At 71.7% G+C, this 225,122-nt stretch carries 212 protein-coding genes, 1 tRNA gene, 2 pseudogenes and 2 riboswitches (1 of these 217 only partly in view); of the genes and pseudogenes, 95 read left to right on the top strand and 120 right to left on the bottom strand.

Annotated elements, in window-relative coordinates; all coding sequences use genetic code 11:
* Positions 1–417 precede the first annotated feature (417 nt).
* Both K7B10_RS13770 and K7B10_RS13775 read right to left on the bottom strand, forming a co-directional pair.
* Entirely contained in the window at positions 418–762 is a 345-nt protein-coding gene (locus K7B10_RS13770) for a DUF1330 domain-containing protein (protein ID WP_229336355.1), read from the bottom strand.
* A gap of 93 nt (positions 763–855) precedes the next feature.
* Complete coding sequence (locus K7B10_RS13775) at positions 856–1,845, bottom strand: GlxA family transcriptional regulator (protein ID WP_229336356.1); 990 nt, start codon at positions 1,843–1,845, stop codon at positions 856–858.
* 122 nt (positions 1,846–1,967) lie between these two features.
* On the opposite strand from K7B10_RS13775, the gene K7B10_RS13780 reads away from it, so the two are divergent.
* The gene (locus K7B10_RS13780; protein WP_229336357.1) at positions 1,968–2,891 is read left to right on the top strand and encodes an NADP-dependent oxidoreductase; all 924 of its coding nucleotides are present in this window, start codon (positions 1,968–1,970) and stop codon (positions 2,889–2,891) included.
* Between the two features lie 61 nt (positions 2,892–2,952).
* Here the strand turns inward: K7B10_RS13780 and K7B10_RS13785 are convergent, their stop codons facing one another.
* Positions 2,953–3,441 (bottom strand): CAP domain-containing protein, encoded by a 489-nt coding sequence (locus K7B10_RS13785; protein WP_229336358.1) that lies wholly within the window; start codon positions 3,439–3,441, stop codon positions 2,953–2,955.
* Positions 3,442–3,551: 110 nt separating this feature from the next.
* Positions 3,552–4,688: a tRNA 2-thiouridine(34) synthase MnmA gene (mnmA, locus tag K7B10_RS13790; RefSeq protein ID WP_229336359.1), complete on the bottom strand. Its 1,137-nt coding sequence runs from the start codon at positions 4,686–4,688 to the stop codon at positions 3,552–3,554.
* A 69-nt stretch (positions 4,689–4,757) separates the two neighbouring features.
* Here mnmA and K7B10_RS13795 point away from each other — a divergent pair, with 69 nt between their 5' ends.
* Complete coding sequence (locus tag K7B10_RS13795; RefSeq protein WP_229336360.1) at positions 4,758–5,441, top strand: N-acetylmuramoyl-L-alanine amidase; 684 nt, start codon at positions 4,758–4,760, stop codon at positions 5,439–5,441.
* On the opposite strand, the gene K7B10_RS13800 is transcribed toward K7B10_RS13795, so the two are convergent.
* The 11 genes from K7B10_RS13800 to K7B10_RS13850 all read right to left on the bottom strand — a co-directional run bounded on the left by K7B10_RS13800 (position 5,438) and on the right by K7B10_RS13850 (position 17,444).
* Positions 5,438–6,601, bottom strand: coding sequence for a cysteine desulfurase family protein (locus K7B10_RS13800; protein WP_229336361.1), 1,164 nt, complete (start codon positions 6,599–6,601; stop codon positions 5,438–5,440). The two genes, K7B10_RS13795 and K7B10_RS13800, sit on opposite strands and share 4 nt — an antisense overlap.
* Positions 6,602–6,705: 104 nt before the next feature.
* On the bottom strand, positions 6,706–7,557 hold the full coding sequence (locus K7B10_RS13805) for a thioesterase family protein (RefSeq protein WP_229336362.1): 852 nt from the start codon (positions 7,555–7,557) through the stop codon (positions 6,706–6,708).
* A 58-nt stretch (positions 7,558–7,615) separates the two neighbouring features.
* Positions 7,616–8,272 (bottom strand): trimeric intracellular cation channel family protein, encoded by a 657-nt coding sequence (locus K7B10_RS13810; protein WP_229336363.1) that lies wholly within the window; start codon positions 8,270–8,272, stop codon positions 7,616–7,618.
* Between the two features lie 203 nt (positions 8,273–8,475).
* Entirely contained in the window at positions 8,476–9,555 is a 1,080-nt protein-coding gene (locus tag K7B10_RS13815; RefSeq protein ID WP_229336364.1) for an ABC transporter ATP-binding protein, read from the bottom strand.
* Between the two features lie 5 nt (positions 9,556–9,560).
* Complete coding sequence (locus K7B10_RS13820; protein WP_229345002.1) at positions 9,561–10,625, bottom strand: ABC transporter ATP-binding protein; 1,065 nt, start codon at positions 10,623–10,625, stop codon at positions 9,561–9,563.
* A gap of 35 nt (positions 10,626–10,660) precedes the next feature.
* Complete coding sequence (locus K7B10_RS13825; protein ID WP_030857349.1) at positions 10,661–11,662, bottom strand: ABC transporter permease; 1,002 nt, start codon at positions 11,660–11,662, stop codon at positions 10,661–10,663.
* 141 nt (positions 11,663–11,803) lie between these two features.
* Positions 11,804–13,570, bottom strand: a complete 1,767-nt coding sequence (locus K7B10_RS13830; protein ID WP_030857347.1) for an ABC transporter substrate-binding protein — start codon at positions 13,568–13,570, stop codon at positions 11,804–11,806.
* A gap of 41 nt (positions 13,571–13,611) precedes the next feature.
* Complete coding sequence (locus tag K7B10_RS13835) at positions 13,612–14,604, bottom strand: ABC transporter permease (protein WP_030857345.1); 993 nt, start codon at positions 14,602–14,604, stop codon at positions 13,612–13,614.
* A gap of 512 nt (positions 14,605–15,116) precedes the next feature.
* Positions 15,117–15,857, bottom strand: coding sequence for an enhanced serine sensitivity protein SseB C-terminal domain-containing protein (locus tag K7B10_RS13840; protein WP_229336365.1), 741 nt, complete (start codon positions 15,855–15,857; stop codon positions 15,117–15,119).
* Between the two features lie 56 nt (positions 15,858–15,913).
* Entirely contained in the window at positions 15,914–16,651 is a 738-nt protein-coding gene (locus K7B10_RS13845; protein ID WP_229345006.1) for an enhanced serine sensitivity protein SseB, read from the bottom strand.
* A gap of 127 nt (positions 16,652–16,778) precedes the next feature.
* Positions 16,779–17,444: an AAA family ATPase gene (locus K7B10_RS13850; protein WP_372481549.1), complete on the bottom strand. Its 666-nt coding sequence runs from the start codon at positions 17,442–17,444 to the stop codon at positions 16,779–16,781.
* A 208-nt stretch (positions 17,445–17,652) separates the two neighbouring features.
* Positions 17,653–17,756: riboswitch (glycine riboswitch) on the top strand.
* A 184-nt stretch (positions 17,757–17,940) separates the two neighbouring features.
* Here K7B10_RS13850 and gcvT point away from each other — a divergent pair.
* From gcvT to K7B10_RS13885, 7 genes are all read left to right on the top strand, one after another.
* Complete coding sequence (gcvT, locus tag K7B10_RS13855) at positions 17,941–19,056, top strand: glycine cleavage system aminomethyltransferase GcvT (protein ID WP_229336366.1); 1,116 nt, start codon at positions 17,941–17,943, stop codon at positions 19,054–19,056.
* 68 nt (positions 19,057–19,124) lie between these two features.
* Positions 19,125–19,505: a glycine cleavage system protein GcvH gene (gene gcvH / locus K7B10_RS13860; protein WP_229336367.1), complete on the top strand. Its 381-nt coding sequence runs from the start codon at positions 19,125–19,127 to the stop codon at positions 19,503–19,505.
* Between the two features lie 18 nt (positions 19,506–19,523).
* Positions 19,524–20,780 carry a serine hydroxymethyltransferase gene (gene glyA, locus K7B10_RS13865; RefSeq protein WP_030857337.1) on the top strand — a complete coding sequence of 419 codons (1,257 nt, stop codon included), beginning with the start codon at positions 19,524–19,526 and terminating at the stop codon, positions 20,778–20,780.
* A gap of 606 nt (positions 20,781–21,386) precedes the next feature.
* Positions 21,387–22,769 carry an L-serine ammonia-lyase gene (locus K7B10_RS13870; protein ID WP_229336368.1) on the top strand — a complete coding sequence of 461 codons (1,383 nt, stop codon included), beginning with the start codon at positions 21,387–21,389 and terminating at the stop codon, positions 22,767–22,769.
* Between the two features lie 251 nt (positions 22,770–23,020).
* Complete coding sequence (locus K7B10_RS13875; RefSeq protein ID WP_229336369.1) at positions 23,021–23,326, top strand: hypothetical protein; 306 nt, start codon at positions 23,021–23,023, stop codon at positions 23,324–23,326.
* A 197-nt stretch (positions 23,327–23,523) separates the two neighbouring features.
* Positions 23,524–23,931 (top strand): SsgA family sporulation/cell division regulator, encoded by a 408-nt coding sequence (locus K7B10_RS13880; RefSeq protein WP_229336370.1) that lies wholly within the window; start codon positions 23,524–23,526, stop codon positions 23,929–23,931.
* Between the two features lie 118 nt (positions 23,932–24,049).
* Positions 24,050–24,550, top strand: a complete 501-nt coding sequence (locus tag K7B10_RS13885; protein WP_229336371.1) for an AMIN-like domain-containing (lipo)protein — start codon at positions 24,050–24,052, stop codon at positions 24,548–24,550.
* Between the two features lie 51 nt (positions 24,551–24,601).
* Here K7B10_RS13885 and K7B10_RS13890 read toward each other — a convergent pair whose 3' ends face one another.
* Positions 24,602–25,315 carry a flavodoxin family protein gene (locus K7B10_RS13890; RefSeq protein ID WP_229336372.1) on the bottom strand — a complete coding sequence of 238 codons (714 nt, stop codon included), beginning with the start codon at positions 25,313–25,315 and terminating at the stop codon, positions 24,602–24,604.
* 131 nt (positions 25,316–25,446) lie between these two features.
* Positions 25,447–25,641, top strand: a riboswitch (cobalamin riboswitch).
* Between the two features lie 29 nt (positions 25,642–25,670).
* Between K7B10_RS13890 and K7B10_RS13895 the strand changes: the two genes are divergently transcribed.
* From K7B10_RS13895 to K7B10_RS13915, 5 genes are read left to right on the top strand one after another with little or no spacing between them, the layout of a single operon-like run.
* Complete coding sequence (locus K7B10_RS13895) at positions 25,671–26,372, top strand: energy-coupling factor ABC transporter permease (protein ID WP_229336373.1); 702 nt, start codon at positions 25,671–25,673, stop codon at positions 26,370–26,372.
* 5 nt (positions 26,373–26,377) lie between these two features.
* Positions 26,378–26,740, top strand: coding sequence for an energy-coupling factor ABC transporter substrate-binding protein (locus tag K7B10_RS13900; protein ID WP_229336374.1), 363 nt, complete (start codon positions 26,378–26,380; stop codon positions 26,738–26,740).
* 3 nt (positions 26,741–26,743) lie between these two features.
* On the top strand, positions 26,744–27,493 hold the full coding sequence (gene cbiQ, locus K7B10_RS13905) for a cobalt ECF transporter T component CbiQ (protein WP_229336375.1): 750 nt from the start codon (positions 26,744–26,746) through the stop codon (positions 27,491–27,493).
* On the top strand, positions 27,490–28,311 hold the full coding sequence (locus K7B10_RS13910) for an ATP-binding cassette domain-containing protein (RefSeq protein WP_229336376.1): 822 nt from the start codon (positions 27,490–27,492) through the stop codon (positions 28,309–28,311). The genes cbiQ and K7B10_RS13910 overlap by 4 nt, the downstream gene beginning before the upstream one ends.
* A gap of 47 nt (positions 28,312–28,358) precedes the next feature.
* On the top strand, positions 28,359–28,895 hold the full coding sequence (locus tag K7B10_RS13915; protein ID WP_229336377.1) for a PadR family transcriptional regulator: 537 nt from the start codon (positions 28,359–28,361) through the stop codon (positions 28,893–28,895).
* A gap of 79 nt (positions 28,896–28,974) precedes the next feature.
* Here K7B10_RS13915 and K7B10_RS13920 read toward each other — a convergent pair whose 3' ends face one another.
* The 9 genes and pseudogenes from K7B10_RS13920 to K7B10_RS13960 all read right to left on the bottom strand — a co-directional run bounded on the left by K7B10_RS13920 (position 28,975) and on the right by K7B10_RS13960 (position 39,070).
* A complete protein-coding gene (locus K7B10_RS13920) occupies positions 28,975–29,187 on the bottom strand; it encodes an EF-hand domain-containing protein (RefSeq protein ID WP_030857319.1) in 213 nt (70 codons plus the stop codon).
* Between the two features lie 79 nt (positions 29,188–29,266).
* Entirely contained in the window at positions 29,267–30,463 is a 1,197-nt protein-coding gene (locus tag K7B10_RS13925; protein ID WP_229336378.1) for a YncE family protein, read from the bottom strand.
* A complete protein-coding gene (locus K7B10_RS13930) occupies positions 30,460–31,239 on the bottom strand; it encodes a polysaccharide deacetylase family protein (RefSeq protein ID WP_229336379.1) in 780 nt (259 codons plus the stop codon). Before K7B10_RS13930 ends, K7B10_RS13925 begins: the two co-directional genes overlap by 4 nt.
* A gap of 434 nt (positions 31,240–31,673) precedes the next feature.
* Complete coding sequence (locus tag K7B10_RS13935) at positions 31,674–32,177, bottom strand: ATP-binding protein (RefSeq protein ID WP_229336380.1); 504 nt, start codon at positions 32,175–32,177, stop codon at positions 31,674–31,676.
* 243 nt (positions 32,178–32,420) lie between these two features.
* Positions 32,421–33,188, bottom strand: coding sequence for an enoyl-CoA hydratase/isomerase family protein (locus K7B10_RS13940; RefSeq protein ID WP_030857311.1), 768 nt, complete (start codon positions 33,186–33,188; stop codon positions 32,421–32,423).
* Between the two features lie 86 nt (positions 33,189–33,274).
* Entirely contained in the window at positions 33,275–34,498 is a 1,224-nt protein-coding gene (locus K7B10_RS13945) for a L,D-transpeptidase (RefSeq protein ID WP_229345013.1), read from the bottom strand.
* Positions 34,499–34,630: 132 nt separating this feature from the next.
* Positions 34,631–35,260 (bottom strand): annotated as a pseudogene (locus K7B10_RS13950) (L,D-transpeptidase family protein); the annotation flags it as partial.
* A gap of 208 nt (positions 35,261–35,468) precedes the next feature.
* A complete protein-coding gene (locus K7B10_RS13955; protein ID WP_229336381.1) occupies positions 35,469–37,694 on the bottom strand; it encodes a choice-of-anchor A family protein in 2,226 nt (741 codons plus the stop codon).
* 188 nt (positions 37,695–37,882) lie between these two features.
* Positions 37,883–39,070, bottom strand: coding sequence for a L,D-transpeptidase (locus K7B10_RS13960; RefSeq protein ID WP_308284578.1), 1,188 nt, complete (start codon positions 39,068–39,070; stop codon positions 37,883–37,885).
* A 214-nt stretch (positions 39,071–39,284) separates the two neighbouring features.
* Here K7B10_RS13960 and glgX point away from each other — a divergent pair, with 214 nt between their 5' ends.
* Complete coding sequence (gene glgX / locus K7B10_RS13965) at positions 39,285–41,591, top strand: glycogen debranching protein GlgX (protein WP_372481408.1); 2,307 nt, start codon at positions 39,285–39,287, stop codon at positions 41,589–41,591.
* Between the two features lie 172 nt (positions 41,592–41,763).
* Positions 41,764–42,486 (top strand): CDP-alcohol phosphatidyltransferase family protein, encoded by a 723-nt coding sequence (locus K7B10_RS13970; RefSeq protein WP_229336383.1) that lies wholly within the window; start codon positions 41,764–41,766, stop codon positions 42,484–42,486.
* Here the strand turns inward: K7B10_RS13970 and K7B10_RS13975 are convergent.
* On the bottom strand, positions 42,467–42,937 hold the full coding sequence (locus tag K7B10_RS13975) for an FAD synthase family protein (RefSeq protein ID WP_030857296.1): 471 nt from the start codon (positions 42,935–42,937) through the stop codon (positions 42,467–42,469). The genes K7B10_RS13970 and K7B10_RS13975 overlap by 20 nt on opposite strands.
* A 172-nt stretch (positions 42,938–43,109) precedes the next feature.
* Between K7B10_RS13975 and K7B10_RS13980 the strand changes: the two genes are divergently transcribed.
* Genes K7B10_RS13980 through K7B10_RS13990 form a run of 3 tightly spaced genes read left to right on the top strand, consistent with a single transcriptional unit; the run spans position 43,110 to position 47,310 of the window.
* Positions 43,110–44,315 (top strand): glycosyltransferase family 4 protein, encoded by a 1,206-nt coding sequence (locus K7B10_RS13980; protein ID WP_229345019.1) that lies wholly within the window; start codon positions 43,110–43,112, stop codon positions 44,313–44,315.
* A complete protein-coding gene (locus K7B10_RS13985; protein ID WP_229336384.1) occupies positions 44,312–46,090 on the top strand; it encodes a tyrosine-protein kinase domain-containing protein in 1,779 nt (592 codons plus the stop codon). Before K7B10_RS13980 ends, K7B10_RS13985 begins: the two co-directional genes overlap by 4 nt.
* On the top strand, positions 46,087–47,310 hold the full coding sequence (locus tag K7B10_RS13990) for an MATE family efflux transporter (protein WP_229336385.1): 1,224 nt from the start codon (positions 46,087–46,089) through the stop codon (positions 47,308–47,310). Before K7B10_RS13985 ends, K7B10_RS13990 begins: the two co-directional genes overlap by 4 nt.
* A gap of 37 nt (positions 47,311–47,347) precedes the next feature.
* Here the strand turns inward: K7B10_RS13990 and K7B10_RS13995 are convergent, their stop codons facing one another.
* Positions 47,348–48,865, bottom strand: coding sequence for an O-antigen polysaccharide polymerase Wzy family protein (locus K7B10_RS13995; protein WP_229336386.1), 1,518 nt, complete (start codon positions 48,863–48,865; stop codon positions 47,348–47,350).
* Between the two features lie 115 nt (positions 48,866–48,980).
* Between K7B10_RS13995 and K7B10_RS14000 the strand changes: the two genes are divergently transcribed.
* The gene (locus tag K7B10_RS14000; RefSeq protein ID WP_229336387.1) at positions 48,981–49,520 is read left to right on the top strand and encodes a WcaF family extracellular polysaccharide biosynthesis acetyltransferase; all 540 of its coding nucleotides are present in this window, start codon (positions 48,981–48,983) and stop codon (positions 49,518–49,520) included.
* Complete coding sequence (locus K7B10_RS14005) at positions 49,517–50,632, top strand: glycosyltransferase (RefSeq protein ID WP_229336388.1); 1,116 nt, start codon at positions 49,517–49,519, stop codon at positions 50,630–50,632. Before K7B10_RS14000 ends, K7B10_RS14005 begins: the two co-directional genes overlap by 4 nt.
* Before the next feature lie 4 nt (positions 50,633–50,636).
* Here the strand turns inward: K7B10_RS14005 and K7B10_RS14010 are convergent, their stop codons facing one another.
* The 4 genes from K7B10_RS14010 to gmd all read right to left on the bottom strand — a co-directional run bounded on the left by K7B10_RS14010 (position 50,637) and on the right by gmd (position 55,765).
* Positions 50,637–50,849, bottom strand: coding sequence for a DUF6458 family protein (locus tag K7B10_RS14010; protein WP_030857282.1), 213 nt, complete (start codon positions 50,847–50,849; stop codon positions 50,637–50,639).
* A gap of 119 nt (positions 50,850–50,968) precedes the next feature.
* Positions 50,969–51,646, bottom strand: coding sequence for a hypothetical protein (locus K7B10_RS14015; protein WP_229336389.1), 678 nt, complete (start codon positions 51,644–51,646; stop codon positions 50,969–50,971).
* Positions 51,647–51,728: 82 nt separating this feature from the next.
* A complete protein-coding gene (locus tag K7B10_RS14020; RefSeq protein ID WP_229336390.1) occupies positions 51,729–54,506 on the bottom strand; it encodes a CBM96 family carbohydrate-binding protein in 2,778 nt (925 codons plus the stop codon).
* A 245-nt stretch (positions 54,507–54,751) separates the two neighbouring features.
* Complete coding sequence (gmd, locus tag K7B10_RS14025; protein ID WP_229336391.1) at positions 54,752–55,765, bottom strand: GDP-mannose 4,6-dehydratase; 1,014 nt, start codon at positions 55,763–55,765, stop codon at positions 54,752–54,754.
* Between the two features lie 243 nt (positions 55,766–56,008).
* Here gmd and K7B10_RS14030 point away from each other — a divergent pair, with 243 nt between their 5' ends.
* On the top strand, positions 56,009–56,953 hold the full coding sequence (locus tag K7B10_RS14030) for a GDP-L-fucose synthase family protein (RefSeq protein WP_229336392.1): 945 nt from the start codon (positions 56,009–56,011) through the stop codon (positions 56,951–56,953).
* A gap of 29 nt (positions 56,954–56,982) precedes the next feature.
* Here the strand turns inward: K7B10_RS14030 and K7B10_RS14035 are convergent, their stop codons facing one another.
* The gene (locus K7B10_RS14035; RefSeq protein WP_229336393.1) at positions 56,983–58,470 is read right to left on the bottom strand and encodes a sugar transferase; all 1,488 of its coding nucleotides are present in this window, start codon (positions 58,468–58,470) and stop codon (positions 56,983–56,985) included.
* A 380-nt stretch (positions 58,471–58,850) separates the two neighbouring features.
* On the opposite strand from K7B10_RS14035, the gene K7B10_RS14040 reads away from it, so the two are divergent.
* Entirely contained in the window at positions 58,851–61,121 is a 2,271-nt protein-coding gene (locus tag K7B10_RS14040; RefSeq protein WP_229336394.1) for a M4 family metallopeptidase, read from the top strand.
* 202 nt (positions 61,122–61,323) lie between these two features.
* On the opposite strand, the gene K7B10_RS14045 is transcribed toward K7B10_RS14040, so the two are convergent.
* Both K7B10_RS14045 and K7B10_RS14050 read right to left on the bottom strand, forming a co-directional pair.
* A complete protein-coding gene (locus K7B10_RS14045; RefSeq protein WP_229336395.1) occupies positions 61,324–61,767 on the bottom strand; it encodes a hypothetical protein in 444 nt (147 codons plus the stop codon).
* Positions 61,768–61,933: 166 nt separating this feature from the next.
* On the bottom strand, positions 61,934–63,478 hold the full coding sequence (locus K7B10_RS14050; RefSeq protein ID WP_229336396.1) for an MFS transporter: 1,545 nt from the start codon (positions 63,476–63,478) through the stop codon (positions 61,934–61,936).
* A gap of 148 nt (positions 63,479–63,626) precedes the next feature.
* Here K7B10_RS14050 and K7B10_RS14055 point away from each other — a divergent pair, with 148 nt between their 5' ends.
* Positions 63,627–64,649, top strand: coding sequence for an Lrp/AsnC family transcriptional regulator (locus tag K7B10_RS14055; protein WP_229336397.1), 1,023 nt, complete (start codon positions 63,627–63,629; stop codon positions 64,647–64,649).
* Between the two features lie 27 nt (positions 64,650–64,676).
* Here K7B10_RS14055 and glgP read toward each other — a convergent pair whose 3' ends face one another.
* On the bottom strand, positions 64,677–67,331 hold the full coding sequence (glgP, locus tag K7B10_RS14060) for an alpha-glucan family phosphorylase (RefSeq protein WP_229336398.1): 2,655 nt from the start codon (positions 67,329–67,331) through the stop codon (positions 64,677–64,679).
* A 221-nt stretch (positions 67,332–67,552) separates the two neighbouring features.
* The gene (locus K7B10_RS14065; protein ID WP_229336399.1) at positions 67,553–70,300 is read right to left on the bottom strand and encodes a PKD domain-containing protein; all 2,748 of its coding nucleotides are present in this window, start codon (positions 70,298–70,300) and stop codon (positions 67,553–67,555) included.
* 526 nt (positions 70,301–70,826) lie between these two features.
* On the opposite strand from K7B10_RS14065, the gene K7B10_RS14070 reads away from it, so the two are divergent.
* The 4 genes from K7B10_RS14070 to glgB all read left to right on the top strand — a co-directional run bounded on the left by K7B10_RS14070 (position 70,827) and on the right by glgB (position 78,390).
* Positions 70,827–72,821, top strand: coding sequence for an alpha-1,4-glucan--maltose-1-phosphate maltosyltransferase (locus tag K7B10_RS14070; protein WP_229336400.1), 1,995 nt, complete (start codon positions 70,827–70,829; stop codon positions 72,819–72,821).
* The gene (gene treS, locus K7B10_RS14075) at positions 72,818–74,512 is read left to right on the top strand and encodes a maltose alpha-D-glucosyltransferase (protein ID WP_229336401.1); all 1,695 of its coding nucleotides are present in this window, start codon (positions 72,818–72,820) and stop codon (positions 74,510–74,512) included. Before K7B10_RS14070 ends, treS begins: the two co-directional genes overlap by 4 nt.
* 153 nt (positions 74,513–74,665) lie before the next feature.
* Positions 74,666–76,111, top strand: coding sequence for a maltokinase N-terminal cap-like domain-containing protein (locus K7B10_RS14080; RefSeq protein ID WP_229336402.1), 1,446 nt, complete (start codon positions 74,666–74,668; stop codon positions 76,109–76,111).
* Complete coding sequence (gene glgB / locus K7B10_RS14085) at positions 76,108–78,390, top strand: 1,4-alpha-glucan branching enzyme (RefSeq protein ID WP_229336403.1); 2,283 nt, start codon at positions 76,108–76,110, stop codon at positions 78,388–78,390. The genes K7B10_RS14080 and glgB overlap by 4 nt, the downstream gene beginning before the upstream one ends.
* Here the strand turns inward: glgB and trxA are convergent.
* The gene (gene trxA, locus K7B10_RS14090) at positions 78,380–78,736 is read right to left on the bottom strand and encodes a thioredoxin (RefSeq protein WP_229336404.1); all 357 of its coding nucleotides are present in this window, start codon (positions 78,734–78,736) and stop codon (positions 78,380–78,382) included. The two genes, glgB and trxA, sit on opposite strands and share 11 nt — an antisense overlap.
* 14 nt (positions 78,737–78,750) lie before the next feature.
* On the bottom strand, positions 78,751–79,146 hold the full coding sequence (locus K7B10_RS14095; protein ID WP_030857249.1) for a MerR family transcriptional regulator: 396 nt from the start codon (positions 79,144–79,146) through the stop codon (positions 78,751–78,753).
* Positions 79,147–79,481: 335 nt separating this feature from the next.
* Here K7B10_RS14095 and K7B10_RS14100 point away from each other — a divergent pair, with 335 nt between their 5' ends.
* Positions 79,482–80,174 carry a helix-turn-helix domain-containing protein gene (locus K7B10_RS14100; RefSeq protein ID WP_229336405.1) on the top strand — a complete coding sequence of 231 codons (693 nt, stop codon included), beginning with the start codon at positions 79,482–79,484 and terminating at the stop codon, positions 80,172–80,174.
* Positions 80,175–80,315: 141 nt separating this feature from the next.
* Here the strand turns inward: K7B10_RS14100 and K7B10_RS14105 are convergent, their stop codons facing one another.
* Positions 80,316–81,341: an ATP-dependent 6-phosphofructokinase gene (locus K7B10_RS14105; RefSeq protein ID WP_229336406.1), complete on the bottom strand. Its 1,026-nt coding sequence runs from the start codon at positions 81,339–81,341 to the stop codon at positions 80,316–80,318.
* Between the two features lie 302 nt (positions 81,342–81,643).
* On the opposite strand from K7B10_RS14105, the gene pta reads away from it, so the two are divergent.
* The 3 genes from pta (at position 81,644) to pyk (ending at position 86,515) form a co-directional block, all read left to right on the top strand.
* Positions 81,644–83,737 (top strand): phosphate acetyltransferase, encoded by a 2,094-nt coding sequence (gene pta, locus K7B10_RS14110; protein WP_229336407.1) that lies wholly within the window; start codon positions 81,644–81,646, stop codon positions 83,735–83,737.
* Positions 83,738–83,805: 68 nt separating this feature from the next.
* The gene (locus tag K7B10_RS14115; RefSeq protein WP_229336408.1) at positions 83,806–85,023 is read left to right on the top strand and encodes an acetate kinase; all 1,218 of its coding nucleotides are present in this window, start codon (positions 83,806–83,808) and stop codon (positions 85,021–85,023) included.
* 61 nt (positions 85,024–85,084) lie between these two features.
* Complete coding sequence (gene pyk / locus K7B10_RS14120) at positions 85,085–86,515, top strand: pyruvate kinase (RefSeq protein ID WP_229336409.1); 1,431 nt, start codon at positions 85,085–85,087, stop codon at positions 86,513–86,515.
* 142 nt (positions 86,516–86,657) lie between these two features.
* On the opposite strand, the gene K7B10_RS14125 is transcribed toward pyk, so the two are convergent.
* The 4 genes from K7B10_RS14125 to K7B10_RS14140 form a co-directional block, all read right to left on the bottom strand.
* Positions 86,658–87,950: a hypothetical protein gene (locus tag K7B10_RS14125; RefSeq protein ID WP_229336410.1), complete on the bottom strand. Its 1,293-nt coding sequence runs from the start codon at positions 87,948–87,950 to the stop codon at positions 86,658–86,660.
* A complete protein-coding gene (locus tag K7B10_RS14130; RefSeq protein ID WP_229336411.1) occupies positions 87,940–88,479 on the bottom strand; it encodes a DUF6114 domain-containing protein in 540 nt (179 codons plus the stop codon). Before K7B10_RS14130 ends, K7B10_RS14125 begins: the two co-directional genes overlap by 11 nt.
* Positions 88,480–88,587: 108 nt before the next feature.
* Complete coding sequence (locus K7B10_RS14135; RefSeq protein WP_229336412.1) at positions 88,588–89,238, bottom strand: DUF6230 family protein; 651 nt, start codon at positions 89,236–89,238, stop codon at positions 88,588–88,590.
* 596 nt (positions 89,239–89,834) lie between these two features.
* The gene (locus K7B10_RS14140; protein ID WP_229336413.1) at positions 89,835–90,842 is read right to left on the bottom strand and encodes a tetratricopeptide repeat protein; all 1,008 of its coding nucleotides are present in this window, start codon (positions 90,840–90,842) and stop codon (positions 89,835–89,837) included.
* A 241-nt stretch (positions 90,843–91,083) separates the two neighbouring features.
* On the opposite strand from K7B10_RS14140, the gene K7B10_RS14145 reads away from it, so the two are divergent.
* Positions 91,084–91,710: a TetR/AcrR family transcriptional regulator gene (locus tag K7B10_RS14145; protein WP_229336414.1), complete on the top strand. Its 627-nt coding sequence runs from the start codon at positions 91,084–91,086 to the stop codon at positions 91,708–91,710.
* A gap of 93 nt (positions 91,711–91,803) precedes the next feature.
* On the opposite strand, the gene icmA is transcribed toward K7B10_RS14145, so the two are convergent.
* The 4 genes from icmA to K7B10_RS14165 form a co-directional block, all read right to left on the bottom strand.
* Positions 91,804–93,504 carry a coenzyme B12-dependent isobutyryl-CoA mutase large subunit gene (gene icmA, locus K7B10_RS14150; RefSeq protein WP_229336415.1) on the bottom strand — a complete coding sequence of 567 codons (1,701 nt, stop codon included), beginning with the start codon at positions 93,502–93,504 and terminating at the stop codon, positions 91,804–91,806.
* A gap of 97 nt (positions 93,505–93,601) precedes the next feature.
* Positions 93,602–93,931, bottom strand: a complete 330-nt coding sequence (locus K7B10_RS14155) for a DUF3817 domain-containing protein (RefSeq protein ID WP_229336416.1) — start codon at positions 93,929–93,931, stop codon at positions 93,602–93,604.
* Between the two features lie 59 nt (positions 93,932–93,990).
* Positions 93,991–94,497, bottom strand: a complete 507-nt coding sequence (locus K7B10_RS14160) for a MarR family winged helix-turn-helix transcriptional regulator (protein WP_229336417.1) — start codon at positions 94,495–94,497, stop codon at positions 93,991–93,993.
* Positions 94,498–94,518: 21 nt separating this feature from the next.
* Entirely contained in the window at positions 94,519–95,763 is a 1,245-nt protein-coding gene (locus K7B10_RS14165) for an MFS transporter (RefSeq protein WP_229336418.1), read from the bottom strand.
* Positions 95,764–95,847: 84 nt separating this feature from the next.
* Here K7B10_RS14165 and K7B10_RS14170 point away from each other — a divergent pair, with 84 nt between their 5' ends.
* On the top strand, positions 95,848–96,849 hold the full coding sequence (locus K7B10_RS14170; protein ID WP_229336419.1) for an ArsR/SmtB family transcription factor: 1,002 nt from the start codon (positions 95,848–95,850) through the stop codon (positions 96,847–96,849).
* Positions 96,850–96,971: 122 nt separating this feature from the next.
* Positions 96,972–98,003 (top strand): glycoside hydrolase family 6 protein, encoded by a 1,032-nt coding sequence (locus K7B10_RS14175; RefSeq protein ID WP_229336420.1) that lies wholly within the window; start codon positions 96,972–96,974, stop codon positions 98,001–98,003.
* A gap of 15 nt (positions 98,004–98,018) precedes the next feature.
* Here K7B10_RS14175 and glxA read toward each other — a convergent pair whose 3' ends face one another.
* The 4 genes from glxA to K7B10_RS14195 all read right to left on the bottom strand — a co-directional run bounded on the left by glxA (position 98,019) and on the right by K7B10_RS14195 (position 102,757).
* Positions 98,019–100,010 (bottom strand): radical copper oxidase GlxA, encoded by a 1,992-nt coding sequence (glxA, locus tag K7B10_RS14180; RefSeq protein WP_229336421.1) that lies wholly within the window; start codon positions 100,008–100,010, stop codon positions 98,019–98,021.
* 3 nt (positions 100,011–100,013) lie between these two features.
* Positions 100,014–101,810: a glycosyltransferase family 2 protein gene (locus tag K7B10_RS14185; protein ID WP_229336422.1), complete on the bottom strand. Its 1,797-nt coding sequence runs from the start codon at positions 101,808–101,810 to the stop codon at positions 100,014–100,016.
* Between the two features lie 309 nt (positions 101,811–102,119).
* On the bottom strand, positions 102,120–102,410 hold the full coding sequence (locus K7B10_RS14190; RefSeq protein WP_229336423.1) for an MTH1187 family thiamine-binding protein: 291 nt from the start codon (positions 102,408–102,410) through the stop codon (positions 102,120–102,122).
* Entirely contained in the window at positions 102,407–102,757 is a 351-nt protein-coding gene (locus tag K7B10_RS14195; RefSeq protein ID WP_229336424.1) for a DUF3817 domain-containing protein, read from the bottom strand. The genes K7B10_RS14190 and K7B10_RS14195 overlap by 4 nt, the downstream gene beginning before the upstream one ends.
* A 172-nt stretch (positions 102,758–102,929) precedes the next feature.
* Between K7B10_RS14195 and K7B10_RS14200 the strand changes: the two genes are divergently transcribed.
* From K7B10_RS14200 to K7B10_RS41590, 6 genes are all read left to right on the top strand, one after another.
* On the top strand, positions 102,930–103,568 hold the full coding sequence (locus K7B10_RS14200) for an AIM24 family protein (RefSeq protein ID WP_053689446.1): 639 nt from the start codon (positions 102,930–102,932) through the stop codon (positions 103,566–103,568).
* Positions 103,568–104,218, top strand: coding sequence for an AIM24 family protein (locus K7B10_RS14205; RefSeq protein WP_099889418.1), 651 nt, complete (start codon positions 103,568–103,570; stop codon positions 104,216–104,218). Before K7B10_RS14200 ends, K7B10_RS14205 begins: the two co-directional genes overlap by 1 nt.
* A complete protein-coding gene (locus K7B10_RS14210; protein WP_229336425.1) occupies positions 104,215–105,045 on the top strand; it encodes an AIM24 family protein in 831 nt (276 codons plus the stop codon). Before K7B10_RS14205 ends, K7B10_RS14210 begins: the two co-directional genes overlap by 4 nt.
* A 63-nt stretch (positions 105,046–105,108) precedes the next feature.
* Positions 105,109–105,585 (top strand): MarR family winged helix-turn-helix transcriptional regulator, encoded by a 477-nt coding sequence (locus K7B10_RS14215; RefSeq protein WP_229345023.1) that lies wholly within the window; start codon positions 105,109–105,111, stop codon positions 105,583–105,585.
* Between the two features lie 139 nt (positions 105,586–105,724).
* Positions 105,725–106,288: a PepSY domain-containing protein gene (locus K7B10_RS14220; protein WP_229336426.1), complete on the top strand. Its 564-nt coding sequence runs from the start codon at positions 105,725–105,727 to the stop codon at positions 106,286–106,288.
* Between the two features lie 94 nt (positions 106,289–106,382).
* Positions 106,383–106,457, top strand: a complete 75-nt coding sequence (locus K7B10_RS41590; protein ID WP_099895366.1) for a 50S ribosomal protein bL37 — start codon at positions 106,383–106,385, stop codon at positions 106,455–106,457.
* Between the two features lie 80 nt (positions 106,458–106,537).
* Here the strand turns inward: K7B10_RS41590 and meaB are convergent, their stop codons facing one another.
* The gene (meaB, locus tag K7B10_RS14225; protein ID WP_030857200.1) at positions 106,538–107,497 is read right to left on the bottom strand and encodes a methylmalonyl Co-A mutase-associated GTPase MeaB; all 960 of its coding nucleotides are present in this window, start codon (positions 107,495–107,497) and stop codon (positions 106,538–106,540) included.
* A gap of 58 nt (positions 107,498–107,555) precedes the next feature.
* Positions 107,556–108,752 (bottom strand): acetyl-CoA C-acetyltransferase, encoded by a 1,197-nt coding sequence (locus K7B10_RS14230; RefSeq protein ID WP_229336427.1) that lies wholly within the window; start codon positions 108,750–108,752, stop codon positions 107,556–107,558.
* 136 nt (positions 108,753–108,888) lie between these two features.
* Here K7B10_RS14230 and mce point away from each other — a divergent pair, with 136 nt between their 5' ends.
* The 7 genes from mce (at position 108,889) to K7B10_RS14265 (ending at position 119,283) form a co-directional block, all read left to right on the top strand.
* The gene (mce, locus tag K7B10_RS14235) at positions 108,889–109,317 is read left to right on the top strand and encodes a methylmalonyl-CoA epimerase (RefSeq protein WP_229336428.1); all 429 of its coding nucleotides are present in this window, start codon (positions 108,889–108,891) and stop codon (positions 109,315–109,317) included.
* A 192-nt stretch (positions 109,318–109,509) separates the two neighbouring features.
* A complete protein-coding gene (scy, locus tag K7B10_RS14240) occupies positions 109,510–114,045 on the top strand; it encodes a polarized growth protein Scy (RefSeq protein WP_229336429.1) in 4,536 nt (1,511 codons plus the stop codon).
* A gap of 193 nt (positions 114,046–114,238) precedes the next feature.
* Positions 114,239–115,177 carry a coiled-coil domain-containing protein gene (locus tag K7B10_RS14245; RefSeq protein ID WP_030153801.1) on the top strand — a complete coding sequence of 313 codons (939 nt, stop codon included), beginning with the start codon at positions 114,239–114,241 and terminating at the stop codon, positions 115,175–115,177.
* A 149-nt stretch (positions 115,178–115,326) separates the two neighbouring features.
* Positions 115,327–116,346 carry an ABC transporter ATP-binding protein gene (locus K7B10_RS14250; RefSeq protein WP_229336430.1) on the top strand — a complete coding sequence of 340 codons (1,020 nt, stop codon included), beginning with the start codon at positions 115,327–115,329 and terminating at the stop codon, positions 116,344–116,346.
* A 2-nt stretch (positions 116,347–116,348) separates the two neighbouring features.
* Positions 116,349–117,128, top strand: coding sequence for an ABC transporter permease (locus K7B10_RS14255; protein WP_229336431.1), 780 nt, complete (start codon positions 116,349–116,351; stop codon positions 117,126–117,128).
* Positions 117,129–117,316: 188 nt separating this feature from the next.
* Positions 117,317–118,444: an ABC transporter ATP-binding protein gene (locus K7B10_RS14260; RefSeq protein WP_229336432.1), complete on the top strand. Its 1,128-nt coding sequence runs from the start codon at positions 117,317–117,319 to the stop codon at positions 118,442–118,444.
* Positions 118,441–119,283: an ABC transporter permease gene (locus tag K7B10_RS14265; protein ID WP_229336433.1), complete on the top strand. Its 843-nt coding sequence runs from the start codon at positions 118,441–118,443 to the stop codon at positions 119,281–119,283. Before K7B10_RS14260 ends, K7B10_RS14265 begins: the two co-directional genes overlap by 4 nt.
* Before the next feature lie 13 nt (positions 119,284–119,296).
* Here K7B10_RS14265 and K7B10_RS14270 read toward each other — a convergent pair whose 3' ends face one another.
* A complete protein-coding gene (locus tag K7B10_RS14270; RefSeq protein ID WP_030857183.1) occupies positions 119,297–119,623 on the bottom strand; it encodes an Rv1322 family protein in 327 nt (108 codons plus the stop codon).
* 241 nt (positions 119,624–119,864) lie between these two features.
* On the opposite strand from K7B10_RS14270, the gene K7B10_RS14275 reads away from it, so the two are divergent.
* The gene (locus tag K7B10_RS14275; protein WP_229336434.1) at positions 119,865–120,884 is read left to right on the top strand and encodes an LLM class flavin-dependent oxidoreductase; all 1,020 of its coding nucleotides are present in this window, start codon (positions 119,865–119,867) and stop codon (positions 120,882–120,884) included.
* Positions 120,885–120,946: 62 nt separating this feature from the next.
* On the opposite strand, the gene K7B10_RS14280 is transcribed toward K7B10_RS14275, so the two are convergent.
* Positions 120,947–121,339, bottom strand: coding sequence for an SCO5389 family protein (locus tag K7B10_RS14280; RefSeq protein WP_030153794.1), 393 nt, complete (start codon positions 121,337–121,339; stop codon positions 120,947–120,949).
* 219 nt (positions 121,340–121,558) lie between these two features.
* On the opposite strand from K7B10_RS14280, the gene nucS reads away from it, so the two are divergent.
* Positions 121,559–122,230, top strand: coding sequence for an endonuclease NucS (gene nucS / locus K7B10_RS14285; RefSeq protein ID WP_030857179.1), 672 nt, complete (start codon positions 121,559–121,561; stop codon positions 122,228–122,230).
* Positions 122,231–122,270: 40 nt separating this feature from the next.
* Here the strand turns inward: nucS and K7B10_RS14290 are convergent, their stop codons facing one another.
* The 4 genes from K7B10_RS14290 to K7B10_RS14305 all read right to left on the bottom strand — a co-directional run bounded on the left by K7B10_RS14290 (position 122,271) and on the right by K7B10_RS14305 (position 126,611).
* Positions 122,271–124,703 carry an ATP-binding protein gene (locus K7B10_RS14290; RefSeq protein WP_229336435.1) on the bottom strand — a complete coding sequence of 811 codons (2,433 nt, stop codon included), beginning with the start codon at positions 124,701–124,703 and terminating at the stop codon, positions 122,271–122,273.
* A 191-nt stretch (positions 124,704–124,894) separates the two neighbouring features.
* Positions 124,895–125,218, bottom strand: a complete 324-nt coding sequence (locus K7B10_RS14295; RefSeq protein WP_030857175.1) for an STAS domain-containing protein — start codon at positions 125,216–125,218, stop codon at positions 124,895–124,897.
* A gap of 172 nt (positions 125,219–125,390) precedes the next feature.
* Complete coding sequence (locus tag K7B10_RS14300) at positions 125,391–126,239, bottom strand: 3-hydroxyacyl-CoA dehydrogenase family protein (protein WP_229336436.1); 849 nt, start codon at positions 126,237–126,239, stop codon at positions 125,391–125,393.
* 159 nt (positions 126,240–126,398) lie between these two features.
* Positions 126,399–126,611 carry a hypothetical protein gene (locus tag K7B10_RS14305; protein WP_229336437.1) on the bottom strand — a complete coding sequence of 71 codons (213 nt, stop codon included), beginning with the start codon at positions 126,609–126,611 and terminating at the stop codon, positions 126,399–126,401.
* 58 nt (positions 126,612–126,669) lie between these two features.
* Here K7B10_RS14305 and K7B10_RS14310 point away from each other — a divergent pair, with 58 nt between their 5' ends.
* Entirely contained in the window at positions 126,670–127,242 is a 573-nt protein-coding gene (locus tag K7B10_RS14310; RefSeq protein WP_229336438.1) for a cob(I)yrinic acid a,c-diamide adenosyltransferase, read from the top strand.
* Here the strand turns inward: K7B10_RS14310 and K7B10_RS14315 are convergent.
* Complete coding sequence (locus K7B10_RS14315) at positions 127,239–127,802, bottom strand: hypothetical protein (protein WP_229336439.1); 564 nt, start codon at positions 127,800–127,802, stop codon at positions 127,239–127,241. The two genes, K7B10_RS14310 and K7B10_RS14315, sit on opposite strands and share 4 nt — an antisense overlap.
* 181 nt (positions 127,803–127,983) lie before the next feature.
* Between K7B10_RS14315 and K7B10_RS14320 the strand changes: the two genes are divergently transcribed.
* The 3 genes from K7B10_RS14320 (at position 127,984) to K7B10_RS14330 (ending at position 131,843) form a co-directional block, all read left to right on the top strand.
* On the top strand, positions 127,984–129,168 hold the full coding sequence (locus tag K7B10_RS14320; RefSeq protein ID WP_229345026.1) for a sensor histidine kinase: 1,185 nt from the start codon (positions 127,984–127,986) through the stop codon (positions 129,166–129,168).
* Positions 129,165–129,818, top strand: coding sequence for a response regulator (locus K7B10_RS14325; protein WP_229336440.1), 654 nt, complete (start codon positions 129,165–129,167; stop codon positions 129,816–129,818). The genes K7B10_RS14320 and K7B10_RS14325 overlap by 4 nt, the downstream gene beginning before the upstream one ends.
* Positions 129,819–130,019: 201 nt before the next feature.
* Positions 130,020–131,843, top strand: coding sequence for a glycoside hydrolase family 18 chitinase (locus K7B10_RS14330; RefSeq protein ID WP_229345029.1), 1,824 nt, complete (start codon positions 130,020–130,022; stop codon positions 131,841–131,843).
* A 113-nt stretch (positions 131,844–131,956) separates the two neighbouring features.
* Here K7B10_RS14330 and K7B10_RS14335 read toward each other — a convergent pair whose 3' ends face one another.
* From K7B10_RS14335 to K7B10_RS14455, 25 genes are all read right to left on the bottom strand, one after another.
* The gene (locus tag K7B10_RS14335) at positions 131,957–132,403 is read right to left on the bottom strand and encodes a DUF2550 domain-containing protein (protein ID WP_030153784.1); all 447 of its coding nucleotides are present in this window, start codon (positions 132,401–132,403) and stop codon (positions 131,957–131,959) included.
* A gap of 128 nt (positions 132,404–132,531) precedes the next feature.
* A complete protein-coding gene (locus tag K7B10_RS14340) occupies positions 132,532–132,906 on the bottom strand; it encodes a F0F1 ATP synthase subunit epsilon (protein WP_008738187.1) in 375 nt (124 codons plus the stop codon).
* A gap of 163 nt (positions 132,907–133,069) precedes the next feature.
* A complete protein-coding gene (atpD, locus tag K7B10_RS14345; RefSeq protein WP_229336441.1) occupies positions 133,070–134,512 on the bottom strand; it encodes a F0F1 ATP synthase subunit beta in 1,443 nt (480 codons plus the stop codon).
* Positions 134,512–135,429: a F0F1 ATP synthase subunit gamma gene (locus K7B10_RS14350; RefSeq protein ID WP_229336442.1), complete on the bottom strand. Its 918-nt coding sequence runs from the start codon at positions 135,427–135,429 to the stop codon at positions 134,512–134,514. Before K7B10_RS14350 ends, atpD begins: the two co-directional genes overlap by 1 nt.
* Before the next feature lie 20 nt (positions 135,430–135,449).
* On the bottom strand, positions 135,450–137,045 hold the full coding sequence (gene atpA / locus K7B10_RS14355; RefSeq protein ID WP_030857153.1) for a F0F1 ATP synthase subunit alpha: 1,596 nt from the start codon (positions 137,043–137,045) through the stop codon (positions 135,450–135,452).
* 132 nt (positions 137,046–137,177) lie between these two features.
* The gene (locus tag K7B10_RS14360; RefSeq protein ID WP_229336443.1) at positions 137,178–137,993 is read right to left on the bottom strand and encodes a F0F1 ATP synthase subunit delta; all 816 of its coding nucleotides are present in this window, start codon (positions 137,991–137,993) and stop codon (positions 137,178–137,180) included.
* Positions 137,990–138,529 carry a F0F1 ATP synthase subunit B gene (locus tag K7B10_RS14365; RefSeq protein ID WP_030857149.1) on the bottom strand — a complete coding sequence of 180 codons (540 nt, stop codon included), beginning with the start codon at positions 138,527–138,529 and terminating at the stop codon, positions 137,990–137,992. Before K7B10_RS14365 ends, K7B10_RS14360 begins: the two co-directional genes overlap by 4 nt.
* 43 nt (positions 138,530–138,572) lie before the next feature.
* Entirely contained in the window at positions 138,573–138,806 is a 234-nt protein-coding gene (gene atpE, locus K7B10_RS14370; protein ID WP_030857147.1) for an ATP synthase F0 subunit C, read from the bottom strand.
* Positions 138,807–138,882: 76 nt separating this feature from the next.
* Positions 138,883–139,707, bottom strand: coding sequence for a F0F1 ATP synthase subunit A (gene atpB, locus K7B10_RS14375; RefSeq protein ID WP_229336444.1), 825 nt, complete (start codon positions 139,705–139,707; stop codon positions 138,883–138,885).
* Positions 139,708–139,932: 225 nt separating this feature from the next.
* Positions 139,933–140,370 (bottom strand): Cg1360 family ATP-synthase-associated protein, encoded by a 438-nt coding sequence (locus K7B10_RS14380; protein ID WP_229336445.1) that lies wholly within the window; start codon positions 140,368–140,370, stop codon positions 139,933–139,935.
* A 285-nt stretch (positions 140,371–140,655) separates the two neighbouring features.
* On the bottom strand, positions 140,656–141,990 hold the full coding sequence (locus tag K7B10_RS14385) for an MraY family glycosyltransferase (protein ID WP_229345034.1): 1,335 nt from the start codon (positions 141,988–141,990) through the stop codon (positions 140,656–140,658).
* 101 nt (positions 141,991–142,091) lie between these two features.
* A complete protein-coding gene (gene glyA / locus K7B10_RS14390; protein ID WP_229336446.1) occupies positions 142,092–143,324 on the bottom strand; it encodes a serine hydroxymethyltransferase in 1,233 nt (410 codons plus the stop codon).
* Between the two features lie 105 nt (positions 143,325–143,429).
* The gene (locus K7B10_RS14395; RefSeq protein ID WP_372481409.1) at positions 143,430–144,119 is read right to left on the bottom strand and encodes an arsenate reductase/protein-tyrosine-phosphatase family protein; all 690 of its coding nucleotides are present in this window, start codon (positions 144,117–144,119) and stop codon (positions 143,430–143,432) included.
* Entirely contained in the window at positions 144,116–144,763 is a 648-nt protein-coding gene (locus K7B10_RS14400; protein WP_030153769.1) for an L-threonylcarbamoyladenylate synthase, read from the bottom strand. The genes K7B10_RS14395 and K7B10_RS14400 overlap by 4 nt, the downstream gene beginning before the upstream one ends.
* Positions 144,764–144,812: 49 nt before the next feature.
* A complete protein-coding gene (prmC, locus tag K7B10_RS14405) occupies positions 144,813–145,658 on the bottom strand; it encodes a peptide chain release factor N(5)-glutamine methyltransferase (RefSeq protein WP_030153768.1) in 846 nt (281 codons plus the stop codon).
* Positions 145,659–145,731: 73 nt separating this feature from the next.
* The gene (gene prfA, locus K7B10_RS14410) at positions 145,732–146,811 is read right to left on the bottom strand and encodes a peptide chain release factor 1 (protein ID WP_030857133.1); all 1,080 of its coding nucleotides are present in this window, start codon (positions 146,809–146,811) and stop codon (positions 145,732–145,734) included.
* Positions 146,812–146,922: 111 nt separating this feature from the next.
* Entirely contained in the window at positions 146,923–147,141 is a 219-nt protein-coding gene (rpmE, locus tag K7B10_RS14415) for a 50S ribosomal protein L31 (RefSeq protein ID WP_030153765.1), read from the bottom strand.
* 190 nt (positions 147,142–147,331) lie between these two features.
* Positions 147,332–148,432 (bottom strand): LCP family protein, encoded by a 1,101-nt coding sequence (locus K7B10_RS14420; RefSeq protein WP_229336447.1) that lies wholly within the window; start codon positions 148,430–148,432, stop codon positions 147,332–147,334.
* A 319-nt stretch (positions 148,433–148,751) separates the two neighbouring features.
* Entirely contained in the window at positions 148,752–150,860 is a 2,109-nt protein-coding gene (rho, locus tag K7B10_RS14425; protein WP_229336448.1) for a transcription termination factor Rho, read from the bottom strand.
* Between the two features lie 432 nt (positions 150,861–151,292).
* Positions 151,293–152,219: a homoserine kinase gene (gene thrB / locus K7B10_RS14430; protein WP_030295292.1), complete on the bottom strand. Its 927-nt coding sequence runs from the start codon at positions 152,217–152,219 to the stop codon at positions 151,293–151,295.
* Between the two features lie 344 nt (positions 152,220–152,563).
* On the bottom strand, positions 152,564–153,634 hold the full coding sequence (gene thrC / locus K7B10_RS14435) for a threonine synthase (protein ID WP_229336449.1): 1,071 nt from the start codon (positions 153,632–153,634) through the stop codon (positions 152,564–152,566).
* A gap of 6 nt (positions 153,635–153,640) precedes the next feature.
* Positions 153,641–154,945, bottom strand: a complete 1,305-nt coding sequence (locus tag K7B10_RS14440; RefSeq protein ID WP_229336450.1) for a homoserine dehydrogenase — start codon at positions 154,943–154,945, stop codon at positions 153,641–153,643.
* 167 nt (positions 154,946–155,112) lie between these two features.
* Entirely contained in the window at positions 155,113–156,504 is a 1,392-nt protein-coding gene (gene lysA, locus K7B10_RS14445) for a diaminopimelate decarboxylase (protein ID WP_229336451.1), read from the bottom strand.
* Between the two features lie 19 nt (positions 156,505–156,523).
* Positions 156,524–157,657 (bottom strand): ArgS-related anticodon-binding protein NrtL, encoded by a 1,134-nt coding sequence (gene nrtL / locus K7B10_RS14450; protein WP_229336452.1) that lies wholly within the window; start codon positions 157,655–157,657, stop codon positions 156,524–156,526.
* 68 nt (positions 157,658–157,725) lie between these two features.
* Positions 157,726–158,196, bottom strand: coding sequence for a response regulator (locus K7B10_RS14455; RefSeq protein WP_229336453.1), 471 nt, complete (start codon positions 158,194–158,196; stop codon positions 157,726–157,728).
* 105 nt (positions 158,197–158,301) lie between these two features.
* Between K7B10_RS14455 and K7B10_RS14460 the strand changes: the two genes are divergently transcribed.
* Positions 158,302–158,373 (top strand) — tRNA-Arg (locus tag K7B10_RS14460).
* Positions 158,374–158,585: 212 nt separating this feature from the next.
* On the opposite strand, the gene K7B10_RS14465 is transcribed toward K7B10_RS14460, so the two are convergent.
* The 11 genes from K7B10_RS14465 to K7B10_RS14515 all read right to left on the bottom strand — a co-directional run bounded on the left by K7B10_RS14465 (position 158,586) and on the right by K7B10_RS14515 (position 165,469).
* Positions 158,586–159,959, bottom strand: a complete 1,374-nt coding sequence (locus K7B10_RS14465; protein WP_229336454.1) for a tyrosine-type recombinase/integrase — start codon at positions 159,957–159,959, stop codon at positions 158,586–158,588.
* On the bottom strand, positions 159,956–160,129 hold the full coding sequence (locus K7B10_RS14470) for a helix-turn-helix transcriptional regulator (protein WP_229345042.1): 174 nt from the start codon (positions 160,127–160,129) through the stop codon (positions 159,956–159,958). Before K7B10_RS14470 ends, K7B10_RS14465 begins: the two co-directional genes overlap by 4 nt.
* 11 nt (positions 160,130–160,140) lie before the next feature.
* Positions 160,141–161,535, bottom strand: coding sequence for a replication initiator protein RepSA (repSA, locus tag K7B10_RS14475; RefSeq protein WP_229336455.1), 1,395 nt, complete (start codon positions 161,533–161,535; stop codon positions 160,141–160,143).
* 5 nt (positions 161,536–161,540) lie between these two features.
* On the bottom strand, positions 161,541–161,726 hold the full coding sequence (locus K7B10_RS14480; protein ID WP_372481410.1) for a hypothetical protein: 186 nt from the start codon (positions 161,724–161,726) through the stop codon (positions 161,541–161,543).
* Between the two features lie 90 nt (positions 161,727–161,816).
* On the bottom strand, positions 161,817–162,362 hold the full coding sequence (locus K7B10_RS14485; protein ID WP_229336456.1) for a GGDEF domain-containing protein: 546 nt from the start codon (positions 162,360–162,362) through the stop codon (positions 161,817–161,819).
* Positions 162,363–162,367: 5 nt separating this feature from the next.
* Complete coding sequence (locus tag K7B10_RS14490) at positions 162,368–162,697, bottom strand: SpdD-like protein (RefSeq protein ID WP_229336457.1); 330 nt, start codon at positions 162,695–162,697, stop codon at positions 162,368–162,370.
* An 11-nt stretch (positions 162,698–162,708) separates the two neighbouring features.
* The gene (locus tag K7B10_RS14495) at positions 162,709–162,864 is read right to left on the bottom strand and encodes a hypothetical protein (protein ID WP_229336458.1); all 156 of its coding nucleotides are present in this window, start codon (positions 162,862–162,864) and stop codon (positions 162,709–162,711) included.
* 20 nt (positions 162,865–162,884) lie between these two features.
* Positions 162,885–163,073 carry a mobile element transfer protein gene (locus tag K7B10_RS14500; RefSeq protein WP_229336459.1) on the bottom strand — a complete coding sequence of 63 codons (189 nt, stop codon included), beginning with the start codon at positions 163,071–163,073 and terminating at the stop codon, positions 162,885–162,887.
* A gap of 19 nt (positions 163,074–163,092) precedes the next feature.
* A complete protein-coding gene (locus tag K7B10_RS14505) occupies positions 163,093–163,761 on the bottom strand; it encodes a DUF2637 domain-containing protein (protein ID WP_229336460.1) in 669 nt (222 codons plus the stop codon).
* 26 nt (positions 163,762–163,787) lie between these two features.
* Complete coding sequence (locus K7B10_RS14510) at positions 163,788–165,137, bottom strand: FtsK/SpoIIIE domain-containing protein (protein WP_229336461.1); 1,350 nt, start codon at positions 165,135–165,137, stop codon at positions 163,788–163,790.
* A 2-nt stretch (positions 165,138–165,139) separates the two neighbouring features.
* Positions 165,140–165,469 (bottom strand): SCO3933 family regulatory protein, encoded by a 330-nt coding sequence (locus K7B10_RS14515; RefSeq protein WP_229336462.1) that lies wholly within the window; start codon positions 165,467–165,469, stop codon positions 165,140–165,142.
* Positions 165,470–165,623: 154 nt separating this feature from the next.
* Here K7B10_RS14515 and K7B10_RS14520 point away from each other — a divergent pair, with 154 nt between their 5' ends.
* Positions 165,624–166,418, top strand: coding sequence for a GntR family transcriptional regulator (locus K7B10_RS14520; protein ID WP_229336463.1), 795 nt, complete (start codon positions 165,624–165,626; stop codon positions 166,416–166,418).
* A complete protein-coding gene (locus K7B10_RS14525; RefSeq protein WP_229336464.1) occupies positions 166,415–167,098 on the top strand; it encodes a YdcF family protein in 684 nt (227 codons plus the stop codon). The genes K7B10_RS14520 and K7B10_RS14525 overlap by 4 nt, the downstream gene beginning before the upstream one ends.
* Here K7B10_RS14525 and K7B10_RS14530 read toward each other — a convergent pair.
* Positions 167,071–167,988, bottom strand: coding sequence for a nuclease-related domain-containing protein (locus K7B10_RS14530; protein ID WP_229336465.1), 918 nt, complete (start codon positions 167,986–167,988; stop codon positions 167,071–167,073). The genes K7B10_RS14525 and K7B10_RS14530 overlap by 28 nt on opposite strands.
* Before the next feature lie 733 nt (positions 167,989–168,721).
* On the opposite strand from K7B10_RS14530, the gene K7B10_RS14535 reads away from it, so the two are divergent.
* Entirely contained in the window at positions 168,722–169,741 is a 1,020-nt protein-coding gene (locus K7B10_RS14535) for a hypothetical protein (protein ID WP_229336466.1), read from the top strand.
* A 104-nt stretch (positions 169,742–169,845) separates the two neighbouring features.
* Here K7B10_RS14535 and K7B10_RS14540 read toward each other — a convergent pair whose 3' ends face one another.
* Positions 169,846–170,127, bottom strand: coding sequence for a DNA cytosine methyltransferase (locus tag K7B10_RS14540; RefSeq protein ID WP_229336467.1), 282 nt, complete (start codon positions 170,125–170,127; stop codon positions 169,846–169,848).
* A 420-nt stretch (positions 170,128–170,547) separates the two neighbouring features.
* On the opposite strand from K7B10_RS14540, the gene K7B10_RS14545 reads away from it, so the two are divergent.
* Positions 170,548–171,183, top strand: coding sequence for a hypothetical protein (locus tag K7B10_RS14545; protein ID WP_229336468.1), 636 nt, complete (start codon positions 170,548–170,550; stop codon positions 171,181–171,183).
* A gap of 15 nt (positions 171,184–171,198) precedes the next feature.
* Positions 171,199–171,597 (top strand): hypothetical protein, encoded by a 399-nt coding sequence (locus K7B10_RS14550; RefSeq protein WP_229336469.1) that lies wholly within the window; start codon positions 171,199–171,201, stop codon positions 171,595–171,597.
* On the opposite strand, the gene K7B10_RS41250 is transcribed toward K7B10_RS14550, so the two are convergent.
* The 4 genes from K7B10_RS41250 to K7B10_RS14565 form a co-directional block, all read right to left on the bottom strand.
* Positions 171,564–171,923 (bottom strand): hypothetical protein, encoded by a 360-nt coding sequence (locus tag K7B10_RS41250; protein WP_308284579.1) that lies wholly within the window; start codon positions 171,921–171,923, stop codon positions 171,564–171,566. The genes K7B10_RS14550 and K7B10_RS41250 overlap by 34 nt on opposite strands.
* A 224-nt stretch (positions 171,924–172,147) precedes the next feature.
* On the bottom strand, positions 172,148–174,625 hold the full coding sequence (locus K7B10_RS41255; protein ID WP_229336470.1) for a helicase-associated domain-containing protein: 2,478 nt from the start codon (positions 174,623–174,625) through the stop codon (positions 172,148–172,150).
* 258 nt (positions 174,626–174,883) lie between these two features.
* A complete protein-coding gene (locus tag K7B10_RS40835; RefSeq protein ID WP_267501393.1) occupies positions 174,884–175,012 on the bottom strand; it encodes a hypothetical protein in 129 nt (42 codons plus the stop codon).
* Positions 175,013–175,384, bottom strand: coding sequence for a hypothetical protein (locus K7B10_RS14565; RefSeq protein ID WP_229336471.1), 372 nt, complete (start codon positions 175,382–175,384; stop codon positions 175,013–175,015).
* 104 nt (positions 175,385–175,488) lie between these two features.
* On the opposite strand from K7B10_RS14565, the gene K7B10_RS14570 reads away from it, so the two are divergent.
* From K7B10_RS14570 to K7B10_RS14580, 3 genes are all read left to right on the top strand, one after another.
* Positions 175,489–176,595: an acyl-CoA dehydrogenase family protein gene (locus tag K7B10_RS14570; RefSeq protein WP_229336472.1), complete on the top strand. Its 1,107-nt coding sequence runs from the start codon at positions 175,489–175,491 to the stop codon at positions 176,593–176,595.
* Positions 176,592–177,578 (top strand): aldo/keto reductase, encoded by a 987-nt coding sequence (locus K7B10_RS14575; RefSeq protein ID WP_229336473.1) that lies wholly within the window; start codon positions 176,592–176,594, stop codon positions 177,576–177,578. Before K7B10_RS14570 ends, K7B10_RS14575 begins: the two co-directional genes overlap by 4 nt.
* Before the next feature lie 164 nt (positions 177,579–177,742).
* Positions 177,743–178,552 (top strand): AfsR/SARP family transcriptional regulator, encoded by an 810-nt coding sequence (locus tag K7B10_RS14580; RefSeq protein ID WP_229336474.1) that lies wholly within the window; start codon positions 177,743–177,745, stop codon positions 178,550–178,552.
* Positions 178,553–178,660: 108 nt separating this feature from the next.
* On the opposite strand, the gene K7B10_RS14585 is transcribed toward K7B10_RS14580, so the two are convergent.
* From K7B10_RS14585 to K7B10_RS14595, 3 genes are all read right to left on the bottom strand, one after another.
* Positions 178,661–179,161: a flavin reductase family protein gene (locus K7B10_RS14585; RefSeq protein WP_229336475.1), complete on the bottom strand. Its 501-nt coding sequence runs from the start codon at positions 179,159–179,161 to the stop codon at positions 178,661–178,663.
* Positions 179,162–179,289: 128 nt separating this feature from the next.
* On the bottom strand, positions 179,290–179,910 hold the full coding sequence (locus tag K7B10_RS14590; protein WP_229336476.1) for an NADH oxidase: 621 nt from the start codon (positions 179,908–179,910) through the stop codon (positions 179,290–179,292).
* Between the two features lie 154 nt (positions 179,911–180,064).
* On the bottom strand, positions 180,065–181,321 hold the full coding sequence (locus tag K7B10_RS14595) for an MFS transporter (RefSeq protein WP_229336477.1): 1,257 nt from the start codon (positions 181,319–181,321) through the stop codon (positions 180,065–180,067).
* 237 nt (positions 181,322–181,558) lie between these two features.
* Between K7B10_RS14595 and K7B10_RS14600 the strand changes: the two genes are divergently transcribed.
* Positions 181,559–182,785 (top strand): acyltransferase family protein, encoded by a 1,227-nt coding sequence (locus K7B10_RS14600; protein ID WP_229336478.1) that lies wholly within the window; start codon positions 181,559–181,561, stop codon positions 182,783–182,785.
* A gap of 77 nt (positions 182,786–182,862) precedes the next feature.
* Here the strand turns inward: K7B10_RS14600 and K7B10_RS14605 are convergent, their stop codons facing one another.
* The 4 genes from K7B10_RS14605 to K7B10_RS14620 form a co-directional block, all read right to left on the bottom strand.
* Positions 182,863–183,489: an NADPH-dependent F420 reductase gene (locus K7B10_RS14605; protein WP_229336479.1), complete on the bottom strand. Its 627-nt coding sequence runs from the start codon at positions 183,487–183,489 to the stop codon at positions 182,863–182,865.
* An 86-nt stretch (positions 183,490–183,575) separates the two neighbouring features.
* Entirely contained in the window at positions 183,576–184,646 is a 1,071-nt protein-coding gene (locus K7B10_RS14610; RefSeq protein ID WP_372481550.1) for a beta-ketoacyl-ACP synthase III, read from the bottom strand.
* A gap of 190 nt (positions 184,647–184,836) precedes the next feature.
* Positions 184,837–185,691 (bottom strand): helix-turn-helix transcriptional regulator, encoded by an 855-nt coding sequence (locus K7B10_RS14615; protein ID WP_229336480.1) that lies wholly within the window; start codon positions 185,689–185,691, stop codon positions 184,837–184,839.
* A gap of 56 nt (positions 185,692–185,747) precedes the next feature.
* Positions 185,748–186,554 (bottom strand): thioesterase II family protein, encoded by an 807-nt coding sequence (locus K7B10_RS14620; protein WP_229336481.1) that lies wholly within the window; start codon positions 186,552–186,554, stop codon positions 185,748–185,750.
* Positions 186,555–186,704: 150 nt separating this feature from the next.
* Here K7B10_RS14620 and K7B10_RS14625 point away from each other — a divergent pair, with 150 nt between their 5' ends.
* From K7B10_RS14625 to K7B10_RS14735, 23 genes are all read left to right on the top strand, one after another.
* Positions 186,705–187,565 carry a helix-turn-helix transcriptional regulator gene (locus K7B10_RS14625; RefSeq protein ID WP_229336482.1) on the top strand — a complete coding sequence of 287 codons (861 nt, stop codon included), beginning with the start codon at positions 186,705–186,707 and terminating at the stop codon, positions 187,563–187,565.
* Between the two features lie 171 nt (positions 187,566–187,736).
* Positions 187,737–187,979 (top strand): acyl carrier protein, encoded by a 243-nt coding sequence (locus tag K7B10_RS14630; protein WP_229336483.1) that lies wholly within the window; start codon positions 187,737–187,739, stop codon positions 187,977–187,979.
* Positions 187,980–188,061: 82 nt separating this feature from the next.
* Positions 188,062–188,682, top strand: a complete 621-nt coding sequence (locus K7B10_RS14635; protein ID WP_229336484.1) for a hypothetical protein — start codon at positions 188,062–188,064, stop codon at positions 188,680–188,682.
* Complete coding sequence (locus K7B10_RS14640) at positions 188,675–189,514, top strand: hypothetical protein (RefSeq protein WP_229336485.1); 840 nt, start codon at positions 188,675–188,677, stop codon at positions 189,512–189,514. Before K7B10_RS14635 ends, K7B10_RS14640 begins: the two co-directional genes overlap by 8 nt.
* Positions 189,515–189,526: 12 nt before the next feature.
* Positions 189,527–189,745, top strand: coding sequence for a tautomerase family protein (locus tag K7B10_RS14645; RefSeq protein WP_229336486.1), 219 nt, complete (start codon positions 189,527–189,529; stop codon positions 189,743–189,745).
* Between the two features lie 41 nt (positions 189,746–189,786).
* Positions 189,787–190,641 (top strand): AfsA-related hotdog domain-containing protein, encoded by an 855-nt coding sequence (locus K7B10_RS14650; RefSeq protein WP_229336487.1) that lies wholly within the window; start codon positions 189,787–189,789, stop codon positions 190,639–190,641.
* A complete protein-coding gene (locus K7B10_RS14655; protein ID WP_229336488.1) occupies positions 190,638–191,369 on the top strand; it encodes an HAD family hydrolase in 732 nt (243 codons plus the stop codon). The genes K7B10_RS14650 and K7B10_RS14655 overlap by 4 nt, the downstream gene beginning before the upstream one ends.
* Positions 191,366–191,995: a hypothetical protein gene (locus tag K7B10_RS14660; protein ID WP_229336489.1), complete on the top strand. Its 630-nt coding sequence runs from the start codon at positions 191,366–191,368 to the stop codon at positions 191,993–191,995. The genes K7B10_RS14655 and K7B10_RS14660 overlap by 4 nt, the downstream gene beginning before the upstream one ends.
* Entirely contained in the window at positions 191,992–193,719 is a 1,728-nt protein-coding gene (locus K7B10_RS14665) for a GH3 family acyl-acid amido synthetase (RefSeq protein ID WP_229336490.1), read from the top strand. Before K7B10_RS14660 ends, K7B10_RS14665 begins: the two co-directional genes overlap by 4 nt.
* 73 nt (positions 193,720–193,792) lie before the next feature.
* Positions 193,793–194,647: a class I SAM-dependent methyltransferase gene (locus K7B10_RS14670; RefSeq protein WP_229336491.1), complete on the top strand. Its 855-nt coding sequence runs from the start codon at positions 193,793–193,795 to the stop codon at positions 194,645–194,647.
* A gap of 2 nt (positions 194,648–194,649) precedes the next feature.
* Positions 194,650–196,125 carry an FAD-dependent monooxygenase gene (locus K7B10_RS14675; RefSeq protein ID WP_229336492.1) on the top strand — a complete coding sequence of 492 codons (1,476 nt, stop codon included), beginning with the start codon at positions 194,650–194,652 and terminating at the stop codon, positions 196,123–196,125.
* A complete protein-coding gene (locus K7B10_RS14680) occupies positions 196,122–197,264 on the top strand; it encodes a hypothetical protein (RefSeq protein WP_229336493.1) in 1,143 nt (380 codons plus the stop codon). The genes K7B10_RS14675 and K7B10_RS14680 overlap by 4 nt, the downstream gene beginning before the upstream one ends.
* Positions 197,261–198,004: a DUF6182 family protein gene (locus K7B10_RS14685; protein ID WP_229336494.1), complete on the top strand. Its 744-nt coding sequence runs from the start codon at positions 197,261–197,263 to the stop codon at positions 198,002–198,004. The genes K7B10_RS14680 and K7B10_RS14685 overlap by 4 nt, the downstream gene beginning before the upstream one ends.
* 1 nt (position 198,005) lies before the next feature.
* A complete protein-coding gene (locus K7B10_RS14690; RefSeq protein ID WP_229336495.1) occupies positions 198,006–198,662 on the top strand; it encodes a LysR substrate-binding domain-containing protein in 657 nt (218 codons plus the stop codon).
* Complete coding sequence (locus K7B10_RS14695; protein WP_229336496.1) at positions 198,659–199,462, top strand: alpha/beta fold hydrolase; 804 nt, start codon at positions 198,659–198,661, stop codon at positions 199,460–199,462. Before K7B10_RS14690 ends, K7B10_RS14695 begins: the two co-directional genes overlap by 4 nt.
* Positions 199,456–200,334 carry a class I SAM-dependent methyltransferase gene (locus K7B10_RS14700; RefSeq protein ID WP_229336497.1) on the top strand — a complete coding sequence of 293 codons (879 nt, stop codon included), beginning with the start codon at positions 199,456–199,458 and terminating at the stop codon, positions 200,332–200,334. The genes K7B10_RS14695 and K7B10_RS14700 overlap by 7 nt, the downstream gene beginning before the upstream one ends.
* Positions 200,331–201,248 carry a carboxymuconolactone decarboxylase family protein gene (locus tag K7B10_RS14705; RefSeq protein WP_229336498.1) on the top strand — a complete coding sequence of 306 codons (918 nt, stop codon included), beginning with the start codon at positions 200,331–200,333 and terminating at the stop codon, positions 201,246–201,248. The genes K7B10_RS14700 and K7B10_RS14705 overlap by 4 nt, the downstream gene beginning before the upstream one ends.
* A 124-nt stretch (positions 201,249–201,372) precedes the next feature.
* Positions 201,373–202,575 carry a cytochrome P450 family protein gene (locus tag K7B10_RS14710; protein ID WP_229345051.1) on the top strand — a complete coding sequence of 401 codons (1,203 nt, stop codon included), beginning with the start codon at positions 201,373–201,375 and terminating at the stop codon, positions 202,573–202,575.
* 150 nt (positions 202,576–202,725) lie between these two features.
* Complete coding sequence (locus tag K7B10_RS14715; protein ID WP_229336499.1) at positions 202,726–202,923, top strand: hypothetical protein; 198 nt, start codon at positions 202,726–202,728, stop codon at positions 202,921–202,923.
* Positions 202,920–205,229, top strand: a complete 2,310-nt coding sequence (locus tag K7B10_RS14720) for a TOMM precursor leader peptide-binding protein (RefSeq protein WP_229336500.1) — start codon at positions 202,920–202,922, stop codon at positions 205,227–205,229. Before K7B10_RS14715 ends, K7B10_RS14720 begins: the two co-directional genes overlap by 4 nt.
* A gap of 177 nt (positions 205,230–205,406) precedes the next feature.
* Entirely contained in the window at positions 205,407–206,558 is a 1,152-nt protein-coding gene (locus K7B10_RS14725) for a sensor histidine kinase (protein WP_229336501.1), read from the top strand.
* A gap of 98 nt (positions 206,559–206,656) precedes the next feature.
* On the top strand, positions 206,657–207,265 hold the full coding sequence (locus K7B10_RS14730; protein WP_229336502.1) for a response regulator transcription factor: 609 nt from the start codon (positions 206,657–206,659) through the stop codon (positions 207,263–207,265).
* Positions 207,266–207,442: 177 nt separating this feature from the next.
* Positions 207,443–208,717, top strand: a complete 1,275-nt coding sequence (locus tag K7B10_RS14735) for a glycosyltransferase (protein ID WP_229336503.1) — start codon at positions 207,443–207,445, stop codon at positions 208,715–208,717.
* Positions 208,718–208,787: 70 nt separating this feature from the next.
* Here K7B10_RS14735 and K7B10_RS41260 read toward each other — a convergent pair whose 3' ends face one another.
* Together K7B10_RS41260 and K7B10_RS14745 are read right to left on the bottom strand one after the other, a co-directional pair.
* Positions 208,788–209,528: a collagen-like domain-containing protein gene (locus K7B10_RS41260; RefSeq protein WP_308284580.1), complete on the bottom strand. Its 741-nt coding sequence runs from the start codon at positions 209,526–209,528 to the stop codon at positions 208,788–208,790.
* A 145-nt stretch (positions 209,529–209,673) separates the two neighbouring features.
* Positions 209,674–210,963, bottom strand: a complete 1,290-nt coding sequence (locus tag K7B10_RS14745) for a phosphoribosyltransferase family protein (RefSeq protein ID WP_229336504.1) — start codon at positions 210,961–210,963, stop codon at positions 209,674–209,676.
* Between the two features lie 272 nt (positions 210,964–211,235).
* Between K7B10_RS14745 and K7B10_RS14750 the strand changes: the two genes are divergently transcribed.
* On the top strand, positions 211,236–212,216 hold the full coding sequence (locus K7B10_RS14750; protein ID WP_229336505.1) for an XdhC family protein: 981 nt from the start codon (positions 211,236–211,238) through the stop codon (positions 212,214–212,216).
* Positions 212,217–212,252: 36 nt separating this feature from the next.
* On the opposite strand, the gene K7B10_RS14755 is transcribed toward K7B10_RS14750, so the two are convergent.
* Positions 212,253–212,576, bottom strand: coding sequence for a plasmid stabilization protein (locus K7B10_RS14755; protein WP_229336506.1), 324 nt, complete (start codon positions 212,574–212,576; stop codon positions 212,253–212,255).
* Positions 212,577–212,707: 131 nt separating this feature from the next.
* Here K7B10_RS14755 and K7B10_RS14760 point away from each other — a divergent pair, with 131 nt between their 5' ends.
* Positions 212,708–213,109, top strand: a complete 402-nt coding sequence (locus K7B10_RS14760; RefSeq protein WP_229336507.1) for a DUF6479 family protein — start codon at positions 212,708–212,710, stop codon at positions 213,107–213,109.
* 51 nt (positions 213,110–213,160) lie between these two features.
* Here the strand turns inward: K7B10_RS14760 and K7B10_RS14765 are convergent, their stop codons facing one another.
* Positions 213,161–214,057: an ATP-dependent DNA ligase gene (locus K7B10_RS14765; RefSeq protein WP_229345054.1), complete on the bottom strand. Its 897-nt coding sequence runs from the start codon at positions 214,055–214,057 to the stop codon at positions 213,161–213,163.
* On the bottom strand, positions 214,057–214,962 hold the full coding sequence (gene ligD, locus K7B10_RS14770) for a non-homologous end-joining DNA ligase (RefSeq protein ID WP_229336508.1): 906 nt from the start codon (positions 214,960–214,962) through the stop codon (positions 214,057–214,059). Before ligD ends, K7B10_RS14765 begins: the two co-directional genes overlap by 1 nt.
* Before the next feature lie 31 nt (positions 214,963–214,993).
* On the opposite strand from ligD, the gene ku reads away from it, so the two are divergent.
* Positions 214,994–216,067, top strand: a complete 1,074-nt coding sequence (gene ku / locus K7B10_RS14775) for a non-homologous end joining protein Ku (RefSeq protein ID WP_229336509.1) — start codon at positions 214,994–214,996, stop codon at positions 216,065–216,067.
* A 58-nt stretch (positions 216,068–216,125) separates the two neighbouring features.
* Here the strand turns inward: ku and K7B10_RS41595 are convergent.
* Positions 216,126–216,599 (bottom strand): annotated as a pseudogene (locus K7B10_RS41595) (PaaI family thioesterase); the annotation flags it as partial.
* 87 nt (positions 216,600–216,686) lie between these two features.
* Between K7B10_RS41595 and K7B10_RS14780 the strand changes: the two are divergent.
* On the top strand, positions 216,687–216,857 hold the full coding sequence (locus K7B10_RS14780) for a hypothetical protein (RefSeq protein WP_229336510.1): 171 nt from the start codon (positions 216,687–216,689) through the stop codon (positions 216,855–216,857).
* A 27-nt stretch (positions 216,858–216,884) separates the two neighbouring features.
* On the opposite strand, the gene K7B10_RS14785 is transcribed toward K7B10_RS14780, so the two are convergent.
* On the bottom strand, positions 216,885–217,742 hold the full coding sequence (locus K7B10_RS14785; protein WP_229336511.1) for a nuclease-related domain-containing protein: 858 nt from the start codon (positions 217,740–217,742) through the stop codon (positions 216,885–216,887).
* 182 nt (positions 217,743–217,924) lie between these two features.
* Between K7B10_RS14785 and K7B10_RS14790 the strand changes: the two genes are divergently transcribed.
* The 3 genes from K7B10_RS14790 (at position 217,925) to K7B10_RS14800 (ending at position 220,615) form a co-directional block, all read left to right on the top strand.
* The gene (locus K7B10_RS14790; RefSeq protein ID WP_229336512.1) at positions 217,925–218,527 is read left to right on the top strand and encodes a hypothetical protein; all 603 of its coding nucleotides are present in this window, start codon (positions 217,925–217,927) and stop codon (positions 218,525–218,527) included.
* A gap of 73 nt (positions 218,528–218,600) precedes the next feature.
* Positions 218,601–219,341: a hypothetical protein gene (locus K7B10_RS14795; protein WP_229336513.1), complete on the top strand. Its 741-nt coding sequence runs from the start codon at positions 218,601–218,603 to the stop codon at positions 219,339–219,341.
* A gap of 5 nt (positions 219,342–219,346) precedes the next feature.
* A complete protein-coding gene (locus K7B10_RS14800; protein WP_229345057.1) occupies positions 219,347–220,615 on the top strand; it encodes an ATP-binding protein in 1,269 nt (422 codons plus the stop codon).
* Between the two features lie 54 nt (positions 220,616–220,669).
* On the opposite strand, the gene K7B10_RS14805 is transcribed toward K7B10_RS14800, so the two are convergent.
* The 3 genes from K7B10_RS14805 to K7B10_RS14815 are packed head-to-tail and all read right to left on the bottom strand — an operon-like array spanning position 220,670 to position 222,637.
* Entirely contained in the window at positions 220,670–220,951 is a 282-nt protein-coding gene (locus K7B10_RS14805) for a DUF8847 domain-containing protein (protein WP_229336514.1), read from the bottom strand.
* Positions 220,952–220,961: 10 nt separating this feature from the next.
* Entirely contained in the window at positions 220,962–221,678 is a 717-nt protein-coding gene (locus K7B10_RS14810; RefSeq protein WP_229336515.1) for a TetR/AcrR family transcriptional regulator, read from the bottom strand.
* Positions 221,679–221,707: 29 nt separating this feature from the next.
* Complete coding sequence (locus K7B10_RS14815) at positions 221,708–222,637, bottom strand: AurF N-oxygenase family protein (RefSeq protein ID WP_229336516.1); 930 nt, start codon at positions 222,635–222,637, stop codon at positions 221,708–221,710.
* 169 nt (positions 222,638–222,806) lie between these two features.
* On the opposite strand from K7B10_RS14815, the gene K7B10_RS14820 reads away from it, so the two are divergent.
* A complete protein-coding gene (locus tag K7B10_RS14820) occupies positions 222,807–223,916 on the top strand; it encodes a ferritin-like domain-containing protein (RefSeq protein ID WP_372481411.1) in 1,110 nt (369 codons plus the stop codon).
* Between the two features lie 30 nt (positions 223,917–223,946).
* On the opposite strand, the gene K7B10_RS14825 is transcribed toward K7B10_RS14820, so the two are convergent.
* A protein-coding gene (locus K7B10_RS14825; RefSeq protein ID WP_229336517.1) for a penicillin-binding transpeptidase domain-containing protein crosses the window boundary here: on the bottom strand, positions 223,947–225,122 show its 3' portion. 285 nt of this gene lie beyond the right edge of the window; only the last 1,176 of its 1,461 coding nucleotides appear in the window; its start codon lies beyond the right edge, outside the window; the stop codon is at positions 223,947–223,949.

Below are 225,122 nucleotides of genomic sequence, written 5' to 3' on the forward strand. Positions count from 1 at the left end.
TCCTACGTCCATTCCGCGGTCGACGACCACTCCCGCCTGGCCTACAGCGAGGTCCTGACCGACGAACGCAAGGAGACCGCCGCCGGCTTCTGGGATGCGCGTGCCCGACCAGGGCCCCGGGGGCCGCCGCCACGACCGCCGCCCGCATGTCCCGGGGCCCGGCCCAGAGCTCCGGCGCGTCGTCCCGTACGCCGGCCAGCGCGGCGGCGTGGTCCGGCGCGGGCGGGGCGAAGCGGCCGCCCGCGGCCCGGACGTGCTCGCCAGGAGGAGCAGCTCGCGGCGGACGGGGTCGATCAGCGCTCCGGCCTCGACCGAGTCGTCGGAGCGGAGGAACGCCTCGTCCCGGGGAACCCCAGGAGTCGTAGGCGCCCTGGTGGCCGTCGGCGCCCGCGAGGACGTGGAGGGCGGGATGGCCCATCACAGACCCGCTTCGGCGCGCAGGGCGGCCGCCGTCTTCGTCGCGTCGTAGCCGGGCGGGACGCCGTCCACCAGGATGACCTCGCCCGGGATGTGGCGGGTGCGCAGCGGGATCAGGGCCTGGTAGGCCGGGGAGGCGTACCAGGCGCGGGCGCGCCCGATGTCCGGGAAGCCCAGGACCACTACGGTCCCGGGGAAGGGGCCCTCCATGACCTCGACCTGCGCCCCGTGGACGAGGAAGCGGCCCTCGAAGGGGTCCATCGTCGACTGGATCTCCTCGATGTAGCGGAGGATGTCCTCGTTCATGGTCTCGGGGCGTATGTGGGCGATGGCGTACGCGGTCACGGGTCTGACCTCCGCGGTCTCAAGTGGCGTGCCGGATCGGGCTGTTGATCCGATCCTGCCAAGCCGGGGAGCCGAAGGCCATGACCTGCGGGGTCATGCCTCCACGGGCACCGGGCTCCCGGGCCGGAAGGTCCGGCGGTAGGCGATCGGCGAGATGCCGAGGGCGGCCCGCATGTGCTGGCGCAGCGAGTTGGCGGAGCCGAAGCCCGACCGGTGCGCGACCAGGTCGACCGGCAGGTCGCTGGACTCCAGCAGCTGGCGGGCGACTTCGAGGCGCTGGACGGTGAGCCACTGCACCGGGGTCATGCCCACCTCGTCGCGGAACCTCCGGGTGAAAGTGCGCAGGCTCATCCGGGCGTGGGCGGCGAGCTCGGCCAGCGTGACCGGTTCGGAGAGCCGCTCCAGCGCCCAGGCGCGGGTGGCGGTGGTGGTGGCGACGGTGGGTTCGGGGACCGGCCGGTCGATGTACTGGGCCTGCCCGCCGTCCCGCCACGGCGGTACGACGCACAGCCGCGCGGCGCGGTTGGCGGCGGCGGTGCCGTGGTCGGCGCGGATCAGGTAGAGGCACAGGTCGATGCCGGCGGCCACGCCCGCCGAGGTGAGGATGTCGCCGTCGTCGACGAAGAGCACGTCCTCGTCGAGCCTGACGCGCGGGAAGGACCGCTGGAACTCGGGCGCGTGCTCCCAGTGCGTGGTGGCGGGCCGCCCGTCGAGCAGCCCGGCGGCGGCGAGGACCTCGGAGCCGGTGCAGATGGACACGATCCGGGTGCCGGGACGGATGGCGGCCAGGGCGTCGGCGAGCTCCGGCGGCAGCGGCTCGCCGCGCAGCAGCCCGGGCATGGCGTGGGTGGGCGGGACGATCACGGTGTCGGCGGCCGCGAGGGCCTCGGGGCCGGCGGTGACGCCGATGGTGAAGCCCGCGTCGCTGGTCACGGGCCGGCCGTCGGCGGTGCAGACGGTGACTTCGTACAGGGCGCTTCCGTCCTCGCCGCGGGCGTTGCCGAACACCCGGGACGGCATTCCGAGCTCGAACGGGGCGACGCCTTCGAGGGCCAGGACGGCGATTCGATGCAAAACGGGCATGGCCAGATCCTGTCACATAGTGGCCGTACGGCCAACACCACGCGGGGACGGATCCGGCCAGGCTGAAGACACCGGCCGGGGAAACCGGCACGGAACACCCGAGCACCACCAAGGAGACAGTCATGCGCGCGGTCGTCGTGAGCCAGTGGGGCGGACCCGAGGTCCTCACCGAGGTAGAGACGGAGCGGCCCGAGCCGGGCCTGAACGAGATCCTCGTACGGGTCCACGCGGCCGGCGTGAACCCGGTGGACTGGAAGACCCGGGCCAGCGGCGGCCTGATCAGCTGGGGCGAGGTCCCGATGGTCGGCTGGGACGTCTCGGGCACCGTCGAGGCGGTCGGCCCGGGCGTGACCCTGTACCGCGCGGGCGACGAGGTGTTCGGCATGCCGAACTTCCCGCGCCAGGCGGGCGGCTACGCCGAGTACGTGGTCGCCCCGGCCCGGCACTTCGCCCGCAAGCCGGCATCCCTGGACCACGTGCAGGCGGCGGCCCTGCCGCTGGCGGCGCTGACCGCCTGGCAGGCCCTGGTGGACACGGCCGGGGTCACGGCCGGGCAGCGGGTGCTGATCCACGCGGCGGCCGGCGGGGTCGGCCACCTGGCGGTGCAGATCGCCAAGGCCCGCGGCGCGTACGTGATCGGCACGGCCAGCGCGGCCAAGCACGGGCTGCTGCGCGATCTGGGCGCCGACGAGGTGCTCGACTACCGCACCACGGACTTCGAGGACGCCGTCTCCGAGGTGGACGTCGTGATCGACGCGGTGGGCGGGGACTACGGGCAGCGCTCGCTGAAGGTCCTGAAGCCCGGCGGGCACCTGATCACCCTGCCCGGCCCGGACGGGCTCCCGGCCGACCCGCAGGGCGTGCACGCCTCCTGGGTCCTGGTGGAGCCGGACCTCAAGGGGCTGGAGGAGATCGCGGCGCTGGCCGACCGGGGCCGGCTGCGCCCGCTGGTCGACACGGTCCTGCCGCTGGGGCAGGCCGCGAAGGCCCACGAGATCGGCGAGCTCGGCCGCACCACCGGCAAGATCGTCCTCACGGTGGTCTGAGGCCCGGGGCCGGGGCCGGGCGCGTCCCGCGCGCCCGGCGGACCGGCCGACGCGGGTGGCCTCACATGGGCCTGGCGAACATCTGGACGGCGCGGTCGCCCGAGACTCCGACGCCCGTCTCGGTGAAGTTGCAGTTCAGCATGGCTCCCTTGTGGGGTGCGCTGTTCAGCCAGCCGTCGACGTGCCCCTTGGAGTCGGGGAATCCCGAGGAGACGTTCTCGCCCCAGGCGCTCCACTTGTAGCCGACCTTGGCGAGCCGTGCCTCCTCGTTGGAGCCGTCGGACCCGGTGTGTCCGTTGAGGTTGTTCTTGGCCATGTCCTCGGCGTGGCCCTGCGCGGCCTGGGTGAGCTGCGGGTTCACGGTCAGCGGGGAGCATCCGGCCTTGGCCCGCTCCGCGTTGACCAGCGAAACGATCTCACCGGCGTTCGAGTCCCGCACGGTGTCGGGCACGGCCGCGGCGGCCACTCCGGCGGCGGCCCCGGTGAACAGCAGCGGGGCCGCGCAGGCGGCCACCGCCAGACGGCGGACGCGATGGGTTCTGGTGCTCATGTGGTGTCCCCTTGGCGGTACGGCCCGGAGGTTCCTGCACCCTCCCGCCCCCGGGACCCCCCGTTCCGAGTCTGGGCGCGCCGCCCCGATCCCGCACCCGGGGCGGGACCTCACACGGACGCGGCCGCGGCCCGGGTCGTCGTCGCGATGGTGGCGGAGCCGACCACGCGCGTGCCGTCGTACAGCACGATCGCCTGGCCCGGGGCCACACCGCGGACCGGCTCCGTGAAACGGACCCGCAGCTCGCCGTCCACGACCTCGGCGAAGACCTCGGTCTCGCCGCCGTGGGCGCGCAGCTGCGCGGTGTAGGTGCCGGGGGCGGCGGCCGTGGAGCCGCACCAGCGGGGGCGGATCGCGGTCAGGGCGCTGACGTCGAGGGCCTCGACGGGGCCGACGGTGACGGTGTTGTTCACCGGGGAGATGTCGAGGACGTAGCGCGGCTTGCCGTCGGGGGCGGGGTGGCCGATGCGCAGGCCCTTGCGCTGGCCGATGGTGAAGCCGAACGCGCCGTCGTGGGTGCCGACCTTCTCGCCGGTGGCCCCGTCGACGATGTCGCCCTCCGCCTTGCCCAGGCGGCTCGCGAGGAAGCCCTGGGTGTCGCCGTCGGCGATGAAGCAGATGTCGTGGCTGTCGGGCTTCTTCGCGACGGCCAGCCCCCGCTCCTCGGCCTCGGCGCGGATCTCTTCCTTGGTGGTGAGGGTGTCGCCGAGCGGGAACAACGCGTGGGCGAGCTGCTTCTCGTCGAGGACGCCGAGGACGTACGACTGGTCCTTCGCCATGTCCGAGGCGCGGTGCAGCTCGCGCGAGCCGTCCTCGTTGAGGACGACGGTGGCGTAGTGGCCGGTGCACACGGCGTCGAAGCCGAGGGCCAGGGCCTTGTCGAGCAGGGCCGCGAACTTGATCTTCTCGTTGCAGCGCAGGCAGGGGTTCGGGGTGCGCCCGGCCTCGTACTCGGAGATGAAGTCCTCCACGACGTCCTCGCGGAACCGCTCGGCGAGGTCCCACACGTAGAACGGGATGCCGATGACGTCGGCGGCGCGGCGGGCGTCGCGGGAGTCCTCGATGGTGCAGCAGCCGCGGGCACCGGTCCGGAAGGACTGCGGGTTCGCGGACAGCGCGAGGTGGACGCCGGTCACGTCGTGCCCGGCTTCGACGGCGCGGGCGGCGGCGACGGCGGAGTCCACGCCGCCGGACATGGCGGCCAGGACGCGAAGGGGGCGGGGGGCGCGCGGCAGGTTCTCAGTCATAGCACCGTCCAGAGTACGGGGGAACCGGCCGGGGTCACAGCGCGTTATCACGGGCAGGGGGTGGATCACATGGGGAGCAAGGTCGATGCCGCGCCGAAGGCGGGGCCGCGCAGGACCCGCCGGGCGGTGCTGTTCGGGGGGCTGGGGGTCTTCGCGGCGGCGGCGATCGCCGGACAGGACGAGCTGCGGCGCGCCTGGTGGCTGCTGCCGGGCGTGGGCAAGCCCCGCAAGGAGGGCGAGGTGGACCACGCGGGCGCGGGCTGGACCTCGGCCTCGCCGGCGAACTGGCGGATGGCGGACCGGCCCGAGGACTACCGGGTCGACCGGATTGTCGTGCACGTCACGCAGGGCGGCTTCGCGTCCTCGGTGGACGCCTTCAAGAGCCCGTTCCACCAGGCGTCGGCGCACTACATAGTCGGCCAGGACGGCCGCGTGGAGCAGATGGTGCGCGAGATGGACGTCGCCTTCCACTCGGGCAACCGCGCGATGAACGAGCGCAGCGTGGGCATCGAGCACGAGGGCTTCGTCGATCGTCCGCAGGACTTCACGGAGGCGATGTACGCGGCCTCCGCCCGCCTCGCCGCCGACGTCTGCCGCAGGTACGGCATACCCGTGGACCGTTCACACATACTGGCCCACTCCGAGGTCCGGGGCACCGACCACACGGACCCGGGCCCCCACTGGGACTGGGACCGGTACCTGGTCCTGGTCCACTCGGAGCTCGCGGCGGGCGGGGCGACCCAGGCCCCCTAGCTGAGGCCTGCCGTCCGGGCTCGTTCGACGGCCGGGCCGATGGCCGCGGCCACGGCGGCGACGTCCTCCTTGGTGGAGGTGTGGCCGAGGGAGAAGCGCAGGGTGCCGCGGGCCAGCTGCGGGTCGGTCCCGGTGGCCAGCAGGACGTGGCTGGGCTGGGCCACGCCGGCTGTGCAGGCGGAGCCGGTGGAGCACTCGATGCCTTGGGCGTCCAGCAGGAGCAGCAGCGAGTCCCCCTCGCAGCCGGGGAAGCTGAAGTGCGCGTTGGCCGGGAGCCGGTCGTCGGGGTCCCCGCCGAGGACGGCGTCGGGCACCGCGCGGAGCACGGCGGCGACCAGTTCGTCGCGCAGCGCGCCGATCTCGGCGGCGAACCGCTCGCGCCGTTCGGCGGCGATCACGGCGGCCACCGCGAAGGCGGCGATGGCGGGCACGTCGAGGGTCCCGGAGCGCACGTGCCGCTCCTGGCCGCCGCCGTGCAGGACGGGTACGGGGGTCTGGTCGCGGCCGAGCAGCAGCGCGCCGATGCCGTACGGGCCGCCGATCTTGTGGCCGCTGACGGCCATCGCGGCGAGGCCGCTGTCCCCGAAGCGGACGTCGAGCTGTCCGACGGCCTGGACGGCGTCGGAGTGCAGGGGGACGCCGAACTCGCGGGCGACCGCCGCCAGTTCACGGACCGGCATGACGGTGCCGATCTCGTTGTTGGCCCACATGACGGTGGCCAGGGCCACGTCGTCGGGGTTGCGCGCGATGGCCTCGCGCAGGTCCTCGGGGTGCACGCGGCCGTAGCGGTCGACGGGCAGGTACTCGACGTCGGCACCCTCGTGCTCGCCGAGCCAGTGCACGGCGTCGAGGACGGCGTGGTGCTCGACGGGGCCGGCGAGCACCCGGGTCCGGGCGGGGTCGGCGTCGCGGCGGGCCCAGTAGAGGCCCTTGACGGCGAGGTTGTCGGCCTCGGTGCCGCCCGCGGTGAACACCACCTCGCTCGGGCGGGCGCCGAGTGCCTCGGCGAGGGCCTCGCGGGCCTCCTCGACGGTACGGCGGGCGCGGCGGCCGGCGGCGTGGAGGGAGGAGGCGTTGCCCGTGGCGGCGAACTGCGCGGTCATCGCCGCAGCGGCCTCCGGGAGCATCGGGGTGGTGGCGGCGTGGTCGAGGTAGGCCATGATCCCCTGATTCTACGAGTCCCCTCCCGGGCCCCGGACCCCCCGGTGCGACGGGGGGTCCGCGGCGGCGTGGTCCGGGGGCTCGCGGCGGCCGGGACCCCCGGTCAGCGCGGGGCGCGGGCCAGTTGGCGGGACTGGGCGACCAGGTGGTCCGTGGAGTCCCAGACCTCGGCGTCCTCCTCCAGGAAACCGCTGGCCAGGTTCCGCGTGGTGATGGAGATCCGCAGCGGGCCCGGGGCCGGGCGGCGGCGGACGTGCGCGGTGAGCTCGATGGTCGGGCTCCAGCCCATCAGGCCCAGGTCGAAGCAGGTCGGCGGCAGTGCGTCCACCGCGAGCAGCATCGACATCGGATCGGCGTCGCGGCCGTCGGCCAGCTCGAACCAGGCCCGCATCTCTCCCTTCCCGGAGGGCGCGCCGACGGCCCAGCCCGCCGTCGCCGGGTCCAGCCGCAGCCGGAGCCGGTCGACGATCGCGTTGCTGCCGGGGATCGGGGCCGGGCCGGCCTCCGGGCCGAGGCAGTCCTCGTACGCCGGGAACCGCGGCGGGACCGCGGTGGTGCGCACGTCGTCCGGGAGGGAGGCGAGGTCGCCGTACGAGGCGACGACCCGGATCCGCTCGACCTCGGCGCCGCTCTCGTCGAACTGGAAGAGGGAGGCCTGGCCGGTGGAGAGAGTGCGCCCGATCCGGACGACCTCGGTGCGGATCACGGCGGGACCGGGCACCGACGAGGTCAGGTAGTGGGCGGAGACGGTGAAGGGGTCCGGGTGCGGCAGGGCCGCCGACAGGGCCCGGCCGACCAGGGCCAGCAGGTAGCCGCCGTTCACGGCGGTGATGATCGTCCACCCGGCGGAGAGCTCCGCGTCGTACACGCCGGGCTCGTCCGCGCGCGCGGTGACGGTGGTGTCCCGGTCGAATTCGCTGTCGCCGATGGAGGCCTGGGCTGCTGCGTATGCCATGGTTTCGAGCCTACAACGGGAGGCTACTAAGCGGTAGCTTTCCTTTGCTACATGCAGGTTACGGCTCTTCGGCCACCGAGGATCGGCGGTTCCAGGCCAGCGGGGCGCGCCAGTGGTACCGCATCGCGAGGAGCCGGAGCACGAACGTGGTGATGATCGCCGCACCGGTGGTGACGCCGTTGAGGCTGTCGAAGGCGATCGACAGGGCCACCATCGCGGCGCCGACGATGGCGGGGACGGCGTACATCTCGCGGTCGCGCAGCAGCGACGGGACCTCGTTGGCCAGTACGTCGCGCAGGACGCCGCCGCCGACGGCCGTGGCCACGCCGAGCGCGGCGGAGGCGGTGAGTCCGAGGCCGTACTCGTAGGCCTTGGTCGTGCCCGTGACGCAGAACAGGCCCAGGCCGGCGGCGTCGAACACGTTGATGGCGCGGTTGATCCGCTGCACCTCGGGGTGGAGGAAGTACACGATGACCGCAGCGACCAGCGGGGTCACGAAGAAGCTGAGCTCGCCGAAGGCGGCGGGCGGGACGGCGCCGATGACGAGGTCGCGGAAGAGGCCGCCGCCGAGGGCGGTGACCAGCGCGAGCACGCAGATGCCGAAGACGTCGAAGTTCTTGCGTACGGCGAGCAGCGCGCCCGCGGTGGCGAAGACGAAGATGCCGGCGAGGTCCAGGGCATGCTGGATCCCGGGCGGGAAGAGATCGTGGAGCACCGCCCCATTGTGCCGTTCGCCCGGCCGGCGGTCGGACGGGTACGGTCCGCCGCCCCGGGCGGAGGCGGGGCCCGGGACTCCGCGGGCATCGGCCGGAGGCCGCGGGCCGGGCACGGGGGCTCGCGGCCCCGCCGCGACGGGCCGACGGCATGCCCGTGTCCCGGGGCTCCGGGCCCCGGGACACGGGCGGGCGACGGCGCGGGTTACTCCGAGACCGTGGCCAGTGCTTCTGCCGCGCCCGGGAGGGCCGGGTCGCCCGGTGCCTGGTCCGCTGCGTTCTCCGGGTGGTGGCAGGCCACCTGGTGGCCGGTGGCCGGAGTCAGCATCGGCGGCTCCTGCGTCGTGCAGATCTGCGTGGCCTTCCAGCACCGCGTGTGGAACCGGCAGCCGGAGGGCGGCGAGATCGGCGAGGGGACGTCGCCCTTCAGCAGGATGCGCCCGCTCTCCGCGCCGCGCCGGCGCGGGTCCGGCACCGGCACGGCCGACAGCAGCGCCTTGGTGTACGGGTGCATCGGGGTCTCGTAGAGCGACTTGCGGTCGGTCAGCTCCACGATCTTGCCGAGGTACATCACCGCGATGCGGTCCGACACGTGCCGGATGACCGACAGGTCGTGGGCGATGATCACGTACGTGAGGCCGAGCTCGTCCTGGAGGTCGTCCAGCAGGTTCACCACCTGGGCCTGGATCGACACGTCCAGTGCCGAGACCGGCTCGTCGGCGACGACCAGCTTCGGCTTCAGGGCCAGGGCGCGGGCGATGCCGATGCGCTGGCGCTGGCCGCCCGAGAACTCGTGCGGGTACCGGTTGTAGTGCTCCGGGTTGAGGCCCACCAGGGACAGCAGGCGCTGCACCTCCGCCTTCAGCCCGCCCTCGGGCTGGACGCCCTGGAGCTTGAACGGGGCGCCGACGATCGTGCCGACCGTGTGCCGCGGGTTCAGCGAACCGTACGGGTCCTGGAAGATCATCTGCACGTCGCGGCGCATCGGCCGCATCGCGGAGACCCCGAGGTGCGTGATGTCGCGCCCCTCGAACTCGACCGTGCCGCCGGTGGGCTCCAGCAGGCGCGTGATCAGCCGGCCCATCGTCGACTTGCCGCAGCCGGACTCGCCGACCACGCCCAGCGTCTCACCGCGCCGGACGTCGAAGTCGATGCCGTCGACGGCCTTGACGGCCCCGACCTCCCTGCGCAGCAGCCCCTTGTTGATGGGGAAGTGCTTGACCAGCCCGGTCACCTTCAGCAGCGGCTGCGCCTCGGCGGCCTGCGGCGCGTCCGTCTTCTTCATGTCGGTCACAGCTTCGGCGCAATCTCTTCGGTCCAGATCCGGGTCCGCTCCTCCTGCGACATGTGGCAGGCGGACCAGTGCCGGCCGTCGTCCTGGGTGAGCTCGGGCCGCACGGTGCGGGTGATGCCGCCCTTGGGGACGTCGGCGTACGGGCAGCGCGGGTTGAAGGCGCAACCGCTCGGGATGTTGATGAGGCTGGGAGGCGAGCCCTTGACCGGGATCAGGCGCTCGGTCTGCTCGCGGTCGATGCGCGGCATGGAGCCGAGCAGGCCCCAGGTGTAGGGGTGGCGGGGTTCGTAGAAGACCTTCTCGGCGGTGCCGCGCTCGATGCACCGGCCGCCGTACATCACGAGGATGTCGTCGGCCATCTCGGCGACCACGCCGAGGTCGTGCGTGATCATGATGACCGCGGAGCCGAACTCCTTCTGGAGGTCACGGATCAGGTCGAGGATCTGCGCCTGGACGGTGACGTCGAGGGCGGTGGTCGGCTCGTCCGCGATGAGCAGTTCGGGGTTGTTGACCAGTGCCATCGCGATCATCGCACGCTGGCGCATACCGCCGGAGAACTCGTGCGGGTACGCGTCCACGCGCCGGTGGGGCTCCGGGATGCCGACCCGGTCGAGCATCTCGACCGCCCGGGTGCGGGCGGTCTTCTTGTCGACGTCATGGTGGGTCCGGTAGGCCTCGATGATCTGCTTGCCGACCGAGTAGTACGGGTGCATCGCGGACAGCGGATCCTGGAAGACCATCGCCATCTTGCGGCCGCGGAGCTTGCGCACGTGGTCGGCGTCGGCCCGTACGAGGTCCTCGCCGTCGAGCACGACCTCGCCGGAGATGTGCGGGCGGCTGCGGGCGTTGCCGGTGCGGTGCAGGCCCATGATGGCCAGCGAGGTCACGGACTTGCCGGAGCCTGACTCGCCGACGATCCCGAGCGTCTTGCCGCGCTCCAGGTCGAAGGAGAGCCCGTCGACGGACTTGACCAGGCCGTCGTCGGTCGGGAAGTGCACCTTGAGGTCGCGCACGGAGAGGAACGCGGCGCCCTCGGACGGCGGCCCGGCCTGCTCGGGCACGAACGCGGGCCCGTTGCCGGTGGTGGGGTTCTCGGTCACGTCAGCCTCACGCGCGGGTCGATGACGGCGTACAGCAGGTCCACGATCAGGTTGGCCATCACCACGAAGAGCGCGGCGAGCAGGGTGACGCCCATGATCACGGGCAGGTCGCCCTGGCCGATGGCGGCCACGGCCGCCGTCCCCAGACCCTGGAAGTTGAAGGTCGTCTCGGTGAGCACCGCGCCGCCGAGGAGTCCGCCGAGGTCCAGGCCGAACATCGTGACGATCGGGGTGAGGGTGGAACGCAGGGCGTGCTTGCGGATGACCACGCCCTCCTTGAGTCCCTTGGCGCGGGCGGTGCGGATGTAGTCCTCGCCGAGCACGTCCAGCATCGTGGCGCGGGTGATGCGGGCGTAGGTGGCGGCGAAGAGGAAGGCCAGGGTCACCCAGGGCAGGATCATGGAGTTGAGCCACGCCACCGGATCCTCGGTGAGTGGTTTGTAGTTGGACACGTCCAGCCAGCCGAGGCTGTAGACGAAGATCGCGGGCGCCACCATGCCGGTGAAGAAGATCGGCAGCGAGACGCCGGCGAGGGCGCCGACCATCACGGTGCGGTCGATGGCGGTCCGGCGTTTGAGCGCCGAGATCACACCGGTGGCCACACCGGCGATCACCCAGATGACCGCCGCGCCGAGGGCGAGCGAGAGGGTGACCGGCATGCGGTCGACCATGGTCTCCCAGACGGGAGCCTCGGTCTTGAAGGAGTAGCCGAAGCAGGGGGCGGCGCAGTGGGTGACATCGGTGCCGCCGTCGTAGTCACGGCCGGCGAAGATGCCCTTGACGAAGGTCAGGTACTGCTCGGAGATGGGCTTGTCGAAGCCCATCTTCACGCGGATGCCCGCCAGGGCGGTCTCGTTGGTCTCGCGTCCGGCGTACATCAGGGCCGGATCGCTGCCTGTGATCTTGGGGACCGCGAAGAAGATGCCGAAGGTGACCACGGAGACCACCAGCAGCGTGGCGACGACGTTGAAAAGCCGCCGTATGAGGTAGACGAGCACTGCAGTCGGCCGCCCGGGGCGGGCGGCTGCCGTCCCTCGTGGGGACGGCAGCCGCCGCCTGCGGCCTTCACCTGCCCTTCGGACTAGCGCATGTGCGGTGAAGGCACTTGCCTGTTGTTACGTGACGACTCGACGACTCGACTACTTGGCGGCGATACCGACGGTGGCCAGGTCGATCTTGCCCATGGAGTCGTTGAAGTAGACGTTCGTCAGACGCGGGTTGTGGTAGACGAAGGCCTTGTCGAAGTTGATGGGAAGGTAGAGGGCCTTCTCCATGACCTTCTTGTTGATGTCCGTGTAGAACGGAGCAGCGGCTTCCGGAGTCGCGGCGGCGGCAGCCGTCTTGAAGAGCTCGTTGATCTCCGGGTCGTTGATCTCGGTGTAGTTGTTGTTGCCGTTCGGCTGGATGAACTTGCCGTCGACGAGCGGCTGGAGGAAGCCCGAACCGGAGTTGTAGTCGGCGCCCCAGCCCATGACGATGATGCCGTAGCCCTTCTTCTTCACGTTCTCGGGCGAACCGATCACGGAGGAGGAGAGCTTGCCGTCGTACTGGTCGATGGTGACCTTGATGCCGACCTTGGCGAGCGACGCCTGGAGCGACTCGGCGGTCTTCACCTCGGGGGCGCGGTTGTTGCGCACCGCGATGGTGGTCTCGAACCCGTCCGGCTTGCCGCAGGCCTTGAGGGCCTCCTTGGCCTTGGCCTCCTGCGGCTCGCCCTTGGTCAGGCTCCACGGGTCGTAGCTCTTGTCGGAGCCGGGGATGCCGGGCGGCAGCATGTTCGCGCCGAGGTCACCGCTGGTCGGGCCGCCGCGGGCGGTCTGCAGGGACTTCGGGTCGGCCGCGTAGATGACGGCCTTGCGGCACTCGATGTTGTCGAACGGCGCGACCGTGGTCGGGAAGGCGAAGTAGCGGATGTAGCCCGTGAACGGGTTGTCCGCGTTCTTCTTGAGGTTCTCGTCCTTCAGGACCTTGTTCTTGCCGGCCTGCTGCATGCCCGTGCCGTCGATGGCGAGGTCGATGTCGCCCGACAGCAGACGCGCGTCCATGTCGTCCGGGTTGGTGGTCACCGTGAAGGAGACCTTGTCCGGCAGACCCTTGCGGATCGTGTCGGTCTTCGGGTCCCAGTTCTCGTTGCGGACGAAGGTCGCGCCCTTGCTCGCGGTGAAGCTCTCGACCTTGTACGGGCCGGTGGAGACCGGCTTGTTGGTGTACGTGGCGCCCGTGTCCTTGGCCGCCGGGACCGGCGAGGAGGACGGCATGGCCAGCAGGTAGCTGAAGTCGGAGTTGGCGCTCGCGAGGTTGAAGACGATCGTCTTGTCGTCCGGCGTCTCGACGGACTTCAGACCCATCTTGTTGGGGTCGGTGTCCTTGTACGGGCCGGGGTACTTCTGGCCCTGGTCCAGGAGGTCGATCAGGTACGTCGGACCGCCGGACAGCACGTCCTGCGCGAAGACGCGCTCGATGCCGTACTTGAAGTCCTTCGAGGTGATCGGCGTGCCGTCCTCGAACTTGACGCCGTCCTTGATCTTGAGGGTGTACGTCTTGCCCTCGTTGCTCAGGACCGGCAGGGCCTCGGCGAGGTCCGGGACGATCTTGCTGCCGTCCTTGCCCGGCTTGCTGTCGTACGCGAGCAGCTGGCGCACGTAGAGGCGCTGGATGTCCCACACGAAGCCGTAGTAGGCACGCGCCGGGTCGAGGTAGTCGACGTCCTGCGGCGACCAGAGCTTGAGCTCACCGCCCTTGGCGTCCGAAGGGTTCACCATGCCGGTGGTGGCGGCGTTGAACGCGGCGCCGCCGCCGCCGGCCTTGCCCTCGGTCTTCTTGTCGCCACTGCCACCGCACGCGGCGGTCAGGGACAGGGCGGCGATCACGGCGGTGATCGCGAATGCCTGCTTTCTGCGGATCACGTTGGTCCAACCTCCATTGGTGGGTGAATCGATGAAGCGGTTCAGCTGCCCTTGGGGTCGAGTGCGTCGCGCAGCCCGTCCCCGAAGAGGTTGAACGCCAGGACGGTGATGAAGATCGTGATACCGGGGACCACCATGTACGCGGGGTCGTCCTGGTAGATGGGGATGGCGTCGGACAGCATCTTTCCCCAGGAGGCGGTGGGCGGTTTGACGCCGGCGCCGAGGAAGCTGAGGGCCGCCTCCGTCAGGATGTTGGTCGGGATGAGCAGCGTCGAGTAGACGAGGATCGGCGCGACCAGGTTGGGCAGCAGCTCCTTGATGAGGATGTAGCCGCGCCCGGCGCCGAGGCTGCGCGCGGCCTCGACGTACTCGCGCTCCCGCAGGGAGATCGTCTGGCCGCGGACGATGCGGCCGATGTAGGGCCAGCCGAAGAAGCCGATCACGACGATCAGTACGCCCATCCGGACACCCGAACCCGAGAACCCCCAGAGGGAGTTGGGGACGACGGAGACCAGGGCGATGGTGAACAGCAGCTGCGGGAAGGCGAGCAGCAGGTCCATGAGGCGGCTGATGACGCCGTCGACCCAGCCGCCGATGAACCCGGCGAGTGCGCCGAGCAGGCTGCCTATCGTGACCGACACGAAGGCCGACAGGAACGCGACGACCAGCGAGATGCGGGCGCCGTAGACGATCCGGCTGAACACGTCGCGGCCGTTGGTGGGTTCGACGCCGAGCAGGAAGTCGGAGCTCATGCCGCCGAAGGAGCCGAGCGGCGTGCCGAGGTCCGGGTCGATCAGGTCCTCGTGGAACTCGTTGGGCGGGTGGCCCAGCAGGCTCACGATCTGCGGTGCGAAGACCGCCACCAGGATCAGGAAGATCACGACCACGCCGCCGGTCAGCGCGACCTTGTCGCGCTTGAGCCGCATCCAGGCGATGCGGCCGGGCGAGCGGCCTTCGATGGCCTTGGCTGGGACGTCGGCTACGGACACGGGTGCGGGTGATTCCGCGCTCGTGTCATGCAGTGGTGCCGTCATCGTGGTGGGGACCCCTCTCGGCCGACGGGTTGCCGGCCCATGCCCGCCGCTGTGGCGGCGTTGGTGCGGAGTGGCGCTCGGAGTGCGTGGTGACACGCAGGACGCGTGTGAGGTGCAGGAATTGCGGGAAGTGCCGTGCAAAGCGACAAGCAAAAAACCATTTGCCGAACCGGGCCTTGGAGGACTGACCGGCTCTTGGGTGGGGAGTCTTCATCGGCGCTGCGATCAGCCGCCAGACCCGCAGATGAATGGATGCGCAACCGTGATGTGAGGGTCGGGTTCCCGTTATCCGGACTTCGCTCTCGCCTGAGCGGATCAACACCGTCCGTTCGGTACGCAATCGGACATGGCGCCCAACTCGCGGTAGGACCATGCCTTTTGGACCCACAAGGGTGGCGAAATCCGGACAAGTCGAAGGCCGCGGGGAACGGTGTTCCCCGCGGCCTCGGTCGTCTCGATACGGCCGTCCCGGTCAGTGGACCGGCGTCCCGGTGAGTGGACCGGCTGCCCGGTCAGTAGCCGGCCGCCTGGCCCTCTCGGTCGTAGAAGGGCCGCGTCTGGGCGCGCAGCCACATCGCGACGGGGTCGTGCTCGTCCGCCAGCGCCACCGTGCACACCGGCACGCCCTCGGGCACCGCGCCGACCGACTGGCGCATCATCTCGCGTACGGATTCCAGCGCGGGGGCGGAGGCGTCGTACAGGTCGAGCCCGACCGCGAGGTAGGGCGAGCCCAGCGAGGGCTGCACCCAGGCGCGGCGCAGCGAGCGCACGGCGGGGGTGCGGTGCGCGTGCTGGGTCAGCAGCCCGTAGAACTGCGGGAGCTCCAGGGCGGGCTCGGAGAGCCGCAGCGGGCCGGCCGGCATCCGGTCGAGGCCGGTGGCGATGCGGCGCAGGTCGGCCCAGGGGATGCCGAGGCCGCCGCCCTGCGCGTGCGGGTTCAGCCACAGGCCCCAGCGGTCCGGGTAGAGGGCGCGGGCGATGTCCCGGCCGGTGACCACCTCGTAGCCCCGGTTCCAGCCGCTGGCGGCCAGCTCCTGCGGGGAGGTCACGCAGGGTGCGTACCCGAGGCCCTCGACCTCCATGCCGCCGTACTGGGCGTCCGGGGAGCCCGGCCGGCCCTGCCAGAGCAGCATCCAGAGGCGGCCCTCGGCGAGGGCGTGCAGAAGCGACTCGTAGCTCTCGAAGCGCCCGGGCGTCACCTGGCGCATCATGTGCTCGACCTGCCCGGCCGCGGCCGTGCCTGACGCACTCACCCGGTACCCCTCTTCGTCCGCCCGTCCACCCGTATCGGCACCCAGCTTAAGCGGCGCTAGGCCGTGTAGAAGGGGCGCACGCGCTCGGCGATGAAGTCGACCACCGGGTCCTGCGCGGCGTCGAGGAGGATCAACTGCACGGGCCAGGGCGGCGCCACGCGGCCCAGGGCGCGGCCGAGGGCGTCCATCGGGGCGCTGCGCATCCCGGGCTCCCATCCCAGCAGGCGGACACCGATGTAGAGCTCCGGTGCCCCGCCCTCGACACTGGCCAGGCAGCGGTGGGCGGCGGCGACCACGCCGGTGGCGCGGAACTCCTCGGCGGCGGCGGTCAGGAAGTCCACCGGGTCCTCCTGCCAGTCGGGCTCGTAGAGCCGGACGCGGCCGCCGGTGGCGGGGCCGTCGAGGGGGGTCCGGCCGGTGCGGCAGAGCTCGGCGACGGCGGGCGGGGGCAGCGGCACGCCGACGGCGCCCTCGGGGTTCACGGCGATGCCGAGCTGCGGGGGCAGGCCGCGGGCGAACTCGACGGCGGGGGCCACGGCGAAGTCCATGCCCGGGCCGACGCAGGCGCGGAACTGGGCCTCGGAGCTGTACACGGGCACGTACGGGGCCCCGTTGATCTCCATGGTGGGCAGGGTGAGCCCCCCGGCCGCGTCCGGGCCTCCACCGCCGGGCAGCGGCACCCAGAGCCGGCTGCGCCCGAGCACCTCGACGATGCGGGCCCCGGCGTCCGCCTGCCCGAGCGCCGCCCCGAGCACCTGCTCCAGCTCGTTGTCCGGCCAGCCGCCGCCCTGCATGTACGCCTCCGCTGTGTTCCGCCCCACGTTGTCGGCCCGAGGTTAACGGCTCGTACGGACACGGCCGCCGGGGACCCCGCCCGCCGTCGGCGCTCCGCGGCTCCCCGGGAGGGCCGCCGGGCGGGCTTCAGGGGCGGCGGAAGGCTATGCGGGTCACGCGGGCCGCCGCGCCGCGGTCCAGGAGGACGGCGGAGGTGCAGCCGGCCGGAAGGCGGCCCGATTCCGCGTCGCGCAGCAGCCGGGCCACCGCTCCCCGGTGGCGGGCGAAGGCGTACGCGGACACCCCGCGGCCGCGCGCGGCCTGCCCGGCCAGCGCCTCCTCCGGGCTGGTGTCCAGCAGCAGCAGGTGCAGCGCCCGGCCCCGCCGCCGCGCGGCGGCGGCCAGCAGGCCGCGCACCCACGACTGCGTTCCGCAGTCGTGGACCACCGCGGAGGCGCCGGAGCGCAGGGCCCGCCAGAGCCCCCAGTAGTGCGCGAAGCGGACCAGCGGCCGGTACACGGCGTAGGGCAGCGCCCTCGGCATCCGGCGCTCCCAGCGCTCGCGCACGTCCTGGGAGTCGATGCCGCCGTCCTGCGCGGCCCGTTTGATCAGCGTGCTCTTGCCGCCGCCCGGGAGGCCGGACACCACGACGATGTCCCCTTCCGCGAAGCCGAGCCACTGGGGTCCGTGGGCGCCCCGGCCGCGCAGGTCGCGTACGAGGGCGTCCCCGGCGCACGCCCGCCGTGCCGCCGGCACCCCGTCCACGGACCCTGTCCCCGTCAACGCCAGCACTCCGAATCTCCGCACGGTGATCGCCTCCCCCAATCGGGCCCTGCGGGGGCCCCATGCCCACTGAGTGTAAAGAGACGGTAATACGGCACGCCCGGTTCCGGTCGGCGCATCCCGGCCGATCCCGCCCCTTCCCCACGCTCCTCCGCACGTTCTTTCGGGCCCGCACCCCCGATCGCCCGGACGGCGTGCAATGATGTGCGCCATCTGGACCAACTGCATACCGGCCGCTTGAATCCGCGCGGGAGAGTCCCGGCACGCCGCGAGGCGGTGCCCGGGCGCCGAAGGAGCAAGTACCTCCCTTGAATCTCTCAGGCCCCGTACCGCGTGGATGAGGCAGATCTGAAAAGCGAGCCGCGCCACCGTCCCCCGCGACGGCATCCGCGTGCGCTCCACCCAAGGTGCAAGTCGACGTTCCCCGGGTCCGACCGGGAACTCTCGGCGAACCTCTCAGGTTCCGATGACAGATGGGGAGGATCGTCCTCGTCATGTCATGCCCTGGGACCCGGGAGCCACACCCATGAGCACTGCCCCCCGCCTGACCGCCCTCGATGCGCTGCACCGTTCGCTCGGTGCGACCATGACCGATTTCGCGGGCTGGGACATGCCCCTGCGGTACGGCAGTGAGCGCGACGAGCACAACGCCGTACGGACCAAGGCCGGCCTCTTCGACCTCTCCCACATGGGCGAGATCACGGTGACCGGTCCGGAGGCCGTCAAGGCCCTGGACTACGCGCTGGTCGGCAACATCTCCACCGTCGGCGTCGGCCGCGCCCGCTACACGCACATCTGCCAGGAGGACGGCGGGATCGTCGACGACCTGATCGTCTACCGCCTGGGCGAGACCGAGTACATGGTCGTCGCGAACGCCTCCAACGCCCAGGTCGTCCTGGACGCCCTGACCGAGCGCGCCGCCGCCTTCGACGCCGTGGTCCGCGACGACCGCGACGCGTACGCGCTGATCGCCGTCCAGGGCCCGGAGTCCCCCGGCATCCTCGCCTCCCTCACCGACGCCGACCTGGACGGGCTGAAGTACTACGCCGGCCTGCCGGGCACCGTCGCGGGCGTGCCCGCACTCATCGCACGTACGGGCTACACGGGCGAGGACGGCTTCGAGCTGTTCGTCTCCCCCGAGCACGCCGTCGAGCTGTGGCAGGCGCTGACCAAGGCCGGCGAGGGCGTCGGCCTGGTCCCGGCCGGCCTGTCCTGCCGCGACACGCTGCGCCTGGAGGCGGGCATGCCGCTGTACGGGCACGAGCTGACCACCTCCCTGACCCCGTTCGACGCGGGGCTGGGCCGGGTCGTGAAGTTCGAGAAGGAGGGGGACTTCGTCGGCCGCGCCGCGCTGGAGGCCGCCGCCGAGCGCGCCGCCACCAACCCGCCGCGCAAGCTGGTCGGCCTGATCGCCGAGGGCCGCCGCGTCCCGCGCGCCGGGTTCCCCGTCGTGGCCGACGGCCAGGTGATCGGTGAGGTCACCTCGGGCGCCCCGTCCCCGACGCTCGGCAAGCCGATCGCGATGGCGTACGTCGACGCGGCGCACGCCGCGCCCGGCACCTCCGGCATCGGCGTGGACATTCGCGGTACGCATGAGCCGTACGAGGTCGTGGCCCTGCCGTTCTACAAGCGGCAGAAGTAACTCCCCTCCGTCTCAGTACGCAAGACCACTGTTCGTTCGTACTCCCCCGCATCCAGGAGAATCAGGTCATGAGCAACCCCCAGCAGCTGCGTTACAGCAAGGAGCACGAGTGGCTGTCGACCGCCGAGGACGGCGTCGCGACGGTCGGCATCACGGAGTTCGCGGCCAACGCGCTCGGTGACGTCGTCTACGCCCAGCTCCCCGAGGTCGGCGACACGGTGACCGCGGGCGAGACCTGCGGCGAGCTGGAGTCGACCAAGTCCGTCAGCGACCTGTACTCCCCCGTCACCGGTGAGGTCGTCGCCGCCAACCAGGACGTCGTGGACGACCCGGCGCTCGTGAACACCGCTCCGTTCGAGGGCGGCTGGCTGTTCAAGGTGCGTATCACGGCCGAGCAGGACGACCTGCTCTCCGCCGAGGAGTACGCCCAGCTCACCGCCGGTAAGTAACGACCCCAGGGGATCCTGATGTCTGTTCTGAACACCCCCCTCCACGAGCTGGACCCGGACGTCGCCGCCGCCGTCGACGCCGAGCTCGCCCGCCAGCAGTCCACCCTGGAAATGATCGCGTCGGAGAACTTCGCTCCGGTCGCCGTCATGGAGGCCCAGGGTTCGGTCCTGACCAACAAGTACGCCGAGGGCTACCCGGGCCGCCGTTACTACGGTGGCTGCGAGCACGTCGACGTGGTCGAGCAGATCGCGATCGACCGCATCAAGGCGCTGTTCGGCGCCGAGGCCGCGAACGTCCAGCCGCACTCCGGTGCGCAGGCGAACGCCGCCGCGATGTTCGCGCTGCTGAAGCCGGGCGACACGATCATGGGCCTGAACCTGGCCCACGGCGGTCACCTGACCCACGGCATGAAGATCAACTTCTCCGGCAAGCTCTACAACGTGGTCCCGTACCACGTCGACGAGACCGGCGAGGTGGACATGGCCGAGGTCGAGCGCCTCGCCAAGGAGTCCAAGCCGCAGCTGATCGTCGCCGGCTGGTCCGCCTACCCGCGCCAGCTGGACTTCGCCGCCTTCCGCCGCATCGCGGACGAGGTCGGCGCGTACCTGATGGTCGACATGGCGCACTTCGCCGGCCTGGTGGCCGCGGGCCTGCACCCGAACCCGGTGCCGCACGCCCACGTGGTCACCACCACCACGCACAAGACCCTCGGCGGTCCGCGCGGCGGTGTCATCCTGTCGACGCAGGAGCTGGCCAAGAAGATCAACTCCGCGGTCTTCCCCGGTCAGCAGGGTGGTCCGCTGGAGCACGTGATCGCGGCCAAGGCGGTCTCCTTCAAGGTGGCGGCCTCGCCCGAGTTCAAGGAGCGCCAGGAGCGCACCCTGGAGGGCGCGAAGATCCTCGCCGCCCGCCTGGTCCAGGACGACGTCAAGGCCGTGGGCGTGGACGTCCTCACCGGCGGCACCGACGTGCACCTGGTCCTGGTCGACCTGCGCAACTCCGAGCTGGACGGCCAGCAGGCCGAGGACCGCCTCCACGAGGTCGGCATCACGGTCAACCGGAACGCGATCCCGAACGACCCGCGGCCCCCGATGGTCACCTCGGGTCTGCGGATCGGCACGCCGGCGCTGGCCACCCGCGGTTTCGACGCCGAGGCCTTCACCGAGGTCGCCGAGATCATCGCGCAGGCGCTGAAGCCGGCGTACGACGCCGAGGACCTCAAGGCGCGCGTCTCCGCGCTCGCCGCGAAGTTCCCGCTGTACCCGACGCTCTAGGTCCCGCCGGTTCCAAGCGGTGACGTGGAAGGGCCCGGCCCTCGTTTTACGCGGGGCCGGGCCCTTCTCATGACCAAAGCCCCAGGTGGATGCGGGTTATTTCCACTGAAACAAGCAAAAACTGGTGCTGGTGACCGTGGGCCGCACGGGGAAGACCCCGGCCCCGGTCATCTCGGCCGCGAGGGCGATCTCGTACCTGATCGAACCGGTTGCGGTAGGCGATCGACGGCCGGGGGACGGCCCCGGGCGGGGTGGACATCGCCCTGATCGCCGCCCTGGCGCTGGGCACGTACCCCGGGCGGTGTGCGCGGGCGTCCAGGCCCACTCCGCCGGGCTGCCAGGGCCCGGCCCCATCCTGGAGGAGACGCCGCTCTCCGGCGCCTCCCCCGTCGTGGAGCGGGAACGTGACCTGACCCACGCCCAACCGCAACCTCGCGCACCCGGTCCGGCAGCCGAGTCGTTCACTTCGCCACGTTAAGCTCGTCTGTCGGACAAAATCCGAACAATCACCCCTCCCGAAACACCCGAACCACCCGAACCACCCGAACCACCGCACCGCCCCTCCTGCCCCGCCCACCCCACGAGCAGACAAGGGAGTCCGCCACCGTGGCCATCTCCGTCTTCGACCTCTTCTCCATCGGCATCGGCCCCTCCTCCTCCCACACGGTCGGCCCGATGCGCGCCGCCCGCATGTTCGTGACCCGGCTGAAGAAGGACGGCGTGCTCGCCCAGACCGCATCGGTCCGGGCGGAGCTGTACGGGTCCCTCGGCGCGACCGGCCACGGCCACGGCACGCCCAAGGCGGTGCTGCTGGGCCTGGAGGGCCACTCCCCCCGCTCGGTGAACGTGGAGAGCGCCGACGACGAGGTGGAGCGCATCCGCAGGACCGGACGCCTGCGCCTGCTCGGCACCGAGATAGGGGGCGCGCACGAGATCGCCTTCGACGAGCCGAGCCAGCTGATCCTGCACCGCCGCCGGTCGCTGCCGTACCACGCGAACGGCATGACGCTCTTCGCGTACGACGCCGCGGGCGCCCCGCTGCTGGAGAAGACGTACTACTCGGTCGGCGGCGGCTTCGTGGTCGACGAGGACGCGGTCGGCGAGGACCGGATCAAGCTCGACGACACGGTGCTGAAGTACCCCTTCCGCAGCGGCGACGAGCTGCTGCGCATGGCCCGCGAGAGCGGTCTGTCGATCTCCGCGATGATGCTGGAGAACGAGAAGGCCTGGCGCACCGAGGAGGAGATCCGCGAGGGCCTGCTGGAGATCTGGCGGGTCATGCAGGCGTGCGTCGCACGCGGCATGTCGCGCGAGGGCATCCTGCCGGGCGGCCTGAAGGTCCGGCGCCGGGCCGCGAACACCGCCCGCAAGCTCCGCTCCGAGGGCGACCCGCTGGCGCTGTCGATGGAGTGGATCACCCTCTACGCGATGGCCGTGAACGAGGAGAACGCGGCCGGCGGCCGGGTGGTCACCGCCCCGACGAACGGCGCCGCGGGCATCATCCCCGCGGTCCTGCACTACTACGTGAACTTCGTGCCCGGCGCCGACGAGGAGGGCGTGGTCCGCTTCCTGCTGGCGGCCGGTGCCATCGGCCTGCTGTTCAAGGAGAACGCCTCGATCTCGGGCGCCGAGGTCGGCTGCCAGGGCGAGGTCGGCTCGGCCTGCTCGATGGCGGCGGGCGCCCTCGCCGAGGTGCTGGGCGGCACCCCGGAGCAGGTGGAGAACGCTGCCGAGATCGGCATGGAGCACAACCTGGGTCTGACCTGCGACCCGGTCGGCGGTCTGGTCCAGATCCCGTGCATCGAGCGCAACGGCATGGCGGCGGTCAAGGCCGTCACCGCGGCCAAGATGGCCATGCGCGGCGACGGCACCCACAAGGTCTCCCTCGACAAGGTCATCAAGACCATGAAGGAGACCGGCGCCGACATGAAGATCAAGTACAAGGAGACCGCCCGCGGCGGCCTGGCGGTCAACGTCATCGAATGCTGATCCGCCACGCGTGACGACGGAGGGGCCCGGCGCAGTGCGCCGGGCCCCTCCGTCGTTCCACAACACGGTGAATCCGCAGGCCAGTTGAGGTTTGGAGCGAGTTGATCACGCGTGAGGGCGAACCGTCCGCTCCGCGCTGGTCTCCCGGTGATCACATGCGCCATGGTGATCACGTGACGTCGCGGCCACACCCCCGGCGGCCGGCCAACCGCCTTGGACCGCAGCCCTTTTGTGTACTGGAGGACTTCATCATGGCAAGCAACCGCAGCATCCGGGCCCTGGCGGCCGTCGCCGCGCTCCCCTTCGCCGTCGCGCTCTTCGCGGGCACGGCACGGGCCGACAACGGAGCCGGTGCGGGCGTCTCGTCCAACGCCGCCGTCGGCGAGATCCTCGGCAGCGGGGTCGCCGGCGGCAACCTCGGCAACTCCTCCACCACCCAGCAGGTCGCCACGGGCTCCGGGGCGTCCAACCAGGGCAACGGCGCCCAGGCCAACGGCGCCGGCTTGACCGCGATCGGGCAGTCCAACGGCTCGTTCGTGTTCAACCCCGTCCCGTAACGGACCGGTGCCGCGCCGGCCCGCCCTCCCCCCGGAGGGCGGGCCCTTCGCGTTCCCGTCCCCTTTCCTGTGAGAAGAGGGGCCCAGCGGCCCCCGGGGTCGGGACCTTCGGCCCGCGGGGCCGGCCGGGGGGTGGGCTAGCTTGCCCGGAGGGGCCACGAGCGCCCCGGCCGGGAGACGACAGAGAGGCGCAGCGCATGGACGGCATCGAGTACCACGTCCTCCCGCTCCGGCTGGAGGCTTCGCCCGAGTCCGTGCCGGTGTTCGGGGCCTTCACGTACCGCCGGGACCGGCCCTACGGGCTGGCGCTCGACTTCCGGGGCGCCGGGATGCACCTGGCGCGCTGGGTGTTCTCCCGTGACCTGCTGCTCGACGGGGAGACCTGCGCGACGGGCGAGGGGGACATCCGGGTGTGGCCGCGGTGGCAGGGCGGGGAGCCGCGGGTCTTCTTCGCCTTCACCAACGGCGCGCAGAGCTGCGTGGTGTCCGCACGGGCGAAGGACGTACGGGTGCTGTGCCGGCGGCTGGTCGCTCTGGTACCGCGGGGCGAGGAGCGGCGGCACTACGACCTCGACGCCGAGCTGAGCACCCTCCTGCCCCGATAGGTTCCTATTTGGGATTGTTTCTTTTGGTTTGATGCGGTCTGGGTGCAACCATGAGCCTGCCGGGGCGCGTCCTCAGCAGTGACACCGGTCCCCGCCTCTGAAGAATCAGGGGGACGTCATGAACCATTTCCGCCGCCGGCGGCTCGTGGCCCTCGCCACAGGCGCGCTGCTCACCGCCGGGATCACCCTCGCCGCGCCGGCCCCGGCCGCCGTCCGGCCCACGCCGCTCGTCGTGAACGCCCGCTGGGGCGGGCACTGCACGTACGACCGCATCGTCATCGACCTGCGGGGATACGTCCCCCGGGCCACCGTCGCCCGCGTCCCCCGGCTGGTCCACGACGGGTCCGGCGCACCCGTCCCGCTGGCCGGGAAGCACTACCTTCAGATCCGGCTGCATCCCGCCGCGGCGCACGACCGCGCGGGCGAGAGCACGTACCGCGGGCCGAAGCTGGTCACGATCCGTCTGCCGCGGCTGAAGGGCCTCGCCCTGACCGGCGACTTCGAGGGGTACGTGACCTTCGGCGCCGCCTTCGACGCCAAGCCCGCCTTCAGCTCCTTCACGCTGCACCGGCCCGAGCGCTTCGTGCTGGACGTCTCGCACCGCGACGTGTGCCGGTGAGGGCGCGGGGCGGGCGGGTGCCGCCGGGCACCCGCCCGCCCCGGACACCCCCTAGCGGTAGTCGGGGTTCGGGAAGTCGAAGCGGCATCCGGCGTCCCACTCCGAGCGCTGGTTGCCGTGCGCCGGGATGCCGCCCCCGCGCTTGAGCAGGGCGGCCAGGTGCATGAGGTTCCAGGACATGAAGGTGGTGTTGCGGTTGGTGAAGTCGTTCTCGGGGCCGCCCGAGCCGGGGTCGAGGTACGAGGGCCCGGGCCCGGCCTCGCCGATCCAGCCGGCGTCGGCCTGCGGCGGGATCGCGTAGCCGAGGTGCTGGAGGCTGTAGAGGACGTTCATCGCGCAGTGCTTCACGCCGTCCTCGTTGCCGGTGATGAGCGCACCGCCGACGCGGCCGTAATACGCGTACTGGCCCCGCTCGTTCAGGATCGAGGAGCAGGCGTAGAGCCGCTCGATGACCCGCTTCATCACGGAGCTGTTGTCGCCGAGCCAGATCGGGCCGCACAGCACCAGGATGTCGGCGTCCATGATCTGGCTGTAGAGGACGGGCCACTGGTCGGTTTCCCAGCCGTGCTCGGTCATGTCGGGCCAGACCCCGGTGGCGATGTCGTGGTCGACGGCGCGGATGAGCGAGGTGCGGGCGCCGGCCGCCGCCATGACGGCGCGGCTCCGGTCGATCAGGCCCTCGGTGTTGCTGGTCTCGGGCGAGCGCTTGAGGGTGCAGTTGACGTAGACGGCGGTCAGGTCGGAGTAGTCGAAGTCGGCGGGCACGCCGCCAGCCTGCGCCGCGGCGGCCGGGGCCGCCAGCGGACCGCGGCCGTTCGGGCGTTCGGGCGTTCGGGCGTTCGGGCGTTCGGGCGTTCGGGCGTTCGGGCCGGGTTGGTACAGGTCCGTCCCTCCGACTAGGGTCAGCGGGCCTTGGTGTTCGGGAAACCGGTGGGAAACCGGTGCGGCCCTCGCCACTGTGAACGGGAAGTCCGGCTCCACTCCTTCGGGAAGCCACTGGGCGGCGCGGGAGGTTCCGCACCGCCCGGGAAGGCGGGGCCAGGGCATCAGCACCCGTGAGCCAGGAGACCGGCCGGGGCGCGTTGTCCATCCACGAGGTGCTGGAGAGGTCTCCCCACACATGCACATAGCCGAGGGGTTCCTGCCCCCATTGCACGCGGTCGCCTGGGGCGCCGCGTCCGCTCCGTTCGTCGTCCACGGTGTCCGCGCCCTCACCCGCGAGGTGAAGGCCAACCCGGAGAGCACGCTGCTGCTCGGGGCGTCCGGAGCATTCACCTTCGTCCTGTCCGCGCTGAAGATCCCGTCCGTGACGGGCAGTTGCTCGCACCCCACGGGGACCGGACTCGGGGCGATCCTGTTCCGGCCGCCGATCATGGCGGTGCTCGGCACGATCACCCTGCTCTTCCAGGCTCTGCTGCTGGCGCACGGCGGTCTGACCACCCTCGGCGCGAACGTCTTCTCGATGGCGATCGCCGGACCGTGGGCGGGATACGGGGTCTACCTGCTGCTGAAGCGCTTCGACGTCCCGCTGATGGTGACCGTCTTCTTCGGCGCCTTCGTCGCCGACCTGGTCACCTACTGCGTGACCTCCGTGCAGCTGGCACTGGCCTTCCCGGACCCGGGTACCGGATTCCTCGGCGCGCTCGCGAAGTTCGGGGGCATCTTCGCCGTGACCCAGATCCCGCTCGCGGTGAGCGAGGGGCTGCTGACGGTGCTCGTGATGCGGCTGCTGATGCAGTCGAGCAAGTCGGACCTGGTCCGGCTGGGCGTGGCGAAGCTGAGCGGGCGCAGCGGGCAGGGCGAGCGGAAGGCGGCGGTCTGATGGGCATGAGCCGGAACACGAAGATCAACGGCCTGCTGCTGCTCCTGGTGGCGGCGCTGGCCGTACTGCCGATCGCGCTCGGGATGGGCGAGGGCAAGGAGGAGCCGTTCACGGGCGCCGACGCGCAGGCGGAGACGGCCATCACCGAGCTGAAGCCGGACTACGAGCCCTGGTTCTCGCCGCTGTACGAACCCCCCTCCGGGGAGGTGGAGTCGGCCCTGTTCGCCCTCCAGGCGGCCCTGGGCGCGGGCGTGCTCGCGTACTACTTCGGCGTCCGCAAGGGCCGCCGCCAGGGCGCCGCGCTCGCCGCCGCCGCGGGTGCTCCGGATACCGCCGGGGCGTCCGACACGGCCGCCGCGGAGTCGTAGGCGGTGCTGCCGATCGACGTGGCGGCGCACGGCAGCCGGTGGCGGCGCCGGCATCCGCTGGAGAAGGCCCTGCTGGGGCTCGGGCTGACGGTCACCGCCGTGTGCCTGCCGCCCTGGCCCGGCGGGCCGCTGGTCGCCGCCGCCACCCTGGCCGTGCTGCTCGGCCCGGCGGGCGTGGCCGGGCGGCAGTTGTGGCGCGCCTTCCGGATCCCGCTCGGCTTCTGCTTCACCGGAGCGCTGCCGCTGCTGGTGGCCGTCGGCGGCCCGGCCGGGTTCGTCTCGCTCGCGCCCGACGGCCCCCGGCACGCCGCGGAGCTGCTCCTGCGGACCTCGGCGGCCTCCCTCGGCGTGCTGCTGTTCGCCTTCACCACGCCCGTCTCGGACGTCCTGCCCCGGCTGGTCCGGGCCGGGGTCCCGGCGCCGGTGGTGGACGTGGCCCTGGTCATGTACCGCATCGGCTTCCTGCTGCTGGACTCGACGGCCCGGGTCCGGCGTGCCCAGGCCGCCCGCCTGGGCGCGTCCGGGCGGGCCGCGGCGTGGCGTTCGCTGGCCGGGCTCGCCGCGACCTCCTTCGTACGGGCCTTCGACCGCGCGGCCCGGCTCCAGGAAGGGCTGGCCGGGCGCGGCTACGACGGGGCGCTGCGGGTCCTCGTACCGGAGGCGGCCCTGTCCTGGCGGTTCCTCGCGGCTTCGGGGGCCCTGCTGGCGGCCCTGATCACCCTGACTCTCACCCTGAAGGGGCTGTACCTGTGAACCCGTTGGTGGAACTGGCCGGCGCCGGCTACGCGTACGAGGACGGCCCCGCCGTCCTGTCCGGCGTGGACTTCGCCATCGCCGAGGGCCGGGCGCTGGTCCTGCTGGGCCGCAACGGCAGCGGGAAGACCACGCTGATGCGGCTGCTGAGCGGGGGCCTGCGGCCGGGCACGGGCGCGCTGCGCCTCGACGGCGCGGCGGTCTCGTACGACCGGGCGGGTCTGACCCGGCTGCGCACGTCCGTGCAGCTGGTGGTCCAGGACCCGGACGACCAGCTGTTCGCGGCCTCGGTGGAGCAGGACGTGTCCTTCGGCCCGCTCAACCTGGGGCTGGCGGCGGCCGAGGTGCGCGCCCGGGTGGACGCGGCGCTCGCCGCGCTGGACATCACGGCGCTGCGGGACCGCCCGACGCACCTGCTCTCGTACGGCCAGCGCAAGCGCGCGGCGATCGCGGGGGCGGTGGCGATGGCTCCGCGGGTGCTGATCCTGGACGAGCCGACGGCGGGCCTGGACCCGGACGGACAGGAGCGCCTGCTGGACGTCCTGGCGGGGCTGCGGGCGGCCGGCACCACGGTGGTGATGGCCACGCACGACGTGGACCTGGCGGTCCGCTGGGCCGACGACGCGGCGGTCCTGACCCCGTCGGGCATCCGCACCGGCCCTGCACAGACCCTGCTCTCGGATCCGCGGCTCCTGACCACGGCAGGACTGCGCCAGGCCTGGTCCCCGGCGGTGACGTCCGTCCTGCGCGCCCACGCGCTCCTGCCCCCGCACGCCCCGGGCCCGAAGACCCCGGAGGCCCTGGCCGCCTGGCAGTAGGGAACGGGATCGCGGTTCCCGGGCCCGCGCATCCCTAGGATGGCGGCATGTCGCTGCCGCACGCCATCCTCACCGCCCTGATGGAGAAGCCCTCGTCGGGGCTGGAGCTGACGCGGCGGTTCGACCGGTCGATCGGGTACTTCTGGTCCGCGACGCATCAGCAGATCTACCGCGAGCTCGGTCGGCTGGAGGAGGCCGGGCTGATCCGGGCGCTGCCCAGCGAGGTGCCCGTACGGGGGCAGAAGAAGCAGTACGAGGTGCTGGACGCGGGCAGCGCGGAGCTCGCGCGATGGGTCGGCGAGAGCCAGGATCCGAAGGCCATCCGGGATCCGCTGCTGCTGCGGATCCGGGCCGCTGCCGTGGTCGGGCCGCACGGGCTGGCCGCGGAGCTGCGGCGCCATCTGGAGCTGCACCGGCGGCAGCTGGCGGTCTACGAGGCCATCGAGGAGCGGGACTTCCCGCCGGGGCGGGACTCCGACGAGGACCGGCTGCGCCGGCTCGTGCTGCACGGCGGCACCGGCCTGGAGACGTTCTGGCTGCGCTGGCTGGAGGAGGCCCTGGCCGAGGTCGAGGACATGACCTGATCCGCCGCGGCGGGCCGGCAGCGCGAAGCCCCCGCGCCGCCCGGCAGGGGGGCGGTGCGGGGGCTCTCAAGGGCTGGCTCTACTTGTTCAGGGCGGCCCAGAACTCGTCGAAGCTCATGCGGCCGTCGCCGTTCGCGTCCTTGGCGGCGATCACGGCGTCCGCGACGGAGCCGGTGACGAACGCGTCGCCCATCGCCTTCATGGCCGCGCTGTACTCGTCCGCCGTGACGAAGCCGTCACCGTCCGCGTCGAACTTGCCGAACGTCGCCCGCGCGCTCTCGATGTCAGCCACTGGGATCCACCCCTTCTCGGTGCTTGTTGACCGGCCAAGGGTAGCTGCACTCCCGCCCCGCTCCGTCCCGGGGCCGCGGCTAGCGGAAGATCCCCGTGTGGCCGAGCGAGTAGCGGCCCGGCTGGGGGTAGACGGCCAGGCCGTGGGGGCCGCCGCCCACCGGGATCTTGGCGAGCTGCCGCCCGGTCGTGGTGTCGATCGCGTAGACCTCGGAGTTGTAGCGTCCCGACAGCCACAGCACCTTGCCGTCGGCGGAGACGCCGCCCATGTCCGGGCTGCCGCCGTCCGGCAGCTCCCACTTCTTCGTGAGCTTGTTCTGCTTGAAGTCGAAGACGGAGATGCTGCCCTCGCCCCGGTTGGAGACGTACATCTCCCTGGAGTCGCGGCTCACGTACAGGCCGTGCGTGCCCTTCCCGGTGGGCAGCAGCTTGGGGATGTCGAACTTGTCCCCGCTGAGCACCCACATGCCGTCCGCCATCATGTCGGCGACGTAGAAGGTCTTCCCGTCCGGGGAGACCTTGACGTCCTGCGGCATCGCTCCCTCGAACGGCAGCTTCTGCTGGCCGACGACCTCCATCTTCTCGGTGTCGACCTTGAGCAGCTCGCCGGAGAACTCGCAGCTCACGATGAAGTACCGGCCGTCGGCGGAGAAGTCCGCGTGGTTGACCCCGAAGCAGGTCACCGGGACCGTCTTCACCCTGTTCATCGTGTGCGGGTCGCGGAAGACCAGCTCGCGGTCCATGGAGGCCATCACGATGGCGTACTTGCCGTTCGGCGTGAAGTACAGGTTGTACGGGTCGTGCACCTCGACCGGCTCGCCCGCCTCGCCCGTGGCCGGGTTGATCGGGGTGAGCGTGTGACCGCGGTTGTTGTTGACCCACAGGGTCTTCAGGTCCCAGGAGGGGACGACGTGCTGGGGCTGGATCCCGACGGGGATGGTGTCGATGACCTTGTAGGTCTTCGGGTCGATGACGGACACCGTGTTGGAGGTGGTGTTCGGTACGTAGACCCGTGACGGGAAGTCCTTGACCAGCGGCGAGAGGTTGTTCGGCCGGTCGGCCGCGTACACGTCCTTCGGGTCGAGGAGCGGCGGCATGCCGGCCAGGCCGGGCGGTACGGCCGGGACGGCCTTGACGGGCGCGGGCTGCCGGGCCGCGGCCGCGGAGCCGAGCGCCTCGGCGGGCTCCTTGTCGGCCGATCCGCAGCCGGCCAGGGCGGCGAGGACCAGACCGGCCAGCAGCACGGTGGCCTTCCGGGGAAGGCGGGTGGTCGTCATGAGGTCAGCAGCTCCGTGGTGGTCACCGCGCGCAGCTTGCGGCGCGCGAGTTCTTCGAGGAGGGGCGGCATCGCGTCGACCGTGTCCGCGTAGCCGAAGTGCAGGCTCACCACCGATCCGCCGTGGATCGTCCCGGTGACGGTGCGGATGACGGCCGCGGCGCCGGGCGAGGTGAAGTCGAGTGAATCCACGTCGTACGAGAGGACGTGCGGGTAGCCCGCCCGCCGGGCCAGCTCCTTGACGAGCGGGGTGGCGTACTGGGTCTGGGAGGGCCGGAACCAGGTGCCGATGGAGCCGGTGAGCCGCTTCAGCCGCTGGGCGCAGCCGGTGATCTCGGCGTAGGCCTCCGCCTCGGGCATGTCGTTGATCGCGAGGTGGCGCTGGGTGTGGTTGCCGAGCTCGTGGCCGCCGTCCAGGATCCGGCGGGCCATGTCCGGGTGGGCGTCGAGCCAGCTGCCGATCGCCAGTACGGTGACCCGCGCGCCCGCCCTTTCGGCCTCGGCCAGCACGGCCCGGGCGATGGAGGGGTCCCCGTTGCCGTGGAAGGTGAGGGCGACCCGGGGGCGGTCGCGCGGACCGTGCGCGATCTCGACGGGCTGGCCGGGGAACCGGCGCGGGGCGGCCGCGGCCCGGACGGGGGCGGGCTTCGCCGAGGCCGCCTCGGCCGGCGGGCCGGGGGGCGTACGGGCGTCCGTGCCGCAGGCGGCGGTGAGGACGCCGGCGGCGGCCGCGGCCCCGGCGCGGAGGGCGGATCGGCGGTCCGGGTAGCAGAGCACCTGCCCATTTAAGGGGCGGATGCCGCAGAAGATAACGATTGACCCATTTCGGGACGTTCGTCGGAGTGCACCCGGACGAGGGGGTGTCCGGTATTCGATCAATGAATCACACGGAGCGGTGGATAGTTATTCATCGATTGCGAGGTGAGTGGCCCACCTCACCTAGGATTTAGCCCGAAACTCTGATTATTTGCACACTTATGTCCAGGTTGGGACTTTTGGCGTTTGGTCGCCCGTCTGCCATAGTCGGAATCACGACTTCCCCATTGACCCGAGCGAAGTCGCCACGCCGAGGATCACACCCCCTTCGATCCTCGGCGCACCCATGAAGCCCCCACGACGCCCCATCACGGCGACCGGGGGCTTCAGGCATTTCCGGGGGCGGCTGCCCGCGGACGCCCCGTACGGGACGGTCGACGGTCGACGTTCGGCGGTCAGCGGTCCGCGACCCGCATCTCGAACCAGGTGATCTTGCCCCGCGGCAGCAGGTCGGCGCCCCAGCGGTCGGAGAGCTTGTCGACGAGGAAGAGGCCCCGCCCGGTGGTGTCCAGCTCGTGCACCGGCATCAGGCAGGGCAGCCCGCGGGAGGGGTCGCGCACCTCGACCCGGATCCAGCCGCGCCTTCGGTGCATCCGTAAGCCGAACGACCGGGCCCCGGTGTGCCGCACCGCGTTGCCGACGAGCTCGGAGACCAGCAGGACGGTGTGCTCGGCCACCTGCGGGGAGAACCCCCAGAAGCGGATCACCACGTACTGGGCGAGCCGGCGGGCCTCCCTCGCCGACTCCGGCATGGACGGCAGGATCACGTCCCCCTCGGCCGGATTACCGTACAACTCCAGCGCCTTGAGGCCCTGTTCGTCCTCAAGAGCCGCCGTCAGCCGTACGGCGGAAGCGTTGCTGCGCTGCCGCGACTGTTCCACACCCTCCAGGCCCGCCATGAACCCATCATGGACGGCCGATGCGCCCACCCGGGCCGTTCCGCAGGAAAACACCCCCCGGAATCATGGATTCCAAGGGGGTGTTCCGTCATATGCGCGGGGCAACCGGAGAGCCGTGGGACCACCCTGATCTGCGGTGACCCACCGCTCCCGGAAGATCACCCGGAGTGGATCTCCACCATCCCTTAAGGCTGCCTTAAGGCCTGGCTAATCCACCCCTAGGGAGGACCAACGGCTTTCCGGCTAGACGAACTTCGCCTTGCCCGGACCCTCCTCGACGAAGCTGCGCATGCCGCGCTCGCGGTCCTCCGTGGCGAACAGGCCCGCGAACCAGTTGCGTTCGATGGTCAGCCCGGTGTCGATGTCCGCCTCCAGGCCCGCGTCCACGCACTCCTTCGCGGCGCGCAGCGCGATCGCCGGGCCCTGGGCCAGCTTGGCGGCCCAGGCGTGCGCCTGCTCGTACACCTCGGCGGCGGGCACGACCCGGTCCACGAGGCCGAGGGCCAGCGCCTCGTCGGCCTTGACCATGCGGCCGGTGAAGATGAGGTCCTTGGCCTTGGACGGGCCGATCAGCCGGGACAGCCGCTGGGTGCCGCCGGCCCCCGGGATCAGGCCCAGCAGGATCTCGGGCTGGCCGAGCTTCGCGTTGTCGGCGGCGATCCGGTAGTCGGCGCACAGCGCGAGCTCGCAACCGCCGCCGAGGGCGTATCCGGTGACGGCGGCGACGACCGGCTTGGGGATCCGCGCGACGGCGGTGAACGCGTCCTGGAGCGCGCGGGACCGCGCGACCATCGCCGCGTGGTCCATCGTCTGCATCTCCTTGATGTCCGCGCCGGCCGCGAACACCTTCTCGCCACCGTAGATGATCACCGCGCGCACGTCGGCCCGGTCGGTGGCCTCCACCGCGAGCTCGCGCAGCCGGTCCTGGGTGGCGATGTCCAGGGCGTTCATGGGCGGGCGGTCCAGGCGGAGGGTGCCGACGCCTTCGGAGACTTCGAGAGAGAGGGTCATACGCGAAAGGTTAGCGGCGGTTAACGGCAAGTGGCCCGGTGCCGTGGGTCACAGCACCGGGCCACTCGACTACGCGCGGGGGAGGACTACTTGATCCACTCCGCCCAGTCCATGTTCCAGCCGTTGAGGCCGTTGTCCGGGGCGATCTGCTTGTCCTTGGAGTTCTTCACGATGACGACGTCGCCGATCAGCGACTCGTCGAAGAACCACGCGGCGGGCTGCTTGGAGTCGCCCGCACCGCGGACGTCCTTGAGGCCCACGCAGCCGTGGCTGACGTTCTCGGAGCCGAACGTGCCGGCGGAGGCCCAGTAGTTGCCGTGGACGAAGGTGCCCGACTGCGACAGGCGCATGGCGTGCGGAACGTCCGAGATGTCGTACTCGCCGCCGAAGCCGACGGTCGCGCCGTTCATCCGGGTCACCTTGTACTTCTCGCTGATGACCATCTGCCCGTTGTACGTGGTCGTGGACGGGGCGCCCGCGGTGATCGGGAGGTCCTTGAGCACCTGGCCGTCACGGACGACCTGCATCGTGTGCTCGCTCGCGTCGACCGTGGTGACCTGCGAGCGGCCGATGGTGAAGGTGACCGTACGGGTCTGCTTGCCGTAGACGCCGGGGCGGCCTTCGACTCCGTCGAGGGCGATCTTCACGGTGACCTTGGTGCCCGCGGCCCAGTACTTCTCGGGGCGGAAGTCGAGGCGGTCGTTGCCGAACCAGTGGCCCTCGACCGGGACGGACGGCTCGGCCGTCACCGTGATGGCCTTCTCGACGGCCTCGGTGTTGGTGATGCCGCGGGTGAAGTTGAACGAGACCGGCATGCCCACGCCGACGGTCTCGCCGTCCTCGGGCGTGTAGTGGCCGACGAAGGTGTTCGTCGGGGTGAGGGTGGTGAAGGTGGTGTCCTTGGCGGACTCGCGGCCGGCCTCGTCCTTGGCGACGGCGTGCACCTTGTACTCGGTGGCGGCGGCCAGGTTGCGGGCGGGCTCCCAGCTCGCGGCGTCCGCGGCGAGCTTGCCCTCGACGGCGTTGCCCTTGGTGTCGGCGACGGTCACCGTGGTGAGCTTGCCGCCGGTGGTGGTTATCTTCAGGATGCCGCTGGTGGCGACCTCCTTGGCGCCGTCGTCCGGCTTGACGCTGACGACCGCCTTGGACGCCTCGGTGCCGGTCTTGCCGCCTCCGCCGGCGCCGCTGTTGTCGCCGCCTCCCCCACCCGAGTTGCCGCCTCCGCTGCACGCGCTGGTGAGCAGCAGCGCCGCTCCGAGCAGGAGGGCCGGCAGGCCGGTGCGGCGGGCGCGGCCGCGTATCGGCTGCAGGTTCACTCTTCTTCTCCCCATGTCCCCCGCGCGCGGACTGTCGCGCGCATGTCGACAGGAAATCACACGGGGGGATCACGAAGAGAAACGGTCTTGTCACCGTTCCGTCCCAAGCGGGGGGAACGGGGGGCGTCAGTCCTCCGTACCGGGTTTGGTGCCCCAGACGTAGACGGCGTCGCCCTCGTCCAACAGGTTCCACAGCCGTTCGGCGTCCGCCACCGAGAGGTTGACGCAGCCGGCCGAGCCGCCGTGCGCGTAGAGGTCGCCGGGGCGGCCGTGCAGGGCCTGGCCGCCGTCGAAGAACTGGGCGTACGGCATGGGGGCGTTGTCGTACAGGGTGGACTCGTGGTCCTTGCTGCGCCAGTAGATCTCGTGCCAGCCGGGGCGGGTCTCCTGGTCGTCCCTGCCGGTGCGGACGGGCACGGGCGGGAACACCACGACGCTGCCGCGCTGCACCCACAACAGCTGCCGGTCGAGGTCCACGCAGGTCACCCGGCTCGTGCGGACGGGGCAGGCGCCGTCTGCGTTGGGACGGGCCCGGGCGGCCACGGCGACCATCGTGCGGTAAGTGGCGAGGCCGGGATAACCGTCGGCGGGGGTGATGCCGTTGGCGCTCTGGAAGGCGCGGACGGCCGCGCAGTCGGCCGGGGACTGCGTCCCGTCGACGGGGCGCCCGAGGTGGGCCTCGAGCTCGCGCTGGTAGGGCCCGGTGCCGGCCGTACAGGCGGGCTCGGGGGCGGCCGCCCCGCGGGCGGCGGCCGGGGCCGGCGCGGCGAGCCTCGGACGCCAAGGCCGCGCTGGAGCTCTTCATCGAGGTCGCCAAGGAGCTCAAGGCCGCGGGCAAGCTGCCGGACTTCTCCGCCTGGGCCGCCGGGGCCCAGCTAACCCGGACCGGAGCCGGGGGGCCCGCGCGGGTGCGCCGGTGGGGTGAGCGGGTCACCTCACCGGCGCATCGGCGGGGGCGGATCGATCAGCCGCGGCCGCCGCCCTTGCCCCCCTTGCCGCCGCCCTTGTGCTCGTCCCCGTCCTTGCCCTTGCCCTTGCCCTTGCCCTTGCCCTTGCCGTGGTCGTCGCGCCGGTTGTCCACCGTCACCACCAGCTTCTGGCCGGGGGTCCGCTCGTCGAGCCGCAGCGGACCGGTCACCCGGTCCTCCGGAAGCACGTAGCCCTCGGGTACGTCCGTCTCCCGCAGGTAGTACGCGCCGGCCTCCAGGTACTCGAAGGTGCAGACGCCCGCTCCGTCCGTCGCGCAGCCCGCCTTCACCAGGACGTCGGCGTTGATGCCCGCCGTCTGCAGGCCCGCGGTCCCGTTGGTCTCCTTCCAGACCTCGAAGACGGCGCCGCGCAGGGGCCGCTTGGTCTTGGCGTCCTTCTTCAGGACCTCCAGCACCCCGCGGTACTCCTTGACGTTGACGACGGTCGCCGTGATCCCGGCGGTGACGTCCGCCTCGGTGAGGACCACGGTGGTCACCGGCTGCGCGGGCAGCTCGTAGCCTGCGGGGGCGACGGTCTCGCGCCAGTGGTACGTACCGGGCTCCACCACCCGCTCGCACCGGCCGTCGGCCCCGGTGAGGCACGCGTTCTCGACGAGCGTGTCCGGGGAGCCGCCGGCGCCGTCCGTCTGGAGTCCCGCCCGTCCGTTGGTCTCCCGCCACAGCTGGAAGGTGGCCCGGGCCAGCGGGGTGGTGCCGTCGGCGTCGACCTTGTGGACGGCGACCCTTCCGGTGGGCGCCGGCGGCACCGCCTTCACGTTGTCCACCACGTACCGCGCGCCGACCGTGGCGTTCTCGGCGGTCAGCGTCAGCGGGAAGACGCGCCGCTCGGGCAGCACGTACCCGTCGGGGGCCGCCGTCTCGCGCCAGTAGTAGGTGCCGAGCTCCGACTCCCGGGCGCAGATGCCGTCGGCGGGGGTGACGCAGTCGGCGACCTTGGTGTCGGCGTCGCCCGTGAACTGGGCGCCGCTCACACCGTTGGTCTCGCGCCACAGCTCGAAGTGCGCGCCGGCCAGCGGCTCGCCCGTCTCGTCCCGCTTGAGGACGGAGACCGATCCGGTGACGGGCACGGGCGGGGTCACGGTGCAGTCGGGCAGATCTCCGTCGAAGGGGTACGCGTGGAACTCCTGGCCGCCGCCGAGGCCGTCGACGCTGGTGTGCGTGAGCGTGCCGGTGGTGAAGAAGCGGCCGTTCATGCCGGGCAGCGTGACCGTGGTCTGCGAGGCCTGCTCGCCGATGAGGACGGCGCCCTGGAACTGGCCGCTGCCCTGGAGGTGGACGGTCGTGGCGTCCGGGAAGTTCCACAGCAGCCGGGTCCGCAGCGCGTTCCACGGGCTGTGGGCGTCGTCGATGGCGCCGCTGTAGGTGCTGATGGTGCGGGCGGCGCCGAGGACGTTGACGAGGACGGTGGCGTCGGCCGGAATGCGGTCGAAACGGATGCCGACGGCCCCGCCCGCTCCGCCGCCGCCTCCGCCGGACACCATGTTGAAGTCGACGTTGAAGATCTGGAGCCTGGAGGCGTTGTCCCCGGTGAAGACCGTGGTCCCGGAGGCGTTGACGGCCGTGCCGGTGGCCGTGCGGAGCTGCCCGTCGACCCGCGCGTAGCACTTGCTGGCGGCGGTGAGCCGGTCGCGCAGGCCCGCGTACTTGGCCACGGCGGCCGCGTCCTGGACCAGCGGGCCGGTGACCCGGCCGGGGCCGGGTGCGGTGCCGGCGTACCGGACCACGCCGCCGTCGGAGATCAGCCGCTCACCGGCGGCGATCCGGACGTCTTGGCCGGTGGCGAGGAAGTCCGAGCCGGGCGGGGGCTGCACCAGGGAGCCCGCGCCGACGATGCCGATGTTGTAGGCCTGGCCGGCCTGGGGGTCCTTGTCCTGGTCGAAGCTGCCGAGGACGACGACCTTGCCCTCGGCCTCGGCGGCGCGTGCGCGGACCCTGAAGTCCCCGCCGACGAAGACGTTGACGGCGTCGTCGTAGCCCTTGGCCGCGGTGCCGACGGCGACCGGGGGAAACGGGTCGGGGCACCGGCCCGGGACGCAGGGGCCGAGGCCGTCCGGCAGCGGGGCGCGCAGGGCGGCCCGTACCGGTGCCGCGTGTTCCCGCACCGGCCGGTCGGCCCCCGGGGCAGCCGCGAGGGCCGTGGAGGACCCGGCGGCCAGAACGGCTCCGACCGCGAGCCCGAGGGTCCAGTTCCTTGCTGACATGACGCTCCGTCCGTCTCCTGGCGCTGCCGCAGTGCCGCGCCGCTCGGCTGGAGCAAGCTGAGCGCAGGATCAGGGGCGTCGGACGGAAGGACACACTCGGGCTGCGACATTACGGTGTGACAATCACTCGACTGGTGTGCGTCCGGGGCGCGTGCGGGACGCGTCCGGCCTGCGCCCCGCGTGCGCCGTCACGTGATGGCGGAGCCCGCGACCCAGTCCGCCCAGGACATGTTCCAGCCGCCCAGCCCGTTGTTCGGGGCGACCGTCTTGTCCTGCGAGTTCACGACCTCCACCACGTCCCCGACCAGGGTCCGGTCGAAGAACCAGCCGGCTGGGGTGTCCGAGCCGCCGCCCTTGTCGTCGCGCAGTCCCACGCAGCCGTGGCTGGTGTTGGAGGAGCCGAAGGTGTCGGGGCTGGCCCAGTAGTTACCGTGCAGGAAGGTCCCGGAGGTGGTGAGCCGCATGGCGTGCGGGACGTCGGGGATGTCGTACTCGCCGCCGAACCCGACGGTCTGGCCGTTCATCCGGGTCACGTCGAACATCTCCAGCACCACCATCTTCCCGTTGTAGGTGGTGTTCTTGGGGGCTCCGGCGCTGATCGGGAGGGTTTGGACCAGCTTCCCGTCGCGGCGGACCTCCATCGTGTGCGCCTCCGCGTCCACGAGGGAGACCTGGGAACGGCCGACCGTGAAGGTGACGGACTTGTCCTGGATGCCGTACGAGCCCGGCGCGCCCTGCACGTCCCGCAGCTTCATGGTGACGGTGACCTCGGTGCCGGGCTTCCAGTACGTCCTGGGCCGGAAGTCGAGGCGCTCCTTGCCGAACCAGTGGCCGACGATCTGCACCGCGGGCTTGGAGGTGACGGTGATGGCCCGCTCGACGTCGGCGCGGTTCGCGATCGAGCGGTTGAAGTTGAAGGAGACGATCATCCCGGTGCCCACGGTGGAGCGGTTCTCGGGCTTGAAGTAGCCGATGAACCGTTCCTCGGGGACGTAGGTGGTGAAGGTGGTGTGCCGGGCCTGGCGGCGGTTGTGGCCGTCGAGGGCGACCGCGTCCACGGTGTACTTGGCGGCGAGCGCGAGCCGCCCGCCCTCGGTGTCGGGGCTCCAGCTGAGGCCGTCGGGGGCGATGGAGCCGGGTACGCGCTCCTCCTGGGCGTCCTCGACCTTGGTCACCACGACCCGTTCGAGGCGGCCCTCGGGCACTCTGACGGTCAGCGGTCCCTCGGCCGGGACCCCTTTGGCGTTGTCCTCGGGGGTGATGCGGATGGCCTCGTCGGGCGACCGGGGCTTGCCGGGAAGCTGGATCTCGACGGGGGAACCGCCGCTCGCGGTGCATCCGGCCAGACCGCCCAGCAGGCCCGCCCATACCGCCACGGCGGCCAAGCCAGCCGTCGCCCGCCTCGTCAGAAGTGTCACGATCCCTCCAACGACCGGGGCCCTCCGGGGGAAACGTGAGCGCGGGCCACGTTCCGGGCAGATCTCTCCGGGCAGAACAGTGGGAAGGACCAGACGGGGGCGGGCCCTGGCAGGGACGCCGGGGCCGCACGTGCCTTCCCCCGCCGGTACCCAGGAGCCGTGGAGGCGGGCAGTGTCGAGCGCAGCCGAGCAAGAGGCGGTGGATACCGCCGCCATGGAGTCAGTGACCTCAGTGGAGTCGCCCGCCCCGCACGTCAACGGCCAGTGGAGCGGGCCGGTGATACAGGGTCGGGAGTCGGCCTTACGGGCCGTCACGCACCCGGGGCCCCCGGTGTGGCCCGGGTCCTCGCACCCCCTGGGGGCGCGTTTCCGTACCGGCCCGGACGGGACGGCCGGCACCAACTTCGCGTTGTGGGCGCAGGGCGCGGAGTCGGTGGAGGTGTGCCTCTTCGACGCGGAGGGCGCCGAGACCCGGTGCGCGCTGACCGAGCTGACGCACGAGATCTGGCACGGCTTCCTTCCCGGGGTGCGCCCGGGGCAGCGGTACGGGTTCCGGGTGCACGGCCGCTGGGACCCCTGGACGGGGGCCCGGTTCAATCCGGCCAAGCTGCTGCTGGACCCGTACGCCCGGGCCGTCGACGGGGACTTCACGCTGCCGCCGGAGGTGTACGGGCACGTCCGCGACTGGCCGCAGCAGTACATCGCGGACACGGTGCGCGACGACCGCGACTCGGCGCCGTTCGTCCCCAAGGGGGTGGTCGTCCACGATGACGACGACTGGGCGGACGACGTCCGGCCGAAGACCCCGTGGGCCGATTCGGTGATCTACGAGCTGCACGTGCGCGGGTTCACGATGCGCCATCCGGGTGTTCCCGAGGAGTTGCGCGGCACGTACGCGGGGCTGGCCCATCCGGCGGCCGTCGAGCACCTGGTGAAGCTGGGCGTGACGGCGGTCGAACTGCTGCCGGTGCACCAGTTCGCGCACGAGGACCACCTGCTGCGCCGGGGCCTGCGCAACTACTGGGGCTACAACTCGGTCGGCTACTTCGCCCCGCACTCCGGCTACTCGTCGAGCGGTACGGCCGGGCAGCAGGTCGGCGAGTTCAAGCGGATGGTGCGGGCCCTGCACGCGGCCGGGATCGAGGTCATCCTCGACGTGGTCTACAACCACACGGCGGAGGCGGGAGAGCTGGGCCCGACGCTGTCGCTGCGCGGGATCGACAACCGGGGCTACTACCGGCTCCAGTCCGACCAGCGCCGCTACTCCGACTACACGGGCTGCGGGAACACCCTGCACCCGGGGCGCCCGCACGTGCTGCGGCTGATCACGGACTCCCTGCGCTACTGGGTGACGGAGATGGGAGTGGACGGGTTCCGCTTCGACCTGGCGGCGGCGCTGGCCCGCTCGATGCACGACGTGGACATGTTGTCGCCGTTCCTCGCGGTGATCGCCCAGGATCCGGTGCTGCGGCGGGTGAAGCTGATCGCCGAGCCCTGGGACGTGGGCTCGGGCGGCTACCAGGTGGGGGCGTTCCCCCCGCTGTGGACGGAGTGGAACGACCGCTACCGGGATGCCGTACGGGACTTCTGGCGGGGCGCGCTGCCCGATGTACGGGACCTCGGGTACCGGCTGTCCGGCTCCAGCGACCTGTACGCGTGGGGCGGGCGGCGGCCGTACGCCTCGGTGAACTTCGTGACGGCGCACGACGGGTTCACGCTGCGCGACCTGGTGTCGTACGAGCGCAAGCACAACGAGGCCAACGGGGAGGCGGGCCGCGACGGGACGAACGACAACCGCTCCTGGAACTGCGGGGTGGAAGGGGATCCGCCGGAGGGCACGGACCCCCGGATCGGGATGCTGCGGCGGCGGCAGCTGCGCAATCTGCTGACCACCCTGCTGCTGTCGACCGGGGTGCCGATGCTGGTGGCCGGGGACGAGTTCGGGCGCACGCAGGGCGGCAACAACAACGCGTACTGCCAGGACAACGAGACGGGCTGGGTGGACTGGTCGCTGCTGGAGGATCCGGCCTGGCAGGAGCTGTTCGCCCTGGCAGCGCGGCTGGTGGCGCTGCGCCAGGAGCACCCGGTGCTGCGCCGGCGGGCCTTCTTCTCGGGGCGGCCGCAGGGCGCGGACGGGCTGCGGGACCTGGCCTGGTTCACCCCGGCGGGCCGGGAGATGACCGAGCGGGACTGGTACGCCCCGGCCGCCGCGCTCGGCATGTACCTGTCCGGGCGGGACATCCCGGGCCGCGACGAGCGGGGGCTGCAGGTCGGCGACGACAGCTTCCTGGCGCTGCTGCACGCCGGGGACCGGCCCGTGGCGTGGGTGCTGCCGGACGCTCCGTGGGCGGCGGAGTACGAGCTGGTGCTGGACACCGCGCGGGAGGCCCAGGCCGCACCTCCCGGCACCCGGCACCGGGGCGGGGAGACGCTGACGGTGCCCGCGCGGTCGGTGCTGCTGCTGCGGGTGGTCGGCTGAGGAGGGCGGGCGCCGGCCGAGGTGGGTGGACGGCCGGGCTGGGTGGACGGCCGGGCGGCGCGGGTGGTCGGCCGAACCGGAGCGGGAAGCCTCGTTCGTCCTGCGATGATGTGGCCTCGTACACGCGTGCACCCGCACACGTGTGCCACATCGGCAGGGATCAGGGGTACGCATGGCGAGAGTGGGGACCGCGCTGCGGGAGCTGCGCGGGGCGCAGAAGTCGGCGAAGGGGGTGTCGCTCTACTCGCGGTTCGTCAACCGGCCCGCGGGGCGGTACCTGGCCGCCGTGTCGTATGCGCTCGGGCTGACCCCGAACCAGGTGACGCTGGTCAGCGCCGCCTTCAGCTTCGCCGCCGCGGCCGCGGTCGCGCTCGCCGCACCCTCGTGGGGGCTGGGCGTCGCGGTGTGGGCCGCGCTCGCCGTCGGCTTCGCCTTCGACTCGGCCGACGGGCAGCTGGCCCGGCTGCGCGGGGGCGGCAGCGCGGCGGGCGAATGGCTGGACCACGTCGTGGACTGCGCCAAGCTGACCGCGCTGCACACCTGCGTGCTGATCGCGTTCTACCGCTTCCCCGAGGCGTACGGGACGGGCGGGGAGGGCTGGCTGCTGGTGCCGCTGGGCTTCCAGTTCGCCTCGGTCGTCACCTTCTTCGGCGGACTGCTGACCGAGAAGCTCAAGCCGAAGCCGGCGCCCGGCAGCCCCGCCGCCGCGCCCTCGACCGTGCGCGCGGTGGCGCTGCTGCCCGTGGACTACGGGGTGTTCTGCCTGGTCTTCCTCGCGCTCGGGGGCGGGGCGCTGTTCCGCTGGGCGTACGCCGGGCTCGGCGCGGTCGCCGCGCTGTTCCTGGTGGCGTTCCTCGCGAAGTGGTTCCGGGAGCTCAGCGCCGTTCCGCGCTGAGCGGCTCGGACAGCGCGTCCAGGGCCCGGCGCAGCTGGGTGCTGGACGTGTGCACCGTGTAGGGGAAGTAGACGACGTCGACGCCGACGGCGGCGAAGTCCTTCTCCAGCTTGTCGCCCTTGGGAGTGCCCCGCCAGTCGTCGCCCTTGAAGATCACGTCGAAGCGGACCTGCTTCCAGGTCTCCACCTTGTCCGGGACCGTCTCGACGAACGCGGCGTCCACATACCGGACGCTGCGGACGATTTCCAGCCGCTCCACGAGCGGGATCATCGGGCGGCGCCCCTTGGCCAGTTCCGCCATCTCGTCGGAGACCACCCCGGCGACCAGGTAGTCGCACTGACTCCGGGCGTGCCGAAGGATATTGAGATGTCCGATATGGAACAGATCGTACGCGCCTGGAGCGTACCCGACTCGGTACGGTCTGTGCGCAGGTGCGCCAAGGTCGGACATGTCGCGCTCCGTCATGAGTTACCCCCCAGCGACCACACCCCCCGGTGTGGCGGATTAGCAGACAATAGCGTGCACGTTCCCCGTGCTGTCGGTGAACGAATAGGGTGACGTGCGCATCATCCTGGGGAGAAGGGGACGTTCAGTGTCGAGATCCGGTCACCGGCGCCTACTGCTGGTTTCCACCAACTACGCTCCCGAGCACGCGGGGATTGGGCCGTACGCCACCCAGATCGCGGAGCACTGGGCGGATCTCGGCCATGACACCCACGTATTCGCCGGCATGCCGCACTACCCGTCGTGGTCGTTGGAGCCGGAGTACAAGGGGGCGCTCCGGCGCACGGAACAGCGCGCGGGGGTCACAGTGCACCGGCGCGCGCACACCGTGCCGCCCCGCCAGACCGCCGTCAAGCGGGCCCTCTTTGAAGGATCGATTCTGCTGCACGGCGCCGTGGCCCCGCCCCGGATGCCGCGCCCGGACGCGGTCATGGCCCAGATGCCCAGCCTGGCCGGCGGGGTCCTCGCCGCCCGGCTCGCCGCCCGCTGGAAGGTCCCGTTCATCCCGGTCGTCCAGGACCTGATGGGCGCGGCCGCCGCGCAGAGCGGAATCAGCGGCGGCGACAAGGCGGCCGCCATCGCCGGGCGCGCGGAGGCATACGCCCTGAAGCGGGCCACCCTGGTCGGCGTGATCCACGAGACCTTCGTGGACCGGGTCGTCGGCATGGGCGTGGACCCGGCGAAGATCCGCCTCGTGCCCAACTGGTCCCACGTCCCGCAGCCCACCCGGCCGCGCGGCCAGACCCGGCGCCACCTCGGCTGGGCGCCCGGCGAGCCGGTCGTCCTGCACTCCGGGAACATGGGCCTCAAGCAGGGCCTCGAAGTGCTCGTGGGCGCCGCCCGCCTGGATCCCGGTGTCCGCTTCGTCCTCATGGGCGACGGCAGTCAGCGCTCGGCCCTGGCCGACCTCGCGGCAGACGTGCCGAATCTGGACATCATCCCCCCTGCCGCCGACGGAGAGTTCCCGGATATCCTCGCGGCGGCGGACGTACTCGCCGTGACGCAGCACGCGGCCGTGCTCGACATGAGCGTGCCGTCCAAACTGACCTCCTACTTCCAGGCCGGCCGGCCCGTCATCGCGTCCGTCGCGGCGGAGGGCGGCACGGCCCAGGAAGTGGAACGCTCGGGCGCGGGGGTGCTCGTACCACCGGAGGACCCCCATGCCCTGCTGAAGGCCGTACGGGCCCTCGCCGAGGACCCCGAGGGCGCGGATGCGCTCGGGGCCGCCGGGCCCCGGCACGTGGCGGCCCACCTGAGCCGTGACGCGGGCCTGGCCCGCATCGACGCACTGATAGACGAAGCACTTGGGGGTCCGCAGTCGTGATCGAGACGAACCGCCCTGCGTCCGTCCCGACGGAGGACGAACCGGACCTCCTCAGGGACCAGTTCAAACAGCTCCTCCGCTACCGCCGCCTCCTCGGGGCGGGTGTCGGCATCGGCCTGCTGGGCGGCGTCTACCTCGGCATCTCCACGTCCGACACCTACGTCGCCACCGCGGACGTCGTGCTGCGCGCGCCCACCGACGACCCGTTCAACCCGAGCCTCGCCCCCGACAAGGCGATCAACATCGGCTCGGAGCGGCAGGTCGCGCTCAGCTCCTCCATAGCCAACGAGGCCGCGAAGAAGCTCGGCGTGACCGCGAAGGACTTCGCCGGTCTGCGCAGCGGCCTCCAGGTGACCAACCCGCCCCAGACGATGGTGCTGCGGTTCACCTACACCGCGTCCTCCGCCAAGGAGGCCGCCACCCGCGCCAACGCGATGACCGAGGCGTACCTGCTCAAGCGGCAGGATGCCCTCGACGTCACGCGCGACAAGATGGTCAAGGGCTACCAGGACCAGCGCGACCCGGTCGCCAAGAACCTCGACGAGCTCGTCAAGCAGATCAACTCGATGCCGGCCGGCACGGGCCGCGACGCCGCGTACGCCTCGAAGACCGACCTGCAGAGCAAGGTCAACACCCTCAACAGCAACATCGCCAAGCTCCAGGCCCTGGACATGAGCCCGGGCCGGGTCACCAGCCCCGCGACCCCGCCGTCCGACACCGACGGCCCGGGCCTCGTGATGTCGCTGACGCTCGGCGCGGCCGTGGGCCTCGCCCTGGGCCTGCTCGCCGCGTGGGTCCGGCTCGTGTTCGACCCGGCGCCGCGCTCCGAGGGCGATGTCGCCCGGGCCCTACGGGCCCCCGTGCTCGGCTACCTCCCGCGGGCCAAGACCGGCGGCGGACCGCTGCTCGCGGCCGGCGAGGAGGACCCCCGGCTCGCCGAGGAGTTCCGCTCCGTGGCGTTCCGGCTCGCCTACGACTCCCGCTTCGCCGACCGGCGCCGGCTGCTGGTCGTCGCCCCGCGCGGCAGCAGCGAGACCGCCGCCGCGGCGGCCGTGAACCTGGCCGCCTCCTTCGCGGAGACCGGCAAGGACGTCCTGCTCATCGAGGCCGACCTGCGCACGCCGGTACTGGCCAGCCAGCTGCCGACCGGCGCCGGGCGGCCGCGGTGGAGCCAGACTCCGGGCGGCGCCTCCGGCGGCCCGGCGGCCCACGGCGACTCCGAGTGGCCCGACGGGCGCCAGCTCGTCGTCGACGCCGGGGAGTCGGGCACCTTCGACCTGATCCCGGGCGAGCCGGTGCGCAACGTGCCCCGCGCGCTGACCTCCGCGCGCGCCACCCGGCTGATCTCCGAGGCCGACTCCCCCAACTCCACGGTCGTCGTGCTCGCGCCGCCCGTGCTCTCGTACGCCGACGCCCTCGCGCTCGTCGACCGCGTCGACGGCGTCCTGGTCGTCTGCGACCCGCGCGCCGTCCACCGCACCGACCTGTCCCGGATCCGCGAGCTGATCAGCGGCGCCGGCGGCACGGTGCTCGGAGCGGTGCTGCACGCCCCGCTGCCGGGCGAGAAGCGCGGCCGCGGCGGCAAGTCGAAGGGCGCGCCCGCCGCCCCGGCGCAGGCCTCCCGGCCGTCCTCGCCGCAGGCGCAGCCGCTCACGCGGCAGCCGAACCAGGGGCAGGGGCAGCAGGCGCACCGGCAGGCCGAACCCGAACAGCACATCCCGGGTGACGGCACGGACACGGTGGCCCTGCGCACGGTGCGCATGGGCCGCAGATGAGTCGGCGGGGCCTCGCCGCCGTCGCCTCGGTCCTGGACCAGGCCGCGTCCAGCGCCACGAACATCCTGGTGCTGGTGCTGGCCGCCCGGCTGTCCTCGGCGTCCGGTTTCGCCGACTTCTCGATGGTGTACGTGACGTTCACCGTGCTCCTCGGGCTGAACATGGCGTACGTCGGCCAGACGGTGGTGCTGGAGAAGGACGAGGACCGGCTGGGCGCGGTGTGCCGCTCGGGCCTCGCGTTCACCGGGGCCGCCTCGGCGGCGGCGGGCGCGGCGCTGGCCGTCGTCGGCCTCGCCGTGCCGGGGGCCGGCGGCTGGGCGTTCCTCTCGCTGGGCCTCGTACTGCCGCTGGTGCTCCTCCAGGACGGGCTGCGGTACTGCTTCTCCGCGCTGCGCGTCCCCGAGCGGGCGCTGGCCGCGGACGCGCTGCGGCTGGTGTGCGTCGTGGCCGCGCTGCTGCTCCAGCCCCAAGGTGCTTCGGCGGGGCGGCTGGTGCTGGTGTGGGGGGTCTCGGCGCTTCCGGCGCTCGCGCTGGGGCTCTGGCTGCTGCGTCCGTACGTCCGGGGCTCGGCGGCCGATCTGCGTCCGTACCTGCGGCGGGGGCACCTGGGGCAGCGGTTCGTGGTCGAGTTCGCGGTGGGCAACGGGTCCAGCCAGCTGGCGGTGCTGGGGCTCGGCCTCTTCGCGACCCCGCTGGCGGTGGGCGCGCTGCGCGGTGCGACGACCTTGTTCGGCCCGCTGAACGTGCTGTTCAACTCGGCGAACGCGTTCGGCCCCCCGGTGGTGGGCCGGGCGTCGGGCAAGCGGGGCGTGGTCCGGCTGACGGCGGCGATGGGCGGTGTGCTGGCGGCGCTGGGCGCCGGCTGGGGCGCGGTCCTGTACGCCCTGCCCGACGGCGTGGGCCGACAGCTGCTGGGCGACACGTGGGCGGCGGCCTCCGCCCTGCTCCCGGCCACGGGAGCCCAGTACGCGGTGATGGGCCTGGGCACCTGCGCCCTGCTGACCCTGCGCGTCCTCAACCCGAAGGCGACGCTCTCGTTGCAGGTCGTCTTCTCGCTGCTGTCGGTGGCGCTGCTGCTCGGCGGGTACGCGGTGGCCGGCGTGACCGGCGCCGCCTGGGGACTGGCGGCGGGCTCGGCGCTCAAGGCCGCGGCGGCCTGGCTCCGCGTCTCCCGCGTCCCGGTGCGCGCCCCCGAGCCGCCGGTCACGACGGCCGCCTGACCCGCCGGGCGCCCGGCTCCGGGCCTTCCGGGCGCCGCTAGCGCAGCTTGGTGGACTTGTCCTGGCGGTACGTCGCCACCAGCGCCAGGCAGAGGGCGGCGATCGCCACACGGCCGGAGGCCTGGAGCAGGGGGCCCCGGAGCAGGATGAACGAGTAGCCCGCGACCAGCGGGACCACCACCGAGATCAGGCTGCCCGGAGGCGAGCGCCGCGTGGCGCGCTTCGCGTAGCGGCGGTCCACCCGGGCCGCCGCGTACCCCGTGGCCAGGAGCCCGGCGCCCATGCCCAGCGGGCCGAAGTCCAGCCACAGCTCGGCCCAGATCGGGGACGAGAGGTTGGTGTTGACCGTCCCCATCCACTCGCCGACCATCACCCCCGTGTCCTTCGGCTTGCCCGGCCAGACCGAGCGCGGCACCGCGAAGAAGACGGACCCGGCGAGCTGGCTCCCGTACAGGTGCCCGGGGCCGGAGTTCGAGTAGGTGATGGTGTTCGCGAACATGCCGATCTGGTCGTAGTCCTTCAGCGCCATCGGCTCCAGGAACGACGTCGTCTCGACCGGCTTGTAGTTCTTCTCGTCGTAGCGGAAGCGGTCCGCGAACGGGAACACGAGCAGGGCGATCACCACGGCCATCGACAGCGCCACCCGGTACATCGCGGCGCTCACCGGGAAGACGGTGAACAGCAGCGCGAACATGACCGTGAGGAACCAGTACCGCGGGTTCGAGATCGGGTTGTTGACCACCAGGTTGAGCAGGGCCAGCGCCCCCCAGGTGACGATGATCGACACCTTGCGGCGGGCGTACGTCGAGGTGATCAGCCAGCGCGTGTAGAGCAGCAGGGCGAGCAGCGCCGGGACGGTGCCGAAGCCGCGCAGCAGGGCCTGGCCGGCCTGCCCGTCGCCGTTGGAGACGCCCGCCTCCTCGATGCCCGCGATGATCTCCTGGCGACTGGAGAAGAAGACCGCCGGGCCGCCGAGCTTCATGATGAAAGCGGCGCTGCACAGAAAGGCGAGCCCGGTCAGCAGTTGGAGGCGGCGCCGGTGGGCCATGACCGGCCGCGGCTCCTTCTGGGAACCGCCGGCCCGCCCGGTCGGCCGGTGGCGGGCCAGCAGGACGCCGACGTCGAACGCCGTGCAGCCGAGCAGGACCAGGCCGATGGCGACGGTGAGGTCGGAGCGGGGGCCGACCACGGGGGTCGGGACCCGGCCGAGGACGGCCTGCGCGAGCGGGGCCACGCCCATCGCCATGTAGACGAAGAGCCAGAAGGAGCCCTGGAGCAGCTTGCGCCGGCTGGTCAGGACCATCGCCGAGAGCCGGGCGCCCGCGTACATCGTGAGCAGGAGCTGGAGCCAGAAGGCGGCGTCGTGCTGGCCGTCGCCCGGCTGGACGGCGACGAACAGCGGCAGGAAGACGGTGAAGCCGAGGATGAGCGGGACGGACAGGGCGCGGGAGAGCAGGGTCCGCGGGGTGGTGACCCGGCCCCACTTGTGCGCGTCCTCCGGCTCGGGGACGGGCGGCGGCGGGGTCACCGTGGGCTTGCGTATGTCCGTTGCCACTGCCGCCCCCACCCGATGTGCCTGGTCCGCGCGCAGTCTAGTCTGAGCGGGCGGCGCCCGGGGAGGCGCTCCTGCGGAGCGCGACGAGCCCGCAGCGCACGATGAGGGGCGACAGTTGCGTGATCTTCCTGCCTTCACGCTGGCCGGGTACGACAAGGGGCGCGGGCTGCTGACGCAGGCGCTCTGGTTCACGGTGATGAACACGCTGTTCATGGCGTGGTTCTGTCCGGCCCGGCTGCGGGTGGCACTGCTGCGCGCGTTCGGCGCGCGCATCGGCGAGGGGGTGCTGATCCGGCACAGGGTACGGGTGCTGTGGCCGTGGAAGCTCACCGTCGGCGACCACACGTGGATCGGCGAGGGCGCCTGGCTGCTGAACCTGGAGCCGGTGACCATCGGCGCGAACGTCTGCATCTCGCAGGAGGCCATGCTCTGCACCGGCTCGCACGACCACCGGGCAGCCGACTTCCGCTACCGCAACGCGCCGATCGTGGTCGAGGACGGCGCGTGGGTGGCCGTACGGGCGACCGTGCTGGCCGGGGTCACGGTGGGCCGCTGCGCGGTGGCGGGTGCCGGATCCGTGGTCCACAGAAACCTTCCTGCGCTGACCCTGCAGACGATGGACGGGCAGCGCCGCCCGGTCGAGGAGCCCAAGTGAGAGTCCTGCACGCCGTCACGCTCCACTCCCCCTCGCACGCGTTCGGCGGGCCCGTCCGGGTCGCGCTGAACCTGGCCAAGGGGCTGCGGGGCCTCGGCCACGAGGCGCGGCTGCTGGCGCTGGGCGAGGGCTTCCCGGACCCGTGGCCGACGTCGGTGGAGGGCGTCCCGGCGAAGCTGTTCCCGGCCCGGCGCCTCCTCCCCCTGGGCTTCAGCGGGATGACCTCACCGGCCCTGCTGGCCTCGGCGGGCCGGCTGGTCCGGGACGCGGACGTGGTCCACGTCCACCTGGCGCGGGACCTGGTGACCCTGCCGGTGGCCCTCGCCGCGCTGCGGGCCGGCAAGCCGCTGGTGCTGCAGACCCACGGGATGGTGGACCCGAGCGAGAAGCTGCTGGCCAAGGTGCTGGACGCGGTGGCCGTACGCAGGCTGCTGCGCGGCGCGGACGCGGTGCTGTACCTGACCCCGCACGAACGGGAGGGCCTCGACGCGGTGGTGGGCGGCGCGCTGCCGGGGGCGGTCCGGCTGGTGAACGGCACGCCCGCGCAGGAGGAGCGGCCGGCCCCGGCCGGTCCCCCGCGCATCCTGTACTCGGCGCGCCTGCAGGCCCGCAAGCGCCCGGTGGACTTCGTGGACGCGGCCCCGGCGATCCTGGCGGCGCACCCGGACGCGGAGTTCGTGGTGGCCGGCCCGGACGAGGGCGAGCTGGCGGCGGTGCGGGCCCGCATCGCGGAGCTGGGTCTCGGGGGCTGCTTCACGGTCCCGGGTGCGCTGTCCGCCTCCGAGGTCCTGACGGAGCTGCGGCGGGCGCACGTCTACGTACTCCCGTCGGTGGACGAGCCGTTCCCGATGTCGGTCCTGGAGGCCCTGTCGGTGGGCGTCCCGTCGGTGGTCACCCACTCGAACGGCCTGGCCCGCGACATCGCCGCGGCGGGCGCCGGCCGCGCGGTCCCCCCGGGCGCGGCGGACGTGGCCCAAGCCGTCCTGTCCCTCCTGGACCCCACCGAGAACGCCGCGGCCGGGGCATCGGCCCGCAGACTGGCCGCGGACTCCTTCTCGATGGAAGCCGTCCTCGGCACCCTCCTCCCGATCTACGAGAAGGCCCTGCGCTGACGGGCTACAGCTCCCGGTGGGTCTCGTCGACCACCGGGAGGGCCGCCGCGCGGCGGCGTTTGAAGACGCTCGCGTAGACGGCGAGGCCGATGGCGCCCGCCGCCATCATGATCAGCCCGACGACGTCGAGGTTGACGCTCTCCATCTTCCAGTCCGTCGCGAAGGTGAGGATGGCCCCCACCACGATCAGCGCGATGCAGCCGCCGATGCCTCCCATGTGATTCGCCTCCGCAGTCGTTGTCGTCTGACCGCGCGGCTACCCGGGAAGCGGATGCGAAAACGCCGCCCCCGGCCCGGAGTCCGGGCGGGGGCGGCGTTCGCGTCGTACGGGAGGGGCTACGCCGGGATCCAGGCGTAGCAGCCCGCCGAGGTGAAGGTCGCCGTGCCCGCGGGGATCGCGGCGGTGATCTTGTCGCCGGGCTTCGCGGGGGACTCCGGACCCGAGGCCAGGACCGCGCCGTCCTTGCCCTTCGCCTCCCAGGTGCACGTCGTGGCCTGGGTCAGCGCCCGGTACGTGCCCGCCGCGGGCGACTGGCGGGTGCCGTCCGCGAAGCCCTTGGAGGCCGCGTCCAGGATCGGCTTCTGCTCCGGGCACAGGTAGGTGATCGCGTCCTTCGCCCCCGGGATCTCCCCGGCGACGATGGCCCCGGTCGCCGCGTCCTTGTCGCGCTTCGCGGTGCGCTCCACCCGCTGGCAGGACTCCTGGCCGGTCTGGAGGACCGCCGCCGGGTCCATCTTCTCGGGGACCCGTCCGCTCAGGTACTGCTTCTCGTTGGCCTTGAAGCTGCCCGTCTTCGGGGTGAGCTTCGCGTCCGGCAGGACCGGGCCGGTCGGCTTCGCGTCGGGCGAGACCGGGGCCGCCGAGGCGTCCGCCGGGTCCGGGACCGAGGAGGCGGCCGGCGGCTTCGGCTTCGCGGCCTCGGCGTCGGCCTTGCCGTCGCCGCCCGAGCTGCAGGCGGTCAGGGTCAGAGCCGCGGCCAGCAGAACAGCAGCCGCAGCGGAGCGTCGGTACATCTTGGGGGCTCCTGTTGTTACGTGGGATAGGGGTGCGGGGCCCGGCTGTGTTCCACGCCGGGCCCCGCATCCGTCTACGCGGTTACTTCGGGCCGAAGGTGAGGACGAGCTGCGGAGCGGCGTCCGCGGCGGTCGACTCCATGGACCAGATCCACAGCGGGTCGGTGCCCGTGCTCGTCAGGGCCAGGCTGTAGCCGGTGCCCAGTACCGGGGTGAGCGCGGCGGTGTCCAGCGCGGTGCTCTGGATCGCCGAGCCGTCCGGCACGCTCGCGAACGAGCCGAGCTCGGTGGCGCCGAGGGCGGGCTTGGTGTTGAACGTCGTGCTCGCGCCGCTCCAGGTGCCGGTGACCGGGACCACGGAGATCTTGTCGGTCGTACCGGCGTTCGCCTGGGTCGACGTCTTGATCTGCAGCGAGGCGGACTTGAGGACCTGCCCGGCCGGCGCGGCCGGCAGGTTGAAGCGCAGGTACGTCTGGTACGCCGACGTGCCGCGGACGGCCAGCGAGGTGCTGGCGCCGTAGGCGGCGCTCGGGGCGCCCTGGTTGACGTAGGTGTCCTCGGTCGCGGAGACCTTGGAGACCGAGTCGGACGGCGCCTTGGCCAGGTCGTAGTGCTTCTTGGCCTGGGCCGCGGTGAGCGCCTTCGGGTAGACGGCCGTCTCGTCGATCTGGCCGGCGAAGAAGTTGCTCGTCGGCCTGGTGGGCCAGCCGCTGAGGTTGTCACCGCCCACGTGCCAGAAGCCCTCGTACGAGACCGGGTTGCTGACGCTCTGCGTGCCCTTGCTCTGGCCGTCGACGATCAGCTCCATGCCGCCCGCACCCATGGTGCCGACGACGTGGTGCCACTTGTTGTCGTTGTACGTGTCGAACAGGCCGGTGGTGATGGTGCGGGCGGAACCGTTGCTGACGCCGAAGACCAGACGACCGGTGTTGGTCATGTAGATCTGCTTGTCGTACGAGCCGCTGTTGCGGTCCGTGTTGCTGCCGAAGCCGATCAGCTTGCCGCCGCGCGTGGTGTTGGTCTTGAACCAGGTCTCGACCGAGAACGCGCTGCCCACCGTCTGGCGGTGGTCGCTGTACACCTGCTGGCTGGTGCCGTTGAAGCCCATGGCCGTGCTCGCGCCGCTGATCGCGCCGGGGGTCTGGCGCAGGGCCGGGGCGTTGAGCTGGACACCGCTGGTGTTGCCGGCGACCGAGGAGTCGGCGACGTACGGGCTGACGGTGTCGTCGTAGCGCCAGTACAGGGAGGCGCCGTCGGTGCGGACCTGGTCCGGGTAGGACTGGACCGAGGTGGGGACCGTGACCGCGGCGTTGGCCGACAGGGCGCTGGTGTTGCCCGCGGCGTCGGTGGCCGTCACGCGGTAGGTGTACGACTGGCCGTCCTTGACCGTGGTGTCGGTCCAGGAGGCCTGCGGACGCTGCCACTCCAGGGACTCGGCGGCGACGGTGGCGATGGGGCTGGACGAGCCGTTGCGGTAGATCCGGTACGTCAGCTTGCTGTCGTCGGCGTCGTAGCTGGTGCGCCAGCGGACCTGGACCTCACCGGGCTTGACACTGCCGGCGCTCGCGACCGGGGTGGTCGGGGCGCCGACGTCGCCGGTGGAGGCGAAGCGGGTCAGCGCCTGCTGCGGCTTGCCGTTGATGGCGGTGAACTCGCCGCCGGACCACAGGTACTTGACGTCGTTCTTCTCGGCGATGGTCAGGGTGCGCGGGCCGATGCCCTCGCCGATGCCGTCGTTGGCGGTGGGGTGCCAGCCGAGCTTGCGCGGGCTGCGCACGAAACCGTCCACGGGCGCGGGGGCCGCGCCTTCGTAGTTGGTCAGCTGCGCGTTGAAGAAGTTGCGCTTGCCGTCGGGGAACTGGCCCTCGAGCGAGCAGTCGTGCGCGTGCGAGGCGCTGTAGAGCACGCCGTCGTACGGCAGGACGGCCTGGGTCGCGCCGAGGCAGCGGTCGCGCCACTTCTCGCTGAAGTCGCTGAGGTTCAGGCCGATGCGGCCGTCGAAGACGCCGCCGCCGGAGCCCTCGTTGCCGGTGTAGAAGCCGGTCGAGTCGGTGGCGATGTCCTTGACCACGGAGTTCGACGGGATGTTGCTGTACGTCTTGGTGACCGCGCCGGTGGTGGCGTTCACGACGGCCAGGGCGTGCGTGCTCTTGCCGTTGATGTCGAAGAAGTCACCGCCCAGCAGGACGTTCTTGCCGTCCGGGGTGACCTCGACCGCGCGGCCGGGCTCGTCGGCGTTGGCCGTGAAGGGCTTGAGGGCACCGGAGCCGGCGTCGACGGCGGCGAACCGCTCGCGCGTCTGGCCCTCGACGGTGCCGAAGTCGCCGGCCGCGTAGACGGTGTCGTCGGTGACGGCGAGTCCGCGCACGGTGGCGGGGAAGCCCGGGTGGAAGGCGGCCTTGGGGGTGCAGGTCGCGATGTCGATCGCGGCCAGGCTGGAGACCGGGGTGCCGTTGACGGCGCCGAAGTAGCCGGCCGCGTACAGGGTCTTCTTGTCCTTGGAGACCTCGAGGGCGCGCACGGTCGCGCTGCCGTCACCGATGGTGAAGGCGAGCTTGCACGAGGTCGGGTTGCCCGTCGCGGCGTCGAGCGCCACGAAGTTGACCGCTTCCTGCTCCGCACCGCTGGTGCCGTCCGGCGGACGGACGGCGGAGAAGGTGCCGCCCGCGAAGACGGTGCCGTTCGCCTCGGCCATCGCAAAGACGACGCCGTTGGGCTGCCAGGTGGGCAGCTCGTCGGCGGTGAATGCCACGGGAGGCGTGATGGCGGACGCCTCGGGCATCAGCACCAGACCTATACCGGTGCCGGCGCCGGCCAGTGACAGGACGAGGGCAGCAGTCAGCCCTCTGGATCTACGCATGAGCCCCCCAGGGCAATCGCCCGGTTTGATGGCTGGAACTATCCGAACAGCCATATGTACTGGCGCAGACTAGGGCTTCTGCGAGGACCCGGTCACCTCCCTTGACCCATTGCATACCAACTTGGAATGAACGGTTCAGGTTGGAGGGCGCGCAACGGACATACGACAGGTTTGCCCCGGCCACACCCGCCGATACCAGCGGAGATGACCGGGACACGGCAAATCGTAGGGGAAATATAAGGGTTTCAGCGGTCGATGCGGACCGTCACGCCCGCCAACTGGTCCTCGACCTGCCGGATGTCGGCGTCGACCATGATCTGCGCCAGCTCGGCAACGAGCACCGTCGGCTTCCAGCCAAGCAGTTCATTGGCCTTGGAGGCGTCACCGATGAGGGCGTCCACCTCGCTCGGGCGCTCGTACTTCGGGTCGTAGCGCACGTGCTCGGCCCAGTCGAGTCCCGCGTGGGCGAAGGAGGACTCCACGAACTCGCGGACCGTGGCGGCCACGCCCGTGGCGACGACGTAGTCGGTCGGCTCGTCCTGCTGGAGCATCCGCCACATGGCGTCCACGTACTCGGGGGCGTAGCCCCAGTCGCGGACCGCGTCGAGGTTGCCCAGGTACAGGTGCTCCTGGAGGCCGGCCTTGATCCGGGCCACCGCGCGGGTGATCTTGCGGGTCACGAAGGTCTCGCCGCGGCGCGGGGACTCGTGGTTGAACAGGATCCCGTTGACGGCGAACATGTCGTACGCCTCGCGGTAGTTCACCGTGGTCCAGTACGCGAACACCTTCGCGGCGCCGTACGGGCTGCGCGGGTGGAACGGGGTCCGCTCGTTCTGCGGCGGCGGGGTGGCCCCGAACATCTCCGAGGACGAGGCCTGGTAGATCCGGGTGTCCACACCGCTGGCCCGGATCGCCTCCAGGAGGCGCAGGGCGCCGAGGCCGGTCACGTCGCCCGTGTAGAGGGGGGCGTCGAAGGAGACCCGCACATGGGACTGGGCGCCCAGGTTGTAGACCTCGTCGGGCCGGATCTCGCGGAGCAGGTTCACGAGCGCGACACCGTCGGAGAGGTCGGCGTGGTGCAGGACGAAGGACCGGTTGGCGGTCTGCGGGTCCTGGTAGATGTGGTCGATCCGCTCGGTGTTGAAGCTGGAGGAGCGCCGCACCAGGCCGTGCACCGTGTAGCCCTTGGAGAGCAGCAGCTCGGAGAGGTACGAGCCGTCCTGCCCGGTGACGCCGGTTATGAGTGCGGTCTTGCCCATCTGGGGTCCCCCTGGGGATCGTGTCGGTCTGTTCTGGTGAGCGGGGCCCCGCCCCAGCCGCCCCACCCTTACGAGGCTGGATGCGTACCGTACACGGCCCGCGCCCGCCCCCTCCGCCCGGATTCCGCTCGCGGCGGGCGGGCGGCCCCGCTCCGGCGGCCGGCTCCCGTCCGAGTGCCGGAACTCGTCCGGCGGCCGGACCTCGTCGGCGGCCCGCGGCTGCGGACTGGCATCATCGGCGGTATGACAAGTTCGCTGCCGCTCCTGCCCCCGAACGCCCGCGTCTTCGTCGCGGGCCACCGCGGCCTCGTGGGCTCCGCGGTCGCCCGCCGGCTCACCGCCGACGGCCACGAGGTGCTCACCCGGGGCCGTGCCGACCTCGACCTGCGCGACGCCGCCGCCACGGAGGCGTACCTGAAGGACGTCCGCCCCGACGCCGTCGTGCTGGCCGCCGCCAAGGTCGGCGGGATCATGGCCAACAGCACCTACCCGGTGCAGTTCCTGGAGGACAACCTCAAGATCCAGCTCAGCGTCATCGGCGGCGCGCACGCCGCCGGGGTCGGCCGCCTGCTGTTCCTGGGCTCCTCCTGCATCTACCCGAAGCTGGCCCCGCAGCCCATCAGCGAGGACGCCCTGCTGACGGGCCCGCTGGAGCCGACCAACGAGGCGTACGCGCTGGCGAAGATCGCCGGCATCGTCCAGGTCCAGTCGTACCGGAAGCAGTACGGGGCCTCGTACATCTCGGCGATGCCGACGAACCTCTACGGCCCGGGCGACAACTTCGACCTGGAGACCTCGCACGTGCTGCCCGCCCTGATCCGGCGCTTCCACGAGGCGGCCGCCGAGGGGCGCGAGGAGGTCACCCTGTGGGGCAGCGGCACCCCGCGCCGCGAGTTCCTGCACGTGGACGACCTCGCGGCCGCCTGTGCGGTGCTGTTGAACGGCTACGACGGGGACGAGCCGGTCAACATCGGCTGCGGCGACGACCTCACCATCAAGGCCCTCGCCGAGACCGTCGCCGAGGTGACCGGCTTCCGCGGCCGGCTCGCCTGGGACACGTCCAAGCCGGACGGCACGCCGCGCAAGCTCCTCGACGTCACCCGCCTGACCTCGCTGGGCTGGAAGCCGGAGATCGGGCTGCGGGACGGCATCGCCGCCACCTACCGGTGGTGGCGCGAGCAGGGCTGAGCGCGGGTGCCGAGGCTCCAAGGCACTCCCTAGTACGCTCCGCGGCCGTCGACGACGGCGCGGAGGGTACGGCCCATGACGTCGACGTCACTGGTGAAGGACCAGTTGTCGACGTACTGAAGGTCGAGCTGGATCGTCTCGTCCCAGGAGAGGTCCGAGCGCCCGCTGATCTGCCACAGACCGGTCATGCCGGGCCGCACGGTGAGCCGGCGCAGTTCGACCTCGTCGTACTGGGCCACCTCCTCCGGCAGCGGCGGCCGCGGGCCGACCAGGGACATGTGCCCGCTGAGCACGTTGAACAGCTGGGGCAGTTCGTCCATGGAGGTACGGCGCAGCAGCCGGCCCACCCGGGTCACCCGGGGATCGCGGCGGATCTTGAACATCAGGCCGTCGTTCTCGTTGGCCCCGGACAGCTCGTTCTTGAGCCGGTCCGCGTCCACGACCATGGTGCGGAACTTCCACATGACGAACGGGACCCCGTCGCGCCCTATGCGCCGCTGGCGGTAGAACGCCGGACCGCGTGAGCCGAGCCGGATCGCCAGGACGATGCCGAGGAAGACGGGCGAGAGCAGGAGCAGCCCGACGGCGGCCCCGGTGCGGTCGAGGACCGACTTGAGCACGGTCTGCACGCCGCGGCCCACCGGCGGCGCCACCCGCAGCACGGCGAGCCCGCCCGCGGAGAGGGTCTCCAGCCGCTTGACGGAAACCTCCACGAGCCCGGGGAAGACGGCGAGTTCCAGCCCCGCGTCGTGCAGCGCCCAGGCGACCTTGCGCAGCCGCTCCCCCGAGATCCGCGCGCCCGGGGCGACCAGGACGAGGTCGGCGTGGTGGCTGCGGACGGCGCCGAGCACGGCGGTCGAGTCCGCGTTCGGCGCCTCGGGCGCGCTCTCGTCGAGCCGTGCCGCGACGGGCACCCCGCCCTCGAGCGGGCCGGCGCCGACCGGCACCACGCCGACGACGACGTAGGGATGGTCGGTGCGCGCGGCCAGGTGCTCGATGACGGCTCCGGCCGCGCCGGGTTCGCCGACCACCAGGACGCGGCTGACGGCGTGCGCCTCGCGGCGGGCCGCCGAGAGGTGGCGGTAGGTCAGCTTGTGGCAGGCCACGGTGACGAGGAGGGCGGGCAGCAGGGCGCCGAGCGCGGACAGCCGCGGGGTGCTCTCGCCGGTCACCACGCGGGCCACGGCCAGGACACCGATGAGAATCAGCCAGTCATGCAGGACGGGCAGCACTCCGCGCGATTCTCCCAGCGCTCGGGAGGCGTAGCGGCGGCGCACCGCCTGCACCCCGGTCCAGGCGAGGGCCGCGCCGAGGGCGCAGTACACCGGCCGGACCTGCTGCGCCGCCTGGAAGACCAGCCCTACGGGGACCGCGGCGCCGAGGAAGTCGGCCGTGAGGGCGGCCGGGAGGTACCAGCGGGCCTTGTCGCCGATCCGCCTCACCGGGGCGGCCGCGAGGCCCGCGGACGCCGCCGCGGCTCCGGCCAGTCTTTGCGCAGGAAAATGGACATGCCTCATGGGCCCCCCTGGCACGTGGTCTATGACAGATGCGCGTGCCCGCGGCTTCCCCTGGCTACGAACAACTGGCGCACCGGGAAACAGTACGACAAACGCCCGTACGACAAATGCCGATTGCTCGAACGGGACCTCTTGTTGCGCAAGTGTTAGCAACCGGTACCAACCGTTCCAGATATCGAACCCCCCTTTCGCACGCGAAGGTGAATGGTTCGGATACCGGATACGTCTCATCGGTCAACGAACCGTTTCCAGCCAACCTTTTGACGCGACCCTGACATTGACGTCGCCAGCTGGCACTCTTCGATCCGTTCTTCGCACCAGCCTGCTCTGCCCGGAGGCCCACCCAGCTCTCCGGCACCCCCTTGCAGAAGGAGTCTGCGTTGAGTCACACCCCCCACAGGCGTGCCACCGCGGCCGGCGCTCTCGTTGCCGCCGCCGCACTGCTCGCCGTCGGCATCCAGGCCGGCACCGCCTCCGCCGACGCCACCGCGTCGCAGGCACGCAACGCCGCTCAGCCCAACCCGGGCGCGGCCGCCGTCAATCTCAGTCCTTCCGAGCGTGCGACGCTCATATCCGACGCCAACTCGACCACCGTCCAGGCGGCCAAGGCCCTCGGCCTCGGCGAGCAGGAGAAGCTGGTCGTACGCGACGTCGTCAAGGACGCCGACGGCACCACGCACACCACGTACGAGCGCACCTACGGCGGACTCCCCGTACTCGGCGGCGACCTGACGGTCCACGCCAAGGCCGGCGTCACCAAGAGCATCACCCGGGCGACCAACCACGAGATCAAGGTCGCCGACACCACGGCCACGGTCACCCCGTCCGCCGCCGAGGGCCAGGCCGTCTCCGCGGCGAACTCCGAGGGCTCCAAGAACGCCAAGGCGTCCAAGAACGCCCGCAAGGTGATCTGGGCCGCCGAGGGCGCCCCCGTCCTCGCCTACGAGACCGTCGTCGGCGGCCTCCAGGACGACGGCACCCCGAGCGAGCTGCACGTGGTCACCGACGCCAAGACCGGCGCGAAGATCACCCAGTGGCAGGCCATCGAGACCGGCACCGGCAACACCATGTACAGCGGCCAGGTCACGATGGGCACCTCGCAGTCGGGCAGCAACTACACGCTGAACGACGCAGGGCGCGGCAACCACAAGACGTACGACCTCAACGGCGGCAGCTCCGGCACCGGCAGCCTGTTCACCAACACGACCGACGTGTGGGGCAACGGCGCCGCGTCCAACCGCGCGACCGCAGGCGCCGACGCGCACTACGGCGCACAGCTGACGTGGGACTACTACAAGAACGTGCACGGCCGCAACGGCCTGCGCAACGACGGCGTGGCCCCGTACAGCCGGGTCCACTACGGCAACGCGTACGTGAACGCGTTCTGGGACGACTCCTGCTTCTGCATGACGTACGGCGACGGTACGAGCAACACGCACCCGCTGACGTCGATCGACGTGGCCGCCCACGAGATGACCCACGGCCTCACCTCGGTCACCGGCAACATGACCTACAGCGGTGAGCCCGGCGGCCTGAACGAGGCGACCTCGGACATCATGGCTGCGGCCGTCGAGTTCTACGCCAACAACCCGCAGGACGTCGGCGACTACCTGGTCGGCGAGAAGATCGACATCAACGGCGACGGCACCCCGCTGCGCTACATGGACAAGCCGAGCAAGGACGGCGGCTCCAAGGACTCGTGGTACTCGGGCATCGGCGGCATCGACGTCCACTACTCCTCGGGCCCGGCCAACCACGTCTTCTACCTGATGTCCGAGGGCTCCGGCGCCAAGGTCATCAACGGCGTGAGCTACAACTCGCCGACCTCCGACGGCCTCCCGGTCACCGCGATCGGCCGTGACGCCGCCGCGAAGATCTGGTTCCGCGCGCTGACGGTGGGCTACTTCAAGTCGAACACCAACTACGCGGCCGCCCGTACGGCGACCCTCCAGGCCGCCGCCGACCTGTACGGGGCGAACTCGGTCACGTACAACAACGTGGCCAACGCCTGGGCCGCCATCGCCGTCGGCGCCCGGCCGCCGCAGTCCGGCGTCTCGGTCACCGCGATCCCGAACCAGACCACCCAGATCAACACCGCCGTGAGCCTTCAGGTCCAGGCGACCAGCACCAACCCGGGTGCGCTCAGCTACGCGGCCACCGGCCTCCCGGCCGGCCTGTCGATCAACTCCTCGACCGGTCTGATCTCGGGCACGGCCACCACCGCGGGCACGTCCAACGTGACCGTGACGGTGACCGACTCGGCGAGCAAGACGGGCACGACGTCCTTCACCTGGACCGTCGGCACGTCCCAGCAGAACGTGTTCGAGAACACGAACGACTACGCGATCGCCGACAACGCGACGGTCGAGTCCCCGATCACGGTGACCCGCACCGGCAACGCGCCGAGCACCCTCAAGGTGGACGTCAACATCCTCCACACCTACATCGGTGACCTGAAGGTCGACCTGGTCGCCCCTGACGGCAGCGTCTACAACCTGCACAACCGCTCCGGCGGCAGCGCGGACAACATCGTCAAGAGCTACACGGTCGACGCCTCGTCCGAGGTGGCCCAGGGCGTCTGGAAGCTCCGGGTCAGCGACAACGCGAGCCTGGACACCGGCAAGATCGACAGCTGGAAGCTCACCTTCTGACCCCTCCGGGGCAGGTGGAGCCAGACGGCTGACCCACTGAAAACGCGGGGCCGTCCGGGAGAGACCCTCCCGGGCGGCCCTGTTCCACGTACCCCCGCCGCACTGCTGGACGGGCACCGGCCGGCGGCGGGAGTGCTCTGACGGGTGAGGGTCCGGCCCCCTCGGGGGCCGGACCCTCACCCGTGCTCGGCGGACCGGGAGGTCAGCCGTCGTTCCGGAAGGCGGAGCGGAAGTCGTCGTCGTCCCAGCGCGAATCGCCGCAGCCGCCCCGGCGGAAGTCGTCGCGGCAGTCGTCATGGTGGCTGCGGACCGGCACGAACGTCACCGAGAGGACCTCGACGTTGTACACGGTGTCCCCCGGCTGCAGCTCGCGCTCCACCCGGCCGCCGCACCCGCGGTTCGGGTAGAGCAGGGCCCGCGACTCGGTGCCGTTGTGCACCGCCGTCGCGGGCCGGTTGCGCGAGGTGTCGGTCAGCTCGTAGCAGGTGTCGTTGTCCGCCGGGCGGATCTGTGCCCGCTCGTCGTTGTCGATGATGTACTGCAGCCGGCCGAGGTCGTCGTGGCCACCGGCCAGCGAGGGGCCGGCGGTCGGCAGGACGAGGGCGAGGGCGCCGAGCAGCGCTGCGGCGGTCGGGCGAAGACGCATGGGGAGGCAGTCCGTTCTGTGGGCACGGGATGCCCGTCCGGTGGCACCCAGCGGGCGAAGTCGGGAGCGGTATTCCACGCCGGAGCACTGCGCCATGCGCAACACGTTCGAAGGTTCACCCTCCCGGCCCGGCCACCTTCACCCGTACGGCCCCGCCCACCGCCCGCTACGCGGACGCGCGTTCGAATGCCGAGGGGTCCCCGGCGGCCGGACCGGGGACCGGGGTCGCCGCCCGGGCCTGGGCCCGCGCGGGAGCCGGTGCCTTCGTACGGACCAGCACCAGGACCAGCAGCGCCCCCGCCAGCCCCATCAGCCCCGAGGTCAGGAACGTCCCGCGCAGTCCGCTCGCGAAGGCCTCCTCGACCCAGACCCGTGCGGCCGGACCCGTCGCCAGCAGCTGCCCGGCCCGCCCGGAGGCCAACGCCTCGGCCGTGCCGTGGCCTTGGCCGGAGCCGGCGAGCCCGTCCCGCAGCCCGGCCTGGAAGACCGCGCCGAGCACCGCGACCCCGAGGGCCATGCCCAGCTGCCGCGCGGTGTTCAGGGCCCCGCCGGCCATGCCCGCCCGGGCCGGGGTCACGGCCCCCATCGCGGCGGCGGCCAGGGCCGGGGTCGCCATGCCCACTCCGAGCCCGGTCACCACCAGCCCCGGGACCAGGACCGACCAGCCGTCGCCCGCGTCCGTCATCCAGGCCTGGAGCAGCGCGCCCGCCCCGATCAGCAGCATCCCGCCGCCGATGGTCAGCCGCGCCGGGGCTCCGTGCAGCAGCCGCCCGGCCACCGCGGAGACGGCGAACGAGGAGATGCTCAGCGGCACCAGCACCAGGCCGGCGGAGACCGGGCCCATCCCCTCCGCGGACTGCAGCCACAGGGAGACGTACATCAGGTACGAGAAGGCCGCGCCCGACAGCAGCAGCGCCCCGGCCATGACGCCGACGAAGGAGCGGCTGCGGAACAGCGAGAGGTCCAGCATGGGGCGGGGGCTGCGCAGTTCGACGAGGACGAACGCGGCGAAGGCGGCCACGCCGAGACCGAGGAGGCCGAGGGTGGCGGCGCCGGTCCAGCCGTTCTCGCCGACCCGGATCAGGGCGTAGGTGACGGCCGCGGCCCCGGTGGTGAACGCGGCCATGCCGGGCAGGTCGAGGCCCTTGGCGTGGGGGTCACGGGATTCGGCGACCGACTTCAGCGTCACGTACACGGCCAGGGCGCAGACGGGGAGGTTGATGAAGAAGATCCAGCGCCAGCCGAAGTGCTGGGTGAGCAGCCCGCCGATGATCGGGCCGGCCGCGGCGGCGGCCCCGTTGACCGCGCCCCAGACCCCGAAGGCGACCCCGCGGTCACGGCCCTGGTAGGCGCTGCTGAGCAGGGCCATGGTGGTGGCGAACATCGCGGCGCCACCGATGCCCTGGACGGTGCGGAAGGCGATCAGCGCGGCCGGGCCGCCGGCCAGCCCGCAGGCGAGGGAGGCGGCGGCGAAGAGGGCGAGCCCGCCGAGGTAGACGCGGCGGCGGCCGATCCGGTCGGCGAGGGAGCCGGCGCCGAGCAGCAGGGCGGCGAGGGCCAGGGCGTAGCCGTCGACGACCCACTGGAGTCCGGAGAAGGAGGTGTGCATGTCGGCGGCCATGTCGGGCAGGGCGACCATCACGATCGTGACGTCGACCAGGAGCATGAACGCCCCGAGGCACACCGCGGTCAGCGGGAGCCATTTGCGCATGGGAGAACTCCTCGGGACCCGGAGGCCCGGCAGGGGGTGGTGGTGGGGTGGCGGTGGCTCCAAACTCCCACCCGGACGGCCGATCCCCCACCCAGACCCTCCCGGCTGCCGGATTTCACTCTTCGGATCCCCTGTCATGATGGAATCCATGACCACGCCCGTGCAGCTGGACGGCCTCGACCGCGCCCTGATGCAGGCCCTGATGATCGACGGACGGGCCGCCTTCAGCAGGATCGCCGAGGTCCTGGAGGTCTCCGACCAGACGGTGGTGCGCCGCTACCGCCGGCTGCGCACCTCGGGCCTGCTCCGGGTGATCGGGCTGCCGCTGGGCAACCGCGTCGGGCTCTTCGAATCCTGGCTGCGGGTGCAGTGCGCGCCGGACGCCGCGCTCGCGGTGGCCGAGGCGCTGGCCCGGCGGCCGGACATCTCCTGGGTGAAGCTCGGCTCGGGCGGCACCGAGATCCACTGCCTGACCAAGGCCCGCACCCGCCAGGACCGCGACGGCCTGCTCCTGGACAAGCTGCCGCGCACCCGCCGGGTGACCGGGGTCAGCGCCCACACCATCCTGCGGGTGTACATCGGCGGCCCGGCGCAGTGGTCCGGCCTCGACGTGCTGCGGCCCGAGCAGATCGCGGCGCTGGACCGGCCGGCGGCCCGGCCCCCCGTGGCGGCCGGGCCGGAGCGCGAACGGTACGTCCTGGACGAGGCCGAGCACGCGCTGCTGGCCGTGCTGGCCCAGGACGGCCGGGCCGGCTATCCGGAGCTGGCCCGGGCCTCGGGCCTGTCGGAGTCGACCGCGCGCCGCCGGCTGGAGCGGCTGCGCGAGCTGCGGGCGCTCTACTTCGACGTGGAGTTCGTCCCCTCGGCCCTGGGCTTCGAGGCGGAGGCGACGCTGACGCTGACCGCGGCCCCGGCCCGGCTGGCGGAGGTGGGCGCCGCGCTGGCCGCCCACCCGGAGGTGCCCTTCGCGGCCGCGGTGACCGGCACGGCCAATCTGATGGCGGTGGTGGTGTGCCGCGACACCGACGCGCTGTACACGTACATGACCGAGCGGATCGGCGCGGTGCCCGGCATCCAGCACGTGGAGGTGATCCCGACCCTGCGCAACATCAAGCGGGCCGGGATGCTGGTGGAGGGCGGGCGGCTGGTCGATCCGCCGCCCGCCCCCTGAACCGCGGAGCCCTGCGGGCCCCGGCGGCTAGCGCAGGAGGACACCGCCCCCCGGGCCCGCGTCACGGGCCGCTTCGGTCTCCACCGGGGCCGCGACCAGCCCCAGTTCGGCCGGCGTCGCCAGCATCGGGTGTGCGGGCAGGATCCGTACGGTGTAGCCGTAGGGCCCCGTACGGTCGAGGGCGAGCGGGCCCTCGTACATCCAGCGCCCCTCCAGGTCCGGGCCGGCGGTGGGCTTGAGCGGGAAGGACCGCCCGTCGCGGATCACGTCCTGCGGATCCACCCGCCCCGCGACGGCCTGCACCTCGACGTCCTCGGGGGTGAGCGCGTCCAGCGCCACCCGCACCCGCAGCGTGAGCGTGGCCCCGAGCTCGGCGGTGCCGTTCACCGGGGCCGCGGCCAGCGCCTCCACGTGCTCGACGGCGACCCGCGGCCAGGCCGCCCGGACCCGTCCCTTCCACCAGGCCAGGTCCCGTGCCGCGTCCGCGTCCAGGGCCCGGTGGGAGCGCGCGGCCGGCGCGTACAGCCGCTCCACGTACTCCCGCACCATGCGACCCGCGAGCACCTTGGGACCCAGTGAAACGAGGGTGCGCCGGACCATCTCGATCCACCGCACCGGCAGTCCGCTGCGGTCGGCCCGGTCGTAGAACCGCGGCGCGACCCGGTCCTCGATCAACTCGTAGAGGGCGCCGGCCTCCAGGTCGTCGCGCCGGTCCTCGTCCGTCCCGAGGCCGTCGGCCGTCGGGATGGCCCAGCCGAAGTCCGGTTCGAACCACTCGTCCCACCAGCCGTCCAGCACGGACAGGTTGAGGCAGCCGTTGAGCGCCGCCTTCATCCCGCTGGTCCCGCAGGCCTCCAGCGGCCGCAGCGGATTGTTCAGCCAGACGTCGCAGCCCGGGTAGAGCTTCTGCGCCATGGCCATGCCGTAGTCGGGCAGGAAGACGATCCGGTGCCGCACCCGCGGATCGTCCGAGAACCGCACCAGCTCCTGGACGAGCCGCTTGCCCCCGTCGTCGGCCGGGTGGGCCTTGCCGGCGACGACGATCTGCACGGGCCGGTCCGGGTCGAGCAGCAGCGCGCGCAGCCGCTCGGGGTCGCGCAGCATCAGCGTGAGCCGCTTGTACGAGGGCACGCGCCGGGCGAACCCGATGGTGAGCACGTCCGGGTCGAGCACGGAGTCCACCCAGCCGAGTTCGGCCTCCGCGGCCCCGCGCTGGAGCCACGAGGCCCGCAGCCGGTCGCGCACCTCCTGCACCAGCTGCTCGCGCAGCACGCGCCGCAGGTCCCAGATGTCCTGGTCTCCGATGTCGGCGACCGCGTCCCAGCGCTGGGAGCCGCCCACCGACAGCGCGTCCTCGGTGCGCCCTGCGCCGATCTGGCGGACGCCGAGGCGGACCACCTCGGGGGCCACCCAGGTCGGGGCGTGCACGCCGTTGGTCACGGAGGTGATCGGCACGTCCGCCGGGTCGAAGCCCGGCCACAGCCCGGCGAACATGCCGCGGCTGACCGCCCCGTGCAGGGTGGAGACCCCGTTGGCCCGCTGGGCCAGCCGCAGCCCCATCACCGCCATGTTGAAGACCCCGGGGTCGCCGCCGGGATAGGACTCGGCGCCCAGTTCCAGGATCCGGTCGACCGGCAGGGCGGCCAGCTCCGCTCCGGGCCCGAAGTGCCGGGCGACGAGGGCCCGCTCGAAGCGGTCGATGCCGGCGGGCACCGGCGTGTGCGTCGTGAACACGGTCCCGGCGCGCACCGCCTCGACGGCGGCCTCGAAGCCGAGCCCCTGCTCCCCTTCCAGTTCCCTTATGCGTTCGAGCCCGAGGAAGCCGGCGTGTCCCTCGTTCGTGTGGAACACCTCGGGGTCGGGATGTCCGGTGATCCCGCAGTACGCGCGCACTGCGCGCACGCCTCCGATGCCGAGCAGCATCTCCTGGAGGAGGCGGTGGTCGCTGCCGCCTCCGTAGAGCCGGTCGGTCACCTCGCGGGCGCCGGCGTCGTTGTCCTCGACGTCGGAGTCGAGGAGCAGGAGCGGGACGCGGCCGACGCGGGCCTGCCAGATGTGTGCGTGCAGGGCGCGGCCGCCCGGCAGGCTCAGGGTCACCCGGGCCGGTGCCCCCTCGCCGTCGCGCAGGAGGGAGACGGGGAGCTCGTTGGGGTCGAGGACGGGATAGTGCTCCTGCTGCCAGCCGTCGCGGGAGAGCGACTGGCGGAAGTAGCCGTGCCGGTAGAGAAGTCCCACTCCGATGAGGGGGACGCCGAGGTCGCTGGCGGCCTTGAGGTGGTCCCCGGCGAGGATGCCGAGCCCGCCGGAGTACTGCGGCAGGGCGGCGGTGATCCCGAACTCGGGCGAGAAGTAGGCGATCCCTGCGGGCAGCTCGGCATGGTCCTCGTGACTCTGGTACCACCTCCCGCCGTGGACGTAGTCGTCGAGGTCGGCGGCGACGACGGCGAGCCGGCGCAGGAACCGCCGGTCGCCGGCCAGTTCCTCGAGCCGGGGTGCGGAGACCGCGCCGAGCAGCCGGACGGGATCGCCGCCGGCGGCCTGCCAGCCCTCGGGGTCGACGGATTGGAAGAGTTCACGGGTCTCGGTATGCCACGACCAGCGCAGATTGCGCGCGAGATCGGCAAGCGGAAGCAATGGTTCCGGGAGGACGGGGCGCACGGTGAATCGACGGATAGCCTTCACACGTTCTACCTTCGCAGGCGATTGCGGATCGAAGCGGCCGCACCACGCTGTGCGTCCGCGCATCACCCCGGGAAGGCTAGCCTCACCGGGGCCCCGCCTGCCACGGTGCCTCCGGCGCCGGACGCACCGCCTCCAACGCCGCCGCCCCGGACGCCCCGTGCGGTGCACGGGCGCCCGGGGCGGCGGGTGTTGCGCGTCGGTGACGGTGTTCCCGCCGCCGGTCAGCCCTGGGTGAAGTAGCCGAGCAGGTCGGTGATCACGTGGGTGCTGCCGCCGTAGCTGTTCCAGACGGACACGCGGCCGCCGTCGCCGACCGGGGTGGTGACGTGGTTGGGGACGGTGTCGCCGGGGCGGGTGTTGAGGCTGCTCGCGCCCGGGCGGGTGGTGCCGTACGCGTACACGGTGAGGAAGCCGGGGCCGGTGGAGTCGGTCGCGGTGACGTTCAGCGCGGCGCCGACGGCGCCCTCGGGCAGACCGGTCACCGTGGTGGTGGCGCCGGGGGCCGGCTTGCCGGTGGTGCGGGTGTCGGCGAGGCGGCGCGGGACGACGGGGGTGAAGAGTGCCTTGGCGTCCTTGGCGTACCAGCCGACGGCGTCGAGGATCAGGTGGGTGGAGCCGGTGTTGGTGTAGAGGGTGATGGTGCCGTCGGGGCCGACGGGGACGATGGCCTGGTTCGACTTGTCCTTGCCGGGCTCCAGGTTGAGGTTCGAGGTCGCGGGCCGCTTGTCCGGGTCGGCGTAGGCGATGACGTGGGCGTTCTCGGTGGAGCCGGTACCGGTCAGGTTGAAGGCGACGGCCGTGGCGTCGGCGGGGATCCCGTTCACCCCGGCGACCTTCACCGTGCGGGTCTGACCGCCGCCCAGCGCGCCGCCCGCGGTGCGGGTGTCGACGACGCGGGTCGGCGTGATCGGGGAGAACCGCTGGCCGATGCCGGGCTGGTAGTAGCCGACGAAGTCCACGACCAGCGCGGCCTTGCCGGAGTTGAGCTGCGCGGAGACCTTGCCGTCGGCGCCGACCGGGACGGTGACGGTGTTGGCGGAGGTGCCGCCCGCCCTGACGTTGACGTTCGAGGTGGCGGGGCGGGGCTGGCCCGAGGGCCAGACGCTGAGGTGGGTGTCCTCGGTGGCACCGGTGACGGTCACGTTCAGGACGGCCGCGGCCATGCTGCCGGACAGGACGTGGTCCGGCACGGTGATCCCGACCGGCAGCGTCACCGCGGTGGGGCTCCCGCCCCAGAGAACGGTGCCGTTGGCACGCGTGTCCAGCAGCCGGAACGGCGCCGTGGCGACGTAGCCGGACGGCGCGTAGTCGACCTTCACGCTCCGCGTGGCCGTGGACGTGGCCCCCTTCACGTCGCGGACCGTGAACGTGACCTTGTACTCACCGGGCCGGGCGTAGGTGTGACTCGTGCCGGACAGCCCGGTCTGGTGCGAGGTGGCGCCGTCACCGAAGTCGAAGTCCACGCTCTCCACCGGCCAGGGCGTGACGGAGGCCGCGGTCTTGACGTCCACGCTCAGCGGAGGGGTGTGGCCGATCGGGTTGTCCGAGGTCGGCAGAACCGGATCCACGGCGAGGGCAGCGGTGAGCGGACCGGCCGCGGTCACGTTCGTCGACTTGGCGTCGGACACCGTCTCCCCGGCGCCCGAGACGGCCGACACCTTGACCGCGCACCACGCACAGGGCGCGCTGTAGACGTGCTCGGCCGTGGTCGCCCTCGTCACGGTGGGGGCCGTGCCGTCGCCGAAGTCGTAGTGGAACGTCAGCGCGCCCGGCCACCGGTTGTCCGCGGTGGCCGTCGCCTTCACCGTGGTGCCCACCGGCGCCCAGTACGGGTCGAGGTCCAGCCGGACGCCCTTCAGGTAGTCCTGGGTCTCGCGGGCTCCGCGGTCCAGGTACCCGCCGTCCTTGCCGGTGTTCGGGACGCGGGGGTCGTCGGTGGCGGGCTTCCCGTGGATGTCGGTGGGCAGGACGCCCGGAGCGGTCGCGTCGGCGGAGTCGATGGTGGGCGAACCGTCCATCGCACCGACCTTGTAGCCGTCGGGGGCCAGGATGTCGTGTGCACCCTGGCCGGTCGCGGACTGGAAGGCCGCCGGGCTCGGGTAGGCCTTGCCGGCCCAGGTGTACGGGTTCACCGCCGGCGTTCCGTGGCCGCTGAACACGTTGTAGTCCACTCGCGTGCCCTCGGCCGCACTCTGCGACACGTCGACGCCGCCCCGCGGACCCGCCGACCGGCAGCCACTGTGGGTGGACTCACTGAAGATCACATTGTTGAACAGTGCGGAGCCGGTCGAGGCGCCGCCGAACGACACGGTCGCCCCGCAGAGGGCGGAGAAGTCGTTGTTGGTGATGACCGTGCCGGGCGCGTCCACCACCGCCACGTTGCTCGACCCCAGGGTTCCGTTGAGCTCGTTGCGGCTGAGGACGGTACCCCGCGCGCCGCCCTCGACCCGGACCCCCCACACCGAGCCGCGGGTGAAGCGCACGTCCGCGCTCCCTTCCCCGATGACGAGGCCGTCGAGCTCACCCCCGCCGCTCTGGATCCGGTCCAGCTCGACGTCGGTGGACCGGGAGACCCGGATGCCGTCGCCGACGTACATGCCGCGCACCACCACGTGGCCCGCACCGGTGAGGGTCAGGCCCTTGCCGAGATCCACCCGGCTGTAGCCGTCCGCCGCACCGGACACGAAGGCGATCGGCTTGCCGGGCTCGCCGGAACGGTCGATGGTGACGGCCTCGTCGTACGGCTGGCCCGGATCGATCCGCACCGTCTGGCCCGGCCCTACGATCCGGGCCGCCGCGGAGATCGTGCAGAACGGGGCGGCCTGTGCGCCGGACCCCGTGTCCGAGCAGTTGGCGTCGGACTTGTTGACGTAGAGCGTGGCCGGCGCATCGGCGGCCGCGGCGGCCGGTACACCGAGAAGGGTGACGAGCCCCGCGGTGAGCAGGACCACCATACGAGTGGGACGCAACAGAGACGATCCTTCAAAAAAAGTGAAGTGGATTCAGGACATTCCGGCAGCCGGAAGCGCGTACGGAACCCACTGAGACGGGCCTCATGATCCTCCCTGCGGGCAGCGCTGTCACTCCGGATAATCCGCCCTCACCGCCCCAAATACCCACTCAGCGAAGGGGCTCCTGGTGTCACTGCGACGGGCGTGTCAGGACGTACATCCGTTAGTCCCGACCGACTTGACTGAGCCTCGGCAGATGTCGGCCAAGACCTTGGTCCGGGCCGCGCGACTACGTACGAGTAGTTAACCGGGGGACCTGATTGAGCGGGGTGAGAGTGGGCAGGGCTCCCCGCGTACACGCACGGCACCCCGCCCCACCACCTCTCCCGCCACCCGAGTGAACGCGGACAGGAGCGGCCATGCCCGCAGCCCAGCCGTCTTCTGAGCGGCTAGAAACAGAGCGAACAGAGCGTGCACGACCAGCCGGTGCTCCGGCTGGACTGTTGTCACCGAGCCCTGCGAACTGCCCCCAGGTGATCCCATCATGATCGGTCGCATTCCCGTGCTGGACGTCCGCCCCGCCGTCGACTGCGGGGCCAGACCCGCCAAGGCGGTCGTGGAAGAGGTCTTCGAGATCTCCGCCACCGTATTCCGCGAGGGCCACGACGCCGTCGCCGCCCATGTCGTGCTCCGCGACCCCAGCGGGCGGCTGCGGCCCCCCGTGCCGATGCGCGAACTGGCGCCCGGCACCGACCGGTGGGGTGCCCGGGTCTCCGCCGAGGTCGAGGGGAGGTGGACGTACACCGTCGAGGCGTGGAGCGACCCGGTCGGCACCTGGCAGGCCCACGCCGCCATCAAGATCCCCGCCGGCATCGACCCCGGGCTCACCCTGCTCGAAGGAGCCGAGCTCTACGAGCGGGCCGGCTCCAGGATCCCGAAGAAGGACGGCCGCGAGCACGTCCTGGCCGCCGCCGAGGCCATGCGCGACGAGGACCGCCCGGTGTCGCTGCGGTACTCCGCCGCCCTCGCGGCCCCGGTCCTGGCCGCCCTCGCCCGGCGTCCGTACCGGGAGCTGGTCACCGCCTCCAAGGCGCTGCCGCTGGTCGTGGAGCGCAAGCGGGCCCTCTTCGGCTCCTGGTACGAGATGTTCCCGCGCTCCGAGGGCGCCGTCGTCGAGCCCGGCGAGGAGCCCGTGAGCGGAACGCTGCGGACCGCCGCCGAACGGCTGCCGGCCATCGCCGCGATGGGGTTCGACGTGGTGTACCTGCCGCCGATCCATCCCATCGGCAGCACCTACCGCAAGGGCCCGAACAACACCCTGTCGGCCGGAAGTTGGGACCCCGGGGTGCCGTGGGCCATCGGCTCCACCGAGGGCGGCCACGACGCCGTGCACCCCGAGCTCGGAACGATCGAGGACTTCGACGCCTTCGTCGCCCGCGCCCGTGAGCTGCGCATGGAGATCGCGCTCGACTTCGCGCTCCAGTGCTCGCCGGACCACCCCTGGGTGGAGAAGCACCCCGAGTGGTTCCGCCACCGGGCCGACGGGACGATCGCGTACGCCGAGAACCCGCCGAAGAAGTACCAGGACATCTACCCGATCCACTTCGACACCGACATGGCCGGTCTCGTACAGGAAACGGTCCGCATCCTCCGGTACTGGATGGACCACGGCGTCCGGATCTTCCGGGTGGACAATCCGCACACCAAGCCGGTCGTCTTCTGGCAGAAGGTGATCGCGGACATCAACAAGTCCGATCCCGACGTGATCTTCCTGGCGGAGGCCTTCACCCGGCCCGCCATGATGCGCGCGCTGGCGGCCATCGGCTTCCAGCAGTCGTACACGTACTTCACCTGGCGCAACACGAAGGCCGAGCTGACCGAATACCTGACCGAGCTCTCGGACGTCCGTTCCGCCTCCGTCATGCGGCCGAATTTCTTCGTCAATACGCCCGACATCCTCCACGAGTACCTCCAGCGGGGCGGCCGCCCGGCCTTCGAGGTGCGCGCCGTCCTCGCCGCCACCCTCTCCCCCACCTGGGGCGTCTACGCCGGGTACGAGCTGTGTGAGAACACCCCGGTCCGGGAGGGCAGCGAGGAGTACCTGAACTCCGAGAAGTACGAGTTCCGGCCGCGCGACTGGGCGGCCGCCGAGCGCGAGGGCCGCACGATCGCCCCGCTGATCACCGCGCTCAACCGGCTGCGCCGCCGCAACCCGGCGCTCCAGCAGCTGCGCGACATCCATTTCCACCCGACCGACAACGACCAGGTGATCGCCTATTCGAAGCACGCGGGCGCCAATTCCGTACTGGTGGTCGTCAACCTCGATCCGCACCACACCCAGGAGGCGACGGTCTCGTTGGACATGCCGGTACTCGGCCTCGACTGGCACGGGTCCCTCGCGGTGCGCGACGAGCTCACCGGCGAGACCTACCACTGGGGCAGGGCCAACTACGTACGCCTGGAGCCGGGCCGAACACCCGCACACGTACTCGCGGCTCTGCGACCGTCCCCGCCCACCGGAGGGTCACCCACCACATGATGATCAACGATCCCGTCCACGACACGTTCGAGGACACCCCCGCGAAGGACCGAGACCCCGACTGGTTCAAGCGGGCGGTCTTCTACGAGGTGCTCGTACGGTCCTTCCACGACAGCAACGGCGACGGCGTAGGAGACCTGAAGGGGCTCACCGCCAAGCTCGACTACCTCCAGTGGCTGGGCGTCGACTGCCTCTGGCTGCCGCCGTTCTTCGCCTCGCCTCTCCGTGACGGGGGCTACGACGTCGCGGACTACACGTCCGTGCTGCCCGAGTTCGGCGATCTCGCCGACTTCGTGGAGTTCGTGGACGCCGCGCACCACCGCGGCATGCGGGTGATCATCGACTTCGTCATGAACCACACGAGCGACCAGCACGAGTGGTTCCAGCAGTCGCGCAAGGACCCGGACGGTCCGTACGGCGACTACTACATGTGGGCCGACAACGACAAGCAGTACCAGGACGCCCGCATCATCTTCATCGACACCGAGACCTCCAACTGGACGTACGACCCGGTACGCAAGCAGTACTACTGGCACCGCTTCTTCTCGCACCAGCCGGACCTCAACTACGAGAACCCGGCCGTCGTGGAGGAGATCATCTCGGCGCTGCGCTTCTGGCTCGACCTCGGCATCGACGGCTTCCGGCTCGACGCCGTGCCCTACCTCTACGCCGAGGAGGGCACCAACTGCGAGAACCTGCCGCGCACCCACCGGCTCCTGAAGCGGGTCAGGGCCGAGATCGACGCGCACTACCCCGACACCGTGCTGCTCGCCGAGGCCAACCAGTGGCCCGAGGACGTCGTCGACTACTTCGGCGACTTCGCGAAGGGCGGGGACGAATGCCACATGGCCTTCCACTTCCCCGTCATGCCGCGCATCTTCATGGCCGTACGAAGAGAGTCGCGCTACCCCGTCTCCGAAATCCTGGCCAAGACCCCGGCGATCCCGGACCGCTGCCAATGGGGCATCTTCCTGCGCAACCACGACGAGCTCACCCTCGAGATGGTCACCGACGAAGAGCGCGACTACATGTACGCCGAGTACGCCAAGGACCCGCGGATGCGGGCCAACATCGGCATCCGGCGCCGGCTCGCCCCGCTCCTCGACAACGACCGCAACCAGATGGAGCTGTTCACGGCCCTGCTGCTGTCGCTGCCCGGCTCGCCGGTGCTCTACTACGGCGACGAGATCGGCATGGGCGACAACATCTGGCTCGGCGACCGCGACGGGGTGCGCACCCCGATGCAGTGGACCCCGGACCGCAACGCCGGTTTCTCCTCCTGCGATCCGGGCAGGCTGAACCTGCCGGTCATCATGGACCCGGTCCACGGGTACCAGGTCACCAATGTCGAGGCCGCGATGGCATCGCCCTCCTCACTGCTGCACTGGACCCGCAGGCTGATCGAGATCCGCAAGGCGAACCCGGCCTTCGGCCTCGGCTCGTACACCGAACTGCCCTCGTCCAACCCGGCGGTACTGGCTTTCCTCCGCGAGTACGGGGACGACTTGGTGCTGTGCGTGCACAACTTCTCGCGCTTCGCGCAGCCCACCGAGCTGGACCTGCGGTCGTTCAACGGGCGGGTTCCGGTGGAGCTCACGGGTGACGTGCGCTTCCCGCCGATCGGCGAATGGCCGTACCTGCTCACGATCGCGGGGCACGGCTTCTACTGGTTCCGCCTGCTGGGCGAATAGCCGCCGAGTACGGGGTGGGCGCGCGAATGGGTCAATCGCCCGCCCCTGTACGGATCATCCTGACCCGACACTCGTACACCACCGGAGAAGCAACTGACGCAATCCGGGACACTCTCCGCATTCTGTGACGGCCCGGGGAAAGGACGCGACGCCATGTCGGAGGCTGCATCCGCCGGGACGACGAGCACGACCGGACTCAGTCCGCTGGAGCCGATGCTCCGGGACTGGCTGCCGCTCCAACGCTGGTTCGCCGGCAAGGGGCGGCGCATCGGCCGGCTCCGGATGATCTCGGCGGCGGACCTGTTGCCGCCGGGCTCCTCCCCGCGGCTCGTCCACCTGCTGCTGGACGTCGACGGCGACTGCTACCAGCTGCTGCTGGGCGTGCGCCCGGCCCTGCCGCCCGCGCTCGCGCCCGCGCTGATCGGGCGGCCCGAGCAGGGCCCGTACGCCGGCCAGTGCGTGTACGAGGGGCTCGGCGATCCGCGGCTGGCGGCGCTGCTGCTGGAGCGGTTGCGCGCACCCGGCACCCTCGGACCGCTGCGCTTCGACCGCGACCCGATGGCGCTGATCCCGGCGGCGCTCGCCCCCCGGCCGCTGTCCGGTGAGCAGACCAACTCCTCCTTGATCTACGGGGATTCGTACATCCTGAAGGTGTTCCGGCGGGTCGGCCCCGGGGTCAATCCCGATCTGGAGCTGCCGAGAGCGCTGGCGGCCGCCGGATGCGCGCGCGTCCCCGCGCCGGTCGCCTGGTACGAGGCCGCACTGCCCGGTGGAGAACCGTTGACCCTGGGCGTCCTCCAGCCCTATCTGCGCGGCTCCGACGACGGCTGGCAGCTGGCGCTGGGCCGGCTCCGCGCCGGGGCCGACTTCACCGCCGAGGCGCACGCGCTGGGCCGGGCCACCGCCGAGGTGCACAGCGCGCTCGCCGACGCGCTGCCCACCGTCGCGCTGGGCCCGGAGCAGACGGCCCGGCTCGCCTCAGGGATGACGGCCCGGCTGGCGGCCACCGCCCGCGAGGTGACCGCGCTGCGGCCGTACGAGGCGGGATTGCGCGGGGCGTTCGACGCACTGGCCGCCTCCCGCGGGGCCGGGGTGCCCGCCCAGCGGATCCACGGGGACCTGCACCTGGGCCAGACCCTGCGCACCGCCGACGGCAGCTGGGCGCTGATCGACTTCGAGGGCGAGCCGGCGCGGCCGCTGGCCGACCGGCGCCGCCCCGAACCCGCCGTCCGCGACATCGCCGGGATACTGCGCTCCTTCGACTACGCCGCCCGCTCCCACCGCCCGTTCGCCCCCGCCTGGGCGGACGCCTGCCGGGCCGCGTTCTGCGAGGGCTACGCCCGCACCACCGGCCGGGACCCCCGCGAGGACCTCGTCCTGCTGCGCGCGTACGAGACCGACAAGGCGGTGTACGAGGCGCGCTACGAGTCCCGCCACCGCCCCGACTGGCTGCACGTCCCGATGGCGGCCATCCGGCGGCTGGCCGTCGGCGCGGACCGGGGGTTCGGCCGGACGCAGCCGGGCGCCGCCCCCGGCGAAGGCTTCCCTTCCCTCTCCCCCCACCCCCGCCCGCAGCCGCCTAGGAGGCCGCACACGTGAGCCCCGCCCGTCAGTCATCCTCGACCACCCCGCCGCCCCCGCCCCCGGCTCCGGCCGCGGCGCGCAAAGCACAGGCACCGCGCGCCCGGCGGGCTCCCGCGCACGGGGTGCGGCCGGCGCCCGCGCTCGGGGCCGCGGACCGGGCCCGGCTGCTGGAGGGCCGCCACCACGACCCCCACGGGGTGCTGGGCGCCCGGACCCAGCGGGGCGGGGTGTCCTTCCGCGTGCTGCGCCCGTACGCCAAGGCGGTGACGATCGTCGCCAAGGGGCTGCGGGCCGAGCTCCACGACGACGGCGACGGGCTGTTCTCGGGTCTGCTGCCGCTGGCGGGCGTGCCGGACTACCGGCTGCTGGTCGCGTACGACGAGGACGAGATCGAGGTGCACGACCCGTACCGTTTCCTGCCCGCGCTCGGCGAGCTGGACCTGCACCTGATCGGCGAGGGCCGGCACGAGGAGCTGTGGACGGCGCTCGGGGCCCGGCCGATGGAGCACCAGGGCGTGGCCGGCACCCGGTTCACGGTGTGGGCGCCGAACGCCCAGGGGGTGCGGGTCACCGGGGACTTCTCGTACTGGGACTCGGTCGCGTACCCGATGCGCTCGCTGGGCGCGAGCGGCGTGTGGGAGCTGTTCCTGCCGGGGGTGGGCGAGGGCACGCTGTACAAGTACGACATCACGCGGCCGGACGGCAGCCACACCCTGCGCGCCGACCCGATGGCCCGCGCCGCGGAGGTCCCGCCGGCCACCGCCTCGGTGGTCACCACGTCCCACTACGAGTGGCAGGACGAGGAGTGGATGGCGCGGCGCGGGGCCCGCCCGCCGCACCAGGCCCCCTTCTCGGTGTACGAGCTGCACCTGGCCTCCTGGCGGCCGGGGCTCTCGTACCGGCAGCTGGCCGAGCAGCTCCCCCCGTACGTCAAGGAGCTCGGCTTCACCCACGTCGAGCTGATGCCGGTCGCCGAGCACCCCTTCGGCGGCTCGTGGGGCTACCAGGTCACCGGTTTCTACGCGCCGACCTCGCGGATGGGCGGCCCGGACGACTTCCGCTTCCTCGTGGACGCGCTGCACCGGGCCGGGATCGGGGTGATCGTCGACTGGGTGCCCGCGCACTTCCCGCGCGACGAGTGGGCGCTCGCCGAATTCGACGGCCGGCCGCTGTACGAGCACCACGACCCGCGGCGGGCCGCGCACCCGGACTGGGGGACGCTGGAGTTCGACTACGGGCGCAAGGAGGTCCGCAACTTCCTCGTCGCGAACGCCGTGTACTGGTGCCAGGAGTTCCACGTGGACGGGCTGCGGGTGGACGCGGTCGCCTCGATGCTCTACCTGGACTACTCGCGCGGCGAGGGCGAGTGGGCGCCGAACGAGCACGGCGGGCGGGAGAACCTGGACGCGGTGGCCCTGCTCCAGGAGATGAACGCGACGGTGTACCGCCGCTGTCCGGGCGTGGTGACGATCGCGGAGGAGTCCACGGCCTGGGAGGGCGTGACCCGCCCCACGGACGGGGGCGGGCTCGGCTTCGGGCTGAAGTGGAACATGGGCTGGATGCACGACACCCTGCGCTACGCGTCGAAGGAGTCGGTGCACCGCAAGTACCACCACCACGACATGACGTTCGGGATGATCTACGCGTACAGCGAGAACTACGTGCTGCCGATCTCGCACGACGAGGTGGTGCACGGCAAGGGCTCGCTGGTGTCGAAGATGCCCGGGGACTGGTGGCAGCAGCGGGCCATACACCGTGCGTACCTGGGCTTCATGTGGGCCCACCCCGGCAAGCAACTGCTGTTCATGGGGCAGGAGTTCGCGCAGGGCTCGGAGTGGTCTGAGACGTACGGGCCGGACTGGTGGCTGCTGGACTCCTCGTACGCGGCGGCCGCCGACCACCGGGGTGTGCGCGACCTCGTGCGCGACCTGAACCGCACGTACACGGCGGCGCCCGCCCTGTGGGAGCGGGACTCCGTGCCGGAGGGCTTCGCGTGGGTGGACGCGGACGCGGCGGAGGACAACGTCTTCGCGTTCCTGCGGTACGCACAGGACGGTTCGCAGCTGCTGTGCGTGTCGAACTTCTCGCCGGTGGTGCGGCACGGCTACCGGATCGGCGTCCCGGAGGAGGTGCCGTGGTGGCGGGAGGTCCTGAACACGGACCTGGAGCAGTACGGCGGCAGCGGCGTACGCCATCTGCAGCCGCTGCGCCCCGAGCCCGTGCCCGCGCAGGGCCGGCCGGCGAGCCTGCGCATGACGCTCCCGCCCCTGGCGACGGTCTGGCTCAGGCCGTGACGGCGCCCGCGCCGGTGACCTCCTCGAGCTCCTGAAGGAGCTTGCGCTTGGCGCGGGCCCCGACCATCTGCTTCACGGGCTCGCCGTCGCGGAAGACGAGCAGGGTCGGCATGGACAGCACCCCGTACCGGACGACGGTTGCGGGGTTGCCGTCCGCGTCGATCTGCACGACCTTGAGGCGGTCGGCCTCCTCGGCGGCGACGGCGGAGATCACGGGCGCGAGCTGCCGGCACGGGCCGCACCAGTCGGCGGTGAACTCCACGAGGACGGGCCTGCCGCGCTCGGCGAGCACCTCCGCCTCGAAGTCCGCGTCGGTCACAGCGGCGACACCCTTGGCGTGGATCATGTGGTTCCCCTCTTCTACGGTCCGGTCATTTCACAGCGCGGCGACGCCGCCTCTCCGGCGGCGTCCTCGGCGGCGGCGAGCTGCCGCGCGACCTGTTCCCGCACGTCGGCGAGCTGGCCGATCAGCCCGTCGAGCTCGGCGAGCTTGCGCCGGTAGACGGCCAGGGACGCGGGACAGGAGTCCCCGGCCGGGTGGCCGGCGCGCAGGCAGTCGACGAACGGGCGGGTCTCCTCCAGCTCGAAGCCGAAGTCCTGGAGCATGCGGATCTGGCGCAGCAGCCGCAGGTCGTCCTCGTCGTACGTGCGGTAGCCGTTGCCGGTGCGGCGCGCGGGCAGCAGGCCGCGCGACTCGTAGTACCGCAGGGTCCGCGTGCTGGTCCCGGCCCGCTCCGCCAGTTCGCCGATTCGCATGCCCCGACCGTAATCCTTGACGCCGACGTCAAGGCAAGGAGCGGATCCGGGTGGGGGTGGGGCCCTCGCCACCCCCGTATGCGAGGGCCCCGACATGGATCACGCTCGGGGCCGGACTCCGGTTCAGGAGGGGGTGCGGATGATCGGTGAACATCGTGCGGAGGGGTTTCGCGCGGTCGGCCGGAACCGTAGGCTGGCAAATGGATCTAGCACCGTTCCGATTACCGGACGGTCGCCGGGAAACTGGCCAGCAGCGTTGAACTCCATAGGACGTTCCTACGAGTTCTGGGCTTGTTTGAACGGTCTGTAGTCGCCACCCCTTGGGCACTCCTACGGTGTGCCCTGTGCACTCCAGCCCTCCCTTCAATGCCCCCGCCGCGCGTCGCCTCCGCGCAGCCCTGGGCATGGCTCCCGGTCATGTCGCCTATGGCCTGCGCGCCCAGTACGGACTGACCGTCGAGCCCGAGACCGTGATGGCCTGGGAGCGCGGTGAGATTTCGCCGAGTTCCGCCGAGCTCACGGCGCTGGCCGGCGTCCTGTGGTGCGCCCCCGGCGAGCTGCTCGCCGAGCCCGTGACCCTGCGGGAGCACCGGATGGCGCGCGGCATGGCGGCGGACGACCTGGCCCGGCGGATCGGGCTGGAGACGGCGTCGTACCAGAAGATGGAGGACACCGGGCGCTGGAAGGGAAACGAGCGGCAGTCCGTGGCCCTGGCTCAGGTGCTCGGGCTGTCGCTGGCCCAGTTCGTGGCGGCGACGGGCAAGCAGGACGAGCTCGCGGAGCTCCTGCGCAATGCGGTGACCACGCGCTGGCAGGCGTACGTGAAGCCGCTGGCCAAGCTGCTGCCGGTGCCGAAGCAGCACCTGGAGCCGGTCCTGGAGCGGCTGCACGGGGAGTACCAGTCGAAGATGGTGGCCACCTTGAGCTGGGGCGGCGCCGCGGGCGAGGCCGGTACGGGCGACGCGGGCCGCCAGTTCCTGGCCGACATCGTGACCCACTTCTGGTCCTACGCCTCCGGACCCCGTTAGGTCCCGCGGAACCGCGCGGACCGTCGCGTGCGCGAACGGCCCCGACCGCGTCCCGCCGTGGACGCGACCGGGGCCGTTCGCCTGCGCGGGTCGGGTCGAAGGTCCCGCCCGGGCGGGGCGCAGGGCCGGGGGGCGGGTGGGTCAGAAGACCGATTCGGCCTCGTACATGCGGGCGTCGGGGACCGTCTTCAGTTCCGTGACCGCCTCGGCCAGGGGGGCCATCACGATGTCGGTGCCGCGCAGGGCGGTCATGTTGCCGAAGTCGCCGCGGTGGACGGCCTCCACCGCGTGCCAGCCGAAGCGGGTGGCCAGGACGCGGTCGTAGGCGGTGGGAGTGCCGCCGCGCTGGACGTGACCGAGGATGACCGGGCGGGCCTCCTTGCCGAGGCGGTGCTCCAGCTCGACGGCCAGGCGGTTGCCGATGCCGGCGAAGCGCTCGTGGCCGTACTGATCGATGGCGCCCTTCTTGTACGACATGGAGCCCTCGGCCGGGTGCGCGCCCTCGGCGACGCAGATGACGGCGAACTTCTTCCCGCGGGAGAATCGTTCCTCCACCATCTTCACCAGGGCGTCCACCTCGAAGGGGCGCTCCGGCAGGCAGATCCCGTGGGCGCCGCCGGCCATGCCGGACTCCAGGGCGATCCAGCCGGCGTGGCGACCCATGACCTCGACGACCATCACGCGCTGGTGCGATTCGGCGGTGGTCTTGAGGCGGTCGATGGCCTCGGTGGCGACCATGACGGCGGTGTCGAAGCCGAAGGTGCGGTCGGTGGAGGAGATGTCGTTGTCGATGGTCTTCGGCACGCCGACGACCGGCATCCCGGCGTCCGACAGCATCCGCGCGGCGGTCAGGGTGCCCTCGCCGCCGATCGGGATGAGCGCGTCGATGCCGTAGCGCGTGGCCAATTCCTGGGCGTTCTCGGCGGCTTCGTGCAGCCGCGCGCGCTCCATGCGGGCGGAGCCGAGGATCGTGCCGCCGCGGGCCAGGATGCCGCTGACCTCGTTGATGTCGAGGGGGCGGTGGTGGCCGTCCAGGAGGCCCTTGAAGCCGTCCTCGAAGCCGATGACTTCGTCGCCGTGGCCGACCAGGGCGCGGTGTACGACCGAACGGATGACAGCGTTCAGGCCCGGGCAGTCGCCGCCTGCGGTGAGAACTCCGATACGCATCGTGCTGTGTCTCCTGCTCCTGGTCGTACCGGGCCGTTCGCGTGCGGGCGGACGGCCGTACATCTGAAGGGCGTCGTGTTCGTCATGGTGAAGCCTGTCCGATTGTTCCACGGGCCGGGGGTGCGGCGCGTTCCGCGCCGCTCCGTCCACCAGGCCTTTCGACCCCCCGGAACAGGCCTTTCCCGGCGGGCGCCCTATCTGTCCGCCGAGGTATTGTCAAGAGGTCAGGCCCACCCTAACGGGGAAAAATCCACCACTTCCACCACATCCACGACAGCCACACGATGGGACGGAGACCACGCGTGACGCGCAGCGTGTACGTGACCGGTATCGAGCGGGGGGACGGCCGTCAGGTCGTCGAGCTGGGGATCATGGAGCTGCTGACCCGCCAGACGGCGCGGGTCGGCGTCTACCGGCCGTTGCTCCACGACGGACCGGACCGGCTCTTCGACCTCCTGAAGGCCCGCTACCGGATCGACCAGGACGCCCGGGCGGCCTACGGCATGGAGTACCACGAGGCCTCCGCCATCCTGGCCGAGAAGGGCACCGACGAGCTCGTGTCCCGGCTGGTGGACCGCTACCACCGGGTGGCCCGCGACTACGAGGTCATGCTCGTCCTCGGCACCGACTACGCCGATACGAACCTCCCCGACGAGCTGGCGCTCAACGCCCGCCTCGCCAACGAACTGGGGGCCGTCGTGGTGCCCGTCGTCGGCGGCACCAGGCACCCCGCCGAGGCCGTGGGCGCCGAGGCCCGCAACGCCTTCCGCGCGTACGAGAGCCTCGGCTGCCACGTCGTCGCGATGATGGTCAACCGGGTGGCCGCCGAGGACCGGGACGGCATAGCGGAGCGGCTGGCCGCCCGACTGCCCGTGCCCTGCTACGTGCTGCCGGACGACAAGTCGCTCTCCGCCCCGACCGTCGCCCAGATCACCCGGGCGCTCGGCGCCGAGGTGCTCCTCGGGGACGACGCCGGGCTGGCCCGCGACGCCGTGGACTTCGTCTTCGGCGGCGCCATGCTGCCGAACTTCCTGAACGCCCTGACCCCCGGCTGCCTGGTCGTCACCCCCGGGGACCGCGCCGACCTGGTCATCGGGGCGCTGGCCGCGCACGCCTCGGGCACCCCGCCGATCGCCGGCGTGCTGCTGACCCTGAACGAGCGTCCGGGCCCGGCCATCCTGACCCTGGCCTCGAAACTGGCGCCGGGCACGCCCGTGGTCTCGGTGGCCGGCAACAGCTTCCCGACGGCCGCCGAACTGTTCTCGCTGCAGAGCCGGTTGAACTCCGCGACCCCGCGCAAGCTGGAGACCGCGCTCGGCCTGTTCGAGCGGCACGTGGACACCGCCGAGCTGCGCGGGCTGCTGTCCGTGGCCCGCTCCGAGCGGGTCACGCCGATGATGTTCGAGCACGAGCTGCTGGAGCGGGCCCGCGCCGAGCGCCGCCGCGTGGTGCTGCCCGAGGGCGGCGAGGAGCGCGTGCTGCGCGCCGCGGACGTGGTGCTGCGCCGCGGGGTCTGCGACCTGACCCTGCTGGGCGAGGAGCAGGCGATCCTGAAGAAGGCCGCCGACCTGGGCGTCGACATCTCCGCCGCGCAGCTCATCGACCCGGCGACCTCCCCCCTGCGGGAGCGTTTCGCCGCGTACTACGCGCAGGCCCGCGCTCACAAGGGCATGACCGTCGAGCTGGCCCTCGACGTGGTCACCGACGTGAACTACTTCGGCACCCTGATGGTCCAGGAGGGGCTCGCCGACGGCATGGTCTCTGGCTCGGTGCACTCCACCGCCGCGACCATCCGGCCCGCCTTCGAGATCATCAAGACGAAGCCCGACGCCTCGATCGTCTCCTCCGTCTTCTTCATGTGCCTCGCCGACCAGGTCCTGGTCTACGGGGACTGCGCGGTCAACCCGGACCCGGGCGCCGAGCAGCTCGCGGACATCGCCGTCCAGTCGGCGGCGACCGCGGCCGCCTTCGGGGTCGAGCCGCGGATCGCGATGCTCTCGTACTCGACCGGCACCTCGGGCAGCGGCGCGGACGTGGACAAGGTCCGCAAGGCCACCGAGATCGTCCGCGCGCACCGCCCCGACCTGCTGATCGAGGGCCCGATCCAGTACGACGCCGCCGTCGAGCCCTCGGTCGCCGCGACCAAGCTGCCCGGGTCGGAGGTGGCCGGCCGCGCCACCGTGCTGATCTTCCCCGACCTCAACACGGGCAACAACACGTACAAGGCCGTGCAGCGCTCGGCGGGTGCCGTCGCGGTCGGCCCGGTGCTCCAGGGCCTGCGCAAGCCGGTCAACGACCTCTCGCGCGGCGCGCTGGTGCAGGACATCGTCACGACCGTGGCGATCACCGCGATCCAGGCGCAGGGCGCGCAGCCCGTGCAGGCGCCCACCGCCTGACCCCTGCCCCGCTCCCCCTCCCCCTCCCGCTCCCGCTCCCGCTCCCGCGACAAGGAAAGACGCCCATCGTGACCACCGCATCGCGCGTACTCGTCCTCAACTCCGGCTCCTCGTCGGTGAAGTACCAGCTGCTCGACATGGCGGACTCCACCCGCCTCGCCGTCGGTCTGGTGGAACGGATCGGCGAAGAGACCTCGCGCCTCGTGCACGAACCGCTGACCGGTCCGGGTGCCGAGGGCGGCAAGCGCGAGCGGCTCGGCGCGATCGCGGACCACGGGGCCGCGCTCCGGGCCGTCGCGGCGGAGCTCGCCGCCGACGGGCTGGGCCTGGACTCCCCCGAACTGGCGGCCGTCGGGCACCGGGTGGTGCACGGCGGGACCCGGTTCACGCAGCCGACGGTGATCGACGACGAGGTGCTGGCGGAGATCCGGAGCCTGATCCCGCTCGCCCCGCTGCACAACCCGGCGAACGTGACCGGCATCGAGGTGGCGCGCTCGCTGCGCGCGGACATCCCGCAGGTGGCGGTCTTCGACACGGCCTTCCACTCGACGATGCCGGAGTACGTGGCCCGGTACGCGATCGACGCCGCGACGGCGGACAAGTACGCCATCCGGCGGTACGGGTTCCACGGCACCTCCCACGCGTACGTCTCGCGGGCGACGGCCGCCCTGCTCGGCCGGCCGGTGGAGGACGTGAACGTGATCGTGCTGCACCTGGGCAACGGGGCCTCGGCCTCGGCGGTGCGCGGCGGGGTGTGCGTGGAGACGTCGATGGGGCTGACCCCGCTGGAGGGCCTGGTCATGGGCACCCGTTCGGGCGACCTGGATCCGGCGGTCGTCTTCCACCTGGCGCGGGTGGGGGGCTTCTCGGTGGATGAGATCGATTCGCTCCTGAACAAGAAGAGCGGTCTGCTGGGCCTGTGCGGCGACAACGACATGCGCGAGGTGCTGCGGCGGGCGGGCGAGGGCGACGAGTCGGCGCGGCTCGCCTTCGCTGCGTACGTCCACCGCCTGAAGAAGTACATCGGCGCCTACTCGGCGGTGCTCGGCCGGGTGGACGCGGTGGCGTTCACGGCGGGGGTCGGCGAGAACGCGCACCAGGTCCGGGAAGCTGCCGTCGAGGGCCTCGCGGAGCTGGGGCTCGCGCTGGACCCGGAGGCCAACGCCGTGCGCTCTTCGCAGCCGCGGCTGGTGTCGCCGGACTACGCGCGGGTGGCGGTGGCCGTGGTCCCGACGGATGAGGAACTGGAGATCGCCACCCAGGCGTACGCGCTGGTTACTCAGTAGTCACTTGGACTTTCCACCAGACGGAATATTCCGCTACGAAACAAACCGATAGGATCCAGTCATGCGCCGTTCCAAAATTGTCTGCACGCTGGGCCCCGCCGTCGACTCGTATGAGCAGCTGAAAGCGCTCATCGAGGCAGGTATGAACGTGGCCCGATTCAACTTCAGCCACGGGTCCCAGGCAGAACACCAGGAGCGGTACGACCGCGTCCGGAAGGTCTCCGAGGACACCGGGCGCGCGGTCGGCGTCCTCGCCGACCTCCAGGGCCCCAAGATCCGTCTCGAGACCTTCGCCGAGGGCCCCGTCGAGCTGGTGCGCGGTGACGAGTTCACCATCACCACCGAGGACGTCCCTGGCGACAAGTCCATCTGCGGCACCACCTACAAGGGCCTGCCGGGCGACGTCGCCAAGGGTGACCAGGTCCTGATCAACGACGGCAACGTCGAGCTGCGGGTGACCGAGGTCGAGGGCCCGCGGGTCAAGACCATCGTCATCGAGGGCGGTGTCATCTCGGACCACAAGGGCATCAACCTGCCGGGTGCCGCCGTGAACGTCCCCGCGCTGTCGGAGAAGGACGTCGACGACCTGCGCTTCGCCCTGCGGATGGGCTGCGACATGGTCGCCCTGTCCTTCGTCCGCGACGCCAACGACGTCAAGGACGTCCACAAGGTCATGGACGAGGAGGGCCGCCGGGTCCCCGTCATCGCCAAGGTCGAGAAGCCGCAGGCCGTCGAGAACATGGCGGCCGTGGTGGACGCCTTCGACGCGGTCATGGTGGCCCGTGGCGACCTGGCCGTCGAGTACCCGCTCGAGAAGGTCCCGATGGTCCAGAAGCGGCTCATCGAGATGTGCCGCCGCAACGCCAAGCCGGTGATCGTCGCGACCCAGATGATGGAGTCGATGATCACCAACTCCCGCCCGACGCGCGCGGAGGCGTCCGACGTCGCCAACGCGATCCTGGACGGCGCGGACGCGGTCATGCTGTCGGCCGAGTCCTCGGTCGGCGCTTACCCCATCGAGACGGTCAAGACGATGTCGAAGATCGTCACGGCGGCCGAGGAGGAGCTCCTCTCCAAGGGCCTCCAGCCGCTGGTCCCGGGCAAGAAGCCCCGCACCCAGGGCGGCTCCGTCGCCCGCGCGGCCTGCGAGATCGCGGACTTCCTCGACGGCAAGGCGCTCATCGCCTTCACGCAGTCCGGTGACACCGCCCGCCGGCTGTCGCGCTACCGCGTGACCCAGCCGATCCTGGCCTTCACCACCGACGTCAACACCCGCAACCAGCTCACGCTGAGCTGGGGCGTCGAGTCCTACATCGTCCCGCACGTGGACACCACCGACGCGATGGTCGACCTGGTGGACGGCGAGCTGCTGAAGCTGGGCCGCCACAACGCCGGCGACACCATGATCATCACCGCCGGCTCGCCCCCCGGCGTCCCGGGCACGACCAACATGGTCCGCGTCCACCACCTGGGCGGCGAGTCCCAGGGCTGACCCCGACGCGGCCCCGGCCTGACCGGGCCGCACCTCTGCCGCACAGAGACCGAGGGCGGCACCCCGAATCCCTGACAGGGACCGGGGTGCCGCCCTCGGTGCGTCCCGCGCGGCGCGGGGCCGTACGCGGGGCCGTACGGGACTACTCGGGCGGGCCGACGTAGTTGTGGAGGCCCGGGACCGTGAGCGTGCCGCCGAACTGGCCGGCCTGGACGACCTTGACGTTCGAGAAGAACGCGAACGGGACGTTCAGGGGCGGCGGGCTGTTCGGGGTGAACTCGATCGGGATCAGGCCGAAGAGGTTCCCCTTGAGGCTCTCGGTGTACATCGTCACCGTGCCGCCGCGGATCTTGGAGGTGGAGCCCGGGCGGGACTTCAGGTGGGCGACGTTCCCGGTCTTGCCGACCGTCTGGTAGAGGTCCTTGATGTCCAGCGAGTCCGCCGTGAACTTCAGGACCTTCTTCGTCTTGCCGCCTGCCGTCTTCACCTCGACGATGCCGTGGTAATCCAGGCCGTAGAGGGTCAGCAGCGAGCTGTCGAGGTACCAGGGCTCGTCCGGCAGGAGCGGGATGCCCGGCTCCAGCTCGGCGTCGGCCAGCGCCTTGGCGTCGTACGTCGGGCAGGGGAAGGGTTGCTTCCCGTCCGCGTCCTTCGCCTCGTCGGGCTTGTCCTTGTCCTCGTCGGCCTTCTCGCCCGTTTCGTCCTTGGGCGTCTTCGCGGTGTCCTTGACGTCCTCGGACAGCTCCTTGACGTCGACGCCGGCCTTCTTCGCGGCGTCGCGGATCGCGTCCGCGGCCGGGTCGGGGGCGGGCTTCGCCGGAGCGGGCGCCGTCGGGGCGGACTTGGTCGGCGTGGGCGTGGGCGTCGGGGTGGCCGACGGGTGCGCGCCCAGGATCGGGGTGGTGATCCCGTCGACGATGCCCTTGACCTTGTCGCCGATGCCCAGCGGGTCCAGCGGGTTCGGGGTCTTGGACGGGGACGCGGTGGCGGCCGGCGCGGCGGGAGCCGAGGGGGCCGTCTGCTTCGACGCGGAGTCCAGCGCCGACTTGCTGGCGGACGGCTTCGGGGCCGAGGGGGTGGCGCCCGGCTTCGCGGCCTTCGACGCACCCGGCGAGGGGCTCGCGGAAGCCGACGCGTTGGGCGAGGGCGACGTGGACGCCGACGGACTCGGAGAGGCCGACTCCGCGGGTTCGTCGGACCGCGTGACGCACGGGCCGGGCGCGAAGGGGATCTCCTCGTCGGCGAGCGCCAGCTTCGGCGCCATGCCCATCCCGACGAAGACCGCGGTCGGCATGGCCGCCAGCGCCATCGTCTTGCCGACGGGTATCTGGATCTTGTTCAGCAGCGACTTCCGGGGCGCCGCGTGCCGCGGACCCCTTCGTTCACGGGACTCTGCGCTCGGGGTCACGTCCCGCTGCGTCTCGTCACCCCGCACTGTTCCTCCCGCCATCGGCGTGGGCAGTCGTCTCTGTCGCGTGAGCCGTTTCCGTCTCGCGGGGGCCGGGTACTCCCAGGGTGCCGTCCGCGAACTCCTCCGCCTTGGCCGGCGCCGCCTCTTCCGGCTTGCCCGGCGACCACGAGAGCGCGAGGGCTCCGCCGACCAGGGCGAACAGGAAGCCGAGGAAGAAGCCGCCCAGGTTGGACACCGGCAGGGAGACCAGCGCGAGCAGGATCGACGCCACTCCGGCGAAGACCCGGATGCCCTGCTGGAACCAGAGGGCCAGGCCGAGCGTGATCAGCAGGACACCGATGATCAGTGAGCCCGCGCCCGCGGTCGTCGCCATGGCGATGGTGACGTTGCCCAGCCGGAGGTCCGCGTACGGGAAGTACGCGATGGGAATGCCGCCGATGAGAGTGAAGAGGCCCGCCCAGAACGGCCGGACCCCACTCCAGGCGTGGAAGCGGTGGTACACCACGGTGAGCCAAGCGTCGTCTGCGGCGCGAACCGGGGCCTGGGGGTTCATGGACAACAGCTCCCTGGAAAACGGTGGTACGGAGATCTGGGGAAGCCCGGTGGGACGGGCGGCGGCCGGAGCCGCCACCCGCCTCTACCGGTCACGCCCCGGGACGGACTACTTCTCGTCCTGGTAGCACGGCTGGTCGCCGCTGAGCAGGCGCAGCTTGAGGTCGGGCAGTGTGAAGGTACCCGCCGTCGTCGCCCACGCCTTCTGACGCACGTTCGTCAGCACGGCCTTCTTGGCACGCTGGGAGAACAGGGCGCCGTTGGCCACCGTGCCGGCCTGCGGCGCGGTGGGGTGCTTGTCGTCGGCCGCGGAGCCGACCGCGACACCGATGTCCAGGTCGGTGAAGGTGGCGTCGGTGTCGAGCTCGGCGACATCCAGGTAGATGTTGTCCGCGACGGCCGGCTTGCCCTTGTTGCCCGTCCGCAGCTGCATCGTGATGTTGCCGAGGCCCGGAATGGGGGTGACCAGGGACTGGCACATGTTGGTGATCTCGGCGTGACGGAACCCGGAGATGGTGACCGGGTGCGCCGCGTCCTTGCCGTCCAGACCCTTGCCCTTGGCGACGCTGCCGTACTGGAGCAGGTCGTCACCGTCGAGCTTGTCGGCCGAGACCTTGAAGTCCTGGCCGGAGACGCTGAAGGACGCCGCGAGGGCACCCTGCGCCAGACCCACACCGACCGCGGCGGTGGCCGCGATGCTCGGCACCATGACGAGCGCGAAGCGCTTCCATCTGGTCCCGCCACGAACCTGAGAACTCATTATTCGTTCCTCCTTCTCGGACGTACATCTCCGGTCCGGGCCGTACCCGTCCTGGGATGGGAGAAGTGCTACGTCCTCGGGAAGGAGCGCAGGCGGCCGAGCCGCGGCAGAGCCGCGTCCGGTACACCGGCGTTCACCCCCGAGCGACAACCACTGGGTCACGCGTTCGCGCAACCAGGAGGACAGGCTCCGCCGGTGAGGCGAAGACCCCCCTGTCCAGCAGCCGGCACCCCTGGCACCGGCCGGCCCGGTGGGGACCCTACGCCGCGGCTCCGATGAGCGGGACTGCGGGAAGGACCGAGCGTCGCCGATCGTGGTCCATTCCCGGCCGGGGCACAAGGGGGTTCGTTACTGGCGGGTAACGGCAAGATAACCAGGGGTCGACCCGGCGCCATCGGGTGACGACGCTGGGTGTCACCAAGGGCCACGACACACTGGTGGATTTACGAACACACCGGACAGTTCACGGGGTTCCACTTACTGCGAGTAACAGCAGCCGCAATTGCCAAGTTTTGGCAAAGTGCGGCTGCTGTTTATCTACGTGTCAACAAATCGTCGGTACTCCGCCGATCTCCCGGACACCGCGGGTCGAGCCCCTAGAACAGCACCCGCGCGAGCGCCGTACGGGCCGCCCCCACCCGGGGGTCGTCCGCCCCGATGACCTCGAACAGCTCCAGCAGCCGGACCCGTACCGCGTCCCGGTCCGCGCCCGCCGTCACCCGGACCGTGTCCACCAGGCGCCCGAAGGCGTCCTCCACGTGACCGCCGACCAGGTCCAGGTCCGCCGCGGCGATCTGGGCCGCCGGGTCCTTCGGGTTCTCGGCCGCCGCCGCGCGCACGGCCTGCGGGTTCATGTCCTTGACCCGGGCGAGCAGCTCGGCCTGGGCCAGGCCCAGCTTGGCCTCGGTGTTGGCCGGGTCGTCCGCCAGCACGTTCTTGTACGCCTGCACCGCGCCGCCCAGGTCACCGGCGTCCAGCGCGACGACGGCCGCTTCCAGCAGTGCGTCGTACGGTCCCGCCGGGGGCTGCGCCTCACCGGTGGCCGGGGCGCCCGCGGGGCCGCCCTCGGCGTTCGGGTCCACCTCGATGCCGATGATCCCGAAGCGCTCCTCGGCGACCTGGACCAGCTGGGCGAGGGTCGCGCGGATCTCCTGCTCGGGCGCCACGCCCTGGAACAGCGGCAGCACCTGGCCCGCGACCACGGCGAACACGGCCGGAATGCCCTGGATGCCGAACTGCTGCATCAGCATCTGATTGGAGTCGACGTCGACCTTGGCCAGCAGGAGGCGGCCGTTCGCCTCCACGGTCAGGCGCTCCAGCAGCGGGCTGAGCTGCTTGCACGGCTCGCACCACTCGGCCCAGAAGTCCAGGATGACCGGGACCTCGGCGGAGAGCTGGAGGACGTCGCGTTCGAAGCCGGCCTCGTCGACGTCGATCACGAGCGCGGACGGCGGCAAGGCGTCGGCGGACGCGGGCGCGCCGCCCTGGGCGGCCTGCCGGGCCGCGTCGGCACGGGCCTGCTCGGCCTTCGCCTTGGCCTCGCCGGCCGCCTTCACAGCGGCGAGGTCGACGACGCCGCTCATGGACATGTTTCTGGGCTGCATGCGTACATCCTCCCCCGTGTGCGCGCGCGGACGAAAAAGATCGGCCGAAATGCCTTCTTGAGTACCCTCGGTGGTGCGTTGTGGCGCCGGGTCCCCACCTGGCGCCGGTAGCTCTTCGCGTGGTCGTCGCTCTTACGCTACGAGCCGTAGCGTAACTCCCCGCGCCCCTTCGCGCCCCGTGATCTGAACCACAGCATTTCGGGGCCCGCCGCTTTGGCTACCGGCGGGTATGGTCTCGGCCATGCGCAACGCCAGCTCCCCGACCGGACGCACCGGACGCCCCCGCAGCGCCGCCGCGGACGCCGCGATCCTCGCCGCGACGCGGGACGCGCTGGTCGAGCTGGGCTGGTCGAAGCTGACGATGGGCGACGTCTCGACCCGGGCCGGGGTCGCCAAGACCACCCTCTACCGCCGCTGGGCGGGCAAGAACGAGCTGGTGGTGGACGCCGTCGCGGAGCTCTTCGACGCGCTCGAACTCCCCGACCGGGGCTCCCTCGAAGCCGACATAGAGGACGTGGTCCTCCAGTTCGCGGCGCTGCTGCGGCGGCCGGAAGCCCGTACGGCCCTGATGGCGGTCGTCGCCGAGTCCACCCGGGACGAGGCCCTGCGCGACCGGATCCGGTCGGCGATCGTGGACCGGCAGAAACGTCTCGTCGTACTGGGTCGCGAACGGGCGCAGGCCCGCGGCGAACTCCCGCACGAGGAGGACGAGGAGCTCGCCTGCCGCACCACGGACCTGATCTTCGACGTGATCGCGGGCACGGTGGTGCACCGGGCGCTGGTCAGCTCCGAGCCGGTGGACGAGCTCTGGGTGGCCACCTTCACGGCCCTCCTGATGCACGGCCTCCGGGGCCCGGCGCACGCCTGACCCGCGTCCCGCGTCCCGCGGCGAAACGGCGAAGGCCGGCCGCCGGCACCCCGAAGGGGCGCCCACGACCGGCCTTCGCCGCCCGGAGGGGGGTCAGAAGCCCGGCGGCTCCGTGTAGGTGCCCCACTCGTCGCGCAGCACGTTGCAGATCTCCCCGAGCGTGGCCTCGGCGCGCACCGCGTCCAGCATCGCCGGGATCATGTTCGACCCGTCACGGGCGGCGGCCAGCATCGCGTCCAGCGAGGACTTCACCTTCGCGTCGTCGCGCCGCGCCTTGCGCGCCGCCAGGTGCTCCACCTGTACGCGCTCCACCTCGTGGCTGACGCGCAGGATCTCCAGGTCCCCGGTCACCGACCCGTGGTGCACGTTGACGCCGACGACCCGCTTGTCGCCCTTCTCCAGGGAACGCTGGTACTGGAAGGCCGACTCGGCGATCTCCCCGGTGAACCAGCCGTCCTCGATGCCGCGCAGGATGCCCGAGGTGATCGGCCCGATCGGGTGCTGCCCGTCCGGGTGGGCGCGCAGACCGCGCTCCCTGATCTGGTCGAAGATCTTCTCGGCGTCGGCCTCGATGCGGTCGGTGAGCTGCTCCACGTACCAGGAACCGCCCAGCGGGTCGGCCACGTTGGCCACCCCGGTCTCCTCCATCAGCACCTGCTGCGTGCGCAGGGCGATCTCGGCCGCCTGCTCGCTCGGCAGCGCGAGGGTCTCGTCGAGGGCGTTGGTGTGCAGCGAGTTCGTGCCGCCGAGCACGGCCGCGAGGGCCTCGACGGCAGTGCGCACGACGTTGTTGTACGGCTGCTGCGCGGTCAGCGAGACGCCGGCCGTCTGGGTGTGGAAGCGCAGCCACATCGACTTCTCGCTCTGCGCCCCGTACACCTCCTTCATCCAGCGCGCCCAGATCCGGCGGGCGGCGCGGAACTTGGCGATCTCCTCGAAGAAGTCGAGGTGCGCGTCGAAGAAGAAGGAGAGGCCGGACGCGAAGTGGTCCACGTCCAGACCGCGGGACAGGCCCAGCTCCACGTACCCGAAGCCGTCGGCGAGGGTGTACGCGAGCTCCTGCGCGGCCGTCGCCCCGGCCTCGCGGATGTGGTAGCCGGAGACGGACAGCGGCTTGTACGCCGGGATGCCCTTCGCGCAGTACTCCATGAGGTCGCCGATGAGGCGCAGGTGCGGCTCGGGTTCGAAGAGCCACTCCTTCTGGGCGATGTACTCCTTGAAGATGTCCGTCTGCAGCGTGCCGTTGAGCAGGGCCGGGTCCACGCCCTGCCGTTCGGCGGCGACCAGGTACATGCAGAAGGCGGGCACGGCCGGGCCCGAGATCGTCATCGAGGTGGTCACGTCGCCCAGCGGGATGTCCCGGAACAGGACCTCCATGTCGGCGGCGGAGTCTATGGCGACCCCGCAGTGGCCGACCTCGCCCAGCGCGCGCGGGTCGTCGGAGTCGCGCCCCATGAGGGTCGGCATGTCGAAGGCCACGGAGAGCCCGCCGCCGCCGGCGGCCAGGATCATCTTGTAGCGCTCGTTGGTCTGCTCGGCGTTGCCGAAGCCCGCGAACTGGCGGATGGTCCAGGTCCGGCCGCGGTATCCGGTGGCGTGCAGGCCGCGGGTGTACGGGTACTCCCCCGGCCAGCCGATGCGCTCGAATCCCTCGTACGCGTCGCCGGGGCGGGGCCCGTAGACGGGCTCGACGTCATCCCCGGAGAGCGTGGTGAAATCGGCCTCGCGCTTGCGGGCCTTGTCATAGCGGGCCTGCCAGCGGCGGCGGCCCTCCTCGATGGCGTCAGCATCCATACCCATGAATTTACTAGGACGTCCTAGTAAATGTCGATGGGAAACCCCGGGAAGTATCCCCGGGGTACCGGTGCGCGAGCCGCGCTCGAGACACCCCCTAGGCGTCGGCGGTGGCCAGCGCGTCGGTGACCAGCGGCTCGACCTCGGCGCGGACCTTGCGCTCGACGAAGAAGGCGGCCAACGGGATCGTGCCGGAGACCAGCACCCACAGCAGCTTCGGGAACGGCCAGCGGGCCTTGGACCCGAGGTCGAAGGCGAACACCAGGTAGATCATGAACAGCACGCCGTGCACCTGCGAGACCGCCAGGGTCAGGTCGGCGCCGGTGTCGAAGCCGTACTTGAAAACCATGCAGGTGCAGAGGATCAACAGCATGACCGCGGTCAGATAGGCCATGACCCGGTAGCGGGTCAGCACGCTCTTCTTCATGCCGACGAGCCTAACCGTCCGTTTTGCTCGATCTTGACGGGGGCCCCGCGACCGCGGACCTACTCCTCGAAGTCCGCGGCGGCGACCCGCAGCGGCCGCAGGAGCGCGAAGATCTCCTGGCATTCCTCGGCGTCGTACGCGCGCAGCCCGAAGTCGATCGCCATCAGGTCCTCCGTCGCCGCCTCGACGACCTCGCGGCCCTTGTCCGTGATGGAGGCGAGCGTGCCGCGGCCGTCGTTCGGGTTCGGCCGCTTGGCCACGAGCCCGGAGCGCACCAGGCGGTCCACCGTGTTCGTCACCGACGTGGGGTGGACCATCAGCCGCTCGCCGATCTTCGACATCGGCAGCTCGCCGGCCTTGGAGAAGGTGAGCAGCACCAGCGCCTCGTACCGCGCGAAGGTCAGCCCGTACGGCTTGACCACCGCGTCGACCTCGCCGAGCAGGATCTGGTGCGCGCGCATGATCGAGGTGATGGCGGCCATCGAGGGCACCGGTCCCCAGCGGCGCTGCCAGAGCTCGTCGGCGCGGGCGATGGGGTCGAAGGGGAGGCTGAGCGGCTTGGACACGCACCCGACCCTACCGGGCGGTCATTTGGCGGCGGGCCCCGTCTCATTCTTCGGTCGGCCGTCCCGCGGGCCCGCGGACCGCAGTGCGGCGAGGAGGAGCAGGACCACCGCCGTGCCGAGCACGCCCGCGCCCGCGACGACCACGTGCACCGGCAGGAACTCGGCGGCCAGCCCGGCCAGGGCCATGCCGACGCCCTGGAGGGTCATCAACCCGGTGCTCAGCAGGGTCATCGCCCGGCCGCGCAGCCCGTCGGGGACGGCGTCGACGTACCACTGGTCGAGGCCGAGGGTGTACGCGTGCGCGAGCCCGGCGAGCAGCAGGGCGGCGAGTACGGCCACCACCCCGGGCCGGGCCGCGTACACGAGCAGCGGCAGCGGGCCGACGGCCGCGAGCGGGGCCACGAGCCGGGAGCGGGTGCGCGGACCGAGCGCCGAGCCGGCCCACAGTTCACCCGCGATGGTGCCGACGGGCAGCGCGCACATCATCACGCCCAGGGCCGCGGTGCCGGCTCCGATGCCGTCGGCGTACGGCGCGAGCAGCGCCTCGGGGGCGATGACGAAGACGGGCGGCAGCCAGAACAGCAGCGTCAGGGCGCGCAGCCGGCGATCGCCGAGGACGGCGCGCGTCCCGGCGAGCGGGGAGGTGCGCTCGGCGGCGGCCCGGGCCGGCCGCTCCGCCGTGCCGAAGCGCAGCAGCAGGGCCGAGCACAGGAATCCGGCGGCGGTCAGCGCGATGGCGGCGCGCGGGGCGAGGAGGGTGAGCAGCAGCCCGCCGAGGCCGAAGCCGATGAGCTGGGCGCTCTGGGCGACCATCCGCATCAGGGAGCGGCCGAGGACGTAGACGTCGCCGGAGCCGAGGATGTCGGCGAGGGAGGCGTTGCGGGTGCCCTGGAAGAGGGGCGCGACGAAGGCCATGGCGCAGCGCAGGACGAGCAGTGCGGCGACGGGGGTGCCGGGCAGGACCATGGCCGCCGCGCAGGCGGCGCAGACCAGGTCGCAGCCGACGAGGACCCGGCGGGCGGGCCTGCGGTCGGCGATCCCGGCGAGGAGGGTGCCGCCGAGGGCGTAGGGGAGGAAGCCGAGGGCGAAGGTGAGCGCGCTCATCAGCGGCGAGCCGGTGGCGCGGAACACGAGGACGGTCAGGGCGATCTCGGCGACGACGATGCCGAGGACGGACAGCAGGTGCGCGGCGAACACGGGCCGGAACTCCCGCACCCGGAAGACGGACCGGTATCCGCCGGCGGCCTCGTTGACGGTGATGGACATGCGGAGAGCCTGTGGGGCTACGGTGGGGGCGGCGCAGTGATTCGGCCTGTGCCGAATCACTGCGCGAGGCCCCGAGGGGGAACGTTGGCCTTTCATTTCCGGTTCGGAGCCGGGGACCTGCTGCGGTGCCGGTTCTCCGTCTCGCCGCGCTGGGAGACGCAGGAGGCGGTGCGGACCCTGCTGCGGCCGGGGCGGCAGCAGTACCACCTGCCCTGGCTGCGGGGCATCCGCGCGGCCGCCGACGGGCTGGACCTGCGGCCGCTGTGGCTGCTGATGCCGCGTGCCGGCCACAACCCGGACTTCCTGGGCCCGCCGCCGCTCGGCCCCTCCGTCACCTTCGAGGAGGAGCTGGCGCGGGTCCGGTCCGCGGCCGGCGCCGATCCGCAGGCCGTACGGGAGGACCTGCGGCGCGCCCTCGTCTGCACCCCGGGGGCCGCCGAGAGCGCCCTCGGGCGGCGGATGCTCGCCGATCCGGCCCGTGCCGTACGGGAGCTGGCCGATCTGTACGAGCAGGCCTGGGCCGCGCTGATCGCCCCGCACTGGCCGCGGCTGCGGGCCCTGCTGGAGGCCGACATCCTCTTCCACTCGCGGCGGCTGGCGGCCGGCGGACTGGAGGCGCTGTTCGACGGTCTCCACCCGGACCTCCGCTGGTCCGACGGGACGCTCACCATCGACCGGCCCGCCCACCACGACCGCTCGCTGGACGGGCAGGGCCTGCTCCTGATGCCGAGCGCGTTCGTGTGGCCGGAGGTGGTCGGCGGGTACGACCCGCCCTGGCAGCCGACGCTCGTGTACCCGGCGCGCGGCATCGGCGCACTGTGGACGGCCTCGGCGGGACCGGCCCCGCAGGCGCTCGCCCGGCTGCTGGGCCGGGGCCGGGCCGACCTGCTGTGCGCGCTCGACGAGCCGGCCTCCACCACCGCGCTGGCCCACCGCCTCGGGCTCGCCCCGGCCACGGTCTCGGCGCACCTGAAGGCCCTGCACGGCGCGGGGCTGCTGATCTCGGCCCGGCACGGCCACCAGATCCTGTACGAGCGCACCCCGCTCGCCATCGCCCTGACGACGGGCAGTGCGCCCCGGACGTAGGCGCGTCCGGGGCCGGACGCAGGCACGGCCGGTGTCGCGGGACGGGGGTCACCGACCGTCATGTCACGATGTGCCGGTCTGCAATTCCGCCCTTCCGTGCGCCGACCCTTCGAGGAACCCGGATGCCAGGCCGACCCCGCCCCAGATCCCTCGCCGCCGCGCTCGGCCTCGCGCTGCTGATCGCCGCGGCCCCGGGCTGCGGGAGCGGGGGGTCCGCCCCGTGGCACGTGCCCGCGCAGGCGCCGCCCGAGGCCGAGGCGCCGGCGGTGCCCGCCGGATCCCCGTACTGGGTGGACCCGCAGAGCAACGCGGCCCGGCAGGTCGCCGCCTGGGAGGCACAGGGCCGCAACAGCGAAGCCCAGCTGCTGCGCAGGATCTCGGAGCGGCCCATGGCCCTGTGGGGGCCGGGCGACGACCCCGGCCCCGCGATCCGCCGGGCGGCGCGCGGCGCCAAGGCGGCGGGCCGGGTCCTGGTGCTCACCGCGTACAACATCCCGTACCGCGACTGCGGCCTGCACTCCGCGGGCGGGGCCACCGGCGCCACCGCCTACCGCAACTGGATCGGCTCCTTCGCCGACGCCGTCGGCGACGCCCGGGCGGTGGTGGTCCTGGAGCCGGACGCCGTGCCGCACGTGGTGGACGGCTGCACCCGGGCCGCCCACCACGAGGAGCGCTTGCGGCTCCTGTCCGAGGCCGTCGCCCGGCTGAAGAAGAACCGGAACACCAAGGTCTACCTGGACGCGGGCAATCCGGCCTGGATCCCGGACCCGATGAAGCTCGTCGGGCCCCTCTACGAGGCCGGGCTCGCCCAGGCCGACGGCTTCTCCCTCAACGTCTCCAACTTCCAGCCCGACGCGGCCGGCCGCGCGTACGGCGCCCGGATCTCCGAGGCCACCCACGGCAAGCACTTCGTCATCGACACCAGCCGCAACGGCGAGGGCCCGCTCCCCGGCGGCGGCCACGAGGCCTGGTGCAATCCGCCCGGCCGGGCCCTCGGGACCCCGCCGACCGACAGGACGGGCGACCCGCTCGTCGACGCGTACCTGTGGATCAAGCGGCCCGGCGAATCCGACGGGCCCTGCCGCGGCGGCCCGGCGGCCGGCCGGTGGTGGCCGGACTACGCGCTGGGCCTGGCCGCCCGCGCCCGGGAGTGAGCGCCACCCGCGGGACTACTCCTGCGGCTCGCGCGCCGGAGGGCCCTTCGGCTCCCGCACCCGGATCCACTTCGCCTCCGACGGCGTGCCGTCCGCGTCCGTCACGAACAGCATGTACCAGCCCGGCGGCACCAGCGTCGGGTCCTTCGGCACGTCCACCGTCACCGAGCCGGCCGTCCGCGTCAGCCCGAGCTCGACCGACCGCTGCTCCACGTCCGTGGTGTGCGTGACCGCGCTCGGCCGCATCAGCCGGGCCCGCCGGATCCGCTGCGGGTGCGGGGTCGCGAAGGTGGCCCGCCCGTCCCCGCCGACCTCGGCCGGCCCGGCGCCCAGTACGGGGCGCAGCGCCGGGTCCCGGTACAGGTACGGCGGCGAGTACACCTCCAGCCGGTGCTCGAACTTGCCGAGCCTGGTGTTGTCCTTGTCGGCGTAGAGCGGGTCGGAGCCGAAGGTCGCGATCCGCCCGTCGGGCAGCAGCAGCGCCTCGGAGTGGTAGTTGCGGCCCACGGTCGGATCGGCGGCGGCCACGAAGGAGTCGGTGCGCGGGTGGTAGAACTGCGCCTTGTACACGTCGCTGGCGCCCCGGCCGCGGTAGTCGCGGGAGCCGCCGGTGGTGAACACGGAGTCGTCCGGCAGCAGCACGCTGCTCAGGTACCGGGTGCCCTGCGGCAGCCGCGCCGAGGAGCGGAAGACCGGGTCGTCCTCCTTGAGGTCCACGATCGCGGTCCTGCTCGACGACAGCTTCGACTCGCCGACCCCGCCGCCGCCCAGCACCATCACCCGCTGGTCCTGGGCCGGCGGAAGCAGCACCGAGGAGGAGGTCTCCAGCCGGTCGGGGTCGGCCAGCCCCGCCACCTTCCTGAACGTGTTGGTCTTCAGGTCCCACACGCCGGGCTCGCGCCCCTTGTCGGCCGGGCCGTAGCCCGCGTTGGAGCCGGTGTAGAGCAGCTTGCCGCCCCGCATGAGGAAGAGCGCGGGGTAGGTCGGGAAGTAGCGGGAGGGGCCCCGGGTCCACTTCTTCGTCTTGGGCTCGTAGTACTCGTTGTCGCCGGGGACCACGTCCCCCACGTCGTTGAGCCCGGAGACCGCGAGCACCCGCCCGTCCTGCAGCGCCACCAGCGTCGGGTACCAGCGGGCGTCCTTCATCGGGTCGACGGGGACGTACTTCTCGGCCTTCGGGTCGAACTCGTACGCCGACTTGATGCCCTGGAAGTCCTGCTTCTCGACGCTGAGGCGCTCGGCGAGCCCGTAGACGTTGTCGGCGTCCTTCCCCTGGAGACCGAGGATCCGGTACTGCGCGGCCTCGGTCGTCAGCCCCTCGGCGCCGGCCCGGACCGCCTCGACGAAGACCCGCGCCTCCGAGGCCACCACCTTGCTCCGCCAGGGCTTCAGCCGCCCCTTCTTCCCGTACGTGATCTCGAACTCGTGCTTGGCCTTCGGCACGGTGACGTCGAACTTCGACACGTACTCCACCCCCGACGGGGACCGGAACCGGGTGCCCTTCTTCAGCCGGGCCACCTTGTCGGGGCTCTCGTTCTTGACCCGCATCCCGCCGCCCGCGCGGGTGACCTTCCCGTCGAGGACCTCGTACCGGGCGGTGCCGCCCGCCACCAGCAGCCGCCCGTCGGGCAGTTGGCTGTGGCCCGAGCAGAAGAAGTCCTCCGGCGTCGGGATCTTCTTGAAGCTGTCGTCCTTCGGGTCCCACAGGACGGTGTCGAAGGTGCCCTTGTCGAACTTCTCCTGGTTGTTCCCGGAGCCGGCGATCAGCAGCACCTTGCCCGTGTGCAGCAGGGCCGCGTGCATCGCGTTGATCCGGTACTCCGCGGGGAGCCCGACCAGCCCCCACGAGCCGTACTGGATCTTGTAGCTGGACTGTCCGATCTTGTACGAGTGGTAGCGCTCCTGCGCGAAGGAGAGCGCGGCGGGTGCGTTGAGCGCGGCCAGCACCACCACGGCCCCGGTGCCCAGGACGGTGTTCTTGAACTGCTTCGAAGGCCGGTAGGCCATGGGTCAGTTCCCTCCCGTCGGCGTGGCGAACACCGGCTCCGGCTCCTCGCCCGGCCCGCGGCCGAGCCCGAGGTCCAGGGATCCGGCGGTCCGGGCGGGGGCGGCGGCCCGGCCCCGGCGCTCGCGCAGCAGGGTCCAGGCCCACACGGCCACCGGCGCGAGGGCGATCAGCAGGGCGAGCACCGCCCAGGTGCGCATCGCCGCGTGCGTGTGGCCGAGGCGGACCGAGGCGGCGAGGGAGAGGGCGAGAACGGCGGCCCAGCCGAGGTGGGTCCGGAAGGTGAGCAGCCGGTCGGGGCTGGAGTCGCCGCCCTTGGGGGTGACGACGAATCCGCCCCGGGTGCGCAGCAGGGCCGAGGCGAGCGAGGCGAGGTAGACGGGGGCGCAGACGGCGGACATCGCCATGCCGGCCAGCCCGCCGGAGCCCTCGGGCTCGTGGGGGGAGACGTTGTGGCGGCGGTTCCACAGGTACAGGCCCACCTGGAGGGCGGCGGCGTCGGTGTAGAGCATGAGCCACACCTCGGAGGAGACCTGGGTGCCGGAGGCGCCGAACCACAGGAACAGGACGCAGCTGAGGATGCCGAGGAGCCAGTTGACGGCCGTCATCGGGTAGTAGACGAGCATCAGGGTGTAGTTGAGCGCCCGCCCCGGGGGCATCCGGAAGAAGCCTTTCCCGTACTGCCGGAAAAGGGTCTCGTAGGTCCCGCGCGACCAGCGCAGCTGCTGGGTGAAGAAGTCGGTCCACGAGGCCGGACCCTCGCCGACGGCGAGGACGTCGGGGGTGTAGACGGACCTCCAGAACCGCCCGGTGGCCGGATTGCGCCGACGGTGCAGCTCGAAGCCGGTGGCCATGTCCTCGGTGAGGGAGTCGTAGAGCCCGCCGACCTGTTTGAGGGCGCTGATCCGCACGGCGTTGTTGGTGCCGACGAACATGGGGGCGCCGTAGCGGTTGCCGGCGCGCTGGATCAGGGCGTGGAAGAGGTACTGCTGGGATTCGGCGGCCTTGGTGACGGCGCCGGTGTAGTTGCCGTACACCTGCGGGCCGACGACGAAGGCGATGTCCGGGTCGCGGAAGTAGCCGAGCATCCGCTCCAGGAAGTTCGGCAGCGGGACGTGGTCGGTGTCGACGGAGGCGAAGAACTCGTAGTCGTCGCCGTGCGCGACCAGCCAGGCGTTGTAGTTGCCGTGCTTGGTGCGCTCGCGGTGGGGGCCCTCGCGGGTGTTCCAGCCGGCGACGCCCTTGCGGGTGAAGTGCCGGACGCCGAGCTCCGCGCACAGGGCCCGGACCTCGGGGTCGTCCCCCTCGTCGAGCAGCCATACGTCGAGCGGGCCGTCGTGCCGCAGGGCGACCGCGCCCAGGAGGGTGCCCCGCACCATGGCGATCGGCTCTTTGCCGGGGACGTACGTGGTCAGGAAGGCGACCTTGGTGCCGGGTTGGGGCGGCACCGGTACGGGGTCGCGGGCGACCATCGTGGCGTGGGCCACCGACAGGACGTTGACCAGCATGAAGAGCATGATCAGCGCGATGGAGCAGAGCATCACGGCGTCGAGCCGGATCAGCCAGCGCTCGCCGCCCTCGCGTACGGTCCGGTGCGTGGGCCAGACGAGGTAGAGCAGCAGCCCGGCCGCGGCGACGGGAGCCAGGGCCATGAGGAGGACGGCGCGTATTCGGGTGCGGAGCTGCTCGCGCGACAACAGCGAGCGGTAACCCACCCGGTAGGCGCCGGCGGTGGGGTCCGGGTCCGTGAACGGACCGGCGAGGCGGCTGTGGGTCTCGTAGTCGAAGCCTTCCGGCCGCACGGCCCCTCCAGTGCTCGAAGCCCAGGGTTATATCACCACAAAAGGTGACAAACCCTGGGCATGTCGAACGGGGCTCGGCCGAACGGGGGGTTCCGTGAACCCGCCCCCGGACAGGGCCGTCCGGGTGGCGTGATCCGAAAGACACGGCCTGAGGGCTGTCCCGTAATCCGCGGTGTCAGCGCGGCGTCAGATGCGGTGCATCGCAAGGCGAAGGGCCGTCCTCGTACCGGGCGCATTCGGGCGATCCCGACAACGCGGCGAGGTGCCGTAGCTGGCGCCGCGCGCCCGCCGGGGATGACGGGACGGCCCTCAGGCCAGGTGGCGCTCCACCGTTTCCACCTTGGACGTCAGCCCGTCGACCACCCCGGGGCGGATGTCGGCCTTGAGGACCAGGGAGACGCGCGGCGCCCGCTCCTCCACGACCGCCACCGCGCGCTTGACCACGTCCATCACCTCGTCCCACTCCCCCTCGACCGAGGTGAACATGGCGTCCGTGCGGTTCGGCAGTCCCGACTCCCGCACGACGCGCACCGCGTCGGCCACGTACTCGCCGACCTCTTCACCGACTCCCAGCGGGGTCACCGAGAACGCGACGATCACGCGGCGTTCGCCGCCTCGCGCCGGGCGCGGGCCGCCATGACGCTGTCGGCCTCCTCGCGCTTGAGGAGCTTGTCGCCGTAGAGGCCGCCGAAGGGCAGCACTGCCAGCAGGAAGAACAGGGCGACCTTCTTGACCGGCCACTTCGCCTTGTTCCACACGTCCAGCAGGAAGACCGCGTAGATGACGAACAGGATCCCGTGCAGGATGCCGAGCGGCATCATCAGGTAGTCGATGTCGGAGATGCGGCTCAGCACCGATCCGAAGATCAGCAGGGCCGGGAACGACAGCGCCTCCGGTACGGAGATGAGGCGCAGCCGGTGCAGGGCGGAAGCGGTCTTGATGTCCACGATGAGCCTTCGGGGTGGTGGCCGGGGGTCGGTTCCAGTCTCTCAGCCGCCCTGACCGATCTTGCGGCGGGGCCGCCGCGGCGCCGCGTCCCGAGTGTGCGAGATGCCGCAGTCGCCGGATATCGGCCACCGGGCCCTGTTCGCCTCCGCCCGCTGCCGATAACGTCATCCCGTGGCTCAGTTCCGACTCCAAGGCAGCAAGGTGCTCGCCGTCGACCTGACCGGGGATGCCGTGAAAGCGAAGAACGGCTCCATGGTCGCGTACGACGGTCAGATGGCCTTCAAGAAGATGACCGGCGGCGGCGAAGGCCTCCGGGGCATGGTGACCCGTCGACTGACGGGTGAGCAGATGACCGTGATGGAAGTGCAGGGGCACGGCACCTGCTTCTTCGCCGACCGCGCGAGCGAGATCAACCTGGTGAACCTGCGCGGTGAGAAGCTCTACGTCGAGTCCAGCAACCTGCTGTGCACCGACGCCGGCCTGCGCACCGGCACGACCTTCACCGGCCTGCGCGGCGGGGCGACGGGCAACGGCCTGTTCACCACCACCGTCGAGGGCTCCGGGCAGGCGGCGATCATGTCCGACGGCCCGGCGGTCGTACTGCGCGTCAGCGCCCAGTACCCGCTCTCCGTCGACCCGGGGGCGTACATCGCGCACACCGGGAACCTCCAGCAGTCCTTCCAGTCGGGGATCAACTTCCGGACCCTGATCGGCGAGGGCTCGGGCGAGGCCTTCCAGATCCGCTTCGAGGGCGAGGGCCTGGTCTACGTGCAGCCCAGCGAGCGCAACACCATCGGGGGCGACATCTGATGCCGTTCCGCGAGATCAACTCGAAGATGGTCGAGGCCCAGGTGATCCCGGGGCAGCGGATGTTCAGCCAGCGCGGCGCGATGCTCGCGTACCGCGGCGACGTCTCCTTCACCCCGAGCCTGACCGGCGGTCAGGGCGGGGTGATGGGCATGATCGGGCGCCGCGTGGCGAACGAGCAGACCCCGCTGATGTCGGTCGAGGGCAGCGGCACCGTGATGTTCGGCCACGGCGGCCACCACATCCAGGTGATCAATCTGACCGGCGAGACCCTGTACGTCGAGGCCGACCGGCTGCTCGCCTTCGACGGCACGCTCCAGCAGGGCACGATGTTCATGGGCTCGCAGGGCGGTGTCATGGGCATGGTCCGCGGCCAGGTGACCGGCCAGGGCCTGTTCACCACCACCCTCAAGGGGCACGGCTCGGTCGCCGTCATGGCCCACGGCGGGGTCATCGAGCTGCCCATCACCCCGAACCGGCCGGTCCACGTCGACCCGCAGGCGTACGTGGCCCACCACGGGGACGTCAGGAACAAGCTCTCCACCGCGCTCGGCTGGCGGGACATGGTGGGGCGCGGCTCGGGCGAGGCCTTCCAGCTGGAGCTGTCGGGACAGGGAGCGGTGTACGTGCAGGCCTCGGAGGAGAAGCTGTGAACTTTGGTCCTGTCATCGGCGGGCCCGGCGGCCCGACGGTCTTCGACCCGCACACCCTGCCTTCCGACGACAACGTGAACGCCTACACCTTCTGCGTGGAGCTCAAGGGGAGCCAGTGGTTCCTGCAGAAGGGCAAGATGATCGCCTACTACGGGCGCATGGAGTTCAACGGCGTCGGCAACGGCCGCTTCGACCGGCTGCTGCGCACCAGCTTCCACTCGCCGATGCACGCCGCCGACTGGGTGGTGGCCGAGGGCTCGGGGAAGATGCTGCTGGCCGACCGGGCGTTCGACGTGAACTCGTACGACCTGGACAATGGAAACCTGACGATCCGGTCGGGCAACCTGCTGGCCTACCAGCCCACGCTCGCCCTGAAGCAGTCGATCGTGCCGGGGTTCCTGACCCTGATCGGAACGGGGAAGTTCGTGGCGGCGTCCAACGGACCGGTGGTGTTCATGGAGCCGCCGCTGCGCGTGGACCCGCAGGCGCTGGTGGGCTGGGCGGACTGCCCGTCGCCCTGCCACCACTACGACCACGGCTACATGTCGGGGGTCCTCGGCGGGCTGCGGTCACTGACGGGCATCGGCGGCAGCTCCGGCGAGGAACACCAGTTCGAGTTCGTCGGGGCCGGGACGGTGCTGCTGCAGTCTTCGGAGACGCTGATGGCGGAGCAGGCGATCGGGGCCGTCGGCGCCGGCGCGGAGTCGGCGGGCGTGCCCGGCGCCGGGTACGGCGGCGGCCACGGGCAGCAGGGTCCGCTGGGGCAGCTGGGCGTGCCGCGCATGCCGGGACAGCTGGGCGACCTCCAGCGGCGCCTGGGACTCTGACAGATTCCACTTCCCTTTTTGTACGTAATTCAACTTCTTAGGTAGAGTTCATTCATGGAGACCATGGAGACCGAGACGGCCACACGCTGGCTGACCGAGGCCGAGCAGTGCACCTGGCGCACCCACCTGGACGTCAGCAGGCTGCTGATGCACCAGCTGGAAAAGGATCTCCAGCCCTTCGGACTCACCAACAACGACTACGAGATCCTGGTGAACCTCTCGGAGTCGCAGGGTCACCGGATGCGGATGAGCGATCTCGCGACGTCGACGCTCCAGTCCAAGAGCCGGCTGTCCCACCAGATCACCCGCATGGAGACGGCGGGCCTGGTCGTCCGGGTGAACTGCGAGTCCGACCGCCGGGGCCTGTACGCCGTCCTGACCGACGCGGGCATGGAGCTCATGCGGAAGGTCGCCCCGCACCACGTGGCGTCCGTCCGCCGGCACTTCATCGACCTGCTGCCACCGGAGGCCCTGGCGGCGCTGCGCGCCTCGCTGGAGCCGGTCGCGGCGCACCTGCGGGACGAGCGCGGCATGGCCTGACACCGGCCCGGTACCGCCGCCGACGGCGCCCGTCCGGGGTGCCGTCCGCGGCGGCCGCCCCGAGAATGAGGGGTAACGCTCGCTCGCCGGCCGCCCGCCGAGCAACCGTAAGCGCATGGCCGGCCAGAGGAGGTCAGCCATGCACCGCAAGCACAAGGCCCGCGTCGCGACGGCCGCGGCCGTCGCCCTGATCGCCGGGGGCCCGGCGGTGGCCGCCGCCGCGCACACCGCCGACTCGGCGGGAACCGCCCCCGCGGCCGCCCCGGTCCGCGCCGACGTGGACGCCGCGGGCGCGGTCGCCGCGGCGCTGAAGAAGTACCCCGGTGTCGTGGAGTCCCTCGACAGGGACGGCGCCGTCTGGCACGTCGACGTCATCGGCAAGAACGGCAAGCACGCGGAACTGACGGTCGACACCCGCAGCGGCAAGGTGTTCACCGAGAACGCCGACGACACGGACGGCGACGACGGCGGGAACAAGGCGCTGGTCTCCGCGAAGGTCACCGCCCAGCAGGCGATGAAGGCGGCCGTGGCCGCCCATTCCGGCCAGGTCCGGTCCGTGGAATGGGACGACGATGACGACAACGGCTCCCGCTACTGGAACGTGGAGATCCAGTCCGGGAACAGGACCACCAACGTCCACGTCGACGCCACGTCGGGCAAGGCGACGGTGTCCGGATCGGACTCCGACGACGACGGCAACTGAAACGCGCCGGTCCACGGGTTCCCGTGCGGACCGGATCGGGCGCCCCTAGACTGGCGAACGCCCGGATTACCCCGATCTTCGAGGGAGTGGCGTCATGGCCAAGCGCGGCAACAAGAAGCGAGCACGCAAGAAGAAGAAGGCGAACCACGGCAAGCGTCCCAACGCCTGACCGGTCCGTCCCGCAGACGTACGAGAGCCGCGCCCCCGAAGACCGGGGCGCGGCTCTCGCGTGCGTACGCCTGCGGCCGCTCAGGACTCCGTCAGCGTCGCCAGGAGCGTGTCCGCGGCCGCGTACGGGTCCAGCTCGCCGGCCGCGACCCGGGCCGCGAGGGCGTCGAGGTGCGCGTCCCCGCGCACGTCGGCCATCCGGGCCCGCAGGGTCGTCACCGCGATGGTCTCCACCTCGCGCGCCGCCCGGGCCGTACGGCGCTCGGCCAGCACCCCGCGCTCGTCCATCCACGCCCGGTGCTTCTCCAGGGCCTCGACCAGCTCGTCGATGCCCTGGCCGCGCGCCGCGACCGTCTTGACGATCGGCGGCCGCCAGTCGCCCGCGCCCCGGGACTCCCCGAGGCCCAGCATGTGGTTCAGCTCCCGGGCGGTGGCGTCGGCGCCGTCCCGGTCCGCCTTGTTCACCACGTAGACGTCGCCGATCTCCAGGATGCCCGCCTTGGCGGCCTGGATCCCGTCGCCCATCCCGGGGGCCAGGAGCACCACCGAGGTGTCGGCCTGCGAGGCGATCTCCACCTCCGACTGCCCGACCCCGACCGTCTCGACCAGGATCACCTCGCAGCCCGCCGCGTCCAGCACCCGGATCGCCTGCGGGGCCGCCCAGGCGAGACCGCCCAGGTGGCCACGGGTGGCCATGGAGCGGATGTAGACCCCGGGGTCGGAAGCGTGGTCCGACATCCGGACCCGGTCTCCGAGCAGTGCACCGCCGGAGAACGGCGAGGACGGGTCGACGGCGAGGACGCCGACCCGCTTGCCGGCCTTGCGGTACGCGGAGACCAGCGCCGAGGTGGACGTGGACTTGCCGACGCCCGGGGAGCCGGTCAGGCCCACCACGTACGCCCCGCCCGTCAGCGGGGCCAGGGCCGCCATCACCTCGCGCAGCTGCGGGGACGCCCCCTCGACCAGCGAGATCAGCCGGGCCACCGCTCTCGGCCTGCCCTCACGCGCCTGGGCCACCAGCTGGGGGACGTCCACCGTCATACGTGCTGCGCTCCTCGGTTCGGGTAGGGATTAAGGACTGCTTCTGCGGACTGCCGCCTTACGGAACGCGGACGATCAGGGCGTCGCCCTGGCCGCCGCCGCCGCACAGCGCGGCCGCGCCGATCCCGCCGCCCCGGCGCTTGAGCTCCAGCGCGAGGTGCAGCACCACGCGGGCGCCGGACATGCCGATCGGGTGGCCCAGGGCAATGGCGCCACCGTTGACGTTCACCCTTTCCGGCGTGACGCCGAGGTCCTTCATTGACTGCACGGCGACCGCCGCGAAGGCCTCGTTGATCTCGATGAGGTCCAGGTCGGAGACCTGGAGGCCCTCCTTCTTCAGGGCGTGCAGGATCGCGTTCGACGGCTGCGACTGCAGCGAGTTGTCGGGACCGGCCACATTGCCGTGGGCGCCGATCTCGGCGATCCACTCCAGACCCAGCTCCTCGGCCTTCGCCTTGCTCATCACGACCACCGCGGCGGCGCCGTCGGAGATCTGCGAGGAGGTGCCGGCCGTGATCGTGCCGTCCTTCGCGAACGCGGGGCGGAGCTTGCCGAGGGACTCGACCGTGGTCTCCGGGCGGATGCCCTCGTCCTGGGAGAAGAGGACCGGGTCGCCCTTGCGCTGCGGGATCTCGACCGGGGTGATCTCGGCGTCGAAGACGCCGTTCTTCTGCGCGGCGGCGGCACGCTGGTGCGAGGTGGCGGCGAACTCGTCCTGCGGGGCGCGCTCGATGCCCAGGCGGGCGTTGTGCTTCTCCGTGGACTCGCCCATCGCGATGTTCTCGAAGGCGTCGGTGAGGCCGTCGTAGGCCATCGCGTCCAGCATCTCGATCGCGCCGTACTTGAAGCCCTCTCGAGACTTCGGCAGCAGGTGCGGGGCGTTGGTCATGGACTCCTGGCCGCCCGCGACCACGATGTCGAACTCGCCCGCGCGGATGAGCTGGTCGGCCAGCGCGATCGCGTCGAGGCCCGAGAGGCACACCTTGTTGATCGTGAGCGCCGGGACGTTCATGGGGATGCCGCCCTTGACCGCCGCCTGGCGGGCCGGGATCTGGCCCGCACCGGCCTGCAGCACCTGGCCCATGATCACGTATTGCACCTGGTCGCCGGCGATGCCCGCCCGCTCCAGCGCGGACTTGATGGCGAACCCGCCGAGGTCGGCGCCCGAGAAGGACTTCAGCGAGCCGAGCAGCCGCCCCATGGGGGTGCGGGCCCCGGCGACGATCACTGACGTGGTGTTGTTCGTTCCGGACATGGAGCACAGCCCCTTGAAGATGAGGGTGAACGAGGGTTTACATGAATGTACTGAGCAGTACCCGCGCCGTCACCGGCCAGTCGGTGTGATCGCTGGCACGTTGCGTGACCGGCCTCCGCAGCGGTGCACTGGTCCCATGCTGACAAGAATCGACCACATCGGGATCGCCTGCTTCGACCTGGACAAGACTGTCGAGTTCTACCGTGCCACGTACGGCTTCGAGGTGTTCCACACCGAGGTCAACGAGGAGCAGGGAGTGCGCGAGGCCATGCTCAAGATCAACGAGACCTCCGACGGCGGCGCCTCCTACCTCCAGCTCCTCGAACCCACCCGCGAGGACTCCGCCGTGGGCAAATGGCTGGCCAAGAACGGCGAGGGTGTGCACCACATCGCCTTCGGCACCGAGGACGTCCAGGGCGACTCGGAGGCCATCCGCGGCAAGGGCGTCAGGGTCCTCTACGACCAGCCCCGCACGGGCTCCATGGGCTCCTCGATCACCTTCCTGCACCCCAAGGACTGCCACGGAGTCCTCACCGAACTGGTCACCTCGAACCCCGACCACTGACGGACCACTGATGGCCCGATTCCCCGGCCGGTAGAGTGGCCATGGCTCGGCCGGGGTTCGGTGCGGAGACGGGGTCGGGGCCTGTGACCCCTGCCCCGGTATCTGACACCATTCCCCGGGGGCGTCGTTCAGCGGGCGAGCGATGCTCAATTGGGAGTGAGCTTGCGACCAGGGGACGGATGGGACCGCGCTGTGCGGGGCTACGAAAGCCAGGAGAGCCATCAGGCTGAAGCCGACCATCTCTCGCGCTTCGAAGCCGAGATGGAGCGGCTGAAGAAGGAGCGCGGGAAGGCCGTCCAGCACGCCGAAGACCTCGGCTACCAAGTCGAGGTGCTGCGCGCCAAGCTCCACGAGGTGCGCCGCAATCTGGCGTCCCGCCCCGCCTACGACAGTGCGGACATGGGCTACCAGGCGGAGCAGCTGCTCCGCAACGCCCAGATCCAGGCCGACCAGATGCGCTCGGACGCCGAGCGCGAACTGCGCGACGCCCGGGCGCAGACGCAGCGCATCCTCCAGGAGCACGCCGAGCACCAGGCGCGCCTGCAGGCCGAGCTGCACGCCGAGGCCGTCAACCGCCGCCAGCGCCTGGACCAGGAGCTCAACGAGCGCCGCCAGACCGTCGAGGCGCACGTCAACGAGAACGTGGCCTGGGCCGAGCAGCTGCGCGCCCGTACGGAGTCCCAGGCCCGCCGGCTCATGGACGAGTCGCGCGCCGAGGCCGAGCAGTCCCTGAACGCGGCCCGTGCCGAGGCCGCCCGCATCGCCGAGGAGACCCGCCGCCGGCTGACCGCCGACGCCGAGGCCGCCCGTGCGGAGACCGAGGCGACCCTGCTGCGCGCCCGCAAGGAGGCCGAGCGGCTGCTGACCGCCGCCTCCGCGCAGGCCCAGGAGGCCACCGAGCACGCCGAGCGGCTGCGCACGAGCAGCAGCGCCGAGGCCGAGCAGACCCGGCAGCAGACCCTCGACCTCGGCCGGGTGGCCGAGCAGCGGGTCCAGGAGGCCGACAACGCCCTGCGCGCCGCGCGCTCCGAGGCCGAGAAGCTGCTCGCGGACGCCAAGGAGAGCGCCGCCCGGCAGCTCGCCTCGGCGGAGTCGGTGAACGAGCAGCGCACCCGCACCGCCAAGGAACAGGTGGCCCGGCTGGTCGGCGAGGCCACCAAGGAGGCCGAGGTCCTCAAGGCCGAGGCCGAGCAGACCCTCGCCGACGCCCGCGCCGGCGTGGAGCGGCTGCGCGCGGAGGCCGCGGAGCAGGCCCGCGCGGCGGCGGCCGAGGACACGGCCGCACAGCTGGCGAAGGCGGCCCGCACCGCGGAGGACGTACTGAACAAGGCCTCGGAGGACGCGCGGGCCACCACCCGCGCCGCCTCCGAGGAGGCCGAGCGGATCCGCCGCGAGGCCGAGTCCGAGTCGGAGCGGCTGCGCGCCCAGGCGGCGGCCACGGCCGACGAGCTCAAGGGCGCGGCGAAGGACGACACCGAGGAGTACCGGGCCCGGACGGTCGAGCTCCAGGAGGAGGCCCGGCGGCTGCGCGGCGAGGCCGAGCAGCTGCGCGCGGAGGCCGTCGCCGAGGGCGAGCGCATCCGCGGCGAGGCGCGCCGCGAGGCCGTCCAGCAGATCGAGGAGGCGGCCCGCACCGCCGAGGAGCTCCTCGGCAAGGCCAAGTCGGACGCGGACGAGCTGCGCGGCGGCGCGAGCGCCGAGAGCGAACGGGTCCGCGCCGAGGCCGTCGAACGCGCCACCACCTTGCGCAAGCAGGCCGAGGAGACGCTGGAGCGGACCCGCGCCGAGGCGGAGCGGCTGCGCGCCGAAGCCGAGGAGCAGGCGGAGTCCGTCCGGGCCGAGGCCGACGCGGCGGTCCGTGCGCGGCGCGAGGAGACCGAGCAGGCCCTCGCGGCCAAGCGGGCGGAGGCCGACGAGGAGCTCGTCCGCCTGCACGCCGAGGCCGAGAGCCGGCTGGGCACGGCCGAGCAGACGCTGCGCGACGCCCGCGGGGCGGCGGAGAACATCCGCCGGGAGACCGCGGAGGAGGTTGACCGGCTGCGCGCCGAGTCGGCGGAGCGGATCCGCACCCTCCAGGCGCAGTCGGAGGCGGAAGCCGACCAGCTGCGCACGGACGCGGCGGACGACGCCGGGCGCACCCGCGCGGAGGCCGAGCAGGTCGCCGTACGGCTGCGCAGCGAGGCGGAGTCCGAGGCGGAGCGGGTGCGCTCGGAGGCCCAGGAGACCGCGGACCGGCTGCGCGCGGAGGCGAAGGCCGCCGCCGAGCGGGTCGCCGCGGAGGCCGCCGAGGCGCTGGCCGCCGCGCAGGAGGAGGCCGCCCGGCGCCGCCGGGAGGCCGAGGAGACCCTGGCGTCGGCCCGTACGGACGCGGACAGCGAGCGGGCCCAGGCCCGCGAGCAGAGCGAGGAACTGCTGGCCTCGGCCCGCAAGCGCTCGGAGGAGGCGCAGGCCGAGGCGGCCCGCCTGACCGAGGAGGCGGAGCGGCGCGCCGCGGAGCTGGTGTCGGCGGCGGAGGCCACCGCCCAGCAGGTGCGGGACGCCGTCGCCGGTCTGCACGAGCAGGCCGAGGAGGAGATCGCAGGGCTGCGCAGCGCCGCCGAGCACGCGGCGGAGCGTACGAAGACGGAGGCCGAGGAAGAGGCCGCTCGGGTCCGCGCGGACGCCTACGACGAGCGCGAGCGGGCCACCGGGGACGCCAACCGGATCCGCACCGAGGCGCGGGCCGAGACGGACGCGGCGAAGGCGCTGGCCGAGCGTACGGTCGGCGACGCGATCGCCGAGGCGGAGCAGCTGCGCGGCGACACCGCCGAGTACGCGCAGCGCGTCCGTACGGAGGCGACGGACGCGCTGGCCGCGGCCGAGCGCGACGCGGCCCGCACCCGGGCCGACGCCCGGGAAGACGCGAACCGGATCCGCGGCGAGGCGGCGGAGGCCCTGGAGTCCTCGCGCGCCGAGGGCGGCCGGATCGTCGCGGAGGCGACGGCGGAGGCGAAGCGGCTGACCGACGAGGCCGAGGCCGCGAACGCGGTGACGGTCGGCGAGGCCGCGGCGGAGGCCGAGCGGCTCACCACCGAGGCGGCGCTGGCGGCCGACGCCACCCGCGCCGAGGCGGCGGGCACCCTGGACGAGGCCCGTTCCGAGGCCAACCGGCTGCGTACGGAGGCGGCCCAGCAGGCGGACCGGCTCATCACCGAGGCCGCCTCCGAGGCGGACAAGCTCACCGAGGAGACGCGCGCCGCGAACGAGAGCGCGGTCGGCGAGGCGAAGGCGAAGGCCGAGCGGCTCACCCGCCAGGCGTCCGACATGCTGGCCGCGGCCGAGCGGGACGCGGCGCGGGTCCTGGTCGACGCCCGCAACGAGGGCGACCGGCTGGTCGACGAGACGCGTGCGGCCAACGAGGCCACGGTCGGCGAGGCCGCGGCCGAGGCCGAGCGGCTGCGCGCCGAGGCGGCGCGGACCCTGGACGACGCCCGTGCGGAGGGCGGCCGGATCATCGGCGAGGCCACCGCGGAGGCCGACCGGGTCACGGTCGCGGCGAACGAGACGCTGGCGAGCGCCGAGCGGGAGTCGGAGCAGACGCTCGACGAGGCGCGCGCGGAGGCGAACCGGCTGCGCAGCGAGGCCGCCGAACAGGCGGACCGGCTCATCACGGAGGCGGCGTCCGAGGCGGACCAGCTCACCGAGCAGACCCGCAAGGACAACGAGCGCACGGTCGGCGAGGCGCAGTCCGAGGCCGAACGGCTGCGTGCGGAGGCCTCGGAGGCCCTGGCCTCGGCGCAGGAGCACGCGACCCGTACCCGCTCGGAAGCCGAGCGCGTCAAGGCCGAGGCGGCGACGGCCGCGGAGCGCATCCGTACGGAGGCCCGCACGGAGTCCGAGCGGCTGCTGGACGAGGCCCGCGAAGCCGCCAACAAGCGGCGCAGCGAGGCCGCGGAGCAGGTGGACCGGCTCATCACCGAGGCGGCGGCCGAGGCGGACAAGCTCACCGGCGACGCGCAGGCGCAGGCCCTGGCGGCCACGACGGCGGCCGAGGAGCAGGCCGACGCGATGGTCGCCGCGGCCCGCAAGGAGGCCGCGCGGATCTCCTCGGAGGCGACCGTCGAGGGCAACTCCCTGGTGGAGAAGGCCCGTACGGACGCGGACGAGCTGCTGGTCGGTGCGCGCACGGACGCGGCCGCCATAAGGGAGCGGGCGGAGGAGCTGCGCTCCCGCGTCGAGGCCGAGGTCGAGGAGCTGCACGAGCGGGCCCGCCGGGAGTCCGCCGAGCAGATGAAGTCGGCCGGCGAGCGCGTGGACAAGCTGGTGCGGGCGGCGACCGAGCAGAGCGTCGAGGCCGAGGCGAAGGCCAAGGCGCTGGTGTCGGACGCGAGCAGCGAGGCGAGCAAGGTCCGCATCGCGGCGGTCCGCAAGGCGGAGGCGCTGCTCAAGGAGGCCGAGCAGAAGAAGGCCGAGGTGACCCGGGAGGCCGACAAGGCCCTCTCGGAGGCGAAGGCGGAGGCCGAGCGGCTGGTCGACGAGGGCCGCCGTGAGCTGGAGGTCCTGGTGCGCAGGCGCGAGGACATTCAGGCGGAGATCTCCCGTGTCCAGGACGTTCTTGAGGCGTTGGAATCATTCGAGGCGCCTTCGGGCGGCGGAAAGCCGGCGGTCGGCGGTCAGGGCGCGGGGGGCGTGAAGGCCGGAGCCACTGCCGGTTCCACTCGTTCGGGTGGCAAGGCGTCGGAGGGCTAGCAATCGCTCAAGATGTGTGTTCCTGATGAAGGTTCAGCCGAACGAGTGACAAGCATTCTGTCGTCTTGCCACTCAAAAGGGGTGTCATTGTCCAGATCAAACGTGGATTGACTCGATGACACGCCGCTCGGGCGCCTAGGATTCCCCTAACACCTCACGTAGCACCTCATCGGTCTCATTCGACAGGAACCCCATGAGCGACACTTCCTCCCCCTTCGGCTTCGAGCTCGTGCGGCGTGGTTACGACCGCGGTCAGGTGGACGACCGCATTACCAAGCTGGTCTCCGACCGCGACAGCGCCCTTGGACGTATCAACTCTCTGGAAAAGCGGATCGAGGAGCTGCACCTCGAGACGCAGAACGCCCAGGCCCAGGTGAGCGACGCCGAGCCGTCGTACGCCGGCCTCGGCGCCCGGGTCGAGAAGATCCTGCGCCTGGCCGAGGAGGAGGCGAAGGACCTGCGCGAGGAGGCCCGTCGCGCGGCCGAGCAGCACCGCGAGCTCGCCGAGTCGGCTGCCCAGCAGGTGCGCAACGACGCCGAGTCGTTCGCCGCCGACCGCAAGTCGAAGGCGGAGGACGAGGGCGTCCGCATCGTCGAGAAGGCCAAGGGCGACGCCTCCACCCTGCGCGCCGAGGCCCAGAAGGACGCCGCCTCCAAGCGCGAGGAGGCCGACGCCCTGTTCGAGGAGACCCGCGCCAAGGCCGCCCAGGCCGCCGCGGACTTCGAGACGAACCTCGCCAAGCGCCGCGAGCAGTCCGAGCGCGACCTGGCCTCGCGTCAGGCCAAGGCCGAGAAGCGCCTCGCGGAGATCGAGCACCGCGCCGAGCAGCTGCGCCTGGAAGCCGAGAAGCTCCGTACCGACGCCGAGCGCCGCGCCCGCCAGACGGTGGAGACCGCGCAGCGCCAGGCCGAGGACATCGTCGCCGACGCCAATGCGAAGGCCGACCGCATCCGCAGCGAGTCCGAGCGCGAGCTGGCGGCGCTCACCAACCGCCGCGACTCGATCAACGCCCAGCTCACCAACGTCCGCGAGATGCTGGCGACGCTGACCGGCGCGGCCGTCGCGGCGGCCAACCCGATCGTCGACGACGAGCCGGTCACCCGCGGCGTTCCGGCGCAGCAGAGCCGCTAGTACGCGCGGTAGCGGGCGCGGCAGTTCACCGGCGGTCGACCGGTCGGACCGCCTCCGTCTACCGGCCCGTGGACGAACGTCCTGCCCGAGGGCCCTGTGTCACCTGTTTGAGGTGGCGTGGGGCCCTCGGGCGTTCTAGCGTGAGCGGCATGATCGAGCTTGAGGGCCTTACGAAACGATTCGGCGCGAAGACCGCCGTGGACCACCTCAGCTTCCAGGTCAGACCGGGGGTGGTGACCGGCTTCCTCGGCCCCAACGGGGCCGGGAAGTCCACGACCATGCGCATGATGCTCGACCTCGACAACCCGACCAGCGGTACGGTCCGGATCGACGGGAAGCACTACCGGGACCTGCCGGAGCCGCTGAAGCACATCGGTGCGCTGCTGGACGCGAAGGCCATGAACGGTGGCCGCAGCGCTTACAACAACCTTCTCTGCCTTGCCCAGTCGAACCGCATCCCGGAGCGCCGGGTCGCGGAGGTGCTGGATCTCGTCGGGCTGACAGCCGTGGCGAAGAAGAAGTCGAAAGGATTTTCGCTGGGCATGGGCCAGCGGCTGGGAATCGCCTCCGCCCTGCTGGGTGATCCGGAGATCCTCATGTTCGACGAGCCCGTCAATGGTCTGGACCCGGAGGGAATTCTCTGGATCCGAAATCTCATGAAGGGGTTGGCGGCCGAGGGGCGGACGATCTTCGTCTCGTCCCACCTGATGAGCGAAATGGCGCTGACCGCGGACCATTTGATCGTCATCGGCCAGGGAAAGCTTTTGGCCGACATGTCTATGGCTGATTTCATTCACAAGAACTCGCGCAGCTACGTCCGGCTGCGCTCCCCGCAGCAGGAGCGGCTCAAGGACGTCCTGCACGAAGCCGGGATCGACGCGATCAGCGTCCCGGCCACCGGCGTGCTGGAGATCGACGGCGTCGCCGTGGAGCGGCTCGGCGAGCTGGCCGCGCAGCACCAGATCGTGCTGCACGAACTCAGCCCGCAACGGGCGTCACTGGAGGAAGCGTTCATGCGCATGACGGCGGACTCCGTCGAGTACCACGCCCACGCACCGGGAGAACCGGGGCTGCCTCCGGGGCCCGGCCCCGCGGACAACGCCGCCCGGCCGGCCGACGCCCCCGCGTGGGGCACCGGGTACGAGGCGACGCGCAAGGGCGGGCAGTGACCATGTCCTCCTTCCCCGCCGTTCTCCGGTCCGAGTGGACCAAGATCCGTACGGTCGCCTCCACCACCTGGACCCTGGTCGCCGCGCTGGTGGTCACGGTCGGCGTGAGCGCCGGCCTGTGCGCCGTCTTCAACGCCACCTTCAACGACATGCCGAAGGAGCAGCAGGTCACCTTCGACCCGACCCTGGCCAGCTTCGCGGGCATGACCCTCGGTCAGCTCGCCATGATCGTCTTCGGTGTGCTGGTGGTGGGCACCGAGTACAGCTCGGGCATGATCCGCACCTCGCTGGCCGCCGTACCGCGCCGGGCGAGCTTCCTGGCCGGCAAGCTGATCGTGGCCACCGGCCTCGCGCTGGTCGTGGGCCTGGTCACCAGCTTCCTGTCCTTCTTCCTGGGGCAGGCCATCCTGGGCGACCGCAGCATCGGCATCGACGAGCCGAACGTCCTTCGGGCCGTGGTCGGCGCCGGCCTCTACATGGCCATGATCGCCCTGTTCTCGATGGGCGTGGCGACGATCCTGCGCAGCTCGATGCTGTCGCTCGGCATCCTGATGCCGTTCTTCTTCCTGGTCTCGACGATCCTCGGGGCGGTCAGCGCCACGCGGAAGGTCGCCCAGTACTTCCCGGACCAGGCCGGCTCCAAGATCATGCAGGTGGTCCCGGGGGCGATGGACAGCGGCGAGGCCCCCTACGGGCCGTGGGGCGGCTTCGGGATCATGGCGCTGTGGGTGCTGGCCTCCGTGCTCGGCGGCTACCTGGTGCTGAAGAAGCGCGACGCCTGATCCCCGCGCACGTGAGGCGTCCGTCCCGCGGCGGACGCCTCACGTACTACGGGTCATCCCCGGGTCGGAGTCAGGGACAGCTCAGGGATCCGGTCCGGGGTGGAACCGTAGGCGACTCGATATCCTCTTAACCCTTACGCGGACGAAAGCCGTCCGGTCCTGGCAAGGGGCAGAGCAGAGGCAGAGCAATGATCGAGGCTGTCGGCCTGACCAAGCGCTACGGCGCCAAGACCGCCGTCGACCAGCTGTCCTTCCAGGTCAGGCCGGGTCACGTGACGGGTTTCCTGGGGCCGAACGGCTCCGGGAAGTCCACCACCATGCGCATGATCCTCGGCCTGGACCGGCCCACCTCGGGCAGCGTGACGATCAACGGCCTGCCCTTCCGGCAGCTGCCGAACGCCCAGCGGCACGTCGGGGCCCTCCTCGACGCCAAGGCCGTGCACGGCGGCCGCCGCGCCCGCAGGCACCTGCTCTCCCTCGCCCAGCTCTCCGGCATCCCGGAGAAGCGCGTGGACGAGGTGCTGGCCGTCGTCGGCCTCCAGGACGTCTCCCGGCAGCGTACGAAGGGCTTCTCGCTCGGCATGGGCCAGCGGCTCGGCATCGCCGCCGCCCTCCTCGGCGATCCCCAGGTGCTGCTCTTCGACGAGCCGGTCAACGGGCTCGACCCCGAGGGCATCCTCTGGGTCCGCACGCTCATGCGCCGGCTCGCCGCCGAGGGCCGCACCGTGTTCGTCTCCTCACATCTGATGAGCGAGATGGCGCTGACCGCCGACCACCTCATCGTGATCGGCCGCGGGCGGCTGCTGGCCGACATGGGCACCCAGGAATTCATCGCGCACAACTCGGCCGGATTCGCGCGGGTGCGCGCGGCCGACAATGATCACGCTGGCCGGGATGCACTGGGTGAAGCCCTGACCAAAGCCGGCGGCCGGGTCCTCCAGGAGCCCGAGGGAACACTGCGCGTGACCGGCCTGGACCTCCCCCGGATCTCCGACCTCGCCCACGAGGCCGGCGTACGGCTGTGGGAGCTGTCCCCGCACCGGGCCTCGCTGGAGGAGGCGTACATGCGGATGACCCAGGCCGACGTGGAGTACACCTCCACCGAGGACCCGCGCGCCGAGCTGTGGGAGCCCGAGCCCCTGACCGTCCCCGCCTGGGAGGACGGGCTCCAGGCGCCCGAGGTGCCGCGGGGCGCCTTCTTCGCTCCCCCGCCGCCCGGAGCGGGCGGGCAGCCCTTCCTGATGCCCAGCAACCCCGGCGAGCTCGCCGGCACCGACCGGACCACCACCGAGGACACCCGCGAGGAAACCCGATGACCGGCCCCACGAACACCGCGGGCACCGCGGACCGGCCGAAGAGCTACAGCTCGCCGCTGGAGACCCCCCGGCCCCACCTGGGGCACGCCGTGGCCTCCGAGTGGACGAAGATGATCTCGGTGCGCTCGACCGTGTGGACGCTCGGCTCGCTGGTGCTGCTCGTCGTCGGTATCGGCGTGCTGGCCGTCGCCGAGACGCGCGCGACCGACTTCCAGGAGGTGCCGCTCACGGCGCCCGCGCTGTTCGGGCTCCTGGTGGGACAGATCTCCGTGATGGTGCTCGGCGTCCTGACGATCAGCTCCGAGTACGGCACGGGCATGATCCGTACGACGTTCACCGCCGCCCCCGACCGGGCGCGGGTGCTGACCGCGAAGTACCTCGTCTTCGCCGGCGTCGCCTTCGCCGCCGTCGCCGGGTCGGTGGCGGTCGTGGGCCTCGCTTCCGCGATCCTGCGGGGCGGCGCGGGCGCCGGGGCGCACGGCGGTGGCGAATGGGCCCGGGCGCTGGCCGGCTGCGTCTACGTCACCCTGCTCGGCGTCCTCGCCCTCGCGGTCGGGGCCATGCTGCGGCACTCCGCCGGAGCGATCGCCGTGATGCTCGGACTGGTCACGCTGCCGCCGGTGGTCGGGGGCATGCTCAGCATGTGGGAGACCCTGGCCCCGCTCGGCAGCGTCATCCTGCGGTACAACGCCCCGGTCGCCGTGATGGGGCTGTTCGGCCTGCCGAACGCCGACACCGGGAACGCGCCCGGAAACGCCCTCCAGCTGCTGCTGATCCTGGTGGTGACGGGGGCCGCGGTGGCGGGCTCGTACGCGGTGGTCGGCCGCCGCGACGTCTGAGCGCCGGTACCCGCTAGTACTTGGGAGCGTTCCTGGACCGCTGCACCCTTGAGGTGCGGCGGTCCTTCGCGTTCCAGCAGGCCTTGTGCCAGTGCCGGCGGTCGTCCACGCCGCCGTACTCCGGCCAGGCCACCAGGTGCGGGGTGCCCGAGGGGATCTCCTGGTCGCAGCCCGGGCAGCGGTAGCGCTTGCCCGCCGCGCTCGCGCCCGCGACGTGCCGGACCTTCCACTCCTCGCCCTGGTACTCCTCCGTGCGCTCAAGCCCGTACCGGTCGAGACCGGTGCTGGGGCGTTCGTCCGGAGTCTCGCCGCCCCTGGGGCGGTTGTGGCGCGGTGACACGTATACCTCACGTATGGGCGGACGGAAGTGACTTTCTCCCAGACTACGCGCAGCGAGGCCGGGTACCCGCAGGGTGGCTGACAGGGGTCGGCCGACCGCGACGCGCTCGCAGTCGGTTGGCCTGACTATCCCAATAACTTTCGTGTCAGGCCGTGCCTTTGGCACGTGTCAGACGTTGTTGCCAACAGATGAGCCGGTCCACCTGGGGGAGGCCGCGTCAGCCACGAGGAAGGTAAAGGCGATGCGTGTAGGAGCGTTTGTACTGGCGGCCCAGTTCCCGGGCCAGGGGCAGGGGGAGGCGCTGCACCGGGCGGTGCGGACCGCGGAGGTGGCCGAGGAGGCCGGGCTGGACTCGGTGTGGCTCGCCGAGCACCACTTCGTCCCGTACGGGGTCTGCCCGTCGGCGGTGACCCTGGCGGCCCTGCTGCTGGGCCGGACCCGGCGGCTGCGGGTGGGCACGGCGGTGAGCGTGCTGCCGAACACGCACCCGGTGGCCCTCGGGGAGCAGGCGGCGCTGCTGCACCTGACCTCGGGCGGCCGCTTCACCCTGGGGGTGGGCCGGGGCGGGCCATGGGTGGACCTGGAGGTGTTCGGCGGCGGCCTGGACGCCTACGAGAAGGAGTTCCCGGAGAGCCTCGACCTGCTGCGGCGCTGGCTGTCCGAGCCGCGGGTGGCGGCCGGCGGCGAGCGGTACGGGTTCCGCGAAGTGGCCGTCGTACCGCACCCGTCGGAGGCGCTGGACGGGGACGGATCAGGGCCGGAAGTGATCGTCGCGTGCACCTCCCCGGCGTCGGTGCGCCTGGCCGCCGAGCGGGGGCTGCCGATGCTGCTGGGCATGCACTGCGGGGACGAGGACAAGGCGGAGATGGTCGCGCTGTACCGGCGCACGGCCGCGGCGGCGGGCCGCGACCCGCACGCCCCGCACGTGTCGGCGGGCGTGTGCCAGCTGGCGGACCGTACCGCGGACGCCCGCGAGGCCCTGCTGAAGGCGATGCCGGGCTGGCTGAAGCAGGGGCTGGACGCGCACGTGACGGTGGACGGCCGGGAGCGCGCGATGCGGGACCCCGTCGCCTACACCGAGCTGCTGTGCGACCTGCACCCCGTGGGTACCCCGCGGCTGGCGGCGAACCGGCTGGCCGCGACCTCGGAGCGGACGGGCATCACGCGGTTCGCGCTGCTGGCGGAGGGCTCCGGGGATCTCGCCGCGACGGAGGAGAACGTACGGCGCCTCGGCGCCGAGGTCCTGCCCCGTCTCGGTTGAGGCTGCCGCCCCGGTATCAATGGCACCTCCCCCGACACGGAGCGGCAGCGAAGTGCGGTCGGTCAGCAGTCCCGGAGCTCGGGCGACTGGTTGAGCAGCTGGCCACGGATCGAAGTGAACTTGGCGAGCCGGTCGTCCGACGAGGGATCCAGCGGGAACACGGCCACCCGGTGGCAGTTCTGGAACGCCAGGCGCACCCCGAAGTGCCGCTGCAGCGCACCACGTATCGCGTCACTCGCGAGAGCACGCAGCAGCTGTCCACGCGCCTGCTCGTCGGGCGGCGGCGTCTGGTTGTCGGCGAACTCTCCGCCGTCCACCTTCAGCTGGGCCACCAGCGAGCTGATCATCTCCCACGCGAAGGGCAGGGAGGTCCGGACGCAGTCGACGAAAGCGGCTTCGTCGACCTCGCCTCGCTCGGCCTGTTCGAGTAGGGCCGGTGAGACGTCGAGCGACATGGGTTCTCCTCTCGCGACCCCGGCCGTTGGGTTGCCGGAGTCTTACGGGCAGGGAAGGAGGTCGCGACGCAGAGTGCACGCTCCGCCACCTCCCGCTCACCACGGTAGGCGCCCCATGGGTGGCGCACCAGGAGAATGCGCATACAACGCGCCATCGGCGAACGGGGCTTTCGGGGGCGAATCGCGTGGAGGGCTTCTCGTCGAGTAGCGTTGCCGACCATGCGTCTCGTCATCGCCCGCTGCTCCGTCGACTACGCGGGCCGGCTCACCGCCCATCTGCCCTCGGCACCCCGTCTGATCCTCGTGAAGGCCGACGGCAGTGTCTCGATCCACGCGGACGACCGGGCGTACAAACCGCTCAACTGGATGTCGCCCCCCTGCACCCTCAAGGAGGGGAGCGGGGACGAGGCCGGCGTCTGGACCGTCGTCAACAAGGCGGGCGAGAAGCTCATCATCACCATGGAGGAAGTCCTCCACGACTCCTCCCATGAGCTGGGCATCGACCCGGGTCTGATCAAGGACGGCGTGGAGGCGCACCTCCAGGAGCTCCTGGCGGACCGCATCGAAACGCTGGGCGACGGCTACACGCTGATCCGGCGCGAGTACATGACGGCGATCGGTCCGGTGGACATCCTGTGCCGGGACGCCTCCGGCGCGACGGTGGCCGTGGAGATCAAGCGGCGCGGCGAGATCGACGGCGTCGAGCAGCTGACCCGCTACCTGGAACTCCTGAACCGGGACCCGCACCTGGCGCCGGTGCGCGGCGTCTTCGCGGCGCAGGAGATCAAGCCGCAGGCCCGCGTTCTGGCCACGGACCGCGGCATGGACTGCGTGGTACTGGACTACAACGCCCTCCGCGGCATCGAGGACGACAAGCTCCGCCTGTTCTGACCTCGCGGCGGCGCGCCGGGCCTGACCCGGCGCGGCGCCGTTACGACGTCGCCGTCGGGCTGGCCGGTGTGGCCGTCGCGGTGGGCGTCGGATCCGGCTGCGTGGGCGTGGGCGTGGGAGCCGGCGGTGTCGGCGACGGGTCCGGGCTGGGCGGCTTCGGCCCGTCCGGAGAGGGCTTCTGCGACGGCGACGGCGTGACCGGCTTGCGCGACGGCGGCCGCGGCGGCTGGTTCGGGTCCGGGGTCTGGGCCGACTCCGGGGAGCCGGGGTCGGTGGCGTCGGGGGCCGGGGTTCCCGGGTCCTGCGCAGGATCGTTCCCGCTCGTTCCCGGCACACCCGGCGCCGATGCCCCGGGCGTGGGCGTCGAGGACGCCGCCGGACCGTCCCCGCCCGCCGGGGTCCCGGGGTCGTCCGAGCCCGACATCGCCAGGGCCATGACCGCGCCCAGTGCCACCACCGTCAGCGCCCCCGCCGCCAGCAGCACCGGCTTGCGCAGCGGCTGCCTGCGCGGCGCCCGCGTCGGCCCGGCCGCCGCGGGCACCACCGGCGGCGCCGGCTTCGGGTTGAGGGGGAAGGCCTCCTCGAAGACCTCCGTGAGGGTCGTCGGGGCCTCGGAGCGCCCGATCACCGGCACCACGGGCGCCGCGGGCGCCACCGGCGCCGCCGAGCTCCCGGCCACCGGCAGCACCGTCGTCACGGCCTCCGCGGCCGGCGTGGTCCCCGCGGCCGGCGCGGACGCCGGCGCCACCGCCGGCGGTTCCAGCCGCAGCGGCGGCGAGACCTCCACGCCCGCCTTCTCGCGGTCGGCGACCAGCGCGAGCGCCCGCCGGCCCGCCACCGTGCCCCGCTTGTCGGCGAGCGCGCCCTTCAGGCCGATGGAGGCCTCCAGTTCGGCCCGTGCCCGGTCCAGCCGCCCCTCGCACAGCGCGAGTACGCCGAGCTCGTGGTGGAAGTACGCCTGCTCCGCGACCTCTCCGGCCTTCCGCGCCGCCTCGGCCCCCGAGCGCAGCACCCGCTCCCACGCCTCCCAGTGCCGCGAGGCCGCGAACGCCGGGGCCGCGGTCCGGGCCAGCAGTACGGCGGCCACCACGTCCGCGCCGGCCAGCGCCGCCAGCACCGCGTCGGCCTCCGCCGCGACCCGCTCCGGGGTCACCGAGGCGTGCCCGGTCCACCAGGCGTAGTGGCGGGCGGCCGTACGGGCCTCCTCCGCCGCGGTGTCCCCGTACCCGGCCTCCTCCAGCTGCCGCGCGACCCCGGCGGCCAGGCGGTAGCGGGTGCCGACCGGGGTGATCAGTCCGCAGCCCAGCAGTTCCGCGACCGCCGCGTCGGCGTGGGTGTCCCCCACGAGCGCCGGCAGGTGGGCGTGGTGCGGGAGCTCCCCGCCCAGCGCGCACGCGATCCGCAGGGCCGCCCGCGCCGACTCGCTGACCCGGGAGGCCAGCAGCTCGGCGGGGGCCGCGCCCTCGGCCAGCGTCGGCAGGGGTATGACCGCGGCGTCGCGCGGCCGCTCCTCGAAGACCCCGGGCTCCTCGTCCTCGTCGCCGGCCGAGGAAAGGTTTCGCTCGTCGCGCTGGCGCAGCAGCGCCGCCGCCTGGACGAAGCGCAGCGGCAGTCCTTCGGACGCAAACCGCAGGTCGCCCGCCCAGGCGGTCTCCTCCTCGGTCAGCGCCCGGCCTATGCCCGCTTCGAGCAGTTGCACGCAGTCGGCCCCGCCGAGCCCGCCGAGGAACATCTCCTCCAGGTGCGAGTCGTCGGAGGGCGCGCGGGTGTCGGGGGTGGCGGCCAGCAGGTAGGCGCACTCGGGGGTGGCGCGCAGCAGCTCGTCGAGGGCGGCGCCGCCCATCTCCAGGTCGTCGAGGAGCACGATGGCCCCGATGTCCCGTACGCGGGCGAGGAGTTGGGTCCGCTCGGGCCGCTCGCGCGAGGCCTCGTACACGGCGGCGTACAGGGCGTGCAGCAGCTCACCGGGCTGCTGGTGCCCGTACCCGCTGAGCCGTATGACGCCGTCGGGCGCCAGGCGCGTGCAGTCGGCGGCGACCGCGTCGAGCAGGGAGCTGCGGCCGGAGCCGGCGGGTCCGGTCAGCCGTACGGAGCGGCCGCGGCCCAGCAGCCGTACGAGGCGCTCACGCTCCTCCTCGCGGGCCAGGAGGAGCGTGGCCGGGGTGGCGGCGCCGGGCAGGACGGGCGGCCGCGCGGCGGTGTCCCGGGCGGCGCGGCCGGCGGCGTCGCGCTTGGCGGGGGCGCTGCCTCCGGTGCCGGGGCGGCGCGGTTCGATCTCGCTGCCGTCGACGGGGTTCACGGTGAGCGTGAAGTCCCCGGCGGTGAGGGTGACGACGCGCGCGACGGCGGGCCCGGCGGCGACCGGTGCGGGTGCCGCGGAGGCCGTCGCAGGAGGCGCGGGCGCCGTCACTGCGGGCACGGGCGCCTTCGCGGGCCGCTCCACCGGTTCGGGCTGCCCCTGCGTGCGGTCCATGACCTAGTCCCCCGATCGCGCCCTGCGCCGTAGCCGTCGTGTCGTACCGTCCGGCCTTCGCACATTCCGCTGTCGCTACGGGTCCGGTTTCCGCCCGAACCCTAGACGGTGCCCGGTCCCGCACGGAACCGCAGGGGTGCCATCACCACCGGACCGTTACGTTTCCGCAGGAAGGGTAAACGGTGCCCGCGTCAGACCCTCGGGAGGGATTCCGCTTCCAGCCCGCCCTCGATCGCGAGGATGCGGTGCAGCCGGGTGGCGACGAGGAGGCGCTGCATCTGCGGCGGCACCCCGCGCAGGACGAGGCGGCGGCCGGTCCGGCCGGCCCGCCGGTGGGCTCCCATGATCACGCCGAGCCCGGTCGCGTCCCAGGAGTCGAGCCCGGCGAGGTCCAGCACGAGGTCGCCGTGGCCGTCGTCGAGGGCGGTGTGGAGGGCCGTACGGGCGTCCGCCGCGCTGCGCACGTCGAGGCGGCCCCCGACAGCGAGTTCGGCGTGGTCGCCCCTGATGTGCATATGTGCTCCCGGCAGTCCTGGGTACGGGTACGTAGGGATCCGACTGGTCCGCGGTCGGCAACTCTCACTGCATCTGACTGCCGTTCGGGCAGAGAGGTTGCCGACCGTGAGCGAACCGATACCTAATTCACCCGTGCGGGTGCGGATATTCGAACGTGCGCTCAGTTTTGCTTCAGTGCTTGTAGAAGCCCTGGCCGCTCTTGCGGCCGATGTCGCCGGCGTCGACCATGCGGCGCATGAGCTCCGGCGGCGCGAACTTCTCGTCCTGGGACTCGGTGTAGATGTTGCTGGTGGCGTGCAGCAGGATGTCGACGCCGGTGAGGTCGGCGGTGGCGAGCGGCCCCATGGCGTGGCCGAATCCCAGCTTGCAGGCGATGTCGATGTCCTCGGCGGACGCCACGCCCGATTCGTACAGCTTCGCCGCTTCGACGACCAGCGCGGAGATCAGACGGGTCGTCACGAACCCGGCGACGTCGCGGTTGACGACGATGCAGGTCTTGCCGACGGACTCGGCGAACGCACGGGTGGCGGCGAGGGTCTCGTCGCTCGTCTTGTAGCCGCGGACGAGCTCGCAGAGCTGCATCATCGGGACGGGCGAGAAGAAGTGCGCGCCGACGACGCGCTCCGGACGCTCCGTCACGGCCGCGATCTTGGTGATCGGGATGGCGGAGGTGTTGGACGCGAGGATCGCGTCGTCGCGTACGAGCTTGTCGAGCGCACGGAAGATCTCGTGCTTGACCTCGAGCTTCTCGAAGACGGCCTCGACGACGATGTCGGCGTCGGCGACCACGTCGAGGTCGGTGGTGGTCTTGATGCGGGCGAGCGCGGCCTCGGCGTCCCCGGCCGTCATCCTGCCCTTGGAGACGAACTTGTCGTACGAGGCCTTGATGCCGTCGGTGCCGCGGGTCAGCGCGGCGTCGGTGACATCACGCAGTACGACGTCCCACCCCGCCTGAGCGGAGACCTGAGCGATTCCGGAACCCATCAGTCCGGCACCGATGACGGCGAGCTTCCCAGCCACTGCACACCCCACGTTCTTCCATACGGCCCAGTCTCGTAAGCCTCTCCGGCGGAGACTAGCGCCAGCGGGGGTTCGTGTGACCGCGAAGTAACACGCGTCACGTCTCAACTGACGGACATCACACCGATCCGGCCCAGCCGCCCGCCGAACTCGGGCAGTTCACGCACCGGCGCCGCAGCGGTACCGCTGCGCGATGGCCTCCAGCCGGCCCGTCTCCCGCTCCGCGGCGTCCACGTGGCCCGGATCCAGGGTCATCCGGCCGCGAGGGGCGAGGTGGCGGATGCCCTCGCGGGTCCGCGCGCCGACGGCGGGGTTCTCGCCCAACCGCCGCGGGACGGCGCACAGGGAGGGCGCACCGCTGGGGGCGATCACGCCGGGCTGCGGGCGGTCCCGCCTGCCATTTCCGCGGGCGGGTTACTACGCTGGCCGCATGGTGAACCTCACGCGCATCTACACCCGCACCGGTGACAAGGGCACGACCGCTCTCGGCGACATGAGCCGGACGGCCAAGACCGATCTGCGGATCTCCGCCTACGCCGACGCCAACGAGGCCAACGCGGCCATCGGCACGGCGATCGCCCTCGGCGCGCTGCCGGAGGATGTCGTGAAGGTCCTGGTTCGGGTGCAGAACGACCTGTTCGATGTCGGCGCCGACCTCTGCACTCCGGTCGTCGAGAACCCCGAGTACCCGCCGCTGCGCGTCGAGCAGTTCTACGTCGACAAGCTCGAAGCCGACTGCGACACCTTCAACGAGCAGCTGGAGAAGCTGCGCAGCTTCATCCTCCCCGGCGGCACCCCCGGCGCGGCCCTGCTGCACCAGGCCTGCACCGTGGTCCGCCGCGCCGAGCGCTCCACCTGGGCGGCGCTGGAGGTGCACGGCGAGGCGATGAACCCGCTGACCGCGACCTACCTCAACCGCCTCTCCGACCTCCTCTTCATCCTGGCCCGTACGGCCAACAAGGAGATCGGCGACGTCCTCTGGGTGCCCGGCGGCGAGCGCTAGGGAGTGTCCGCGAGGTCCCGCCGCTCCGCCGCCGGGGGCTTGCGCGGCCAGAGCGTGTACGTGGCGGCGATCACGGCCTGGATGCCGAGCACCCGCAGGGCGGCGTACTGCCAGCTCTGCAGGGAGCCGGTGTCGGCCGCGTCGCCCACGTACCAGATCGCGCCCTGCAGCAACCCGAGCGCGACGGCCGCACCGGCCAGCGTGCGCGTCCACAGCTTCCACTCGTGGACCGCCCTGGCCCTTCCGTACTTCGCACCGGGCGGCTTCGGCCCCCCGGCGAGGCGGTGCGCCGCGTGCCGGTCGAGCCACTTCACCGTGTAGTGGCCGTAGCCGACGGTGTAGCCGATGTAGAGCGCGGCCAGGCCGTGCGTCCAGCTCGGTTCGCCCCCGTTCTTCAGGTCCACCGCGGTGACCACCAGCAGGACCAGCTCCAGCAGCGGCTCGCACAGCAGGACCGCCGCCCCCAGCCTCGGCGTCTTCGCGAGGTAGCGCAGCGCCAGTCCGCCGGCCAGCAGCACCCAGAAGCCGACCTCGCAGGCGACGATCAGTGCGACGAGCACCGGATTCTCCCTTCCGTGGCCGCTTCGCCGACCACGAGATCCAGCCTCCCGCCCGATCGGCGCCGCTTCGTCGTCGCCGGTGACGAACCGTGACTGCATCCTTCGGTGTACTGCCGCGCCGCCCGGCCTCCGCCCCGGCGGTGACGCCCCGCGCCGCCCCACCCTGTTGGATGGGACCGTGATCCCGACCCAGGCCTTCCGCCCGCACCGCGACGACGTCCTCCTCGCGGTGCTGAGCGTGCTCGCGGGCCTCCTGCTGTGGTCGCTCGGCATCTACAGCACGAACAACCGGCACTTCTTCCCGGCCTGGGCGGCCCTGGTCCCGCTCTTCGTGCTCGGCCCGATGGAGCTGCTGCGCCGTACGGCACCCAACACCACGCTGGCCGTCGGCACCGTGGGGGTGATCGCCGACCAGTTCACCGTGGGGAACCTGGGCACCGTCCTGATCTTCACCGACCTGATGTACGCGGCCGTCGTCTACGGCAAACCCGCCATGGCCCGGCGGCTCCCGGTCACCACCGGCCTGGTCACCATCGCCGTCACCATCGCCTCGGTGGCCTGGCTGCGCACGCCGCAGGCCCTGATGATCGGCGTGATCACCGGCATCGTCAGCTTCGGCCCGGCCCTGACCGGCGCCACCCTGCGCAACCACCGCGAGGCCGCCGAGGCCGCCCGATTGCGCGCCGAGCAGACCGCGTTGCTGGCCGAAATGGACCGCAGTCAGGCCGTCGTCGCCGAGCGCGCCCGGATGGCCCGAGAGCTGCACGACATGGTGGCCAACCACCTCTCCGCCATCGCCATCCACTCCACGGCCGCACTGTCCATCGGCTCCCCCGCGACGAGCCGGGAGGCCCTCGGGGTGATCCGGGAGAACAGCGTGCAGGGGCTCGCCGAGATGCGGCGGCTGATCGGGCTGCTGCGGGACGCGGGCGCCGAGCAGGAGGCGGTCGCCACGCCCTGCCTCGACGGGCTCGACGCCCTGCTGGCGCAGGCGCGTGTCAACGGCGCCGCGAGCGGGCTGGACTTCGTACTCCTGGACGACCGGCCGCCCGGGGAGCCGCTGCCGGCCCCCGTGGAGCTGGCGGCGTACCGGATCGTCCAGGAGTCGCTGACGAACACCCTCAAGCACGCCGCGCCGGGCACGGTCCGGGTCCGCGTGACGCGTGCGGACGGGCTGCTGACCGTACGGGTGGAGTCCCCGTACGGCGACCGGCCGGGTCCCCGCGCGCCCGGCTCGGGGGCCGGGCTGGTCGGCATGCGGGAGCGGACGGATCTGCTGGGCGGGGAGTTCTCGGCGGGCCGTACGGGAGCGGTTTGGCTGGTGCGGGCGGATCTGCCCGCGGAGGAGAGGGTGGTGGCCGGATGAGCATCCGGGTGGTGGTGGCAGAGGACCAGAGCGCGGTACGGGCGGGACTGGTGCTGATCCTGCGCAGCGCGGGAGACGTCGAGGTCGTGGGCGAGGCGGCGGACGGGGAGGAGGCGGTGCGCCTGGCGCGGGAGCTGGGGCCGGACCTCGTCCTCATGGACGTGCAGATGCCGAGGCTGGACGGGGTGTCGGCGACCCGCCAGGTGGTCGCGGAGGGGCTGGCGGACGTACTCGTCCTGACCACCTTCGACCTGGACGAGTACGTGTTCGGAGCCCTGCGCGCGGGGGCGGCGGGCTTCCTGCTGAAGAACGCGGACGCGGCGGAGCTGATCGAGGCCGTACGGACGGTGGCGCGCGGGGAGGGCCTGATCGCCCCGGCGGTGACCCGGCGGCTGATCGCCGAGTTCGCGGCCCCGCGGCCCGCGAAGGTCCCGGTGGCTCCGGAGACGGCCGCGGCGGTGGCCTCGCTGACGCGGCGGGAGCGGGAGGTGCTCGGCCGTCTCGGAGAGGGGCTGTCGAACGCGGAGATCGCGCTGCGGCTGGAGATGGCGGAGGCGACGGTGAAGACGCACGTCAGCAGGCTGCTGGGGAAGCTGGAGCTGCGCAGCCGGGTCCAGGCGGCCGTCCTCGCCCAGGAGTTGGGTCTCTAGAGGCGCACCGGAGCGAAGGTCTGGACCTCTTGACGGTTGGTCCAGACCTTTCTACGCTCGCGGCAACTGTGGTGAGCGTGCCATGACAAGCGTGCTCACGGGCGGCGCAGGTCCCATCCCCAGTCCCGGTCGGCCCCACGACCGGGACGGACCTACGGAGGAGCACCCTTGAGCACAGCAAGCTCGGCACCCCCACCCCGCATGCGACTGCTGCGAAGGCTCGCCGCGAGCGTGGCCGCCTTCACCCTGCCCATCGCCGGACTCGTGGCCCTGGCCGGCCCCGCCGAGGCCGCCGCCTCCGCGACGGCCACCTACACGAAGGTCTCCGACTGGGGCACCGGCTTCGAGGGCAAGTGGACGGTGAAGAACACCGGCACCACCGCCCTCACCAGCTGGACCGTGGAGTGGGACTACCCCTCCGGCACGACGGTCACCTCCGCCTGGGACGCCACCGTCACCAGCTCCGGGACCCACTGGACCGGCAAGAACGTCGGCTGGAACGGCTCCCTCGCCCCCGGTGCCACGATCAGCTTCGGCTTCAACGGCGCCGGCTCCGGCGCCCCGAGCGGCTGCAAGGTCAACGGCGGCTCCTGCGACGGCGGCTCGACCCCGACCGACAGCCCGCCCTCGGCCCCCGGCACCCCCACCGCGAGCGGGGTCACCGACACCTCGCTGACCATCGGCTGGGCCGCCGCCACCGATGACAAGGGCGTCAAGAACTACGACGTCTACCGCGGCGGCACCAAGATCGCGACCGTCACCGGTACGAGCTACTCCGACTCCGGCCTGACCAAGGGCACGACGTACACCTACAGCGTCATCGCCCGCGACACCGCCGATCAGACCGGCCCCGCCTCCGGCTCCGTCCCGGTCACCACGACCGGCGGCGGCACCACGCCCCCGGACCCGGGCGGCAAGGTCAAGCTCGGCTACTTCACCGAGTGGGGCGTCTACGGGCGCAACTACCACGTGAAGAACCTGGACACCTCCGGCTCCGCCGCGAAGATCACCCACATCAACTACGCGTTCGGCAACGTGCAGGGCGGCAAGTGCACCATCGGTGATGCCTACGCCGACTACGACAAGGCCTACACCGCCGACCAGAGCGTCGACGGCGTCGCCGACAACTGGGACCAGCCGCTGCGCGGCAACTTCAACCAGCTGCGCAAGCTCAAGGCGAAGTACCCCAACATCAAGGTGCTGTGGTCCTTCGGCGGCTGGACCTGGTCCGGCGGCTTCGGCCAGGCCGCGGCCAACCCGGCCGCGTTCGCCGACTCCTGCTACGGCCTGGTCGAGGACCCGCGCTGGGCGGACGTCTTCGACGGCATCGACATCGACTGGGAGTACCCGAACGCCTGCGGCCTGTCCTGCGACACCAGCGGGGCCGCCTCCCTGAAGAACGTCCTGTCCGCGCTGCGCACCAAGTTCGGCAGCAGCAACCTGGTGACCGCCGCGATCTCCGCCGACGGCTCCAACGGCGGCAAGCTCGACCTCGCGGACTACGCGGGCGCCTCCCAGTACGTCGACTTCTACAACGTCATGACGTACGACTTCTTCGGCGCGTGGGACGCCAAGGGCCCGACCGCCCCGCACTCCCCGCTCACCTCGTACGCCGGCATCCCGATCGCCGGCTTCAACTCCGAGGCGGCGATCACCAAGCTCAAGGGCAAGGGCATCGCGGGCTCGAAGCTCAACCTCGGCATCGGCTTCTACGGCCGCGGCTGGACCGGCGTCACGCAGGCCACCCCCGGCGGCACCGCCACCGGGCCCGCCCCCGGCACGTACGAGCAGGGCATCGAGGACTACAAGGTGCTCAAGAACAGCTGCCCGGCCACCGGCACCGTCGCCGGCACCGCCTATGCCAAGTGCGGCAGCAACTGGTGGAGCTACGACACCCCCGCCACCATCGCCGGGAAGATGAGCTGGACCAAGCAGCAGGGTCTCAGGGGCGCCTTCTACTGGGAGTTCAGCGGGGACACGGCGAACGGCGAACTCGCCAACGCGGTCCACGCCGGGCTCCAGTAGGCACCACCGACCCCGGTGAACGACGGAGCCGGGAGACGGGGTCCGCCCCCCGTCTCCCGGCTCCGTCACGACCTCAGGCCCTCAGACCCTCAGGCCCTCAGGCCCTCAGGCCCTCAGGCCACGTTCACCCTCTGCCCGGGGGGCGCCGCCTCCAGCCAGGCCAGGAAGCCGGTCAGCGCGTCCTCGCTCATCGCCAGCTCCAGGCGGGTCCCCCGGTGGAGACAGCCGAGCACGACGGCGTCGGACAGCAGCGCCAGCTCCTCCTCGCCCTCGGGCGCGCGGCGGGCGACCACCTCGATGGAGGAGCGCTCCAGCAGGCGGCGCGGCCGCGGGGAGTACGAGAAGACGCGGAACCACTCGATGCGGTCACCGCTGTAGCGGGCGACCCCGTACACCCAGCCCTTGCCGGAGATGTCGGGTTCCTCCGACACGCCCCAGCGCAGACTGCAGTCGAACGTGCCGCCGGACCGCTGGATCAGTCTCCGGCGCAGCCCGAACACAAACAGCCCGATCACCACCAGGGCTACGACCAGGCCGCTCACAAGCAGAGCGAGGAGCATCTTCACCGACCTCCTCGCTCATCGAATACCTCAAACGAAAAACGACCTGCATCGCCTCAGCCGCGACCCGGTCTGGAAAATTCCAGACCGGACCGCGGCTGAGGTCTCAAACCTGTTCGGTACGGGGCTCAGTGCCCCGTGACCGCGCGCAGCCGGACATCGGCGCGACGCTCGGCGGCCGCATCGGCCTCCGACTTCGCGCGCTCCAGTGCCCGCTCCGCCCGCTGGACGTCAATCTCGTCAGCGAGCTCGGCGATCTCGGCCAGCAGGGACAGCTTGTTGTCCGCGAACGAGATGAAACCGCCGTGCACCGCGGCGACGACAGTGTTGCCCTCGCTGGTACGGATGGTCACCGGGCCCGATTCCAGCACACCGAGAAGCGGCTGGTGACCGGGCATGACGCCGATGTCGCCGGACGTGGTGCGGGCGACGACCAGGGTGGCCTCGCCGGACCAGACATTACGGTCCGCCGCGACCAGCTCGACGTGCAGCTCAGCAGCCAAGGTGGCTCCTCGGGTCACCACCCGGCGGGTAAGCCGGGTGTTGGGTCAAATTCTAATGGGCGTGGGGAGAGGGACGGGACACACCCGCCCCTCTCCGTCTGCAGACACGGTCAGCGTTGGCTGGCGGCTGCGACCGGAAGCGCCCCGCGAGGAGCGCGCCGGATCAGGAGACGCCCAGCTCCTTGGCGTTGGCCTTCAGGTCCTCGATGCCACCGCACAGGAAGAACGCCTGCTCGGGGAAGTGGTCGTAGTCACCATCGCAGATCGCGTTGAACGCGGTGATCGACTCGTCGAGCGGAACGTCCGAACCGTCCACGCCGGTGAACTGCTTGGCGACGTGGGTGTTCTGCGACAGGAAGCGCTCGACGCGACGGGCACGGTGGACGACGAGCTTGTCCTCCTCGCCCAGCTCGTCGATACCGAGGATCGCGATGATGTCCTGGAGGTCCTTGTACTTCTGCAGGATCCCCTTGACGCGCATCGCCGTGGCGTAGTGGTCCGCCGCGATGTACCGCGGGTCGAGGATGCGGGACGTCGAGTCCAGCGGGTCCACGGCCGGGTAGATGCCCTTCTCGGAGATCGGACGGGAGAGAACCGTCGTCGCGTCGAGGTGGGCGAAGGTGGTGGCCGGCGCCGGGTCGGTCAGGTCGTCCGCGGGGACGTAGATCGCCTGCATCGAGGTGATCGAGTGACCGCGGGTCGAGGTGATGCGCTCCTGCAGCAGACCCATCTCGTCAGCCAGGTTCGGCTGGTAACCCACGGCGGACGGCATGCGGCCCAGAAGGGTCGACACCTCCGAACCGGCCTGGGTGTAACGGAAGATGTTGTCGATGAAGAAGAGCACGTCCTGCTTCTGCACATCGCGGAAGTACTCCGCCATGGTCAGACCGGCCAGGGCGACGCGCAGACGGGTGCCCGGGGGCTCGTCCATCTGGCCGAAGACGAGCGCCGTCTTGTCGATGACGCCGGAGTCGGCCATTTCCTCGATGAGGTCGTTGCCCTCACGGGTACGCTCACCGACGCCCGCGAAGACCGACACACCGTCGTGGTTGTTGGCGACGCGGTAGATCATTTCCTGGATCAGAACGGTCTTGCCGACACCGGCACCACCGAACAGACCGATCTTTCCACCCTTGACGTACGGGGTGAGAAGGTCGATGACCTTGACGCCGGTCTCGAACATCTCGGTCTTCGACTCGAGCTCGTCGAAGCGAGGGGCCTTGCGGTGGATCGGCCAGCGCTCGGTGACGTTGGCGTTCTCCTCGGGGTAGTTCAGCACCTCACCGAGGGTGTTGAACACCTTGCCCTTGGTGAAGTCACCGACGGGGACGGTGATGCCCTCGCCCGTGTCGGTCACCGGGGCCTGGCGGACCAGACCGTCGGTCGGCTGCATCGAGATGGTACGGACGAGGCCGTCACCCAGGTGCTGCGCGACCTCGAGGGTCAGGGTCTTCAGCGCGCCGTCCTCGGCCGGGTCGGCGACCTGGACCTTCAGCGCGTTGTAGATCTCGGGCATCGCGTCGACGGGGAACTCCACGTCGACGACCGGGCCGATGACCCGGGCGACGCGGCCCGAGGCGGCGGCCGTCTCAACAGAGGTCGTCATTACTTGTCACTCCCCGCGGTCGCGTCGGCCATGGCACTGGCGCCACCGACGATCTCGCTGATTTCCTGGGTGATTTCGGCCTGGCGGGCCGCGTTGGCAAGCCGGGAGAGGCTCTTGATGAGGTCTCCGGCGTTATCGGTCGCCGCCTTCATCGCGCGGCGGCGGGCGGCGTGCTCGGAAGCGGCCGACTGCAGCAGTGCGTTGTAGATACGGCTTTCGACGTAGCGCGGCAGAAGGGCGTCGAGGACGTCCTCCGCCGACGGCTCGAAGTCGAACAGCGGAAGGATCTCGCCCTTCGTACCGCTCTCCTCCACAGCCTCGTCGAGGCTGAGCGGCAGCATCCGGCCGTCGACCGGGTTCTGCGTCATCATCGACACGAATTCCGTGTAGACGATGTGCAGCTCGTCGACGCCACCCTCGGCCGTCTCCGTCTGGATGGCTTCGATCAGCGGCCCCGCGACGCGCTTGGCGTCGGCGTAGGCCGGGCTGTCGGTGAAGCCGGTCCACGAATCCGCGACCTTGCGCTCGCGGAAGCCGTAGTAGGCCAGACCCTTACGGCCGACGATGTAGGTGTCGACCTCCTTGCCCTCGCCGCGCAGCCGCTCGGTGAGCCGCTCCGCCTGCTTGATGGCGTTGGAGGAGTAGCCGCCGGCCAGACCGCGGTCGCTCGTGATGAGCACGATCGCGGCACGGCTCGGCTGCTCGACCTCGGTCGTCAGGGCGTGCTTGGTGTTCGAACCGGTCGCCACCGCGGTCACCGCACGGGTGAGCTCGGTCGCGTACGGCATCGACGCCGCCACCTTGCGCTGCGCCTTGACGATGCGCGAGGCGGCGATCATCTCCATCGCCTTGGTGATCTTCTTGGTCGCCGTGATGGCACGGATGCGACGCTTGTAGACCCGGAGCTGCGCTCCCATGAGTCAGGTCCCTTCCGTCGTCACTTGGAGACGTTGACGGCCGGTGCGTCCTCGCCCAGGAGCTTGCCGTCCGAGGTCTCGAACTGGCGCTTGAAGCCGGCGATGGCGTCCGCGATGGAGGACAGGGTGTCGTCCGACATCTTGCCGCCGTCCGCGATGGAGGTCAGGAGGTCCTTGCGCTCACGGCGCAGGTGCTCCAGCAGCTCCGACTCGAAGCGACGGATGTCGTTGACGGGGACGTCGTCCATCTTGCCGGTGGTGCCGGCCCAGACGGAGACGACCTGCTCCTCGACGGGCATCGGCTGGTACTGGCCCTGCTTCAGCAGCTCGACCAGGCGCTTGCCGCGCTCCAGCGAGGCCTTCGAAGCGGCGTCCAGGTCGGAACCGAAGGCGGCGAACGCCTCCAGCTCGCGGTACTGGGCGAGGTCCAGGCGCAGACGGCCGGAAACCTGCTTCATGGCCTTGTGCTGGGCCGAGCCACCGACGCGGGAGACCGAGATACCGACGTTCAGCGCCGGGCGCTGGCCCGCGTTGAACAGGTCGGACTCCAGGAAGCACTGGCCGTCGGTGATGGAGATGACGTTGGTCGGGATGAACGCCGACACGTCGTTCGCCTTGGTCTCGACGATCGGCAGACCGGTCATCGAACCGGCACCCATGTCGTCGGAGAGCTTCGCGCAGCGCTCCAGCAGACGGGAGTGCAGGTAGAAGACGTCACCCGGGTAGGCCTCACGGCCCGGCGGGCGGCGCAGCAGCAGCGACACGGCGCGGTAGGCGTCGGCCTGCTTCGACAGGTCGTCGAAGATGATCAGGACGTGCTTGCCGGCGTACATCCAGTGCTGGCCGATGGCGGAACCGGTGTACGGCGCCAGGTACTTGAAGCCGGCCGGGTCGGACGCCGGGGCGGCGACGATCGTCGTGTACTCGAGCGCACCGGCGTCTTCCAGGGCGCCGCGAACGGACGCGATGGTCGAGCCCTTCTGGCCGATGGCGACGTAGATGCAGCGAACCTGCTTGTTCACGTCGCCCGAGCGCCAGTTGTCGCGCTGGTTGATGATCGTGTCGACGGCCAGAGCGGTCTTGCCGGTCTGACGGTCACCGATGATCAGCTGACGCTGGCCACGGCCGACGGGCACCATGGCGTCGATGGCCTTGTAGCCGGTCTGCATCGGCTCGTGCACCGACTTGCGGACCATGACGCCCGGAGCCTGAAGCTCCAGGGCGCGACGGCCTTCGGTCGCGATCTCGCCGAGACCGTCGATCGGGTTGCCGAGCGGGTCGACGACGCGGCCGAGGTAGCCCTCGCCGACGCCGACGGAGAGCACCTCACCGGTGCGCTGCACCGGCTGGCCCTCCTCGATACCGCTGAACTCGCCGAGGACGACCGCACCGATCTCGCGCTCCTCGAGGTTGAGGGCGAGACCGAGGGTGCCGTCCTCGAACTTCAGCAGCTCGTTCGCCATGGCGGAGGGCAGGCCCTCCACCTTCGCGATGCCGTCGCCGGCAACGCTGACCGTTCCGACCTCCTCGCGCGAGGCCGCGTCCGGCTGGTACGACTGGACAAAGTTCTCCAGTGCGTCCCGGATCTCCTCCGGCCGGATCGTGAGCTCCGCCATCTGGGTTCCCTGCTCTCCTTGTTGGGCCTGAAGCTTCTTAGGGGTCTGGGGGCGACCCCCAGGAATCTTCTGCAAGTTCTGCACGGCCCAACCGGGCCGCTAGGAATGCTTTTGTTCTATTGCTGGCTGAGGTCAGCCGGCCATGCGGCGGGTCGCCTCTGCGAGGCGGTCCGCGATGGTGCCGTCGATGACCTCGTCGCCGACCCGCACCGTGATCCCGCCGAGGACCGCGGGGTCCACGTCGAGGTTCAGGTGCATCTGGCGGCCGTACAGCTTGGCCAGCACCGCACCGAGACGCTGCTTCTGCACGTCGCTGAGCGGAACCGCGGTGGTCACGGTGGCGACCATGCGGTCACGGCGCTCGGCGGCGAGCTTGGAAAGGGACTCCAGTCCCGCTTCCAGGCTACGTCCACGCGGGTGCGTGACGAGACGCGCGACCAGACGCTCGGTGGCGGCGTTCGCCTTGCCGCCGAGCAGGCTGCGCAGCAGCTCGCTCTTGGCGGAGGCGGTGGCGCCGCGGTCGGTCAGCGCGGCACGCAGCTCGGTGCTCGAGGCGACGATCCGGCCGAAGCGGAAGATCTCGTCCTCGACGTTGTCGAGCGCGCCACCCTGCTGGGCCGCCGTGAGGTCGGCGGTGGCCGCCAGCTCCTCCAGCGAGTCCACCAGGTCGCGGGACTGCGACCAGCGCGACCGCGCCATGCCGGACAGCAGGTCGAGGGTTTCCCCGCCCACCTGGCCGGACAGCAGCCGGCCGACCAGCTCGGCCTTGGCCTCGCCGGACTGCGCCGGGTCCGTGATGACCCGACGCAGCGAGACCTCACGGTCGAGCAGCGCGGTGACGGCTGCCAGCTCGCCGGCGAGCTTCGCCGCGTCGACGGACGTGTTGTCCATCAGCGCGTCGAGACGCTCGCGCGCGGAGGCCAGCGCCTCGCGGCTCGCTCCGTTCATCGGGCCGCCTCGGCCTTCTCCTCAAGCTCGCTGAGGAAGCGGTCGATCGTGCGGCTCTGGCGGGCGGCGTCCTCGAGGGACTCGCCGACGAGCTTGCCGGCCAGGTCGGTGGCGAGCTTGCCCACGTCCTGACGCAGCGCCTGAGAGGCGGCCTTGCGGTCGGCCTCGATCTGGGCGTGGCCGGCAGCGATGATCTCCTCACGCTGCCGCTGGCCCTCTGCGCGCAGTTCTTCCTTGAGCGCAGTGCCCTGCTCCAGCGCTTCCTGGCGCAGGCGCGCGGCCTCGTGCCGGGCTTCGGCGAGCTGGGCCTTGTACTGCTCCAGCACGCTCTGGGCCTCGGTCTGAGCGGCCTCAGCCTTCTCGATACCGCCCTCGATCTGCTCGCGACGCTCGTCCAGAACCTTGTTGATGTTCGGGAGCAGCTTCTTCGCGAGGAAACCGAAGACGATGACGAAGGCGATCAGACCGATGACGAGCTCGGGGATCGGCGGAACGAGCGGGTTTTCCGTCTCGGCCGCGAGAACCAGGAGGTTCACATCAGTGCCTTTCGTCTAATCGGACTAGTGGTCGTGGCTCGTCTTAGTAGACGAACGGCATGACCAGACCGATGAGGGCGAGCGCCTCACAGAAGGCGAAGCCGAGGATCTGGTTGGCGCGGATCAGACCGGCAGCCTCGGGCTGACGGGCGAGAGCCTGCGTGCCGTTACCGAAGATGATGCCGACGCCGACACCCGGGCCGATGGCCGCGAGACCGTAACCAACGGAGCTGAGGGAGCCGGTGACGCCTTCGGCGGCAGCGAGGATCTGGGACATGCCAGTTCTTCCTTCTCTTTCACGGACCGGTGGGGGTTGGCCACCGGACGACAGGGGGTTTGGGGGAGGGCCGGACTCAGTGGTGCTCGGCGAGCGCGCCCTGGATGAAGCTGCAGGCCAGGAGCACGAAGACGTAGGCCTGAACAGCCTGGATGAAGAGCTCGAAGGCCGTCATCACGATGACCATGATGAAAGAGACGCCCGCGTAGGCGATCCCGATCCCGTTCAGCAGGTACCAGCTGGCGATGGTGAACAGCAGCAGCAGGGTGTGACCGGCGAACATGTTCGCGAACAGTCGGACCGCGTGGGTGAAGGGGCGCACCAGGACGTTCGAGAAGAACTCGATGACCATGACGAGCGGGAGGACCGCGCCGAGCGACTTGTCGTAGCCCGTCAGGTTCTTGAGTCCGCCGACGAAGCCGTGACGCTTGAACGTCACCGACATCCAGATGAAGTAGACGATCAGCGCGAGCGCCGCCGGGTACGCGATGATCGCGGTCACCGGGAACTGGGCCACGGGGACGATCGACCAGACGTTCAGGACCCAGACGAAGAAGAACAGCGACACCATGAAGGGGACGTACTTCTCGCCCTCCTTCTTGCCCAGCGTCTCGTAGACGATGCCGCGGCGCACGAAGTCGTAGCCGGCCTCGGCGACCATCTGGAGCTTGCCCGGTACGACCTTCGGCTTCCGGAACGCGGCCCAGAAGAAGGCGACGATGATCACCGAGCCCAGCAGGGCCAGGAGCATCGGCTTGTTGAAGTACGCACTGGTGGTGCCGGCTTCGCCCCACAGCGGCTCGAAGAGGAACGAGTGCAGGCCCGGGCCGGGGAAGCCACATCCGTCGAAGATGTGACAGTCGGTCTCGAAAGCGAGCACCTGCGTCAGGTCAGCACTCACCGCGGGCTCCTTCAGCGTGGCGCATAGGTACGGCAACCTCGTTGTGTCGGCGCGGCGCACAGCCGCTGTTCGGCACTGGACTGGTGTTACGGGTGTGGGGGCGGCGATCAGGCATCGAGCCTCGCGATGGAACAGGCGTCAGCTCAGATGCCCGCGCCCGCAATGCCGCAGTTGGAACCGGACGATAGCAGCATCTCGAACGCGCGCTTATTCCGGCCCTACCCCTCACGACTTCGGCCCCGAATTTTCGGGCTTGTCGCCCTTCGTCGAGTCCGGTTCGACATACAGGATCTTGGCCTTCATGTGAGCACGCGTCTGAGCGCCGATCCACACGAGGGTGGTGGCGACGAGCGTGATCGCGAATGCCTTGGGGTTGAACAGCGTCGTGTTCTTGAACACGGCGAGAAGGACGAAGAGCAGCAGGATCTGGGCCGTGTAGAGCATCAGCCCCATGGCCTGGAACAGGTGCGGCAGCGATTTCGCGGTGCGTTGCAGAACGACGAACCCGATGCCCATGAACAGCATCACCAGCAGCGTGGCGATGACGGCCCCGAGAGCCCCCTTGCCACCTGCCACCACGGCGCTGATGACGGCTGCGAGAGCGCCGGCGACAGCCGTGGGTACAGCGGCGTGGAGGAGGGATCGGACGTCATCTGACCGCATGGCGGTTTGCTCCGCGTGGTGGTGGGGGCACGGACTCGTACGGGAACTCGTACGGGACGAGCGTAAGCCCGGTCCGAGATCGAACCTCGGGCCGATGGGCCGTCGCACTACGGTCCTTCGGCTCTGTCGCCGGGTTTAGTGAACGGTATCACAAACTATTTGATGAGAGCTTTACCTGCGTGGTGTGCTGACTGTCACACATGAGAGCTAACCCGCCCGTGTGTGCGCGACAAGTCGTCGTTGTGTGTGCTAAAGGCGGTTCATGTCCGACATGTACTACGGGCGTCAGCGTGCCGACTCGGCCTTACGCCGGTCGGGGAAGCGCGAACGGGGGCCTACCGCGGTCGCTCCGTTGACGCCCGAGACGCCGACCCGGATCGGCCCGGCGGGCTCCGGCTCCCGGCCGGAGGCATCCAGCGCCGCCGCCTCGGCGGCGCGCTCGCGGTGCCGGTAGCGCGGCGGGACCAGACCCTCGGCCCAGCGCGGGGCGCGCGGGGTGAAGCGCGGCAGGAGCAGCAGTACGAGGCCCAGCGCGCTCAGGGCGACGATGGCGAGCACGATCCACATCGAGGCGGAGTGCACCGAATACGCCACCGCGCCGAATGCGATCAGCCCCGACCAGAAATACATGATCAGCACCGCGCGGCTGTGCGAATGCCCGAGTTCCAGCAGCCGGTGGTGCAGGTGCCCGCGGTCGGCCGCGAAGGGCGACTGTCCCTTCCACGTACGCCGCACGATGGCCAGGACCAGGTCCGCCATCGGGATCGCGATGATGGTCAGCGGGAGCAGAAGCGGAATGAAGACCGGGAGCATCGCGTGCACCGCGTTGCGCTCACCGCCGGCGAACAGCGCCATGGTGTCCGGGTCCACCTGCCCGGTGATCGAGATCGCGGCGGCGGCCAGCACCAGACCGATGAGCATCGATCCGGAATCGCCCATGAAGATCCGCGCCGGATGCATGTTGTGCGGCAGGAAGCCCAGGCACATGCCCATCAGGATCGCCGCGAACAGGGTGGCGGGCGCGGCCGCCTCGATCCCGTACCCGAACCAGATCCGGTACGAGTAGAGGAAGAACGCGGCGGCGGCGATGCAGACCATGCCGGCCGCCAGGCCGTCGAGCCCGTCCACGAAGTTCACCGCGTTGATGGTGATCACGACGAGGGCCACCGTGAGCAGGTTGCCCTGCCACTGGGTCAGCGCGACCGTCCCGATGCCCGGGACGGGGATCCACAGGATGGTCAGACCCTGGATGACCATGACGCCGGCGGCGATCATCTGCGCGCCGAGCTTGATCAGGGCGTCGATCTCGAACTTGTCGTCGAGGACGCCGATCAGCCAGATCAGGGCGGCTCCGGAGAGCAGTGCCCGCGGCTCGTTCGACAGCTCGAAGACGCCGTTGAGGTTGCGCAGGTGGTCCGCCACCAGCAGCCCCGCGCACAGTCCGCCGAACATGGCGATGCCGCCGAGCCGCGGAGTGGGTTCGCGGTGCACGTCGCGGGCGCGGATCTCCGGCATCGCACCGGCCGCGATCGCGAACTTCCGCACGGGCCCGGTGAGCAGGTAGGTCACCGCGACCGTGACGCAAAGCGTCAGCAGATATTCACGCACGGGCTGCCCCAGATGTATCGCCGGCCATCTCAGCCCCACACATTAGCTGCGATGTACCCCTCACCGAGGACGCGAGGGGGCGCTATCCCGGTTGCAGTACGCCCCTCTTGTCCCTATTGCTCCCCATACGGGGGAAATCCGCGCGTCAGCTCGGACACTTCCACCCGGGTGTTCGCGCCTTCCCCGCGCATCGCGGCGGTGAACAGCGCGGCGATCCGGGCCATCTCGGGCTCCCGCATGCCCTGGGTGGTGACGGCCGCCGTACCGAGCCGGATCCCGCGCTGGTCCCCGTACGGGAGGGCGCAGGTGTCGAGCACGATCCCGGCGGCCGCGAGCCGGCCGCGCGCGGTCGGACCGTCCACGCCGAGCGGAGCCGGGTCGGCGGTGATCAGGTGGGTGTCGGTGCCGCCCGTCGTCACCGCGAACCCGTGGGACGCGAGCTCCTCGGCCAGCACCCGCGCGTTGGCCACCACCCGATGGGCGTACGTGGTGAACGCCGGCGCCGCGGCCTCGCCGAAGGCCACGGCCTTGGCGGCGATGGAGTGCATCTGGGCGCCGCCCTGGGTGAAGGGGAACACCGCCCGGTCGATCCGCTCGGCGAACTCCGATCCGCACAGGACCATCCCGCCGCGCGGGCCGCGCAGCACCTTGTGCGTGGTCGCGCAGACGACGTCGGCGTACGGGACGGGGCTGGGCGCGGCTCCGCCGGCGACGAGCCCGATCGGATGGGCGGCGTCCGCGATGAGGTACGCCCCGACCTCGTCGGCGATCTCACGGAACACGGAGTACTCGGGGTGGCGGGGGTAGGAGATCGAGCCGCAGACGATGGCCTTGGGCCGGTGCATGCGGGCGAGGCCCTGTACCTGCTGGTAGTCGATCAGGCCGGTCTCGGCGTCGACGCCGTACCCGACGAAGTCGAACCAGCGGCCGGAGAAGTTGGCGGGAGAGCCGTGGGTGAGGTGGCCGCCGTACGGGAGCCCCATCGCGAGGACGGTGTCCCCGGGCCGCAGCAGCGCGGCGTACGCGGCCAGCACGGCGGAGGAGCCGGAATGCGGCTGTACGTTGGCGTGCTCGACCCCGAAGAGCGCCCGGGCGCGCTCGACGGCCAGCCCTTCGGCGAGGTCGGCGTAGTCGCAGCCGCCGTGGTAGCGGTGGCCCGGATAGCCCTCGGCGTACTTGTTGGCGAGCGCCGAGCCGAGGGCCGCCAGTACGGCGGGCGAGGTGAAGTTCTCGGCGGCGCTCAGCTGCAGGGTGACGGCCTGCCGCTGCGCCTCCCCCGCGAGCACGTCGGCCATCTGCGGATCCTGCTGCCGCAGCAGGTCCGAGGGCGGGGTGATGACGCTCATGGCGCGACTCCAGTGGGCTGTCCCGAATAGCCCCACTCTAGGGCGCCCTGTCCCGCTCTGCCCGTTTCAGCGGAAGAGACCCGCGGGCGGGGCCGCCCAGAAGCGTCAGCGCGGAGGGTTCACGCCCGTCAGGGCCGTGACCACCGGGTCCAGCGCCTGGTTGATCTCATCGCCGATCGAGCGGAAGAAGGTGATGGGCGCCCCGTACGGGTCGTACACCTCGTCCGCGTCGGGCGAGGGCGCCAGCAGCCACCCGCGCAGCGCGGCGGCGGCCCGCACCAGCGCGCGGGCCCGCTCCGCGACCCCGTCGTCGAGCGGCGGCAGCGTGGCCGGATCTATGGCCCGCACCAGCCGCGTGAACTCCTTCAGCGTGAACGTCCGCAGCCCCGCCGAATGCCCCATCGAGATGACCTGCGCCCGGTGGTCCCGCGTGGCGGTCAGCACCAGGTCCGCCCGTATGACGTGCTCGTCCAGGAGCTCCCGCCCCGTGAACCCGGTCGCGTCCGCACCGAAATCCGCGAGCACGGCCGCCGCGTTCGCCTCCATCGGGGCGCCCTCGTGGCCCCAGGTCCCCGCGCTCTCCACGATCAGGTCGCCGGCCGGAATACCGCCCAGCCGGTGCGCCAGCGCATGCCGGGTCAGCCGCTCGGTGATCGGCGAGCGGCACACGTTGCCGGTGCTGACGTGGAGGATGCGGAACGTGTCCCCGCCGGCGCCCGCCGGGTGGGGGTCCCCCCAGCCGTGGTCGGCGCCGGAGGTGTGCCCGCTTGCTATGCCACGCCCCTCAGGGCTCACGGGGCCACCTCGAGGTCGGGTACGACCTCCCGCAGCTGCTCGGCGGTCAGCGCCCCCTCGCGCAGCAGGACGGGAACCTTCCCCGTGACGTCGACGATCGACGAGGGCTGGATCCCCGGAGTCGGACCGCCGTCCAGGTAGACGGACACGGAGTCGCCGAGCATCTCGCGCGCCGCGTCGCAGTCCTCGGGCGCCGGGTGCCCGGTCAGGTTCGCCGAGGACACGGCCATCGGACCGACCTCGGTCAGCAGCTCGATCGCGACGGGGTGCAGGGGCATCCGCACGGCCACGGTCCCGCGGGTCTCCCCCAGGTCCCAGGCGAGCGAGGGCTGGTGCTTGGCGACGAGCGTCAGCGCGCCCGGCCAGAAGGCGTCGACGAGCTCCCAGGCCTGCTCGGAGAAGTCCGTGACGAGCCCGTGCAGGGTGTTCGGGGAGCCGATGAGCACGGGGGTCGGCATGTTGCGGCCGCGCCCCTTGGCGGCGAGCAGGTCGCCGACCGCCTCGGCGCTGAAGGCGTCCGCGCCGATCCCGTACAGGGTGTCGGTGGGCAGCACGACGAGCTCGCCGCGGCGCACGGCGGATGCGGCTTCACGCAGACCCGTCTTGCGGTCCGTCGCGTCGTTGCAGTCGTATCGCCGGGCCATCAGCGGGACTCCTCGTGCAGCAGGGGGGTGGAGGGGTGGGTCGCGCCCGTCACGGCATGGCCTTGCGGGCGGTGGCGAAGCGCGGGCGGTTGTTGAGGTCGGGGTGGTCGGCGGCGTCGGCCCAGCCGCGCTCCTCGGCAAAGATCCACGGGACCTGACCGCCCTGGGTGTCGGCGTGCTCGATGACGACGATGCCGCCGGGCCGCAGCAGCCGGTGCGCGGTGCGCTCGATGCCGCGGATGGTGTCGAGCCCGTCCTCGCCGGAGAACAGCGCCATCTCGGGGTCGTGGTCCCGGGCCTCGGGGGCGACGTACTCCCACTCGGTGAGCGGGATGTACGGCGGGTTCGAGATCACCAGGTCGACCTGGCCGTCCAGCTCCGGCAGGGCGCTCAGCGCGTCACCCTGGTGGACGGTGACCCGCGATCCCTCGGCGTTCTTGCGGGTCCACCGCAGGGCGTCCTCGGACAGCTCCACCGCGTGCACGCGCGAGCGCGGCACCTCCTGGGCCATGGCCAGCGCGATGGCGCCGGAGCCGGTGCACAGGTCCACGATCAGCGGCTCGACGACGTCCATCGCCCGGACGGCGTGTATGGCCCAGTCCACGACGGACTCCGTCTCGGGCCGGGGCACGAAGACCCCGGGCCCGACCTGGAGCTCCAGGTACCGGAAGAAGGCGCGGCCCGTGATGTGCTGGAGCGGCTCGCGCGCCTCGCGGCGGGCGACGGCCTCCCAGTAGCGGGCGTCGAAGTCCGCGTCCTTGACGTGGTGCAGTTCCCCCCGCTTGACGCCGTGCACGAAGGCCGCGAGCTCCTCCGCGTCGAAGCGCGGTGAGGGCACGCCGGCGGCGGCCAGCCGCTGGGTGGCCTGGGCCACCTCGGCAAGCAGCAAGTTCACGCTGGTCCTCCGGGCTGCTGTCGTACGGGGGTGGTGCGGGGGTCGTGCACGGTGGAGCGGGTCGAGCGGGGGATCAGTGCGCGGACGCCAGCTTGGCGGCCGAGTCCGCGTCGACGCAGGCCTGGATCATCGGATCGAGGTCGCCGTCGAGCACCTGGTCCAAGTTGTACGCCTTGAAGCCCGTCCGGTGGTCCGAGATCCGGTTTTCCGGGAAGTTGTACGTACGGATCTTCTCGGAGCGGTCCACGGAGCGCACCTGGCTGCGGCGCACGTCGGAGGCCTCCTGCTCGGCGGCTTCCTGGGCGGCGGCCAGCAGGCGCGACCGCAGGATGCGCATCGCCTGCTCCTTGTTCTGGAGCTGGCTCTTCTCGTTCTGGCAGGAGGCGACCACGCCGGTCGGCACGTGCGTGATGCGCACGGCCGAGTCGGTGGTGTTGACGGACTGGCCGCCGGGGCCCGACGAGCGGTACACGTCGATGCGGAGGTCGTTCGGGTTGATCTCGACCTCGACCTCCTCGGCCTCCGGGGTGACGAGCACGCCGGCGGCGGAGGTGTGGATGCGGCCCTGGGACTCGGTGGCCGGAACGCGCTGGACGCGGTGCACGCCGCCCTCGTACTTCAGGCGGGCCCAGACGCCCTGGCCGGGCTCGGTGGCCCCGTTGCCGCCCTTGGTGCGGACGGAGACCTGGACGTCCTTGTAGCCGCCGAGCTCGGACTCGGTGGCGTCGATGATCTCGGTCTTCCAGCCCACGCGCTCGGCGTAGCGCAGGTACATGCGCAGCAGGTCGCCGGCGAACAGGGCCGACTCGTCGCCGCCCGCGCCCGCCTTGACCTCGAGGAGCACGTCCTTGTCGTCGCTGGGGTCGCGCGGGACCAGCAGCAGGCGGAGCTTCTCGGTGAGCTCCTCGCGCTGCGCGGTCAGCTCCTTCACCTCGGCCACGAAGTCGGGGTCGTCGGCCGCGAACTCCTTCGCCGTCTCGATGTCCTCGGCGGACTGCTTCCAGGCACGGAAGGTCGCGACGATCGGGGTCAGCTCCGCGTAGCGCTTGTTGAGCTTGCGCGCGTTGGCCTGATCCGAGTGGACCGAAGGGTCGGCGAGCTTCTTCTCAAGATCGGCGTGCTCGCCGACCAGTTCCTCGACCGCCTCGAACATCGGGGGCTCCTGGTGTGAAAAGTACGAAAAAGGGCTGCGGGACGACAAAGGCGCCGGTCCGGCTGCCCCCGTGTGGACAGGGTGCAGCCGGAGTCCGGCGCCGGGGGCTCGCTACTTCGAGCCGGCAGCCTTGCCGAAGCGGGCCTCGAAGCGGGCGACACGGCCACCGGTGTCGAGGATCTTCTGCTTGCCCGTGTAGAACGGGTGGCACTCGGAGCAGACCTCGGCACGGATGGTGCCCTCGGTCAGGGTGCTACGGGTGGTGAACGACGCGCCACAGGTGCAGCTGACCTGGGTCTCGACGTACTCGGGGTGAACATCGCGCTTCAAGGTGTCTCCTAGATTCGGGAGGGCGCCGGGTCGCAGGGGCCGAATTGCGCACTGCGTGAACCGGGGCCGACAGACCAGTCTGCCAGGACCGGGCTGCCTGTCAAAATTCTGAGGACGCCTGCTTCAACGAGAGGGGTCCGGCGTCTATTCCGCTCCCCCGCGGAAGGCGCCTGAGCAGGCATTTTGCGAGTCACTGCACGATCTGACCGGCGGTGCCCTTGTCACCCATGGAGTTCGCGGTGGCCTCGGCGGGCACCGGCTGCTCGGTCAGCAGGGCGTCCCAGACCATCTTGGACTCCTTGACCAGCGGGGCGACCCGGTCTGCGTCACGGGGGTCCGGGCCCACGGGCAGGGTGATCATCTTCATGTCCTGGGCATCGATGCCCTGGAGGCTCTGCGCGAAGCCCATCAGGGACTTCACGTCGCCGAGCGACTTGTCGGTGGTGAGCGCCTTGGTGCCGGTGTCGGCGAGGTCGAGCAGCCGCTTTGGGTTGTCGAAGACTCCGATGCCCTTGACCTGCTTGATCAGGGCCTTCATGAACGCCTGCTGCAGCTGTATTCGGCCCAGGTCGGAGCCGTCGCCGACGGTCTTGCGGGTCCGTACGAGGCCGAGGGCCTGCTCGCCGTTGAGCTTGTTGGGGCCGACCGGGAGGTCGAGGTGGCTTCCGTAGTCCTTGATCGGCTTGTTGGTGGTCACCTCGACGCCGCCGAGGTTGTCGATGATCTTCTTGAACCCCGTGAAGTCGACCTCGACGTAGTGGTCCATGCGGATCCCCGACATCTTCTCGACGGTCTTGACCGCGCAGGCGGCCCCGCCGATGGTGAACGACTCGTTGAACTGGGAGCGCGAGCTGCCGCGGTCGGTCTTGCCGTTGCCCAGCGTGCAGGCCGGCCGGTTGACCATGGTGTCGCGCGGTATCGAGACGACCGTGGCCTTCTTGTGGCCCTCGTAGAGGTGGACGATCATCGCGGTGTCGGAGCGGGCCGAGCCGCCGTCGTCCGGCCCGTACTCGGAATTGGCGCCGCCGCGGGAGTCGGAGCCGAGGACGAGGATGTCCATCGAGCCGTTGTCCACGTTCTGCGGGCGGTCGGTGCCGAGCGCCTGGTCGATGTCGACCGTCTTGAGGTTCCCGTTCAGGTGGAAGTAGAACCAGCCGAGACCCGCCCCGCCCAGCAGGACCACGCCCGCGGCACTCCACGCGGCGATGACCAGGGCCCTGCGGCGCTTCGGCGGTTTCCGTCGGCGCCGGCTCGCGGCACGCCCGCCGCCGCCCCTGCTGTCCTCGCTCATGTTCTCCTCAGTCCCGAGTACGTTCCCTCTGACACAGACGGACGAATGCCGTCCAGGGTTCCACGGCCGGAAGGCACCTCCTGCGGGGGCCCTACGGCGGCCGGGACGGGACGAACGGCCCGTCCGCCGCCGGGCACACCCCCGCCCACCTGCGGTTTTTCAGAGGCACGTACCGCGCGGCGGGAAGGTTCACGCGAACGACGGGTGTGTCGAAGCTCGCACCCGCGCACCACGCGGGTGCCGCCGACGCAGGACCGCCCCCACCGCGGCTGCGGTGGGGGCGGTCCTGGTGTGCCGTGTACGGCGACGGATCGACGGATCAGTCGTCGTTCTTGCCCGACGGGGTCGTCTTGGCGATCTGCATCAGGAACTCGGCGTTCGACTTCGTCTGCTTCATCTTGTCGAGGAGCAGCTCGATGGCCTGCTGCGAGTCGAGCGCGTGCAGCACCCGGCGCAGCTTCCAGACGATGGCGAGCTCCTCGCTGTTGAGGAGGATCTCCTCCTTGCGCGTGCCCGACGGGTCGACGTCGACGGCCGGGAAGATGCGCTTGTCGGCGAGCTTCCGGTCGAGCTTGAGCTCCATGTTGCCGGTGCCCTTGAACTCCTCGAAGATCACCTCGTCCATGCGCGAGCCGGTGTCGACCAGCGCGGTGGCCAGGATGGTCAGCGAGCCGCCGTCCTCGATGTTGCGCGCGGCACCGAAGAAGCGCTTCGGCGGGTACAGCGCGGTCGAGTCGACACCACCGGACAGGATGCGGCCGGAGGCGGGCGCCGCGAGGTTGTACGCGCGGCCCAGACGGGTGATGGAGTCCAGCAGGACGACCACGTCGTGACCCAGCTCGACGAGGCGCTTGGCGCGCTCGATGGCCAGCTCGGCGACGGTGGTGTGGTCCTCGGCCGGACGGTCGAAGGTCGAGGAGATGACCTCGCCCTTGACCGACCGCTGCATGTCGGTGACCTCTTCCGGACGCTCGTCGACCAGGACGACCATCAGGTGGCACTCGGGGTTGTTGGTGGTGATCGCGTTGGCGATCGCCTGCATGATCATGGTCTTGCCGGTCTTCGGCGGGGCCACGATCAGGCCTCGCTGGCCCTTTCCGATCGGCGACACGAGGTCGATGATGCGGGTCGTCAGCACGCCCGGGTCGGTCTCCAGGCGGAGCCGGTCCTGCGGGTAGAGCGGGGTCAGCTTCTGGAACTCCGGGCGGCCGCGGCCGGATTCGGGCGCCATGCCGTTCACCGAGTCCAGACGCACGAGGGCGTTGAACTTCTCGCGGCGCTCGCCGTCCTTGGGCTGGCGCACGGCACCGGTGGTGTGGTCGCCCTTGCGCAGGCCGGCCTTGCGGACCTGTGCGAGGGAGACGTACACGTCGTTCGGGCCGGGCAGGTAGCCCGAGGTCCGGATGAACGCGTAGTTGTCGAGGATGTCGAGGATGCCCGCCACGGGGATCAGGACGTCGTCGTCGGCGACCTGCGGCTCGCTCGGCGCGAACTCGTCGCGGCCGCGACGGCCACGGCGGTCGCGGTAGCGGCCGCGACGGCCGCGACGACCGCCCTCGTCGTCGAAGTCGTCCTCGGGACCGTTGCCCTGGGGACCCTGACGGTCCTGGCGGCCCTGCTGCTGGCGGTCCTGGCGGCCGCCCTGCTGCTGGCGGTCCTGCTGCTGGCGGTCCTGGCGGTCACCGCGGCCGCCGCCCTGACCCTGACCACCCTGGCCGCCGCCCTGACCCTGACCACCCTGGCCCTGGCCCTGGGCGCCCTGGCCCTGGTCGTCGGTCTTGGCGCCGCGGTCGCGGCGGTCGCGCCGGCCGTCGCCGCGCTCCGCACGGTCACCGCGGTCGCGGCGGTCGCGCCGGCCGCGGCCCTCGCCCTCCTGGGCGGGCGCGGAGACGGCGGTGGCGGCCTCGGCCTTGGCGTCGGCCGGAGCGGTCGCGATGACGGTCTCGGTCTTGGCCTCGACCTGCACGGCGGCGGGGGCCGTGGTCTCCGGGCTGCCGGAGGGGGCCGTGGCCCGACGGCGGCGGCGCTCGCCGGCCGGCGCGTCGTCGGAAGCCGGCTGGCCCGGGATCTCGATCTGCGCCTGCGCGGCGGGCTTCTCGGCGGGCGCCTCTGCGGCGGCCTCGCCCGTACGGGCCTTGCTGGTGGCGCGGCGCTTCGGCTTGGCCTCGGCGGCGTCGGCGGCGGGAGCCGCGGCCTTCGGGGCACTGCTTCCCGCCTGCGCCTCCTTGATGACCTCGATCAGCTGGCTCTTGCGCATCCGCGCGGTGCCCCTGATGCCGAGGCCCGACGCGACCTGCTGGAGCTCGGCCAGGACCATGCCCTCGAGGCCGGTGCCGGAGCGGCGACGCTTGGGGGCGGCGCCCGCGGCGGGGGCACTGGTGTCGACAGTGGTGTCGGCAGCGCCCATCAGATCGGTGGTGTCGCTCACGAAGGGTCCTTCCCTGGAGCGGACGTCGGCCTGTCTGGCTCGGCGACCGGTTGTGCTGTCCGACAACGGTCCATGGCTTGATGGGTCATGGCCCGCGGCCGGGGCGGTGGTCCGCCGAAAGAGGAACGGCGGAGAGAAACGTGCATGGGTGGTTCCGGCGAGAAGCCCCCGAGCTGGAAGCGTGGGAATGTCACGCCGATTCCGGAGCGTGCTCGAAACTGCTGGAAGCGATCAAAGCAGTCGGGGAGGCTCCCGGAAGAAAGGTGGTCCCTGATGGGGACACTGAGCACCGAGCCATGGCGGCTTCGGCTGCGCACTTGAGACTAACACTACCGGATCCAACAGATATTCCCCCTCTCAATCACCGGCAATCGCGCCCACAGCGCGGGCGGCCTGCCCTGGCCGCCCGCCCCTGGCGGTCTGCCCTACGACCTAGCCGCCCTGGGTTCCCAGCGGCAGGACGCTCGCGCCCGCGGCGTCGAGGGCGAGCCGGTTCGCCGCCCACCCTTCGCCCGCGAGCTGCGCGACCTTGTCGGCCGCGCCGTTGTCGACCAGCGCGAGGACCGTGGGGCCCGCGCCGGAGATGACCGCGGGGATGCCGTCCGCCCGCAGCCGGTTGACGAGTGCCACGCTCTCGGGCATCGCCGGGGACCGGTACTCCTGGTGGAGCCGGTCTTCGGTGGCCGGCAGCAGCAACTCGGGACGCCTGGTCAGGGCTTCGACGAGCAGGGCCGCGCGACCCGCGTTGACGGCCGCGTCCACGTGCGGGACGTTGCGCGGCAGCAGGCCGCGCGCGGTCTCCGTCAGGACCGGCTTGGAGGGGACGAAGACCACCGGAACGATGGAATCGGCGGGCTCCATGCGGATGGCCTTGGCGCTGCCGCCGTCCATCCAGGCGAGGGTGAATCCGCCGAGGAGACAGGCGGCGACGTTGTCGGGGTGGCCCTCGATCTCGGTGGCCAGTTCGAGCAGGGCCGCGTCGTCCAGCTTGGCCTCTCCGCCTATGGTCACCGCGCGGGCGGCGACGATGCCGGCGCAGATGGCGGCGGAGGAGGACCCGAGGCCGCGGCCGTGCGGGATGCGGTTGGCGCAGACGACCTCGAGGCCGCGCGGCTGCCCGCCCAGCAGGTCGAAGGCGGTGCGCATGGAGCGTACGAGCAGGTGGCTCTCGTCCCGCGGGAGGGTGTCGGCGCCCTCGCCCGCGATGTCGATGTTCAGGCCGGAGTCGGCCACCCGGACGACGACGTCGTCGTAGAGCCCCAGGGCCAGGCCGAGGGCGTCGAAGCCCGGGCCGAGGTTGGCACTGCTGGCGGGGACGCGCACCCGTACGGCGGCGGCGCGGAACGCTGGACCGGCCATCGTCCGATGACACTCCTTGTGACTGTGCGAGACGAGATCTTCGCTGGCTCGCTGTGAATGTACTGGAGAACGTACGACACCCGAAGGCCCACTGGGCAGCACCACGGTCATATGCGCGGTGGCGGATGTAAGTACAGCGTATCGAAGGAAGGTTCTCTCGCGACATAGGGCGCACAGGAGGCGCACGATGCGTGTCGATTCCTTCCGGTGGATTCCGGAGGACTCCACCGAACGCCCTTGGCTTTTGTGCCGTACGGCCCCAGTTGCCGGATTCCGGAAGCCTCCGGGAGGCATTCCGGAATCCGGCAACCGGGGTATCGCGGTCGAACCGTGGTGCGACCGGGTCAGACCAGGCCGAGGCGGATGGCCGCGGCCTCCGCGTCCACCGGGACGGTGACCGGCTGCGGGGCGCCGGCGACGGCCCAGTCGGGGTCCTTGAGGCCGTTTCCGGTCACGGTGCACACGATCTTCTGGCCGGGGTCGACCAGGCCCAGCTCGGCGGCCTTGAGCAGGCCGGCCACGGACGCCGCCGAGGCCGGCTCGACGAAGACGCCCTCCTGCGCGGCCAACAGGCGGTAGGCGGCCAGGATCTGGCGGTCCGTCACCTCGTCGATGAAGCCGCCCGACTCGTCGCGCGCGGCGAGCGCGTAGTCCCACGAGGCCGGGTTGCCGATGCGGATCGCGGTGGCGATGGTGTGCGGTTCCTTGACGATCTCGCCGCGCACGATGGGGGCGGAACCTGAGGCCTGGAAACCCCACACACGGGGCGTACGGGAGGCCAGGCCGTCGGCCTTGTACTCCTTGAAGCCCTTCCAGTACGCGGTGATGTTGCCGGCGTTGCCGACGGGCAGCACGTGGACGTCGGGGGCGTCGCCGAGCGCGTCGACGATCTCGAACGCGGCCGTCTTCTGGCCCTCGATGCGCACCGGGTTCACGGAATTGACCAGCGCGACCGGGTAGTTGTCGGACAGGGCGCGGGCCAGGTCCAGGCAGTCGTCGAAGTTGCCGTCCACCTGGAGGATCTTGGCCCCGTGCACGAGCGCCTGGCCCATCTTGCCGAGCGCGATCTTGCCGCGGGGCACGAGGACGGCCGAGACCATGCCGGCGCGCACCGCGTACGCGGCGGCCGAGGCCGAGGTGTTGCCCGTGGAGGCGCAGATGACGGCCTTGGCGCCCTCCTCCTTGGCCTTGGTGATCGCCATGGTCATGCCGCGGTCCTTGAAGGACCCGGTGGGGTTCGCCCCCTCGACCTTGAGGTGGACCTCGCAGCCGGTGCGCTCGGAGAGCACCTGCGCGGGGACGAGGGGAGTGCCACCCTCGCGGAGCGTGACCACGGGAGTCGTGTCCGTCACCGGCAGGCGGTCCCGGTACTCCTCGATGATGCCGCGCCACTGGTGGGTGCGATTGCTGCTCATGGGTCCTTACTCCCCTTCAACACGCATGATGCTGGCGACACCGCGCACGGTGTCCAGCTTCCGCAGTGCCTCGACGGTCCCGGAGAGGGCGGCGTCGGGCGCGCGGTGGGTGACGACGACGAGGGAGGCCTCATTGCCGACCCCGTCCGGACGTCCTTGCTGTCGTACGGTATCGATGGAGACACCGTGCTCCGCGAACGTCGTCGCCACCTGGGCGAGGACGCCCGGCTTGTCGGCCACATCGAGGCTGATGTGGTACCGCGTGACGACGTCGCCCATGGGGCTGACCGGCAGCTGGGTGTAGGCCGACTCGCCGGGCCCCGTTGCCTCGGCGAGCTTGTTGCGGCAGACGGCGACGAGGTCGCCGAGGACCGCCGACGCGGTCGGCGAACCGCCCGCGCCGGGCCCGTAGAACATGAGCCGCCCGGCGGCCTCCGCCTCGACGAAGACGGCGTTGTACGCCTCGCGGACGGAGGCGAGCGGGTGGGTCAGCGGGATCATCGCCGGGTGCACGCGGGCGGTGACGGAGGCGCCGTCGGCGGCCCGCTCCAGGATCGCGAGGAGCTTGATGGTGCAGCCCATGCGCTTGGCGGAGGCGAAGTCGGCGGCGCTGACCTCGGTCATGCCCTCGCGGTAGACGTCGTCGAGGCGGACCCGGGTGTGGAAGGCGATGCCGGCCAGGATCGCGGCCTTGGCGGCGGCGTCGTAGCCCTCGACGTCGGCGGTGGGGTCGGCCTCGGCGTACCCGAGGGCGGTGGCCTCGTCGAGCGCCTCCTGGTACCCGGCGCCGGTGGAGTCCATCTTGTCGAGGATGAAGTTCGTCGTGCCGTTGACGATGCCCATCACCCGGTTGATCTTGTCGCCGGCGAGGGACTCGCGCATCGGGCGGACCAGCGGGATGGCGCCGGCCACGGCGGCCTCGTAGTACAGGTCCAGACCGGCCTCCTCGGCCGCGGCGTGCAGCGCGGCGCCGTCCTGGGCGAGCAGCGCCTTGTTCGCCGAGACGACGGAGATGCCGTGCTCGAAGGCGGTGGTGATGAGGGTGCGGGCGGGCTCGATGCCGCCGATGACCTCGATCGCGATGTCGATGTCACCGCGTTTGAGGAGGGCGGTCGCATCGGTGGTGACCAGGGCGGGGTCGATGCCCTCGCGGACCTTGGAGGGGCGGCGCACGGCCACGCCGGCGAGCTCGACGGGCGCGCCGATCCTCTGCGTGAGGTCGTCGGCGTGCGTCGTCATGATGCGCGCCACCTCTGAGCCGACCACTCCACAGCCCAGCAGCGCCACCTTCAGCGGACGCGTACGCATCATTCGACCTACGCCTTTCGATCTTCCATCACCACTCGGCGCGCGGGTTGCGCGCCGGGTCTCAACCAGTCTCACTCAATGGACAGGACTTTCCATCCTCGGTCCATTGAGTGAGACACCTATCGGCACCTATTTTGGGGGTATGGGGCCTTCCCCCAGAAATAACCGGATCATCCGAGGTCGAGACGCAGGAGATCTTCCTCCGTCTCGCGCCGGACGATCACCCGCGCCTGGCCGTCGCGCACGGCGACGACGGGCGGTCGGAGCGCATGGTTGTAGTTGCTGGCCATGGAGCGGCAGTACGCCCCCGTGGCGGGTACGGCGAGGAGGTCCCCCGGGGCCAGGTCGGCCGGCAGGAAGGCGTCCTTCACCACGATGTCACCGCTCTCGCAGTGCTTGCCGACGACGCGGACCAGCATGGGCTCGGCGTCGGAGACGCGGGAGACGAGGGTGACGGCGTACTCGGCGTCGTAGAGGGCGGTGCGGATGTTGTCCGACATGCCGCCGTCGACGGAGACGTACGTGCGCAGCCCCTCGAGCGGCTTGATCGTGCCGACCTCGTAGAGGGTGAAGGCGGTGGGGCCGACGATGGCGCGGCCGGGCTCGACGGAGATGCGGGGCGCGCGCAGGCCGGCGGACTCGCACTCCCGGGCGACGATCTCGTGCAGGGCCTTGGCGATCTCGTGGGGCTCCCGCGGGTCGTCGGAGGAGGTGTAGGCGATGCCGAGACCGCCGCCGAGGTCGATCTCGGGGAGCTCGACGCCGTGCTCGTCCCGTACGGCGGCCAGCAGCCGCACCACGCGCTTCGCGGAGACCTCGAAGCCGGCCATGTCGAAGATCTGCGAGCCGATGTGGGAGTGGACGCCGAGCAGTTCGAGGCTGTCGTGCCCGAGGGCGCGCCGTACGGCCTCGGCGGCGGAGCCGTCGGCGACGGCGATGCCGAACTTCTGGTCCTCGTGCGCGGTGGCGATGAACTCGTGGGTGTGCGCTTCCACGCCGACGGTCACGCGGATCTGTACGGGCTGGCGCACGCCCAGCTCACGGGCGATGTGCGCGACGCGGGCGATCTCCTGGAAGGAGTCGAGGACGATCCGGCCGACGCCGGCGGTGACGGCCCGGGTGATCTCGGCCGCGGACTTGTTGTTCCCGTGGAAGGCGATCCGCTCGGCGGGCATGCCCGCGGCGAGGGCGGTGGCCAGCTCGCCGCCGGAGCAGACGTCGAGGTTGAGCCCTTCTTCCTTCAGCCACTTCACGACCGCCTTGGAGAGGAACGCCTTGCCCGCGTAGAACACGTCGGCGTCGGGCCCGAAGGCGTGCGCCCAGGCGCGGCACCGGGCCCGGAAGTCCTCTTCGTCGAGGAAGTAGGCGGGCGTCCCGAACTCCTCGGCGAGCGCGGTGACGGGCATGCCGCCCACGGTCACCACTCCGTCGCCGTTCCGCCGTACGGTCCGGGCCCAGACCTTCTCGTCGAGCGCGTTGAGGTCGGCGGGCGGCGGGGAGTAGTGGCCCTCGGGCAGGACGTCGGCGTGGCGGGGCCCGGCGGGGTGCGCGGAACGGCTCATCGGTATCTCTCTTCGCAGATCACAGGCAGTCAGGTGCGTCTATGCCGAGAAGGGCCAGGCCGCCGGCCAGCACCGTCCCGGCGGCTTCGGCAAGAGCCAGCCGGGCGCGGTGGGCGGCCGAGGGTTTCTCGTCCCCCTTGGGCAGGACGCAGTGCTGGAAATCGAGCAGCTCGTCGGCGACGCGCACGAGGAACCGGACGAGCTGCTCCGGCGCGCGCCGATGCGCGGCGGCCTCCAGCACGAGGGGGTACTCGGCGAGCAGCCGCAGCAGTTCGGGGGCGCCGGGTGCGGCGGGCCGGGTGGGCGCGGGGGGCCGGGCGGAGACGTCGGTCTCGGCGGGCCGGGTGGGCGCGGGGGTCTCTGCGGGTGCGGGGGTCTCCGGGGGCGCGGCGGTCTCCGGGGGCGCGGCGGTCTCCGGGGGCGCGGCGGTCTCCGGGGGCGCGGCGGTCTCGCCGGGCTCGGGGCCGAAACCGAGGCGGGCGGCGCCGCGGCCGAGGGCCTTGGCACGGGCGTGCGCGTACCGCACGAGGAAGAACTCGCTGGACTCGTCCTGGACGAGGAGTCCGGCCCCGAACTGGGGGGTCTCGCGGGCCGGAACGGCGAGCACGGCCCAGCCGGCGGCATCCCGCCCGTAGGCGGCGACCACGTCCCCGTCGCGGCGCGCGACGGGCGCGACGACGGGCGGCGCGCCGCCGTCCCCCCGTCCCTGGCTGCGCAGGATGCGTACGACGGCCTCGTGGACGGCGCGCCGGCGGAACTCGGCGGTGGGGGTCCAGCAGAAGGGCTCCACCTCGACGGCGTCGTCCGCGTACCCGTAGCGCGGTCCGCGCGACAGCACTTCGCGGACGAGGTCGGCGGCGGCGCGGGGGGCGAGGGTGAAGTTCAGGAACCCGGCGCCCGTGATCTCCACGCGCTCGATCCCGGGCTCCGCGGCCAGGCCTTCGGCGATCACCCGGGCGACTTCCGCGGGGGGCCGGCGGGCGGCCCGGGCGACCTGGAACGCGACGGGAGTGGCGTAGTCGCCCGCTCCGCCGGGCCGGGTCCGCTCGATGACGACCCGCTCGGGCAGGTCCGCCGCGGCCGGCAGCTCCCCGTCCTCGACGGCGCGGCGCACGGCGCGTGCGACGGTGCTGGAGAGGTCGGCGGGGGTCACGGGACCAGCCTAGGGGAGAAGCCCACCCATCCCGCGAATGGTTTCGCCATGTGAACAGGTGCCCGGCGCTACCCTCTCCCCCGCCCGGCCGGCGCACCCTTCCGCTCGCGCCGGTCCTTGCGCTCGATGAGCCGGCGTACGACCCGTACCAGCTCGGCGGGCTCGAAGGGCTTGGCGAGGAAGGCATCCACCCCGGCCTCGATCCCGGCCTCCACCTCGTACTGCGTACAGGCGCTCACGATGGCGAGGGGCAGATGCCGCGTCCGCGGATCGGCACGCAGCCGCGCGGCGGCCGCAAACCCGTCCAACCGGGGCATGACCACATCAAGGGTGATCAGGTCGGGGCACACGTCGTGCACGATGTCCAGGCATTCGGCACCATCGTTCGCGGTCACGACCTCGAAGCCCTCCAGCTCGAGATTGACCTTGATCAGCTGCCGGATGACCTTGTTGTCGTCGACAACAAGCACCCGGCCCGAGGCGCCTGACACAACTCGAGAGTAGGTCCGCCTAAGCCCCCGCGTCCGGGTTTTTGCCACTTCCACCCCCTCCGAGCGACCCGCGCCCCGAACCCCGGTAATCGGTTCCTGATCACCCCGCGGAAGCTGGTAGTGTTCAACCCGTCGCCGCAACGCGAACGACACGCCCCCGTAGCTCAGGGGATAGAGCAACGGCCTCCGGAGCCGTGTGCGCAGGTTCGAATCCTGCCGGGGGCACTTCGCAGGAAGTGCCCAAAGACCCCGCCATCAGCGCCTTCGCTGAGACGGGGTCTTCGCGTATGTGCAGCCATGTGCAAGGCCATGCAGCCCCCTGACAGCCCCTGCGGCCTATTCGCGGCCTGGACGCCTCCACAACTCCCCAGGTCAGCCTGGGAAACACGAAGGCCCCCGGGTTTCCCCAGGGGCCTCGGGCCACAACGGCCCACCTCTCACTCGTACTCGCGTAGCAGCTCCTCGATCCGCCGGTTGCCGACTTCCTGCCGGCCGTCGAGGCACTTGGCGTACCGGCCGAGCAGTACCTCCACGCTGTTCCCGGCTCGTGCCGCAACCTCGGTCGGGTCGACACCGGCGTTGAGCCAGGTGGAGAGCGCGGAGTGCCTCAGGTCGTATGGGCGCCGCGCGAGCGGAGAAGCTACGGCGGCCGGCGGCAGGGCCAGGAGCCGCGCCTCCTGCCAGGCCCGGTAGTACGTGGAGGAGGACACCACTCCCCCGCCCTCGCTGAAGAAGAGTCGCCCGTCCTCAGCGGTCCCGAAGGTGTCGATGTGCTCCTGGAGGACGGAGACGAGCTGGGGCGGGATCGGCACGCGCCGTACCTCCTCGGCGGGCCGGTTCTTGAGCCCGCGGTCGTCATGGCTCAGGCCGGAATCGGTCCACTGTCGCCCCACACTCGGTCGGGACCGGTTCAGTAGTGCCTCTCCCCAGCCGCAGGCAGGGAGGGTGAGATCCGACAAGGGGAGCCCCACTGCCTCGGCGGGCCGGAAGCCTCCGAAGTACATCCCGGCGAAGAGCCCGACCAGGCGCCGGCCGCGGGCCCGCTTGAAGCCGCCGACATAGGACACCGCGCACAGCAGTGACCGCGCCTGCTCCGGATTCGCCACGACACGGGGATCCACGTCGTTGGCCACCTTCGGCTTCTGCCAGCGAACAGCACCGAGCGGATTTTCCTGGAACTCACCGAGATCAACCGCGTAGTGCATGGAATTCACCAAGGTTCGCCGCTTCCGGTGAACGGTTTCCGCCGCGGCAGCTGTCCCATCCAGCTTGATCTTGAGGGAGTCGAGCACTGCACGCCCCACGACGGGATCCGCAAGATCTCCGAGGGGACGAGAGGCCTTGGACACCCAGTGAAGCGCGTTGGCGATCTCGTCCGGGATTTCTCGATCATCAGGCCCCGGTATGACGAATGCCCAGTTGCGCAGCGCTCGCCGGAGAACTCTCTCCTCGGGGCGACCGGGCCGGTCGTCCAACAGGGCCAGCGTGACGGAGGTCAATGATTCGTTGATCCCGTCACGGGTGTTCGGGGCGGCATGCGGCCACTTCATCGCGAGGTACTGCAACGCGAAGGAGTACCAGCTCAGGGACGCCTTGCGCTCTGCCATGGAGTCGGGAAGGCCCGAAACCGTGTCGAATTCCTCGCCGTCGCGCGTGGCGCGAAGCAGCTTCGACCTGAAACTGTCAGCGAGCGCTTTCGTCTTACGTGTCTCAGAGAAAGACAGCCCGGCAACCTTCCATCGCACCTCATAGGAGGGCCGTTTCCCGGGCTTGACCCGAATCGACCAGACCCGAACATCGGTGGACTTCACGCGGCAGCCCCTTCCCGGCTCCGAAGCCAGGCATGAAAGTCACTCCGCCAGACACGCAGCTCTCCGTTCGGCAGCGTGAATGCCTTGGGCGCCTTCCCGAGTTCACGCCACCGGTAGAAGGTCCGCCGCGAAATCCCCTTCAACTCGGATAGGACCTCCGCCGTGGTCATCAGCTCGTCCTTCACGTCACGTCTCCTTCCAAATCGAGCAGGGCTTCGCGGGCGGTTTCACGGTTGAGCTGGATGTCGCGGCGGATGTTGGCGGCGAGCCAGGACTCACCGGGTGTGTGGCCGTTGCCGGCGTAGGCCCAGTGGGCGACGACGAGGAGGGTGGCTTCCGGGTGGTCGTCGGGGTTGGGCAGGCCGAGGGAGGCGCGTTGTTGGGCGGCCCGGTAGTCGGCGCGTACTTGGCGTAAGGCGCCGAGGGTGGTCGAGTAGCTGCGGGATTTGGTGGAGAAGTGGCCGCGGAAGCCGAGCATGTGAGCCCAGGCCCGCAGGCGCCGTTCCGGGTAGGCCCTATCGAGGTCCATGCAGGCTTCCATCAGCCGCCGCGGGTGGTCGGGTACGGCGAGGAGGATCAGCGCTTCTTTGTTGCCCACGGGGTGGTCCACGGTGCCGGTCGTCTCGGCGGCTTTCGTCGCGTACTTGGCGACGTAGGAGGCGACCGCCTGCTCCGTTAGCTCTTCTCCGTTCCCGAAGGCGCCGATGGGCTGCACGTCAATCTGCTCGCCCCACTGGAACACCCAGTCGTGCTCGAAGCCGTGCTCCGGTGTGGCCGGCACGACGACGCGGACACGAGCAGCGGCGGCCCGGATGGAGTCGGTGAGCATGTCGAGGGTGGCCCACACAGGCGGTGGGCTGTCGAGCCCGTCCGGTCCGTCGAAACGGATCACGGCGTGGAAGTGGACGGCGCCGCGCTTCTGGTACTCGGCGACCTTGCCGAAGGAGACGCGGGACTGTTCGCGGGCGGCTTTCTGCGTGATCCCGGCGCGGGCGGCGATCTCGCGGCGGAGGTAGATCGTGAAGTAGCGCCACAGGTCGGAGGCGTGGTTGTTCCAGAGCACGGCGCCCGCGTAGTCGTACGTGGACGGGTCGAGCGGGGTGCCCAGTTCTTCAGCGTCTTCGGGGTGCCGGATGCCGCAGCGGCAGGGGCGGGTGCCGGGCCGGTTGTGGACCGGCCCGAACGACGGGGCGGTCAGGGTGGCGAAGACGCGGGGGTGATCCCGGATCGTTTCGGGGGTGCCCTTGGCGGGGTCTCCGACGAGTCCGGCGCGGATCAGGTGGTAGGTGTCGCCTGCGTAGGTCCAGGCGCAGGCGGGGCAGCGGGAGGCCCGGCGGTTGCCGCAGGCGATCCGGAGGACGCCGCCGGGTTCGGCGTCGGTCGTGTAAGCGTGGAGGACAGTCCGCGTGGCGGGGTCGAGGAGCTTGGTCCCGCCGGAGAGGCGGATGGGGGCGGCGCATCCTCCGGTGCGGCGGATCTGTTCATGGAGGCGGTCGAAGCCGGGGGCCCCGGCCACCCGGAGCAGGTCGCTCAGGGTGGCCGGGTCCAGGCCCGCCGCGGTGGCGGTGTCGGACAAGGCGCTCACTTCCCGGCGCGGACGAGGCCGGCGGAGATGGTGCGGCCGAGGCCCCGGCAGGCCGGGCAGTTGACGCGGATGGTGGTCCGGGTGCCGTCCGTGGAGCGTGTGCCGGTGGTGATCGTGGCGGTGGCGAAGCCGTCGCACTCGTGGCAGATGCGCGGCGGGGTCGAAGTGGTCTGGGGCATCATGAGGCTTCCCTTTCGGGTCCGTTGGATCTGGAGGGGTTCAGGCGCCCGGGGCGGCGGAAGTTTGGCGACCGAGGCCGTCCCGGGGGCCGCTTAGCGTGTGTGGCGCCTGCCGTGGCCCTTGGCCGCGTACATCGAGGAGTCGGCGGCGGAGAGCGCGTCGGTGAGCGCGGGCACCGGAAGGTTCGCGCGGTGGCAGTGGCCGACCGAGGCGGAGACCGGCAGGATGCAGCGGTGGTGCGTGACGGGCTGGTCCAAGGCGGCCCGGAGGGCAGGAAGGCCCGGGGTTGCGGCCGGGTCGGTGACGACTGCGGCGAATTCGTCTCCGCCGAGCCGGGCGGCGATTCCGTAGCGGCCGCACCAGCTGGACAGGCGGCGGGCGGTCGCGGTGAGGACCGCGTCTCCGGCGGCGTGGCCGTGGGTGTCGTTGACGGCCTTGAAGTCGTCCAGGTCAACCAGGAGCACGAGCGCGTTGCGGTGCTTGGCGATGAGGTGTTCGGCGCGGGCGGTCCATCCGGCGCGGGTGTGCAGGCCAGTCAGGGGGTCTCGGCGGGCGGTGGCCAGGCGGCGCAGGAGGATCCCGCCGTGGAAGGCCCAGCCCAGGGCCGGTAACCCCGCGGCGATGACGTGCGTGTCCATCTGCGTCACCGCCCCTTCTGGAGGTCCTTGACCAGCAGGCGCAGGACCACCGCGATCACCGCGACGGAGACGCCGGTGATGGCGACGGCGAGGAGCATCGAGACGAGGACGGCGCCGACCACGAGGACGACGGCGCCACCGCCGGCCGCCAGGACGATCGCGCTGCCCGGGGTGAGCTGGACCGTGGCACGGGTCGGTGCGGCCTGTGCGTGGTGGTCGCGGGACTTCAAGGAAGGCTCACGGTGCGACTCGGCCTCGGGGACAGCGACGGCGTGAGCGAGTGGAACAACGGTGCCGGTCGGGAGCGGGTTGACCGGGATGCGCGGTCGGAGCATGGCGGTTCTCCCTACTTGGTGATCGGGGCGAGGAACGGGGCGAGAGAGCTGTTGGCGAGGAGGAAGCCGCTGAGGAGGATCACGGCGACGAGCCACAGCGGCGGGCGGACGAGCTTGTAGCCGAGGACGCCGACGGCGATCAGGGCGAGCCAGAGCGGTACGTCCATGACGCGGGTCTCCTTTGCGATCAGCGCGGGTTGCAGCGGTGGGTTCGGGCGGCGAGTTCGGCGGCGGCGCGGGTGAGGTAGTCGGCGGAGAAGTCGCAGCCGGGGGCGGTACAGACGGCGGTGTGCTTCGTACGGCCCCGGCCGTCCTGGTGGCTGCCGACCCGCACCGGGCCGATGCGGATGACGTTGTAGAAGCGGTTCGGGCGCATGGATCTGTCCCCTTTCGAGTCAGGCGAGTTGGAGGGCGATCGAGTCCGCCAGAGCGGCGGGAACGCCGAGGCGGGCGCGGAGGGTCGCAGCGTCGATCGGGGTGCCGGTCTGGGCATGGTGGGCATCCGCGATCTTCCGGGCGTGGTCGAGCAGCGCGGGCGGAACGGGTACGGCAGGCGCTGCGGGAGTGAGTGTGGGATCCGGTGGGATGTCCTGCGGGGCGGGCGCCGCCGGTGGCAGCTCGGGAGCCGGTTCCGGGGCGCGTTCCACGGTCAGGTCAGGCAGCGCGGGTTCCTCGGCGAGCTCTGGCTCAGGCCGTGGATCCGGGGCCTGAGCGTGGGCGAGGAGGGTGCCGCCGAGGAAGGCGAGTGCCGGCCATCCGGCGACGAGGATGCGCAGCCAGGGCGGGACGTTGTGCAGGTCGAGCAGTCCAGCGGTGGCGACGTTGGCGCCGAGTGAGGCGACGAGGGCGATGGCGAACCAGAGCCACGCGTCGCGGTTGCCCGTATCGGTACGCATCCGGCGCCAGGCGGCGACCAGCAGCAAGTCGACGCTGACCGGGTAGGCCCAGGCCTTCCAACCGTCCTGCCCGGCGGCGGCAGCGAGATCGTGAAGGTGGGCGAAGGACAGGGCACCGGCGATGACGGCCTGGACGAGCACGGCGTCAGGACGGAGATTCCGGAACACGAGCCACCTCCTTTCAGGGGAAGTCGCTAGTTCGTGGCCGGAGTCGGCGTCGCCAGCGGTGTGGGTCCGGTGGATCCCGCCGGGGCGGGGACCACGGGCCGGAACGGGGCGAGGGTCGGGACGTCCGGGGTCCGGTGCGCGAACTGGGCACAGGTCGCGGCGGCCTCGTCGGCGCTCATCTCGGGCGTGCGGATTCGGGACCAGCCGCCAGAGCTATCGCCTGCCACGGCGACGCCGGGACGGTCGGGCGGGATCGCGGTGACGGCCATGACCGCGTCCGGAGCGATGTCGCCCAGGCCCATGTCGGCGGTCTGCTTGTCGTTGACGCGGTGGACGACGCGGCCGGTGAGCTGGGCGCGCAGCGTGGTGGCGCCCTTGCCGAGGTCGGAGCCGAAGCGCTGGCCGCAGATCTCCAGGTAGATGCCGGCCGCGCGGGCCATCTGCCCGAGGCGGATCATCTGCATGACCATCCGGTCCCGGCGCTCTTCGTCCTTCTTGCTGGCCACGAGGAACAGCTCCGCGACCTCGTCCACGAGCACCACCACGGGAACCGGCCGAACCTCCTCGGGCAGACCCCACAGATCGGCGGCGCCGTAGTCGCTCAGCAGGTCGAAGCGGGTCTCCATTTCGCCCACGAGCGCGTCCAGGAGCCCGGACGCCTCCTCAGGCGTAACGGCCAGCGCCGACAGCCGGGGCGCGTACACCTGCTGCTCAACACCGCGCTTGCAGTCGATCCCGACCAGCGCGACCCGTAGCCGGGCGAGACCCGCGACCAGGTTGCGCTGGTACATGGACTTCCCCGACTGGTTGGCGCCGAGCGTCAGCGCGTGAGGCACCTTCAGGTAATCCCGTACGAAGGCGGTGCCGTCTTCCCGCAGCGCGACCGGCACGGTCATCAGACCGGAGGGCCGCCGACGCGGCATCTTCACCCGGCGCAACACGTCGTAGCCGGTCATCCGCAGCTCAACGAAGCCCGGCCGGGTCTCGACCACATGGACGGAGTGGACACCCCAGGCGTGCCGCAGCCGTTCGGAAGCCGCGACCACGTCGGCGGGCTCCAGTCCGGCCGGAAGCCGCAAGGTCACCCGCATGCCGGTCGACGATCCCCGTACTCGGCGGATCTTCGGCGGTACGGGCTGCACGTCGCTGCGGCGGGCGACGTTGCGGACGAGGAACGCCCGCAGGCGGGACGGCTGGACCGTCAGCCCGCACACGTCCATGGTCGAGCGGTACGTCATCGCGAACCGCACCTGAGCCACCGGCAGCCCGACGACGGACCAGAACACGCGCGGCGCACGCACCTGGGCGTATCGAAGACCACCCGCACCGGCGGCCAGTGGGAGGCCGACCTCCCATAACGTCGACAGATCGGTCATGGTCAGACCCCGACCGTGAGGGCCACGGCGCGGAACGCAATGCCGTGCCGCATCTGACCGTTGGAGGAGTTCTCCCAGTCACGGGCCCTGAGACCGATCACCGATACCACCGTGCCCGGCGTCAGCCCCTGGGGGAGACCGGTCTCCGGAACGGTCACCTGGCAGAGGGTTCCCTCCCCATCGTCAGAGATCAGCAGGCCCACCGTGGACAGCCCGGCACCGGTCTCCCGGTCGATGGCGCGCTCACCGGTCTGCTTGCTCACGAGCTTCGGGGTCGGGGCCGTGGCCACGAACACCACGGCAGTCGACGTGTCCACCTTGAACGACGGCATCAGTACCTCCAGCGTTGTCGGAGCAGCCCGAAGAGGACTGCCGAAGCCCGCTGTCCTAGGACTGCGAGCGACTAAGGAGATAGTGCACCGCAGTCCTGGGACTGTCAACAGTCCTGGGACTGTGTTTGACTGATTCCGACGAGAGGAGTTCGAGATGGCGCCCAAGTGGCGGGAGCTGGCGGACAAGCTGGCGGAGCAGATCAGACGGGGTGACTACGCGCCGGGCCAGCGGTTGCCGCACATCAGAGACCTGGTCGATGCGGGCGAAGGCTCCAAGTCCACCGTCCATGCCGCCTATAAGGCGCTGGAAGCGGAAGGTCTGGTCACCTCCTCCCGGGGGCACGGGACTGTCGTGCGAGAGCAGGTGCCGCTGAAGCGACTCGGCATCGCCCGCTACGACAAGGTGAAGTGGCGTGACGGGGACGAGGTGGCGTTCATCGCGGACCGCGTGGCCTCGGGCCGGGCGTACCGCCGCAACGAGCAGACCCAATCGGTCAGCCTTGTCGAGGCACCTCCGGAGGCGGCGGCTGCACACGGCCTCCCGGCGGGCGCACAGGTCTACGCCCGTGCCCGGCTGGTGAAGGAGGGCGACCAGCCGACACACACGCTGACCAGCTACTACCGGCCCGAGCACGTGGAAGGTACGCGCCTGGTAGATCCGACCCCCGGTCCGGCCGGCCGAGGCGGCGGATTTCGCGTGCTGTACGACGCTGGCTACGAGATCGACCACATGAAGGAGCGGATCTTCGCCCGGACGCCTACTGCGGACGAGACGAGGCTTCTGCAGTTGCCGCCTGGCGAGCCGGTCGTGGAACTGCACCGGACGACCTACACGGCAGACGGCACCGTGGTCGAATACGCCATCGGGGTGCACGCCGCCTCGCGATTCGCCTGGGAGTACGACTTCAAGGTGCCGGACTCCGCGAAGGACAGGGAAGGCCAGGAGTGATCTCGACGCAGGACTGGGCGGACACGCGGCGCCTGTGGGCCTATCACCAGATGGGCCACACGCCGCGGCCGTGCTCCGTCGCGCTCGGGCTCGGCAGCCACGACCTGGGCGTAGCCGACACCGCAGTCGATCTGTACCGCACCGGCATGGCGCCCTTGCTCGTGTTCAGCGGAGCCACCAGCGCGACGACGCGAGAGCGGATGCCTCGCGGCGAAGCCGTGCACTACCGCGAGCGCGCTCTCGAACTCGGCGTCCCCAGCTCGGCCGTAATGGTGGAGCCGCGAGCCCGGAACACGGGCGAGAACATTCGCTTCTCCCGGCAGCTCATCGCGGAGGCCGGCATCGACGTGTCCTCTGTACTGCTCATCAGCAAGCCGTACGAAGAGCGGCGCGCGTACGCCACGGCGCGGAAGCTGTGGCCCGAGGTGGAGATCGTCAGCGCTTCCAGCCCGATGACGCTGGAGGAGTACGTCGATTCCATCGGTGACGCCCGCCTGGTGATCGACATGCTGGTCGGCGCGTTGCAGCGCCTACTGATCTACCCGGCGCAGGGCTTCATGATCAGCCAACCGGTACCGGACGACGTGACCGAGGCGTACGAGCGGCTGTGCCGACGAGGCTTCACGAGCCGACTCCTGCTGGACGAAGCGGGTCAGGCTCGGAGCCAGGCGCGCCGATGACGGGCCACGTCGTACACGCTTTCCACCTGCTCCGGGCTGAGCACACCGGTGAGGGGCCCGAGGGCCGACACCTCCCGTTCCTGATAGATCCGTACGGTGTACTGCGTCGCCGCACGCTGCAAGGACGCGATGCCCACGAAGACCAGGACCGGTTCGACGGGTACATCGAAGCCGCAGTACCGCCCGAGCACCTTTCGTACGTAGTCGGCCTCAGCCTTGCTCGCAACGGCGTAGGGATGCGGTGGCCCGCCGTTGACCTTGGCCATCGTGTCCCCGACCCAGACCGAAGCACCCTTGTGTGTCTTCGTGTTGATGCTGAACACACCGCCGGGACCAATCACCAAGTGATCGATGTCGCCGCCGTTGCTCTTCTCGACGCCGTGGAGGGTCCGCCAACCGAGCGGAGACAGGCGTTTCAGCTCTCGACCGACCCGCCGCTCGCCCGCGAGCCCGGTGTACCAGCTGTCCCACTCCGAGGACTGCCCCAGCAGCTTCGTCTTCCACCGTTGTGCCGTCGTTTCGCCTTGCGCGGCCAGTAGGCGCAGGATCCCTGCTCCGGGGCGGTTCCGTGCCAGGTCCTCGCTGGGCGAGAGGGGCGGGAGGGATGCCAACCGTTCCGGCCGGCGCCTTGGGGGCGTGGGCTCACGCTGCGGGAGAGACGGCGCGGGTGCGGATGCCTCGACGCGAAGTGAGGGGGTGGAGCCAACCGTGAGTCCGTCCCCGAGGTGTAGGCGGAGGAGGGCTAACGCCTCATCCCGATACTTCTGGACCTTGATCGTCACGGTCAGCGTCGCGCGATCTGCCCAGGCGACAGCCGTTCCGTCCGGCAGGTTCACGTAGAGCCGGTCCCTGCCATGCCTCTTCCACGGATTCACCGTGAGATCGCTCATCAGCCCCCCATGACTGCCGTCCCCATGGGTATGCCAGCAGTTGCTGGCCTGAGCGGCAAGACCACCTGGGCGGCTGGGACCTGTTACAGGTTTCTCTACCTCATCAAGCACCCGGCTGCGCTCCGCTCCGCCGGGCGGGCTTCCCGGCTCCGCTCGGGGCGACGCTCCTGCCTTCGGCCCGCTCCGCCCCCGCTGCGCCGACGCCCGCCCCTGCAAGGCGGGATAGGCCAAAAGGCATGAGCTGAACCATGAAGCCCGCGGGTTCCCTCCCTCACCGACATGCCTCCGGCGGGGGCGCTCCGACTCCGGGATGGACGGGGCGCCGCTCGCGGGTGCCGGCCGTGGTGGGCTGAGGTGGGGAACTCCCATCCCGTCCGCCATCGACCCAGGACAAGCCGAGCAGACACGGCACCGGGCGTCCAGGTCGTTCGTCCAGTTGGGCGCTCCACCTGGACGCCCGGCACCGCGCCCGCTCCACATGCGTGTGGGTCGACGGCAGACGGGATGGGAGTTGGGGGCCCTATGGCGGGGCAGCCAGCGGATCTTCGCCGTCTCGCCACATTCGGCACCAACAACCACTACTGTCGCGCCATGGCTGACGCATAGCTTGAGCAGATCGTCAGCCGAGCAAACACGGAGGGTCGGCTTTCCGTTGTACCCCGAACTCCAACATCCGACAAAAAGGTGCACCTGCCCTCTATAAATCAAGTCCGACCAGCTGGGGATATGCTATATGCGCGTACTCAAGAGCTTCCAGCAGGAGGAAGTTTCTGACGCAGTCATGGCGAAGTTTGCAATGGTGGCGCCAGTCCTCGAAGCCACACTTTATTCAGTTGCCATGGATCGCGTTCGGCGACTGGGTGGATATCCGGCTTGGACACTACAGGATCTTGCCAGGGAATTCAGAGAAGGGTTCGGCGACGCCGGAATCTGCTTTGAATTGGCGGTACACGAGGCCATCGCCAATCGCAACAGCCTGATTTGGCCTCTCGCGAGCGAGGTCCTGGAAGGATTCTGTGGAATCTCGGGGGGTGCTAACTCTATCCTCTTCGGCCCGGAAAAAGAGGGGAGGATTCCCATCCTTGAATCAATCCAGGATTCACTGACCGACGATTCACGAGTATATGTCGGAAACCGAGGTCAGCCGCCGAAGCTGAAGCGCTACATTCCGCAGATCTTCCGGGCATTCCATCGACACGAGGACAGGAACACCCTTCCCCGATCGATCAACGGGCTATGGAAGGCTGACCTATTCATCGGGAATCCTTCAGTCGACCGCTGGGTAGGCACAACCGTAAAGGTGAAGCCGGGCGCACTGGAGAGCGCCCAGGGGCTGCGAGTGGGGATCTACCCTAAAGCCAACGAAGCCGACGTCCCAAGAAGGGATGAAAAGCTCAACCTCATTCGCCTACCGCTGCCCTACGATTCCGCTTTCATGGAGCTCTACTATAAGAGCTTCTATCTCGTGCGAGCGTTCCTGAAGAGTGATGCGCGGGTTCCACCACCGGTACAGCTCCCAGACGCAGAGGACCGCTTCATCGTAAAGGAACTCGAAAGTCGGAGACAGTTCCCTATCCTCGATGTACTGTCGGTAATTCGCGAGATGGCTCAGCAGTCCCTGCTGCACTCTGAATCCATTGCGACCTTGAGGCCGACCGCCTCACTTTCACAGGAGGACGGCCTTACCGATTCTCCGGAAACCGGCATTGGATCGGAGTCCATCTCGATTTCGCCGGCGGCAATAACTGACTAGCCCTTTGACAGCTTAGCGAGAGGACCTGGGGCGACCCGGGCCCTCTCGCTCTTTGGCGACGGTGTCGCACTTAGGGCTACAGCCCCCTACTCTCCTTGGATTTATCAGGTAGATAGCCGCTGATGAATGGCCTCGGCCACAGCACGCGCCAGCCCCACGGGCACCGCGTTGCCGATCTGTCGCGCGATCTCGATTTTCGTCCCGTGCCAGAGGTAGTCCTCGGGGAAGCCCTGTATTAGTGCGGCCTCGTAGTGCGTAATGGGGCGGTCCTGCAAGGGGTGGAGATAGCGGCCCTTCTCTGGCTTGTAGAACTCGGTGCGGATTGTGACAGACGGCTGCCCCAAGGCGAAGGCCTCAGCCGTAGTCCATCGTTGGCCGCGGCCCATTCATGGACTGGCGGAGTGCCTTCAGCCGGTCTACCAGCCTCTGACCTGCTGCAACGCGTGAGACGCACGGGGCCTCCGGAGCCGTGTGCGCAGGTTCGAATCCTGCCGGGGGCACTCCAGCCAGACAGTGTGTAAGTGTCGCTGACCTGCTGAAGTGCCAAAGATGAAGCCCCGAACTCAGTCCCACTGAGTCCGGGGCTTTCTCGTTGTCTCTCACTGTTCTCGCGTGAGTGGTGCGTGAGCGCGAGCAGCTCACCCGGGCCTCGCCTGCCAACGCCGACGAGCTTGCAGTGCAGAACCCCGTTGCGACGCCCCCTCCACGCAGGGCATCGTCCACTACTCCACGAGCAACCAGGCGGGGCCGCCTTGCCCACGAGGGAAGAAGTCGTCAGCGCGGGAGCCGCGCAGGACGCCAACTCCATGGGTCGACTGTTCGCCGCGCTCTCCGCTCCGCAGCAAGCGACGTTGGCGAGCGTGGCGTCCCTCTGCATGACGCCCTTCATCTCCCTCGTCATCCACGAAGCCCGCGCAAAGATCGACATGACCACGCCCTCCCCGACCATGGAATTCTCGGCGGAAGCAGCGGAGGTTTGCGCCCGCTCCCGGAACAGCTTGAAGCTATTCGAAGACAATCAGCGCTGGGTGGTCGGCCAGCTCGAATTCTATCGAGACAAGATCATCGGAGCGCACTCGGATCACTTCCTGGGCAATACCTGGCTACGGCTGGCCAGGTTCCTCGAAGTGGACCTAAGTCTCCTCACCTACGACAACACCTTGATCTGCACAAGCCATTCAGCCGCGCTCCATATCGGGATGGAGCCAAGGCTCCTCCTGTCGGATAGCGGCGGGGCCTACGCCCTGTCTATCACGCAACAGATGGGCCGCCGCCTGGGAGCCCTGGGGGCATCGACCAACGCTGACGGCCGCAAGACGTTCGCTAGTCACGCGACAGGAAGAGCCCTGAACGACTCGGAGGTCAGGGCGGATCAGTGCTATCAACGCGCGTTCGGCGGACACGAAGAACCCGCGTTTAGCGGCCTCCTGACAGACTTTTAGGCCAAGGTGAATTTCATGTCACCTCTACCGGCCATGGGAGCCGATCCCCTGGACCTGGGATACACCGTCTTCAAGATCCGCTATGTCACGCTCCATCACGTTCTGGCAAGCCTCACTCGACTCGGCGCCGATCAATCTCAGACGATCTCAAACTCGTCCAGAGCCGCCATAGAAAGAATTACCGGAACACCCGAGGCAACGGCGGTAACGGACGGTGGCACCAGAGGCTTCCGCAACACCCTGGTGCACTACGACCCCAGGTCGGCGGCGTCATCCCTAGAAATTTCGGAACCGCTCTTCGGCCTCGTCCCTTTCTACTTCCCTGACCATGACTACAGTTCGCTCAGCGCGCTGGTCGACCGGTGCGCGCATGCCACGGCTCAGGGGCTGAACGACTGGGCGGGATACCGCTGAGTTGGGAGGGAAGGCGCCTTCCCTCCCAACTCAGCGCTAGATCCACCCCATCGCCCGTTCGATCCTTCTGTTGTGGTGTCCTCCTCGCTGTCGTCGAGACAGCCCGCGTAGTTGCGGTGGATGACCTCCGGGGAGTTACCCGCCCGGCGGGCCACCTCGGCCAGGGGCAGGCCGGCGCGGAGCCAGTTGGTGATGCACGTCGACCGGAGGTCGTACGGGCGGCGTGCGACGGCCTCGGCCGCCCGCGCGTCCAGCGGGGCGCCTCGCTCTTCGGCCCGGGCGAGGAACGAGTCCAGGTCAAGGAGAAGTGGCGTGGCGGTGGTCATCCCGGAGGCCTAGCGACGCGGCACAGCCGCCCGTTCCACAGTTGAGATCCGGGACGGCGAACGGGAGCGCGACGTGCGAAAGCGCATGTACGCCATCGATGGCATGCACGCCGCCACCGCCATTCAGTTCGCCCGGCCCTGTCACCGTGCTCACCTCCACGCCGATGGCCCTGACGGCGCTGTGCGGCGGTCGGGCACCGTCATCGAGGTCTGACCCACGCGTCCTAGCCGGCCGAGGTGAGTGCGGAGGCCAGCGCGCGGGCGCTCGCGGGGACGCCGCGGGCCGGTTCGCCGTGTACGGGGTGGGCCTGGTCCAGGGTGGGCAAGAGGCTCGGGGCGCGGTCGGTGGGGGCGCGATCGAGGAGCGTGGTGCCGGTCTCGGCCTCCTGGGTGGGGGCGTAGCCGGCCGTGCGGAGGGCTGACAGCGTCTCCTCCGGCGGGGCTGTGGAGATCAGGACCGTGGGGGCGATCCTGCGCAGACGGAGTTTGGTCAGGCCGCGGGCCTGGGCCACCTCGGCGATCAGTCCGGTGTCGTCCGAGCGGATACAGCAGGCCGAGCGGACGACCTTGAGTTGTCCGTGGGTCCGGGCGGTGTCCTTGATCGTGTAGGCCAGTGGTTGGGGGAGGGGGGTGTCGCGCTCGCTTGCCGCCGTGAGGCGGTCGAGGAGTTCGTCCGCGCTCCAGCCGGCGTCCAGGGCCCGGCGGATGGAGGTTGCCGTGATGCGCCAGACCACCGCGTGGCCCTCGGACTCGATGTCGCCGACAGCGGAGAGCAGGTCGGCGAGGGCGGGCGCGGGCGCGCCGGTGACCGTGGCGGTCAGGTCGCTCTGGAACCGGGCTTTGTCGCTGGGCTCGGGCACCGCTGCGTACAGCTCCTCGCGGAGGGTGGTCACCGCCTTCGCCAGGGTGGGGCGGAGGGCGAGGTCTTCGCCCAGGCCCTCCGAGCCTCGGGCGGACGCGTCGGCGCCCGCGCCGGGCACTGCCGGGTAGTGGTGGGCGGCTCCCGCCTCCAGCAGCTGGCACAGGGCCCGCCCGGCGGGGGTGAGCGCTCCGTGGGCCACCACGCCGAGCAGGGCCGCCTCTGCCAGGGTGGCTGCCATGCGTTCGAGGACTTCGTCCAGGCCGGTCAGCTCCCCCGTGGCGTCCGCGGCCAGGTGAGTGCGCAGGGCGGGCTGGAACCATGCGGCCAGGGAGAGCAGTTCGGTGTATCCGCGCGCGTTCGCTGTCAGCCCGTGTCCGTCGGGGAGGACGGCGAGCGCTCGTAGGATCCCGGTGCGGAGGGTCACGGCGTCCTCGTCCTGCGCACTGATGAGCGCGACCGGGGTCTCCTCGGGGTCCGGCCAGTGGCTGAGTACTGCGGGGACCACGGCCCAGGCGGCCAGGAGCGACAGCAGTTTGCCCGCGGGCGGAGCGGCGGCCCAGGCGTCGTAGCGGTCGCTCGGCAACAGCCGGGCGGAGGGCTTCGGGGCCTTGAGGTTCCGGTGGCCGCGGGAAGCGGGGGCCGGTTCGTCATCCTGGGGCGCGGCCAGTCCGGCGTTCACCGCGAGGTCCAGCCACAGCCGGGTGGCGGCCTCATCGGCCCCGGCCGCCTTGGCCAGCCGCCGGGTGTCCCGTACGGCGATCCCGCCCGCCTTGCGGATCGCGACCGGCTGGGCGGCCAGCGCCCGCAGGACGAGTTCGGCCCGCCAGGCGGCCGCCGCGGCGGCCGTGCCGCCCTCGCCCTCCCAGCCGGACGGCAGCGGCGCGGTGGCGGTGAACGGCTCCGGTTCCAGCCGGGGGCCGGGCGCCGCGCCCTCATCGCGGAGCGCACGGGCGACCTCGTACGGAAGTTCCACCAGGTCGAGGCCGGAAGGGATCAGCAGTCCGCGCCCGGCCAGCCAGTCGGTGCCCTCGTCGCCGCTGCCGCCCTCCCGGAAGACGTACTTGGCGTCCGGGCCCGCGTACTGCGACCCGTACCGGCCGACGAAGCAGTGGGTTCGCAGCAGCGGCGGCCCGGGTACCAGGTGGTCCAGCAGCTCCAGCGCCCGGACCGGGGCGTCCGCCACCAGTGCCCGCACCCGGGCGGGATCGGCGAGCAGAGCGGTGATCAGCTCCTGGGCCTGGTCGCGGGTACGGGCCGCCCCCTCGCCGAAGAGGGTTGCGGCGACCCGCTTGACCTCGGGGGCGTTGTAGGCGGTGGTCAGCAGCCGGTCGGCCGTACGCCCGTAACCGTCGAACGCGGCGGCGCGGACGTGCAGCAGTGGTGGGAGCGCCAATCGGCCCTTGGGCGCGGGGAGCAACAGCGCGCGCTCCCGCAGTCGGGTGAGCGTGTGTTCCGCCCGCTGACGCTTCTCCCCCGGCTCGAACCAGGCCAGTACGTCCCTCTCGGGCACCAGTCGGTCCGTGGGCTCCACCGCGGCAACGAGCTTCTGCTGTTGCCAGGGATACCGGGGCCCGTCCTCGGCCTCGCCACCGGCTACGGGGCCGTGCCGCTCCAGGGCGAGGGCGGCGATGGAAGCGAGCAGCTCCAGCTCTCCGGCGGTGCCCGCCATCAGGCCCTGGCCCACCGACTCGTCGGTGAGCAAGTGTTCGGCGAGCTCGCGGAGGGTGGTGATCCGTCGGTACCCGGCGGCGAGCGGCAGATCCCGCTCCTCCAGCAACGCGGTCAGCCGCTGAGGATCCAGGGTCCCCAGCCATTTCACAAGGGCGGTACGCGCATTCACCCGGCCAGGCTAGCGCCGTCCGGTCACCCCGCGGGGGTGAACCGGGCCCGCGCTCGATGAGCGGAATCCCGCCTTGCAGGAAAACCGGCCAGAACCGCAGGTGCGGATCAGGGGTTGCCGTGGAAGCCCTTCACCTTGGCCGTCAGCGCGGAGTCGCGGACCCTGACGGAGGACCTGGTCGTTCGCCGTGCGGTCGAGCTCGGTTCGTCGTCCTGCCCTGTACCGGCTCCGAAACTCCGCTCGCGCTTTCGTAGCCGATCAGGCCCAGCCGTTGCGGCCCGCCTCTTCCTGCTCGATCTGTGCGTGCCGTTCGATGACCGCTGTGCCGGCGAACTCCACGTACCCCTTCGGAGTCTTGTTGTGCGCGGCCGCCTTGAACACCACCATCTATACGGCGAGTTCGCGCTCCGAAGCGGTCAACGCCCGATGCGCCGCCGATACCTCCAACAGCGCTTTGTGGCCCTGTGTGCTGCCGACGGGCACCGTGTGGTCGACCCGGTGGTCTCCGCAGTAGCGCACCCGGCCGTTGTCCGGGTCGAACACGTCGTGCCAGGGCGTATCGGCCGTTCCCGCCTTCCACGGTCTGGAGCGGATCAGGATGGCCGGACGACGCTCCTCGCCCCGGGCTTTGACCTTGGCGATCGGATGGATGCCTCTGCTCAGCTGAATCGCTGCGAGAGCCCGGGAGCGGATCTCTGTTCCGGGCCGACCGCAGCACCTGACCGACACGCAACTGCACGTCATGGATTCCCGGTTCACACGCCCCTCTGACAGACGCGGTGGGGCTCTAGGGGGGTGCGAGTGGGGGTTGAGGGGGGTGTGGGATGGTCCGGGCGCTTATTTGAGGCGTTCAAGGAGGCGGCATGGTTACGGGGACCGGGCTTGTCGAGCGGGCCGGGGAGTTGAGGGAGTTGGCGCGGCGGCGGGCCGCCGATGCGGAGGAGCAGCGGCGCCTCACTCCCGATGTGGTGGCGGGGGTGCTGGGTGGCGGGTTCGCCCGGCATTTCGTGCCCGTCGGGTTCGGCGGGGTCGAGGGGACCTTCCGTGAGTTCGCCGACGCCGTGGCCGTCGTTGCCGAGGGGTGTGCCGCCGCCGCCTGGTGTGCCTCCGTGGCCTCCAGCCTGGCCCGGGTGGCCGCCTGCCTGCCCGTGGAGGGGCAGGCGGACGTCTGGGGCGGAGGGGCCGACGCTTTCGTCGTCGGGTCGCTTTCGCCTCTCGGGAAGGCCGTGCCGGCGCCCGGTGGGTGGCGGGTGTCCGGGAGCTGGGCCTACATCAGCGGCGTGGACTATTCCGACTGGGTCGTGGTGTGCGCCCTGCTTCCCGACCGGACGGGCGCGCGGTTGTTCGCTCTGCCCCGGGGGGCCTACGCCGTCAAGGACACCTGGACCGGATCCGGCATGCGGGGCACCGGGAGCAATACGGTCATCGTCGATGACGTGTTCGTACCCGAGTCGCGCAGTGTGGACCGGCAGCGGCTGTCCGACGGCCACACCGTGCCGATCCAGGCCGTCAACGGGCTGTCGTGTGCGCCCGCGGCCCTCGGGGCCGCGCGCGGGGCGCTGCGGCTGTGGACCCGCGACACCGCGCAGCGGCTGGCGCGGGGCGCCGGGCGGGTGGGGGGTCCCGGGCCCGCCCTGAGTACGTACGAGGCCGTCCTGACCCGCAGCTCCGGTGAGATCGATGCCGCGGCGCTGCTGCTGGAGCGGGCCGCGCACGTCGCCGACCGGGGCGCGCGGATCACCGAGGCCGAGACCGCCCGCAACGTGCGCGACTACGCCCTGTCCACCGAACTCCTCGTCGCCGCCGTCAACCGGATGTTCGCCACCGCCGGCACCTCCGGGCAGAGCGTGGAGAACCCGCTGCAGCGGGCCTGGCGCGACGTGAACTCCATCGCCACCCACATCGCCCTGAACTTCGACCCGGCCGCCGTGCTCTTCGCGTCGCGCCCCTTCGCCCTGGAGGCAGCATGACCAACGTCCCTACCCGATACCTGGGTGAACTGGCGGTCTCCGCGCAGGGCCTGGGCTGCATGGGCATGAGCCACGGCTACGGCGCGACCGACGACGCGGAGTCGGTCGCGACCCTGCACCGGGCCCTCGACCTCGGGGTGACCCTGCTGGACACCGCCGACTTCTACGGCAGCGGGCACAACGAGGAGCTGATCGGCCGGGCCGTCGCCGGGCGCCGCGACCGGGTCGTGCTGGCCACGAAGTTCGGCTTCGCCAACCGGCTCGGCGAGCCCACTCTCGTACGGGGCGACGCCGCGTACGTACGGCAGGCCTGCGAGGCGTCGCTGCGCCGCCTCGGGGTGGACCACATCGACCTCTTCTACCAGCACCGGGTCGATCCGTCCGTCCCGATCGAGGAGACCGTCGGCGCCATGGCCGAGCTGGTGCGGGCCGGGAAGGTGCGTCACCTCGGCCTGTCCGAGGCCGGCGCGCAGACCATCCGGCGGGCGCACGCGGTGCACCCGATCGCCGCGCTGCAGAGCGAGTGGTCGCTGTGGTCCCGCGACGTGGAGGCGGAGATCGTCCCGGTCTGCCGCGAGCTCGGTGTCGGGGTGGTCCCGTACGCGCCGCTCGGGCGCGGGTTCCTGACCGGCCGGTACGGCTCGGTGGAGAAGCTGGCGGAGACCGACGTACGGCGCGGGCATCCGCGCTTCGCCGACGGCAACCGCGAGCGGAACCTGGCGATCGTCGCGAAGCTGGACGAGCTCGCCGCGGCCAAGGGGGTCACCGCGGGCCAGCTCGCGCTCGCCTGGGTGCAGCACCGGGGCGAGGACGTCGTGCCGATCCCCGGCACCCGGCGCCGGCGCTACCTGGAGGAGAACCTCGCGGCCCTGGCCGTCGAGCTGTCCCCCGAGGAGCTCGCGGCGATCGAGGCCGCGGCCCCGCCCGAGGAGATCGCCGGCACCCGCTACGACGCCACCGGGCTCACCTTCGTCAACGGCTGAGCCCGGAGCCCGCGAGCCCGGAGCCCGCGAGCCCCCTCCCGTCCGGCTGTCCGGCTGTCCGCCCGCCTGCATACGCGCAGGCGGGCGGACGTGTATGAGAACTTCATGTCCGGTCGTGCAGCCGTCACTGGTCGCCCGCTCAAGGCTGCTGCGATGCTGAGTCCATGGAATTCGGAGTTCTCGGACCGCTCGAAGCCCGTATGCACGGCATGTCCATCGCACCGACCGCCGGAAAGCCCCGCCAGATCCTGGCGCTGCTCGCCATCCGCGCGGGACGTGTCGTACAAGTGGAAACGCTGATGGCCGAATTGTGGGGCGACGCAATTCCCCGCAGTGCGGCCACCACGCTCCAGACCTACATCCTCCAATTACGCCGGAAACTCACGCAGGCCGGCGTGCATCAGCAATCCGGCCGGAGCGCCAAGGACGTATTGGCGACCTGTTACGGGGGCTACCGGCTCGCCCCCGAGGAATTCTCCCTCGACCTGCTGACGTTCCAGCAGCTGGTCCGCGCCGGCGGCCGGACGATGGCCGAGAACGACCCCAGGACGGCCTCCGAGCAGCTCGGCCGCGCCCTGGACCTGTGGCGCGGCCCGGCCCTCACCGACGTACCGGTCGGGGAGGTCCTCGCCACCGAGGTCATCGGCATGCAGGAGGAACGCGACTGGGCGCTGGAGATGCGCCTCGAAGCCGACCTCAGCCTCGGCCGGCACGCGGAGATCCTCGGCGAGCTGCGCATGCTCGTGAGCCGGCAGCCGCTGCACGAGACGCTGTCCGCGCAGCTGATGACCGCCCTGTACCGGGCCGGGCACCCCTGGCGTGCGCTGGACGCCTTCCAGGCGCTGCGCCACGCGCTCATCGACGAGCTGGGGGTCGAGCCGTCGCCGCGACTGCAGCGGCTGCACCAGGCCATCCTGGCCAACGACACCGGTCTGCAGGTCCCTTCGGCCACCCTGCACGCGCTCTCGGCCTAGGTGTGTCGTCAAAGCCCCACGAGGGGCTGCGGCCGCGACGAAGAACATACGAACGGCGAAGCTCCTGGCGGACACGGTGTCCGCCAGGAGCTTCGCCGTCGCGGCGGTTCAGTGGTGGACCGCCAGCCGGCGGTCCGGCTCCCACCTGCCGAACTCGCCCTGCTGGTACAGGGCGGCCGCGCCCGGGAACGTCTCGCTCTCGTCGATCCGGCCGATGAGCAGCAGGTGGTCGCCCGCCTCCACGGTCTCCACGAGCGTGCAGCCGGCGTAGGCCACCGCGTCCTCGACGAGTACGGGGACCCCCGCCAGCCCGCCGCGCCAGGCCACTCCGTCGAACTTGTGCTGCGCCTTCCCGGCGAAGGTCAGGGCCGTGTCCCGGCCGCGGTGGGCCACGAAGTTCATCGCGAACACCCCGGAGGAGAGGATCGCGGGCAGGGTCCTGGACCCCTTGCCCACGCACAGCAGGAGCAGGGGCGGGGCCGCCGACACGGCGGAGAACGCGTTGCAGGTGAAGCCGGCCGGTTCGCCGTCGTCGCCGCGCGCGGTGACGATCGCTACAGGGGTCGGAAACGAACCGAAGACCTTGCGGAAGGTATCCGTGTCCAGCATGAGGGCCACTCCGTCGATTCAGGCACGGGACTTTCCCGCTGCATGCCACGCACTATCGGTCAAGTGGCTTGAAACCGTCTGGACGAGAACTCGGCCGGAACCCAAGCGTCCCTCGAGCCGCCGTGCCGCTACGCGGGCTCGTCCACGGAAGTGACGAGACCCGCGGCCGCCAGATAGCCGACGATGTCCTCGGTCACCTGCGGCGGCAGCGGCAGGGCGGCCGAGACCGCGGTGAGCGTGGTCGGCCACGCGAGGGTCATCGCCACCCATGCCGCCTCCTGCCGGTGCAGGACGACGCGGTGCGGGGAGCGGTCGGACTCCAGGACGCATCCGGTGCCCGACTCCGGCACGGTGAACGCGACGTGCCGGGGCAGGCATACGCGGCGCTCGCCGGCCGGCCGGATCAGGACGAACGACGCCGCGGAGGACAGCGGGACCACGGACAGCAGCGGTCCCTTCAGGTCGTCGACTCCGAGGGTGCGCACCACGAGGTGCGACAGCTTGCTGAGCGCCGGAAGCGTGAAGGGGCACTGGTCCTCGGGCCCGCTCAGGGCATTGGCCAGCAGGACCGGCCCGAGCTCCATCCTCCGCAGCACCTCGCGCACCGCCGGGCTGGGCCGGTCGAGCCGGTCCTGGCCCCAGCGGCTGGTGAGGAGGAGTACGTCGGCGCCGGCCCCCTGATCGACGATCACGTCCTCGGACAGCGACCAGAGATGGAAGGTCTGGACACCCCCGGTCGTATACCGCATGTCGCACCTCTCTTCCGGGCGGAGGGTTTCACGAGTATGGCCGCGCGCCCGAGCCTCACGACAGGCCGTGCGCCATACGGCCACCGTGAATTCCTCATGCCGCCCCCGAGGGCCCTTCACCCGGGCCCGTTCGGGATGTGTGGACGCGTGGCGATCAGGAACGGACGGAGTGCGGGGCTCCTCCCCCGGTCCGGCCGAAAACGGCGGTCACCAGCATCGCGGCGAGCGCGAAGGCACCGGCCACGGCCATCGCCAGGCGGGGGCCGTTGGAGTCGATGATCAGCCCGCCGATGAACGAGCCCACGCCGATGGCCCCGTTGAAGGCGGCGACGTACAGCGACGAGGCGGCCTCGCTCTCCTCGGGGACGAGCCGCATGACCCAGGTCTGCAGGGCGACCGGGAGCGCCGCGTAGAGCACGCCCCAGCACACCAGCATCGTGATGACGAGCGGGGCGCCGGCTCCGCCCGCGTACATCACCGCCATGACGACGGCCAGCAGGCCGGTGCAGGCGATGATGCTCGCCCGCAGGGCCCGGCCCACGACGGCGCCGGCCGCGAAGTTGCCCGCCAGTCCGGCCGCGCCGAAGACCAGGAGCAGCGCGCCGATGAGGGACTCCCGGACGCCGGTCACCTCCTGCAGGAAGGGGGCCACGTACGTGAAGGCGAGGAAGTGGCCGCTCATGATCAGCGCGGTGACGCCGACCGCGACGCGCAGCGCGCGGTGGCGCAGTACGTGCAGCAGCGCGGCGAGGCTGCCGCTGCCCTTGGCGGGCAGGGCGGGCATGAACAGCAGGCTCGCCGCCAGGACGAGGAAGCCGAGGAAGCCCACGCACACGAAGGCCGCGTGCCAGCCGGCGGACTGGCCGACGGCGGTGCCGAGCGGGGTGCCCGCGACGGAGGCGAGGGAGATCCCGCCGAGGACCACCGAGGTCGCGCGGACGGCGTGCCGCTCGGGGACCAGGCGTACGGCGATCGAGACGGCGATGGACCAGAACACCCCGTGCGCCAGGGCCACGATGAGGCGGGCGGTCAGGAGCAGCGCGTAGCCGGAGACGGCGGCTGCCATGAAGTTGCCGACGACGTAGAGGACCATCAGGGCGACGAGCAGCCACTTTCGGTCCACGCGCCCGGTGAGCGCGGTCAGGGGCGCCGCGGTCGCCGCGGCGAGCACGGCGAAGCCCGTGACGAGGAAGCCCGCCGAGCCGAGCGAGACCTTCGTGCCCTCGGCGATGGACGGGAGCAGGCCGATCGGCAGGGTCTCCGTGGTGACGAACGAGAAGACGCCGAGGGCCAGTCCGACGACGGCCAGCCAGGACCGCCAGGCCGGGCCCGGTGGAGCGGCGGCCGGGGGGCCCTGATGCTCCGTCACCGAGGGCGTCGTGCTGCTCGGACTGGTCACGCTGGTGGACATGGCTGCTCCCGTGTCGAGGAATGTGCGCGAGGCGTGAAATAGCGCCGCGTGGCGCCCGGAATTCAAAAAGGCAGAAAGTTCCGTCGGTGAATTTTCCCGCGCCCGCATCTGCGGAGGAAGTGCCTCCGGCTCCTGGTGGTGGCACCAACCGGATAAGTACGCCCCGGCAATCGGGGCGCGGCTCGGGTAGCTTTTCTGGCGTCTTTCCCCGCATCCCTCTCCTGAAGGAGCAACAACGTGTCGACGGACAGAATGCGTACCAGGGTGACCCGCCTCGACACGCTGACCGGGTTACGCTTTCCCGCCGCTTTCGTGGTGTTCCTCTACCACGCGGCACTTCTGGGCTTCCTGGGCGTCCCCTGGCTGAGCAGCGCCTCGGCCGTCACCACGTACTACGACGCCGTGGCCCATGCCGGCGCCCTCGGCGTCACGTTCTTCTTCGTGCTCAGCGGCTTCGTCCTGACCTGGTCGGCCCGGGACACCGACACCGCTCCGCGCTTCTGGCGGCGGCGCTTCCTCAAGATCGTCCCGAACTACGTCATCGTCTGGGCGCTGGCCATGCTGGTCTTCGCGGCGCCCCTCACGGACATGACGATCGGCCTGCTCAACCTGTTCATGGTCCAGGTCTGGTACCCGGACTTCGCGATCAACTTCGGGGTGAACCCGGCCGGTTGGTCCCTGGGCGTCGAGGCGGTCTTCTACCTCCTCTTCCCCGTCCTCTTCCACTGGATCAAGAAGATCCCGGCCCGCCGGCTGAACCTCTGGATCGTGGCCGTCGTCGCCGGCATCGTCGCGACGCCGCTGCTCTCCACGCTGCTGGTCCCGGCCGGGGCGATGATGCCGACCGAGCCCGACACCTCGATCAACCAGTACTTCTTCTCCTACATCCTGCCGCTGCCCCGGGTCCTGGACTTCGCCCTGGGCATCCTCGTGGCCCGTTCCGTGATGGCGGGGCGCTGGCGCGACATCGGCATGCTCCGGTCCGGCGCCCTGCTCGTCGCCGCCTTCGCCCTCGGGTACTTCACGCCGCCCATCTACGCGACCCGCGCGGTCTGCGTCGTCCCCGCCGCCCTGCTCATCGCGGCCGGTGCGATCGCGGACGACGAGGGCCGGTTCACGCTCTTCCGCAACCGCGCGATGGTCTGGCTCGGTGACATCTCCTTCGCCTTCTACCTGGTGCACTACACGGTGATGGTGGCGGTGTGGAAGCTGCTCGGCAGCCACTCGTACTCGAACGCGGCGGCCGTCGGGCTGATGGCGCTGGCCATGGGCGTCGCGATCCTGGCCTCGTGGGCCCTGTTCACCCTGGTCGAGCGGCCGATCACACGGCGCTGGTCGAACCCGCGGAAGAAGCTCGCGGCCGCCGGGCCCGCAGCCGCCACCGCGCCTGCCGCCGCCACCGCGCCCCGGCCCCACGCGGCCCGGGGCGCGGGCGAGCCGGTCGGCTCCGCCCCCGCCGGGTGACCGTACGCACCGAGGGAACGGGACCGCCCGCCCCCTCCGGCTCCGGCCGGTGGGGGGCGGGCGGTCCCTCGCGTACGTCAGAGGCCGGCCGCGGCGCGCAGGCCCGCGGCCGTGGAGACGTGGCCGAAGAGCGCGCCGCCGGGATCCAGGGCGGCCGACTCCCCGAGCCCGCCGAGATGGACCGGTACGAAACCGGCGTCGTGCACCAGGGTCTCCGTGAGCTGCCGGGCGCCGGGGTCGTCGGACGCGGTGCCCATGCCCCAGAAGTGCCGCTGCCGCGTGCCGCGCGACCACAGCAACTCGTCCGGGAAGTGGCAGAAGGCGCGGGTGACGGGGCTGTCGGGCAGCAGCTCGGCGCTCCTGCTCCCCCGGGTGACGCCCGGTTCGAGCACCGAGACGAACAGCCCCTCCGGCGAGACGCCGATCGGGCTGGTCGCGTCTATCACGGTCTTTCCCGCCAGCGGGCCCGCCAGTCGACCCAGGAGGCCGTCGAGGGCCGGATGCGGGACGGACAGCAGGACGACGTCGCTCGCCCCGACCGCCTCGGCGTACGTCGCGGCCCGCGCCCGCTCGCCCAGCGGCTCGACGCTGGACGCGAGCCGGCCCGGGTCCCGGGAGCCGAACGTCACGCGGTGCCCGGCTGCCACCCAGTGCCGGCCGAGCGGGCGCCCGATGTTGCCCGCGCCCAGGATGCCGATGTTCATGGGGAACTCCTCGCTTCGGTTTTCCGTGCGTACGACGTCGGCCGCCGGTCACGGTGACCGGCGGCCGACTCAAGGGGGGTGGTGGTTCAGTACGGGGTGACGTCGGGCCAGACCAGGGCGGTCGAACCCCAGGTCACGCCACCGCCGAAGGCACTCATCAGCACCCGGTCGCCCGGCGTGATCAGACCGTCGGCGACGGCGTCGGAGAGGGCCAGCGGGATGGAGGCGGCCGAGGTGTTGCCGACGCGGTCGAGGTTGACGACCGTCCGGTCCCGCGCCATGCCGAGCTGGTCGGCCACGGCGTGCAGGATCCGGACGTTCGCCTGGTGGCCCACGAACCGGTCCACCGAGTCCGCCGCCCATCCGGCGCGCTCGAGCATGGCCTGGGAGGAGGCCGCCATACGGGTCACGGCGTGCCGGAACACCGACTTGCCCTGCATGGCGAAGTACGCGTCGGCGGGGTCCGGTTCGGGCGCGTCGGCCGCGGCGGCGGCCGAGCGCTGCCGCGAGCCGCCGCCCGGGACGATGATCAGGTCCTTCAGCGAGCCGTCGCTGCCCAGGTCGTACCCGAGCAGAGCACCCGGCTCGGTGGGGTCACCGGCCCGCAGCACCACGGCTCCGGCGCCGTCGCCGAAGATGACCGACGTGGTGCGGTCCTGCGGGTCGAGGATCGTCGAGTACGTCTCCGCGCCGATGACCAGGACGCGCTCCGCGATGCCGGCGGCGATGGCGCCCGCGGCGGAGGCGAGTCCGTAGACGAAGCCGCTGCACACCGCGGCCACGTCGTACGCGGGCACGCCCTCCAGGCCCAGCCGGAAGGCGACTTCGGGAGCCGTCGCCGGGCACGGGTGGTCCGGGGTGGTCGTGGCGAGCACCACCAGGTCGACCTCCCCGGAGCCGGCCGACTTCAGCGCCCGCTCGCCCGCCGCGACGGCGAGGTCGCCCGTGGCGGTCCCCGGGTCGGCCCAGTGCCGCTGGGTGATGCCCGTACGGGTGCGTATCCACTCGTCCGAGGTGTCCATGGTCCGGGACAGTTCCTCGTTGGTCACGACGCGGGGCGGGACGAACGTCCCGAGCCCGGCGAGGACCGCCGTCCGGCCGCGGCCCGACGCATCGGTGGTATCGGTCGCATCGGTGGTATCGGTCGCATCGGTCACATCGGCGGCATCGGTCGCATGAGTCAAGGGAGGCCTCCATAGTCGCCGGTGCGGGACGCCGCAACCGGGCACGGTGGAACGGGCCGCTCTCCGCTCGGGGGCCGGCCACCCGACGATTCTGCGGCGGCGGCCGGAACCCATCCAGACCGTGCCGCCGGTGGTGGTGGGACCACCACCCTCGCGGTGCCCCCTACGACCAGGCCGACACGGGACCGGCGGCGCCCGGCGGGAGGTACACCAGGAGGCGGGTGCGGGCGGCCTCGTCCAGGTCCATGGTGAAGAGCACGTAGGAGACCCGCCCCTCGTGGGGGTGGTCCACCTCCACGGTCGTCGGCACGAACTCCTCGACCTCGTGGCGCTCCCACAGCTCGGCGAAGCGCGGGTCGCTGCCCGCCAGTTCGTCCGCGATCTCCTCGTACCGCGGATCGTCGGCCCCGTACGAGGACTGCAGGCGGAAGCGGGCCGTCATCCGGCGGGCCAGCTGGGGCCGGTTCAGGTACCGCCGGCCGTGGGATCCGGTGAACAGGCTCGTCAGGAAGTTGTCGTTGCCGTCGCGGCCCAGGCGGAGCACCTCGGCTGCGGGTTCGTTGACCGCGAGGACCTCCCAGTACCGGTCGATGACGCAGGCGGGTCCGAGCAGCTGGGTGTCGACCATCCGCTGGAAGAGGCCGGAATCCGGGAGGTCGGGGGCCGCGAGCGGAAGCGGCGGATTGGCGTCCGCGAGCCGGTACAGGTGCACCCGTTCGTGCTCGCTGAAGCGCAGGGCCCGGCTGATCGCGTCGAGTATCCCGTCCGACACCTTGATGGGGCGGCCCTGTTCCAGCCACGCGTACCACGACGCACTGACCCCGGCCAGGACCGCGACCTCCTCGCGGCGGAGCCCGACCCGGGCGCGCCGGGCGGCCGTCGCCAGTCCGACGTCCTCGGGCGAGAGTGCCGCCCGGCGGCTCCGCAGGAAGTGCGCCAGCTCGGTGCGCTTCTTCTTCGTACGGTCGTTGCGCTCGTCGTGGTCGGTGCGATCGGTACGGTCGGTCCCTAACGGCATGGCGTCCATACCGCCCGAAGGTAGGTCACACCACCACGCGGTGTCAGCGGCGGGAATCACACCGTTCGGTTTTCGGCCGCCGTCTCGAGGATGTGCCCCAACTCGCCGAAGAACAGGTCCTTGTGCTCCCGGTTGAAGAAGTGGCCTCCCGGGAGGGTGCGGAACGAGAAGCTCCCGCTCGTGTGCGCGCGCCACGCCTGCGCGTCCGCCGCGGGCACCAGCGGGTCGCTGCTGCCCAGCAGTACGTGGACCGGGCAGGGCAGCGGCCGGTGGCCCGCCTCCGGGTGCCGGTAGGTACCGCATACCCGCAGGTCCTCGCGGAGCCGCTCCACGACGGTCTTCATGCGCGCGGGGTTCTCCCGCAGCAGCCGTCCGGCTCCACCCAGGCCCAACAGCAGCTCGAGGGAGGCTCGATCCGATAGCCCTACGGTCAGGTCGGGCGCAGCCTGGACGTGCGGCGCGCGGTGGGCACCGGCCACGAAACAGGCGGGCGGGCGCCGTCCCGCGGCGATGTGCCGCTGTGCCACGCCGTAGGAGACCAGCGCTCCCATGCTGTGCCCGTAGAAGGCGTAGGGCTCGTCGAGGAAGGGGGTCAGCTGCCTTGTCACCTCGCGTACGAGGTCGTCCATCGTGCTGACGGCGCCGGGGACGCCGGCCGCGGGCACCGACCTGGGGGGCATCGACACCGGCACCACCTCCACGCCGCGGCCGAGCCATTGCCCCCAGCCCGAGAAGGACCAGGCGCTGCCGCCCGCGTGATGGAAGCAGAACAGGCGCAGCCTGGCCGACTCGTTCTTGGCCCGGATGCTCTCCGCCGTACCCGCCGCCGTGGCAGCCGGGATGTTCGCCGCTGTGTGGAACATGCCGCCAGTGTGGCGGGCCGCTGCGGCGGGAGGGAGTGTCTTTCGAACGGGGTGGTGCCACCACCACCGGTGGGGCCTGCCGACCGGGCGCGACGCACCGGGATTTTCTTCGGTCGGACAGAGAAATCGGACAGAGAAAGAGGTCGAGGAATGCAGACGACTGCATCCCCTCCGGTATCAGGACTCTTACGGCGGACGCGGCTGCGGCATTTCCTGCGGGCGCGCAGGGAGCAGATCACGCCGGAGGAAGTCGGTCTGGTGTACGTGGAACGCAGACGTACGCCGGGGCTGCGGCGCGAGGAGGTCGCGGCCCTGGCCGGGGTCGGGGTGTCCTGGTACACCTGGCTGGAACAGGGGCGGGACATCAACGTATCCGAGGGCATCGTGAACGCGGTCAGCAATGCGCTGCGGCTCGGGGACGTGGAGCGCACGTATTTCTACCGGCTGGCCGGCCACAATCCGCCGCAGCCGACGGCGGGCCGCCGGTGGGACAGCGAGTACGCGCGGATGAACGCGCTCGTCGAGGGGTGGTCGCGCAATCCCGCGTACATCACCGACCGGTACGGACGCATCGAACTGGCCAGCCGTTCGGCGCGCTCGCTGTTCCGCATCGAAGCCCGCGGCGACAACTGCGTGCTGAAGTTCTTCACCGAGCCGTCCACGCGCGAGAAGTACCCGGAGGCGGACGAGGTGGGGCGCGGTCTGGTCGCCCAGTTCCGGGCGCAGTCGGCCCGTTTCCCGGAGGACCGGGAGTTCGGCCGGATCGCCGAGCGGCTGAGCGAGCGCAGCCCGCGCTTCGCCACGCTGTGGGACAGCCACGAGGTGGTCGGCCCGAACCAGAGCCGGCGCAAGATCGCGCTCCCGCAGGCCGGGGTGCGGGTCTTCGACCGCGTGGTGATGAGCGTGCCGGAGAGTCCCGAATCCCTGCTGACCCTTTATGTCGCCCGGCCCGGTGCGGAATCGGCCGCGCGGCCGCGCGAGTTGGCCGGCTGCCGCGCCGAGGCCGCCTGATTCCCGCGCCGGTGGTGTTCGCACCACCATGATCAGGAGACACTTCCTCCGCCCGTTCCCGGAACCCATGATGAATCCGTGGGACGCGGAGGAAATTCGATCCGCTGAATTCACCAGCTCCGATCCCGCAACGCGAAAGTCGGCGTTCCCAGTGATTCACGGAGGATTCTCATGGATGTTTCGATCGTCAGCCGGGTGATCACGGTCCTGGGCGAACTGGACGTGCAGACGGCAGACGTCACGCCGGACACCACGTTCGAGGCGATGGAGATCGATTCGCTGCTGCTGGAAGAACTGGCACTGCGGCTGCAGAAGACGTTCGGCGTCGAGATCGAGATGGGTGAACTCGTCCCCGAGCAGACCGTGGCGGAGGCGGCCGCGGTGATCTCGGCCAAGGGCGTCACCGTCTCCTGACACCGTCTCCTGACACCGGCACCTTCCCGGTTCACACATTCCCGCATTCACGCATTCACGCATTCACCGAAAGGGCACACCCATGTCTTCCACCCTGCTCGTCCTCAATGAAGTCGCCGTGGCCCCCGGCCGGCTGGACCAGGTCCTCGCCGAGTGGGACCGCCTGCACCGGAAGGAGCCGGTGGCCGGCCGCGCCCTCTACGTCAGCGTCGACGACGGCAACGTCCTGGAGATCACGCCGGTCAAGGAGCTCTCCGAGCTGGACGGCCTGAACGCGGGCTGGAAGCAGCTGTGGGAGGCCGTGTCGGACGACCTCGTCACGGACTTCCGCCGCCACCTCCTGGAGTTCGTCGAGGCTCCCAAGGACACCGCCGACCCGCTGCCGCAGACCCCGTACGTGCAGCTGCGCTACATCGAGGTGAAGCCCCGCGAGTACGCGGCGTACCGCGAGTGGCGCGAGAACACCATCTTCGACGTCGTCCGCCGCGCGGACGAGGTGAAGACGTTCCTCGCCTACCACTCGCTGATCAGCTCGCAGCCGGGCGTGATGTTCGTGTCCGGCTTCGAGGTCGAGCCGGCCGACTACCAGGCCGTCTTCACCTCGCCGGAGTACCAGGAGATCGTCCGTCAGGCGGGCGACCGATACATCGTGGGCGGCGAGAGCGGTCTCTACACCCGCGTCTACCAGCGCGCCGATGTCTGAGAAGTACGAGCTCGCCCTCACGACCCAGGGGCCGCTGTACCCGCCGAGCGAGGTCATGGACGGCGAAGGCAACTTCGTGGTGGTGGGCATGATCAATCGGCCCACCACCGCCGGCGGGACCGCCCCCGAGTGGGGCGCGGCCGTGGTCTCGCCGGCCAGTCCGGTGCCCGAGTTCGGCCGCCTCGCCCCCTACACGGTGGTGCGCGAGCTGGACACCGACCCCGGAGGGGCGGACCGGGACCTCGTGCTCCACACGCTGCCGCTGCCCCTGCCGTGCAACAACTACCCCATGGTGTTCGCGCCGGAGCAACGGCCCGACGCCGACCGGGTCCGGCGCCCGAGCCACGCCTTCCACGAGGTGCCGATCCCGGACCTGCGGGCGCAGGACGGGCCCAAGGTCGTCGAGCCGGTGACCTTCGGCCGGTGGATGGAGGCGAGCGGGACCCTGGAGGTCGCCGTGACCCCGGACGGCCGGTCCGCGACGTTCGACTTCGACTTCTCCCGCCTCGTGCCGGACAGCGTCTACACGGTGATGTCGCTGCGCGCCCGCGACCTGGATCCGGCCGGCCCCACCCGGCCGGGCCCGCTCGGGGTGCCGAACGTGTTCACCACCGACGCGGACGGCTCCGGCCGCTACCACGCCACGATGCCGGACCCGTTCCCGGACCCGGAGCTGCCCGGCGCCAACCGGATCATCAACGTCGTCGTGCTGTGGATGAGCTACCAGCGCAGCTACGGCGGCGCCATCGGGGAGTTCGGCCTCGGCGGGGACATCCACGCCCACCTCAAACTGCGCGGCCCGTCCTTCCGGGACCTGCGCACCACACGCTGAGAGGTCCCACCCATGCCCATCATCTCCGTCACCACCTGGGACGGCCAGGACGACGCCCAGTGCCGGGAGCTCGTGGAGGAGCTGACCCGGACCGTCCGGAAGGTCACGGGAGCACCCCTGGACAAGATCACGGTCTACGTGCAGGAAGTGCCGCGCAACCGCTGGGCCGAGGGCGGGGCCCTGGGCAGCGACCCGGAGTTCCCGGTGCTGAGCCGGCGCCTGACCGAATGACGTGACCCCCTCCACCACCCGAACAGGAAAGGTCGAAAGCCATGTCCGTGCCCATGCCCCACGAGTCGCCCCAGGCCACCGATGCCAAGCCCGGCACGCTGTTCCTCGTGGGCGACGTGTTCGCCGAGTTCGCCCACCACGAGGGCGTGTTCACCGTCTCCCAGCTGGCCCGTCTGATCAGGAACGGGGCATTCCCCGAGAGCGCCGGCGACGCCGGCGGGGTCCGCGTGAGCGTGGGGCAGGGCGTCTCCCTGTTCGACGTCCAGTACGTACGCGACACCCTGGCCCGGCGCGGGCTGACGGACCTGGTCGTCATCGACGACCAGGCGCTGCACACCCGCGCCGGCCGGGAGATCGCCCACAAGCACCGTTCCGAGAACGTGCTGATCTCCGCGCCCCGTCCGGTGGGTGACGACTGGTACGAGGCGGACCTGCTGGTCGACGGCGACAACGAGGTGATGTCCGACCACCTCACCGGGCAGCACATGCAGGGGATGCTGGCCACCGAGGCCGGCCGGCAGATGTTCATAGCGGTGGCCGAGCAGTTCTACCTGCCGCACGAGGCGGTCGGGAGCAGCTACTTCGTCATCGACTCCTTCGCGACCCGGTACCGCAACTTCCTCTTCCCGCTGCCCGCGGTGGTGCGGTGCCGCGTCCTCGCCCACCGCACCCCGCACCGCACCCGGATGACCTTCCACTGCGAACTCTCCGTGAGCCAGGGCGGGTCGGAGACCGCGGGCATGGAGGTCCGGTTCACCGCCTTCGACACCCAGGTCTCGCACGCCAAGGAGACGCGGGCGGCGCAGCGGTCCCTCCAGGACGGGGTGGCGCTGGCCACGGCGGCGGCCGCCGCTCAGGCCCCGGCTCCGGCGCGCGCGGAGGTCCGTACGTCATGACCGATCACATGCCCGGGTACATGACCGAGTACGTCTGGGCTTCCCTGTCCGGGGCGAACCGGCCCTACATCGTCTTCAGCGACGTCGACGAGACGCTGATCTCCGTCAAGAGCATGTTCGACTTCCTCCACTACCGGCTCGTGCGCCGGCACGGCGCGGCCGGGGAGGAGGAGTACGAGCGGATCTCCGCGGTCATCGCCCGGCGGGCCGCCGACGGCGCCCCCCGCTCCGAGATCAACCGCTTCTACTACAGCCACTACGCCGGCGAGTCCGTGGACACCGTCACGCGGCTGGCGGACGACTGGTTCACCGAACGCACCTCCTCCACCCGCGGCTTCTACATCGACTCCACGCGCCGGGCGCTGCGCGGCCACCGGGCCGCCGGCGCGCCCCTGGTCCTGGTCTCGGGCTCGTTCCCGCCCCTCCTGGAGCCGCTGGCGCGCGAGCTGGGCGCCGCAACGGTCCTCTGCACCCGCCCGCTGATCCGGGACGGCGTCTACACCGGCGAGGTCGGCACTCCGGTCATCGGCGAGGGCAAGCGCGCCGCGGTGCTCGCCCATCTGGCGGCGCGGCCCGCCGTCGACCCGCGCGACTGCTTCGCGTACGGGGACCACGTCTCCGACCTGCCGATGCTCGAACTCGTGGGGCACCCCGTGGCCGTGGGCGACGATCCCGAACTGCGGGCGCACCTGGCGGCCCTCCGCCCCGAGACGATCGCCGCGCGATGAGCGGGCGCCGGTTCCACGTACTGCTCGGTCCCGACGGGGCCGGCAAGTCCTCGGCCATGGGGCGCTTGGTGTCGATGCTGCCCGAGTGGCACATGGTCTCGACGGACAGCGCGTTCGTCGCCCCCGAACACGCCCTGATCACGAGGTTGCGGCAGGACGTGCACGAGCACCTGCTGCCCGGGCTCGGCACCGCCTACTCCGCGGACTTCCTGGCCGGCGTGCTGCAGACCGCCGTGATCCACCTCCGCGACCAGGTGCGGGAGGCGGACCCGCGGGTGCCGGTGCTGGTGGACTCGTACTACTACAAGATCCTGGCGAAGTGCCGGATGGCCGGGGTCCGAAACCGCGCGATGTACGGCTGGTGGCGCTCCTTCCCGCAGCCCAGCGGGGTGGTCTTCCTCGACGTCTCGCCCGAGTCCGCCTGGCGCCGCCGCGGTGACGGCGCACGCCTGAACTCCCTGGAGTACGACGGGGAGGACGGGAGCTGGCCCCAGTTCGAGCGCTACCAGCGGGACCTGCGCAAGCTGATGCTCGAGGAGGTGCGGGAGCTGCCGGTCACGGTGCTGGCGCAGCAGCCCGACGCCGACCGGGCGGCCGAAGCCGTACGGGAGGTGCTCACCTCGTGAACACCGAATCCGTCTGGCACGCCCCGGGCCACACCGGCCGCTACCGCGAGCGCGTGTTCGCCGCGCGCGAGCGGCTGGCGGCCGAACACGCCGACCTGCGCGGCGCGCAGCAGCGCGTCCTCACCGATCTGGTGGGCTTCAACGCCTCCACGCTGTTCGGCAGGCGGCACGGGCTGGGCCGCGTCCTGACGGTGGACGACTTCCGCGAGGCCGTCCCCGTACGCGACTACGCCGACCACGCCGACCTCATCGAGCGGACGGCCGCCGGGGAGCGCAACCTCCTGTCGGCCGACGCGCCCGCCGTCTACTTCACCAGCAGCGGCAGCACCGGAGCGCACAAGAAGGTGCCCGTCACCCCGCGCTTCATGCGGACGGCCTTCATGCCGTTCTACTTCGCCGCCTGGGCCCCGCTGATCGAGCACTTCCCCGACGTGCTGGACCGGCCCGACGCCGTCCTCAACCTCAAGCACGACCCGCTGGGCGCCCCGCCCACCACGGGCGACGGCCGGCCCCATGCGGGTGCCAGCCAGGTGGACTTCGGCGCCCGCTTCGGCGAACCCCTCTCGGCCGAGCCCGGCACGGGCGCGCCGTGGGCGACGCTCCCGGTGCCGACCGAGCCCGGTGACCACCTGGAGCGGGCGTACCTGCGGCTGCGGCTGGCGGTGCAGAGCGATCTGCGCGCGCTGATCGGCATCAACCCCGCGATGGTCGCCGCCGTCCCGTACCAGCTGAACCTGTGGTGGCCGCGGATCGTGAAGGAGGTCCGGGACGGCACCCTCGGCGGTCTGCCGCACCGGGCGCCGGACCCGGGGCGGGCCGCCGAGCTCGGACGCCTCGCGGATTACTTCGGCACCGTGCGGCCCGCGCAGGTGTGGCCCCGGCTTCGGGCGGTCTTCTGCTGGACCACCGGCGTGGCCTCGCTCTACCTGCCCGCCCTGCGGGAGGAGTTCGGCTCCGGAGTCACGGTCCTGCCGGCCCCGGTGGCCGCCTCGGAGGGGCCGGTCGGCGTGGCGCTGGACCGGCACGCGTCGGCGGGCAGCCTCGTCGCGTCGGCCTCGGTGTACGAGTTCGTGCCCGCCGATCAGGATCTCGCCCCGGACTCCGCCACCCTGCTGCCGCACGAGCTCGAAGCCGGCCGGGACTACCACGTGATCTTCAGCCACGTCGGCGGGCTGTACCGGTACGCCGTCGGTGACGTGGTCCGGGTCGTCGACACGGCCGGCGGGGTGCCGCGGCTGGAGTACGCGGGCCGGGGCGTCCGGTCCGACGCCGCGGGTGAGCGGCTGCGGGACGCGGAGGTGGTCCGGGCCCTGCACACGGCCCTGGACTCCGGCGGCCTCGCGCTGCGCAACGTGGCGTGCCGGGTCGAACCGGCGGGCCCCGGGCGCCCGGCGGGCCCCGGGCGCCCGGCGGGCCCGGGGGAGCTCGGGGCTCCGCGCTACGTGTTCGCGATCGCCCCGCGCACCCCCTGGCACACGGCCGAGACCGCGCGCTTCACCGCCGCCCTGGACCGTTGCCTGGCGGCGCAGTCCGCCGGGTACGCACGGGCCAGGACGGGCGGCCGGCTGGCCGCCCCCGCCGTACGCCTGCTGGACGCCGAGGCGTTCGACCGCGACTGGCACGAGGCGGTCGGCACGGGCATCCGCCCGACACAGGTCAAGGACCGCCTCTTCCGGCAGGACGACGCCCTCTGGGGGCGCCTGACCCGGACCCCGCTCGCCTGATCCCGCTCGCCTGATCCCGCCCCTGCCCCGCCCCGCGTCGGCCGTCCGGCACACCCCCGTACAAGGAGCCACCATGCCCGTGCTCAACCCCGTCGAACGGACCGCCCTGCTCACCGCCGCGCTGCGGGCCGCCGAGACCCGCCGCGAGGACCGGCTGTACGAGGACCCGTACGCCGCCGGACTGGTCGGCGAGGCGGGCCCGGAGCTGCTCGCCGAGATCCGGGCGGCGACCTTCCCGCCCGACCGGCCGCGCACCCTGCCCAGCACCCCGGACTACAACGCCATCCGCACCCGCTTCTTCGACGACCTGCTCCAGGAGGCGGCCCGGGATCCGGGCACCACCCAGCTCGTGCTGGCCCCGGCCGGCATGGACTCGCGCGCCTACCGGCTGCCGTGGCCCGGGCACATCCGCTACTTCGAGGTCGACCGCCCGGCGGTGCTCGACTTCAAGGCCGGGCGCCTGCGGGGGGCGCAGCCCCGGGTCGACCACCGTACGGTCGCCGTCGACCTCACGGCCGACGACTGGGAGGACCGCCTCATCGCCTCCGGCTACGACCCCGCCGTCCCTTCGGCGTGGCTGCTGGAGGGGCTCCTCTACTACGTACCCGAGGCCGACGCGCGCCGCATGCTGGAGCGGGTCTCCGCGATCTGCGCGCCCGGCAGCCGGATCGCCGCCGACATCGTCAACCGGGCCGCCCTGACCCTGCCCCACATGCGCGGTCTGCTGGACGTGTTCGCGGGCTGGGGATGCCCGTGGGTGTTCGGCACCGACGAGCCGGAGGCCCTGTTCGAGCAGTACGGGTTCGACGTACGGGCCGTCCAGCCGGGCGAGCCCGGCGCCGACTTCGGGCGGTGGCCCGACCCGGTGCCGCCGCGCGCGGTGTCGGACGTACGGCGGGTGTTCTTCGTGCACGGCAGGCGTCGCTGACCATGACGAGCACCGTGATCGCGGGCGGCGGCACCGCCGGCCTCGCCCTGGCCCTGGCGCTCGGCGCGCGCGGCCACCGGGTGCGGGTGCTGGAGCGCAGCGAACCCCCGCCGGACGGGCCGGTCGTCAAGAGCGCCGAGGTGTGGGAGCGGCCCTCGGTGCCCCAGGCCGGCCACGACCACATCCTGAACGCGCTCGGCGTGCGCATGCTGCGTTCCCACGCCCCGGCCGTGCTCGACGCGGCGCTGGCGGAGGGGGCCCGGCTCGCCGACCTCACCACCGCGGCGCCTCCGGGTCCCGCGGAGCCGGGGGACGAGGAGCTCGTCACGCTGCTCGTCCGCCGCTGTGTCCTGGACCTCGTACTGCACCGGGCCGTCCGGGCCCTGCCCCGCGTGACCGTCAGCCACCGCACCACGGTCGCGGGGGTGCTGACGGCCCCGTCCGGGCCGACGACGCGGCGCGTGACCGGCGTCGTCACGGACCGTGGCGAGCGCGTCCCCGCCGACCTCGTGGTGGACGCCTCCGGCCGCCGGTCGGCGTCCCGGTCCTGGCTGGCCGCGGCGGGCTTCCCGGCGGCGGGCGATCTGACCGGCCCCAGCCGGCTGCACGCCTTCGGCCGCTTCTACCGGCTGCGCGACCCCGGCGGCCCGCCGCCGGGCCCGCTCAACCGCGCCAACGCGGCCGGCGGCATCTGGGACCACTACTCCGCCGTCCTGCACCCGGCGGACAACGACGTCTTCGCCATCACCTTCGGCGCGCTCCCCGGGGACCGCGCGATGGCGGCCCTGCGCACTCCCGCCGCCTTCACCGCCGCCTGCCGCCTCTCGCCGTACCTGGCCGCCTGGGTCGAGGAGGACGCGGCGCGGCCGCTCGGACCGGTCCGGGCCATCGCGATGCCGCCGAACATCCTGCGCGGCGCCGGGCCCGGCCGGCAGCGTCCGGTCGCCGGGCTGCTGCGGGTCGGGGACGCGGCCTGCGTCACCGATCCGATGTTCGGCCGCGGCCTGTCCCTCGCCCTCGCGCACGCCTTCCGGCTGGCCGACCTGATCGGGGAAGACCCGGTGGCGGACGAGTGGTTGGGCCTGGCGGCCGCCGACCTCGCCGACCGCGTCCTGCGCCCCTGGTACGAGCTGGGGGCGCACGACTCCCGGCTGCGCGCCGAACGGTGGCGGGCGGCGGCCGGAGCGCCCCCGGTCACCGAGCCGGACCCGCCCGCACCTCCCGTGCCGCCCGTGCCCGAGCCGGTCTGGAACGCCGCGCTCGCGGCCGCGGCCGGCGACCGCCGCGTGTGGCGGGGCATCACCCGGATCGGGACGAGCCTCGCCGCCCCCGCCGAGGTCTTCGCCGACCCGGAGTTCCTGGCCCGCGTGCGGGCGGCGGCGCCGGGCACCCCGGCGCCCGCCGGCCCACGGCCACCGACGTACGCCGGACTCCGTCGGACCGTCACCGCCCACGCCCCGGACCAGGAGGAAGGATGAACGTGCCGCCCCGGAAGAACGTCCTGCTGGCTCCGGTCACCGTCACTCCCACCAAACCGCTGACCCCCAGCCACCTCAAGGGCCTGCTGTGGACCGACGTGATGTTCCGGGCCACCGCCCCGCTCGCCGCGGTGACGTACCGCTACAGCCACACCACCTACCACGTCACCGAACAGACCGTCGGTTTCTGGGAGTACCTCGACCGCACCCACGGGGAGACCGACTACACGCAGCTCTCCGAGGAGGAGATCGGGGAGCTGTACGTCCGCCACCGCGCCGAGGGGCGGCCTCAGAGCGCCGAGGTCCTGCGGCCCTACCGGGAGGCCGTCGAGCACGGCGGCTGGGTGCATCCGGCGAGCGAGCGGATGCTGCGGCTGTGGGCCGGTCACTACGAGCGGCTGGGGATGCACGACCCCGGCCTGCGCGAGCACCAGCCGCCGGGCCTCGGCCTGGAGGAGATGGTGGAACGGCTGGGCACCGTGGGCCTGGTCCTCGACCAGCGGCAGTGCGGGGGCCCCGTCTACCTGGACCTCACCCGGTACGGAATGCCGCTGCGCCGGATCGTCACCGCCGACGGCCGTCCCAACTACCTGGCCTGCGCCCTGCGCGAGCTGCTGCCGCTGGTGCCCTGGTACGACGAGGTGGTGCTGCTGTACGACCGCGAGCTCGACGCGGACTACCGGCTGCTGCACCGCGTGCTGACCAGCCTGGGGCCGCCGGTGCGCCGGGTGCCCATCGGCCGGGTGCCCATCGAGGGCAAGATCACCTCGGCCCGGCACGGCGGCTGGCGCGACCACACGGCGGGCGCGCTGCTGCGGGCCTCCGACGCGACGGACGCCGCCGCCGGTGCCGACGGCGACGACGCGCTGCGGCTCGGCATGCGCCTGTACTTCATCGCGACCCTCGGACCCGGGCAGCAGCAGTCCTTCCGCCACGACCTGCTGCGGCACTGCCTGACCGTGGCGGCCCGGCTCCTGAGGCGCTCGCGGTCCGCCGCCGGTGCGGGCGATCTGGCCGGCGCGCTGGAACCGCACCGGCGGGGCCACGCGTACGTCGACCCCTACCGGCTGGCCTGCTCGCTCCTCGGCAAGGGCCGCCCCGCCCCCGATCCCTCACTGCTCTCGGCGGTGTTCCTGTGACCCCCTTCCCGCTGTCCTCCGCGGCCCTGCTCAAGTCGGCCGCGGACCGTGTCCGCTCCGCCCGGCCCGAGCTGGCCGACGGGCTCGACCTGTCCAGTGCGCAGGCCCTGCGCACCGTCCGGGCCGGGCTCCACGGGCCCCGTACCGCCCCGGCCGACGAGGCGCTGGCCGTGGTCGTCATCCGCCGGCTCGACCTGCCCCGGTGGGTGTGCGAGACCTGCGCCTTCGCCCTCGCGCTGGCTCCCGGGGAACGGGAGGCGTGGCGGCGCTCGTTCACCCGTACCGTCTATCTGGCCGGCAGCCCGGCCAACCTCCGCGAGCGGTTCGCCTTCGCCCACGTCGCCGGGGACGACTCGGTGGCCTGGGCCGGGCCCGCGCCCGGCGCGGAGACGGCCGCGCTGCGCCGGCTGCTCAAGGCCTTCGAGGCCGCGCACGAGCTGACCGCGCAGCGGTCGGCCACCGTGACCGTGCCCGGCCGTCCGGGCACCCGTCCCCCGGCCCACCGCGAGCTGTACATCGCCACCGCCAGGGTGTCGGTCACCGGGGCGCTCGTGCACCTCAACCACCTGCTCGCCGAGGCCGTCCTGGACGGTCTGATCGGTCCCGGGGACCGCCTGACGCTGCGGTTCGTACCGCGCCTGACGGGCCTGGGCGCGCAGCTCGCCCTGTTGCGCGTCGACACCGATGTCCACCGCCCGGACGAACTCCAGGCCTACGCCGCACTGACCACGGAGGTCTGAAATGCCCACCCCCACCCCCACCCCCGCCCCCGCCCCCACGGCCACCGCGCCGCGCACCGTCCGCCTGGGCGTCCACGGCTCGACGCACCTGGCCTCCCGCCTGGTCGCGGCCGCCGGCCATGCGCCGGAATCGGTGGAGTACGTCCCGTACGAGGTGACCGAGCCGTTCGGCCCGCTGCGGGCCGGTGACGCGGACATCATGATCGTCAAGTACGACCCGCTGGAGCCGGACCTCGCCGTGAGCGGGCCGGTCGGCTTCGACGGGCGGGCCGTCCTCGTCGGGGCCCACCACCCGCTGGCCGGGCGGGCCTCGGTCTCGGTCGAGGAGGTCGCGGAGTACGGGGGTTTCCGGTGCCCCGGGGACTTTCCGGCGCACGTCTGGGACCTGGTGGTGCCGCCGCGGACCCCGTCGGGCCGGCCGATCCGCCGCGTCCACGCCATGACGACGCTGAGCGCGATGACGGAGCTGCTCAGGAGCACGTACGCGATCCACCTTTCCTTCCAGTCCCTGGACGCGGTGCTCCCGCCGGACGTGAAGGTGGTTCCGGTGCACGATCTGCCGCCTTCACCGGTGGCGTTCGCCTGGCTGCGGGGCGCCGCACCGCCCGCGCACGTGCGGCGGTTCGTCGCCGACGCACGCCGGGCGGCGCTGCGATGAGCCTCCCCCTGGTCCTCCTCCACGCCCTGCCCCTCGACTCCTCCCTGTGGGACGGGACGGCCCGGGCCCTGCGCGCCGGGGGCCGCCGGGTCCTCACCCCCGACCAGTGCGGTTTCGGCTCCGCGCCGCTGCCGCACGGCTCGCCGCCCTCGCTCGATCCGGTGGCCGACGGCCTGGCCCGGGAGCTCGACCGGCAGGGCATCGGCGAAGTCGCCCTCGCCGGCTGCTCCATGGGCGGCTACGTGGCGATGGCGTTCCTGCGCCGCCATCCGCACCGCGTCCGCGCGCTGGCCCTGCTGGCGGCCAGGAGTACGGCCGACTCCGACGAGGCGGCCGGCCGGCGCCTGCGCTTCGCCGACGCGATCCTCGACGACTCGGCGCGCGCCGGGCTCGTCGCCGCGACCACCCCGTCCCTGCTGGGCGCCACCACGCGGGCCCGGCGCCCGCACCTGACGGCGCGGGTGACCGATCTGGCGCTGGCGGCGCGGCCGCGCTCCGTCGCCTGGGCGCAGCGGGCCGTCGCGGCCCGTCCGGACTCCACGGCCACCCTGCGGACGGCGGACGTCCCCGCGGTGGTCGTGATCGGTGCCGAGGACGAGCTCGTCTCCCTGGACGAGGCCTGCCGGACGGCCCAGGCGCTGCCGCGCGGCCGGCTCGTCGTCCTTCCCGGGGTCGGCCACCTCGCTCCCCTGGAGGCACCGGAGGCGACGGCGGAGATCCTCTCGGGCCTGCTCGCCCCTGCGGAAACCACCGGTGCGCAGGCCCTCGTACGGGCGGAAGCGGAGGCAGCGGCGTGCTGACGGCGGATCACGCGGCATGGGGTTACGCGACGTCCACCGGGCTTCCGTTCACCCACGAGGAGATCGTGGACCCGCACTTCGAGGCCTGCGCCGCGCACTACCGGGACGCGCTGGACGGGGTCGGCATCCGGCCCGGGTGGCACGTGCTGGACGCGGGCTGCGGCAGCGGTGCGTTCCTGCCCCGGATCTGCGAGCTCGTCGGTGCGCGGGGCCGCGTCTCGGCCCTCGACCTGGCTCCGGAGAACGTCGAGCGCGCCGCCGGGCGGCTGCGGGACCACCCGGCCACCGCACCGCTGGTGGCACGGCAGGGCAGCGTCCTCGACCTGCCGTACGCGGACGGCATGTTCGACGCCGTCTGGTGCTCGAACACCACGCAGTACCTGGACGACGCGGAGCTGGTGCGCGCGCTGGCGGAGCTGCGCCGGGTCACCAGGCCCGGCGGGCTCGTCGCGGTCAAGGACGTGGACGGCTCGCTGAGCACGGTCCGCCCGGCGGACCCGTTCCTGATCACCGACTTCCTCCGGGCGTCCGCCACCTCCCCCGGCTACGCCCGCCAGCTGCTCCGGGGCCGTGACCTGTACCGCCGGCTGCGCGCGGCGGGCCTGACGGACGTGACGCAGCGCACGATCCTCATGGAACACCACGCTCCGCTGGCCCCGGCCGCCCTCCGGTTCTACGCGAACGCGTGCGCGCGCTTCGCCCGGCAGGCGGCGGACGAGGGCATCGCGGGGAACTGGGCTCCCTTCCTCGACCCCGAGGATCCGGCCGGCCCGCTGCGCGACCCCGACGGATACGTCAGCGAGGGGAACGTCATCGCGATCGGCAGGGTGCCGTTCGCATCGATGGACACGGATGGAGACGACACACCATGAACGACGCACGCGGCACCGCCGAGATGACCCGTCGCGCCACGCTCACCGGGGGTGCCCTCGTCGGCATCGGCATCGCCGAGGGCCTGCTGAACCCGACGCCCGTCGCGGCCGCGGCCGCGGCCGCCTCCGGCGACGGCTCCCGCTACGAGCGCGGGCTGGCCGTCCTGCACGCGACCTCGGGCGAGCGCGGGGCGGGCGTGATCGAGTCGCTGCGGGACATCGCCCCGGACCTCGGGCGCTACGTCGTCGAGTTCGCGTACGGGGACGTCTACGCCCGGCCGGGGCTCGACCTGCGCGAGCGGGAGCTGTCGACGGTCGCCGCGCTCGCCGCCCAGGGGGACACCGCCCCGCAGCTGGACTTCCACATCGACGCGGCGCTGCACGTCGGCGTGCGGCCGCAGGAGGTCGTCGAGGCCCTGATCCACATCGTCCCGTTCATGGGGTTCCCCCGGGCGCTCAACGCGATGGGCGTCGCCAGGAAGGTCTTCGCCGACCGGGGCGTCACCTTCGAGCCCCGGGTCATGCACGACACCCGCGACCGCTACGAGCGCGGGACCGAGAAGCTGGTGGAGATCGACGGGCGCCACGGCCTGGAGGTCGTGGAGTCGCTGCGTGACATCGCCCCGGACCTCGGCCGGTTCATCGTCGAGTTCACCTTCGGCGACGTCTACCACCGCCCGTGGCTCTCGCCTCGGCGGCGCCAGCTCGTCACCGTCGCCGCCCTGACGGCCTTCGGCGACACCGCCCCCCAGCTGCGCGTGCACATCGGCGCGGCCCTGAACGTCGGGCTGAGTCCGGCGCAGATCGTGGAGGCGCTGATCCACGTGGTGCCGTACGCCGGGTTCCCGCGGGTGCTGAACGCCATCGGGGTGGCCCGGGAGGTGTTCGAGAAGCGGGACGCGGCGGTGCGCTGAGGCGACGGGAACCCGCGACGACCGGACGGCACGACGGCAGGAGGGCTCATCCGTGGGAACGGACATCACGGCGGACATCGGGGCGGACATCGGGGCGGACATCGGGGCGGACATCGGGGCGGACATCGGGGCCGGCATCGCGGCCGACTTCGGGGCGCTCGGCGAGGAGTTCACCAGGAATCCCCACCCGGTGTACGCGGCGCTGCGCGCCCGGGGCCCGGTGCACCGCGTCCGCGTACCGGAAGGCGCCGAGGCCTGGCTCGTGGTCGGCCACGAGGCCTGCCGCTCCGCACTCACCGAGCCCTCCCTGTCCAAGTCCTGGCGGGACGCCTCGCCGGCGCTGCCGCTGGCTCGGCTCTCCGCGGGCGAGAACCTGCTGAGTTCGAACCCGCCCGACCACACCCGGCTGCGCAAGCTGGTGGCCAAGGAGTTCACCCCGCGCCGCGTCGAGGCGCTCGCCCCGAGGGTACGTACCCTGACCGGCGAGCTCCTCGACGCCATGCTGGCGCGGCCGGCCGGGGCGGCCGACCTCGTCGAGGCCCTCGCGTTCCCGCTGGCGATGGGCATCATCAGCGAACTCCTGGGGGTGCCCTCCCTCGACCGCGCCGCCTTCCGCGACTGGGCCGAACAGGCCCTGAGCAGCCCCGACCAGGCCACCCGGACCGCCGCCACGGCGGCGATGACCCGGTATCTCGTCGCCATGGCGGACGAGATGCGCGAGCGGCCCCGGGGCGACCTGATGAGCGCCCTGATCCGCGCCACCGACGAGGACGGCGGCCGGCTCTCCCCCGACGAACTGATCGGCATGGCCTGGCTGCTGCTCGTCACCGGCTTCGAGACCACCGTCCAGCTGATCTCCGGCGGTGTCCTCGCGCTCCTCCGGCACCCCGGCCAGCTCGCCGCGCTGCGCGCCGATCCCTCGCTCGCCGACGGCGCCGTGGAGGAGGTGCTGCGGTACGAGGGACCGGTCGAGACCACCACGTACCGGTTCACCACCGGGCCCGTGGAGATCGCCGGGACCCCGATACCCGGAGGCGGCGAACTGGTGCTGGTCTCGCTCGCCGGCGCCGGCCGGGACCCCGCGCGCTTCCCCGACCCGGACCGCTTCGACATCCACCGGTCCGCGGGCGGGCACATCGCCTTCGGCCACGGCATCCACTACTGTCTGGGAGCCCCGCTGGCCCGCCTGCAGGCCCGTACGGCCGTCACCGCGCTCCTGGCGCGCTGTCCGGTCCTCTCCCTGGACGCCGACCCCCGTGACCTCACCTGGCGCGCCGGGCTCCTCATCCGCGGCCCCCGGCAGCTGCCCGTCCGCTGGCGGACCTGAACGCCCAGCCGTGCCGGCGGCAGCGCGCCATGTGAAAACTTCACCTCGCGCTGGTGACCGGGGCACTGTCCCGCGATCACCGGATCCTCGCAGAATCGTCAGTGAACGGACCGACCCGCGCCACGACGACGCAGAGGGAACTCCACCGCCATGACCAGCCTTTCGGCCAACGCCCGTATCAGCCCCAGCACCGGATCCGTACCGATACCCGTCCGCCCCTCGAAGCCGGGCCTGGTGATCGAGAACCTCGACGCCCTGCCGGACACCGCGTACGCCCTGTTCACCGTCTGCAGCCAGACGCAGCTCACGGGCCCGGCGGCGCCGATCGCCGGAGGGCTCGGGGCATGAGCACGGCCGAGCGCGAGCGGCCGGCCGTGCCGGCCCCGGCCCCGTCGGCCCCCGCCGAGGCGCTGGTGGGTTTCAAGTCCCATCTGCGGCCTACGGTCGTCCCGGGCGACGCCGCCTATCTGGTGTCCCGGCGCGGGGTGACCGCCTTGAGCGGGAGCGGGGCGGAGGTCCTCGTACCGCTGCTCGACGGCACCCGGACCGCCCTGGCGGTCCGGCAGGAGGCCGCGCTGACCCTGGGTGCCGAGGACGCCGAGGCGGCCCTCCTCTCCCTGGCCGACGCCGGGTTGATCCGCTCCACCACCCCGGCGGCGGAGGCCGAGGCCGAGGCGTACTGGGACCTGGCGGGGCTGGACGGCGGCGAGGCCGCCGCCGGGCTGGCCCGGGCCTGCGTCGCGATCGAGGCGCTGCCCGGCCTGGAACCGCGCCCGGTGGCGGAGGCCTGCCGGGAGTCGGGCATCGCGGTCGCCGCGGACCCCCTCGCCGCCGATCTGGTCCTCGTCCTGTGCGAGGACTACCTCTCCCCCGGGCTGGCCGCCGTGGACGCCCGCCTCCGGGCCGCGGGCCGGCCCTGGGTGCCGGTCAAGCTGTGCGGGACGGACCCCTGGGTGGGCCCGTTCTTCCGGCCCGGCTCCGGCCCCTGCTGGCACTGTCTGGCCGTACGGCTGCGCGGTCACCGGCATTCCGAGGTGCCGGTGCGGCGCGCGCTCGGCCTCGACGGCCCCGTGCCGCGGCCGCCCGCCGGGCTGGCGGCGGGCACGGCGCTCGCGGTGAACCTCGCCGTCCTGGAGGCCGCCAAGTGGCTGGCCGGGCTGCGCCGTCCCGAGCAGGCCCACATCCTTGCCTTCGACACCCTGCGCCTGCGCACCTCCAGTCACCCGGTGGCCCGGCTCCCGCAGTGCGCGGCCTGCGGGGACCCCGGGCTGGTGGTCCGCCGGGTCGGCGCCCCCTTCGTCCCCGTGTCCCGGCCCAAGGCCGCAGCGACCGGGGGCGGGGACCGCGCCCTGACCCCGGCGCAGATGCTGCGTGCGTACGGGCACCTCGTGGATCCGGTGACCGGGGTGGTCAAGGAGATCCGGCAGGCCTCCGGAGCACCGGACTTCGTCCACGCGTACACCTCCGGGCACAACCTGGCGATGGAGTCGTCGTCGTTCGCCGGTCTCAGCTCGGGCTTGCGCGCGCTCAGCGGCGGCAAGGGCCGTACCGCCGAGGAAGCCCGTACGAGCGCGCTGTGCGAGGCGGTCGAGCGCTACAGCGGGACGCGGCACGGCGACGAGCCGGTGGTCCGCGACTCGCTGCGCGGCCTGGGCGGGGTGGCCGTGCACCCCAACGACTGCCAGCTGTACGGCCGCCGCCAGTTCGCGGAGCGGGAGCTGTGGAACGCGCGGCACTCCCGCTTCCACCACGTGCCGGCGCCGTTCGACGAGAGCCGGCCGACCGACTGGACCCCGGTGTGGTCGCTCACCGAGGGCCGCCGGCGGCTGCTCCCCACCTCGATGCTGTACTTCGGGCGGGGGACGGACCCCGCCGCGGACGAGCCCTGGGCCGACTCCAACGGGAACGCGGCGGGCAGCAGCCCCGAGGACGCGTTGGTGCAGGGCTTCCTGGAGCTGGTCGAGCGGGACGCGGTGGCCCTGTGGTGGTACAACCGCACCCGTCAGCCCGGTGTGGACCTGGGGGCCTTCGAGGACGAGTGGGTGGAGCGGATCCGCCACGGCATGCGCCGGGTGAACCGGGAGGTGTGGGCCCTCGACCTCACCTCCGACCTGGGGATCCCGGTGTTCGCTGCGCTGTCCCGGCGGACCGACAAACCCGCCGAGGACGTGATCTTCGGCTTCGGCGCGCACTTCGACCCGCGGGTGGCCCTGTGCCGGGCGCTGTCGGAGCTGGGCCAGCTGCTGCCCGCCGTCGGCGACGTACGGCGGGACGGCCGCGGATACCGGATCACGGACCCGGAGCCGCTGTCCTGGTGGCAGCGGGCCACCGTCGCCAACCAGCCATATCTGGCGGCCGATCCGAGGGCGCAGACCCGCACGCCGGGCCACTGGCCGTCGGCCCGGGGCACCGATCTGCTCGACGACGTACGCGTGATCACCGAGCTGGTCCGGGGTAAAGGTATGGACCTGCTCGTACTCGACCAGAGCCGACCTGACCTCGGACTTCCCGTGACGAAAGTGGTCGTACCGGGACTGCGTCATTTCTGGGCGAGGTACGGCCCGGGCCGGCTCTTCGACGTCCCCGTGCGCCTCGGCCGACTGGCCGAACCCACACCGTACGACCAGCTCAACCCGGTCCCGCTGTTCGTATGAGGGAACGATTCGCGCCCCTTGCCCACGCCCCTCCCCTATGCTCACACCTGGCGTGTAACAGAGGAACGCTTAAGGGGGATTGACATGCCTGGCCGCCTCAAGTCCTCGGATGGACCGTCGGAGGCGGTCCTGGTCGAGGGCATTCTGCGACGGAGCCGGGACTTACCCGCACCCCGGATGGCCCAGGTCATCCTCATCGCCGCACTCCTCTGCTACGTGGGCATCACCGCCCTGAACATCCTCAGCGCCGGAGTCCAAGGGCCGGCCCTGGCAGCCGCCTTCGGATGCCTCGGCGCGGTCTTCGCCCTCCAGCTCCTGCACTCCCGTACGAGCACGCAGCGCGTCCCGGCCGGCCGCCGGGCCCTGACCCTCGGCTCCCAGGCCGCCTTCACCTACCTGCCGCTCATCGCCCTGAAGTCGCAGTGGGGCGCCATGGCGGGCTTCCTCGCCGGCTCCCTGCTGCTGCTCCTGCCCCCGCGGCCGGGCTGGATCCTGTACGGCTCCGTGGGCGTCAGCATGCTGGTGCCCCCGCTGCTGGAGGGGCGGCCCCTACTCGACAGCGTCTACCTGGTGCAGACGACCCTCCTGACCGGGCTGGTCACCTTCGGTCTGACCCGGCTGTCGGAGCTGGTCCGCGTCCTGCACGAGAGCCGCGGCGAACTCACCCGCGCCGCGGTCACCCGCGAACGGCTGCGCTTCGCCCGCGATCTGCACGACCTGCTGGGGTACAGCCTCTCCGCGATCCAGCTCAAGGGCGAGCTCATCCACCGCCTGATCCCGGCGCACCCGGCCCGGGCCATGGACGAGATCGAGGACGTCCTGGCCATCTCCCGCCAGTCGCTGGCCGACGTGCGGCGGGTGGCCAGCGGGTACCGGGACATGTCGCTGGAGGAGGAGATCGCCTCGGCCAAGTCGGTACTGGGGGCGGCCGAGGTCGACGCGGTGACCGACATCCGCATGGGAGAGGTCAGTTCGCCGGTGGACACGGTGCTCGCCACCGTGCTGCGGGAGGCCGTCACCAACGTGCTGCGCCACAGCCGGGCCGTGCACTGCGAGATCACCGCGGTCGAGGAGGACGGCCTGATGACGCTGTCGGTCACCAACGACGGCGTCACCGAGGGCTACCGCGACACCTCGCCGCACAGCGGCAGCGGCCTGGGGAACCTGGGGCTGCGCGTGCGGGCGGTGGGCGGGGAGCTGACGGTCGAACGGGGTCCCGGCACCCTTTTCCGGCTGGTCGCGCAGGTTCCCGCGCACGGGGACGTCGACCCCGACCTCGACGAGTCGGACGAGCCGGCGGAGGACGGGCGCAGCTGGCTCGTCGCCTGAGGTGACGGCTCGCACCGGCCGCCAACCGGCCGCCGGACCGGGCCGGTTGCTATGATCGCAAGTACAAGATCGACCGCGCGGACGGGGGGCTCGTCACGGTGATCAGAATCCTGCTGGCCGAAGACATGCACATGGTGCGCGGTGCGCTCGTCGCCCTGCTCGACCTGGAGGACGACCTGGAGGTCGTCAGCGAGCTGTCGCGCGGGGACGAGATCCTGGCCGCCGCCCTCGACGTCCGGCCGGACATCGCGATCATCGACATCGACCTCCCGGGGCTCGACGGGCTGAGCGCCGCCGTGCAGATCCACGAACGCCTCCCGGAGTGCCGGACGCTGATGCTCACCAGCCTCGGCCGCCCCGGCACACTGCGCCGGGCCCTGGCGGCCCAGGTCTCCGGCTACCTCCTCAAGGACGACTCCCCGAAGGAACTGGCCAGCGCCATCCGGCGGGTGGTCGCCGGCCAGCGGGTCATCGACTCCAAACTGGCCGTGGCCGCCTGGAACGGTCTGGAGAGCCCGCTGACCGACCGCGAGACCGAGGTGCTGCGCATGGCGGCCCAGGGCTCGGAGGCCGCCGAGATCGCCGGCGAGCTCCACCTGTCCACCGGGACCGTACGGAACTACCTGACGACGGTCGTGATGAAGCTGAAGGCCCGCAACCGGGTCGACGCGATCCGCATAGCCCGCGACGCCGGCTGGCTGGTCTGACCGTACATTCGAGTGGTCTTGGGCGCCGACCGCCTGCCATGGGGCGGCATCGCCCGGGCGCTCTCGTAACGTCGCGGCAAACGAAGCGCACGCGGAGCGGTTCCGGGACTCCGCAAGTCCCGTACGGGCAAATGCTCTTGCGCCGAACCCCGCAACGACCCCAGCCGGGAGCACCAGATGACGTCGACCGCGACCCCGAGGTTCTCCGTATTCACCCCCAGCCACCGCCCCCGTTTCCTCGACGAGTGCCTGGCGACCCTGCAGGCGCAGACCTGTCCGGACTGGGAGTGGATCGTCCTGCTCAACAGCGGCGCCCGATGGCGGCCGGAGCGGCCCGACGACCGGGTCCGCGTGGTGATCGCGGACGAGGTGCAGGGTGTCGGGGCGGCCAAGCGCAGGGCCTGCGAACTCGCGCGCGGCGAGATCCTCGTGGAACTCGACCACGACGACCTGCTGGCGAAGTCCTGCCTGGCCGAGCTGGGCACGGCCTTCGACGAGCACCCCGAGGCCGTCTTCGTCTACAGCAACACCGCGCAGATCGCCGAGGACGGCAGCCGGGACGACACCCGCTGGGACGAATCCTGCGGCTGGCGGTACGAGGAGGTGGAGGTCGACGGCCGCAAGCTGCAGCAGATCATCTCGCTGGCGCCGACCCCGCACAACGTCTCGTACATCTGGTACGCGCCCAACCACGTACGGGCGTTCCGCAAGGAGAGCTACGAGCAGGCCGGCGGGTACGACGCCGCGCGGACGGTCCTGGACGACCAGGACCTGATGTGCCGCCTGTTCCACATCGGGGACTTCCACCACATCGACCGCTGCCTGTACCTCCAGCGGGTGCACTCCGCGAACACCCAGAGCGACCCGGAGGTCAACGCGCACATCCAGCGTGAGACGGTCGTCCTGTACGACAAGTACATCGAGGCCAACGCGCTGGCGTGGACCCAGCGGCGCGGGCTGCTCGCGCTGGACCTCGGCGCGGCCCACCGCAAGCCGCCCGGCTACCTGGGCGTGGACCAGTACCCGGGGAAGGGCGTCGACATCGTGGCGACGCTGCCCGGGAAGCTGGACCTGCCCGACGGTTCCGTGGGCCTGATGCGGGCGGTGGACTTCCTGGAGCACGTGCCGTCGAAGGTGCCGCTGATCAACGAGCTGTACCGGCTGCTGGCGCCCGGCGGCATGCTCCTGACGATGACGCCGAGTTCGGACGGGCGCGGGGCGTACCAGGACCCGACGCACGTCGCGTACTACAACGAGAACTCGTTCTGGTACTACACGGACGATCAGTACCGCACCTTCGTCCCGACGATCGAGGCCAAGTTCCAGTCGTCGAGGCTGGTCACGTACTTCCCGAGCGAGTGGCACTCGAGGAACGACATCTCGTACGTGGTGGCCAACCTCATCGCGATGAAGGAGGGCGCCGCGCGGTGCGGCGGACCGCTGCTGGTGTAGGTGCGTGCGGCAGGCGAACGCCGGCGCCCCGGGGCTTCCGCCCCGGGGCGCCGGCGTTCCGTCAGGGAAGTTACGGCGTCGTGTCGACGCACACCACGTAGGCGGCGATCGGCTGGCTGGCTCCGATCGTGACGGTCGTGGCCTGCCACCCGTTGGGTGCGACGGGCTGGCTTTGGTGCACGATGCCGTTGTTGGTCTGGAAGCCGCCGCCGGTGGCCTGGTCACCGGCGTTGCAGAAGACGGTCGCCGTGCCGTTGGTGGGGTCGGAGACGTTGACGTACGTGGTCACCGTGCCCGTCTCACCCTGGAAACCCTGGTTGCCCTGGAACCCCTGGTTGCCCTGGAAACCCTGGTTGCCCTGGAAACCCTGGAACCCCTGGTTGCCCTGGTTGCCCTGGAACCCCTGGTTGCCCTGGAAACCCTGATTGCCCTGGTTGCCCTGGAAACCCTGATAGCCCTGGTTGCCCTGGAAACCCTGGTTGCCCTGGTTGCCCTGGGAGCCCTGGTTCCCCTGCTCACCCTGGACTCCCTGGTACCCCTGGGGGCCCTGGACGCCCGGTCGGCCCGGGTGGCCGGGCCGGCCCGGCCTGCCCTGCGGGCCCTGCGGGCCACGGCCCTTGCCGCCGTGGTCACCGCCCGTGACGACGCCGGCGGGGCCGGGCAGTGCCACGGCGCTGTCGGCGCCGGAGCGGTGGATCGCGTCGGCGATGGCCGTCGTCGTCGGGACGACGTTGAGCGCCACGGCCAGCACACCGGCCCCGACCATGGTGGCGGACTTCAGACGTCTGGTTCGGATCGTTCGATGACTCAAGAGAACCGTCCTCACAGGACTTGGAGGGGTCACGCCCACGAGCGCGCGCCTCTGGCTACGAACGAAGCCATTGTTAACTCTTCGTGATCGCGTGATCACGTTCCGGACCATGTCGCGGCGACGATCACCCGGGCGGCCCCGCTCCTCAGCGGGTCGCGTACGGCGGACGGTGGGTGGTGAACCAGCGTTCGGCGAGGACGGAGACCCGGTGGAGCGCTCCGGGCTCCTCGAAGAGGTGGGTGGCGCCCTGGACGAGCTCCAGACGGTTCTCGCAGCGCAGGCGGGCCTGGGCCTCTCGGTTGAGGGCGAGGACCTGGTGGTCCTCCGAGCCGACGATCAGGAGGGTGGGGGCCCGGACCCCGGCGAGGCGGGATGCGGCCAGGTCCGGGCGGCCGCCGCGGGAGACCACCGCGTGGACCGGCGAGTCAGGGGAGGCCGCGGCCACGAGGGCGGCCGCCGCACCCGTACTGGCTCCGAAGTAGGCCGGCGGGGCCGGGGTCCGGGTGCCGAGCCAGGCCGTGGCGGCGGTGAGGCGGGCGGCCAGGGTGTCGATGTCGAAGACGTTCGAGCGGTCCGCCTCCTCCGCCGGGGTGAGCAGGTCGAACAGCAGGGTGCCCAGGCCGGCCCGGTTCAGCGCCGCGGCCACGGCGCGGTTGCGGGGACTGCGCCGGCTGCTGCCCGAGCCGTGCGCGAACAGGACCACCGCGCCCGCGCCCTCCGGGAGGGTGAGGTCGCCGGGAAGGCACAGGCCCGCGGCCTCCACCGCCACCTCCACCTCCGCCCGTTCCGGCGGGTCCGGCCGGCGCGGCGACTGGGCGAGGAGCGAGACGACCTCCTCGTCGGAGGTCTGGGAGAAGTCCCGGTACCACTGGCCGACCGAGGAGAAGCCCGGCGGCGCGGACAGGCAGACCACCTCGTCGGCGACCTCGCCCACCCGCCCCAGCGCCTCCGGCGGGGCCACCGGGACCGCCATCACGACCCGGGCCGCGCCCTGCGCCCGTACGACCCGGCAGGCTGCGGCCGCCGTGGCGCCGGTCGCGATGCCGTCGTCCACCACGATCACCGTCCGGCCGCGGAGGTCCTCCTGCGGCCGGCCCGCGCGGTAGCGGGCGGCCCGGCGGGCCAGCTCCGCCCGTTCCGCCTCCTCGACGGTGGCGATGTCCCGCGGGCCGAGCCGCCCGCGGGAGACGATGTCCTCGCTGATCACGCGTATGCCGCCCTCGCCGATGGCGCCGAACGCAAGCTCGGGCTGGTACGGGACCCCCAGCTTGCGGACGATGACCACGTCGAGCGGGGCGCCGAGGGCGTGGGCCACGTGGAAGGCGACCTGGACCCCGCCGCGCGGCAGCCCCAGGACCACGGGGTGGTCCTCCGCGTACCTCGCGAGCTCCGTGCCGAGCCTTCGGCCTGCGTCGTCGCGGTCCGTGAAGAGCATTGCGGGTCATCCCCAAGGGTCGTTCCCGGCGTTCCCTGCCGTACTTCGAAACAACGCCTCCCGGCGCCCGCGTGCAACTCGGGTCCTGCGGCCGGTGCGGCGGCCCGTCCGGTGGTCCGTCCGGTGGTCCGTACGAGGGAGGTGGGCCCGGGTCTGTGGGTTTTGGGGGATGGGCAGAGGTGGGGTGCCTGCGTAGGTTGGCCGGGAGGCCGCGTTGCGCCGCTGACCCGGCGCTTGGGGGCGGGCTCTGACGACGAGGAGGGGGCGGCGCGATGCGTGAGCTGGTGGAGACGGCGCGGCAGTGGGCGGCCGAGGGGCGGGCCGCGTTCTTGGCCCGGCCGGTGGCCGAGCAGGGGTTCGGGCCGCGGGACCCCGCCGGGGCCCTGCTCGTGGACGCGCGCGGGGAGTGCGTCGGGGCCCTGTACCGGGGTGTGTTCGACGCCGAGCTGGTGGCGGAGGCCGGAGCCATGGCCGCCGGGGCGACCGCGCGGGTCTGCGACGTGTCGGTGGGGGCCGACGAGGCGGCCCGGGCGAAGCTGACCTGCGGCGGGCGGGCCGAGATCCTGCTCCAGCCGCTGTCGGCGGTGCCCGCCGCCTGGTGGGACCTGCTCGGCGAGGGTGTCGGCGTCGCTCTCGTGACCCGGCTCGCCGAGGGGGCCGAGCACGCGGTGAGCGAGGTGGTGCGGGCCGTCGACGCGCCGGCCGACGACGCCGAGCGGCGGGCCGGCGAGCTGCTGGCCACGCGCCGGCCCGGGCGGGACGCGCTGTACGGGGAGCGCGGGCTGGTGTTCGTGGAGGCGTACCCGTCCGCCCCGTACGTGGTCATCGGCGGGGGCGGCGAGCTCGCCGAGATCATCGAGGCGCAGGCCCTGCTGCTGGGGTGGGGGGCCGGACTCGTCGGCTCCGTCGCCGAGGCGGGGAAGCTGCTGGAGGCGCGCCGCGACGCCGCCTGCCTGGTGATGCTGAGCCACGATCCCGAGTTCGACGTGCCGGCCGTACGGACCGCGCTCGCGCTGGGGATTCCGTACGTGGGCGCGCTCGGTTCCCGCAGGACCACCGCCCGGCGGCGCGAGGGGCTGATCGCCGCCGGGGTGTCCGCCGCCGACCTGGCGCGGGTGCGCGGACCGATCGGGCTGGACCTGGGGGCCCGGACGCCCCCGGAGACGGCGCTGGCGATCTGCGCGGAGATCCTGGCCGTGCTCGGCGGGTACGAGGTCCGGGCGCTGCGCGATTCGGACGGGCCGCTGCGCTAGGGGGTGTCCGCCGGGACCTGTCCGGCATGCGGGGTGTCAGCCGCCGAGGGCGCGCTTGAGCTGCGTCTTGTTCATGTCGGAGCGGCCGTGGATGTTGCGGCGCCTGGCCTCCGCGTAGAGCTGTTCGTACGTCGGCCCCTGCGCGCCCGAGTGGGAGTGCAGGCCGCCGCGGCGGGCCGAGGAGATGTCCTCCAGCGACTGCCTGCTCGCCGTCTCGGACTCGCCGGCCCGGGCCCGTTCCTTGTTGACGGTCCGGGCCGCGATCTCCTTGGCCCGCTCCTCGGACTCGCCTCGCCGCTCGGCGCTCTCCTTGATGTGCTCGTACTGGCGTTCTCGTTCGGGTGAAGATCCGCGGGGCATTTTCGGGCTCCTTTCCGGGCGGGTCGCCGTTGCGCCTGCCCCCGATCCGGCGCGGTAGTCGTCCGGCCCTCGGAGCAGGGCCCTCCCCGCGGTCAGGGTGAAACAGGCACTAATGCGGGAAAATAGTGCGTATGGACATGACCTTGAGTCTGGACCAGACCCTGGGCAGCATCGCGTGGTTCCTGGTCGTCGGGATCATCGTCGTCGGCGTTCTGCTGGGCGGCTTCAAGCTCGGCCAGCGGGTCCGGGCCAAGGAGCCCCCGCCGCCGACCGCCGAGAGCCAGCCCCACCTGCCGAACGGGGGCGCGGTCTACGAGGTCCGCGAGGAGCGCGAGAGCGTGGAGATCCCCGAAGGCGGCCTGCGACCGCACGAGATGCAGGGCTACGGGAATTTCGGCTCCACCACGAGCAGTCATCAGGAGGAGGACCGCGCGGAGCGGGAGGCCGGCTACCGGAACCCGCCTCAGTACCCGGGGCCGCAGCAGCCCCCGCACGGTGAGCCGCCGGTCTACAAGCCGACCGGCAACGCCTGACGGAACCGGCCCTGACCCGCGCCGCGCCGCGCCACGGCGCGCTCAGGGGCGTCAGAGCTCGGTGCGCAGCCTGAGCACTTCCGGCGGCGGGTGCCGGGCCGTGGAGGGGTGGCGGACCTCGGCCGTCAGCGGCGGATCGAGCGGGCGGTACGGCACCTCGCCGATCCCGATCGCGGTGACCGTGGCGCCCGCCGGGGCGCGGGCGTGCCCTTCGCGGGTCGCCACCGCCGCCACCACGTCCGCCCGCAGCGCCGCCGTCAGCGGGCTCGACACGAGCGGGGTCTCGTCCCCGACCGGCAGCACCAGGACCAGCGCGAGGGGGCGGCGGGGGGTGCCGGTGTAGCCGACCACCGCCGCGTCCCGCACCTGCGTGTGCCGCAGCTTCTGCCAGCCGCGCCGGCCCGCCGGGTACGTCTGGTCCAGTCGCTTGACGACCAGCCCCTCGATGCCGCTGGCGGGCAGGGTCTCGTACCAGGTGGCCGCCAGCTCCGGGTCGGTCGTCATCGGGACCGGCTGCAGCGGCGGGCCGAGCGGGAGCAGCAGGTCGACCAGGAGCGCCCGGCGCCGCTCGTACGGGCGCCCCCGCAGGTCCAGCCCGGCCAGTTCGAGCACGTCGAACGCCGCGTACGAGGCGGGCAGGCTCTGGGCGAGTACGGCGGCCCGCGCGGCCGTGGCCGCCGCGGCGCGGCGCTGGACGAGGGCGAAGTCCGTACGGCCGGCGTGCCAGACCACCACCTCGCCGTCGAGGACGGTCTCGGCGGGCAACTGCCGGGCCGCGGCCGCCAGATCGGGGAAGGCGGCGGTCACGACGCGGCCGGAGCGCGCCTGCAGCACCACGTCCTCGGCGGTGCGCACGACCACGAGGCGGTGGCCGTCGAACTTCGGCTCGTACGCGAGACCGTCCCCGCGCGGGAGGGTCCGGACGGAGGCGGCGAGCGCGACGCGGATCACGGCCGGTCCCCGGGGAGTGCGGGCAGCCGGTGGCCGCGGCCGGGATCGGTCAGCGGGGCGAAGAGGTCCCCGTCGCGCTCCAGCCTCGGCGGGATGTCGTCGGCGAGGAAGACGAGGTCGGCGGGGGTGCGGCAGGCCGCGACCTCCTCCCAGGAGACGGGGGCGGAGACGGTGGGCCGGGCCCGCGCGCGCAGGGTGTAGGGGGCGGCGGTGGTCTTGGCGGCAGCGTTCTGGCTGTGGTCGACGAAGACCTTTCCGGGGCGCAGGGCCTTGGCCATCCGGTGCAGGACGAGGTCGGGGAGGGCGCGCTCGGCCTCCTGGGCGAGGCCCTTCGCGTACGCGGACACGCGGTCGGACGGGGTCGGCTCCAACGGGACGGCCAGGTGCAGGCCCTTGGAGCCGGAGGTCTTGGCGTACGCCTCCAGGCCGTCGGAGGCGAGGCGCTCGCGCAGCCACAGCGCGACGGCGCAGCACTCGACGGCGGTGGCGGGCGCGCCGGGGTCGAGGTCGATGATCAGCCGGTCGGCGAGGGCCGGGCTGCCGGCCGGCCACTGGGGGGTGTGGAACTCGACGACGAGGTTGGCGGCCCACATGAGGGAGGGCAGGTCCGCGACGACCACCTGTTCGGCGGAGAGGTCCTCGGAGCGGGGCACCGGGGTGGTCTTCACCCAGGCGGGCGTGCCGGGCGGCGGGTTCTTCGTGAAGAAGAGCTGGCCGTCCGGGCCGTCCGGATAGCGCAGGAACGACACCGGCCGGTCGTGGATGTGGGCCAGCAGCGGAGCGGCGACGGTGGCGTAGTAGTGCAGCACCTCGCCCTTGGTGTAGCCGGTCTCGGGGTACAGGACCTTGTCGAGGTTGGAGAGCGGGATGCGACGCCCCTCCACCATGGTGATCGGCGTCATACGATGAGACTGCCATGAATCGGGAGGAACCGTGCGATCCATCTGGAACGGGGCGATCTCCTTCGGCTTGGTCAGCATTCCGATCAAGCTGGTGAACGCCACCGAGAGCCACTCGATCTCCTTTCGCCAGATCCACCTGAGCGACGGCGGACGGATCCGCTACCGCAAGGTGTGCGAGCTGGACGGCGAGGAGGTGGCGACCGCCGAGATCGGCAAGGGGTACGAGGAGGCGGACGGGTCGATCATCCCGATCACGGACGAGGACCTGGCGCAGCTGCCGATCGCCACGGCGAAGACGATCGAGATCGTGTCGTTCGTACCGGCGGACGAGATCGATCCGCTGCAGATGGACGCGGCGTACTACCTCGCGGCGAACGGGCCGACGGCGGCCAAGCCGTACACCCTGCTGCGGGAGGCGCTGAAGCGGAGCCGGAGGGTCGCGATCGCCAAGTACGCGCTGCGGGGGCGGGAGCGGCTCGGCATGCTGCGGGTGGTCGACGACGTGATCGCGATGCACGGGCTGCTCTGGCCGGACGAGATCCGGGCGCCGGAGGGGGTGGCTCCGGAGGGGAAGGTGTCGGTGCGGGAGGCCGAGCTGGACCTGGCGGACGCGCTGATGGCGACGTTGGGCGAGGTGGAGATGGACTCGTTGACGGACGAGTACCGGGAGGCCGTCGAGGCGATGATCTCGGCGAAGTCGGAGGGTGCGTTCGAACCCCCGGCGGAGGCCGGGGTGCAAGCGGCCGGCGGCAAGGTCATCGACCTGATGGCGGCGCTGGAGAAGAGCGTGAGCGCGGCGAAGGCCTCGCGGGGGGAGGCCGGCCCGGAGGCGGGCGTCACCCCGATCCGGCGGAAGACGGCGGCCGCGCCGAAGTCGGTGGGCGGGAAGAAGTCCACGGCCTCGACGAAGAAGACGGCGGCCTCCGGTACGAGGAAGACCGCGTCGGCCAAGTCGACTTCGGCCAGGTCCACCACGGCCAAGTCGACGGCCGCGGGCAAGTCGACGGCCGCGAAGTCCGCCGTGAAGTCCACGTCGAAGGCGGCCTCGGCGAAGAAGTCCGCCGCCGCGACGAAGAAGACGAGCCGCAAGCAGGCCTCGGCCTGATCGCCGCCCGGCATGATCCGAAAGACGCGGCCCAAGGCCGCAGGATCACGCGGGTGGTCGTGCCGTGCGCGTACGGCTTTCCGCCCTCGGCGCCGACCACCCGTGCCTCGGCCGGGGCCGGTGGTCCGCCCGACGTGCAGGGCCGTCCCCTCGCACCGCAGCGGGGTGTCCCCTCCAGTACCGGACGGATCATGTGCACCCCCAGCTGCACGGTCGTGTACGTGGTGCCCGCGGGCAGGCGGGTCATCACGGCCGAGCCGAGCGCCGAGTCGAGGAGCGTGGCGAGGAACCCGCCGTGCACCGTGCCCATCGGGTTGATGAGGTGGTCGCCCGGGTCCCCCTCGCAGACCACGGCGCCCTCCTCGGCCTCCGTCAGCCGGAAGCCGAAAGCCGGAAGCCGGAAGCCGAGGGTGCTCATGATCGAGGCCTCGCAGGCCGCGTACGCCATCCCGAGTGCCCCGGCCCGCCACGATCCGCTGGTGGCCGCGTTCGAGGAGTGGGTCCGGGCGCGCATCGCGGAGCCGCTGTCCATCGCCGAGGCGGCCCGCGATCTCGGGGCCGGCGAACGCACCCTGCAGCGCACGGTCGCCCGTACGGCCGGCCGTCCGCCGATCCGCTCGTGCAGGACCTGCGGGTGGAGCAGGCCGAGCACCTGCTGCGCACCACCGGCCTGCCGCTGGCGGCGGTCGCCCGCAGGGTCGGCTACGAGAGCCCGGGGCCCTGCGGGCCCTCCTCCAGCGCTGCCCGGGCAAGGGCCCGGGCGGCGCTGCGGCCCGCGGGCCCGGGCTGATCCGGGAGCGGGGCCGGGAGGTGTCCCCTAACGGCCGTTGCGGGGCTTGCGGACCGTGAAGGACCGCGAGCGGGGGCGGTGCGGGAGGGGCGGGAGCCAGGTGCGGGTGTCGCGGGCCTGGATGAACAGGGCTTCCATGTCCGGGGGTTTGAGGGTGGTCGGGGCCGAGGCGAGGTGCGCCCGGGCCGTCGCCGGCTCCAGGACGCGGATGTCGCGGACCGTCGGGGCCACGTCGACGCGGGAGGCGTCGACCAGGGCCAGGGCCGGCAGGACCGGGGCCGCGAGCGCCCGGGTGGCCGCGGCGGCGGCCCGGCGGATCCAGCGCGGGTCGGGGCGCGGCTCGGCGCGGCCCACCGTCACCAGCAGGTCCCCGACGGCCGCACGCTGGCGGCGCCCCGGGAGCGTGCGCACGCAGAAGATCCCCGCCGGGCCTATGAGCAGGTGGTCGATGCCGCCCAGGCCCGGCAGCGGGACGCCGTGCAGGACCCGCCAGCCGTCCGGTTCGAGGGAGTCGAGGAGGTCGCCCATGCGCTGCTGGGCGGTCAGGTCCTGGCGGAGCCGGTGCCGGGCCCGGGTGCCCGTCGAGCCGTGTTCCAGTTCGCCCAGCAGGAGTTCGCCGGGACGGTTCGGGGCCAGGTCCTCGTCCGGCGGAAGGGCGAGTCTGCGCAGGTCCGCCGGTGTGGGCACCGGCGGTGGCCCGATCGTGAACGGGCCCGCGATGTACGGGCGCAGCGCCGCCACGACCGCGTCGCGGTGCTGGTCGGCGAGCACGCTGATCCGGTTGGTCTGCCGGTCGTACCAGGCCACCGCCTGGCCGTCGGGCAGGTTGACGTAGAGCCGGCCGCGGCCGGGGCGGCCGCTCGGCAGCACCTTGAGTCCCCGCATGGACCTCACCCCCCGCCGTACATGGGAGCAGCCCGGGCGCCCCGCGGCAATCCCCCGGTGGAGTTCTCGGCCGTGTAACAGCTTCTACGGAACTCCGCCGGGTGCCTGTTACACGCTCATCGCGGTACTGACACAGCGGACTCCTAGGTTTGTCGCACCTGGACCGGACCGAAGGATTTCCCGTGAGCACCGTCGACCGCCGCACTCTCGGACGAGCCGCCGCAGTGACCGTCTGCGCCGGAACCCTCCTCGCGCTGCCCGCCGCGGCCGCTCTGGCCGAGGGGGTGCCCGCCGCCTCGGCGGCGCACTCCGCGGGTGCGCCCCGGACCCTGGTCAAGAGCCTCGCCCTCGCGGACGGCGTGTCCAAGGCGAACGTCTACCGGGTCGCCGGCGGCGGCTTCCAGGCCGACATCCTGGCCGCCGACGGCGCCAAGGCGGCCACCTTGACCAGCCGCGACGGCGTCGCCGGCTTCGGCCGCTCGGGCCCGCTCCACGCCGCCCTGCAGCCCGACGGCCGGCTGTCCTCCTGGGTCGGCGAGACGGACGGCGCGGGCGGCCGCACCGCCACGCCCGTCTCCGACGGGTACAAGACCGGGGTCCGCGACGGGAAGGTCGTCCAGGCCTCCGCCGGGCACGCCCGCACGGTCGCCGGCGGGGCCCTGGACACACTGGCCGACGGGCCGGGCGACGGCGTACTGCTGCTCGCCGCGGGCGGCGGCATCGCGGCGGTGGGCGCGGCCGGGCTGGGCTTCGCCATGCTGCGCCGCGGGCGTACGGAGGGCTGATCCGCGCGGACCGCAAGGGAGCCCCCGAAGCCCCCGAAACGGTCATATCTCTACATAAGGTTAAGATGCGCCGATGAATGCCCGCCCCCCTGCCCGCGCCGCCCTGCTCGCCCTGCCCCTGCTCCCGCTGCTGCCCCTGCTGGCGGCCTGCGGCGACACCGGCGGGCCGGTGGGTGCCGGTCCGGCCCCGACCGCGAGCGGGCCCGTACATCTGTGGCCGGAGCGCAAAGGGGCTTCCGTACCGCCCGCCGAGCCGGGAGGCGCGCCGCCGGAGTACGTGCAGGGGCTGCCGCCCGTGACGGGCCAGAACGTGCACCAGGTCGATCCGGTGGCCCTCGTCCAGGCGGAGCTGGCCGCCCACCCGGGCACCGACGTCGGCCCGGACGGGATGCCCCCGGAGACCGTCGCCGCGATCAAGACGTGCGGGCAGGCGGGGCAGCCGCGCGAGAAGTGCCCGGTGCTCGCCCCGTACTACCGGGACCTGACGGGCAACGGCGTCGACGAGCTCGTCGTGGGCATCGAGATGCCGGACCGGATGATGTCCGTACGGGCGTACACGGCGGACCCGGACGGACGCCTCAACCGGATCATGGCGACGACGCAGACCCTCGTCACCGTGGAGCTGGCCGGGCAGGACGTGATCCTGCGGATGCCGAGCGGCAATCCGGGCTACGAGCTCGTCACCGCATGGTCGTGGGACGAGAGGCAGCGGACGATGCTGCCGACGCGCGAGCAGATCGTGCGGCTGCCGGGAACGGCGCAGAGCCCCTCCGCGTCCCCGCCGCTGAAGCCCTCCGCCGAGGGGACCCCGTGAAGCGGGTGAAGGGGCGGCTGCCCGCCTGGACGGCCACGCTGACCTGGAAGTCCGGGCTGTTCATCATCGTGATGTGCTGCTCGCTCGCGGCCGTGCTCGGCGCGCTGGTGCACGTGGAGGTGACCCGGCAGACCGTCGCGGCGGCGCGGGACAAGGCATTGGAGAAGCTCCACGACGTCTCCCTCGAGTACGAGGCCGGCGAGGCGCTCCCGCCCGACGCGGGGATCGACCCGGCGGGGCTGCCCCCGGCACTGCGCGCCCTGGCGGTGTCCGGGCAGCGCGCGACGATGGTGGCCGAGTACGAGGGCCGGCCGACGATGTGGGCGGCGGCGCCGGCGGACGGCAAGGCCCTGGCGACGGCCGTGGACTACTCGCAGAGCGCGCGGACGATCAACGGCCTGGACAACGCGATCATCGGCTCCTCCGTCCTGGCCATCGGCGGAACGCTGCTGGTGGGCGCCTTCGCAGTGACCCGGGTGACGCGGCGGCTGCACCTGACCGCGACCGTGGCCCGGCGGATCACCCAGGGCGATCTGGACGCGCGCGTGGACGATCCGCGCACGAAGGACCCCTCCCGCCACCAGGACGAGGTGGCGACGGTGGCGGGCGCCCTCGACACGATGGCCGGAACCCTCCAGGCGAAGCTGCTGAGCGAGCAGCGGTTCACGGCGGACGTCGCACACGAGCTGCGCACGCCGCTGACGGGTCTGCAGGCGGCGTCGGAGCTGCTGCCGGAGGGGCGGGCCACGCAGCTGGTGCAGGAGCGGGTGCGGACGATGCGCGGGCTGACCGAGGACCTGCTGGAGATCTCGCGGCTGGACTCTGGGCGCGAGGTGGTGGAGACGGATCTGCACCAGCTGGGGCGCCTGGCGCGGCGGGTGGTCCGGGCCTCCGGGACGGAGACGGAGCTCGTGATCGTGCGGGACGCGCACGTGGAGACGGACCGGCGCCGGCTGGAGCGGGTGTTGGGGAACCTGGTGGCCAACGCGCACAAGCACGGGCGGGCGCCGGTGGTCCTGACGGTGGACGGCCCGGTGGTGACCGTGCGGGACCACGGCGACGGGTTCCCGGAGTACCTGATGACGCACGGCCCGCAGCGGTTCCGGACCGGCGGCGCGGGAACGGGCAAGGGACACGGGCTGGGGCTGACCATCGCGGTGGGACAGGCGGAGGTCATCGGCGCGCGGCTGGAGTTCCGCGGCGCGGAGGGCGGCGGGGCGCTGGCCGTGCTGACGCTGCCGGAGCCCCCGCCGGGGTCTGCGCCGCGGCCCTGACGGCCGTGGCGGCGCTGACGGCCGTGGCGGCGCTGACGGCCGTGGCGGCGCTGGTCACGCGGCCGGCGGGGCCGGCTTCGGCTTCGTCCAGGGCCAGCGGAGCCCGGGCCCCCGGCCGGACGGGGCGTACGCGTACTTCCAGCCCTTCTGGAGGTGCAGCCGCTTGGAATGGCCCGCCGGGACCCGCTCGTACACCAGGACCGTCGCGGGGCCGCCGTCGGCCGAGGGGACGGGGATCTCGTACCACTTCGGCGGATGGCCGGTCGGTCCGAGGAGGATCGGCAGGACACGGCCGTCCATCGGGCCGCCCTCGAAGGGCGTGGGTTCGCTTTTCACCCCACCAGTGTCACAGCAGGTGGGCGGCCTCGGAGACCACCGGGATCACCCGGCGGGCCAGGACCCCGACCGGGCCGTCCGCCGATTCCATGGCCAGTGCGGCCCGCGCCGCGGCCGCGGTCTCCGGGTCGGTGGCCGCCGTCGCCGTCAGGAGGGCTATGAACTGGTCGACCAGCCAGTCGCGCAGGACCGAGACATCAGGCTGCTTGCCCTCGTCGATCCAGATCAGGGAGGCCGCCTCGACCGCGGTGATCCAGGTGCGGACCATCATCCGCAGCCGCGGGCCGGGGGCCGGGACGGCCAGGTGGTAGAGGATCTGCTGGGCCGCGGCCCGTCGGATGCCGTCGACCGTGGCCGTCGTACGGGAGGTCTCGACGACGCTGCCGCCCTGGAGGAGGGCGGAGAAGCCGGCGTCGTGCTCGTCGACGAAGGCCAGGTAGCGGTCCAGGGCCCGGGAGAGCCGCTGGGTGAGCGGACCGGCCTGCGGTTCGTCGAAGCACTGCTGCAGGAGGTCGGCCGCCGAGCGCAGGGCGGCCTCGTACAGCTGCTGTTTGCCGCCCGGGAAGTAGCGGTAGACCAGGGGCCGCGAGACGCCCGCCGCCTCGGCGACGTCGTCGAGCGAGACCTCTTCCGGGGCCCGGTGCGCGAACAGCGACAGGGCGGCGTCGAGGAGCTGGGCCCGCCGCTCCTCGACGCTCAGCCTGCGGTACGCGCGTACGGTCGTCATGCCCGCAGGGTAGCCCCGAAACAGCCGGTTCAGGCGAGGAGTCCCGAGCTCTTCCAGAGCCTGCGGCCGACCCCGCGCAGGACGCCGATGTCGTCGAGGAAGTCCGTGAGCCGCTTGGCGCCCGTCTGCATGACCTCGCGCCGGTGGCCGCTCGCCTGGACCTGGGCGAGGGCTTCGCGCCGGTCGAGGCCGACGTTCTCGTAGACCTTCGGGTTGACGAAGGCCAGCGAGAAGACGCGTGCGGCCTGGCCGCAGCTGACACGGGTCAGCTCCTGTTCCCAGCGCGGGGCCGTCAGCATCTGGCGGCGCAGCTCCTCGCGGGCGTAGCGGACGTGCCGGGCCTCCTCGATGACGTGGATGCGGGTGACGCCGCGGACGAGGGGCTGGATGCGCTCGTCCGGGAAGGTGAGGCGCTGCATCCAGTCGAGGATCTCCTCGCCGAGGAGGGTGCAGGCGAAGGAACCGGGGGTGGTGGAGACGGTCTTGAGGATGCGGGCGAGGTTGTGGTTGGTGCGGGAGACGGGGTAGGCGGGGGCGCCGGCCTTCTGGATCATGCGGGCGAACATCATGGAGTGGCGGCACTCGTCGGCTATCTCGGTGAGTGCGTACCGGACGTGGTTGCTGGTCAGGGACTTGTCGTAAATGTGCCGGACCATCAGCTGCATCAGGATGATCTCGAACCAGATGCCGAGCGAGCCGAGCGCCGCCGCCTCGTGGCGGGAGAGGTCGATGCGCTGCTCCTCCCCCATCTTCTTCCACAGCGGGGTGTCGTAGAGGGAGAGCAGCTCGGGCGGCCAGTAGTACTTGCCGTCGATGGGCGGGGCGTCCCAGTCGAGTTCCTTGTCGGGGTCGAAGGAGTGCTTGGCCGAGGATTCGAGCAGTCGCGCGGCGATCTCTTCGCGGTCCTTGAGGAGGCCGAGCGCGTCCTGCAGGGCGCCTCGATCGGTCACGGTCGTCATGGCTTCGGATACCTCGCTCATCGGGTTACCGGCGGTCAACAGTTATGAGACTGCTTGTCAGTAAGACCGTCAATCCCCTGCGCACGACTTGTTGACCCCGCGTCTACCAACGTGTGACGCTGCCAACCATCCAGTCCTGTACGGAAGTACACGAGCCGAGGGGGCGTCAGTGTCGACGCACGAGCTCTACACCAAGGACCCGGGCGCGGACGTCTGGCAGGTTCCGGCCTCCGGCGCGGCCCGTTTCAGCTGGGAATACGCCGAAGGCCGCGAGCGGCTCCTGGCCCTGTACCAGAAGGGCAAGGACAAGCAGTGGGACGGCGCCAAGCGCATCGACTGGGAGCTGGAGGTGGACCCGTACAACCCGCTCGGCACCCCGGACGAGGCACTGACCCTCTACGGCACCCGGCACTGGTCCCGGCTCACCGAGAGGGACAAGGGCGAGCTGCGCCGGCACTACACCGCCTGGAACTTCAGCCAGTTCCTCCACGGTGAGCAGGGCGCGATGGTGTGCGCGGCGCGGATCGTGGAGTCGGTGCCGGACCTGGACGCGAAGTTCTACTCCGCGACCCAGACGATGGACGAGGCCCGGCACGCCGAGATCTTCGGACGCTTCCTGCACGAGAAGGTCGGGATGCTCTACCCGATCAACGACAACCTCCAGGCGCTGCTGGGCGACACCCTGCGCGACTCCCGCTGGGACATGCCCTACCTGGGCATGCAGGTGCTCATCGAGGGGCTGGCGCTGGCGGCCTTCGGGATGATCCGCGACACGACCGACAAGCCCCTGCCGAAGCAGATCCTGGCGTACGTGATGCAGGACGAGGCCCGGCACGTGGCGTTCGGGCGGATGGCCCTGCGGGACTACTACAAGCAGTTGACGGACGCCGAGCTGCGCGAGCGCGAGGAGTTCGTGATCGAGGGCTGCTACCTGATGCGGGACCGGCTGCGCGGGGTGGAGGTGCTGGAGAACTTCGGCATCTCGCGCAAGGAGGCCGAGGAGTTCACCGAGCAGTCGGAGTTCCTGCACCTGTTCCGGAAGCTGCTGTTCAGCCGGATCGTGCCGTGCGTGAAGGACATCGGGCTGTGGGGCGAGCGGCTGCAGAAGGCGTACCTTGACATGGGCGTCTTCGAGATGGGCAACTCCAACCTCGACCTGCTGATGACCCAGGACGAGGAGATCGCGGAGGCGCTGGACCGCGAACGCTTCGCGGCGGAGGAGGCGGAGCGGGTGGCGGAGGTGGAGGCGGCGATCCAAGAGGGGCTGGACACCCCGTAGAGGGTGCGGATCGGGCCGGTCGGGCCCGGCTCAACGCGCCTCGAGCGCGGCCTCCATCACCGCCCGGGCGATCGGGGCGGCCGCGCCGTTTCCGCTGATGTCCCCGCGGTGCGCCTCGGCGTCCTCGACCACCACGGCCACGGCGACCCCCGGTCTCGGCGCGTCCTCGGCCTTCGCCCAGCCGATGAACCACGCGTACGGGGTCCCGGCGTTGCCGACCCCGTGCTGGGCGGTGCCGGTCTTGCCGCCGACCACCGCGCCCGGGATCGCGGCGTTGCGCCCGGTGCCGTTCTCCACCACCTGCACCATCATCTCCTGCAGGCGCAGCGCCGTCGCCGGGTTCATCGCCCGGCCCAGACTGCGCTGCTGCCCGCGCCGGACCTGGTCCCCGTCGTCCTGGGTGGTCCGGTCGACGAGGTGGGGGGAGGCGAGTTCGCCGCCGTTCGCGACCGCCGCCGCCACCATGGCCATCTGGAGCGGCGTGGCGGTCGTGTTGAACTGGCCGATCGAGGAGAGCGCCAGCTGGTCCGGGCTCATGTCGGTGTCGAAGTTCGACCGCGACACCCAGGCGGGCACCCGCAGCCCGCCCTCGTTGAACCCGAACCGGCGCGCCGCGTCCACCATGGCGCGCAGCCCGACCCGTACGCCGATCTTCGCCATCACCGTGTTGCAGGACCACTGCACCGCCTCCGCCATCGAGGCGTCCTGGCAGCCGGTGGCCGCGTTCGGCAGCAGGGTGCTGGTGCCGGGCAGCGGGTAGGGGTCGGGGGTCTGCGTGGGCGCGTCCACATCGGTGACCACCCCCGCGTCGAGGGCCGCGGCCGCCGTCACGATCTTGAAGGTGGAGCCGGGCGGGTACGTCTCGCGCAGCGCCCGGTTCAGCATCGGCCGGGCGGGGTCGGCGTTCAGCCGGGCCCAGGCCGCCTTGACGGACCCGCCGGTGCCGGAGAGCGCCGCAGGGTCGTACGAGGGGCTGCTGACCAGCGCGAGGATCCTGCCGGTGTCGGGCTCCAGGGCGACGGCCGCACCGCGCCGGCCCGCCAGTCCGGTGTACGCGGCCCGCTGCGCAGCCGCCCGTACGGTGGTCTCGGCGTTGCCGCCGGACGGGCGGCCGCGGGCCAGCTCGTACCAGAGCGGGAAGGCCGAGAGCCCCGGGTCGGTGCCGGAGAGGATCGCGTCCTCGGCGCGCTCGAGGAGGCTGGTCCC

Source organism: Streptomyces flavotricini (assembly GCF_020639365.1).
In the GTDB taxonomy this organism is placed as follows: domain Bacteria; phylum Actinomycetota; class Actinomycetes; order Streptomycetales; family Streptomycetaceae; genus Streptomyces; species Streptomyces flavotricini.

What these genes read in the sequence shown, in the direction of transcription:
- K7B10_RS14795 (WP_229336513.1), top strand. Translation starts at nt 218,601, where the DNA reads ATGAATGCCCGCCCCCCTGCCCGCGCCGCCCTGCTCGCCCTGCCCCTG.
- prfA (WP_030857133.1), bottom strand. Translation starts at nt 146,811, where the DNA reads ATGTTCGAGGCGGTCGAGGAACTGGTCGGCGAGCACGCCGATCTTGAG.
- K7B10_RS14055 (WP_229336397.1), top strand. Translation starts at nt 63,627, where the DNA reads ATGACCACGCCCGTGCAGCTGGACGGCCTCGACCGCGCCCTGATGCAG.
- K7B10_RS13990 (WP_229336385.1), top strand. Translation starts at nt 46,087, where the DNA reads ATGAGTCGGCGGGGCCTCGCCGCCGTCGCCTCGGTCCTGGACCAGGCC.
- K7B10_RS13845 (WP_229345006.1), bottom strand. Translation starts at nt 16,651, where the DNA reads ATGCAGGGCGGCGGCTGGCCGGACAACGAGCTGGAGCAGGTGCTCGGG.
- K7B10_RS14310 (WP_229336438.1), top strand. Translation starts at nt 126,670, where the DNA reads ATGGTGAACCTCACGCGCATCTACACCCGCACCGGTGACAAGGGCACG.
- K7B10_RS14670 (WP_229336491.1), top strand. Translation starts at nt 193,793, where the DNA reads ATGCCCGTGCTCAACCCCGTCGAACGGACCGCCCTGCTCACCGCCGCG.
- K7B10_RS14575 (WP_229336473.1), top strand. Translation starts at nt 176,592, where the DNA reads ATGACCAACGTCCCTACCCGATACCTGGGTGAACTGGCGGTCTCCGCG.
- K7B10_RS14045 (WP_229336395.1), bottom strand. Translation starts at nt 61,767, where the DNA reads ATGCGTCTTCGCCCGACCGCCGCAGCGCTGCTCGGCGCCCTCGCCCTC.
- K7B10_RS14220 (WP_229336426.1), top strand. Translation starts at nt 105,725, where the DNA reads ATGCACCGCAAGCACAAGGCCCGCGTCGCGACGGCCGCGGCCGTCGCC.
- K7B10_RS13775 (WP_229336356.1), bottom strand. Translation starts at nt 1,845, where the DNA reads ATGCCCGTTTTGCATCGAATCGCCGTCCTGGCCCTCGAAGGCGTCGCC.
- K7B10_RS14145 (WP_229336414.1), top strand. Translation starts at nt 91,084, where the DNA reads ATGCGCAACGCCAGCTCCCCGACCGGACGCACCGGACGCCCCCGCAGC.
- K7B10_RS14690 (WP_229336495.1), top strand. Translation starts at nt 198,006, where the DNA reads ATGCCCACCCCCACCCCCACCCCCGCCCCCGCCCCCACGGCCACCGCG.
- K7B10_RS14260 (WP_229336432.1), top strand. Translation starts at nt 117,317, where the DNA reads ATGATCGAGGCTGTCGGCCTGACCAAGCGCTACGGCGCCAAGACCGCC.
- K7B10_RS14105 (WP_229336406.1), bottom strand. Translation starts at nt 81,341, where the DNA reads ATGCGTATCGGAGTTCTCACCGCAGGCGGCGACTGCCCGGGCCTGAAC.
- K7B10_RS14250 (WP_229336430.1), top strand. Translation starts at nt 115,327, where the DNA reads ATGATCGAGCTTGAGGGCCTTACGAAACGATTCGGCGCGAAGACCGCC.
- K7B10_RS13955 (WP_229336381.1), bottom strand. Translation starts at nt 37,694, where the DNA reads ATGTCAGCAAGGAACTGGACCCTCGGGCTCGCGGTCGGAGCCGTTCTG.
- K7B10_RS14625 (WP_229336482.1), top strand. Translation starts at nt 186,705, where the DNA reads ATGCAGACGACTGCATCCCCTCCGGTATCAGGACTCTTACGGCGGACG.
- K7B10_RS14205 (WP_099889418.1), top strand. Translation starts at nt 103,568, where the DNA reads ATGCCGTTCCGCGAGATCAACTCGAAGATGGTCGAGGCCCAGGTGATC.
- K7B10_RS14035 (WP_229336393.1), bottom strand. Translation starts at nt 58,470, where the DNA reads ATGAGGCATGTCCATTTTCCTGCGCAAAGACTGGCCGGAGCCGCGGCG.
- K7B10_RS13875 (WP_229336369.1), top strand. Translation starts at nt 23,021, where the DNA reads ATGGCAAGCAACCGCAGCATCCGGGCCCTGGCGGCCGTCGCCGCGCTC.
- K7B10_RS14070 (WP_229336400.1), top strand. Translation starts at nt 70,827, where the DNA reads ATGATCGGTCGCATTCCCGTGCTGGACGTCCGCCCCGCCGTCGACTGC.
- glyA (WP_229336446.1), bottom strand. Translation starts at nt 143,324, where the DNA reads ATGAGCGTCATCACCCCGCCCTCGGACCTGCTGCGGCAGCAGGATCCG.
- glxA (WP_229336421.1), bottom strand. Translation starts at nt 100,010, where the DNA reads ATGGCCTACCGGCCTTCGAAGCAGTTCAAGAACACCGTCCTGGGCACC.
- K7B10_RS13805 (WP_229336362.1), bottom strand. Translation starts at nt 7,557, where the DNA reads ATGGCATACGCAGCAGCCCAGGCCTCCATCGGCGACAGCGAATTCGAC.
- K7B10_RS13925 (WP_229336378.1), bottom strand. Translation starts at nt 30,463, where the DNA reads ATGACGACCACCCGCCTTCCCCGGAAGGCCACCGTGCTGCTGGCCGGT.
- K7B10_RS14570 (WP_229336472.1), top strand. Translation starts at nt 175,489, where the DNA reads ATGGTTACGGGGACCGGGCTTGTCGAGCGGGCCGGGGAGTTGAGGGAG.
- K7B10_RS14645 (WP_229336486.1), top strand. Translation starts at nt 189,527, where the DNA reads ATGCCCATCATCTCCGTCACCACCTGGGACGGCCAGGACGACGCCCAG.
- K7B10_RS14530 (WP_229336465.1), bottom strand. Translation starts at nt 167,988, where the DNA reads ATGAGCGATCTCACGGTGAATCCGTGGAAGAGGCATGGCAGGGACCGG.
- K7B10_RS14615 (WP_229336480.1), bottom strand. Translation starts at nt 185,691, where the DNA reads ATGCCGTTAGGGACCGACCGTACCGATCGCACCGACCACGACGAGCGC.
- K7B10_RS14550 (WP_229336469.1), top strand. Translation starts at nt 171,199, where the DNA reads ATGTCACCTCTACCGGCCATGGGAGCCGATCCCCTGGACCTGGGATAC.
- K7B10_RS14605 (WP_229336479.1), bottom strand. Translation starts at nt 183,489, where the DNA reads ATGAACATCGGCATCCTGGGCGCGGGCAACATCGGGCGCCCGCTCGGC.
- K7B10_RS14675 (WP_229336492.1), top strand. Translation starts at nt 194,650, where the DNA reads ATGACGAGCACCGTGATCGCGGGCGGCGGCACCGCCGGCCTCGCCCTG.
- atpA (WP_030857153.1), bottom strand. Translation starts at nt 137,045, where the DNA reads ATGGCGGAGCTCACGATCCGGCCGGAGGAGATCCGGGACGCACTGGAG.
- lysA (WP_229336451.1), bottom strand. Translation starts at nt 156,504, where the DNA reads ATGAGCCGTTCCGCGCACCCCGCCGGGCCCCGCCACGCCGACGTCCTG.
- K7B10_RS14135 (WP_229336412.1), bottom strand. Translation starts at nt 89,238, where the DNA reads ATGAGTTCTCAGGTTCGTGGCGGGACCAGATGGAAGCGCTTCGCGCTC.
- K7B10_RS14500 (WP_229336459.1), bottom strand. Translation starts at nt 163,073, where the DNA reads ATGCGCCCGAACCGCTTCTACAACGTCATCCGCATCGGCCCGGTGCGG.
- K7B10_RS14540 (WP_229336467.1), bottom strand. Translation starts at nt 170,127, where the DNA reads ATGGGCCGCGGCCAACGATGGACTACGGCTGAGGCCTTCGCCTTGGGG.
- treS (WP_229336401.1), top strand. Translation starts at nt 72,818, where the DNA reads ATGATGATCAACGATCCCGTCCACGACACGTTCGAGGACACCCCCGCG.
- K7B10_RS14080 (WP_229336402.1), top strand. Translation starts at nt 74,666, where the DNA reads ATGTCGGAGGCTGCATCCGCCGGGACGACGAGCACGACCGGACTCAGT.
- K7B10_RS14255 (WP_229336431.1), top strand. Translation starts at nt 116,349, where the DNA reads ATGTCCTCCTTCCCCGCCGTTCTCCGGTCCGAGTGGACCAAGATCCGT.
- K7B10_RS14440 (WP_229336450.1), bottom strand. Translation starts at nt 154,945, where the DNA reads ATGATGCGTACGCGTCCGCTGAAGGTGGCGCTGCTGGGCTGTGGAGTG.
- K7B10_RS14485 (WP_229336456.1), bottom strand. Translation starts at nt 162,362, where the DNA reads ATGGACACGCACGTCATCGCCGCGGGGTTACCGGCCCTGGGCTGGGCC.
- K7B10_RS14330 (WP_229345029.1), top strand. Translation starts at nt 130,020, where the DNA reads ATGCGACTGCTGCGAAGGCTCGCCGCGAGCGTGGCCGCCTTCACCCTG.
- K7B10_RS14155 (WP_229336416.1), bottom strand. Translation starts at nt 93,931, where the DNA reads ATGAAGAAGAGCGTGCTGACCCGCTACCGGGTCATGGCCTATCTGACC.
- K7B10_RS14130 (WP_229336411.1), bottom strand. Translation starts at nt 88,479, where the DNA reads ATGAACCCCCAGGCCCCGGTTCGCGCCGCAGACGACGCTTGGCTCACC.
- K7B10_RS14165 (WP_229336418.1), bottom strand. Translation starts at nt 95,763, where the DNA reads ATGTCCATCACCGTCAACGAGGCCGCCGGCGGATACCGGTCCGTCTTC.
- K7B10_RS14545 (WP_229336468.1), top strand. Translation starts at nt 170,548, where the DNA reads ATGGGTCGACTGTTCGCCGCGCTCTCCGCTCCGCAGCAAGCGACGTTG.
- K7B10_RS13780 (WP_229336357.1), top strand. Translation starts at nt 1,968, where the DNA reads ATGCGCGCGGTCGTCGTGAGCCAGTGGGGCGGACCCGAGGTCCTCACC.
- K7B10_RS13880 (WP_229336370.1), top strand. Translation starts at nt 23,524, where the DNA reads ATGGACGGCATCGAGTACCACGTCCTCCCGCTCCGGCTGGAGGCTTCG.
- K7B10_RS14520 (WP_229336463.1), top strand. Translation starts at nt 165,624, where the DNA reads ATGGCGCCCAAGTGGCGGGAGCTGGCGGACAAGCTGGCGGAGCAGATC.
- K7B10_RS13785 (WP_229336358.1), bottom strand. Translation starts at nt 3,441, where the DNA reads ATGAGCACCAGAACCCATCGCGTCCGCCGTCTGGCGGTGGCCGCCTGC.
- K7B10_RS14295 (WP_030857175.1), bottom strand. Translation starts at nt 125,218, where the DNA reads ATGCACATCAGGGGCGACCACGCCGAACTCGCTGTCGGGGGCCGCCTC.
- K7B10_RS14380 (WP_229336445.1), bottom strand. Translation starts at nt 140,370, where the DNA reads ATGCGGTCAGATGACGTCCGATCCCTCCTCCACGCCGCTGTACCCACG.
- K7B10_RS14715 (WP_229336499.1), top strand. Translation starts at nt 202,726, where the DNA reads ATGACCAGCCTTTCGGCCAACGCCCGTATCAGCCCCAGCACCGGATCC.
- K7B10_RS14640 (WP_229336485.1), top strand. Translation starts at nt 188,675, where the DNA reads ATGTCTGAGAAGTACGAGCTCGCCCTCACGACCCAGGGGCCGCTGTAC.
- K7B10_RS14660 (WP_229336489.1), top strand. Translation starts at nt 191,366, where the DNA reads ATGAGCGGGCGCCGGTTCCACGTACTGCTCGGTCCCGACGGGGCCGGC.
- K7B10_RS14175 (WP_229336420.1), top strand. Translation starts at nt 96,972, where the DNA reads ATGCCAGGCCGACCCCGCCCCAGATCCCTCGCCGCCGCGCTCGGCCTC.
- K7B10_RS14480 (WP_372481410.1), bottom strand. Translation starts at nt 161,726, where the DNA reads ATGATGCCCCAGACCACTTCGACCCCGCCGCGCATCTGCCACGAGTGC.
- K7B10_RS14620 (WP_229336481.1), bottom strand. Translation starts at nt 186,554, where the DNA reads ATGTTCCACACAGCGGCGAACATCCCGGCTGCCACGGCGGCGGGTACG.
- K7B10_RS14470 (WP_229345042.1), bottom strand. Translation starts at nt 160,129, where the DNA reads ATGACCACGGCGGAGGTCCTATCCGAGTTGAAGGGGATTTCGCGGCGG.
- K7B10_RS14810 (WP_229336515.1), bottom strand. Translation starts at nt 221,678, where the DNA reads ATGACGACCGTACGCGCGTACCGCAGGCTGAGCGTCGAGGAGCGGCGG.
- K7B10_RS13895 (WP_229336373.1), top strand. Translation starts at nt 25,671, where the DNA reads ATGCACATAGCCGAGGGGTTCCTGCCCCCATTGCACGCGGTCGCCTGG.
- K7B10_RS13835 (WP_030857345.1), bottom strand. Translation starts at nt 14,604, where the DNA reads ATGACGGCACCACTGCATGACACGAGCGCGGAATCACCCGCACCCGTG.
- K7B10_RS14750 (WP_229336505.1), top strand. Translation starts at nt 211,236, where the DNA reads ATGCGTGAGCTGGTGGAGACGGCGCGGCAGTGGGCGGCCGAGGGGCGG.
- K7B10_RS14735 (WP_229336503.1), top strand. Translation starts at nt 207,443, where the DNA reads ATGACGTCGACCGCGACCCCGAGGTTCTCCGTATTCACCCCCAGCCAC.
- K7B10_RS14325 (WP_229336440.1), top strand. Translation starts at nt 129,165, where the DNA reads ATGAGCATCCGGGTGGTGGTGGCAGAGGACCAGAGCGCGGTACGGGCG.
- glyA (WP_030857337.1), top strand. Translation starts at nt 19,524, where the DNA reads ATGTCTGTTCTGAACACCCCCCTCCACGAGCTGGACCCGGACGTCGCC.
- K7B10_RS14785 (WP_229336511.1), bottom strand. Translation starts at nt 217,742, where the DNA reads ATGCGGGGACTCAAGGTGCTGCCGAGCGGCCGCCCCGGCCGCGGCCGG.
- K7B10_RS14095 (WP_030857249.1), bottom strand. Translation starts at nt 79,146, where the DNA reads ATGCGAATCGGCGAACTGGCGGAGCGGGCCGGGACCAGCACGCGGACC.
- thrC (WP_229336449.1), bottom strand. Translation starts at nt 153,634, where the DNA reads ATGAGCAGCAATCGCACCCACCAGTGGCGCGGCATCATCGAGGAGTAC.
- K7B10_RS14215 (WP_229345023.1), top strand. Translation starts at nt 105,109, where the DNA reads ATGGAGACCGAGACGGCCACACGCTGGCTGACCGAGGCCGAGCAGTGC.
- gmd (WP_229336391.1), bottom strand. Translation starts at nt 55,765, where the DNA reads ATGGGCAAGACCGCACTCATAACCGGCGTCACCGGGCAGGACGGCTCG.
- K7B10_RS14595 (WP_229336477.1), bottom strand. Translation starts at nt 181,321, where the DNA reads ATGTCCACCAGCGTGACCAGTCCGAGCAGCACGACGCCCTCGGTGACG.
- trxA (WP_229336404.1), bottom strand. Translation starts at nt 78,736, where the DNA reads ATGATCCACGCCAAGGGTGTCGCCGCTGTGACCGACGCGGACTTCGAG.
- K7B10_RS14280 (WP_030153794.1), bottom strand. Translation starts at nt 121,339, where the DNA reads ATGTCGCTCGACGTCTCACCGGCCCTACTCGAACAGGCCGAGCGAGGC.
- K7B10_RS14360 (WP_229336443.1), bottom strand. Translation starts at nt 137,993, where the DNA reads ATGAACGGAGCGAGCCGCGAGGCGCTGGCCTCCGCGCGCGAGCGTCTC.
- K7B10_RS14230 (WP_229336427.1), bottom strand. Translation starts at nt 108,752, where the DNA reads ATGTCCGGAACGAACAACACCACGTCAGTGATCGTCGCCGGGGCCCGC.
- K7B10_RS13885 (WP_229336371.1), top strand. Translation starts at nt 24,050, where the DNA reads ATGAACCATTTCCGCCGCCGGCGGCTCGTGGCCCTCGCCACAGGCGCG.
- K7B10_RS14580 (WP_229336474.1), top strand. Translation starts at nt 177,743, where the DNA reads ATGGAATTCGGAGTTCTCGGACCGCTCGAAGCCCGTATGCACGGCATG.
- K7B10_RS14655 (WP_229336488.1), top strand. Translation starts at nt 190,638, where the DNA reads ATGACCGATCACATGCCCGGGTACATGACCGAGTACGTCTGGGCTTCC.
- K7B10_RS14335 (WP_030153784.1), bottom strand. Translation starts at nt 132,403, where the DNA reads ATGCTCCTCGCTCTGCTTGTGAGCGGCCTGGTCGTAGCCCTGGTGGTG.
- mnmA (WP_229336359.1), bottom strand. Translation starts at nt 4,688, where the DNA reads ATGACTGAGAACCTGCCGCGCGCCCCCCGCCCCCTTCGCGTCCTGGCC.
- ligD (WP_229336508.1), bottom strand. Translation starts at nt 214,962, where the DNA reads ATGACGCCGATCACCATGGTGGAGGGGCGTCGCATCCCGCTCTCCAAC.
- atpD (WP_229336441.1), bottom strand. Translation starts at nt 134,512, where the DNA reads ATGACGACCTCTGTTGAGACGGCCGCCGCCTCGGGCCGCGTCGCCCGG.
- K7B10_RS14030 (WP_229336392.1), top strand. Translation starts at nt 56,009, where the DNA reads ATGACAAGTTCGCTGCCGCTCCTGCCCCCGAACGCCCGCGTCTTCGTC.
- K7B10_RS40835 (WP_267501393.1), bottom strand. Translation starts at nt 175,012, where the DNA reads ATGGTGGTGTTCAAGGCGGCCGCGCACAACAAGACTCCGAAGGGGTAC.
- K7B10_RS14400 (WP_030153769.1), bottom strand. Translation starts at nt 144,763, where the DNA reads ATGGCCCGGCGATACGACTGCAACGACGCGACGGACCGCAAGACGGGT.
- K7B10_RS14020 (WP_229336390.1), bottom strand. Translation starts at nt 54,506, where the DNA reads ATGCGTAGATCCAGAGGGCTGACTGCTGCCCTCGTCCTGTCACTGGCC.
- atpE (WP_030857147.1), bottom strand. Translation starts at nt 138,806, where the DNA reads ATGTCCCAGATCCTCGCTGCCGCCGAAGGCGTCACCGGCTCCCTCAGC.
- K7B10_RS14745 (WP_229336504.1), bottom strand. Translation starts at nt 210,963, where the DNA reads ATGCTCTTCACGGACCGCGACGACGCAGGCCGAAGGCTCGGCACGGAG.
- K7B10_RS14720 (WP_229336500.1), top strand. Translation starts at nt 202,920, where the DNA reads ATGAGCACGGCCGAGCGCGAGCGGCCGGCCGTGCCGGCCCCGGCCCCG.
- K7B10_RS14010 (WP_030857282.1), bottom strand. Translation starts at nt 50,849, where the DNA reads ATGGGAGGCATCGGCGGCTGCATCGCGCTGATCGTGGTGGGGGCCATC.
- K7B10_RS14535 (WP_229336466.1), top strand. Translation starts at nt 168,722, where the DNA reads ATGCGCGTACTCAAGAGCTTCCAGCAGGAGGAAGTTTCTGACGCAGTC.
- K7B10_RS14350 (WP_229336442.1), bottom strand. Translation starts at nt 135,429, where the DNA reads ATGGGAGCGCAGCTCCGGGTCTACAAGCGTCGCATCCGTGCCATCACG.
- K7B10_RS13900 (WP_229336374.1), top strand. Translation starts at nt 26,378, where the DNA reads ATGAGCCGGAACACGAAGATCAACGGCCTGCTGCTGCTCCTGGTGGCG.
- K7B10_RS14695 (WP_229336496.1), top strand. Translation starts at nt 198,659, where the DNA reads ATGAGCCTCCCCCTGGTCCTCCTCCACGCCCTGCCCCTCGACTCCTCC.
- K7B10_RS14590 (WP_229336476.1), bottom strand. Translation starts at nt 179,910, where the DNA reads ATGCGGTATACGACCGGGGGTGTCCAGACCTTCCATCTCTGGTCGCTG.
- mce (WP_229336428.1), top strand. Translation starts at nt 108,889, where the DNA reads ATGCTGACAAGAATCGACCACATCGGGATCGCCTGCTTCGACCTGGAC.
- K7B10_RS13800 (WP_229336361.1), bottom strand. Translation starts at nt 6,601, where the DNA reads ATGGCCTACCTCGACCACGCCGCCACCACCCCGATGCTCCCGGAGGCC.
- K7B10_RS14515 (WP_229336462.1), bottom strand. Translation starts at nt 165,469, where the DNA reads ATGCCGTCGTTCAAGGTGGACACGTCGACTGCCGTGGTGTTCGTGGCC.
- K7B10_RS14490 (WP_229336457.1), bottom strand. Translation starts at nt 162,697, where the DNA reads ATGCTCCGACCGCGCATCCCGGTCAACCCGCTCCCGACCGGCACCGTT.
- K7B10_RS14630 (WP_229336483.1), top strand. Translation starts at nt 187,737, where the DNA reads ATGGATGTTTCGATCGTCAGCCGGGTGATCACGGTCCTGGGCGAACTG.
- K7B10_RS14275 (WP_229336434.1), top strand. Translation starts at nt 119,865, where the DNA reads ATGCGTGTAGGAGCGTTTGTACTGGCGGCCCAGTTCCCGGGCCAGGGG.
- nucS (WP_030857179.1), top strand. Translation starts at nt 121,559, where the DNA reads ATGCGTCTCGTCATCGCCCGCTGCTCCGTCGACTACGCGGGCCGGCTC.
- K7B10_RS13915 (WP_229336377.1), top strand. Translation starts at nt 28,359, where the DNA reads ATGTCGCTGCCGCACGCCATCCTCACCGCCCTGATGGAGAAGCCCTCG.
- gcvT (WP_229336366.1), top strand. Translation starts at nt 17,941, where the DNA reads ATGAGCACTGCCCCCCGCCTGACCGCCCTCGATGCGCTGCACCGTTCG.
- K7B10_RS14760 (WP_229336507.1), top strand. Translation starts at nt 212,708, where the DNA reads ATGGACATGACCTTGAGTCTGGACCAGACCCTGGGCAGCATCGCGTGG.
- K7B10_RS14725 (WP_229336501.1), top strand. Translation starts at nt 205,407, where the DNA reads ATGGCCCAGGTCATCCTCATCGCCGCACTCCTCTGCTACGTGGGCATC.
- K7B10_RS14650 (WP_229336487.1), top strand. Translation starts at nt 189,787, where the DNA reads ATGTCCGTGCCCATGCCCCACGAGTCGCCCCAGGCCACCGATGCCAAG.
- meaB (WP_030857200.1), bottom strand. Translation starts at nt 107,497, where the DNA reads ATGACGGTGGACGTCCCCCAGCTGGTGGCCCAGGCGCGTGAGGGCAGG.
- K7B10_RS13935 (WP_229336380.1), bottom strand. Translation starts at nt 32,177, where the DNA reads ATGGCGGGCCTGGAGGGTGTGGAACAGTCGCGGCAGCGCAGCAACGCT.
- K7B10_RS14815 (WP_229336516.1), bottom strand. Translation starts at nt 222,637, where the DNA reads ATGACGACCGTGACCGATCGAGGCGCCCTGCAGGACGCGCTCGGCCTC.
- K7B10_RS13795 (WP_229336360.1), top strand. Translation starts at nt 4,758, where the DNA reads ATGGGGAGCAAGGTCGATGCCGCGCCGAAGGCGGGGCCGCGCAGGACC.
- K7B10_RS14755 (WP_229336506.1), bottom strand. Translation starts at nt 212,576, where the DNA reads ATGCCCCGCGGATCTTCACCCGAACGAGAACGCCAGTACGAGCACATC.
- K7B10_RS14265 (WP_229336433.1), top strand. Translation starts at nt 118,441, where the DNA reads ATGACCGGCCCCACGAACACCGCGGGCACCGCGGACCGGCCGAAGAGC.
- K7B10_RS14140 (WP_229336413.1), bottom strand. Translation starts at nt 90,842, where the DNA reads ATGCAGCCCAGAAACATGTCCATGAGCGGCGTCGTCGACCTCGCCGCT.
- K7B10_RS14680 (WP_229336493.1), top strand. Translation starts at nt 196,122, where the DNA reads ATGAACGTGCCGCCCCGGAAGAACGTCCTGCTGGCTCCGGTCACCGTC.
- gcvH (WP_229336367.1), top strand. Translation starts at nt 19,125, where the DNA reads ATGAGCAACCCCCAGCAGCTGCGTTACAGCAAGGAGCACGAGTGGCTG.
- K7B10_RS14420 (WP_229336447.1), bottom strand. Translation starts at nt 148,432, where the DNA reads ATGAGCGAGGACAGCAGGGGCGGCGGCGGGCGTGCCGCGAGCCGGCGC.
- K7B10_RS14050 (WP_229336396.1), bottom strand. Translation starts at nt 63,478, where the DNA reads ATGCGCAAATGGCTCCCGCTGACCGCGGTGTGCCTCGGGGCGTTCATG.
- K7B10_RS14495 (WP_229336458.1), bottom strand. Translation starts at nt 162,864, where the DNA reads ATGGACGTACCGCTCTGGCTCGCCCTGATCGCCGTCGGCGTCCTCGGC.
- K7B10_RS13815 (WP_229336364.1), bottom strand. Translation starts at nt 9,555, where the DNA reads ATGAAGAAGACGGACGCGCCGCAGGCCGCCGAGGCGCAGCCGCTGCTG.
- K7B10_RS14585 (WP_229336475.1), bottom strand. Translation starts at nt 179,161, where the DNA reads ATGCTGGACACGGATACCTTCCGCAAGGTCTTCGGTTCGTTTCCGACC.
- K7B10_RS14510 (WP_229336461.1), bottom strand. Translation starts at nt 165,137, where the DNA reads ATGACCGATCTGTCGACGTTATGGGAGGTCGGCCTCCCACTGGCCGCC.
- K7B10_RS14245 (WP_030153801.1), top strand. Translation starts at nt 114,239, where the DNA reads ATGAGCGACACTTCCTCCCCCTTCGGCTTCGAGCTCGTGCGGCGTGGT.
- icmA (WP_229336415.1), bottom strand. Translation starts at nt 93,504, where the DNA reads ATGGATGCTGACGCCATCGAGGAGGGCCGCCGCCGCTGGCAGGCCCGC.
- K7B10_RS14015 (WP_229336389.1), bottom strand. Translation starts at nt 51,646, where the DNA reads ATGTACCGACGCTCCGCTGCGGCTGCTGTTCTGCTGGCCGCGGCTCTG.
- pyk (WP_229336409.1), top strand. Translation starts at nt 85,085, where the DNA reads ATGCGCCGTTCCAAAATTGTCTGCACGCTGGGCCCCGCCGTCGACTCG.
- K7B10_RS14705 (WP_229336498.1), top strand. Translation starts at nt 200,331, where the DNA reads ATGAACGACGCACGCGGCACCGCCGAGATGACCCGTCGCGCCACGCTC.
- K7B10_RS14290 (WP_229336435.1), bottom strand. Translation starts at nt 124,703, where the DNA reads ATGGACCGCACGCAGGGGCAGCCCGAACCGGTGGAGCGGCCCGCGAAG.
- K7B10_RS13975 (WP_030857296.1), bottom strand. Translation starts at nt 42,937, where the DNA reads ATGTCCGACCTTGGCGCACCTGCGCACAGACCGTACCGAGTCGGGTAC.
- K7B10_RS13940 (WP_030857311.1), bottom strand. Translation starts at nt 33,188, where the DNA reads ATGACCCTCTCTCTCGAAGTCTCCGAAGGCGTCGGCACCCTCCGCCTG.
- K7B10_RS14635 (WP_229336484.1), top strand. Translation starts at nt 188,062, where the DNA reads ATGTCTTCCACCCTGCTCGTCCTCAATGAAGTCGCCGTGGCCCCCGGC.
- K7B10_RS41250 (WP_308284579.1), bottom strand. Translation starts at nt 171,923, where the DNA reads ATGACCACCGCCACGCCACTTCTCCTTGACCTGGACTCGTTCCTCGCC.
- K7B10_RS13970 (WP_229336383.1), top strand. Translation starts at nt 41,764, where the DNA reads ATGGCGAGAGTGGGGACCGCGCTGCGGGAGCTGCGCGGGGCGCAGAAG.
- thrB (WP_030295292.1), bottom strand. Translation starts at nt 152,219, where the DNA reads ATGGCCGGTCCAGCGTTCCGCGCCGCCGCCGTACGGGTGCGCGTCCCC.